At 65.0% G+C, this 225,817-nt stretch carries 210 protein-coding genes, 2 tRNA genes, 1 other RNA gene and 1 pseudogene (2 of these 214 running past the window's edge); 90 read left to right on the top strand and 124 right to left on the bottom strand.

The features are described from left to right. From I6F16_RS08215 to I6F16_RS08190, 6 genes are all read right to left on the bottom strand, one after another. Positions 1 to 248, bottom strand: partial view of a hypothetical protein gene (locus tag I6F16_RS08215; protein WP_225173558.1) — the 5' portion only. 226 nt of this gene lie to the left of the window's left edge; the window shows 248 of its 474 coding nt (coding positions 1–248); the start codon lies at positions 246 to 248; its stop codon lies off the left edge, out of view. Positions 249 to 250: 2 nt separating this feature from the next. Then, a complete protein-coding gene (locus I6F16_RS08210) occupies positions 251 to 760 on the bottom strand; it encodes a hypothetical protein (protein WP_225173557.1) in 510 nt (169 codons plus the stop codon). An 87-nt stretch (positions 761 to 847) separates the two neighbouring features. Continuing rightward, positions 848 to 4,234: an ATP-dependent helicase gene (locus I6F16_RS08205; RefSeq protein WP_225173556.1), complete on the bottom strand. Its 3,387-nt coding sequence runs from the start codon at positions 4,232 to 4,234 to the stop codon at positions 848 to 850. Between the two features lie 2 nt (positions 4,235 to 4,236). Next, on the bottom strand, positions 4,237 to 4,860 hold the full coding sequence (locus I6F16_RS08200; protein ID WP_225173555.1) for a hypothetical protein: 624 nt from the start codon (positions 4,858 to 4,860) through the stop codon (positions 4,237 to 4,239). Next, positions 4,844 to 5,656, bottom strand: coding sequence for a sigma factor-like helix-turn-helix DNA-binding protein (locus tag I6F16_RS08195; RefSeq protein WP_225173554.1), 813 nt, complete (start codon positions 5,654 to 5,656; stop codon positions 4,844 to 4,846). Before I6F16_RS08195 ends, I6F16_RS08200 begins: the two co-directional genes overlap by 17 nt. Positions 5,657 to 6,024: 368 nt before the next feature. After that, positions 6,025 to 6,101, bottom strand: a tRNA-Met gene (locus I6F16_RS08190). Between the two features lie 199 nt (positions 6,102 to 6,300). Between I6F16_RS08190 and I6F16_RS08185 the strand changes: the two genes are divergently transcribed. Continuing rightward, positions 6,301 to 7,278 carry a hypothetical protein gene (locus I6F16_RS08185; protein WP_225173553.1) on the top strand — a complete coding sequence of 326 codons (978 nt, stop codon included), beginning with the start codon at positions 6,301 to 6,303 and terminating at the stop codon, positions 7,276 to 7,278. 12 nt (positions 7,279 to 7,290) lie between these two features. Here the strand turns inward: I6F16_RS08185 and I6F16_RS08180 are convergent, their stop codons facing one another. The 8 genes from I6F16_RS08180 to I6F16_RS08145 all read right to left on the bottom strand — a co-directional run bounded on the left by I6F16_RS08180 (position 7,291) and on the right by I6F16_RS08145 (position 14,949). Continuing rightward, on the bottom strand, positions 7,291 to 8,436 hold the full coding sequence (locus I6F16_RS08180; protein ID WP_225173552.1) for a hypothetical protein: 1,146 nt from the start codon (positions 8,434 to 8,436) through the stop codon (positions 7,291 to 7,293). A gap of 168 nt (positions 8,437 to 8,604) precedes the next feature. Beyond that, positions 8,605 to 8,829: a hypothetical protein gene (locus I6F16_RS08175; protein WP_225173551.1), complete on the bottom strand. Its 225-nt coding sequence runs from the start codon at positions 8,827 to 8,829 to the stop codon at positions 8,605 to 8,607. 4 nt (positions 8,830 to 8,833) lie between these two features. Continuing rightward, on the bottom strand, positions 8,834 to 9,175 hold the full coding sequence (locus I6F16_RS08170) for a hypothetical protein (RefSeq protein WP_225173550.1): 342 nt from the start codon (positions 9,173 to 9,175) through the stop codon (positions 8,834 to 8,836). Positions 9,176 to 10,564: 1,389 nt separating this feature from the next. After that, positions 10,565 to 10,640: transfer RNA gene (locus I6F16_RS08165), tRNA-Lys, on the bottom strand. Between the two features lie 165 nt (positions 10,641 to 10,805). Next, positions 10,806 to 11,411, bottom strand: a complete 606-nt coding sequence (locus I6F16_RS08160; RefSeq protein WP_225114498.1) for a Spy/CpxP family protein refolding chaperone — start codon at positions 11,409 to 11,411, stop codon at positions 10,806 to 10,808. 198 nt (positions 11,412 to 11,609) lie between these two features. Then, positions 11,610 to 12,614, bottom strand: a complete 1,005-nt coding sequence (locus I6F16_RS08155) for a TRAP transporter substrate-binding protein (protein WP_225114499.1) — start codon at positions 12,612 to 12,614, stop codon at positions 11,610 to 11,612. A 118-nt stretch (positions 12,615 to 12,732) separates the two neighbouring features. Further along, positions 12,733 to 14,295, bottom strand: coding sequence for a 2-isopropylmalate synthase (locus tag I6F16_RS08150; RefSeq protein ID WP_036037552.1), 1,563 nt, complete (start codon positions 14,293 to 14,295; stop codon positions 12,733 to 12,735). A 390-nt stretch (positions 14,296 to 14,685) separates the two neighbouring features. Next, complete coding sequence (locus I6F16_RS08145; RefSeq protein WP_225114519.1) at positions 14,686 to 14,949, bottom strand: hypothetical protein; 264 nt, start codon at positions 14,947 to 14,949, stop codon at positions 14,686 to 14,688. 181 nt (positions 14,950 to 15,130) lie between these two features. Here I6F16_RS08145 and I6F16_RS08140 point away from each other — a divergent pair, with 181 nt between their 5' ends. From I6F16_RS08140 to I6F16_RS08125, 4 genes are all read left to right on the top strand, one after another. Further along, positions 15,131 to 16,363, top strand: a complete 1,233-nt coding sequence (locus tag I6F16_RS08140) for an SMP-30/gluconolactonase/LRE family protein (protein WP_036006753.1) — start codon at positions 15,131 to 15,133, stop codon at positions 16,361 to 16,363. Positions 16,364 to 16,499: 136 nt separating this feature from the next. Continuing rightward, a complete protein-coding gene (locus I6F16_RS08135) occupies positions 16,500 to 17,621 on the top strand; it encodes a D-alanine--D-alanine ligase family protein (protein ID WP_225114500.1) in 1,122 nt (373 codons plus the stop codon). A gap of 58 nt (positions 17,622 to 17,679) precedes the next feature. Beyond that, on the top strand, positions 17,680 to 18,777 hold the full coding sequence (locus tag I6F16_RS08130) for an FAD-dependent oxidoreductase (RefSeq protein ID WP_225114501.1): 1,098 nt from the start codon (positions 17,680 to 17,682) through the stop codon (positions 18,775 to 18,777). A 227-nt stretch (positions 18,778 to 19,004) separates the two neighbouring features. Continuing rightward, positions 19,005 to 20,315 carry an ABC transporter substrate-binding protein gene (locus I6F16_RS08125; protein WP_225114502.1) on the top strand — a complete coding sequence of 437 codons (1,311 nt, stop codon included), beginning with the start codon at positions 19,005 to 19,007 and terminating at the stop codon, positions 20,313 to 20,315. Between the two features lie 199 nt (positions 20,316 to 20,514). Here I6F16_RS08125 and I6F16_RS08120 read toward each other — a convergent pair whose 3' ends face one another. From I6F16_RS08120 to I6F16_RS08085, 8 genes are all read right to left on the bottom strand, one after another. After that, entirely contained in the window at positions 20,515 to 21,684 is a 1,170-nt protein-coding gene (locus tag I6F16_RS08120; protein ID WP_225114503.1) for a Gfo/Idh/MocA family oxidoreductase, read from the bottom strand. A 114-nt stretch (positions 21,685 to 21,798) separates the two neighbouring features. Next, the gene (locus I6F16_RS08115; protein ID WP_225114504.1) at positions 21,799 to 22,644 is read right to left on the bottom strand and encodes a CmcJ/NvfI family oxidoreductase; all 846 of its coding nucleotides are present in this window, start codon (positions 22,642 to 22,644) and stop codon (positions 21,799 to 21,801) included. Positions 22,645 to 22,976: 332 nt separating this feature from the next. Then, positions 22,977 to 23,915, bottom strand: coding sequence for an ABC transporter substrate-binding protein (locus tag I6F16_RS08110; RefSeq protein WP_225173549.1), 939 nt, complete (start codon positions 23,913 to 23,915; stop codon positions 22,977 to 22,979). Continuing rightward, positions 23,912 to 25,012: an LLM class flavin-dependent oxidoreductase gene (locus tag I6F16_RS08105; protein WP_225114506.1), complete on the bottom strand. Its 1,101-nt coding sequence runs from the start codon at positions 25,010 to 25,012 to the stop codon at positions 23,912 to 23,914. The genes I6F16_RS08110 and I6F16_RS08105 overlap by 4 nt, the downstream gene beginning before the upstream one ends. Positions 25,013 to 25,032: 20 nt before the next feature. After that, on the bottom strand, positions 25,033 to 26,205 hold the full coding sequence (locus tag I6F16_RS08100) for an acyl-CoA dehydrogenase family protein (RefSeq protein ID WP_225114507.1): 1,173 nt from the start codon (positions 26,203 to 26,205) through the stop codon (positions 25,033 to 25,035). Further along, positions 26,199 to 26,996, bottom strand: a complete 798-nt coding sequence (locus I6F16_RS08095; RefSeq protein WP_109144910.1) for an ABC transporter ATP-binding protein — start codon at positions 26,994 to 26,996, stop codon at positions 26,199 to 26,201. The genes I6F16_RS08100 and I6F16_RS08095 overlap by 7 nt, the downstream gene beginning before the upstream one ends. Further along, positions 26,990 to 28,012 carry an ABC transporter permease subunit gene (locus I6F16_RS08090; protein WP_109144911.1) on the bottom strand — a complete coding sequence of 341 codons (1,023 nt, stop codon included), beginning with the start codon at positions 28,010 to 28,012 and terminating at the stop codon, positions 26,990 to 26,992. The genes I6F16_RS08095 and I6F16_RS08090 overlap by 7 nt, the downstream gene beginning before the upstream one ends. Continuing rightward, positions 27,990 to 29,090 carry an ABC transporter substrate-binding protein gene (locus I6F16_RS08085; RefSeq protein WP_225114508.1) on the bottom strand — a complete coding sequence of 367 codons (1,101 nt, stop codon included), beginning with the start codon at positions 29,088 to 29,090 and terminating at the stop codon, positions 27,990 to 27,992. Before I6F16_RS08085 ends, I6F16_RS08090 begins: the two co-directional genes overlap by 23 nt. 476 nt (positions 29,091 to 29,566) lie before the next feature. Between I6F16_RS08085 and I6F16_RS08080 the strand changes: the two genes are divergently transcribed. Continuing rightward, on the top strand, positions 29,567 to 30,547 hold the full coding sequence (locus I6F16_RS08080) for an ABC transporter substrate-binding protein (protein ID WP_225114509.1): 981 nt from the start codon (positions 29,567 to 29,569) through the stop codon (positions 30,545 to 30,547). Positions 30,548 to 30,667: 120 nt separating this feature from the next. Here I6F16_RS08080 and I6F16_RS08075 read toward each other — a convergent pair whose 3' ends face one another. Then, entirely contained in the window at positions 30,668 to 31,126 is a 459-nt protein-coding gene (locus I6F16_RS08075) for a hypothetical protein (protein ID WP_036006709.1), read from the bottom strand. 341 nt (positions 31,127 to 31,467) lie between these two features. Between I6F16_RS08075 and glgC the strand changes: the two genes are divergently transcribed. From glgC to I6F16_RS08060, 3 genes are read left to right on the top strand one after another with little or no spacing between them, the layout of a single operon-like run. Continuing rightward, a complete protein-coding gene (gene glgC, locus I6F16_RS08070) occupies positions 31,468 to 32,730 on the top strand; it encodes a glucose-1-phosphate adenylyltransferase (RefSeq protein ID WP_036006706.1) in 1,263 nt (420 codons plus the stop codon). Continuing rightward, the gene (gene glgA / locus I6F16_RS08065) at positions 32,727 to 34,181 is read left to right on the top strand and encodes a glycogen synthase GlgA (RefSeq protein ID WP_225114510.1); all 1,455 of its coding nucleotides are present in this window, start codon (positions 32,727 to 32,729) and stop codon (positions 34,179 to 34,181) included. The genes glgC and glgA overlap by 4 nt, the downstream gene beginning before the upstream one ends. 31 nt (positions 34,182 to 34,212) lie before the next feature. Further along, on the top strand, positions 34,213 to 34,473 hold the full coding sequence (locus I6F16_RS08060) for a SemiSWEET transporter (protein ID WP_036006700.1): 261 nt from the start codon (positions 34,213 to 34,215) through the stop codon (positions 34,471 to 34,473). A gap of 47 nt (positions 34,474 to 34,520) precedes the next feature. Here I6F16_RS08060 and I6F16_RS08055 read toward each other — a convergent pair whose 3' ends face one another. After that, the gene (locus I6F16_RS08055; RefSeq protein ID WP_225114511.1) at positions 34,521 to 35,315 is read right to left on the bottom strand and encodes a class III extradiol ring-cleavage dioxygenase; all 795 of its coding nucleotides are present in this window, start codon (positions 35,313 to 35,315) and stop codon (positions 34,521 to 34,523) included. A gap of 155 nt (positions 35,316 to 35,470) precedes the next feature. Between I6F16_RS08055 and I6F16_RS08050 the strand changes: the two genes are divergently transcribed. Next, complete coding sequence (locus I6F16_RS08050) at positions 35,471 to 35,650, top strand: hypothetical protein (protein WP_036006694.1); 180 nt, start codon at positions 35,471 to 35,473, stop codon at positions 35,648 to 35,650. Between the two features lie 7 nt (positions 35,651 to 35,657). Here I6F16_RS08050 and I6F16_RS08045 read toward each other — a convergent pair whose 3' ends face one another. Further along, the gene (locus tag I6F16_RS08045) at positions 35,658 to 37,142 is read right to left on the bottom strand and encodes a carboxylesterase family protein (RefSeq protein WP_225114512.1); all 1,485 of its coding nucleotides are present in this window, start codon (positions 37,140 to 37,142) and stop codon (positions 35,658 to 35,660) included. 77 nt (positions 37,143 to 37,219) lie between these two features. Continuing rightward, entirely contained in the window at positions 37,220 to 37,468 is a 249-nt protein-coding gene (locus I6F16_RS08040) for a hypothetical protein (RefSeq protein ID WP_345960975.1), read from the bottom strand. A gap of 191 nt (positions 37,469 to 37,659) precedes the next feature. Here I6F16_RS08040 and I6F16_RS08035 point away from each other — a divergent pair, with 191 nt between their 5' ends. The 3 genes from I6F16_RS08035 (at position 37,660) to I6F16_RS08025 (ending at position 41,158) form a co-directional block, all read left to right on the top strand. After that, positions 37,660 to 40,347, top strand: a complete 2,688-nt coding sequence (locus I6F16_RS08035; protein ID WP_225114514.1) for an alpha/beta hydrolase fold domain-containing protein — start codon at positions 37,660 to 37,662, stop codon at positions 40,345 to 40,347. 134 nt (positions 40,348 to 40,481) lie between these two features. Then, positions 40,482 to 40,754: a hypothetical protein gene (locus I6F16_RS08030; RefSeq protein ID WP_225114515.1), complete on the top strand. Its 273-nt coding sequence runs from the start codon at positions 40,482 to 40,484 to the stop codon at positions 40,752 to 40,754. A gap of 83 nt (positions 40,755 to 40,837) precedes the next feature. Next, on the top strand, positions 40,838 to 41,158 hold the full coding sequence (locus tag I6F16_RS08025; RefSeq protein WP_225114516.1) for a hypothetical protein: 321 nt from the start codon (positions 40,838 to 40,840) through the stop codon (positions 41,156 to 41,158). A gap of 22 nt (positions 41,159 to 41,180) precedes the next feature. Here the strand turns inward: I6F16_RS08025 and I6F16_RS08020 are convergent, their stop codons facing one another. The 15 genes from I6F16_RS08020 to I6F16_RS07950 all read right to left on the bottom strand — a co-directional run bounded on the left by I6F16_RS08020 (position 41,181) and on the right by I6F16_RS07950 (position 57,336). Then, positions 41,181 to 41,336, bottom strand: coding sequence for a hypothetical protein (locus tag I6F16_RS08020; protein WP_192893313.1), 156 nt, complete (start codon positions 41,334 to 41,336; stop codon positions 41,181 to 41,183). 103 nt (positions 41,337 to 41,439) lie between these two features. Next, positions 41,440 to 41,958 (bottom strand): septal ring lytic transglycosylase RlpA family protein, encoded by a 519-nt coding sequence (locus I6F16_RS08015; protein WP_036025042.1) that lies wholly within the window; start codon positions 41,956 to 41,958, stop codon positions 41,440 to 41,442. Between the two features lie 199 nt (positions 41,959 to 42,157). Beyond that, complete coding sequence (locus I6F16_RS08010) at positions 42,158 to 43,810, bottom strand: NAD-dependent malic enzyme (RefSeq protein WP_074448138.1); 1,653 nt, start codon at positions 43,808 to 43,810, stop codon at positions 42,158 to 42,160. 206 nt (positions 43,811 to 44,016) lie between these two features. Then, a complete protein-coding gene (locus I6F16_RS08005; RefSeq protein ID WP_225114517.1) occupies positions 44,017 to 46,341 on the bottom strand; it encodes a mechanosensitive ion channel domain-containing protein in 2,325 nt (774 codons plus the stop codon). Positions 46,342 to 47,099: 758 nt separating this feature from the next. Continuing rightward, entirely contained in the window at positions 47,100 to 48,137 is a 1,038-nt protein-coding gene (locus tag I6F16_RS08000) for a patatin-like phospholipase family protein (RefSeq protein WP_128263142.1), read from the bottom strand. After that, a complete protein-coding gene (locus I6F16_RS07995) occupies positions 48,134 to 49,063 on the bottom strand; it encodes a polyphosphate kinase 2 family protein (RefSeq protein WP_074448137.1) in 930 nt (309 codons plus the stop codon). Before I6F16_RS07995 ends, I6F16_RS08000 begins: the two co-directional genes overlap by 4 nt. Next, complete coding sequence (locus tag I6F16_RS07990) at positions 49,023 to 50,042, bottom strand: branched-chain amino acid ABC transporter permease (protein WP_036025024.1); 1,020 nt, start codon at positions 50,040 to 50,042, stop codon at positions 49,023 to 49,025. The genes I6F16_RS07995 and I6F16_RS07990 overlap by 41 nt, the downstream gene beginning before the upstream one ends. Then, positions 50,039 to 50,920 carry a branched-chain amino acid ABC transporter permease gene (locus tag I6F16_RS07985; RefSeq protein ID WP_109145936.1) on the bottom strand — a complete coding sequence of 294 codons (882 nt, stop codon included), beginning with the start codon at positions 50,918 to 50,920 and terminating at the stop codon, positions 50,039 to 50,041. The genes I6F16_RS07990 and I6F16_RS07985 overlap by 4 nt, the downstream gene beginning before the upstream one ends. Before the next feature lie 5 nt (positions 50,921 to 50,925). Next, the gene (locus I6F16_RS07980) at positions 50,926 to 51,630 is read right to left on the bottom strand and encodes an ABC transporter ATP-binding protein (RefSeq protein ID WP_036025019.1); all 705 of its coding nucleotides are present in this window, start codon (positions 51,628 to 51,630) and stop codon (positions 50,926 to 50,928) included. Positions 51,631 to 51,633: 3 nt separating this feature from the next. Further along, positions 51,634 to 52,401: an ABC transporter ATP-binding protein gene (locus tag I6F16_RS07975; RefSeq protein ID WP_036037489.1), complete on the bottom strand. Its 768-nt coding sequence runs from the start codon at positions 52,399 to 52,401 to the stop codon at positions 51,634 to 51,636. 12 nt (positions 52,402 to 52,413) lie between these two features. Then, positions 52,414 to 53,724, bottom strand: coding sequence for an ABC transporter substrate-binding protein (locus I6F16_RS07970; RefSeq protein WP_036037487.1), 1,311 nt, complete (start codon positions 53,722 to 53,724; stop codon positions 52,414 to 52,416). A gap of 93 nt (positions 53,725 to 53,817) precedes the next feature. Continuing rightward, entirely contained in the window at positions 53,818 to 54,522 is a 705-nt protein-coding gene (locus I6F16_RS07965; RefSeq protein ID WP_036006647.1) for a hypothetical protein, read from the bottom strand. Positions 54,523 to 54,552: 30 nt separating this feature from the next. After that, entirely contained in the window at positions 54,553 to 55,578 is a 1,026-nt protein-coding gene (locus I6F16_RS07960) for an ABC transporter substrate-binding protein (protein WP_036006644.1), read from the bottom strand. 151 nt (positions 55,579 to 55,729) lie between these two features. Next, complete coding sequence (locus I6F16_RS07955) at positions 55,730 to 56,518, bottom strand: ABC transporter permease (RefSeq protein ID WP_036006641.1); 789 nt, start codon at positions 56,516 to 56,518, stop codon at positions 55,730 to 55,732. Further along, positions 56,518 to 57,336 (bottom strand): ABC transporter ATP-binding protein, encoded by an 819-nt coding sequence (locus I6F16_RS07950; RefSeq protein ID WP_225173548.1) that lies wholly within the window; start codon positions 57,334 to 57,336, stop codon positions 56,518 to 56,520. Before I6F16_RS07950 ends, I6F16_RS07955 begins: the two co-directional genes overlap by 1 nt. A gap of 278 nt (positions 57,337 to 57,614) precedes the next feature. Between I6F16_RS07950 and I6F16_RS07945 the strand changes: the two genes are divergently transcribed. Both I6F16_RS07945 and I6F16_RS07940 read left to right on the top strand, forming a co-directional pair. Continuing rightward, entirely contained in the window at positions 57,615 to 58,397 is a 783-nt protein-coding gene (locus I6F16_RS07945; protein WP_225114704.1) for an ABC transporter ATP-binding protein, read from the top strand. Further along, positions 58,394 to 59,950: an ABC transporter permease/substrate-binding protein gene (locus I6F16_RS07940; protein WP_225114703.1), complete on the top strand. Its 1,557-nt coding sequence runs from the start codon at positions 58,394 to 58,396 to the stop codon at positions 59,948 to 59,950. The genes I6F16_RS07945 and I6F16_RS07940 overlap by 4 nt, the downstream gene beginning before the upstream one ends. A gap of 70 nt (positions 59,951 to 60,020) precedes the next feature. Here the strand turns inward: I6F16_RS07940 and I6F16_RS07935 are convergent, their stop codons facing one another. Then, on the bottom strand, positions 60,021 to 61,733 hold the full coding sequence (locus I6F16_RS07935) for a sulfatase-like hydrolase/transferase (protein WP_225114702.1): 1,713 nt from the start codon (positions 61,731 to 61,733) through the stop codon (positions 60,021 to 60,023). Positions 61,734 to 61,943: 210 nt separating this feature from the next. Then, a complete protein-coding gene (locus I6F16_RS07930; RefSeq protein WP_225173547.1) occupies positions 61,944 to 62,597 on the bottom strand; it encodes a TetR/AcrR family transcriptional regulator in 654 nt (217 codons plus the stop codon). Positions 62,598 to 62,702: 105 nt separating this feature from the next. Between I6F16_RS07930 and I6F16_RS07925 the strand changes: the two genes are divergently transcribed. Next, on the top strand, positions 62,703 to 63,323 hold the full coding sequence (locus tag I6F16_RS07925; RefSeq protein ID WP_128263130.1) for a hypothetical protein: 621 nt from the start codon (positions 62,703 to 62,705) through the stop codon (positions 63,321 to 63,323). 226 nt (positions 63,324 to 63,549) lie between these two features. Here I6F16_RS07925 and ilvC read toward each other — a convergent pair whose 3' ends face one another. From ilvC to miaA, 8 genes are all read right to left on the bottom strand, one after another. Next, positions 63,550 to 64,569 carry a ketol-acid reductoisomerase gene (gene ilvC, locus I6F16_RS07920; RefSeq protein WP_036006621.1) on the bottom strand — a complete coding sequence of 340 codons (1,020 nt, stop codon included), beginning with the start codon at positions 64,567 to 64,569 and terminating at the stop codon, positions 63,550 to 63,552. A 133-nt stretch (positions 64,570 to 64,702) separates the two neighbouring features. Continuing rightward, positions 64,703 to 65,305, bottom strand: coding sequence for a LysE family translocator (locus I6F16_RS07915; RefSeq protein ID WP_225114705.1), 603 nt, complete (start codon positions 65,303 to 65,305; stop codon positions 64,703 to 64,705). A gap of 8 nt (positions 65,306 to 65,313) precedes the next feature. After that, positions 65,314 to 66,189 (bottom strand): EamA family transporter, encoded by an 876-nt coding sequence (locus tag I6F16_RS07910; protein WP_225137977.1) that lies wholly within the window; start codon positions 66,187 to 66,189, stop codon positions 65,314 to 65,316. Positions 66,190 to 66,238: 49 nt separating this feature from the next. Then, positions 66,239 to 66,934 carry a class I SAM-dependent methyltransferase gene (locus tag I6F16_RS07905; protein WP_036006616.1) on the bottom strand — a complete coding sequence of 232 codons (696 nt, stop codon included), beginning with the start codon at positions 66,932 to 66,934 and terminating at the stop codon, positions 66,239 to 66,241. A gap of 3 nt (positions 66,935 to 66,937) precedes the next feature. Further along, the gene (ilvN, locus tag I6F16_RS07900; protein ID WP_018640841.1) at positions 66,938 to 67,480 is read right to left on the bottom strand and encodes an acetolactate synthase small subunit; all 543 of its coding nucleotides are present in this window, start codon (positions 67,478 to 67,480) and stop codon (positions 66,938 to 66,940) included. A gap of 22 nt (positions 67,481 to 67,502) precedes the next feature. After that, entirely contained in the window at positions 67,503 to 68,474 is a 972-nt protein-coding gene (locus I6F16_RS07895; RefSeq protein WP_225114700.1) for a threonine dehydratase, read from the bottom strand. 4 nt (positions 68,475 to 68,478) lie between these two features. Next, a complete protein-coding gene (locus I6F16_RS07890; protein ID WP_225114699.1) occupies positions 68,479 to 70,254 on the bottom strand; it encodes an acetolactate synthase 3 large subunit in 1,776 nt (591 codons plus the stop codon). A 327-nt stretch (positions 70,255 to 70,581) separates the two neighbouring features. Further along, positions 70,582 to 71,523, bottom strand: a complete 942-nt coding sequence (gene miaA / locus I6F16_RS07885; protein WP_225114698.1) for a tRNA (adenosine(37)-N6)-dimethylallyltransferase MiaA — start codon at positions 71,521 to 71,523, stop codon at positions 70,582 to 70,584. Positions 71,524 to 71,534: 11 nt separating this feature from the next. Here miaA and serB point away from each other — a divergent pair, with 11 nt between their 5' ends. Then, positions 71,535 to 72,440 (top strand): phosphoserine phosphatase SerB, encoded by a 906-nt coding sequence (serB, locus tag I6F16_RS07880; RefSeq protein ID WP_225114697.1) that lies wholly within the window; start codon positions 71,535 to 71,537, stop codon positions 72,438 to 72,440. 144 nt (positions 72,441 to 72,584) lie between these two features. Here the strand turns inward: serB and I6F16_RS07875 are convergent, their stop codons facing one another. The 10 genes from I6F16_RS07875 to I6F16_RS07830 form a co-directional block, all read right to left on the bottom strand. Then, positions 72,585 to 74,102: a Do family serine endopeptidase gene (locus tag I6F16_RS07875; RefSeq protein ID WP_225114696.1), complete on the bottom strand. Its 1,518-nt coding sequence runs from the start codon at positions 74,100 to 74,102 to the stop codon at positions 72,585 to 72,587. Positions 74,103 to 74,246: 144 nt separating this feature from the next. Continuing rightward, positions 74,247 to 74,453, bottom strand: a complete 207-nt coding sequence (locus I6F16_RS07870) for a DUF2065 domain-containing protein (protein WP_025038031.1) — start codon at positions 74,451 to 74,453, stop codon at positions 74,247 to 74,249. Positions 74,454 to 74,525: 72 nt separating this feature from the next. Beyond that, the gene (locus I6F16_RS07865; RefSeq protein WP_109144931.1) at positions 74,526 to 75,422 is read right to left on the bottom strand and encodes a protease modulator HflC; all 897 of its coding nucleotides are present in this window, start codon (positions 75,420 to 75,422) and stop codon (positions 74,526 to 74,528) included. Continuing rightward, a complete protein-coding gene (gene hflK / locus I6F16_RS07860) occupies positions 75,419 to 76,555 on the bottom strand; it encodes an FtsH protease activity modulator HflK (protein ID WP_036006585.1) in 1,137 nt (378 codons plus the stop codon). Before hflK ends, I6F16_RS07865 begins: the two co-directional genes overlap by 4 nt. 153 nt (positions 76,556 to 76,708) lie before the next feature. After that, positions 76,709 to 77,218, bottom strand: coding sequence for a dihydrofolate reductase (locus I6F16_RS07855; protein ID WP_109144932.1), 510 nt, complete (start codon positions 77,216 to 77,218; stop codon positions 76,709 to 76,711). Then, positions 77,218 to 77,703, bottom strand: a complete 486-nt coding sequence (locus I6F16_RS07850; protein ID WP_036037448.1) for a GNAT family N-acetyltransferase — start codon at positions 77,701 to 77,703, stop codon at positions 77,218 to 77,220. Before I6F16_RS07850 ends, I6F16_RS07855 begins: the two co-directional genes overlap by 1 nt. Positions 77,704 to 77,709: 6 nt before the next feature. Further along, complete coding sequence (locus I6F16_RS07845; RefSeq protein WP_225114695.1) at positions 77,710 to 78,504, bottom strand: thymidylate synthase; 795 nt, start codon at positions 78,502 to 78,504, stop codon at positions 77,710 to 77,712. A gap of 173 nt (positions 78,505 to 78,677) precedes the next feature. After that, on the bottom strand, positions 78,678 to 79,658 hold the full coding sequence (locus I6F16_RS07840) for a tripartite tricarboxylate transporter substrate binding protein BugD (protein WP_036006574.1): 981 nt from the start codon (positions 79,656 to 79,658) through the stop codon (positions 78,678 to 78,680). A 138-nt stretch (positions 79,659 to 79,796) separates the two neighbouring features. Then, positions 79,797 to 81,311 (bottom strand): tripartite tricarboxylate transporter permease, encoded by a 1,515-nt coding sequence (locus I6F16_RS07835; protein WP_036006571.1) that lies wholly within the window; start codon positions 81,309 to 81,311, stop codon positions 79,797 to 79,799. Between the two features lie 7 nt (positions 81,312 to 81,318). Continuing rightward, the gene (locus I6F16_RS07830; protein WP_036006570.1) at positions 81,319 to 82,080 is read right to left on the bottom strand and encodes a tripartite tricarboxylate transporter TctB family protein; all 762 of its coding nucleotides are present in this window, start codon (positions 82,078 to 82,080) and stop codon (positions 81,319 to 81,321) included. A gap of 601 nt (positions 82,081 to 82,681) precedes the next feature. On the opposite strand from I6F16_RS07830, the gene ssrA reads away from it, so the two are divergent. From ssrA to I6F16_RS07795, 7 genes are all read left to right on the top strand, one after another. Beyond that, positions 82,682 to 83,048: a transfer-messenger RNA gene (gene ssrA, locus I6F16_RS07825) on the top strand. Positions 83,049 to 83,163: 115 nt separating this feature from the next. Continuing rightward, a complete protein-coding gene (locus I6F16_RS07820; protein WP_036006568.1) occupies positions 83,164 to 83,682 on the top strand; it encodes a ClpXP protease specificity-enhancing factor SspB in 519 nt (172 codons plus the stop codon). 88 nt (positions 83,683 to 83,770) lie between these two features. Next, positions 83,771 to 85,204 (top strand): class II fumarate hydratase, encoded by a 1,434-nt coding sequence (gene fumC / locus I6F16_RS07815; RefSeq protein ID WP_036006596.1) that lies wholly within the window; start codon positions 83,771 to 83,773, stop codon positions 85,202 to 85,204. Positions 85,205 to 85,479: 275 nt separating this feature from the next. Further along, positions 85,480 to 85,668, top strand: coding sequence for a DUF4169 family protein (locus I6F16_RS07810; RefSeq protein ID WP_036006566.1), 189 nt, complete (start codon positions 85,480 to 85,482; stop codon positions 85,666 to 85,668). Then, a complete protein-coding gene (locus I6F16_RS07805; protein WP_025038043.1) occupies positions 85,665 to 85,916 on the top strand; it encodes a ribbon-helix-helix domain-containing protein in 252 nt (83 codons plus the stop codon). Before I6F16_RS07810 ends, I6F16_RS07805 begins: the two co-directional genes overlap by 4 nt. A gap of 115 nt (positions 85,917 to 86,031) precedes the next feature. Continuing rightward, positions 86,032 to 86,307, top strand: coding sequence for a FeoA family protein (locus tag I6F16_RS07800; protein ID WP_036006563.1), 276 nt, complete (start codon positions 86,032 to 86,034; stop codon positions 86,305 to 86,307). A gap of 36 nt (positions 86,308 to 86,343) precedes the next feature. After that, the gene (locus I6F16_RS07795) at positions 86,344 to 88,215 is read left to right on the top strand and encodes a ferrous iron transporter B (RefSeq protein ID WP_225114694.1); all 1,872 of its coding nucleotides are present in this window, start codon (positions 86,344 to 86,346) and stop codon (positions 88,213 to 88,215) included. Positions 88,216 to 88,352: 137 nt separating this feature from the next. On the opposite strand, the gene I6F16_RS07790 is transcribed toward I6F16_RS07795, so the two are convergent. Continuing rightward, complete coding sequence (locus I6F16_RS07790) at positions 88,353 to 88,490, bottom strand: hypothetical protein (protein ID WP_225114706.1); 138 nt, start codon at positions 88,488 to 88,490, stop codon at positions 88,353 to 88,355. Between I6F16_RS07790 and I6F16_RS07785 the strand changes: the two are divergent. The 3 genes and pseudogenes from I6F16_RS07785 to I6F16_RS07775 all read left to right on the top strand — a co-directional run bounded on the left by I6F16_RS07785 (position 88,452) and on the right by I6F16_RS07775 (position 92,365). After that, a pseudogene (locus tag I6F16_RS07785) lies at positions 88,452 to 88,911 on the top strand (GNAT family N-acetyltransferase). The gene I6F16_RS07790 and the pseudogene I6F16_RS07785 sit on opposite strands and share 39 nt — an antisense overlap. Before the next feature lie 236 nt (positions 88,912 to 89,147). Beyond that, positions 89,148 to 91,022 (top strand): ATPase domain-containing protein, encoded by a 1,875-nt coding sequence (locus I6F16_RS07780; protein ID WP_225173546.1) that lies wholly within the window; start codon positions 89,148 to 89,150, stop codon positions 91,020 to 91,022. A 101-nt stretch (positions 91,023 to 91,123) separates the two neighbouring features. After that, positions 91,124 to 92,365 carry an ATP-binding protein gene (locus I6F16_RS07775; protein WP_225173721.1) on the top strand — a complete coding sequence of 414 codons (1,242 nt, stop codon included), beginning with the start codon at positions 91,124 to 91,126 and terminating at the stop codon, positions 92,363 to 92,365. Between the two features lie 51 nt (positions 92,366 to 92,416). On the opposite strand, the gene I6F16_RS07770 is transcribed toward I6F16_RS07775, so the two are convergent. From I6F16_RS07770 to I6F16_RS07755, 4 genes are all read right to left on the bottom strand, one after another. Continuing rightward, positions 92,417 to 92,659, bottom strand: coding sequence for a hypothetical protein (locus I6F16_RS07770; RefSeq protein WP_225114691.1), 243 nt, complete (start codon positions 92,657 to 92,659; stop codon positions 92,417 to 92,419). Between the two features lie 31 nt (positions 92,660 to 92,690). Beyond that, positions 92,691 to 93,809: a DUF2336 domain-containing protein gene (locus I6F16_RS07765; protein ID WP_193760332.1), complete on the bottom strand. Its 1,119-nt coding sequence runs from the start codon at positions 93,807 to 93,809 to the stop codon at positions 92,691 to 92,693. Between the two features lie 333 nt (positions 93,810 to 94,142). Continuing rightward, entirely contained in the window at positions 94,143 to 97,832 is a 3,690-nt protein-coding gene (locus I6F16_RS07760; RefSeq protein ID WP_225173545.1) for an AsmA-like C-terminal region-containing protein, read from the bottom strand. Between the two features lie 134 nt (positions 97,833 to 97,966). Next, positions 97,967 to 99,196 carry a cytochrome P450 gene (locus tag I6F16_RS07755; RefSeq protein ID WP_036037420.1) on the bottom strand — a complete coding sequence of 410 codons (1,230 nt, stop codon included), beginning with the start codon at positions 99,194 to 99,196 and terminating at the stop codon, positions 97,967 to 97,969. A gap of 129 nt (positions 99,197 to 99,325) precedes the next feature. Here I6F16_RS07755 and I6F16_RS07750 point away from each other — a divergent pair, with 129 nt between their 5' ends. Beyond that, positions 99,326 to 99,937, top strand: coding sequence for a TetR/AcrR family transcriptional regulator (locus I6F16_RS07750; RefSeq protein ID WP_036006522.1), 612 nt, complete (start codon positions 99,326 to 99,328; stop codon positions 99,935 to 99,937). Positions 99,938 to 99,946: 9 nt separating this feature from the next. On the opposite strand, the gene I6F16_RS07745 is transcribed toward I6F16_RS07750, so the two are convergent. Next, the gene (locus I6F16_RS07745; RefSeq protein ID WP_063822466.1) at positions 99,947 to 100,273 is read right to left on the bottom strand and encodes a hypothetical protein; all 327 of its coding nucleotides are present in this window, start codon (positions 100,271 to 100,273) and stop codon (positions 99,947 to 99,949) included. A 369-nt stretch (positions 100,274 to 100,642) separates the two neighbouring features. Between I6F16_RS07745 and I6F16_RS07740 the strand changes: the two genes are divergently transcribed. From I6F16_RS07740 to I6F16_RS07730, 3 genes are all read left to right on the top strand, one after another. After that, the gene (locus I6F16_RS07740) at positions 100,643 to 100,909 is read left to right on the top strand and encodes a hypothetical protein (RefSeq protein WP_225173544.1); all 267 of its coding nucleotides are present in this window, start codon (positions 100,643 to 100,645) and stop codon (positions 100,907 to 100,909) included. Next, positions 100,902 to 101,198, top strand: a complete 297-nt coding sequence (locus I6F16_RS07735; RefSeq protein ID WP_036006516.1) for a hypothetical protein — start codon at positions 100,902 to 100,904, stop codon at positions 101,196 to 101,198. Before I6F16_RS07740 ends, I6F16_RS07735 begins: the two co-directional genes overlap by 8 nt. Before the next feature lie 74 nt (positions 101,199 to 101,272). Then, complete coding sequence (locus I6F16_RS07730; RefSeq protein ID WP_036024960.1) at positions 101,273 to 101,551, top strand: DUF1488 domain-containing protein; 279 nt, start codon at positions 101,273 to 101,275, stop codon at positions 101,549 to 101,551. Positions 101,552 to 101,599: 48 nt separating this feature from the next. Here I6F16_RS07730 and rpsU read toward each other — a convergent pair whose 3' ends face one another. Further along, the gene (gene rpsU / locus I6F16_RS07725) at positions 101,600 to 101,875 is read right to left on the bottom strand and encodes a 30S ribosomal protein S21 (protein WP_025038058.1); all 276 of its coding nucleotides are present in this window, start codon (positions 101,873 to 101,875) and stop codon (positions 101,600 to 101,602) included. A gap of 85 nt (positions 101,876 to 101,960) precedes the next feature. On the opposite strand from rpsU, the gene I6F16_RS07720 reads away from it, so the two are divergent. The 4 genes from I6F16_RS07720 to I6F16_RS07705 all read left to right on the top strand — a co-directional run bounded on the left by I6F16_RS07720 (position 101,961) and on the right by I6F16_RS07705 (position 103,126). Further along, positions 101,961 to 102,191, top strand: coding sequence for a hypothetical protein (locus I6F16_RS07720; RefSeq protein ID WP_225173543.1), 231 nt, complete (start codon positions 101,961 to 101,963; stop codon positions 102,189 to 102,191). 114 nt (positions 102,192 to 102,305) lie between these two features. Further along, positions 102,306 to 102,515 (top strand): cold-shock protein, encoded by a 210-nt coding sequence (locus tag I6F16_RS07715; protein ID WP_225173542.1) that lies wholly within the window; start codon positions 102,306 to 102,308, stop codon positions 102,513 to 102,515. Between the two features lie 95 nt (positions 102,516 to 102,610). Beyond that, positions 102,611 to 102,853: a transcriptional regulator gene (locus I6F16_RS07710; protein ID WP_225173541.1), complete on the top strand. Its 243-nt coding sequence runs from the start codon at positions 102,611 to 102,613 to the stop codon at positions 102,851 to 102,853. A gap of 51 nt (positions 102,854 to 102,904) precedes the next feature. Beyond that, positions 102,905 to 103,126: a hypothetical protein gene (locus tag I6F16_RS07705; protein ID WP_036006506.1), complete on the top strand. Its 222-nt coding sequence runs from the start codon at positions 102,905 to 102,907 to the stop codon at positions 103,124 to 103,126. Between the two features lie 32 nt (positions 103,127 to 103,158). Here I6F16_RS07705 and I6F16_RS07700 read toward each other — a convergent pair whose 3' ends face one another. The 5 genes from I6F16_RS07700 to I6F16_RS07675 form a co-directional block, all read right to left on the bottom strand. Continuing rightward, positions 103,159 to 103,395 carry a hypothetical protein gene (locus tag I6F16_RS07700; protein WP_128263101.1) on the bottom strand — a complete coding sequence of 79 codons (237 nt, stop codon included), beginning with the start codon at positions 103,393 to 103,395 and terminating at the stop codon, positions 103,159 to 103,161. Between the two features lie 247 nt (positions 103,396 to 103,642). Further along, positions 103,643 to 103,987: a hypothetical protein gene (locus I6F16_RS07690; protein WP_225173540.1), complete on the bottom strand. Its 345-nt coding sequence runs from the start codon at positions 103,985 to 103,987 to the stop codon at positions 103,643 to 103,645. A gap of 107 nt (positions 103,988 to 104,094) precedes the next feature. Further along, on the bottom strand, positions 104,095 to 106,695 hold the full coding sequence (locus tag I6F16_RS07685; protein ID WP_225173539.1) for an EAL domain-containing protein: 2,601 nt from the start codon (positions 106,693 to 106,695) through the stop codon (positions 104,095 to 104,097). 138 nt (positions 106,696 to 106,833) lie between these two features. After that, on the bottom strand, positions 106,834 to 108,129 hold the full coding sequence (locus I6F16_RS07680) for an MFS transporter (protein WP_036006538.1): 1,296 nt from the start codon (positions 108,127 to 108,129) through the stop codon (positions 106,834 to 106,836). 88 nt (positions 108,130 to 108,217) lie between these two features. Continuing rightward, complete coding sequence (locus I6F16_RS07675; protein ID WP_225173538.1) at positions 108,218 to 110,647, bottom strand: EAL domain-containing protein; 2,430 nt, start codon at positions 110,645 to 110,647, stop codon at positions 108,218 to 108,220. Between the two features lie 288 nt (positions 110,648 to 110,935). Here I6F16_RS07675 and I6F16_RS07670 point away from each other — a divergent pair, with 288 nt between their 5' ends. Then, on the top strand, positions 110,936 to 112,102 hold the full coding sequence (locus I6F16_RS07670; protein ID WP_225173537.1) for an ABC transporter substrate-binding protein: 1,167 nt from the start codon (positions 110,936 to 110,938) through the stop codon (positions 112,100 to 112,102). Between the two features lie 6 nt (positions 112,103 to 112,108). Here I6F16_RS07670 and I6F16_RS07665 read toward each other — a convergent pair whose 3' ends face one another. Beyond that, positions 112,109 to 113,086 carry a hydroxyacid dehydrogenase gene (locus I6F16_RS07665; RefSeq protein WP_225173536.1) on the bottom strand — a complete coding sequence of 326 codons (978 nt, stop codon included), beginning with the start codon at positions 113,084 to 113,086 and terminating at the stop codon, positions 112,109 to 112,111. A 186-nt stretch (positions 113,087 to 113,272) separates the two neighbouring features. Here I6F16_RS07665 and I6F16_RS07660 point away from each other — a divergent pair, with 186 nt between their 5' ends. Beyond that, positions 113,273 to 114,742 carry a caspase family protein gene (locus I6F16_RS07660; RefSeq protein WP_225114920.1) on the top strand — a complete coding sequence of 490 codons (1,470 nt, stop codon included), beginning with the start codon at positions 113,273 to 113,275 and terminating at the stop codon, positions 114,740 to 114,742. A 51-nt stretch (positions 114,743 to 114,793) separates the two neighbouring features. On the opposite strand, the gene I6F16_RS07655 is transcribed toward I6F16_RS07660, so the two are convergent. The 3 genes from I6F16_RS07655 to I6F16_RS07645 all read right to left on the bottom strand — a co-directional run bounded on the left by I6F16_RS07655 (position 114,794) and on the right by I6F16_RS07645 (position 118,011). Beyond that, a complete protein-coding gene (locus I6F16_RS07655; protein WP_036006488.1) occupies positions 114,794 to 115,159 on the bottom strand; it encodes a hypothetical protein in 366 nt (121 codons plus the stop codon). A gap of 34 nt (positions 115,160 to 115,193) precedes the next feature. Next, a complete protein-coding gene (locus I6F16_RS07650; protein WP_225114919.1) occupies positions 115,194 to 116,486 on the bottom strand; it encodes a Spy/CpxP family protein refolding chaperone in 1,293 nt (430 codons plus the stop codon). A gap of 100 nt (positions 116,487 to 116,586) precedes the next feature. After that, positions 116,587 to 118,011 carry an FAD-linked oxidase C-terminal domain-containing protein gene (locus I6F16_RS07645; protein ID WP_036024936.1) on the bottom strand — a complete coding sequence of 475 codons (1,425 nt, stop codon included), beginning with the start codon at positions 118,009 to 118,011 and terminating at the stop codon, positions 116,587 to 116,589. 86 nt (positions 118,012 to 118,097) lie between these two features. Between I6F16_RS07645 and I6F16_RS07640 the strand changes: the two genes are divergently transcribed. Continuing rightward, positions 118,098 to 118,604, top strand: coding sequence for a thioesterase family protein (locus tag I6F16_RS07640; protein WP_109144952.1), 507 nt, complete (start codon positions 118,098 to 118,100; stop codon positions 118,602 to 118,604). 65 nt (positions 118,605 to 118,669) lie between these two features. On the opposite strand, the gene I6F16_RS07635 is transcribed toward I6F16_RS07640, so the two are convergent. Continuing rightward, positions 118,670 to 118,843 carry a DUF1328 domain-containing protein gene (locus I6F16_RS07635; protein WP_036006471.1) on the bottom strand — a complete coding sequence of 58 codons (174 nt, stop codon included), beginning with the start codon at positions 118,841 to 118,843 and terminating at the stop codon, positions 118,670 to 118,672. Positions 118,844 to 119,079: 236 nt separating this feature from the next. Between I6F16_RS07635 and I6F16_RS07630 the strand changes: the two genes are divergently transcribed. The 9 genes from I6F16_RS07630 to I6F16_RS07590 all read left to right on the top strand — a co-directional run bounded on the left by I6F16_RS07630 (position 119,080) and on the right by I6F16_RS07590 (position 127,300). Next, complete coding sequence (locus tag I6F16_RS07630) at positions 119,080 to 121,644, top strand: UvrD-helicase domain-containing protein (protein ID WP_225114918.1); 2,565 nt, start codon at positions 119,080 to 119,082, stop codon at positions 121,642 to 121,644. An 8-nt stretch (positions 121,645 to 121,652) separates the two neighbouring features. Continuing rightward, complete coding sequence (locus I6F16_RS07625) at positions 121,653 to 121,940, top strand: type II toxin-antitoxin system HicB family antitoxin (RefSeq protein ID WP_225114917.1); 288 nt, start codon at positions 121,653 to 121,655, stop codon at positions 121,938 to 121,940. 88 nt (positions 121,941 to 122,028) lie between these two features. Continuing rightward, positions 122,029 to 122,445: a hypothetical protein gene (locus I6F16_RS07620; RefSeq protein WP_345960985.1), complete on the top strand. Its 417-nt coding sequence runs from the start codon at positions 122,029 to 122,031 to the stop codon at positions 122,443 to 122,445. Continuing rightward, positions 122,445 to 123,110: an OmpA family protein gene (locus I6F16_RS07615; RefSeq protein WP_109144953.1), complete on the top strand. Its 666-nt coding sequence runs from the start codon at positions 122,445 to 122,447 to the stop codon at positions 123,108 to 123,110. Before I6F16_RS07620 ends, I6F16_RS07615 begins: the two co-directional genes overlap by 1 nt. A gap of 171 nt (positions 123,111 to 123,281) precedes the next feature. After that, positions 123,282 to 123,800, top strand: coding sequence for an Mpo1-like protein (locus I6F16_RS07610; protein ID WP_036006444.1), 519 nt, complete (start codon positions 123,282 to 123,284; stop codon positions 123,798 to 123,800). A 28-nt stretch (positions 123,801 to 123,828) separates the two neighbouring features. Beyond that, entirely contained in the window at positions 123,829 to 124,860 is a 1,032-nt protein-coding gene (locus I6F16_RS07605; protein ID WP_225114915.1) for an NAD-dependent epimerase/dehydratase family protein, read from the top strand. 26 nt (positions 124,861 to 124,886) lie between these two features. Continuing rightward, complete coding sequence (locus I6F16_RS07600) at positions 124,887 to 125,513, top strand: isoprenylcysteine carboxylmethyltransferase family protein (protein ID WP_036006440.1); 627 nt, start codon at positions 124,887 to 124,889, stop codon at positions 125,511 to 125,513. 133 nt (positions 125,514 to 125,646) lie between these two features. After that, positions 125,647 to 125,856 (top strand): hypothetical protein, encoded by a 210-nt coding sequence (locus I6F16_RS07595; protein WP_225114914.1) that lies wholly within the window; start codon positions 125,647 to 125,649, stop codon positions 125,854 to 125,856. A 139-nt stretch (positions 125,857 to 125,995) separates the two neighbouring features. Beyond that, positions 125,996 to 127,300, top strand: coding sequence for a sorbosone dehydrogenase family protein (locus I6F16_RS07590; protein ID WP_225114913.1), 1,305 nt, complete (start codon positions 125,996 to 125,998; stop codon positions 127,298 to 127,300). 4 nt (positions 127,301 to 127,304) lie between these two features. Here the strand turns inward: I6F16_RS07590 and I6F16_RS07585 are convergent, their stop codons facing one another. Next, positions 127,305 to 128,129, bottom strand: a complete 825-nt coding sequence (locus I6F16_RS07585) for an aspartate dehydrogenase (protein ID WP_225114912.1) — start codon at positions 128,127 to 128,129, stop codon at positions 127,305 to 127,307. Between the two features lie 47 nt (positions 128,130 to 128,176). After that, the gene (locus tag I6F16_RS07580; protein WP_225114911.1) at positions 128,177 to 129,094 is read right to left on the bottom strand and encodes a LysR family transcriptional regulator; all 918 of its coding nucleotides are present in this window, start codon (positions 129,092 to 129,094) and stop codon (positions 128,177 to 128,179) included. Between the two features lie 272 nt (positions 129,095 to 129,366). On the opposite strand from I6F16_RS07580, the gene I6F16_RS07575 reads away from it, so the two are divergent. Beyond that, positions 129,367 to 130,440 (top strand): tartrate dehydrogenase, encoded by a 1,074-nt coding sequence (locus tag I6F16_RS07575; protein ID WP_225114910.1) that lies wholly within the window; start codon positions 129,367 to 129,369, stop codon positions 130,438 to 130,440. Positions 130,441 to 130,872: 432 nt separating this feature from the next. Here I6F16_RS07575 and I6F16_RS07570 read toward each other — a convergent pair whose 3' ends face one another. Continuing rightward, on the bottom strand, positions 130,873 to 131,817 hold the full coding sequence (locus tag I6F16_RS07570; RefSeq protein WP_225114520.1) for a LysM peptidoglycan-binding domain-containing protein: 945 nt from the start codon (positions 131,815 to 131,817) through the stop codon (positions 130,873 to 130,875). Positions 131,818 to 131,967: 150 nt separating this feature from the next. Beyond that, the gene (locus I6F16_RS07565) at positions 131,968 to 132,582 is read right to left on the bottom strand and encodes an ABATE domain-containing protein (RefSeq protein WP_225114521.1); all 615 of its coding nucleotides are present in this window, start codon (positions 132,580 to 132,582) and stop codon (positions 131,968 to 131,970) included. A 122-nt stretch (positions 132,583 to 132,704) separates the two neighbouring features. Between I6F16_RS07565 and I6F16_RS07560 the strand changes: the two genes are divergently transcribed. Further along, entirely contained in the window at positions 132,705 to 133,556 is an 852-nt protein-coding gene (locus tag I6F16_RS07560) for an alpha/beta hydrolase (protein ID WP_225114522.1), read from the top strand. Positions 133,557 to 133,597: 41 nt separating this feature from the next. On the opposite strand, the gene I6F16_RS07555 is transcribed toward I6F16_RS07560, so the two are convergent. After that, the gene (locus tag I6F16_RS07555) at positions 133,598 to 134,014 is read right to left on the bottom strand and encodes a MarR family transcriptional regulator (RefSeq protein ID WP_225114523.1); all 417 of its coding nucleotides are present in this window, start codon (positions 134,012 to 134,014) and stop codon (positions 133,598 to 133,600) included. A 170-nt stretch (positions 134,015 to 134,184) separates the two neighbouring features. On the opposite strand from I6F16_RS07555, the gene I6F16_RS07550 reads away from it, so the two are divergent. Then, positions 134,185 to 135,393, top strand: coding sequence for an ABC transporter substrate-binding protein (locus I6F16_RS07550; RefSeq protein ID WP_109144960.1), 1,209 nt, complete (start codon positions 134,185 to 134,187; stop codon positions 135,391 to 135,393). Between the two features lie 16 nt (positions 135,394 to 135,409). Next, positions 135,410 to 136,588, top strand: coding sequence for a cytochrome P450 (locus tag I6F16_RS07545; RefSeq protein ID WP_225114524.1), 1,179 nt, complete (start codon positions 135,410 to 135,412; stop codon positions 136,586 to 136,588). A gap of 31 nt (positions 136,589 to 136,619) precedes the next feature. Here I6F16_RS07545 and I6F16_RS07540 read toward each other — a convergent pair whose 3' ends face one another. Continuing rightward, complete coding sequence (locus tag I6F16_RS07540) at positions 136,620 to 137,339, bottom strand: hypothetical protein (RefSeq protein WP_225114525.1); 720 nt, start codon at positions 137,337 to 137,339, stop codon at positions 136,620 to 136,622. Between the two features lie 285 nt (positions 137,340 to 137,624). Here I6F16_RS07540 and I6F16_RS07535 point away from each other — a divergent pair, with 285 nt between their 5' ends. From I6F16_RS07535 to I6F16_RS07520, 4 genes are all read left to right on the top strand, one after another. Continuing rightward, a complete protein-coding gene (locus tag I6F16_RS07535) occupies positions 137,625 to 138,548 on the top strand; it encodes an ABC transporter ATP-binding protein (protein ID WP_225114526.1) in 924 nt (307 codons plus the stop codon). Then, positions 138,545 to 139,306, top strand: a complete 762-nt coding sequence (locus I6F16_RS07530; protein ID WP_036006407.1) for an ABC transporter permease — start codon at positions 138,545 to 138,547, stop codon at positions 139,304 to 139,306. Before I6F16_RS07535 ends, I6F16_RS07530 begins: the two co-directional genes overlap by 4 nt. Before the next feature lie 163 nt (positions 139,307 to 139,469). Beyond that, on the top strand, positions 139,470 to 140,279 hold the full coding sequence (locus tag I6F16_RS07525) for a L,D-transpeptidase (RefSeq protein ID WP_081492937.1): 810 nt from the start codon (positions 139,470 to 139,472) through the stop codon (positions 140,277 to 140,279). Positions 140,280 to 140,317: 38 nt separating this feature from the next. Continuing rightward, complete coding sequence (locus I6F16_RS07520; RefSeq protein ID WP_109144962.1) at positions 140,318 to 141,313, top strand: glycerophosphodiester phosphodiesterase; 996 nt, start codon at positions 140,318 to 140,320, stop codon at positions 141,311 to 141,313. A gap of 106 nt (positions 141,314 to 141,419) precedes the next feature. Here I6F16_RS07520 and I6F16_RS07515 read toward each other — a convergent pair whose 3' ends face one another. Then, entirely contained in the window at positions 141,420 to 143,699 is a 2,280-nt protein-coding gene (locus I6F16_RS07515) for a fused MFS/spermidine synthase (RefSeq protein ID WP_225173535.1), read from the bottom strand. Between the two features lie 218 nt (positions 143,700 to 143,917). Here I6F16_RS07515 and I6F16_RS07510 point away from each other — a divergent pair, with 218 nt between their 5' ends. Continuing rightward, positions 143,918 to 145,528 carry an NAD(P)/FAD-dependent oxidoreductase gene (locus I6F16_RS07510; RefSeq protein WP_036006399.1) on the top strand — a complete coding sequence of 537 codons (1,611 nt, stop codon included), beginning with the start codon at positions 143,918 to 143,920 and terminating at the stop codon, positions 145,526 to 145,528. Between the two features lie 274 nt (positions 145,529 to 145,802). Here I6F16_RS07510 and I6F16_RS07505 read toward each other — a convergent pair whose 3' ends face one another. Next, a complete protein-coding gene (locus I6F16_RS07505) occupies positions 145,803 to 145,967 on the bottom strand; it encodes a Flp family type IVb pilin (protein ID WP_036006397.1) in 165 nt (54 codons plus the stop codon). Positions 145,968 to 146,121: 154 nt separating this feature from the next. Here I6F16_RS07505 and I6F16_RS07500 point away from each other — a divergent pair, with 154 nt between their 5' ends. Further along, on the top strand, positions 146,122 to 147,009 hold the full coding sequence (locus I6F16_RS07500) for a 50S ribosomal protein L11 methyltransferase (protein WP_225114528.1): 888 nt from the start codon (positions 146,122 to 146,124) through the stop codon (positions 147,007 to 147,009). 39 nt (positions 147,010 to 147,048) lie between these two features. Here the strand turns inward: I6F16_RS07500 and I6F16_RS07495 are convergent, their stop codons facing one another. After that, positions 147,049 to 147,228 carry a hypothetical protein gene (locus I6F16_RS07495; protein WP_036024908.1) on the bottom strand — a complete coding sequence of 60 codons (180 nt, stop codon included), beginning with the start codon at positions 147,226 to 147,228 and terminating at the stop codon, positions 147,049 to 147,051. A 187-nt stretch (positions 147,229 to 147,415) separates the two neighbouring features. Here I6F16_RS07495 and I6F16_RS07490 point away from each other — a divergent pair, with 187 nt between their 5' ends. Both I6F16_RS07490 and I6F16_RS07485 read left to right on the top strand, forming a co-directional pair. After that, entirely contained in the window at positions 147,416 to 149,245 is a 1,830-nt protein-coding gene (locus I6F16_RS07490) for an aminopeptidase P family protein (RefSeq protein ID WP_225114529.1), read from the top strand. A 232-nt stretch (positions 149,246 to 149,477) separates the two neighbouring features. Then, positions 149,478 to 150,752 (top strand): multidrug effflux MFS transporter, encoded by a 1,275-nt coding sequence (locus I6F16_RS07485; RefSeq protein WP_036006385.1) that lies wholly within the window; start codon positions 149,478 to 149,480, stop codon positions 150,750 to 150,752. Positions 150,753 to 150,927: 175 nt separating this feature from the next. Here the strand turns inward: I6F16_RS07485 and ppdK are convergent, their stop codons facing one another. Both ppdK and I6F16_RS07475 read right to left on the bottom strand, forming a co-directional pair. Further along, positions 150,928 to 153,843 carry a pyruvate, phosphate dikinase gene (gene ppdK / locus I6F16_RS07480; protein WP_036024905.1) on the bottom strand — a complete coding sequence of 972 codons (2,916 nt, stop codon included), beginning with the start codon at positions 153,841 to 153,843 and terminating at the stop codon, positions 150,928 to 150,930. A gap of 96 nt (positions 153,844 to 153,939) precedes the next feature. Continuing rightward, positions 153,940 to 154,095 (bottom strand): DUF3096 domain-containing protein, encoded by a 156-nt coding sequence (locus I6F16_RS07475; protein WP_008562090.1) that lies wholly within the window; start codon positions 154,093 to 154,095, stop codon positions 153,940 to 153,942. A 223-nt stretch (positions 154,096 to 154,318) separates the two neighbouring features. On the opposite strand from I6F16_RS07475, the gene I6F16_RS07470 reads away from it, so the two are divergent. Then, positions 154,319 to 154,672: a DUF1236 domain-containing protein gene (locus tag I6F16_RS07470; protein WP_036006381.1), complete on the top strand. Its 354-nt coding sequence runs from the start codon at positions 154,319 to 154,321 to the stop codon at positions 154,670 to 154,672. A gap of 275 nt (positions 154,673 to 154,947) precedes the next feature. Here the strand turns inward: I6F16_RS07470 and glyS are convergent, their stop codons facing one another. From glyS to I6F16_RS07440, 6 genes are all read right to left on the bottom strand, one after another. After that, positions 154,948 to 157,047, bottom strand: coding sequence for a glycine--tRNA ligase subunit beta (glyS, locus tag I6F16_RS07465; RefSeq protein ID WP_225147833.1), 2,100 nt, complete (start codon positions 157,045 to 157,047; stop codon positions 154,948 to 154,950). Continuing rightward, complete coding sequence (locus tag I6F16_RS07460) at positions 157,047 to 157,985, bottom strand: glycine--tRNA ligase subunit alpha (protein ID WP_036006377.1); 939 nt, start codon at positions 157,983 to 157,985, stop codon at positions 157,047 to 157,049. The genes glyS and I6F16_RS07460 overlap by 1 nt, the downstream gene beginning before the upstream one ends. A gap of 213 nt (positions 157,986 to 158,198) precedes the next feature. Continuing rightward, the gene (locus I6F16_RS07455; protein ID WP_057026308.1) at positions 158,199 to 158,390 is read right to left on the bottom strand and encodes a hypothetical protein; all 192 of its coding nucleotides are present in this window, start codon (positions 158,388 to 158,390) and stop codon (positions 158,199 to 158,201) included. Between the two features lie 104 nt (positions 158,391 to 158,494). Further along, positions 158,495 to 159,403, bottom strand: a complete 909-nt coding sequence (locus I6F16_RS07450; RefSeq protein ID WP_225173534.1) for a S49 family peptidase — start codon at positions 159,401 to 159,403, stop codon at positions 158,495 to 158,497. 216 nt (positions 159,404 to 159,619) lie between these two features. Next, positions 159,620 to 160,384, bottom strand: a complete 765-nt coding sequence (locus tag I6F16_RS07445) for a methyltransferase (protein ID WP_036006371.1) — start codon at positions 160,382 to 160,384, stop codon at positions 159,620 to 159,622. Beyond that, the gene (locus I6F16_RS07440) at positions 160,377 to 160,604 is read right to left on the bottom strand and encodes a DUF2007 domain-containing protein (protein ID WP_008562067.1); all 228 of its coding nucleotides are present in this window, start codon (positions 160,602 to 160,604) and stop codon (positions 160,377 to 160,379) included. Before I6F16_RS07440 ends, I6F16_RS07445 begins: the two co-directional genes overlap by 8 nt. Positions 160,605 to 160,737: 133 nt before the next feature. Between I6F16_RS07440 and I6F16_RS07435 the strand changes: the two genes are divergently transcribed. The 5 genes from I6F16_RS07435 to I6F16_RS07415 all read left to right on the top strand — a co-directional run bounded on the left by I6F16_RS07435 (position 160,738) and on the right by I6F16_RS07415 (position 165,453). Next, positions 160,738 to 161,745, top strand: a complete 1,008-nt coding sequence (locus I6F16_RS07435) for a polyprenyl synthetase family protein (protein ID WP_036006386.1) — start codon at positions 160,738 to 160,740, stop codon at positions 161,743 to 161,745. A gap of 383 nt (positions 161,746 to 162,128) precedes the next feature. Further along, a complete protein-coding gene (locus I6F16_RS07430) occupies positions 162,129 to 162,644 on the top strand; it encodes a helix-turn-helix domain-containing protein (protein WP_057026305.1) in 516 nt (171 codons plus the stop codon). A gap of 1 nt (position 162,645) precedes the next feature. Then, positions 162,646 to 163,908, top strand: a complete 1,263-nt coding sequence (fabF, locus tag I6F16_RS07425) for a beta-ketoacyl-ACP synthase II (protein WP_225114533.1) — start codon at positions 162,646 to 162,648, stop codon at positions 163,906 to 163,908. A 44-nt stretch (positions 163,909 to 163,952) separates the two neighbouring features. Further along, positions 163,953 to 164,585 carry a LysE family translocator gene (locus I6F16_RS07420; RefSeq protein ID WP_057026303.1) on the top strand — a complete coding sequence of 211 codons (633 nt, stop codon included), beginning with the start codon at positions 163,953 to 163,955 and terminating at the stop codon, positions 164,583 to 164,585. Beyond that, positions 164,578 to 165,453, top strand: coding sequence for an alpha/beta hydrolase (locus tag I6F16_RS07415; RefSeq protein WP_225114534.1), 876 nt, complete (start codon positions 164,578 to 164,580; stop codon positions 165,451 to 165,453). The genes I6F16_RS07420 and I6F16_RS07415 overlap by 8 nt, the downstream gene beginning before the upstream one ends. Here the strand turns inward: I6F16_RS07415 and I6F16_RS07410 are convergent. The 3 genes from I6F16_RS07410 to I6F16_RS07400 form a co-directional block, all read right to left on the bottom strand. After that, positions 165,450 to 166,334, bottom strand: coding sequence for a 4-(cytidine 5'-diphospho)-2-C-methyl-D-erythritol kinase (locus I6F16_RS07410; RefSeq protein ID WP_128263060.1), 885 nt, complete (start codon positions 166,332 to 166,334; stop codon positions 165,450 to 165,452). The genes I6F16_RS07415 and I6F16_RS07410 overlap by 4 nt on opposite strands. Positions 166,335 to 166,416: 82 nt before the next feature. Continuing rightward, positions 166,417 to 168,213, bottom strand: a complete 1,797-nt coding sequence (locus I6F16_RS07405) for a tetratricopeptide repeat protein (protein WP_036006357.1) — start codon at positions 168,211 to 168,213, stop codon at positions 166,417 to 166,419. 287 nt (positions 168,214 to 168,500) lie between these two features. Beyond that, complete coding sequence (locus I6F16_RS07400; RefSeq protein ID WP_225173533.1) at positions 168,501 to 170,162, bottom strand: electron transfer flavoprotein-ubiquinone oxidoreductase; 1,662 nt, start codon at positions 170,160 to 170,162, stop codon at positions 168,501 to 168,503. A gap of 238 nt (positions 170,163 to 170,400) precedes the next feature. Between I6F16_RS07400 and I6F16_RS07395 the strand changes: the two genes are divergently transcribed. Next, positions 170,401 to 171,216 carry a uracil-DNA glycosylase gene (locus I6F16_RS07395; protein ID WP_225173532.1) on the top strand — a complete coding sequence of 272 codons (816 nt, stop codon included), beginning with the start codon at positions 170,401 to 170,403 and terminating at the stop codon, positions 171,214 to 171,216. A 122-nt stretch (positions 171,217 to 171,338) separates the two neighbouring features. On the opposite strand, the gene I6F16_RS07390 is transcribed toward I6F16_RS07395, so the two are convergent. The 4 genes from I6F16_RS07390 to I6F16_RS07375 all read right to left on the bottom strand — a co-directional run bounded on the left by I6F16_RS07390 (position 171,339) and on the right by I6F16_RS07375 (position 175,671). Continuing rightward, the gene (locus I6F16_RS07390; RefSeq protein ID WP_225173531.1) at positions 171,339 to 172,847 is read right to left on the bottom strand and encodes a glycosyltransferase family 39 protein; all 1,509 of its coding nucleotides are present in this window, start codon (positions 172,845 to 172,847) and stop codon (positions 171,339 to 171,341) included. Between the two features lie 245 nt (positions 172,848 to 173,092). After that, positions 173,093 to 173,950, bottom strand: a complete 858-nt coding sequence (locus I6F16_RS07385; protein WP_225173530.1) for a ribonuclease HII — start codon at positions 173,948 to 173,950, stop codon at positions 173,093 to 173,095. A gap of 77 nt (positions 173,951 to 174,027) precedes the next feature. After that, positions 174,028 to 174,483 (bottom strand): VOC family protein, encoded by a 456-nt coding sequence (locus tag I6F16_RS07380; RefSeq protein WP_225173529.1) that lies wholly within the window; start codon positions 174,481 to 174,483, stop codon positions 174,028 to 174,030. A 24-nt stretch (positions 174,484 to 174,507) separates the two neighbouring features. Then, entirely contained in the window at positions 174,508 to 175,671 is a 1,164-nt protein-coding gene (locus I6F16_RS07375) for a PA0069 family radical SAM protein (protein WP_109144977.1), read from the bottom strand. Between the two features lie 210 nt (positions 175,672 to 175,881). Here I6F16_RS07375 and I6F16_RS07370 point away from each other — a divergent pair, with 210 nt between their 5' ends. Together I6F16_RS07370 and I6F16_RS07365 are read left to right on the top strand one after the other, a co-directional pair. Then, complete coding sequence (locus tag I6F16_RS07370) at positions 175,882 to 178,296, top strand: phosphoketolase family protein (RefSeq protein WP_225173528.1); 2,415 nt, start codon at positions 175,882 to 175,884, stop codon at positions 178,294 to 178,296. A 2-nt stretch (positions 178,297 to 178,298) separates the two neighbouring features. Further along, entirely contained in the window at positions 178,299 to 179,471 is a 1,173-nt protein-coding gene (locus I6F16_RS07365; RefSeq protein ID WP_225173527.1) for an acetate/propionate family kinase, read from the top strand. An 88-nt stretch (positions 179,472 to 179,559) separates the two neighbouring features. Here I6F16_RS07365 and I6F16_RS07360 read toward each other — a convergent pair whose 3' ends face one another. Then, positions 179,560 to 180,402, bottom strand: coding sequence for an RMD1 family protein (locus tag I6F16_RS07360; RefSeq protein ID WP_036024879.1), 843 nt, complete (start codon positions 180,400 to 180,402; stop codon positions 179,560 to 179,562). Positions 180,403 to 180,654: 252 nt separating this feature from the next. Here I6F16_RS07360 and I6F16_RS07355 point away from each other — a divergent pair, with 252 nt between their 5' ends. Together I6F16_RS07355 and I6F16_RS07350 are read left to right on the top strand one after the other, a co-directional pair. After that, a complete protein-coding gene (locus I6F16_RS07355; RefSeq protein ID WP_225173526.1) occupies positions 180,655 to 181,230 on the top strand; it encodes a glycosyl transferase in 576 nt (191 codons plus the stop codon). A 63-nt stretch (positions 181,231 to 181,293) separates the two neighbouring features. Then, positions 181,294 to 182,253 carry a helix-turn-helix domain-containing GNAT family N-acetyltransferase gene (locus tag I6F16_RS07350; RefSeq protein WP_225173525.1) on the top strand — a complete coding sequence of 320 codons (960 nt, stop codon included), beginning with the start codon at positions 181,294 to 181,296 and terminating at the stop codon, positions 182,251 to 182,253. Positions 182,254 to 182,444: 191 nt separating this feature from the next. Here I6F16_RS07350 and moaB read toward each other — a convergent pair whose 3' ends face one another. Both moaB and I6F16_RS07340 read right to left on the bottom strand, forming a co-directional pair. Beyond that, on the bottom strand, positions 182,445 to 183,008 hold the full coding sequence (gene moaB, locus I6F16_RS07345) for a molybdenum cofactor biosynthesis protein B (protein ID WP_036037229.1): 564 nt from the start codon (positions 183,006 to 183,008) through the stop codon (positions 182,445 to 182,447). Positions 183,009 to 183,043: 35 nt separating this feature from the next. Beyond that, positions 183,044 to 183,985: a neutral zinc metallopeptidase gene (locus tag I6F16_RS07340; RefSeq protein ID WP_036006315.1), complete on the bottom strand. Its 942-nt coding sequence runs from the start codon at positions 183,983 to 183,985 to the stop codon at positions 183,044 to 183,046. A 418-nt stretch (positions 183,986 to 184,403) separates the two neighbouring features. On the opposite strand from I6F16_RS07340, the gene I6F16_RS07335 reads away from it, so the two are divergent. From I6F16_RS07335 to I6F16_RS07325, 3 genes are all read left to right on the top strand, one after another. After that, positions 184,404 to 185,534 carry a site-specific DNA-methyltransferase gene (locus I6F16_RS07335; protein ID WP_036006312.1) on the top strand — a complete coding sequence of 377 codons (1,131 nt, stop codon included), beginning with the start codon at positions 184,404 to 184,406 and terminating at the stop codon, positions 185,532 to 185,534. A 190-nt stretch (positions 185,535 to 185,724) separates the two neighbouring features. Next, on the top strand, positions 185,725 to 186,051 hold the full coding sequence (locus I6F16_RS07330; protein WP_036037226.1) for a hypothetical protein: 327 nt from the start codon (positions 185,725 to 185,727) through the stop codon (positions 186,049 to 186,051). 128 nt (positions 186,052 to 186,179) lie between these two features. Beyond that, complete coding sequence (locus tag I6F16_RS07325) at positions 186,180 to 186,860, top strand: glutathione S-transferase family protein (protein WP_036006308.1); 681 nt, start codon at positions 186,180 to 186,182, stop codon at positions 186,858 to 186,860. A gap of 54 nt (positions 186,861 to 186,914) precedes the next feature. Here I6F16_RS07325 and I6F16_RS07320 read toward each other — a convergent pair whose 3' ends face one another. The 5 genes from I6F16_RS07320 to I6F16_RS07300 all read right to left on the bottom strand — a co-directional run bounded on the left by I6F16_RS07320 (position 186,915) and on the right by I6F16_RS07300 (position 193,112). After that, positions 186,915 to 188,924, bottom strand: a complete 2,010-nt coding sequence (locus tag I6F16_RS07320) for a methyl-accepting chemotaxis protein (RefSeq protein ID WP_225173524.1) — start codon at positions 188,922 to 188,924, stop codon at positions 186,915 to 186,917. Between the two features lie 268 nt (positions 188,925 to 189,192). Beyond that, the gene (locus tag I6F16_RS07315; RefSeq protein ID WP_225173523.1) at positions 189,193 to 191,739 is read right to left on the bottom strand and encodes an HWE histidine kinase domain-containing protein; all 2,547 of its coding nucleotides are present in this window, start codon (positions 191,737 to 191,739) and stop codon (positions 189,193 to 189,195) included. Further along, positions 191,736 to 192,392: a biliverdin-producing heme oxygenase gene (locus tag I6F16_RS07310; protein ID WP_346656605.1), complete on the bottom strand. Its 657-nt coding sequence runs from the start codon at positions 192,390 to 192,392 to the stop codon at positions 191,736 to 191,738. Before I6F16_RS07310 ends, I6F16_RS07315 begins: the two co-directional genes overlap by 4 nt. Before the next feature lie 55 nt (positions 192,393 to 192,447). Then, complete coding sequence (locus I6F16_RS07305; RefSeq protein WP_225173522.1) at positions 192,448 to 192,663, bottom strand: DUF1127 domain-containing protein; 216 nt, start codon at positions 192,661 to 192,663, stop codon at positions 192,448 to 192,450. Between the two features lie 5 nt (positions 192,664 to 192,668). Further along, entirely contained in the window at positions 192,669 to 193,112 is a 444-nt protein-coding gene (locus tag I6F16_RS07300; protein WP_225173521.1) for a nuclear transport factor 2 family protein, read from the bottom strand. 91 nt (positions 193,113 to 193,203) lie between these two features. On the opposite strand from I6F16_RS07300, the gene I6F16_RS07295 reads away from it, so the two are divergent. Then, positions 193,204 to 194,127: a LysR family transcriptional regulator gene (locus I6F16_RS07295; protein WP_225157813.1), complete on the top strand. Its 924-nt coding sequence runs from the start codon at positions 193,204 to 193,206 to the stop codon at positions 194,125 to 194,127. Positions 194,128 to 194,237: 110 nt separating this feature from the next. On the opposite strand, the gene I6F16_RS07290 is transcribed toward I6F16_RS07295, so the two are convergent. Continuing rightward, on the bottom strand, positions 194,238 to 194,858 hold the full coding sequence (locus I6F16_RS07290) for a glutathione S-transferase family protein (protein ID WP_036006329.1): 621 nt from the start codon (positions 194,856 to 194,858) through the stop codon (positions 194,238 to 194,240). Positions 194,859 to 194,982: 124 nt separating this feature from the next. Between I6F16_RS07290 and I6F16_RS07285 the strand changes: the two genes are divergently transcribed. Continuing rightward, complete coding sequence (locus tag I6F16_RS07285) at positions 194,983 to 196,260, top strand: flavin-dependent oxidoreductase (RefSeq protein ID WP_225173520.1); 1,278 nt, start codon at positions 194,983 to 194,985, stop codon at positions 196,258 to 196,260. Positions 196,261 to 196,470: 210 nt separating this feature from the next. Here the strand turns inward: I6F16_RS07285 and I6F16_RS07280 are convergent, their stop codons facing one another. Together I6F16_RS07280 and mutY are read right to left on the bottom strand one after the other, a co-directional pair. Beyond that, on the bottom strand, positions 196,471 to 196,893 hold the full coding sequence (locus tag I6F16_RS07280; protein ID WP_225152261.1) for a PaaI family thioesterase: 423 nt from the start codon (positions 196,891 to 196,893) through the stop codon (positions 196,471 to 196,473). A gap of 65 nt (positions 196,894 to 196,958) precedes the next feature. Further along, a complete protein-coding gene (gene mutY, locus I6F16_RS07275) occupies positions 196,959 to 198,050 on the bottom strand; it encodes an A/G-specific adenine glycosylase (protein ID WP_225136645.1) in 1,092 nt (363 codons plus the stop codon). 83 nt (positions 198,051 to 198,133) lie between these two features. Between mutY and I6F16_RS07270 the strand changes: the two genes are divergently transcribed. From I6F16_RS07270 to I6F16_RS07225, 10 genes are all read left to right on the top strand, one after another. Continuing rightward, positions 198,134 to 198,415, top strand: a complete 282-nt coding sequence (locus I6F16_RS07270; RefSeq protein WP_225114458.1) for a type II toxin-antitoxin system RelE/ParE family toxin — start codon at positions 198,134 to 198,136, stop codon at positions 198,413 to 198,415. Next, positions 198,390 to 198,710, top strand: coding sequence for a HigA family addiction module antitoxin (locus tag I6F16_RS07265; RefSeq protein ID WP_036024868.1), 321 nt, complete (start codon positions 198,390 to 198,392; stop codon positions 198,708 to 198,710). Before I6F16_RS07270 ends, I6F16_RS07265 begins: the two co-directional genes overlap by 26 nt. Before the next feature lie 10 nt (positions 198,711 to 198,720). Beyond that, positions 198,721 to 199,218, top strand: a complete 498-nt coding sequence (locus tag I6F16_RS07260) for a DciA family protein (RefSeq protein ID WP_225114459.1) — start codon at positions 198,721 to 198,723, stop codon at positions 199,216 to 199,218. Positions 199,219 to 199,358: 140 nt separating this feature from the next. After that, positions 199,359 to 200,030, top strand: coding sequence for a DsbA family protein (locus I6F16_RS07255; RefSeq protein ID WP_036006292.1), 672 nt, complete (start codon positions 199,359 to 199,361; stop codon positions 200,028 to 200,030). A gap of 217 nt (positions 200,031 to 200,247) precedes the next feature. Then, positions 200,248 to 203,712 carry a chromosome segregation protein SMC gene (smc, locus tag I6F16_RS07250; RefSeq protein WP_057026280.1) on the top strand — a complete coding sequence of 1,155 codons (3,465 nt, stop codon included), beginning with the start codon at positions 200,248 to 200,250 and terminating at the stop codon, positions 203,710 to 203,712. A gap of 124 nt (positions 203,713 to 203,836) precedes the next feature. Beyond that, positions 203,837 to 204,814, top strand: coding sequence for a small ribosomal subunit Rsm22 family protein (locus I6F16_RS07245; protein WP_225114460.1), 978 nt, complete (start codon positions 203,837 to 203,839; stop codon positions 204,812 to 204,814). A gap of 138 nt (positions 204,815 to 204,952) precedes the next feature. Next, on the top strand, positions 204,953 to 205,513 hold the full coding sequence (locus I6F16_RS07240; protein ID WP_036006288.1) for a LemA family protein: 561 nt from the start codon (positions 204,953 to 204,955) through the stop codon (positions 205,511 to 205,513). A gap of 32 nt (positions 205,514 to 205,545) precedes the next feature. Beyond that, positions 205,546 to 206,748 (top strand): M48 family metallopeptidase, encoded by a 1,203-nt coding sequence (locus tag I6F16_RS07235; RefSeq protein WP_225114461.1) that lies wholly within the window; start codon positions 205,546 to 205,548, stop codon positions 206,746 to 206,748. 196 nt (positions 206,749 to 206,944) lie between these two features. After that, entirely contained in the window at positions 206,945 to 207,697 is a 753-nt protein-coding gene (locus I6F16_RS07230; protein ID WP_225114462.1) for a hypothetical protein, read from the top strand. Positions 207,698 to 207,757: 60 nt separating this feature from the next. Continuing rightward, complete coding sequence (locus I6F16_RS07225) at positions 207,758 to 208,426, top strand: hypothetical protein (RefSeq protein WP_109144997.1); 669 nt, start codon at positions 207,758 to 207,760, stop codon at positions 208,424 to 208,426. An 18-nt stretch (positions 208,427 to 208,444) separates the two neighbouring features. On the opposite strand, the gene I6F16_RS07220 is transcribed toward I6F16_RS07225, so the two are convergent. From I6F16_RS07220 to petA, 6 genes are all read right to left on the bottom strand, one after another. Then, entirely contained in the window at positions 208,445 to 208,984 is a 540-nt protein-coding gene (locus I6F16_RS07220) for an adenine phosphoribosyltransferase (protein ID WP_036024845.1), read from the bottom strand. A gap of 9 nt (positions 208,985 to 208,993) precedes the next feature. Continuing rightward, positions 208,994 to 211,159, bottom strand: coding sequence for an anthranilate synthase component I (locus tag I6F16_RS07215; RefSeq protein ID WP_225114463.1), 2,166 nt, complete (start codon positions 211,157 to 211,159; stop codon positions 208,994 to 208,996). 301 nt (positions 211,160 to 211,460) lie between these two features. Continuing rightward, on the bottom strand, positions 211,461 to 211,622 hold the full coding sequence (locus I6F16_RS07210; protein WP_157784007.1) for a hypothetical protein: 162 nt from the start codon (positions 211,620 to 211,622) through the stop codon (positions 211,461 to 211,463). Positions 211,623 to 211,626: 4 nt separating this feature from the next. Continuing rightward, positions 211,627 to 212,301, bottom strand: coding sequence for a dienelactone hydrolase family protein (locus I6F16_RS07205; RefSeq protein WP_036006275.1), 675 nt, complete (start codon positions 212,299 to 212,301; stop codon positions 211,627 to 211,629). 276 nt (positions 212,302 to 212,577) lie between these two features. Beyond that, positions 212,578 to 214,650 carry a cytochrome b/c1 gene (gene fbcH, locus I6F16_RS07200; RefSeq protein ID WP_225114464.1) on the bottom strand — a complete coding sequence of 691 codons (2,073 nt, stop codon included), beginning with the start codon at positions 214,648 to 214,650 and terminating at the stop codon, positions 212,578 to 212,580. 62 nt (positions 214,651 to 214,712) lie between these two features. Further along, positions 214,713 to 215,243, bottom strand: a complete 531-nt coding sequence (petA, locus tag I6F16_RS07195; RefSeq protein WP_036024842.1) for a ubiquinol-cytochrome c reductase iron-sulfur subunit — start codon at positions 215,241 to 215,243, stop codon at positions 214,713 to 214,715. 279 nt (positions 215,244 to 215,522) lie between these two features. Here petA and I6F16_RS07190 point away from each other — a divergent pair, with 279 nt between their 5' ends. Genes I6F16_RS07190 through I6F16_RS07175 form a run of 4 tightly spaced genes read left to right on the top strand, consistent with a single transcriptional unit; the run spans position 215,523 to position 218,281 of the window. Then, complete coding sequence (locus tag I6F16_RS07190) at positions 215,523 to 215,990, top strand: tRNA (cytidine(34)-2'-O)-methyltransferase (protein ID WP_225114465.1); 468 nt, start codon at positions 215,523 to 215,525, stop codon at positions 215,988 to 215,990. A gap of 10 nt (positions 215,991 to 216,000) precedes the next feature. Continuing rightward, complete coding sequence (gene queE, locus I6F16_RS07185; protein ID WP_225114466.1) at positions 216,001 to 216,633, top strand: 7-carboxy-7-deazaguanine synthase; 633 nt, start codon at positions 216,001 to 216,003, stop codon at positions 216,631 to 216,633. 20 nt (positions 216,634 to 216,653) lie between these two features. Beyond that, positions 216,654 to 217,541 (top strand): oxygen-dependent coproporphyrinogen oxidase, encoded by an 888-nt coding sequence (gene hemF / locus I6F16_RS07180; protein WP_225114479.1) that lies wholly within the window; start codon positions 216,654 to 216,656, stop codon positions 217,539 to 217,541. Beyond that, positions 217,538 to 218,281 (top strand): HAD family hydrolase, encoded by a 744-nt coding sequence (locus I6F16_RS07175; RefSeq protein ID WP_036024837.1) that lies wholly within the window; start codon positions 217,538 to 217,540, stop codon positions 218,279 to 218,281. Before hemF ends, I6F16_RS07175 begins: the two co-directional genes overlap by 4 nt. 291 nt (positions 218,282 to 218,572) lie before the next feature. Here I6F16_RS07175 and I6F16_RS07170 read toward each other — a convergent pair whose 3' ends face one another. The 5 genes from I6F16_RS07170 to I6F16_RS07150 all read right to left on the bottom strand — a co-directional run bounded on the left by I6F16_RS07170 (position 218,573) and on the right by I6F16_RS07150 (position 225,526). Beyond that, positions 218,573 to 219,556 carry a tripartite tricarboxylate transporter substrate binding protein gene (locus I6F16_RS07170; RefSeq protein ID WP_050995926.1) on the bottom strand — a complete coding sequence of 328 codons (984 nt, stop codon included), beginning with the start codon at positions 219,554 to 219,556 and terminating at the stop codon, positions 218,573 to 218,575. A gap of 306 nt (positions 219,557 to 219,862) precedes the next feature. Next, positions 219,863 to 220,234, bottom strand: coding sequence for a hypothetical protein (locus tag I6F16_RS07165; protein ID WP_225141491.1), 372 nt, complete (start codon positions 220,232 to 220,234; stop codon positions 219,863 to 219,865). A 30-nt stretch (positions 220,235 to 220,264) separates the two neighbouring features. After that, on the bottom strand, positions 220,265 to 223,384 hold the full coding sequence (locus tag I6F16_RS07160) for an efflux RND transporter permease subunit (RefSeq protein WP_225173519.1): 3,120 nt from the start codon (positions 223,382 to 223,384) through the stop codon (positions 220,265 to 220,267). Between the two features lie 6 nt (positions 223,385 to 223,390). Continuing rightward, on the bottom strand, positions 223,391 to 225,091 hold the full coding sequence (locus I6F16_RS07155; RefSeq protein WP_225173518.1) for an efflux RND transporter periplasmic adaptor subunit: 1,701 nt from the start codon (positions 225,089 to 225,091) through the stop codon (positions 223,391 to 223,393). Between the two features lie 51 nt (positions 225,092 to 225,142). Further along, entirely contained in the window at positions 225,143 to 225,526 is a 384-nt protein-coding gene (locus I6F16_RS07150; protein WP_225114470.1) for a hypothetical protein, read from the bottom strand. 257 nt (positions 225,527 to 225,783) lie between these two features. On the opposite strand from I6F16_RS07150, the gene I6F16_RS07145 reads away from it, so the two are divergent. Next, a protein-coding gene (locus tag I6F16_RS07145; protein WP_128263021.1) for a hypothetical protein crosses the window boundary here: on the top strand, positions 225,784 to 225,817 show its 5' end (the start). Its footprint extends 1,016 nt past the window's final position; only the first 34 of its 1,050 coding nucleotides appear in the window; it begins with the start codon at positions 225,784 to 225,786; its stop codon lies beyond the right edge, outside the window.

Below are 225,817 nucleotides of genomic sequence, written 5' to 3'. Positions count from 1 at the left end.
TTGTTCGCCGCCAGCGGGCCATCGACGTCGATGTCCCACGGGCGCGCGGTCGGCGGCGTGCGCGGATAGTCCCGAAGTTCGAAGCGGAGGCCGTATTCTACGCCATCGCGGGCACGCACGGCGAAGACCGCGTGCGGCCACGCCATCGAGACAAGGCGCCACCGCCTCGCCGCCGCTCCGCTGCGATAGCGGCCGGCGGCGAGGTGGGCTTGGAACACCGCTTCTTCCGGTGTTTTGGGGGCGTTCACGTTTAGCCCTCCACCCGTTGGCAGGGCACGAGATCGAACGCGACCGCGCAGGTGTGGCCGTGCGTGAGCGTGCCGACATGCACGTCGCGATCGGGTCGGGTCGTCGTGCCCTGCAGCTGGAGCACATGCTCGGCCGCATCACGCGGAGACAGATGGAACGCCCTGAGCGCTGCCCAGCGCTTGATGCGCTCGACCGTGGCGCTCGGCGTGAAGCGGCGCTTCTCGGTCTCACCGTTGAAACGGACCGACACATCCACGTGGCGGCAGTGCGAGGCGTGGATGCGCAGCGGCCCCGCCGCGTCATCGTCTGGCGCGAGCGGCAACAGCTCCTCGATCACGGCGTGGCCATCGATGGCGCCGTCGATGTCTTCGAGGAACAGGAACCGGCCTTCCTTGTTACCGGGCAGGTCGATTTCGGACACGATCTTGGCGAGTGTGTCGTCGGGCTTAGCCTCCAGCACCGCAATGTCGGCGAGGCCGTGGCTCTGAAGCAGGACGTCGATGGTCTTCATTTCGTAACCCTTTCGGTAGGCGGGCTCCGTGATTGGAAACGCGCGCTCTACAGGGTTAGTCGCAGGCCGTCTGGAAAACCGGAATCGCTAGGCGCGGTTCGGCACGCTCGCACAGATGAAGTAGTGCGGGCAGCGCGGGCAATTTTCGCCCTTGTCCTTCGGCTGGGCCGGGTAGTAGCCCTTGGCGATCTGGTCGAGCGCATTCTCCACGTCTGCAAGGCGTGCCTTCATGACGCCGTCCAGCACGACCGGCACCGGCGCGTTGGTCGTGAGATACTGAACTTCGAAGGTAGCGCTGGCACCCATGGTGTCGCGGACAGCCTGGAGCATCAGCGCGTGCAGGTGGCGCTGGTCGGGCCGCGAGGGTTCGCGTCCCGTGCGAATGCGGCGTACGATGAGCTTCCCGCCACGGCGCTCGATCTCGTCGACCGGCAGATTGATCGTGCGGCCGCCGCGCGTATACGGCATGACACTCCCGAACGTGATCCCGTCGCGCTGGCGTCCCCGCGCATTATCGAGGATGCGCGTCGCCGACGCCTTGAACAGCGGCTCCAGCGGATCATCGGTCGGACCGATATCGTTCCAGGCGGCCTCCAGCTCGTCGGCAAGGGCTTGGGCTTCGACTGAGCCGACCTGCGTGCGAAGCCAGTCGAGCACACGATAGACGGCGCGATGAAACTGCACATAGGCCGTGTCGTCGCGCCCACCGGCGAGACCCAGGACGAGCTGGTAGAGATAGCGCCGGGGACAGTCGATATAAAGTTCAATGTCGCGGCCGTCGTGCTCCGGCATGTCGCGTGCGAGATCGGGACGGTGACTATCCGGCACGGCCGGTGGCAACTTCTGAACCCATGTCGGATCGGCACTCGGGGCGCGCGGCAGGAAGGACGCAACCTGTACGAACGGGGTTGCGGGATGCGACCGTTGCTTTTCGGTATAGCGCTCGGCCCGGGACAGCGACAGGTGATCGCGGGCGCGCGAGAGCGCGACATAGAACAGGCATTCCTCCTCCTCTTCGTGATCGGCGAGAGGCGAGGTAGGAAGAAGCCCTTCCGGGGCGGGGCAGCGATCCCCCTGCCGCTTCAAGGGGAACATGCCCGACCCCAGCATCGGCAGATGCACAACCTTGAACTCAAGGCCTTTGCTGGCATGAACGGTCATGAGACGGACCGCGTCGATCCCATCGATCGCAGAGGGCGGCTCGCGCAGGGCGCGCTCGTCGCCAAACACCTCGAGCCGCCTTATCCACTGCAGCATCGCGCGCTTCGGATCACCGGCGTCGCTGTTGTTCTCAATAGCGAACTGAAGGAGCTGATGGATGGCAAGGCGGCGCTGCTGATCGGCCGGCGTATTGCCGCCCAGATAGTCGCGCAGGAGCGTACCTCGACTGAAGAGCACCTGGCACAGAAAGGCGCCGGGACCCGTGCGGAAATCGATGCCGTCGAGGTCGCCGGCAAGACGGCCTAGACTCACCTTCCCCTCCGGTGACAAGCCGGAAACGCTTGCGAGATCGGCCAGCGCTTCGGCAGGCCGCTTTTTCGCCTCGCGGGCGTAACCGAGAAAGGCTTGCACGTCGGCGAGCGACGTGCGGTAGGCCGGCAGGTCCGCGACGCGCAGCAAGCCGCCGCGATGGGGTTCGGCCACAAAAGAGAGCAGCGACAACAGATCGCACACCTCAGGACGCTCAAACAAGTCGCCGAGGTACAGCACTGGCACCCCGGCCGCCTCCAGCCCAAGCGCGACACGCTCGAGGTTACTGTGAACGCGACAGAGTACCGCTTGTTCGCGGTAGGCGATGTTATTGGCACGGTGCTTTTTGATGGCGTCGGCGATACCACGGATTTCTGCATCCCGGTCCAGGGCAACATTGCAGTCGAGGGCATCGCGTCCCGGCCCGCGATGTGACGTGAGCTTGACGGCCTTCTTACCGCCAACGTGCATTTGCCCAGCGTATCCGCCGAAGGTATCGACGATCTGCTGGCGCGAGCGGTAGTTAACCTTAAGCGGCTTGCGCTGTCCCTTTGGATAGTCCTTTTCGAAGTCCAGCGCATTCTGCGGCGCAGCGCCCCGAAAGCGGTAGATAGATTGGCGTGCATCGCCCACGACCCAGAGGCGCTCGCCCTCACCTGCCAGCGCTTTGACAAGCAGGGCGCTCGCGCGGTTGACATCCTGGTATTCGTCGACAAGGAGATGCTGATACTGTCCGCGTAATTCATCGCGCACCTCGGGGTGCGCGCGCAACAGCTCAACCGGCTGATTGATCAGGTCGGCAAAGTCAACCCAACCCGCCTTCCGCATCTTCTCGTCGTAGTGCTTGAAGACGCGGGCTACCTCTCGCGCCTTTGCGACCTTGAGCTGTGCGGCTTCGTCGTCAGGCGCGGCCTTCGCTGCCATGCGCTGAACGGCTCTGGCGTAATCTTCGGGCGACTTAACCTCATCTTTCGCGCGGCTAATGGCACCGAGAACAAAGCGCAGGTCGGACAGGGGCTCATGGAGGCGCAAGTAATGGTCAAGCCCGAGCGCCAGGAGATCCTCTTCCAAGAAGGCGAGGATATCCGCTTGATCGAGGAGCCGGACCGGCTGCGCGATCCCAATTCGTTCGCCGTATTTGCGGAGTAATTCGAGACCGAACGCGTGGAACGTGCCCGCCCAGATTTCGGCGGCGGCGTCTGGCATCGTCAAAGCCACGCGCTCGCGGATTTCGTGGGCCGCCTTATTCGAAAAGGTCAGCGCAAGAATGGACGCGGGTGGATGTTTCTTCCCGATAAGAAACTCTAAGCGCGCAATCAGCGTGCGCGTTTTGCCGGTGCCGGGGCCGGCTTCCACCAAGAGCGGCGAACCCTCATGATGCGCGGCTTCGCGCTGAGAGTCATCAAGGCCTGGGTGTTCCGTTGCTAAAGTCTCCCCGACGACCGCCTTCGGCATTTGCGGAAGCAGAAGTGAAGCAGCGAGTTGCTGATGCACAAGCCCGAGAGGGAGTGTGAGATCACCTGCAATTTTCGGCGCGACATGGCCCTCTTCTATGAAGAGCCGACGGGCTTCGTGGTCCGGCAACAGGAACTCGCGTGCAAAGACATTCGCAAAGCGCTCACGCAGCTCGTCGGGACTGTAGGCCTCAACGCGCTTGAGACCCAGCGGCGTGCCCTCTTCCGGAGCCCCCGGGTCCGAGCCACGCGGCACGATAGCGGGATCGGTCGGCGTCTCGATCCAGAAATGACCAAACTCGTGCGCCTCGACATAGACCGCGGTGTCCGCCGATAGGTCGTTCGCTATGTAGATCGCTTTCGACCCACGATGCAGCGCGCCGTCGCCTCCACCGAGCAGCGGATGGTCGGATGGAAGCTTCTGCACTTTAAGACCGGTCTCCAAGCGCGCTGCCGCGAGCAGCTCCGGAGCGCTGTTGCTAGTCGCCTTAGCGCGAACCAGATCATACTTTTCGCGGGCGAGCGCCCGGACCGTGCCGAAGCTATCCATGGCTATTCCTGCAGCACGGGGTCGGGCTGTTCCGCGAGCCATTGCTTCTTGTCAGGCTCAGGCAACGTGGCATGTTCGATAAGGTACGCGAAGTCGACTTGCTTAGCTGTCGGCCGCTTTCGTGCCTTATGCGCGGTCGCGAGCAGTGGCGGCAGCCGGAAATAGTCGCGTACAGCGTCGCGCTGGCGATGCAGCGCTTCCGCGATCTCGCGCACGAGCCGCGCCGGGATTGTTGCCGGCCGCACCAGCCGCGCGGCAAGCGACGTCAAGATCGAACTGTCGATGCAAAGCAGGCGCTGGAACGACTCAAGGCTGTGGCCTGCCGTTGCGATCTCGGCCGAAAGATCGTGAATGGAGCGCTGACGATCCGCCTCATCGAGAAGCTGTTGCACCCGGCTCATAGTCCGGCTGACAACGCGGTTGATTTCTTCCGGGGCAGGTTCGGCAGTCTCCGCACGTGTTTCGACGTCAACCCATGCGGTGACATAGGCGATGATATCCCGCTTGAAGGCGGGATAAAGGTTCAGCCAGGCTCGAAGTGCGTCGCCGGACGGCGGCGTGCCAAGCGCCCTGATCTCCGTCAGTACATCGTCAAGACTGTGCTGCAATTCAGTCTTCGTGATCATCATTGCCTCCTTGGTGACCAACAAGCCGTCCGGCTCGCTTCACCCAATTGCGAATTGTGCTCTCGTCCACATCATGGTGCTCGGCTATTTCCTCGTAGGTAAGGCCGTGCACGTGATACTGAATGAAGACTTCGCGAAGGACGCCTTCGAGCTTTCCGACGGAATGCCGCAACAAAGCCCGCGCCTCCGGGCTAGGTACGCGCTCGGCGACGGTGTCGAGCGGATCGGGGCTGTCGCCGTCTTCGGAATGGACGGAAGTGTCCGGTTCAACAGCGATGAACTTGCCTTCGAAGGCCGCGTCCCTGCGCCGGCTGACATCTATTCCCTTACGCATCGCATAGTCCGCGAAGTTGGCCTCGGCATACTCCGCCTTGCCCGATTGGACATCCTTCGCCGTAAGCAGCAACACCTCTTGGGCGTGGTCTTCCTTGTCAGGCGCCTTCAGTTTGCGGGACTGCGCCCAGAGAAGAGAGGTCGCGCGCGTCGCAAAACCATTGAATGTCTGGATGTACTTGCGCTTGTCGCCCGACGCATAGGCCGCAATAACAGCGTGAACAAATGTCTCGATACTCCAGCGCTTTTCACGGGCTACGGCGCGCTTGATTTCCTCGCCTTGGGCGATGTCGCTTAGCGCGTACCAGCGCTCCAATTCTTCGGCGACTTCTGGCCGCCGCGTGTACTTAAGAAGTGGCGGAACACCGGAGACATCGGCAACCGCGCTTGTTCGGCGCGCGGGAGTGACCGTGCCCGCCGCCGCACGCTGGCTGGGGTCATCGACCTCCGCTGACTTTGCCATGCCCGATCTCCTTGGGGGTGACCACCTAATGGGTTAGTCGCGAGGAGCCTGAAAAACCGGAATCTAAAAAATACAAATTCTGCTTTTGATTCTGATCACCCTCGGCACCGCAGATCGTAGCGGCACGCGAAGCTTGAGCCAATCGCTGAATGCTAGCCTTAGCTGTAGTGCGGCGCGTGGGCATGCGCACCTCATTCATGTGCCCATTTTGTGCCTAAGAGGGATTGGGAGTGCTCGGCAACGGCGAGCAAGAAAATCTGTAAGCCTTTGGAAATACGCAGAAATGCAAGGTACTGTCGGGAACGCCCAGGAATAAATGAAAAGCCCGCCAGAGGCGGGGCTAAATCATTGCGACGGCTGACTGAATTTGGCTGCGGGAGTAGGATTTAGACCGACGACCCTAAGGTTATGAGCCTGACGAGCTACCGGGCTGCTCTATCCCGCGTCAATCGAGAAACGCTTGTATAATCCTATACTTAACCTCTAGCAAGGAATAATTCTTCCTCCAAAACGCCCGCCATAAGCCATTTATGTGCCATCCAGAATTTTAGCCACAAGCGAATATAAGTCGCGGACCGGGTATTTTTGGCGAACCTTTGAGCCCCCCGCGGCCCTCAGTTTGCGAAAATTGAAAAGAGTTCAGAATGCCGTTCAATCGCTATCGAACCAACCTGCACTCGGCGGTCCTTTCCAACAAGGGAAACAGCGAGGCCGTCATCAATGCGACGCATGCTTGGTACACCGGCGGCGGCCGAGCCGAATTTATTGCCGCGTTTCAGCATGAGACTGGCCTGACGATCGGAAGCCGCAAAGACGAAGCGCTGGTCGAACAGGGGTACCCCAAGAACATCAACGAATATCCCGGCAAGACCGCTTGGGACCAGTATTACATCGCCAATGCTATCATCGCCTTGCGGGAACTTGACCTCATCTTCAAGCCGGGCAGTCCATTCCCATCGGGGGAGCCTGAGATTTTCTACCGCAATCTGGTCGGGCTTTCGCGAAAGATGTTCCTAGACACCATCGTCCTGCTAGAGGATTGGGCGACATTCGCGCATGCCGTGCCCGGGGTTTACGGAATTGGAAAAAGCCGGCTTGAGCGCGCTCTCCCAATCTATCACTCGGCTCTGCAGGTCATCTATGGCAACTTTTCGCCGCTAGCGTTCAGCGACAACCATTCAGATACGTCAGTCAATCAACTAAGGATGGCGATCGAGCTTCGAATTCGGCGAGGCTTCGGTGTCACGGCGAAACTGAACAAGGCCGGTTCGGTCGTCCCTCTTGCCTTGTCTGACATCATTCAGGTGGTCGCTCTGCACAAGCAGAACATCACCTTTCCCATGCCATTCGAGCACATCGAGCGGCTTTACCAATGGTCTAACATCTATATGCACACCGGGCTGAAACAGTATGTCTGGTCACCAATTTTTGCCCTGCATTACCTGCGACCATTCCTTGCTGGCGGCAGCTATCAAGGCGGGACCTCAACGGATGCAGGAATAATAACCGCCTATGGCGTAGTGAAGCAGATACAAACCGGCGTAGAGAATGGTGCTGATAAGACGCAGTTCGATTTCATCTTCGAAGATCCGAATAACTGCGATTTGATCCTTACGCCATGACGGCGCCCCGTCTTATTCTTCCGGCCAAATGGCAGGAAGCCCGACCAGCTCGTGCATCGGCTGGCCCTTCTTGCGTTCGTATTCTTCATCGACAATGACCAGTTCGTCGGTGCCGAGCCCGAGTTGTGGAAGCGGCTTTTGGGTCCAGGGATTGGGAATGAGCAAGCCCGTCTTGCTCGCAAAATTCCAAGGATCGATCTTCATCAGCGCCAACACGCCGCTCAAGCGCGTGTTCTGAGGCTGACCGTCTGGCGGCCCATACCAGACCCCGTCAGGCCTACGCCGATGCTCTACGATTTCCTCGCCATTTGGCCCTTTCGACAACTGCACATATGGGGTGCCAAGTAAGGCGTCAATCACCGCTAGCTCGCTATGGTGGGTCGACAGAGCGTTGATAGCCACAAGATACGGGTGATCGAGCTTGCCGTAGCGCGACGCCTTCTTCCTAAGACCTGGGCGAATTTCCTGACTCGGGTCAATCCGCATGACTGGAGATCGCCGCACTCCAATTGCTCGCCCTTTTTTATCGGGTTTATTGCGGGTCCAAGCGTTGAGTTGAATCTTCGCGCCATGTTCCTCCCAGACAAAGGGAGAGGCCTGCCGCGCGGTCTCGTCCGCGGGCAACCCCGCTATCCAAGACTTGAGCGCCGTCTTCAGCTTCTTGGTGGACAGAGGAGCGGTCGGGCTGCCAGTGACCCTTAGATCGAGGAAGTGCAATGGCGAAGGCGTGCTATCGATCGCGGAAAGCGCCGTGTTGAGACGAGCCTGCGCAGCTACTTGTTGGGCAGATAGGCCGCTCGCCTGCACCGCCTCAACATAGAAGCGATCACCCTTGGCGTTTTCGACGAGGAAGTCGGGGGACTTATCCGTGTGTTCAAGCTTGGGCTCGATCTCCAACACTTTCAAACCCCGTGCCAACAGCATATGGTAGAGAAACAACTCGAAGAACGCGCTCCGATGCTGGTCATCGATGGCCGACCTGAATCTCGCTACGAGGGCGTCCCGATGGCTCTCCGGATAAGCCGCGAACCAAGCGTCCACCTTTTCACGGACACGCGCGGCTTCAGCTCGCCCCGATCGGTTGAGATAGGCGAACTGGGTTTCGTCCTGCAACGGTGGCCCCAAATCGTCGCGGGGAATGTCGTCGAAAATGCTCATGTGGCTGGTTGGCGAGGGGTTAGTCGCTGAAACCTAGCACATTTTTGGGGCGCCGGTTGTAGCTCCGGCCCGAAATCCGACCACGACCGGTGTGCATTCTTCGGCGCTGCCGGCTTCGTCGGGCTTTCGATGGTCGCCGCGATAGCATCCATAGCCTGCGATCGGCTGTCAGAGTGGAAGAGGTGGCCGTAGCGGTCCATCGTCACCTGCAAGCTGGAATGTCCTGCAAAAGGTCTGAACAGTCTTCGGCGGAAAGCCAGCATCGATCCAGCATGAGATCGCGAAGTGCTGGAGCGCGTGCCAGTTGAAGAATTCGGGCGTATCGTTGCGTTGCTGCTCCTGCCACAGGACGGCGAGCCGCTTGAACAGCGCACGCCACTTAGATTTGACCATGGCATCACAATTCCAGTACTCGCCCATGTAGTTCGGGAATACGAGATGGGGGCCTGCGGATAGCGGGTCTTCTGACGCCGTCCTTGCAGGGCGCGCAATACGGCGTCGCCGAGCGGAATGGTGGCGCGTGAAGCTCGCCCGCGCGCACGCCGGTCGATGCGGCAAAAAGGAGGATCACGCGGAAACGCTCGTCGGCAAGCTCAATGATCTGGCGCATCACTTCGCGGTCAGGCGGGATGATCTGCCGCACGTCATCGGCGCGGCTGGCGATCACTTCAACATCCTGGGCGGCGTTGAAGGCGAGAAGATCAATCGAGATGCCGTAGGCCAACATCACTTGCAGCATGCCGATAATCTTGCGGGTGCCGCGAAGCGGCAGCCTCTCGCGCGAGTACCTCCCGCGAGCGGCTCTCTGTTAGCGCCTTCGCGCGAGCTGATCGTACCGCTCCTTCAGTCTCGCTCGCGCTTGCTCTTCGGTCGAGCCAGGGACGCTATCAAGTCGAACGGCTCGCGCCATGATCGTGTTCGGATACAGGTCCAGCGAAACATGGTCAGCTTCTCTGAAATCTCTTCCCGACACTGCACATCATATTCCTCGCATTTTGGAAACCGAGGATCATTCGGGCAAGGTCGCTGAACTCCACCATCAAGCTCCACAAAGCAGCATTCGAAGCTTCGCAGTAAACCGTAGTGCTTTTGTTCAATATCTAGGGGCACGTCTTGCTGCTCAACGATGTCCGAGCCACAGGAAGGGCATCGGTATTCGGCCAATTCCTGTCGCGCCGCGTCTAATTCTGGTTGTAGTTCCGCTAAGTCGACCTCGTTTACTTGGCGCTTCAGCGCAGTTCGGTCGGTCTTTGCGTAGATGTCGGGGCGCCCACCCAATAGTATCTGAAGGGCAATTTTTTCGGCCGACCCCACATCACCTGTCTTGACGGCGACCTTGTCGGCAGCGGCGGGCTGAAGGCGAGCACCTCTTCGCGATCTATGCCGAGCCAGATGGGCAGAACAACGCTATGCCCGCCGATCTCACGGGCTACAAGGCCGCGCAGTTCGTACTCCGGCCGCGCCTTGCGCATGAACGCTTGGCTAGCTGGGTTCGCTGCAAGCCCGCAACCCACGTAGCACGTAGCTAGGCAATTCAAAAGATCGGGCGATACGCGAACTGATAAGCAAACTCTCAAAAGCTTATCAGTTGGCGAAGCCCGACTGGGCTCGTCTGGCGGCGGTCGCAATAGAGCCTGCTCCACCAATCGTCTCTTTGAAACGAGAATTTTTGGGAGACCGCCGGAGACTTCCCGTCATTTTAGACAGAAGCTGGAAGATGACGCGCGACGCCATCGCCCATTAAATTCGACAGCTATATCGGCGCCTCGAGGCGGGACCGGTTCTGCTCTATCACCGCATGGCGGCGTACCGGCCGAACAACATGAGGGTTCACGTCGACTTTAAGCACTATTTCGAATGGAAGCGCCGCGCAGCTGGCGCAATACGTCGCCGATGGCATTGGACAGAGGGGCAAGCATGCCGGCTTCGTCGGGCTCTGACTCAACACAACGTTGAGGAAGCGGTTCTGTGAGGCGGACTTCTAGTCGCCTTGGCTTCTGCCGCGACGAGTAGAGCAGATCACAATGCCGAGAGTGGACTCGCCAAACGGCCGTCAAAAACACCGTTTGAAAAACCGTTTTAGTTCGGCTCTCTCAAACGGTTTCTCTCGCTAAGGTCTTGATTTATATGGTGGGCGCACCAGGGCTCGAACCTGGGACCCGCTGATTAAGAGTCAGCTGCTCTACCAACTGAGCTATGCGCCCGAAAGGCGGTCAAGGCCTTGCGAGGCCGGTCGTTTAGCAAAGCGTTCCGGGTCTGGCAAGCGATCGGACGCAAGTTTTCCAAGGTCTCGTCCGCAGCCCCGAAAATGCGAAAAGCCGCTGGATTCCAGCGGCTTCGCCAGGTTTACGGCCTGAGAACCGGTCCGTTCAGAGCCGGCCCTCCCGGTCCCGGTCGGGACCGCGGTCACGGTCGAAGCGGTCGTGGTGGAAGTGGTCCATGCCCCGTTCCATCATGCGGTCCATGCGCTCCTTGAAGTGGTGGCGCGGGCCGTCCTCGCCGCCGCCGAACGGGCCGCGGTGCCGGGTCAGCACGGCGAGACGCCGTTTCTGGCCCTCATCGAGGGTCTTGTAGAGCGGATCGGCGGCATCGGCGATCTTCTTCAGGGCGGCGGAAGTCGCACCCATGTCCTCGGCGCGCTGGCGCAGGCGGGCGACCGGATCCTCCGGTCTGTCGGCATCCCTCGACATATCACCTGGACCCGCATTCATCCGCGCATTGGCGCGGTCGATGCGCAGCTTGGCGAACTCCCGCACCGCCGCCTCGACCGGCGGCCACAGCTTCTCCTGATCTGCGTTCAGCTTCAGCCCGGCATGGACGGCGGCGATCCGCGCATCGACGAAGGCGGCGCGGTCCTCGGGGCTCATGCGCATGTGGCGGACGTGCTCCATCCACGGGCGATGATATTGGGCATAGACCGCGCCCGAGCCGGCGATGCTGAGCACGGCAATGGCGGCGATGGTGAATTTCTTCATCCTGACCTCCTCTGGAAGGATACCCGCGAGGATGAGCGCGAGGGGGCTGACGCGCAACTTACAACTTGGACAGGAAGCGCGCTCTTACAGAGATGTAATCGCCGTGAATGTCCGTTCAGATGCGAACAAAAATAATTCGCAACAAAAAGGGCTTCCGTGCGCTGCGCGGAAGCCCTTCGTTGGGGTCGCCCGTCGAGGTCAGTTCGTCGGGCTCTTGGCTTCCTTCAGGAACTCGTCGATCAGCCCCTGGCCGATGCGGCCCGCGGCCTCCTTGTAGACCGGCTCCATCGCCTTGCGCATCGCCTCGTCCTGATCGGCCGTCAGCTTGATGATCTCGCTCTTGCCGCTCTTCTTGATCTCGGCCAGCGCGTCATCGTTCTCCTTCTGCGACTGCGCGTTGCTGAACTCGGTCGCCTCTTTCATCGCCTTTGACAATGGGTCACGGATGTCGGCCGGCAGATCGTCCCAGAATTTCTTGTTCACGATCACGACGTAGCCGATGTAGCCGTGATTGGTTTCGGTGATGTACTTCTGAACCTCGTGCATCTTCTGGGTGTAGATGTTCGACCAGGTGTTCTCCTGGCCGTCGACCACGCCGGTCTGGAGTGCCTGGTAGACTTCCGAGAACGCCATCACCTGCGGCAGCGAGCCGAGCGACTTGAACTGGGCCTGGATCACGCGCGAGGATTGGATGCGGAATTTCACGCCCTGATAGTCGGCCGGCGCGATCAGCTTCTTGTTCGCGCTCATCTGCTTGAAGCCGTTGTCCCAATAGGCAAGGCCGGTGATGCCCTTGGCATCCAGCAGCTTCAGCAGCTTGGTGCCGAGCGGCCCTTCCGTCACCTTCCGCAGCGTCTTGATGTCGGGCAGGATGTAAGGCAGGTCGAACACCTCGAACTCGCGGATGCCGAGCGGCCCAAATTTGGAGTTGGACGGCGCCAGCATCTGCACGCTGCCGAGCTGGAGCGCCTCGAGCTCTTCCTTGTCCTTGTAGAGCGTCGAGTTCGGATAGACTTCGACCTTGACCTTGCCGCCGGTGTACTTCTCGGCGAGCTCCTTGAACTTCTCCGCGCCCTTGCCTTTCGGCGTGTCGGTGGCGACGACGTGGCTGAATTTGATGATGATCGGTGATTGAGCCAGTGCCGGCCCGGTCAAACCAAGTGCCAGAGCCGCGATGGACGCGGCGATCGCCAAGGTGCGCATGGTCTCTCCCTATCGTTTGTTTGAGCCACCCGGCGGCGCCGGGTGGCCAATCTTATGCCGGCTGCATCAATAGCGGCTCGCTTACACAGCCGCTATTGTCCCTTAGCAGGGCAGCCATTCAGCTCGCCGCCGCCGTCGTCACATTGTCGCGCTGGCGCTTCATGACGATCTTGTTGAGCGCGCCGAGATAGGCCTTGGCCGAAGCCACCAGGGTATCCGGATCCGCCGCGCGCGCCGTCATCGAGCGGCCGTCCTGCGCCAGCCGCACCGACACTTCCGCCTGCGCGTCGGTGCCCTCGGTGACCGCGTGCACCTGGTACAGCTCGAGCTTGGCCTCGTGCGGCACCAGGCGCTTGATGCAGTTGAAGACGGCGTCGACGGGGCCGTTGCCTTCGGCTTCCTCGATCTTAATCTGGCCGTCGACGTCGAGCTTCATGGTCGCGCGCTGCGGACCGTGGGTGCCGGCGATCACCGTCAGCGAGGTCAGCTTGATGCGGTCGTGCGAGGCCGCCATCTCCTCGTCGACCAGCGCCTCGATGTCCTCGTCGTAGATGTCCTTCTTGCGGTCGGCCAGCGCCTTCATCCGCGTGAACGCATCTTCCAACTGGTTCGGACCGAGCTTGTAGCCCATCTCCTCCAGCTTGTGCACGAAGGCGTGGCGACCGGAATGCTTGCCCAGCACCAGCGACGACTGCTTCAGGCCCACCATCTCGGGGCGCATGATCTCGTAAGTCGAAGCGTCCTTCAGCACGCCGTCCTGGTGAATGCCGCTCTCATGGGCGAAGGCATTCCGGCCGACGATCGCCTTGTTGTATTGCACCGGGAACGAGGTCGCCGCCGAGACCAGCTTCGAGGCGCGGGTCAGCTGCGTCGTGTCGATCTTGTTCCAGTAGGGGAATTTGTCGTTGCGCACGTTGATCGCCATAACGATCTCTTCGAGCGCGGCATTGCCGGCGCGCTCGCCGATGCCGTTGATGGTGCACTCGACCTGGCGCGCGCCGCCGGTGATGCCGGCCAGCGAGTTGGCGACCGCCATGCCGAGATCGTTATGGCAGTGCACGGAGAACACCGCCTTGTCCGAGTTCGGCACGCGCTCGATCAGCGTCCTCATGAAGTGGGTGTATTCCTCCGGCACCGTATAACCGACGGTGTCGGGGATGTTCACCGTGGTGGCGCCGGCCTTGATCACGGCCTCGACGATGCGGCACAAAAAGTCCATCTCGCTGCGGGTGCCGTCCTCGGCCGACCATTCGACGTCGTCGATCTGGTTGCGGGCGCGCGCGACCATGGCGACCGAGGTCTCGATCACCTGCTCCGGGGTCTTGTTCAGCTTCACCCGCATATGCAGCGGCGAGGTCGCGATCACGGTATGGACGCGGCCGCGCTTAGCGAACTTCACGGCTTCGGCACAGCGGTCGATGTCGGCGGGATGGGCGCGCGACAGACCGGCGATGACCGCGTTCTTGGAGCGGCGGGCGATCTCGCTGACCGCCTGGAAGTCGCCTTCGGAGGTGATCGGAAAGCCCGCCTCGATGACGTCGACGCCCATATCATCCAGCAGTTCGGCGACCTCGAGCTTCTCCTCGAAGGTCATGGTGGCGCCGGGGCACTGCTCGCCGTCGCGCAGCGTGGTGTCGAAAATGATGACGCGGTCCTTCTCGGACTTGTTCACGGTGGCCATTCCTAGATTTCCTTTTGAGCGTTTGCGCCGTTCAGAGCCGTTTCAGTCCCTTGGCGCTTGAGGTGTCCGTTGATCTCGACGAACCCCTGAGCGCCCAGGCGCATGGCGCCCAGCCGGCCCTCAGGGGCAAGTAAGAAGAAGGCCGCCAATAAGGAGGGTGGGCAGCAGTGCAGCCGGGATCGCGGCGGCGGCCAGAGCCACCTCCCCCGAAATCCCCTCGATTTGGCCGCGAATCAGCATTGCCGGACCCTGTAGAGCCTCAAATCCTTGGTCAAAACCATTGACGGTTGGTTTCCGGGAGAGGCCCGATGTGGCCGTTTCTAGACGAGAAATGGCCGCAACTGCAACGCCAAAAAGAGGGTCAACATAGGTGACCTAAAAGGGGTAGGCCTACGCCGTGCCGGTGCGGCGAGCGCGCGCCCTGTTCTCCCAACGGTTCAGCATTTGGCCGAGCTCGCCGGTGGGCGCAGCGGTGACGCCCTTCGCGATCTCGTTGGTGTTCGCCGGCGTATTGGCCGAGAGCCAGTCCGGCTGCGTGTACTCGCGCCAGCGGCGCGCCTCCGCGCGTCTTTTTCGGGAGACGTAATCCCGCGTGAAATAGCCAGCCGCAAAGGCAAACGAGAGAAGGATGACCAGGATGACGACCTGCACAATGAGCTCCGGCTTTGTCCCCACGAGCGCCCTGCAATCCAAGCGCACCCGAAGGTGACGAAATTGCGGCCCACGATCACGCCGCGGTTTCAAGTCTGCCCCTCGCAACCGGACGCAGACCGGACTAACCTTCGCCTCGCTCGGCCGGATCAACCGGCCAGCCGAAGATGACCGGGAGGACACGATGACACGCCAGGAGGCTCCTGAGCAGGAGCAGCGTGCGCACGATGCTGCGCTTTCACGACGAACGCTGGTCGGGGGGCTGGCGCTCGGCGCCGCGGCCACGTTGGCGGGCCCCGCGCTGGCCCAGACCGGGCCTGCCGCACCGCCGACGACGATCACGACGCCGCCGCGCGATTTCGGCCCGGGCGGCGCGCCGACAACCTATTTCTGGGACCCCGACATCATCGCGGTCGATCCGTCCTTCAACGATCTCGCGCAGCCCAACACCGCGATCAAGCGTCTCTACACCGGGCTGCTCTGGGCCGAAGGCCCGGCGTGGAGCGCGCAGGGCCGCTATCTCTTGTGGAGCGACATTCCCAACAACCGGCAAATGCGCTGGACCGAGGACGACGGCCGCGTCAGCGTGTTCCGCTCGCCCTCCAACAATTCCAACGGCAACTCGTTCGACTTCCAGGGCCGCCAGCTCTCCTGCGAACACCTGACGCGGCGGGTGACGCGCTACGAGCATGACGGCACCGCCACCGTGCTCGCCGAGTCCTACCAGGGCAAGAAGCTGAACTCGCCGAACGACATCGCCGCGCATCCCGACGGCAGCTATTGGTTCACCGATCCGCCGTATGGCGGCCAGCTCTACGAAGGCGAGCCCGACGTCGCGGGCGGCCCGAGCAATGCAGGCGGCAAGCTCAATCCGCGGATCGGGCAGCCGGCCGGCTTCGTGCCGGGCAAGCGCGAGCTGCCGACCAATTGCTATCGCATCGATCCCTCCGGCCGCATCGACCTCGTCGTCACCGAAGACCAGGTGCCCGACCCGAACGGGCTCTGCTTCTCGCCCGACTACAAGAAGCTCTACATCGCCTCGACCGGCAAGGGTCCGGGCGACACCGGCCCCGGCGGCAAGGGCGAGATCTTCGTGTTCGACGTCGGCAGCGACAACAAGCTGTCGAACCTGAAGAAGTTCACCGATTGCGTGATCGACGGCGTGAAGTGCGGACCGGATGGCCTGCGTTGCGACGTCAACGGCAATCTCTGGGCCTCCAGCAATGCCGGACGCGCGGTCGGCTACAGCGGCGTCACGGTGTGGTCGCCGGAGGGCAAGCTGCTCGGCCGCATCCGTCTGCCGGAAGTGTGCGGCAACGTCTGCTTCGGCGGCCCCAAGCGCAACCGCCTGTTCATGGCCGCGAGCCAATCGCTCTACGCGGTATATACGGCGACGCAGGGCGCAGGGCCGGGCTGAAACGCAGCGAGCCTTGCTACGACATGGCGCCGGCGGCCCTCGCCGGCGCCGAACTTTTTTGATCGAAGCACCAACCTGCCAACAGAGGTGACTTTCGGACAGAGCACGTCATAAATGAGCCATGGCAAACAAAATATTGGCAGACAAAATTCGCGTCGTTGTTCTCTATGGCGGCAGGTCCGGCGAGCATGAGGTCTCGCTGAAATCGGCGGCCTCCGCATTCAGGCATCTCGACCGCACCCGCTTCGAGGTGATCCCGGTCTCCATCGACAAGGAGGGCCGCTGGCAATGGAACGATCTTGGTGCGCTCGATCTGGCGCAGACGACGTCCTTGCCGATCCTGCCCAATGCGCCCGAGATACGGCTCGCCAGAGAACCTGACGGACGGGTGGCTCTCATGCCTGTAACTGCAGGGACGATGGATCCGCTCGAGATCGACGTCGTCTTTCCGGTCATCCATGGCCCGCTTTGCGAGGACGGCACCGTGCAGGGCCTGCTTGAATTGGCCGACGTCGCCTATGTCGGATCCGGCGTTCTCGCCTCTGCCGTCAGCATGGACAAGGACGTCGCCAAGCGGCTCGCCGAATTCGCCGGCATTCCGGTCGCGCCCTATCGCGTGCTCACAAGCAAGGCCTTCGCGCAGGACCGTAGCTCGTCGCTTGCGAAGGCGGGCGGGGGCCTGAGCCTCCCGGTGTTCGTCAAGCCGTGCAATATGGGCTCCAGTGTCGGCATTCACAAGGTCAAGACCTTGGATGCGCTCGGAGCGGCGCTCGACGATGCCTTTCGTTATGACATCAAGGTGCTGGTCGAACAGGGCATCGACGCACGCGAGATCGAGGTCGCGGTGCTCGAGGGCGAGACGCTGTTCGCCAGCGTTGCCAGCGAGCTCAATCCGAACGCCCATCACGAGTTCTATTCCTACGAAGCGAAATATATCGATCCTGACGGCGCCCGGGTCGATCTTCCCGCGAGGTTGGACGCGGCGCAGATGGAGCGCGTGCGCGCGCTGGCGACGCAGGTGTTCGCGGCGCTCGAATGCAGCGGCTTCGCGCGCGTCGACTTCTTCCTCGACCGGCAAACCGGAAACTTCTATTTCAATGAGATCAACACCCTGCCCGGCTTCACCTCGATCAGCATGTATCCGAAGATGATGGAAGCCTCGGGCGTGCCTTATAGCGAGCTGCTGACGCGCCTCATCGACCTGGCGCTGGAGCGGCACCGGCAGCGGCAATCGCTGGAACGGGGTTACGCGAGCTAGGTTGTCTTCGCTCGGGAGCAAAGCGCCCCACGAATTGACGCGAACCGGGGTAGATACCATGCGCGTTGTGATCTGCGGCGGCGGCGTGATCGGGGCCTGCACCGCTTATTTCCTTCGCCGCCACGGCATCGACGCGATCGTCGTGGAGCGAACCGAGGTCGCAGCTGCTGCCTCCGGCAAGGCCGGCGGCTTCCTGGCCCAGGACTGGTGCGCCGGCACGTCGCTCGACGCGCTCGCGCGGCGTAGCTTTGCACTTCACGCGCAACTGCCGGAGGAGATCGCCGGCGATTGGGGCTACCGGCCGATGACCGCCTATAGCGGCTTCGTTGCCACCGAGGGCACTGCGCGCAAGGACGCACCATCCGCACTCGGCTGGCTCAGCAACGGCGTCGTCATCACACAACGCATCGGTACGATAGAGACAACGGCAATCGTTCATCCCCGCAAGTTCACGTCGGCTGTGATGAACGCGGCCCTTGCGCAAGGCGCGGAGCTTTACCCTGGCCGTGTCACCGGCATCGTGCGCGATGGCGACCATGCGGCCGGCGTCGAGATCGAAGGCACCCTGGTCGAGGCGAATGCCGTCGTGATCGCGATGGGACCGTGGTCGCTGCTCGCGTCGCAATGGACCAGCCTGCCGGCCGTTTACGGCCAGCGCAGCCCTAGCATCGTGTACGACACCGCCTCCGACGTGCCGGCCGATGCGTTATTCCTGGAGTATGAGGAAGCCGGCAGCGCGGTCTCGATCGAGGTCTTCCCGCGCGCCGATGGCAGCACACACATCACGGCCCTCTCCGACATCGCAGCGCTGCCGCTCGATCCTGCCGCCGTGACGCCGGACGTTGATGCGATCGCCCGGCTGCAACGCATGTCGGAGCGGCTGTCACCGCTGTTCCGTCCCGAAAGGATCATCGCACAGCAGGCCTGTTTCCGTCCGGTGACGGAGGACGGCTTGCCGCTGATCGGCAAGGTGCCGTACAGCGAGGGTCTCTATGTTGCGACCGGACACAATGTCTGGGGCATCCTCAATGCACCCGCCACCGGAGAAGCGCTGGCGCAGTTGATCGCCGAGGGCGCAACGCGCGAGATCGACCTGTCGCCATTCGATCCCGCCCGGCTGACACCGCTTGATCCATCCCTGCTGCAGGCACGCTGAACCACTTGACGGCATCGGCCGCCGCTCGCTCGCGGCCGGCCCAGGCCAACATCAGACCCCATCCGCTCCACGGGACGCGGTGGGCCTCTCTCCTTAGCCTTCGCAACTGCGTTATGCCGCCGCTGGCGCCCATCGACCTTGGGCGATGTTGACTTTCCGCCGCCCCCCCTCCACATACTTCGCAAAAAAGCAACCAATCATAAGAACGGGTTTTGAGGGAGGATAGGATGCCGACTTCACGCAGGCAGCTGCTGAAGACATCGGCGGCTGCCGCCGCCGCACTCAGCCTCGATTGGACACGCGCCCAAGCACAAGCCGAGACTATACGCATCGGCCTGATTTACGACCTCACCGGCCCCTTCGCCGCCGGCGGCTCGGTCGCATCGTCGATCGGCGCGCAGATCGCCATCGATCTCGTCAACGAGAAGGGCGGTGTCGGCGGCAAATACAAGGTTGCTCCGGTCGCCGCGGATTCGCAGAGCAAGCCCGACGTTGCGATCAACGAGGCCGAACGCCTGATCAACCAAGAGAAGATCGACATCCTCAACGGCGTCTATGCCAGCTCGCATGCGGTGCCGCTCGCGGCCAAGGTCGAGCAGCAAAAAAAGATCCTCTGGATCACGACCGCGGTCTCGACCGCCGTGTTCAAGGACAAGAACCTGCAACACGTATTTCGCGCGCAGATCCATTCGGATCAATACGGCCAGGCCTTTGCAAGCTTCCTCACCGAGCACGCCAAAGCCAAGCTCGGCATGGATCCGAAGGAGGTCAAGGTCGCGTTGATCCACGAGGACGGCCCTTATGGCGTCGGCGTTGCCTCCGCTGACGAAGCCTATGCCAAAGAGGCCGGCATTCCGGTGGTGCTGCGCGAAGGCTACTCGGCCTCGGCGCCCGATCTCTCGGTGCTGGTGACGAAGATCAAGCGGGCCAAGGCCGACGTGATCTCGCATGCGGGCTACAACCCTGACATCACCCTGTTCCTGCGCCAGGCCCGCGAGAGCGGGTTGCGCTTCAAGATGCTGTTCGGAGCCGGTGCCGGCTACAGCCAGCTCGACAAGCTGCGCGCCACGTTCGGCGCCGACATCGACCATTTCTGCAACATCGACCCGGTGCCGGCGCAGCTGCTCGATCCCGCCAAGCTCGCGCCCGGCATGGGCGATCTGATCAAGACCATGGTCAGTCGCTATCAGGCCAAGACCGGCGCCACCGACGTGCCGCCGCACTGCTCGATGGGCTTCAACCAGACCTGGGTGCTGCTCAACAACGTGCTGCCTGTCGCCAAGGAGAAGTACGGCAGCTTCGAGCCCGAGGCGATCCGGAAAGCGGCGCTCGACGTCGACATCCCCGCGGGCGGCACGATCCAGGGCTATGGCGTGAAATTCTTCCCGCCGGGCACGCCGCTCTCCGGCCAGAACGAACGTTCGACGCCGGTCGTGATGCAGAACGCCGGCGCGCACATCTCCGTGGTGTGGCCGACCAACATCCGCACGCAGGACCCGGTCTTCCCGCTGCCGAAGGGCTCGACCTACGGGGCGTGAGGGGGCGGCACGGGCAGTGTACACCCTCTCCCCTTGCGGAAGAGGGTGGCTCGCCGCGTTGCGGCGAGACGGGTGAGGGGTCCCCCTCCGCGTGTTCAACTCTCATTGGGATGCGCGGAAACAACCCCTCATCCGGCGCTTCGCGCCACCTTCTCCCGCAAGGGGAGAAGGGAAGCGTGCCTGCGGAGACACGTTGCTTTCACAACACCACCCGCCGCCCCTCCTCCGCCGCCCAATATCCTGCGTAGTTCACCTTGATCGTCTCATAGGCCAGCGCGAGGTCCGACAGCGGCTGGCGGCCCGTCGCGACGCATTCCATGAAGTCCTGGATCTCCTGCAAATAGCCGCGCGTCCATTCCTCCTCGAGGCAGACATATTGCCAGCCGGTTTTGCGGTCGACCTTCTCGGTGATGTAGACGGAAGCGAGCTTCTCCTCGCTGGTCTGATAGCTCATCAGATGATTGTTGGGCGTGATGTTGGCAAACAGCGAGCCGCCGCTCGTATAGGTCTCGATCAGATTGCGCACCCCGCCCATGATCATGTCGCCGGAGAACACCGTCGCCTTGGTGCCGTCCGAGAAAGTGGCGGTGAGCGTGCCCCAGTCCTCGACATCGACGGGATTGGCCTTGATGTAGCTGCGCTCCTCCGGCTTGAGCCCGGCGGTGACGTTGCCGACATCGCCGGTGACGCTGGCCACATGGATGCGCTCGCCGCGCGCCTTGGCTTCGACCTGCTTCAGATACAGCACGGCCGAGAGGGGATGGCAGCCCATGCGGATCAGCGAGCCGCCGCCGGTCATCGCCCATTGCGCGGCATGCGCGGCGTGCGAGCCGGAATGGCTCTCCTCGCCCTTCATGAACAGAATCTTGTCCTTGGTCGCCTTGATGATCTCGGCGGTCTTGGTTGCGGCCGGCGCGTAGATCCAGTCCTCGGCATACATGAAGAGCTTGCCCGTGCGCTCGATCGCGGCCCGCGTCCTGTCCATCTCTTCGATCACGCGTTCATACATCAGCGCCTTCGGCACGTGCTTGCCGATCGGCTGCTGATCGCCTTCGCGGCCGAAATAGCCGGCGAACGGCTTTTCGCAGATGACGTGCTTGCCGGACTGCATGGCGGCGACGATCATCTCGGCGTGAAGATTGGGCGGGGTGCAGATGTCGACGACGTCGAGATCGCGGTCGGCGATCAGCTCGGCGAAGCTGCGGTAAACACGCGGGATATTGTGATGCCCGGCAAACGCGACAACCTTGTCGCCGCGGGCAGCAACCGCCGCGACCTCGACGTCAACGCCATAGACGCGCCGGAACGCATACATGTGCAACTCCGACACGAAGCCGCAGCCGACGAGTCCTACCCTGATCCTTGTCATAGCGCCCCCTTTGCATTGGGCGGCACTATAGCGCGCTCGGACGCCTAATCCACCGAGACCTGAACGACGCCCGCGCCCATGATGCAATGGACCCGGCAGGGCCATCACACGTTGTTACTGCCGGTGGAACACCAGCGTGCGGACTTCGATGCTCTCGCGGGGCGCAGCATCGGCCGGCGTGGTCGGATCGACGAATGCGGTATGCGGCCCGAAACGGGTCCGGCCGTCGGTTGCGGAATCGTAGCACTTCAGCAGCAGCGCCTCATCCGGCGTCATCTCCGGGAAATAGAACCAGCGGTGGTTCGGATTGTATTTCACCGAATAGGTCTCGCCGCGGCGGTTGGGATAGATCAGGTCGGAAGCGACGAGGTCTTCCGGCTTGACCGTGGTGCCGTCGGCCATGGCGAGCGGTGAATCCCGCAAGGGACCGCGGATCGGCCGCCACAGATTGATCACCTGCACGCGTCCCTTCAGCAGCTCGTCGGCTTCATCAGGCAGATGCTCGCGCACGCGGTTGGCGCCGGAGATTGCCGTCTGGTCGACATGGACGCGCGTGGCCGGCTGACGCGGGCCGCCGTCGCGGATATCCGGCGCGCCTTCGACACGCTTGCGCACGGTGTGGTCGAAGATGACGACGCGGTCGGCCTTCAGCGTCGCGCGCAGGAACGCCTCGATCGCTGGATAGTAGACGCTGCGGATTTCCTCGTCGTTGTAAAAATCCTTCACCTGGGTCGGATGACGCACCAACGCAAAGCCCTCGCGATCCAGCGAGAAGTTCTGCGCGATCAGCCGCGCATCGAAGATCGGCACCTGATGCGGCTCCGGCAGCGAGGTGGTTTTCGGCTCACCCGGCGGCGGATCGAACGCGTAGGTGCGCGGCTTGCCGTCGATCGGTGCGAGATAATTGAGTTCGGCGGTGACGAAGGGAAGCGATTCGATTTTTGTTTCTTGCAGGCCCATGGCCGGTCTCCCGATGTGGTCGTCGGATTGATCTTTGCGGGAGTGCGCCGTGCCGCAAGAGCTGCGGCGCAAATAGCAATAAGGGTGTTGTCGCGAGCGCTATGGGCAGGAGGATTGTTTCGAGGAACGCGATCAAGTTGGAAGTTGTCTTCCTGCTTCACGGATGCTTGAGCGCTTGAGAGGTCTCGTGCCCCGGACGCAGCGCATCACGAAGTGGTGCGCTGCTGAGCCGGGGCCCATCTAACCAAACGCAATCGGTGCGCCATGGGGCCGGCTCAGCGCAGCAGCGTTTCACGCTGCAGCGCGTCCGGGACACGAGAGTTGCGTAAAGGCTACAACCCCACCTTCGCGATCGCGTCCGTGAACGAGCGATCGACGATCTCCGCGGCATCCAGCTTCTGCTTGATCAGGCCCCAGCGGAAATAGAGGTCGATCGTCGCCTGCTCGTCTTTGACCACGCCGTCATCGATCGGCGCGATCCTGATCTTGGCGCGTGACAGCCAGTTCTGCGGCACGGCGGTGGGGATGTTCATCAACCTGCCCCAGGTCGCGGCATAGCTGTCCATATTTTTTAGCGACCAGGCCCGCGCCGCGGTGAGGCGGCGGATGAAATCGGTCAGCTCGGCGCGCTTGTCCCTGATCGCGTCGGGCCGCGCTACCTGGAAGCTCAGCCCCGGCGTCAGCCCTTCCGAGGTGATGACGCGCCGCGACTTGAACAGCACCTCCTCCTGGCTCACATACGGCTCCCAGGTCGACCATGCATCGACCGAGCCTTGCGTGTAGGCGATCTTGGCGTCGGACGGCGCCAGGAACGCGATCTGGACGTCGTTCGCGCTCCAGCCGTTCTTCTCCAGCGCAGCAAGGATCAGCTGATGGCCGATCGAGCCGCGGCTGGTCGCGATCTTCTTACCCCGGAGATCGGCAAAGCTCTTGATCGGCGAATTCTCGGGCACGAGGATGGCGAGCCCCTCGCGCGTCTGCCGGATAGCAGCGATCGCCTTCACCGGCGCGCCCGACGCGGCGGCGAAGGTGAAGGGCGCATCGCCAACGAGGCCGGTCTCGATCGCGCCGGCGCTGAGCGCCTCCAGAAGCGGCGCGGCCGCCGGAAACTCTCTCCACTCGATCTTGTAGGGCACATCCTTGAGCACGCCGGCCGCTTCCATCACGGCCTGCGCATTGCCCTTCTGGTCCCCGACACGGAGCGTGGTTTGCGCAGCTGCGACTTCGAACGAAGCGAACAGCAGCGCGCCGGCCAACATGAGGCGGATCATTCTGCGGCCTCGCCGCGAACGGCCTGGCGCTTGGCGACCAGCTCGCGTGTCAGCGGGATCAGCTCCCGGCCGTATTCGATGCTATCGATCAGCGGATCGAAGCCGCGGATTAGGAAATGGCTGATGCCGAGATCGTAATAGTCACCGAAGACCTCCGCAACCTGCTCGGGCGTGCCGACCAGTGCCGTGGTGTTGCTGTTAGCGCCGGTCAGCTTTGCGATCTCGGTCCAGAGCCGCTTGTCGATGCGGCTGCCCTGATCGGCGAGCGCGAGCAGGCGCCGTGCGCCGGCGGTGGCATGCCCGTCAGCGGGCTTGCGATAGCCGGTCTTGTCCTGGAGCGCGGTGGCGCGCGCGAGAATTTCCTCCGCCTTCTCCCAGGCCTGCTTCTCGGTCGGTGCAATGATCGGCCGCACCGACAGGCTGAAGCGCGGCGTCGGCCGCCCCTGCCGGACCGCGGCGTTGTGCACGCGCGAGGTGATATCGCGCACCTGCGCGTAGGATTCGCCCCATAGCGCAAAGGTGTCGGCATGCTTGCCAGCGACGTCGATCGCCGCATCCGAGGCGCCGCCGAAATAGACGCGGATGCCTTCGGGGCGATACGGCTTCACCTGCGAGAAGGCGTTCTCGACCTGGTAGTACCTGCCCTTGTAGCTGAACGGCTTGTCGCTGCTCCATTGCAGCTTGAGCACGTCGAGGAATTCAGAGGTGCGGGCATAGCGCTCGTCCTTGTCGTCGAGCGTGTTGCCGTCTTGCCGCAGCTCGGTGGCGTTGCCGCCGGTGATGACATGGAGCGCGACGCGGCCGCGGGAAAACTGGTCGAGCACGGCGAACTGCCGCGCCAGCAATGTCGGGGCGGTAAAGCCGGGCCGCTGCGCGATGAGCACGTTGAGCTTCTCGGTGTGATTGAGCACGTGCTGGGCGACCTGGAGCGCATCGGGCGAGGTCGAATGAAACGCCAGCAGCGCGCGGTCGAAGCCGGCATTCTCATGCGCCTTCGCCACCGTCTCGATATGGGTCGGATTGAGCACCGGTCCTTCCCGGACGATGGTCTCGGACGAATTGTTGTTGCTGATGAAGCCGATGAACTCGATCGACATGATCGTCTCCCTGTTGATCCCTAGAGGCCGAGTGCGAGGCGGCCGAGGCCGATGCGCGTGGAATCATCCTGCGGCGTGTGCACGCGGCCGCACAGCACGTCGCGATAATGCCGCTCCAGCGGATTGGCGCGGCTGAGCCCGTGGTTACCGGTCAACGACAGCGCGTCCTCGACGACGGCAACGGCGTTGTTGGTCACGGTCAGCTTGATGACGTTGGATTCACCGGCAGAGAGATCGACGCCATCGTCGAAGTCGCGGGCAGCCGTGTCGATCAAACGTGCGTTGACCGCAAGCCGCGCCTCGATGGCCCCGACGATCTCCTGCGCGCGGGCTAAGGTCGCCAGCGGCGCGCCGAGGCTGGCAGGCACGCGCTGCTTCAGGAAATTGATCAGCCAGTCGCGCGCGGCGCGGGCAATGCCGTCGTAGATCGCGGCGATGAAGACGGTGTGCACAGTCTGCTGCGTAACGTCGAGCGTGCGCCAGTCCGCCGGCTTGCGCAAATCGACCTCGGCATCGAGCGGGACCACGACGTCGTCGAAGATGACGTCGTGGCTGCCGCTGGCGCGCAGGCCGTGATGGTCCCAGGTCTGGACGATGCGCGTGCCCGGCAGGCCCGCCGGCACCAGGAACTGGCCGACGCGCGGCTCCGCCTCGTCGGTGCGCGCCCAGACCAGGTACCATTTCAGGATCGGCGATCCCGTCGAGTAGATCTTGTGGCCGGAGAGGCGCCAGCCGGTTTCGGTGCGCCGCGCGATCGTCGCCGGCAACCCTCCGCGCGCAGGCGAGCCGAGCTCCGGCTCCACGCGCAGGGCATTGATAAGGGCGATGCCCTCAACACTTTCGCGCGCGAGCTTGCGCGACAGTCGCGCCGGCCAGTTCGGACTGCGCGCCATCACGAGATGATTGATGTAGTGCATCGACAGCACCAGCGCGGTCGACGGATCGGCCTTGCCGAGAATGCCGAGCACGCGCGCGGCATAGCGCGCGCCGGCACCGGCGCCGCCATGAACCGCCGGCACCGTCAGAGACAGCAAGCCTGCCTCCGAGAGCTCGCGAAAATTCTCGAAGGGAAAGCTGCCGAGCCGGTCGTGCTCGGCCGCGCGCGCCGCAAAGCTTGTGGCAAGCGTCGCGGCGCGGGCGATGTAGTCGGGCTCGCTGTGAGCCGTGCGGCCCTTGGCTATGGAGGTCACCATGTGGCGTCCAGCCCCAACAGGCCAAGGATCTGGCGGCGCAGCTCAGCCAGATACGGATCGCCGCGATGGCGCGGATACGGACGATCGACGCGGATGTCGGCCTTCACGCGCGCGGGACGATCGCTGAACACGATGACGCGGTTGGCGAGCACCAGCGCCTCCTCCGCATCATGCGTCACCAGCAGCGTGGTGAACCCCTTGCGCTGCCAGAGCGCGACGAGCTCGGCCTGCATGGTGATGCGGGTCAGCGAGTCCAGTTTCCCCAGGGGCTCATCCAGGATCAGGATCTTGGGATCGTTGACCAGCGCCCGCGCCAGCGCGACGCGCTGCGCCATGCCGCCGGAGAGCTGGTGCGGATAGGCGTTGCGGAACGGCGAAAGCCCGACGAGGTCAAGCGCGTCATCGACGCGCTGGCGCTGGCTCCTCAAAATGCCCTGGGCCTCAAGGCCCAGGGCGACGTTGTCCCAGACCGACCGCCAGGGAAACAGGGTCGGATCCTGGAACACGACGACGCGCGAGGGATGCGGGTTCCTGATGCGCTCCTCGTCCTCCCGCAGCCTTCCCGCCTTCGGCTTGTCGAGGCCGGCGATCAGCCGCAGCAAGGTCGACTTGCCGCAGCCGGACGGGCCGAGCAGCGCGACGAACTCGCCGGGCTCGACCGAGATGCTGACGTCGCTCAGCACCGGCAGCTCGGTCCCGTCGATGTCGAAGGCGTGGCTGACCTGCTCGATATCGAGCGCGGCGCCGGTGGCCGGATGCGTGACCGCTTCGGCGAGAGCTGTGGCTACCATTTGACGGTCCCCTTCTGCCAGACCAGGAGGCGATCGCGGATCGCAAACAGCAGCGTGATTGCGCCGGAGCAGAGCAGCGACATCACGATCAGCGCTGCATACATGTTGGCGTAGGCGGCCCAGCCCTGCGCCCATTGCAGGTACCAGCCGAGCCCGGCCTTAACGCCGATCATCTCGGCGACGACGAGCACGGCAAAGGACGAGCCGAGCCCCATGAACAGGCCGACGAACACGTGCGGCAACGCGGCCGGGATCGCGACCTTCAGCACCAGGAACGAAGGCTTTGCCCCCAGCGTGCGCGCGACGTCGTAATAGGCGTTGCTGACGCTCGCGACGCCCGACCAGGTCAGCACGGTAACCGGGAAGCCCGTTGCCAGCGCGATCAGGAAGGTCGAGGCGCTCCAGCTCGACGGAAAGGTGAAGAAGGCGATCGGCAGCCAGGCGGTCGCCGGCAGTGGGCCGATGAAGCGCAGCACCGGATGCACCCAATAACCGACCGCGCGCGACCAGCCGATCGAGACGCCGGTTAGAAAGCCAATCGTGGCGCCGATCAGATAGCCGCCGAGCTGGAGCTTGATCGAGGCAAGGACGCTGTCGAGCAGCTTCGGCAGATCGTCGGTATAGACCTCGATGATCGCCTGCGGCGGCGGGAAGAACGGCAGCGGCAGCCAGGCGAATTTTGCCGTCGCGACCTCCCACACCGTCAGGAACACCCCGAGCGCGACCAGCCATGGCGCGCGCTTGTGCAGCGCCTGTCCTGCCGATCCCAGATAGTCGGCCCCGACGGTGCCGAACAGCGCGAGCGCCGCGATGATGAAGGCGGCGATGCCGAGTGAATGCGTGCGCGACCAATCGCCGACATCCTGCCACCACAGGCAGGACAGGCCGAGGGCGATCCAGGCGACGCTGGCGAGAACGCCGGCGCCGGACTCCCGGATCCAGCTCGCCAGCAGCGGCACGCGCGAGGTGCGCGGCGCGCCCGAGGCAAGGCCGTCAGACAGCGAATACGTCGACATAGATGCGCTCCGCGAATTTGGCGGTGTCGGTGCTCTGCTTGAAGACCTGCACGCTCTTGAGGTCGTCGGCGTAGGCCTTGAGCTCGCGCTTCAAGATCTCGCCGACGGGATGATGATGGTGGGTGTGGTAGCGCACCATGCCCTCGATATCGGCGAGCGTCGCCGCCTTCGGCGCATAGGGCTGGAATGATTTCGCCGCGACCGTCGCATTCTGCGCGGTGAACATCGCGGCATCGAGCAGCGCCTGGGTGATGGCGCGCGCGACTTGAGGCTCTTCGCGCACGAGCGAGCCGCGCAGGCCGAGGATGCAGCAGCTCTTCTCGCGGTACTCCCCATCGAGATTTGAGGCGACCTCCTTGTACTGTGTGTCCTTGAGCCAGAGATAGGCGAGCGGATCGGACGACAGGAACGCCTGCACCTCGCCCTTCTCCACGGCAACGTTGAGCAGATTGCCGGGATAGGCGCGCCAGTCGACGTCCTTCACCGGATCGATGCCGAGTTTGGCCAATTGGATCGAGAAGAAGTTCTTGTCGGGACCGGCGAGATCGCCGACCGCGACGATCTTGCCCTTGAGGTCGGTCAGCTTCGAGACGCCGGAATCGGTGCGCGACAGCACCCGCATGCAGCCGCCATGGGTGCCCGCGGCGATCTTGACGTCAAAACCCTGCTCCAGCGGCTTCAGCCAGCGCAGCGCCATGCCGAGACCGGCATCGCTTTTGCCTGTCGCGATGGCCTCGAGCAGCTGGTCGGTCGAGCCGGAATAGTTGACGAGCTCGACGTCGAGATTATGCTTCTTGAAGAAGCCGTGCTCGATCGCGACCGGCACCGGCGCGAGGCAGACGGCGCCGGCATTCCACGACAGCTTCAGCTTGCGCGGCGCGCCAGTGAGCGCGGGTGCGTCAGAGGCCGTGCGGCACAGCGGAAACTCGGAGAAGTCGACACCCGGCGCGATGGCGCGCGGTGCGAAGGCCTGCGCGCCCAGCGCGCCGAGCGGCGCTGCGAAGGCCGCGGCAAGCCCTGCCTGAAGCAGGTGGCGCCGGTCGAGTTTCGACCCGCTGCGCTGGTTATCGTTGTTCATCGGCCTGGCTCCTGCGCTGGCACGGCTCCGCCGTGTACGCAACGGGTCGCGTTGCGCATGTTCCGTGCGGAGCTGCGTCTAAGAGAAAATTGTTCCGTCGGCGCTTGGCGCGCCGTGTTGATGCGATGCGCAAATCATGCGGCGCGTTCGCGGCATCGTCAATGAAATGGATTTTCGAATGTTGCGCGAAGGGAAGACATTCTCTCCATCCGCGCATGGGCAAGCGATGAAAGGATTTTCGCAGATGCATAGGCACGCAGGGTCAACCGCGACTCCATCGCCTGCTGCATCCCTGTGCAGCGTCTGCCGCGCACGCTGCGCATTCTCGAAAGCAGCGCTCCGCTGAAACGTCATTGCCTGAAGCGCGCACAATACGGTTGGCCATTTCATTGACGGCGCACCGCGCGCTCATAGACTTGATCGTCTCGCTGCACCGTTCGCTCACGCATCGTGAGCAACGCAACAAGACGGATCCAATGAGCATCAACTCTCACGACCATTCCATCACACGCCGGCTCGCCACCTCGCTGCTCGCCGCCGCCATCACGCTATCGACCGCTGCCGCATCGCTCGCCGCCGACATTGTCGTGCTGCGCGTCGGCGACCAGAAGGGCGGCAATCGCTCGCTGCTCGAAATCTCCGGCTATGCGAAGGACCTGCCTTACAGAATCGAATGGTCGGAATTCCCCGCGGCCGCGCCGATCCTCGAAGCGCTCAATGCCGGCGCGCTCGACGTCGGCTACACCGGCGATCTCTCGTTCCTCTCGGTCTATGCCGCGGGCGCGCCGATCAAGGCGATCGGCGGCACGCGCTCGGATGCGAAGACGCAGGCTATCCTGGTGCGTCAGGATTCGCCGATCAAATCGGCGGCCGACCTCAAGGGCAAGCGGCTCGCCGGCACACGCGGCGGCTGGGGCCAGTTCCTGATCGATGCGACACTGGAGAAGGCAGCGATCAAGCTGGAGGATGCGACCTTCGCGCCGCTCGGCCCGGTCGATGCCAAGATCGCGCTGCTCGCCGGCTCGATCGACGCCTGGGCGGTGTGGGAGCCCTACGTCTCGTTCGCGACGTTGAAGGACAAGGCTCGCGTCATCGCCAACGGCGAAGGGCTGACGCCGACCATCACCTTCATCGTCGCCTCCGACAACGCCATCGCCACCAAGCGCGCGGCGGTGCAGGATCTGGTGCAGCGCTTGAACAAGGCGCGACTGTGGTCGCTGGACCATGTCGCCGAATACGCCAAGAACACGGCCGAATTGACCAAGCTGCCCGAGGACGTGCTGCTGTCGGCCTACACCGCGCAGCGCACCGGCCCGATCGTGATCGACGAGAACGTGGTCAAGGAGGTGCAGGAAGCCTCCGACCGCGCGACGCGCTACGGCATCCTGCCGAAGAAGCTCGACGTCAGCAAAGCCGTCGAGCGCAGCTTCACGGCTGCGGCCGTGGGATCGAATTAGGCGACGGCGGGAGGCGCAGGCTTCGCCTCAGGCCAGGCCCATTGCATCTCGCCGCGAACCTGCTCATGCATGTTGCATGCATGAGCCTGATCGTGTGGCTGTCATTCTAGCCGCGCGGTCTCACCAGTAGCCGCGGTAGTAGGGACGGTAGACACCAAACGGGCGGTGATAAACCCGGTACGGCCGGTAATAGCCATAGCTGTAATACGGACGGTACGGCCGATAATATCGCGGATAGACCGGTGCGTAGCCGTAGCCGCCGTAATAGGCGGGGGCGTAACCATAGCCGTAGCCCGGATATCCATAGCCGTAGCCGCCATAATAGGGCCGGCCATAATAGCCGTAGCCGTAAGGAGACCCCGCGGCGATGGCGCCGCCGATGAGCGCGCCGGCTGCGAGACCGCCGAGGGCAAAGCCCCAGCCGCTGCCGCGCCAATGCACCGGTGTGACATTGTCACCGGCCGCAGCCTTCATCGTCGCAACGTTGGTCGGCATCGGGGCCGCCGTGGCCTGCCCGATCTGGGCCACCATGACCACCCCGGCCAATGAACAGGCAATCGCCGTCTTCCAGATCCTCATCGTCCTACTCCCTGTCTGACCTTTCGCTTGGAAAAAGGATCGCAGCGTCATGATCGGTCATCCTTGCGCCAAGTCAAAGCATTGAATTTCAAAGCCTGGAGTTTGCGTGCACCGCACAAGACGCTTGCCTCCGTTCTGATCAACCGGTGCCCGGCGACGTCATCGCCTGTGACAGCCGCGCGACGGTGGCTGAGGCCCGATCACCCCGGCAAGGCATTAAGCTTCCCGTGCATTCGCAACCAACAACCACCTTCACGATTTACTATTCGTGCCATTACTATCGGTTCCAATGTGCGCGGCCGGGAGGCTTCTCGCGAGCGCCAGAGTTGTGGGAGGATCACATGAGTGCCGCGAGACCCGAGCCGCTTGCCCGTCAGGCGCTGGCGTTTGTCCTGGCCGGAGGACGCGGCAGCCGCCTGCTGGAGCTGACCGACCGCCGCGCCAAGCCGGCGGTCTATTTCGGCGGAAAGTCCCGCATCATCGATTTCGCGCTGTCGAACGCGGTGAACTCCGGCATCCGCCGTATCGCGGTGGCGACCCAATACAAGGCGCACAGCCTGATCCGGCACCTTCAGATGGGCTGGAACTTCTTCCGCCCCGAACGCAACGAGAGTTTTGACATCCTGCCCGCCAGCCAGCGCGTCTCCGAGAGCATGTGGTATGTCGGCACGGCGGACGCGGTGTACCAGAACATCGACATCATCGAATCCCACGCCTGCCGCTTCATCGTCGTGCTGGCCGGAGACCACATCTACAAAATGGACTACGAGGTGATGCTGCGCCAGCACGTCGAGAGCGGCGCCGACGTCACCGTCGGCTGCCTGGAAATGCCGCGGACCGAATCTTCCGGTTTCGGCATCATGCATATCGACGAGAACGGCTGGATCCAGGAGTTCCTGGAGAAGCCGAAGGATCCGCCGCCGATGCCGGGCAAGCCGGACGTCTCGCTCGCCAGCATGGGCATCTACGTGTTCGACGCGAAATTCCTGTTCGATCAGCTCAAGCGCGATGCCGAGGACCCGAACTCGAACCACGATTTCGGCAAGGACATCATTCCCTACCTGGTCAAGAACGGCCGCGCGATGGCGCACCAATATTCGACATCCTGCGTCCGCTCCGGCAGCGACACCCGCGCCTATTGGCGCGACGTTGGCACGGTCGACGCCTATTGGGCCGCCAATATCGACCTTACCGACGTGGTGCCCGAGCTCGACCTGTTCGACCGCGCCTGGCCGATCTGGTCCTATGCCGAGATCACGCCGCCGGCGAAATTCGTCCATGACGAGGAGAGCCGGCGCGGCCAGGCGGTGAGCTCGCTGGTCTCCGGCGGCTGCATCATCTCCGGCGCCTCGCTGCGCCGCTCGCTGCTGTTCACCGGCGTGCGCATCAACTCCTACGCCAATGTCGAGAATGCCGTGATCATGCCTTACGTGAGTGTCGGCCGCGGCGCCCGCTTGAGGAACGTCGTGATCGACCGCGGCGTCGAGATCCCGGAAGGGCTCGTCGTCGGCGAGGATCCCGAGTTCGACGGAAAGCGCTTCCGCACCACCGAGCAGGGCATCTCGCTGATCACCCAGCCGATGATCGACAGGCTCAATACATGACGCCTGTTCGCGTCCTCGCGGTCGCCTCTGAAGTCTATCCCCTCGTCAAGACCGGCGGCCTCGCAGACGTCGCCGGCGCGCTCCCGGTTGCGCTGAAGGCCCATGGCGTCGAGATGCGCAGCTTGCTGCCGGGCTATCCCGACGTGATGCGCCTTTTGTCCGGCACAGAGGAACTGCGGCGCTGGCCCGATTATTTCGGCGGTCCCGGCCGGCTGCTGGCGGGTTCGCATGCCGGGCTCGATCTGTTCGTGCTGGACGTGCCGCATCTCTATGCGCGGCCAGGCAACCCCTATGTCACCACTGACGGCGTCGACTGGGCAGACAACGGCGTGCGCTTCGCCGCGCTGTCGCGCGTGGCGGCCGATATCGGCCACGGCCTCGTGCCGGCCTTCGTGCCCGATGTCGTGCACGCCCACGATTGGCAGGCGGGGCTCGCGCCGGCCTATCTGCACTACGACAATCGTCCACGGCCCGGCACCGTGATGACCATCCACAACATGGCCTACCAGGGCAAGTTCGCCCCTGAGCTGATCGGATCGATCGGCCTGCCCTGGCATGCCTTCAACGTCAACGAACTGGAATATTTCGGCGGCATCAGCTTCTTGAAGGCCGGCTTGAGCCTTGCCGATCGTATCACCACGGTATCGCCGACCTACGCGAAGGAAATCCAGAGCGACGAAGGCGGCATGGGCCTCGGCGGCCTGCTTCGTGAACGATCCAACGTGCTGAGCGGCATCCTCAACGGCATCGACACCGACGTCTGGAATCCGCAAACCGATCCCCACATCGCCTACCGCTTCGGCGCGGAAGACCTGACCTTCCGGGCCGCGAACAAGGCGGTGCTGCAGCAGCAGTTCAACCTCGATTCCTCGGACGAAGCGCCGCTGCTCGGCGTCATCAGCCGGCTGTCGTGGCAGAAGGGGCTCGATCTCCTGATGGAGGCCATCCCGACCATCCTGCGCGAAGGCATGCAGCTCGCGCTGCTCGGCAGCGGCGACCGCGATCTGCAGGATGGCTACCAGGCCGCGGCCCGCGCCAATCCGGGCCGCATCGGCGTCGTGATCGGCTATGACGAGATTCTGGCGCACCTGATCCAGGCCGGCTCGGACGCGCTGATCGTGCCGTCGCGCTTCGAGCCGTGCGGCCTGACCCAGCTCTGCGCGCTGCGCTATGGCGCGGTGCCGATCGTCTCGCGCGTCGGCGGCCTCGAAGACACCATCGTCGATATTGGCGAGGCCGACGCGTCCGGCCACGATGCCACCGGCTTCAAATTCGCCCCCGTGACGGCGGATGCCCTCGCCGGCACGCTGCGCAAGGCCAACACCGCCTTCCACGACAAGCTGACCTGGCGCCGCCTGCAACGCAGCGGCCTTGCGACCGACGTCTCCTGGCGTAATCGCGCCGGCGACTATGCCTCGCTGTACCGCGATCTCATGGCGGCGCGCGCGTGAGGCAGAGCCGAATCCATGCTATAGAGCCGACATGGACCCCTTCGCGATCAAGCTGCTCGGCTTTGCCGCCGCCACCTGCACCACCGTCGCCTACGCGCCGCAGTTCATCAAGGTCTGGAAGACCCGCTCGGCGCGCGACATTTCTCTCGGCATGTTTCTGGTCATGATGCTGGGCCTCACGCTCTGGCTCATCTACGGCCTGCTTTCAGGCGATGCCCCCCTGGTCGCGGCGAACGCCGTCACCATGGTTCTCGCCGGCGGCATTCTGGTGATGAAGCTGAGATATGGGTGAGGCTTTCTTCGCCTCTCCCCGCTTGCGGGACGACGGAGAAGAGATCATTACCCAAACACATACGAGGCCATCGCCACATGCGCGACCTCGTCGACGAAGACGCGCCGTCCGACGTCGCTTCCCGCAGCACCGGCCGCCACCATCAGCGGCAGCAGATGGTCCTCGCGCGGATGTGCAAGGCGTGCGCTCGGCGCATTCTCCCAATCGACCAGCATGGCATTGCGGCGCGCCGCATCGGGGTTGCTGATCGCCTCGTTCAGATAGGCCTCGAAATCATACGAGACGGGCTTGGACTCCGGACGGTTGAAGCCGCGCATGTTGTGATAGGTCAGGCCGCTGCCGACGATCAGGATGCCTTCGTCGCGCAAGGATGCGATCGCCTGCCCCACCTTGACGTGCTCGGCCGCGTCATAGCTGGACTTCAGCGACAGCAGCACGATCGGCATGTCGGCATTCGGATACATCAGCCCGAGCGGAACGAACGTGCCGTGATCGAAACCCTGGTCGGGATCTTCGCGGCAATCGAGGCCGGCATGCGTGAGCAGCGCCTTCACTTGCGCGGCAAGCTCGGGCTTGCCCGGCGCCGGATATTTGAGGTGGTAGGTATGCTCGGGGAAACCGTAATAATCGTAGACCATCGGTGGATGCGGCGAGGTCGACACCGTGAAGGCGTCGGCTTCCCAATGCCCGGTGATGACCAGCACCGCCTTCGGCCTCTCGGGCAGAAGCTGCGGCAAGTTCGCGAACGCCTCGGCGGTCTTGGCATATTGCACCCGCCTGTCCTCCATGAAGGGCCAGGGGCCGCCGCCATGCGACAGGAACAGGGTCGGAAGTCGCGTCATCGGCTCGTCTCGTTGACAACAGGCGCGTGCGAGCGGTCCGCACGATCGGCGGTGAGCATAGGCAAAGCGGCATGGTTAGCAAGTCGTTAACGATTTGCCGCCCAGAATCCCCGGCGGGGCCGAAGCAGTCGGCCTGAAGACAAGTGAGACGTGCGATGAGGAAGTTTGCGCTGGGGGACGTCGTCAACAGTGATAAGGGCCGCCGCGGTGTCGTCCGCGCCGCCTTCAAGTCGCGGGATGGCCAGCAGTTCTATGCCGTCGAGAAGGACGGCGCGATGGATTATCTGGAGGAAGACCGGCTCAGCCCGGCGCCGCGCGTCGAGCTCGCGGCTTAAATCCGCTTCATCTCCTGCCCTCATTTGCGAGCCGGTCGAGACGATCCGCGAACGGGTCGTCGCCGCTCGCGATGCCATCGTTCGTGATCAGCAGCAGGCGATCGCCGCTAGCTGCGTCCCAGCGTGGCAGGTCGGGACCATGTAGCTCGGGACCATTGGGATCGCCACTTCGGGCGAAGTTTATCCAATAGGCGCGCATGCGGCCTGCGACCTCGCGGTCGCGCCGCGACAGGATGCCCGCACCGGGCACGCCTTCCGTACCGAAGATGAACTGCAGCTCGCGCCCGTGGCCGACGTCCGGATTGGCGCGCCTGGCCTCCGGCACATAGGCGAAGCGGTAGCGAAAGGTCGGCGCGCCGCCTGCCGCGTGCAGACGTGCCAGCAGCCGCACCGGCTCGGAAAAGACCTTGTCGGTGTAAATTCTTGCCGCGAGATCCGAAGGTCTGGCGAGATCGGGATAGAGCTTGCGCAATTCGCCGCCGCCCGCGCCCGGCGGCGCAAGCTCCTCCTTGATCGCGGTCTCGTTCTCCAGGCCGGTCTCATCCTCGTTCGAGCCGATGATCAGGGGAATGCGGCTCTGGCGTCCGGCCGCAAAACCCGCGGCGAGGTCCTCGGTCACGAGACGTCCATCCATCATCGGTGCAAAGCTGTGCGGCGATGTCTCCAGCAATTGTTTCTCGGCGGCCAGCAGGCGCCGCGGCTCGACCGCGCGCAGATCCGTCTTCGGCGAAAGCGCGGCCACGAAGAGCCGGCCGATGGCCTCCGCCTCTTCCGCCGAACGCAGGCGCGCGCGGCCGGGCACCGATTGCAGAATGGCCTTGTGGAAGAGATTGCGCGCTTGCGCGGACAGCATCAGCAGTGCAATCGATGTCGCGCCTGCATCGCTACCGAACAGCGTGACGTTATCAGGATCGCCGCCGAAGGCCGCGATGTTGTCGTGCACCCAGTGCAGCGCGGCGATCTGGTCCATCAGGCCGAAATTGCCGGAGCCGGCGTCCGACAGCGCGGGATGCGAGAGCCAGCCGAGCACGCCGAGGCGATAATTCACGGTGACCACGATGAGGCCCGCCTGCGCCAGCTTGGCACCATCGAACAGCGGATCGTTCGCGGTGCCCGAGACGAACGCGCCGCCAGGAATGAACACCATCACCGGCAACGGACCGTCGACCCCGAAAGGACGAAACACGTTCAGCGTCAGGCAATCCTCGCTCGCCACGGGCAGCGCCGGCTGAAGGCACGGCGCGCCGTATTCGTAGGCGGTGCGCATCTCCGAGCTTTCGGTCGTCGGCTGCGGCGGTTGCCAGCGCAGCGCGCCGAGCGGCGGCGCCGCGTAAGCCAGCCCCTTGAACGAGGCCACCTCGCCTTCCACGGCGCCGAGCATCTGCCCTTCACGCGTCAGCGCGAATGGAAACTGCCCGACCGGCTGGGCGACGGCCGAGCCGGCGCCACACAAGACTGCAATAGCCGCAACGAATGCAAGCAGGGCCCGCATCTTCGCAACGATCTCGATGAAGGGTTTCGGCAGGTTATGTCCAGAGCCGTCGGCAAGGCAAGCCTCGCGCCTTGAGCCTAACCGCCTTTGCCAATCAGCTCCGCGAGCGCGTGGCGCGCGACGATGCCGAGCTCGCCGAGCGTGGAGTGTCCCGCCCGCGCCGCCTCGATCAGGCGCTCGGCGATGAACCTGCGGCTGTCGTGATCGCCGCCATGCGGCAGTTGCCGGCACGTCTGCTCGAGGACGACGTCCATGTTCGCTCTGGTTCGCTCACTCAACTCTGTCATGACGCCCGAACGATACGCGTGGCTTGTAAGCGCAAGCATACACAGAAGGACGATGGCTGATTACCCCGGGCGATCACGGCCATTGTGCATCGCGGTGCGTGTGGTGCCGCAAGATTCGCGCGGTCACGAAGCCGCCGCAAACGACCACCCTAAGATTGCACTTGCTCTAATGACAAGCTGAGCCTGCGGCGATAGCCTGCCGCCAAAACAAGACATCCGGGAGGAATACCATGCCTGACGCAATGGTTGCCACACGTGCCTCCGATGGGCGCGGAACCGCTCAGCAGGTCGATGTTGCCGTGGTCGGCGCCGGATTTGCCGGCCTCTACCTTCTCCATCGCCTGCGCAAGACGGGGTTCTCGGCAGTCGGGCTCGACGAGGCCGGCGATGTCGGCGGCACCTGGTATTGGAACCGCTATCCGGGCGCGCGCTGCGACATCCAGACCATCGATTACAGCTACACGTTCGATCCGGAGCTCGAGACCGCCTGGACCTGGTCGGAGAAATACGCGACCCAGCCCGAGATCCTGCGTTACCTCGGCTTCGTCGCCGATCGCTACGATCTGCGCCGCGATATCCGTTTCAAGACCAAGGTCACCGAAGCTAGATGGGACGAAGCGTCGGAGCGCTGGCTCATCACCACTGACAATGGGCCACCCGTGTCCTGCCGCCATTACATCATGGCGACCGGTTGCCTCTCCGCGCCAAAGCCGCCGGAGATCGACGGCGTCAAGGACTTCAAGGGCGAGGTCTATTTCACCGGGCGCTGGCCGCATGACGGCGTCGATCTCACCGGAAAGCGCGTCGCCGTGATCGGCACGGGCTCCTCGGCGATCCAGTCGATCCCTGTGATCGCCGAGCAGGCCGCGCATCTGACGGTGTTCCAGCGCACACCGAATTTCGCATTGCCGGCGCATAACGGCCCGGCGCCCGCGGACCGCATGAGCCTGCTGCAGAGCGACCGCGCGGCCTATCGCGAGCAGGCGCGGCAGTCGATGGCCGGCGTGCCCTACCCGCAGCAGACGGTCGTGAGTTGGCAATTGAGCGATGCCGAGCGTCGCGAGCGGTTCGAGCGCGCCTGGGCGGCCGGCGACCTCGTCCACATCCTGACCCAGCTCTGGGCCGACCAGGCCGTGGACGTCGACGGCAACAAGATCGTCCAGGACCTGATCCGCGAGAAGATCCGCGTCGCCGTCAAGGATCCCGAGACCGCCGCGGCGCTGATGCCGGACGACCATCCGTTCGGCGCAAAGCGCCCCTGCCTCGAGACCAATTATTACGCAACCTACAACCGGCCGAACGTCACGCTGGTTAATCTGCGCAAGGAGCCGATCAAGGCGATCACCGCGAGCGGCATTTCCACGAACGGCCGCAGCTTCGACGTCGACGTCATCGTCTTCGCAACCGGCTTCGACGCCATGACCGGCGCGATCCGTGCCGTGCATCCGATCACCGGGCGCGGTGGCAAGTCGCTGTCCGATGTCTGGGCGCAGGGGCCGCAGACCTATCTCGGCCTCACGGTCGAGGGCTTCCCGAACTTCTTCATGATCACCGGACCCGGAAGCCCGTCGGTGCTGTCGAACATGGCGGTGTCGATCGAGCAGCATGTCGACTGGGTGGTCGATCGCGTTGCATCGCTGCGCGATGCCGGCTTCACCACGATCGAGCCGACCGAGACGGCACAGGCCGGCTGGAACAGGCACATGGCCGACTGCTCGATGCTGACGCTGCACCGGCTCGCCAACACCTGGTACACCGGCGCCAACGTGCCTGGCAAGGTGCAGGGCCTGATGCCCTATACCGGCGGCGTCGGCCCTTATCGCAGCATCTGCGACGAGGTGGTCAGCCGCGGCATGCTCGGCTTCAAGCTCACCGGCCCCGATGGCGCCGTCCAATGCAATGACGGCGAGGTGGTGCGCCTGCAGCCGGACGTGCGGCTGGTGCTGAACCTGCTCGCCTCGCTCAACCTGCCGCCGATCGAGTCGATGGGCGCGCTCGGCGCCCGCGCCTTCGTCAACGAGTTCAACAAGGGCCGCCCCGCGGGTCGGCCGATCGGCGAGATCGTCGACGGCACCCTGCCCGTCGCCGACGGCGCGCTGCCCTACCGCGTCTACAAGCCGGCAACGCCGGGCCCGCATCCGGTCGTGGTCTATTTCCACGGCGGCGGCTGGGTGCTTGGCGACGAGCAATCGGACGAGCCGTTCTGCCGCGACATGGTGCGGCGGACCGGCATGATGTTCGTCAGCGTCGGCTATCGCCACGCACCGGAGCATCGCTTCCCGACCGCGGCCGAGGACGGCTATGCGGCCACGCGCTGGATCGCCGAGCACGCCGCCGAGCTCGGCGGCAGGCCGGGCCCGGTGCTGGTTGCAGGCTGGAGCGCCGGCGGCAACATCGCCGCCGTCACCTGCCAGCTCGCGCGCGACCGCGGCGGGCCAGCCATCGCCGGCCAGCTTCTGGTCTGCCCGGTCACCGACTGCAGCTTCGATCGGCCCTCCTACAACGAAAATGGGACCGCCTACTTCTTGACGCGCTCGCTGATGTACTGGTTCTGGGACCTCTATTGCTCGCCGGCGGACCGCACCGACCCGCGGGTCGCCCCGCTGCGCGGCAAGGTTGCCGGCCTGCCGCCGGCCCTCGTGGTCACCTGCGAGTTCGATCCGCTGCGCGACGAGGGCATCGCCTATGCCGAGGCAATGGCCGCAGCGGGCGTGCCGGTCGAGCAATTGAAGGCGCGCGGCCACTTCCACTCGTCCTTTGCGATGGTGGACGTGGTGATCACGGGCGTGTCGGGCCGGGTGCAGATGGCGGAGGCCTTGCGGCGCTTTGCCGGGCTGCCGCCCAAGATCAGCGGCAGTGACGGTCAGGCAGATGGTCCCGCCAGCCCGCGGCACGAGATCGCGGCGGCGGCGAGCTGAGTGGCGACAGGAGGCCGGGAACCTTTTTCCGGCGGCCGCGTTGCTTGCCTGTGGCATTGAGATGCAGCGACAGATGTATGGGCCCCGGCACGCGAGCACGTGTGCTGGGGTCCTGTTTTGCGTGAGGCAGGACGATGGGGGACGTGGTTGGGGATTCAAAGGTCGATTTCGGCGCGCTTGCGGTGCTGCATAAATGGCCATCACTTGCCAATCAGCGCCAGCCTGACCGGCAGCCCTACCGGCTCATCGAAGGCACGCTCGACGATTGCATCTCGGCTTTCATGCAGAAGCCGGCGACGACCCGGCACCTCTACGAGATCCGCACCGTGGCGCAGCCGCCGCTCGTCACCGAAATCCTCTCCCCCGAACACGTCCTCGAGCTGTCGCGCTTGAGAGAATTTCTCTGACGCCTTCACAAGCGCGCGAGTAGGAACCTTCTTCCGGTTCTTCCCGTTGTGAAGGATCGGAAGCAAGAACGTGAGCGCTCGAGATGCTTGACGCCGGCGTATCATCACCGATCGTGCCTTATGGAGCGGACCAGACCTTGTTCGTGGTGGTCGATCGCCGTGACGAGGCGACCGAAATCCGCATCGAGCGGAGCGATCTCGACGCCACGATCGGCGAGCTCGTCGCCGGCTGCTTCAACGATCCGATCAAGGTGATCTCGTTCAACACGCTCGAGCACTGGATGAAGGACATCTCGAGCGACGTCGCCGGCGAGATCCGCGCGCGCTGCGACATCTACGGAATAGAGCTTCCCGACTATCTCAGCGACTTCATCGAAAGCCATTCTCAAGGCGCGATGAAATGAAGCTCGCTTGCCGAAAGGACGGTCAGTTGCGGCGGCGTTTGCCGGCGATGACCTCGATCTCGCGGCGGCGTTCGCCCGCGAAGGTCAGCAGCTTTTCGATCGTCAGCGTATCCGTGATCCGTTTGGCGAGCCGCTCGGCGCGCGCAGCCTGATCTTCGAGATACTGGATCGTGTTCAAGCGTCGCCTCCCCCAAAGCCCCGAATTGTGCGGACAGCCATGGTGCTTGAGAAGCCGCTAACAGCCGGTTAAGCGCGCCCGCACGGTCGCGACGCGTGGCGCCCTATTGCACGACTTCGAGCCTGACATTGGTAATGCCCTTGTCGACCATGCCGAGCGCCTCGGCGGCCGACGGCGAGATGTCGACCACGCGTCCGCGCACGAAGGGCCCGCGATCGTTGACCCTGACCGTAACGAAACGGCCGGAGGAGGTCTCGGTAACGCGCAGCTTGGTGCCGAACGGCAGGGTGGGATGCGCCGCGGTCAATTCGTTCCTGTCGAACTTCTCGCCGCTCGCGGTCTGGGTATCCGAATAGAAGCTGGCGATGCCGTGCGAAGCGGTTTGCTTTGCGTCGCGGGCGGGGACGCGCGCCCGGCTGATCGGGCGTGGATGCAGCGCCGCCACCCGGTGCGGGCGCTCGACCGCGGCTTGCCGGGTCGTTCCGGCGAGATCGGCTTTCTGACGGCCGACCGGCGATTGCGAGCAGGCAGCGAGCGATGCGGCGCCCAAGACCGCGAGCAATAACCGGCTCGAGCTCGCCAGCGACATCCGGGCAGTTTCGGCACTTGCAATGCGAGACATGATGCGCCCTCCGAACAACCCCAAGTTTCGGTGGGCAATGAGGGCAGAACCTTGTCGGAACAAAAGCGGCTCTGGGGCCGCCTTCGTTTCGCGCCAGCTGTGGCGATTCCACCACAGTGACCTGTTCAGAATCGGGACAGATCAGCGAAGGATCAGCCCGATACGCCCCGCGAGCCGCGTTTTCGGCGCGGCCCGATTTCTAGTACTTCGGCTCGTACATCTGCGACTGGACCAGGGCCTTCACGTCGTTGGGCGCGGGTCCGTCGGCGAGCGCGCGTTGATAGGCCACATCCGCAACCGCCGCCGCGATGCGCACGGAGACCTCGCGGATACGCGGCAGTGCCGGATAGAGGCTGCCCTGAGCGAGGTCCTCCTTGCCGACGCAATCGGCGAGCGCGTGGGCCGCCGCCATGAACATCTCATCGGTCACGAGGCGCGAGCGGCTGGCGATGACGCCGAGGCCGACGCCCGGGAAGATGTAGGAATTGTTGCCCTGGCGCGGCACGAAGCTGCGGCCGTTGAGCTTGACCGGATCATACGGACTGCCGCAGGCGAACAGCGCGCGTCCCTCCGTGTAGCGATAGGCATCCTCCGCCGAGCACTCGGCTTTCGAGGTCGGGTTGGAGAGCGCGAACACGATCGGCTGCTCGTTGAGCTCGGCCATCGCCTTGAGCACGTCGGGCGTGAAGGCGCCGCCGACCGCGGCGACGCCGATGATCGCCGTCGGCTTCAGCGTCTTGATGGCGGTGAGGAAGTCGGCGATCGGCGCCTGACCGGCATGGGCATAGCGGAGCTTATGGCCAGAAAGGCCTTCACGGCCGCTGACGACGAGACCGCGGGAATCCACCAGCCAGTTGCGGCGAAGCGCGTCCGCCTCGGACGCGCCTTCCGCCATCATGGCGGAGACCACGAGGTCGGCGATGCCGGTCGCCGCCTCGCCCGCGCCGAGGAACAGGATCTTCTGATCCTTCAGCTTGCCGCCGGAGATGCGCAGAGCCGAGAACAGGCCGGCGAGCGCCACCGCCGCGGTGCCCTGGATGTCGTCGTTGAAGACGCAAGCCTCGTCGCGATATTTGTGCAGCAGCTTGAACGCCGAATGATTGGCGAAGTCCTCGAACTGGATCAGCACGCCCGGGAACGTCTTGCGCGCGGCTTGCATGAACTCGTCGACGAAGCTGTCATAGGCCTCGCCCGTCAACCGCCGCTCGCGCAGGCCGAGATAATAGGGATCGTTCAACAGCTCTTCGTTGTTGGTGCCGACATCGAGCACGATCGGCAGGCACGCTTCCGGATGCACGCCGGCGCAGGCCGAATAGAGCGATAGCTTGCCGACCGGGATGCCCATTCCGTTGGCACCGAGATCGCCAAGTCCCAAAATGCGCTCGCCGTCGGTGACGACGATCAGCCTGGCCTGGTACGGCCAGTTCTTCAGGATCTCCGCGATCTGGCCGCGGTCGCGCGAGGAGATGAACATGCCACGCGGCCGCTGGAAGATCAGGCCGTATTTCTGGCAGGCAAGCCCGACCGTCGGGGTGTAGATGATCGGCTGGATCTCGTCGATATTGTCGACGACGACGCGGAAGAACAGCGCCTCGTTGCGGTCATGCAGCGCGTTCAGGGCAACGTATTTTTCCAGGTCCGTCGGCAGCGTGCGCAGATTGGTGAGCACGCGCTGAGCCTGGGTCTCCATCGTCAGCACGCAGGGCGGCAACAGGCCGCGCAAGCCGAGTGCGGCGCGCTCTGCTTCCGTGAAGGCCGTGCCCTTGTTGAGCAGGGGGTCGCGCAGCAGCGTCATGCCGTGCGCGGTGTCGGATGATGTCGAATGGGCGCTGACCCGAGCAGGTCTATTCACGATTCCCCCAAGGAGTTTCTTATTGAACCACGACCATTGTCGGCCAGCGTTCAATCGAGATCAAGGAGACTCCGGCCGCGATCGTGATCTCGCACCGCAGCAGATTTTGCAAACGCCTGGCACTTGCGCGCGAAAAGGTTTAACGCGCCAACCGGGGCGCGCGTTGGCGGAGCCGCAAATAAAGGCAGGCCGGAATTTGGGACTGCTTATCCCGCCGCCCGCCGAGGCGTCAGATTGGCAGCGCTGTCCGCCGGCGGCGCGATGTGCATCAGGATGGTCTGGACGGACGATGCAACCTCGATCCCGTTCTGCTGGAAGCGCAGCTTCATGCGGCGGTTGAATTCGCGCTGGACCGGCCAGCGGCCGGCCTCGGTGCAGCGGATCTGGCCGACGATCGACACCATCGCGCCGTCGACCTTGTCGACGCCCCACAGCTCGAGGTCGCCGCGGATGAGCGCGCGGAAGTCCGCTTCACGGCGCATCTCGTCGACGATGTCCTTGAGGATCTGGCCGGCGCGGTCGGTGTCTTCCTTGTAGGCGACGTTGACGCTGACCGAGGCGTTGCCGGCGCCGCGGCTGGCGTTGGTGATGGTCGTGACCGCGCTGAACGGCACGATGTGCACGGCGCCGTCGCCTGCGCGCAGGCGGATGGTGCGGATCGAGACGTTCTCCACGACGCCCGACAGCCCCGACACGCTGACGCTGTCGCCGACCTGCACCGTATTCTCCAGCAGCAGGAACAGGCCGGTGATGAGATCCTGCACCAGCTTCTGCGAGCCGAAGCCGATCGCAATGCCGACGATGCCGGCGCCGGCCAGCAGCGGCGCGACATTGACGCCGATCTCGCTCAACGCCGTGAGGCCGACGATTGTCGCGATCAGGCAGAGCAGCGCGGTGCGCAGCATCGGCTGGAAGGTGCGCAACCGCGCGGCACGGGCATAGTGCCCGTCCCGCGACAGCGTATTGATCTGGCGGTCCAGCAGCGCATTGCTGGCTTCCCAGATCGCCGCAGCGATCAACACGGCAAGGCCGATGGTCACCACGGCCGAGATCAGCCGGCTGCCGATCTGGCCGCCATAGAACCAGACGATGGCGTCCACGCCCCAGACCTCGAGCACCGCCACGAAACCGATGAAGGCGATCACGCTGGATACGATCCTGCGGAGCAGCGGCAGATAGCGGTTGGCACGGATCTCGAGGCCAGGAAAGCGCTGGAGGATCTCCGGCCGGATGCGGAAGCCGCGGTCGATCAGGCTCAGCGTCAGCATGATGACGATACGCGTGACCAGCGCCACCGCGATGGTGCCGACGAAATATTGCAGCAGCAGCGAATAGCCGTTGCGGATGTTGAGTGCCCACACCGCCCAGAGCGCGAGGTCGAGCGCGATGGCAAGATAGTGCCAGCCGCCGGCGATGCGGTTGCGCAAACGAGCCGCAATGCCCTGCCGCTCCGCCGGGGCGCGGATGGCATCGGCGACTTGGCGGCGGCATTGCAGGATGATGACGGCGATGAAGAGGTGCACGACCAGCATCACCATGCGCAGCAGCGCGGCGTAGCCGGCGCGGTGCAGGCCGAGCAGCAGCGCCACATTGGCAAAGGCGATGCCGGAGACGCCGACGCCGACGATGCGGCGCGCCCAGATCTCGATATAGGCGGCGGTCTCCGCGCGCACCGGAAACAAGCCGAACGGCCCCGCCAGCGCCCGGACCAGGCAGATGAGCCCGCGCGAGAACGCATAGGCGTTGACGACGGCGAGGATCACGAGGCGGACGGTTGTCGGTTCTCCGATCTCCGTCCCGAGCAGCGCGGTGGCGACGCCGACGAAGACGAGCACGGGAAGCAGCTCGAGCACGAAACGCCCGAGCACGAAGGGCAGGCGCAGCATGATCTGCCAGACCCGCGCAAGGCTGTGGCGTCGCTCCTGCATTTCAGGTGCCGGCGTAACGTCGACGACTGACGGTGGCGGATCGGCAAGCGGCAGCGCGGGTGCCGGCAGGCGCGCGGTTTGCGGCATGCGTCCCTCCAGGAACGCGACCGGCCGGCGGATCAGGCGGAAGATCACCCATTCGGCCGAGAGCGCGCAGCCGAGCACCAGCGCCAGCTTCCAGGCGATCTCGATCAGAAGATTGTAAGCCGCGGGATCGTTCGCGGTGCGCACGATCCAGTAATAGAACGCCGGAAAGTGCGTGAGCGTCCGCGCCATGCCGGCGATCTCACGCGAGATCTCGCCGATCTCCTCCGAGACCGTGAGCATGAGCTGCGCACCGAGGCCGTCGGCCGAAAGCGGGATCGGCGAATTCGGCTGCGGCGCGGGCTGTTGCGGACCAGACGCGTTGGCGATCGCACGGAGCGTATCGATCATCTGCGCGCGCTTCTTGTCGTCCTGAAGGGTGTCCAACGCTCGCCTGGCTTCGTCAGGCGATAGCGCCGCGGCACCGTTCGCGGCCGGCGCATCGGCGCGGGCGCAGGAGAGAGAAGAGAACGCAAGGAAAAGAGCGGCGAGAAGCGCCGGGACAAGCTTTTGCGACACGCAGATTCCCTGGAAAAAATGAATGCGCCCGCGGTGTCGTGGCCGTCACCGCCGAAGCACATCCGTCATGTCGGATCGGCGCTATTCGCCCCCAGCCTGTGTCGGAAGTTGGCCTTCGAGACGACATTCTCTTGGCATTTGCCGCAATGCAGGATCGGGAGCTGATGTCCCGTCAGCGCGCGCAAAGACCGTTTGCGGATCAAACAGCAGGATTGGGACGAGCGGGGTGAAAAAAAAATTGGTGCGGCGGCCTTCACGGCCATCCGACACGATCAAAATACAGCGCCGGGAAGGTAGGGGCTTTGCCTCACTGATGCAGCCCGCTAAACCTTGTCCCGGCGTGCCGTTCGCGGTTTCCGCCGCTATGCGATAGTCCGAACGAGCTCCATCGCAATTAACGCGGCTGGATTTGCGGAGGTGGTGTCATAGACCTCCCCTTGCTCATGAGGTGGACGTTGCGCGTCGCTTGTTTGCGACCGCTATGATGCTCCTCCTGCCTCGCAAAACTGTCAAGCGGGATCAATGATCTGACGATCACATTTGACGATCCGAGTTCCGCTGTGCAAATCACTTAAGTGAGGGATTTCCCAAGCCAGCCGGCATGGTGACATCATGCCCCTGTTTTGCCCGACGATGCAAACGAATTTCGTGAAATCCGCATCGCGGATGATGGGAGTCGATAAGCCATTGATTCCGCTATGCCCGGCTACTGTGCATGGGGTTGTTTTCACACTTTTGCTCGATGGCCACCCGGCCAACTAGAGAAACATCTCCGCCAGGTCGACCGTCGAGGCCTTTCCGATCTGGTCGAAGTTTCGCGCCAGCCAGTTGCGCGCCGCCGCGCGGCCCTCATCGCGCAGGCGGCACAACAGGCTCCATTCGGGGTGGAACTGCGTGGCCGTGCCGAGCTGCGACATCAGCGCGTCGTTGCCGATCCAATGCATGTACATGCGGCTGTGCCTGTTGCTGTCGAGCTCGCCGTCGTCGATCAGCCGGGTGGCGAAGGCGATCGCGCGCATCTCGCGCATCAAGGACGAATTGAAGCTGATCTCGTTGATGCGGTGCAGGACATCGGCGGCACTGGCCGGCAGCTCGTCACGCCGGATCGCCGTCACCTGCACGATGACGACGTCGTGGCTGCCCTTGCGGTAGATCAACGGATAGATCGCGGGATTGCCGAGATAGCCGCCGTCCCAGTAGTGCTCGCCGTCGATCTCGACAGCCTGGAAATAGGGCGGCAGGCAGGCCGACGCGAGCACGGTGTCCGCCGTGAGCAGCGGGCTCTGAAACACCTTGATCTTGCCGGTGCGGACGTTGGTGGCGTTGAGAAACAGCTGCGGCGCCTCGGGCGAGGAATTGAGCCGGTCGAAATCGATCACGCGCTGCAGCAGCGCGCGGAGCGGATTGAAATGAAAGGGATTGAGCAGGTTCGGCGGCAGCGTGTGTGTCAGCGTATGGATGAAGGCGTGGACCGGATGATATTCCGGCGGCAGCTTCAGGGCCTGGATCCACTGGTTCAGCGGCGACATCAGATCGTACGCCATATCCATGCGCGAGACTTCGTACCAGAATGCGTGCAGGCTCTCCCGCGCGGCCTCCGCGCCTCCGTGCGCCATGCCCGAGGCCATCGCCACCGCATTCATCGCGCCGGCACTGGTCGCGCTGATCGCCTCGATCGCGAGCCTGCCGTCCTCGAGCACCTGGTCGAGCACGCCCCACACGAAGGCGCCGTGCGCACCGCCGCCCTGGAGCGCGAAGTTGACGTTCTTGCAGTTCGTGGTCCCGCCGGCTGTCACTTTGCTTGCCTCTTGCCTCCCGTGCCTTCTTTCTCCAGCGCCTTGCGCACCTGCTTGAACTCCTCCAGCGAGGCCTTGTCGGCACGGGGGAAGCGCAGGTCGAGCTTTTCCAGCTCGGCATTGATCACCGAGCCGATCACGACGCGGGCGAACCATTTGTGGTCGGCGGGCACGACATACCAGGGCGCATGGGACGTCGCCGTGTGCCGGACGATGTCCTGGTAGACCGCCTGGTAGCGCGGCCACAGCGCGCGCTCCCTGATGTCGTCCATGGAGAACTTCCACTGCTTGGCCGGATCGTCCAGCCGCGCGAGGAAACGCTCGCGCTGTTCTTCCTTGGACAGGTTGAGAAAGAACTTCAGCACCACGGTGCCGTTGCGGCAGAGATAGCGCTCGAAGGCGGAGATGTCCTCGAACCGCTCCTTCCAGATGTTCTTGGTGACGAGCCTTGGCGGCAGCTTCTGCTTGGCGAGAATCTCCGGGTGTACGCGCGTCACCAGGCATTCCTCGTAATGCGAGCGGTTGAAGATGCCGATATGGCCGCGCTCGGGCAGCGCGACTGCATGACGCCAGAGGAAGTCGTGGTCGAGCTCCTTGCTGCTCGGCGCCTTGAAGGCCGTGACCTCGCAGCCCTGCGGATTGATGCCCTCGAAGATCGCCTTGATCGCAGAATCCTTGCCGCCGGCGTCCATCGCCTGGAATACGATCAGGAGCGACCAGCGGTCCTGCGCGTAGAGCTTCTCCTGAAACGCGATCAGCCGCTTCTTGTTGGCATCGAGGATCGCGAGCGCCTTCTCCTTGTCGAGATCGCCCCTCTCGTCGGATTTGTGGTCCTTGAGGTGAAACTTGCCCGAGCCATCGTAGCGAAACGGCGTGATGTAGCGGTCAAGCTCCTGGGCGAGCGACTTGGACGGCTTTTTGCTCATGAGCGCGGGGCACCTTGCGTTGCAACTTCAATCGGTCGAGCAAGCTACCAAGGATGCCCTTGGGAAGGAATATGATGAAAAGCACGAGCAGCACGCCGTAGACGAGATTATCCCAGCCGACCGCCTTGGTGCCGAAACCGATGCGCAGCGTTTCCGCCAGCAGGATGGTGATGATGGCGCCGACGGTCGGACCTAGCGAGACGAACAGCCCGCCGACGATCGCGGCGAACACCATCTGCAGCGAGACTGCGATGCCGCTGACCGTGTCGGGCGTGATGAACATCTGGTACTGGCAGTAGATCGCACCCGCCAGAGCCGTCATCAACGCGCTGAGCAGCGTGATCTTCAGCTTCTCGGCGGTGACGTCGACACCGGCCGCGGCGGCGGCGTCCTCGTCCTCGGAGATCGCCTCCAGCGCATAACGCGCCATGCTGCGGTCGACCCAGTGCCAGACCACGATGCCGAACAGCCAGACCGCAAGCGCGATCAAGTACCAGGTGGTCTTGTCGTCGAATTGCAGCGCCAGCAGCCTGTTGCCGGACGCGCGGTTCGGGGTGTAGCCGAGCGAGCCGCCGGTATAGTCGCGCGTCGCGGTGATGACCTGGAGCACGATGCCTGACAGCGCCAGCGTCACCAGCACGAAATAATGCCCGGTGATGCGAAAGCGGAAGCAGGGGTAGCCGACGATCATCGCCAGCGCGCCGGCCGCCGCCATGCTGATGGGAATGCCGATCCAGGGCGACAATCCTGCGTGATTCCACAACAGCGCCGTAACGTAAGCGCCGATCCCCATGAAGCCGCCATGGCCGAGCGACACGAGGCCGAACCTCCCCATCATCGACCAGGACGTATAGGCGAACGACCAGATCAGGATCAGCACCAGGATGTGCAGATGATAGGGATCGCGATAGACGAAGGGCAGCGCGACCAGCGCCGCCAGCCCCACGCCCCATGCAGCAAGCCGCCCCTGCCCCATCATCGGCGCCTCGCAAGCAGGCCCGCGGGCCGGATGAACATCATGACGATGAAGAACGCGAAGGCCAGCACATAGCCCCATTCGAGGTCGGAGAACAGGCCCCCGAGCGAGATGATCTCGGCGAACACGAAGGCGGCGATGAAGCCGCCGATGAAATTGCCGAGGCCGCCGAGCACGCAGATCAGGAAGGTGATTGGCCCGAAGGACAGACCGACGAAGGGATGCACGTCGTATTGCAGCACCAGGAGGCAGGCGGCGAGGCCGGCGAGCGCGCCGCCGAGCGCCGACGTGATCAAGTAGATCCGCTTGGTGTCGACGCCCATCAGCGCCATGATCTGGCGGTCCTGTGAGATGGCGCGGATCGCAGTGCCGGTGAAGGTGCGCGTCATGAACAGATAGACCGCGACCATGCCGACCAGCGCGGCGGCGAACGAAAGCAGTCGTGCGTAGCTGAAATTCATGTCGCCGAAGGCGAGCACCGGCAGGCGGATGCCGAGATTTCGGAAGTCGATGCCGAAGGCAACGGTGGCAAAGCTCTGCAGCACGAACAGCACCCCGCCGGTCGCGAGCAGCTGGTTGATCGGTGGCGCGGTCAGCAGCGGCGCGATGACGAGGTAGTGCAGCGCCGCACCAAGCACGGCGACCAGCAGGATAGTGAGCGGGGCGGCGACGAAATAGCTGACGCCGTAATACTGCACCATGAAATACATGCCGTACATGCCGATCATGACGAGCTCGGCGTAGCAGATCCAGGTCACGTCGATGACGCCGAAGATCAGGTTGAGCCCGAGCGCGAGCAGCGCCAGCACGCCGCCGAGCAGGATGCCGTTGATGACGGCCTCCAGCAGGTAGATGTCGAATACGTCCAGGAACGCCTGCATGCCCCTCACACCCCGAGATAAGCTTCCTTGACCGTGTCGCTCGCCAGCATCTCGGCCGAGGTGCCGGACGCGCGGATCGTGCCCGCCTCGATCAGATAGGCGCGATCGACCACCTTCAGCACCTGCTGCACGTTCTGCTCGACGATCAGCACCGTCAGCCCGCTGGCGCGGATCCGCTTCACCAACTCGAACACCTGCTGCACCACCACCGGCGCGAGCCCCGCCGAGGGTTCGTCGAGCAGCAACAGTTTCGGATTGGACATCATCGCGCGGCCGATGGCGCACATCTGCTGCTCGCCGCCGGACATGGTTCCGGCCATCTGGTGACGGCGTTCCTTCAGGCGGGGGAACAGGTCGAACACCACCTCCAGCCGCTCGGCGTAGTGGTCCCGCGCCTCCTTCATGAAGGCGCCCATCTTGAGATTGTCGTCGACCGTGAGCTGCGGAAACAGCCGCCGGTTCTCCGGCACATGCGCAATGCCGAGGCTGACGATCTTGTGCGACGGTGTCGCGACGAGGTCGACGCCCTCCATCCTGATCGATCCGCGCGAGGGACGGATCAGGCCGGAGATGACGCGCATCAGGGTGGTCTTGCCGGCGCCGTTGGGGCCGATGACGCCGACGGCTTCGCCGGCCTTCACGTCGAGGTTGACGTCGAACAACGCCTGGAAGGTGCCATAGCCAGCATTGAGGCCGCGAAGCTCCAGCATCACCTAGCCCCCTGCGCGGCGGCGCGCTTCGGCGGCCGCGGCCTGCGTGGTCTCGGCGTCGGTGCCGAGATAGACCTCGATGACGCGCGGATCGCCCGCGACCGCGCTCGGCAGGCCTTCCGAGATCTTCTCGCCGTGATCGAGCACCATGACGCGGTCGACCACGCGCATCAGGACGCCCATGATGTGCTCGACCCAGATGATGGTGATGCCGAGCTCGTCGCGGATGTTGCGCAGCATGTCCGCAGCCTGGTCCATCTCGGCCTCGTCGAGACCGCCGAGGCTCTCGTCGGCGAGCAATAGCTTTGGCGCGGTGGCGAGCGCCTTCGCCAGCTCCAGCTTCTTCAGCCCCGCTGCGCCGAGCCCATCGACACTAGCATGGCGATCGGTCGGCAGGCCGACCATCGCCAGCGACCGCTCGGCCGCCTCCTCCGCCTTGGCGCGGCTGTGGCGGCCCTGGCCGTAGAAGCCGGCAAGCGCGACGTTCTCGAAAATGCTGAGGCGGCGGAACGGCCGCGGGATCTGGAAGGTCCGCCCGATGCCGCTGTTGATGATCCGGTGCGGCGCAAGACCCGCAATCTCGTGCCCGGCGAACAGGATCGATCCGGAGGTCGGCGCCAGCGTGCCGGACAGCATGTTGAAGATCGTGCTCTTGCCCGAGCCGTTGGGGCCGATCAGGCCGAGGATCTCGCCCTGATCGACCCGGAACGAGACGTTGTTCACGGCGGTGAAGCCGCCAAACCGCTTCACCAATCCGCTGACTTCCAACACCGCAGAACCCCGCTATTGGTTGCTGTAGGTGGTGCCCTTGGGCAGCGGCAGCACGGCCTCGCGCTGCGCCTGGCTCTTGGGCCACACCACATAGGACTTGTCGTCGACGTATTGGATCACGACCGGGAACGAGCGCTCGTTCTGGCCGGCCATTGGCGAGCCCTCGCCGTGGAATTTGACGCCGAAGCCGAGCATGGTGCCGCCTTCGGGTATGTCGGTGTCCAGTGCTGCCTTGCGCAGGGAATCGGGATCTACGCCGCCATATTTCTTGATCGCTCGCGGCAGCACGTCGTTCAGGAACAAATAGGTGTTGGACGCAGCCATGCCGACATGGGCCGAACGGATGGCGACACCCGGCTTGCGCTTGTCGAACTCCTCGCCGACCGCCTTGATGATCGGCGGCAGCTTCGGATCCATGCTCTTCTGGTTGGCGAGCCAGATCGAGATCGGATCGGTGTTGAAGACATAGTTTACGTCGGCGCCCAGGCCTTCCTTCAGCTTCTCATAGACCCCGTAGCCGGCGCCATGTCCTACCAATGCGCCGAACTTCAGCCCCTGTTCGCGGGCTTGCCGGAGCAACAGGGTGATGTCGGGATTATAGCCGGTATGGAATACCACATCCGGCTTGGCCCGCTTCAGCTTGGTGACCAACGCAGACAGATCCGGGGCCGTCGCCGAATAGCCCTCTCTGAGCACGATGTTGAAGCCGGCCTTCTTGGCACCGGCCTCGTTGCCTTTGGCAACGTCGACGCCGTAGGCGCCGTCCTCGTGGATGATGGCGACCCGCAGGTCCTTCGGGTCCTTGCCCAGCTTTTCCTTCGCATTCTGCGCGATGAAGTCCATCGTCATCATGCCGAACTGGTCGCCGGAGGCCTGCGGTCGAAACACGTATTTGTAGTTCTTGTTCTCCAGCACTGCCGACGAAATGCAGGTCGTGATCCACATGAACTTCTTCAGCTGCTCGACCCGCGCTGCCACCGGCACGCATTGCGCCGAGGAGAAGAAGCCGAGCAGCATGTCGACCTTTTCCTGCTCGATCAAACGGATCGCTTCATTGATGGCGATATCCGGCTTGCTCTGAGCATCGGCATAGATCGCCTCGATCTTGTAGCCTTCGACGTCTTTCGCGCTGTACTGATCCAGCATGATCCTTGCGCCGGTATATTGCAGCTCCGAACCGCCGCCGGCGAGCGGGCCGGTCAGATCGTAGATGACGCCGATCTTGAGCTTCTTCTCTTGAGCCGCGGCAGACACCGCCAAGCCCGTCGCTGATATCGCGACCAACAGCCCACGTACCAAGCGGGCAGCCATGCGCAGGCGCATCAAAACCTCCCTGGACGATTTGTGCATTGCATTCTTGGTGCAATTCTTCGGCCCATCACATGGGCTGCGCGCGGCGATGTCAAGCCTCGCGCATCAGCGCGCTGCGAACTGCTGCTCGACGAAGGCCGTGACAAATCGCGGCATGGACGGCCTGAGATCGCTGGTCCCGCGCACGAGATGAATGGCGGACAGCTCCGGCTCGATCTCGCGCGCAAGGTTGGCTTCGATCCTGGCGCGGGCCGCATCGCCCGGCATGTCCAGGTTGATGACCTGCAACATTGCGATCGTGGGGCCGGTAACCACGCAATGCCAGCCGGGCTGGATCCGATAATCGGCCGCGGTCAGGCCGGTCTCCTCGCCGAGCTCGCGGACGACGCTGCCGGGGATGTCGAGCGCGCCGTCCCTGACGTCGTCGAGATCAGGCGTTCCCGAGGGGAAATAGATGCGGCCCGCATTGGCGGTGTGGGGCGCCATCTCGCCCATGATGAAGGTGCCGTCGGAGGCGCGCAACGCGCCCATGCCAAAGCCGTTGAACACGGCCTTGTCGGGAAAGCCCCAGTCGCGCCAGGCGAGAAAGCTTGCGAAATCGGTCTCGAAATAGGTCGCCCTCAGGTAACCGTCGCTGAACACAGCGTCGCGCCCGAGCAGGATGCGGCCGTTCCAGATCTTCGGCCGCTCGCGCTGCTTCTCGGCGAAATGCGCCGCGATCTCGGCGCGGCGCTCCTCGGCGAACGGCCAGACGATCGGCCGCACGGCAAGATCGAGCGTCGCGACGCGATGAATGACCGGAGACTTCATGACGGGTCGGTTACCACGCCTTCGCGTCGGCTATTTGACGCTCCCGGTGGTCTTCTTGGCCTGCTCGACGAATTTGTTGGTGAAGGTCTTGCTGACGTCGATCTTGGCGTTCGCCACCTCGGGCGAGCCGACGCTGAACACTGCAAGCACGGCGTCGGCGCCCTTCGGGTCCATCTTGCCGGTCTCGGAATACATCGGGATCGTATTCTTCAGTGCGGCAAGATAGAGGTCCTTGTTCTTGCCGACGGTTTGCTCGGGCATCTTCGCCATGATCTCCTCCGGCGTATGCGAATGGATCCAGGCGAGCGTGGCGAGGATCGCATTGGTGAGCGCCTGCGCCTCCTTCTCATGGCCGTTGATCCAGGCCACGGTCGAATACAGCGCGCCGCCCGGATATTCGCCGCCGAACGTCTCCAGCGTGTCCTTCTGGGTACGGGTGTCCGAGAGGATACGCAGATCCTTGTGGCTGCCCTGCAGCACGGTCACGGACGGATCGAGCATCACCGCCGCGTCGATCTGGCCCTGCTCCATTGCGGCCACCGCAGTGGCGCCGAGGCCCACCCCGATCACGGCGACGCTGGTGGGATCGAGCCCGTTCTTCTTGAGCATGTATTTCAGGAAGAAGTCGGTGGAGGAGCCGGGCGCACTGACGCCGACCTTCTTGCCGGCGAGATCCTTGACCGACTTGATGTCGTTGGTGCGCGAGGGCGCGACCACCAGGACGAGGCCGGGATAGCGGTCATAGACCACGAAGGATTGCAGCTCTTGCTTCTTGGCGGCGAGGTTGACGCAATGGTCGAAATAGCCGGAGACCACGTCGGCGCTGCCGCCGAGCACGGCTTTGAGCGCATCCGAGCCGCCCTTGAGGTCGACGAGCTCGACACTGACGCCGGCCTTCTCGTATTCGCCGAGCTGCTTGGCCAATACCGTCGGCAGATAGCACAGGCAGGAGCCGCCGCCGACCGCGATGGTGACCTTGCTTTGCGCCGCGGCAAGCGAGGTGGTGAGCGTCAGCGCGAGCAGTGCGCCGGCGAGCCTGGCAATCGTGTTCTTCATTGGTTTCCTCCGTTCGGCCGCCGGCACCATAGAGCAGCGGGCCTGGCTTGAGAAGCTCCGCCTGAGCGGGCTGGCCATCAGCCCCTCGGCGCAATAGCGGTGCCCAACACACGTCCGCGATCGCAACGACGCGATCAAATAGACCTGCTTCCTACCCCCGCCCGTCCGACGCGGCCGGCCGCCACACCAGGAGGCGCCGCTCCACCAAGGTGACGCCGAAATCGATCAGGATGACGAAGGCCGACAGCACGAACATGCCGGCGAACACGCCGGCGACATCGAAGATGCCCTCGGCCTGCTGGATCAGATAGCCGAGCCCGGCCGCCGATCCCAGATATTCGCCGACCACCGCGCCGACCACGGCGAAGCCGACGGAGGTATGAAGCGACGAGAACATCCACGACAGCGCCGACGGCCAATAGACATGCTGCATCAGCTGCCGCTCGCTCATGCCGAGCATGCGGCCGTTGTCGAGCACGGTCCGGCTGACCTCCTTGACGCCCTGATAGACGTTGAAGAAGACAATGAAGAACACCAGGGTGACGCCGAGCGCGACCTTGGACCAGATGCCGAGCCCGAGCCACAGCGCGAAGATCGGCGCCAGCACGACACGCGGCAGGGCGTTGACCATCTTCACATAGGGGTCGAACACCGCGGCGACCAGCGGCTGGCGCGCGAACCAGAAGCCGACCAGGACGCCGCCAAGCGATCCGATCACGAAGGCGAGGATCGATTCCGCGAGGGTGATGCCGAGGTGCTTCCAGATCACGCCGGAGGCGAACCATTTCACGATCTGGCTGAACACGTCCAACGGGTTGGAAAAGAAGAACGGCGGCAGCAGGATCTTGCCGAACACGGGAACGGTCGACAGCACCTGCCACAGCACCAAGCCGACGACAGCGACCAGGATCTGCAGCGCAAACAGCGTCGTGCGCGACATCAGACCACCTCCGCCGCCTGCGTGGACTGTGCGTACCCCTTCATCACCTCGTCCTTCAGCACGCTCCAGATCTCGCGATGGAGAGCATGGAATTCCTTGTCGAGGCGCACCTCGAAAATGTCGCGCGGGCGGGCCAGGCCGACGCGCCAGTCGCCGATGATGCGCGAGGATGGCCCCGCCGACATGATCACGACGCGGTCGGCGAGCGCGATGGCCTCTTCGAGATCGTGGGTGACGAACAGCACGGCCTTGCGGTCGGCACTCCACAGATCGAGCAGCAGATTGCCCATGACCTGGCGCGTCTGCGCATCGAGCGGCCCGAACGGCTCATCCATCAACAGGATCTTCGGATCGCGGATCAGCACCTGCGCCAGCGCCACGCGCTTGCGCTGGCCGCCCGAAAGCATGTGCGGATAGCGGTTCGCGAAGGCGCCGAGGCCGACGGCGGTCAGCCATTTCTGCGCCTGCGACAAGGCCTCCGTGCGCGGCGTGCCCTTGACCTCGAGTCCGATCGCGACATTGTCGAGCGCAGTCTTCCAGGGGAACAGCGCATCAGCCTGGAACAAATAGCCGGCATCCCGATTCAGCCCCGCCAATGGCTGGTCGAAAATCCTGACGCTGCCCGCGGCGAGCTTGAGCAGGCCCGCCGCGACGTTGAGCAGCGTCGATTTTCCGCACCCCGTGGGCCCGACAATGGCGACAAACTCGCCCTGTGCCACCGCGAGATGGGCCTTCTCCACCGCCGTATAGACCCGGCCGTCCCCCAGCCGGAACGCAACCTTGGCATCTTCCAGCGCCACTGCCGTGGGCGTCGTCATGTGCTTCCTCCAACTCAGGCCGATGCCTTAGCCGCTCGTGCGGCCAAGTTCAATCAAGCCGCCAAGCGTGCTACGCATGGGGACTTGCCGTGCTCTCACCCTCCCCTGGAGGGGGAGGGTCGGTGCGCATGAAGCGAAGCGGAATGCGAACCGGGGTGGGGTGACGGTTTCTCCGCGTCGAATACTGCCCGCGTCGACAGATCACCTCACCCCGCTCGCGCTGCGCGCGATCGACCCTCCCCCTCGGGGAGGGTAAGAGAAAAGAGAGCTCTCCCACGATGTCTTCCAAGCTGGCGATCAGCTACCAGCACGTCACCAAGCGCTTCGGCTCCCTTGCAGCGGTCGATGACGTGTCGCTCGACATCGCCGAGGGTGAGTTTGTGGCCGTCGTCGGCGGCTCGGGCTCGGGCAAGACCACGCTGCTGCGGCTCGCCAACCGGCTGATCGAGGCCGATAGCGGCACCATCACCGTCGAAGGCGAGGACGTGCGGAATGTCGATCCGGTCGCGCTTCGGCGCCGGGTCGGCTACGTCTTCCAGAGCGGCGGGCTGTTTCCGCATCTGAGCGTCGCCGACAATATCGGCATCACGCCGAAGCTGCTCGGCGAGCCGGCTGCGGCCGTTGCAGGCCGCGTCGACGAGCTGCTGGAGCTGGTGCAGCTCGACCGCGCAACGCATCGCGACCGGCTGCCCGAGGCGCTCTCCGGCGGCGAGCGCCAGCGCGTCGGCGTGGCGCGGGCGCTCGCGGCAAGACCCCGCATCGTGCTGATGGACGAGCCGTTCGGGGCACTCGATCCCCTCACCCGCGATGCGCTCGGTGACGATTATCGCGCGCTGCACCGCAAGCTCGGCCTGACCACCGTGATGATCACCCATGACATGACCGAGGCGCTCCTGCTCGCCGACCGCATCGCGGTGATGCGCGGCGGACGATTGCTCGCACAGGGTACGGCTGCGGAGCTATCGAGCAGCAGCGACGATTACGTGCTCGAGCTGTTGCGTACCCCGCGGCGCCAGGTCGAGCGGCTGAATGCGTTGCTGCCGATGGGCGGTGCGGCATGAGCCTCTTCACCGATCCGCGCTGGGGCGAGGCGCTGTCGCATCTGCCGGACTACCTCGGCAACCATGTGCGGGTGAGCCTCGCCGCCCTCGCGCTTGGCCTCGCCGTGAGCCTGCCGCTGGCGATCCTGACGCGCAACCGTCCGGCGCCACGCGGCATCCTGCTCGCGTTGGCCAGCATCGTGCAGACCGTACCCGGGCTGGCGCTGCTCGCGCTGTTCTATCCGCTGCTGCTGCTGGCTGCTTCCGTCACGCTGGCCTGGTTCGGCGTATCTTTCTCCGCGTTCGGCTTCCTGCCGGCGATGCTGGCACTGGCGCTCTATTCGATGCTGCCGGTGCTGCGCAACGGCATCACCGGCCTCAACGGCATCGATCCCGCGCTGATCGAGGCTGCCGAGGGCGTCGGCATGACCGCGCGGCAATCGCTGCTGATCGTCGAGCTGCCGCTCGCGCTGCCGGTGATGATGGCCGGCATCCGCACCGCGGCGGTGTGGGTGATCGGCACCGCGACGCTGTCGACGCCGATCGGGCAGACCAGTCTCGGCAATTACATCTTTGCCGGCCTCCAGACCCAGAACTGGGTCTTCGTGCTGTTCGGCTGCGTGGCTTCCGCTCTCCTCGCGCTCGCAGTCGACCAGTTGCTTGGGCTGATCGAGAGCGGCCTGCGCCGCCGCAGCCGTGTGCGCAGCGGTCTCGGGGCGCTCGGAATCGCGGCCCTGGTTGCAGCAACGCTGGTGCCGACCATGGGGCGCTCGTCGTCAGGCTATATGGTTGGCGCCAAGACCTTCGCCGAGCAATATGTCCTGTCGGCATTGATGAGGGACCGCCTCGAGGCGGCGGGCCTCTCGGCGGCCGCACGCTCCGGCCTCGGCTCCAGTGTGATCTTCGGGGCGCTGAAGGCCGGCGACATCGATCTCTATGTCGACTATTCCGGCACGCTCTGGGCCAACCAGCTGCATCGCACCGACATCAAGCCGCGCGCAGAACTGGTGGCGGAATTGAAGACGGCGCTCGCCAAGGACGACATCACCCTGCTCGGCGAGCTCGGCTTCGAGAACGCCTATGCGCTGGTGATGCCAAGACGACGCGCCGATGCGCTCGGCATCCGAACCGTCGCCGATCTCGCCGCACATTCGGCCACGCTGTCGATTGCCGGCGACTACGAGTTCTTCTCGCGGCCCGAATGGGCTGCCCTGCAAAAGGCCTATGGGCTGCAGTTCCGCGCCCAGCGCCAGATGCAGCCGGACTTCATGTATGCGGCCGTTGCCAGCGGCGAGGTCGACGTCATCGCTGGCTACACCAGCGACGGCCTGATCGCCAAATACGAGCTCACAGCGCTCGACGATCCCAAACACGCGATCCCGCCCTACGACGCGATCCTGCTGCTCGCGCCGAAGCGCGCCGGAGACGAGCGACTGCAGGCGGCGCTCAAGCCATTGCTCGGCAAGATCGACATCGCCACCATGCGCGAGGCGAACCTGCGCACCAGCGGCAATGATGCGAATTCATCGCCCGATGCGGCGGCGAAGTGGTTGTGGGAGAAGATCAAACAGTAGGTCCGCCGCCGCTTGATGAGCACCTCAGGGGTGACGGTCGAAGAGTTGCGTCCGCGATCCAAGCGAGAGGCTACAGCCCCCGGATCATCCCCGCGTCGATCAGCAGCCGGTTCAGCCGCCGCGCCTCGGCGCCATCCTTGCAGCCGTAAAAGATGCCTTTGCAGCGGAGCATGATCTCCTTCTGCTCGGCAAAGGACGGGTCGAGCGGGATGCCGGCGGCTTCCTGAACCACCAGCGGCAGATAGGGACCGTCAATCGTGTCCATCACGGCCTGGCTTCCGACCGGTTCGAAATTGATGGCGTCGATGGCATAATAGGTCGCGTAGAGGCGCGGATCGTAGGCGTCGAGCTTCTTGCCGATGGCGCCCTCGTCGAGCCCGGGCTCCAGGATAGCAGCCGCAAACTCCGGCTGATGATCGCCGTAGCGAACGATCAGGAATGGCTCGCCGGGAAAGGTCCTCTTCAAACCGGCAACGAACGCCTTGTACTGCTCTGCGCTCATGGTCTGGCGGCGCAGATATTCATCGATGGACGGCACATTGCCCGGCGCGCGCCAATTCGGCAGCAGATCGGGACGGAAGCGGGTCTCCCAGGGGAAGTGGTTGGCACCGAGATAGATGAAGGCGAACAGCGGCTTGTTCGGCGGCTGCTGGCCGATCAGCTGAAGCGCCTTGTCGTAGAAGAAGCTGTCGGGCTCGACACCCTTGGCGCCCAGATCCTTGGAATCGAGGAAGCGCTCGATTCCCGTCGTCATCTGGAAGCTGCGCGCGCCCATGAAGCCGCCATGGGCGGGATAGAGCGACAGCGTGTCATAGCCGCAGCGGCGCAGCGCCAGCGGCAGGCCGCGCTCGACCCGGTTCGAGGCGATGCGCGTGACGAAATAGGCGAAGCGGCCGAATGAACGCGAGGAAAGCCCTGCGAGCACGTTATACTCGGTGAACCAGCTCGGCCCGCCATTGCTCTCGGCGAGGAACGTGCGCTGCTTGCCGTCCCACGATTTGAAATAGTCGCCATAGCGCGGCGGCACCTTGATGCCCTGGGCGGCGCGGATGTCGAAGCTCGATTCATCATGGATCATGATGATGTTGGGCCGGCGGCCAGCCGGGTGGCAGGCATCGACCAGCGGCATGTTGAGCCGCTCGCCGGTCGAAGCAGACGCCTCCATGAAGCCGTATTGCGCAAAATCGGAGACGGCCGTGACGCCCGAGCGGAAGAATTTCGAGAGATAGCCGTCGTCGTAATAGCCGCGCCAGGCCTCGTCCGGGTGATAGAGCGAATAGCAGACCAGGGCGGCAAGGCAGGCGAGCTTGCAGGCGAGCGCCGGCAGGCGGCGGATGCGGAACGGATCGAGCCACCACAGCGCATACATCAGCGGCAGCGTGACCAGACCGGCCAGGATCACCGACCAGCGTAAGTTCGGGAAGATCGTGAAAAGGAACGCGACGGAGTCGCGGTCGATCATCATCAGGTCGATGAAGTTGACCGTCATCTGCACGACGTCGTGCTTGAGCCGCGACAGCAGCACCAGCACGACCACCATGGTCAGCGACAGCGCACCCGACAGCGCGGGACGACGCAGCAGCGTGATCCAGAAGAAGTTGAGGATGCCCCAGGCCAGCGCGAAGGACAGGCGCGAGCCGAAATCGGTCTCGGTCTCGTACATCAGGGCGAGTGCCGCCAGATGCGGCGCTGCAACCGCGAGCAGCCGCCAGATGCCGAGCGCGGCGACGCTCGCCAGCACGGCCGTCGTGGCAGAAGGACCTGGATTGGGCGCGGACGCCATCGACGACACGCAACTTCTGGTCCGGCGCGGTGATGCCAAGCCTGGCTGGCCGACCCAAAAACAGCCAGGGCGTCCGGAGCAGCCGGAAGCCTGCACCGTGTCATAAAACTGTAACGGAATGGTCAAGGAGAGGCAACGCGCGGCGCGGTCCGACCTTCGCTTAATGTTAGCGGGCTGCGCCGTACGGCATCGACCAGAGCCGCTGGCCCGCTAGGGCTTTGCGATACCTGCGATGAACAGGTCGATCACCCCCTCCGCCATCCGCTGGATCTCGCCCTCCCCGACGCCCCAGCGCGGGAAATGGCCGTCGAGATTCATCCGAGCGAAACCGTAGACGAGGGCGCGCCCGGCGACCTGGATACGCTTGAGGTCGGCCGACCGCAGCAGGCCTTGCTCTGCCGCGTCGACCAGCATCTGCTCCGTTAGCGCGATCAGCTCGGCGTTGTCTCGTGTCAGGTCCGGCGAGCTGCCATGGGCAAAATAGCGCCCGGTCGAGATGATCTCGAAATGCGCGGGATTGCGCATGGCCCAACGCAAATAGGCGAGACCGAAGGCGCGGAAGCGGGCGAGCGGGTCGGCGGCCGGAGCCTCGCGCAGCGCCGCATCGATCTCGGCGCGAAAGCGCCGCTGTGCCTCCTCGGCCGCGGCTGCCATGAGCGCATCGCGGTTGGGAAAGTGTCGGAACGGCGCCCCCGGCGACACCGCGGCTCGGCGCGCAGCCTCCCGCACCGAGACTTCGGCGCCTTCCGCTGCGAGTTGCAGGGCAGCATCGATCAACACGCGGCGGAGGTCGCCGTGATGGTACGGCCGGGCTTCGGTGGCAGGGCGGCGGGCGCGCGGCTTGGACGGCTGATGGACAGGCATGGATCCTTCTAGCCTCACCCGAACGTGAATGTAAGCAATGATTACACCGTTGACGGCGCATTCACGCCGAATGTAATCGATGATTACATAGAGAGGGAGGTCGCCATGTCCGAACGTCGAAGCTGGCTCGAAGGCTGGCGGCTGCTGGCCGTTCTCTGCGTGAGCCTCGTCGCACTCAGCCTATGGATCGCCTCGATGCGGCAGTTCGAGGTCGAGGGCGTTCGCACGGTGATCCGCTTCACGGCGCGAAGCTCGCTCCTGTTGTTCTGCCTCGCCTTCAGCGCCGCGGCGCTGGCGCGGCTGTGGCCCAATGCCTGGACGCGCTGGCAGAAGCGCAACCGTCGCTATCTGGGCCTCAGCTTCGCGGCCTCCCACGCCATCCACGCGGCGGCGATCATGACGTTTGCCGGGATGGATCCGGCCGGATTTGCCGAGGCCACCTCGGCAGCCTCCTACGTCTTCGGCGGCATCGGCTACGGCTTCATCATCGCAATGGGCGCGACATCGTTCGACCGCACCGCCGCACTGATCGGCCCGCGCGCCTGGCGGGCCCTGCACCTTGTGGGCGGCTATTACCTCTGGCTCCAGTTCATGGTCTCGTTCGGCAAGCGCGTGCCGACGATGCCGCTCTATGCCGCCTTCCTGCTTCCGCTGCTCATCGTGCTGGCGCTGCGCATGATTGCGATGGCCCGCGATCCGCGTGGGCAGACCGTCCCGGCGGGCTGATGCGACGCCGTATTTGGCAGGAGCCGAGCCGCTCAACTGCGCTTCAGGCCGCGGAAAGAATGAGAGAGCGATGTCTCGCCGATACGAAAAGAGCGAGACCGCTGTTTGCGATCTCGCTCGACCATAGCCGCCAAGGTCCAAGATTTGGCTTGGCGAGCGAAGCTTGAATTTCGCTCGTCATTCCGGGGCGCGCGCTGAGCGCGAACCCGGAATGACGGCGCAGACGTCAGTTCTTGCTCTTGTCGACCAGCGCGCCCTTCTTGATCCAGGGCATCATGTCGCGCAGCTTCGCGCCGACTTCCTCGATCGGGTGCTCGGCGAGCTTGGCACGGGTCGCCTTGAACGAGGTCTGGTTGACCTTGTTCTCGAGCATCCAGTCGCGGGCGAACTTACCGCCCTGGATGTCGGCCAGAACCTTGCGCATCTCCTTCTTGGTCTCGTCGGTGATGATGCGCGGGCCGGTGACGTACTCGCCGTACTCGGCGGTGTTGGAGATCGAGTAGTTCATGTTGGCGATGCCGCCTTCATAGATCAGGTCGACGATCAGCTTCACTTCGTGCAGGCACTCGAAATAGGCCATCTCCGGCGCATAGCCGGCTTCGACCAGGGTCTCGTAGCCGCCCTTGATCAGCTCGACCAGGCCGCCGCAGAGCACCACCTGCTCGCCGAACAGGTCGGTCTCGCACTCTTCCTTGAACGTGGTCTCGATGATGCCGGCGCGGCCGCCGCCGATGGCGGAGGCGTAGGACAGGCCGAGGTCGTGGGCGTTGCCCGAGACGTCCTTCGCAATTGCGATCAGGCAGGGCACGCCGCCGCCGCGCTGATATTCCGAGCGCACGGTGTGGCCGGGGCCCTTCGGCGCGATCATCAGCACGTCAAGGTCGGCACGCGGATCGAGCAGGTTGAAGTGAACGTTGAGGCCGTGCGCGAACACCAGGGCAGCGCCCTTCTTCATGTTGTCGTGCAAGTGCTCGCGGTAGATGTCGCCCTGGAGCTCGTCCGGGGTCAACATCATGACGAGGTCGGCCCATTTGGCAGCTTCCGCAACTTCCAGCACCTTGAAGCCGGCGGCTTCCGCCTTCTTCGCCGAAGCCGAACCCTTGCGCAGCGCAATGGCGACTTCCTTTACGCCGGAATCCTTCAGGTTGAGCGCATGGGCGTGACCCTGGCTGCCGTAGCCGACGATGGCGACCTTCTTGCCCTTGATCAGGTTCAGGTCGGCGTCGCGATCGTAATAAACACGCATAGGTCGTTTCCTCGTTCAGGGCCGAAATCGGCCAATGGTCAGTGTCCGAAGGGTGAAATTTGCGGATTTCGGGGGCTGTCTAGAGCATTTTCAGCCCTGAGGGAAACCCGTTTCTGCATGGAAATCCGCGACATCATGCATCCATGAAAACGGGGTAGAGGGAGGCCAGCAGCAGGATCGCCATCAGGATGTTGAAGGCGCGGACCAGCCGCTCGGAAGTCAGAACCGGCCGCAATGCGGTACCGAATAGCGCCCAGACTACCGTCGAGACCGTGCCGACGATGAGGCTGATCACGGTCTGAATGGCGATGTTGAGCGGGAATTGGGCGATCGCCGCATAGGCAGTGATGGTGCCGATCACGATCACCCAACCCTTGGCATTGATCCACTGGAACATGGCCGCGCCCCAGAAGGTCATGGGGCCGCGGCCATTCTCCTCGCCCGGCTTGGCCGGACCGGCCATGGCGATCACAGCGGCGAGATAGATCAGATAGGCGGCACCGGCATATTTCAGGATGGTCTGGAGGATCGGATAGGCCAGGAACACGGAGCCGAGCCCGAGGCCGACCGCGGCGACCATGAAGGCGAAACCGAGCACGATGCCGACGATGTGCGGGATGGTGCGCCGGAAGCCGTAGGTCAGGCCGGAGGACAGCAGCATGATGTTGTTCGGCCCGGGCGTGAAATACATCACGACCATGAAGACGAGGAAGGCGTAGAGCAGCGAGTAGGTCATCATCACCCTCACGCAGTCTTCGGTAGAACTTGCGGGCGCTTCGCCAGCACCATCACGGCGATCCCAAAGATCACGGTCAGCATGCCGGCGAGGCGCAGCGGCCCGAACCGTTCGCCGAACACGATGCTGGAGGCCGCCGAGCCCACGAACGGCACCAGCAGTGCGAACGGCACCACTTGTGCAGCCGGATAGTCGCGCAAGAGGCGGCCCCATAGCCAATAGGCGATGCTGGTGGAAATGCCGCCGAGCATCAGCATGCAGAGCGCCGATGTGAGCGACATGTGCGTCAGCGACGTCCAGGTCGGCGCCGGACCGTTGGCGATCAGCGCCAGCACGAACAGCGGCACGGCCGAGGCGAGACAGAGCCAGGCGAAGAGATCGAACATCGGCACGCCGCGGGCGCCGCGCAGCAACAGATTGCCGATGGCGAAGCTGAGCGGCGAGACCATCAGAACCGCGAAGGCGCCGACGCTGAAATCATAGCCGACGGTGCCGCAGATCATCAAAAGGCCCGCCGCGGCAACGACGATCCCCAGAGTCTGCACCGGCGTCGGCCGCTCACCGAACGCGAGCGCGGCAAAGCCGATCGTGAACAGCGCCTGGCTCTGCACCACGACGGAGGTCAAACCCACCGGCACGCCGTGGGCGATACCATAGGCCTGAGACAGGAACTGGCCGAGGAACAGCGTGAAGCTGATCGCGATCAGCAGTGACCAGGCGACCTTCGGCTTGGAAATGAACAGGCACGGCACCGCGGCGATGGTGAAGCGCAACGCCGTCATCAGCTCCGGCGACAGCTCGTCGAGCGCGATCCGGCTCGCCACGAAGGCAAGCCCCCAGATGATCGCCACCATGACGGCGATGAGGATGTCGGCCGGCTTCATTGTTGTTTCCGGTTCTGCTTTGTCTCGCAGCCCTGTTTGTTGTTCTGGTCTAGCCTTGCTCGCCGGCTTTCGGTTTCCGCAGCAGATACGTGCCGTGCATCGGCGCGTGGTAGTCGGCCGCGACCAGGGTGAAGCCGACGTCGGTCAGCATCCGCTCCATCACCCAGCCGAAGGTGGAATATTCATCGCGCATGTGAGTCACCACGCCCTCGCGGGAGAAATCGTGGTTCTTGATCTGGAAGTCGGCCCATTGCTCGACGTCACGCTCGATCGCGTCGGGCATCGATGAGTAAACGATGTCGCGGAGATAAAATGTCGCTCCGGGCTTGAGCGCGCGAAAAATCCGCGACATCGCCACCGCCTTCCAGAAATCCGGCAGGTGGTGCAGCGTGAACTCGCTGACGATGAGATCGTAGGATTCCGGCCGGTAGGCGAAGCTCAGCAGGCCGGCGGATTGGGTGCGCACAGGCGCCTTGCGGTCGCGGGCGTAGATCTCGGCGAGCGCCAGCATGGCCGGGGAAATGTCGATGGCGTCGACGTCGGCCCCCATCAACGCCGCTTCGGTGGCGAGCACGCCGTTGCCGCAGCCGATATCGGCGATGCGCCAGCCGCGCTGGACCCCGAGCATCTTCAGCGCGGCGCGCGCGCGCAGATCGGCATCGTCATGGTTGTCGTAGATCGAGGCCACAGCGGGCTCGATCCCCATCCGGTTCCGCTCGTTGTAGTACCAGTCGCGCGCCAACATGGCTCACATCCCTTCAGGCCCGCGACCTATCGCGGCAACACCCGTGCGCGACACCTCGACGAGGCCGAGCGGGCGCATCAGATCGATATATTGATTGATCTTGTCCGTATTGCCTGTGATCTCGAACACAAAGCTCTCGGTGGTGGCGTCGATCACACGGGCGCGGAACGCATCCGCCAGCCTGAGCGCCTCGACCCGATGCTCGCCCTGCCCGCGCACCTTGACCATCGCCAACTCGCGCTCGATCGAGCGCTTGGTCTGGGTCATGTCGACGACCTGGTACACCGGGATCATGCGGTCGAGCTGGTTCTTGATCTGCGCGATCACCATCGGCGTGCCCGTGGTGACGATGGTGATCCGCGACAGATGCTTCTGGGCCTCGGTCTCCGAGACCGTGAGGCTCTCGATGTTGTAGCCGCGCCCCGAGAACAGGCCGATGACGCGCGCGAGCACGCCCGGCTCGTTCTGCACGAGCACCGCAAGCGTATGCGTCTCGTTGGGATCGTGACGGTCCTCGATGAAATAGGCGGATGCGGGCTGGTTCATTGTCGTCCCCTCTGTCTCTCCGTCACGCCGTCGCCGGCGCATCCGTCCCGACCCAACGGCGGAACAGATCGAAATCGATATTGCCGCCGGACAGCACGAGACCGACGCGCTTGCCCTTCAGCTTGCTCTTTTCCTGCAGCGCCGCCGCCAGCGCGGCAGCACCGGCGCCTTCGGCGAGATTGTGCGTGTCGGTCCAATAGGCGCGGATCGCGAGCGCGATCTCATCGTCCGTAACCTGGACGATGCGCGAGGCGCCCTTGCAAACAAGCGCAACAGCTTCCGCGTCCGGAAAGCGTGTCGCCACGCCATCGGCCAGCGTGTCACTGGTCTCGGTCGTTACGACCTTGCCGGCCGCGAACGAAAGCGCATATGACGGCGCCTCGGTCGATTGCACACCGATGATCTCCGTCTTCAGGCCCAGCAAGTCGCGCACCAGGATGCAGGCGCTGATACCGGAGCCCTGCCCGATCGGAACGTAGAGCACGTCGAGATCGGGCACCGCGCGGAACAGTTCCAGTGCGTAGGTCGCCACCCCCAGCACGAGGTCAGGGTGGAACGACGGCACCATGTGCAGGCCTTCGAACTGCGCGCGGCGCCCGGCTTCTTCGCGCGCCAGCTGGAAATCGTCGCCGTGCTCGACCAGATCGGCGCCGAACGCGCGCATGGCATGGTTCTTCTCAACCGAATTGCCTTTTGGCACGTAGATCACGGCGGGCACGCCGTGACGCCGCGCCGCGAAAGCAAGACTCTGGCCATGATTGCCGCGGGTGGCCGAGATGATGCCCGGCACGTTCGGCCGCTCTCGCTTCAGCCGATCGAGATAGACCAGGCCGCCACGCACCTTGAAGGCGCCGGTCGGCGTGTGGTTCTCGTGCTTGACCACGGCCGCGGTGCCGAGCCGGCGGCTGAGCAACGGCCAAGCATGCGCCGGCGTCGCCGGCACCGCCTGCCCCACGATCGCATGTGCGCGCTCGAGTTCGTTCAGGTCGAACATGGCGTCACACCAACGCCTTGCCGCCGGCGAATGCCTTCGCAGTCGCCTCGTCGTTGGCCTGCTCCGGCAGCAGCATCTCGTTGTGGGCCTTGCCGGAGGGGATCATCGGGAAGCAGTTTTCGAGCGCCGCGACGCGGCAGTCGAACAGCACCGGGCGCTTGACCGAGATCATCTCCTTGATGGCGCCATCGAGATCGGCCGGCATGTGCACCTGAAGCCCGACGGCGCCGTAGGCCTCCGCGAGCTTGACGAAATCCGGCAGCGCTTCGGAATAGGAATGCGACAACCGGTTGCCGTGCAACAGCTGCTGCCACTGGCGCACCATGCCCATGTACTGGTTGTTCAGGATGAAGATCTTGATCGGCAGCTCGTACTGAACCGCCGTCGACATCTCCTGCATCGTCATCTGCACCGAGGCATCGCCGGCAATGTCGATGACGAGGCTGTCGGGATGGGCCACCTGAACGCCGACCGCGGCCGGCAGGCCGTAGCCCATGGTGCCGAGACCGCCCGAGGTCATCCAGCGATGCGGCTCCTCGAAGCCGTAGAACTGCGCCGCCCACATCTGATGCTGGCCGACCTCGGTCGTGATGTAGGTATCCTTGCCGCGCGTCTGCTCGAACAAGGCCTGGATCGCGTGTTGCGGCAGGATGACGTCGCTGCTCTTCTTGTAATAGAGCGAGTTGCGGGCGCGCCATTGCGCAATCTGCTGCCACCACGACTTGATGTCGGGCTTCTTCGCCTCCGCCTTGAACACCTGGAGGATGTCGCCGAGGACGTTGCCGCAATCGCCGATGATCGGCACGTCGACGCGGATGTTCTTGTTGATCGAGGACGGATCGATGTCGATGTGGATCTTCTTCGAGCCGGGCGAAAACGCATCGACGCGGCCGGTGATGCGGTCGTCGAAGCGCGCGCCGACGCACAGCATGACGTCGCAATCATGCATGGTCATGTTGGCCTCATAGGTGCCGTGCATGCCGAGCATGCCGAGCCAGTTCTTGCCCGACGCCGGATAGGCGCCGAGGCCCATCAGCGTCGAGGTGATCGGGAAGCCGGTGACCTCAACCAGCTCGCGCAACAGCTGGGTCGCCTCGGAGCCGGAATTGATGACGCCGCCGCCGCTGTAGATCACGGGACGCTTGGCGTTCGCGAGCAGCGAGACCGCCTTGCGGATCTGCGTCGCATCGCCCTTCACGCGCGGCGCGTAAGAGCGGTGCACGTCGGACTTGCGCGGGGGATGGTAGGTGCCGGTGGCGAACTGCACGTCCTTGGGAACGTCGACCAGCACCGGGCCCGGACGGCCCGAGGTGGCGACGTAGAAGGCCTCATGCAGCACCTTGGCGAGATCGTTGACGTCGCGCACCAGCCAATTGTGCTTGGTGCAGGGACGCGTGATACCGACGGTGTCGCATTCCTGGAACGCGTCGTTGCCGATCAGATGCGTCGGCACCTGGCCGGAGATGCAGACCAGCGGGATCGAGTCCATCAGGGCATCCGTCAGCGGCGTCACCATGTTGGTGGCGCCGGGGCCGGAGGTCACCAGCGCAACGCCCGGCTTGCCGGTGGAACGCGCATAGCCCTCGGCGGCATGGCCCGCGCCCTGTTCGTGGCGGACCAGGATGTGCTGGACCTCGCTCTGCTGGAAGATCTCGTCATAGATCGGAAGCACCGCGCCGCCGGGATAGCCGAAAATGTCGGTCACGCCGTGATCGATGAGTGCGCGGACGATCATCGCGGCGCCGGTCATCTGGTTCGGATCGTGGCTCTTGTCGCTCATTGGCTTGCTCCGGATGCGCTGTTGTCAGCGGCTTCATTCGTGTCGGGTTCGGGAAATAAAAAAGGCCCCGAAGAGGGCCCATGCACACCGCCTGTCATGTGGATGGCAGCTAGCCACCCCCGGCGGTGTGCCTGGGTACGACGGCGATAAGGAGTTTGGTAATAATGTTACGCATGGCGGCGCTCGGCTTCCCAAAGGTTGCGCGAAACATAGCGGCCAAACCTTGGATGTCAAGGCAATGCGGCCGTTCCCGCGCGATTTCGGCAGTGTAGCGGTGTTCCCCGGGTTCGGCGAGAGGTAAATTCGGGAACCCGGCACAAAAGCGCGTCAGTCGGTGCGCCGTTCCGCCGGCACGGCCGCGGCGAGCCATCCGCTCGCTTGCTCCGGCCTCACCCATTCGAAGTCCGGCAGCTGGTGCCGGAACCAGGTGAATTGCCGCTTGGCGTAATGGCGGGTATCGGCGCGGCCAATGCTGGCGGCCTCCTCCAGGCTGAGCTCGCCGCGCAGGTGCCGGATCAAGGATGGCACGCCATGAGCCTTCATGGCCGGCAGCAGCGGATCGAGATGCCTGGCGGCCAGCCGCTCGACCTCCTCGAGCGCGCCGGCGCCCAGCATGGCATCGAAACGGGCATCGATGCGGGCATAGAGCTCGTCACGTTCGGGCGCGAGGAAGACCGCGCGAAATCTGTCCTTGGGCAGCAGCGGTGGCTGTCCCTCCCGCTGCCAATCGAGCAGCGAACGGCCGGTTGCCTCGATCACCTCGAGCGCGCGCGCGATGCGGGTGCGGTCGCGCAGGTTCAATCGCTCGGCCGCGCGCGGATCGCGGCCTGCGAGTTCCGCGTGCAGCGCTTCGACGCCGTTCCGTTCCAGCCGCGCGCGCACATCCTCGCGCAGCTCGGCAGGGATCGGCGGCACCACGGAGAGACCTGTGGTCAGCGCCTTGAAATAGAGCCCGGTGCCGCCGATGAAGATCGGCAGCCGTCGCTGAGCCCTCGCCTCGTCGAGCGCCTTCGCCGCATCGCTTACCCAGGCACCGGCCGAGAAATTCACGGCGGCATCGACGTGGCCATAGAGCCGATGCGGCACGAGCGCCTCGTCCGCTGCGGTCGGCCGCGCCGTGATGATGCGGAGGTCACGATAGACCTGCATGGAATCGGCATTGATGACGACGCCGCCGGCGGCGCGCGCAAGCTCGAGCGCCAGCGCCGACTTGCCGCTGGCGGTCGGGCCTGCGATAAGCACGGCCTTGCTGGAATACCCCTCGCTCACGAAAACCTCAAATGTCCCTCGTCGCCACGCTGATCTGCAACCCTGACAATCCCGCGCTCGACTCGACCATCGTCGATGGCGCCCGCGCCGTGCTGCCGCAGGCGGCGCCCGCGCACTGGCTGTTCGACGGGGTTGCGGTCGACATCCCCTTCGGCGCGGACAGTAACCTCGAAGGCGACCGCAACGCCATCGAGCAGCGGCTCCGCGAGCTCCGCGGCGATTTGCCGATCGACATCGTCGTGCAGCCTGTTGGCTTCAGGCGCAAGAAGCTTTTTCTCGCCGACATGGATTCCACCATGATCGGCCAGGAATGCATCGACGAGCTCGCCGATTTCGTCGGGGTCAAGGCGCATGTCGCAGCCATCACCGAGCGTGCGATGCGCGGCGAGATCGAGTTCGAGCCGGCGCTGCGCGAGCGCGTCGCGCTGCTCAAGGACCTGCCCGCCAGCGCGGTCGACGAGGTCCTGGCCAAGCGCATTACGCTGACGCCGGGCGGCCGCGAGCTGGTCGCCACCATGCGCGCGAACGGTGCCTATACTTGCCTCGTCTCCGGCGGCTTTACATTGTTCACGCGCGCGGTCGCCGCCAAGATCGGTTTCCAGGAGAACCGCGCCAACGAGCTCGTCGTGCGCGACGGCAAGTTCACCGGCGAAGTGAAGGAGCCGATCCTGGGCCGCGCGGCGAAGCTCGCCACCTTGGTGGACCTGATGGAATCGTTCGATCTCGACGACATCGACTCGGTCGTGGTCGGCGACGGCGCCAACGATCTCGCGATGATCCAGGCCGCGGGTCTGGGTGTCGCCTATCACGCCAAGCCGGCGGTGGCTGCCGCCGCGGCCGCGCGGATCGATCACGGCGATCTCACTGCGCTGCTGTATGCGCAGGGGTATCGGCGGGACGAGTTCGTGGAGGGGTAAAGCCTCCCCTCTCTCTGTCATCGCCCGCGAAGGCGGGCGATCCAGTATTCCAGAGGCAGCGAAGCTAGAACCGAGAAGCCGCGGCGTACTGGATGCCCCGCCTTCGCGGGGCATGACAGTTGAATGTGGCGCGAACAGCGCCCACTACTGCACGCTCAGCGCGACGAACCGCAGCTCGCCCTCGCCGTTCGAGACCAGCAGCAGCACCGATTTCTTGCCGTCCTTCTTGAGCTGATCGACCCGCTTCTGGATGTCGGCGCCGCTCGACACCGCCTCCTGCGCCACCTCGACGATGACGTCGCCGGCGGACAGACGCTTATCGGCGGCGTCCGAATTGGTGTCGACATTGGTGACGACCACGCCCTTGACGCTGTCCTTGATCTTGTAGCGCGTGCGCAGATCCTTGCTCAGCGTAGCAAGATCGAGGCCCAGCGCTTTCTGCGTCACCGGCTTCTCCGGCGCCGGCTCGTCGGTCCTCACCGCCGCCTGCACCTTGTCCGGATCCTGCAGGCGGCCGAGCGTGACCTTCTTGATCTCTTCCTTGCCCTTGCGGATGATGACGACGTCGACCTCCTTGCCGACCGCGGTGTCGGCGACGACGCGGGACAGGTCCTTCGGGTCCTTGACGTCCTTGCCGTCGAACTTGACGACGACGTCGCCGGGCTCGATGCCGGCGGGCTTGGCCGGGCCCTTGTCGTCGACACCGGCGACCAGCGCGCCCCGCGCGGGCTTGATGTTGAGGCTTTCGGCGATCTCGTCGGTGACGCTCTGGATGCGCACGCCCAGCCAGCCGCGGCGCAGCTCGCCGAACTGGCGGAGCTGGTCGACGACGCCCACCACCGTCTTCGACGGCACGGCAAAGCCGATGCCGATGGAGCCGCCGGACGGCGAGATGATCAGCGTGTTGACGCCGATGACGTCGCCGTCGAGATTGAACAGCGGGCCGCCGGAATTGCCGCGGTTGATGGATGCGTCGGTCTGGATGTAGCTGTCGTACGGCCCGGAGGAGATGTCACGGTTCTTGGCCGAGACGATGCCGGCAGTCACCGTGCCTCCCAGGCTGAAGGGATTGCCGATTGCGACCACCCAGTCGCCGAGGCGCAGCTTGTCGCTATCGCCGAACTTGACCGCGACCAACGGCTTCGTCGGCTTGATCCTGAGCACAGCGAGATCGGTCTTCTTGTCGACGCCGACCAGCTCGGCCTTGATCTTGGTGCCGTCGTTGAGGATGACGTGGATCTCGTCGGCGTCCGCAATGACGTGGTTGTTGGTGACGACGACGCCCGCGGTGTCGATGATGAAACCGCTTCCGAGCGAATTGGTCTTGCGCGGCGCGCTGTTCTCGCCGCCCTTGCTGCCGCCGCCGGGCCCTCGGCGGTTCTTGAAGAAATCGTCGAAGAACTCTTCGAAGGGTGAACCGGGCGGCAGCTGCGGCATCGAGTTGCTGCCCCCGCCCTTGGCTTCGACGTTCTGCGAGGTCGAGATGTTGACGACCGCGTCGATCACCTTCTCGGCGACGTCGGCGATGCCATCCGGTCCACGCGCATGAGCCGGCGCGCCAAACGCGCCGCAAGCACCGATGGCGAGCGCAACCAGCCCAAGTCGAACACCAAATCGCGCGCGGCGGCGCGAGCGGGACGGGGCAATGGTGGCAGCAGTCATTGTGATCTCCAGGCAAAAGGGATTCGGCGCCAGACTGCGCTCGAACGGGGGCACGGCGCAAGCGCGGAGCTTAACGGGCCTCAAGAGCCCGATAATACGGCGAAAACCAGTCTGGCGCCTTCACTTTGGCGTTGAGCCGAAGGCCTAAATCGGGCGCCGCATAACCCAGATCAGGACCAGGCCGGCCACGGCCGAGCCGATCCCGACCGCCCGCAGGATGTTGTCCGGCGTGGCGATGGCGCTTTTCATGGCTTTGCGCATCCAGTTTGGACTGGCCGCGAACATCAAGCCTTCGAGGACGAACAGGATGCCTAGGCCGATGAGGAAGTCGGCGAACGCAATGGACCTCATCGGAATGGAACCTCCCGCTATGCTGTTCTTGTCTGGACGAAGGGCGGCGAAATCCGCCGCCCTTTGTCTGGCTTACGGCTTCGCCTGCGTCTCAGTAGGCGTCCTGCCGGAGGGGCTACCGAAGTACCGGAAGAAATCCGACTCCGGCCGGAGCAGGAAGCGGGTATCGTTCGAACGCAGCCCGTTCTCATAGGCCGTCATCGACCGGTAGAACGCGAAGAAGTCGGCGTCCTTGCCGTAGGCTTCTGCAAACAGGCGGTTGCGTTCGGCATCGCCCGCACCACGGGTCTGCTCAGCCTGCGAATTGGCCTCAGCGATGATGACGGTCGCCTCGCGGTCGGCCCTGGACCTGATCTCCTGGGCCTTCTGCCCACCCTGTGCCCGGAACTCGGCGGCCTCGCGCTCACGCTCGGTCTTCATGCGCAGGTAGACCGCCTGGCTGTTCTGCTCCGGCAGGTCGGCGCGGCGGATCCGGACGTCGACGACCTGAATGCCGTAGCCATCGGCCTCGCGGTCGAGCTGGTCGCGAATGCGCAGCATCAGCTTCTCGCGGTCGTCGCGCACCACGTTGATGAAGGTGACCTCGCCGAGCACGCGGCGCAGCGCCGCGTTTAGGAGCGTGGTGAGCTGGATGTTGGCGGCCTGGATCGAGCCGACGCTCTGATAGAAGCGCAGTGCGTCCTTGATGCGGTAGCGCGCGAAGGCGTCGACCACGAGCCGCTTCTGGTCGGAGGCGATTGCCTCCTGCGACGGGTTCTCCAGATCGAGAATCCGCTTGTCGATGTTGATCACCGAGTTCCAGGGCGCCTTGAAGTGCAGGCCGGGCGCGGTGACGACGTCGACCGGCCTGCCGAACTGGAGCACGATCGTCTGCTCGGTCTGCTGCACGGTAAACAACGACATATAGCCGACGATCACGACGAACAGGAGGGAGAGCAGCGTGACAAAACCTGTGACCGGAGACTTCATCGGGTGCCTCCGCTGGACTGCGGACCGGTCGTAGGTGGCCGCTTTGGCGCCAGTTCGGGAAGCGGCAGATAGGGCACGACGCCCTGGCCCGAGGGGCCACCGTCATAGACGAGCTTGTCGGCCCCGCCGAGCACGCGCTCCATCGTCTCCAGGTAGATCCGTTCACGCGTCACGTCGGGCGCCTTCTTGTATTCCTCGTAAACTTTCAGGAAGCGTGCACTCTGGCCCTTGGCCTCGGCGACAGCCTGTTCCCTGTAACCTTCGGCATCCTGCTGGATCTTGGCCGCGCGTCCACGCGCCTGGGGGACAACCTGGTTGGCATAGGTCTGCGCTTCGTTCTGCAGCTGCTCCTGATTGGCGCGGGCCGCCTGGACGTCGCGGAAGGCGTCGATCACCTGCGCGGGCGGATCGACCTTCTGCATCTGCACCTGGGTGATCTGAATGCCGGCACCATAGCTGTCCAAAGTCCTCTGGATCAGCTCGTGCACGTTCTGCTCTGTGACGTTGCGCGCTCCGGTCAGGATCGGCTGGATCTGAGACCGGCCGATCACCTCGCGCATCGCACTCTCGGCGACCGCCTTCACGGTACCCTCGGGGTTCTGGATGTTGAAGAGGAAATCACCGACACCGTCCGGCTTGATGCGCCAGAGCACGGTGAAATCAACGTCGACGATGTTCTCGTCGCCGGTCAGCATCAGGCTCTCTTCCGGCACGTCCCGAATGGAGCGGCCGCGCCGCGCCGGATCCTCGATCACCGTCATACCGATCGAGGTGGTGTTGACGCGCAGCGCCTTCGGCAGCAGCACGGTCTCGATCGGATAAGGCAGATGATAGTTCAGACCCGGCTGCACGGTGCGGACGTGCTTGCCGAAACGCATCACCACGCCGAGCTCTTCGGACTGCACGCGGAAGAAGCCCGACAGCAGCCAGAATGCGACGATCAGCAGGATGATCAGCGTGATGCCGATGCCGGAGAAATAACCGCCCGGCATGATCTGCTGGAGGCGGTCCTGGCCGCGCCGCAGAAGGTCTTCCAGATCCGGCGGCCTCGGCCCGACCGGTTGCGGGCCTGAGCCCCACGGTCCCTTTGGACCCGAGCCCCACGGGCCACCGCCCTGATTCTTCCACGGCATTCGACGTTCTCCTCGGCAGGGTGGAATTGCCACCGCCCGCTTTGTCCGGTCCGGCTTTATAGGCGACAGGCAAGTCCCTTACAACGCAGCCCTGACCGTCTTCCGAGCTATGCTCGGGCACGAAAAAGTCAATGTAAACATTGGCAAAAGCGGTTAATGGCCGCGCCGCCGACGATATGTCACATAGGACAGGTCGGCGCTGTCGTCGGGGCCGGCCGGATGGCGGATGCGTTCGACCTCGTCCCATTCCGCCTTGTCGATTTCAAAATGCGTGTCCCCTTCTGGGCGCGCGTGCACTTCGGTGATCTCGAGACGATCGGCACGACCGAGCCATTGCCGGTAGATCTCGGCGCCGCCGATCACCGCGATCTCAGTGACCGAACGCCGCAGAGCGTCGCCGCGCGCGACTGCCTCCGCATCCGCTGGCGATGTCGTGACGATGGCCCCATTGGCGCGATAGGCCGGATCGCGCGTGACCACGATGTTGGTGCGGCCCGGCAGCGGCCGGCGCAGGGTCTCGAAGGTCTTGCGGCCCATGATCACAGGCTTGCCGATCGTCAGCGCCTTGAAGCGCGCCATATCGGACTTCAATCGCCACGGCATCGCATTGCCCGCGCCGATGACGCCATTCTCTGCGATGGCGACGACGAAGACGATCTCCATCAGGCAGAGCTCCCGGCAAGCTGGGTCAGCGCAGGCCCGGTGACCCGGCACAGCGTCCAGTCGTCCATCATGACCGCGCCGATCGATTTGTAGAACGCGATCGAGGGTGCGTTCCAGTCGAGGACCGCCCATTGCAGGCGCGACCAGCCGTTGTCGACGCATTCCCTGGCGAGATAGGCCAGCAGCGCCTTGCCGAGGCCCTTGCCCCGATGTGACGGCCGCACATAGAGATCTTCGAGATAGATGCCGTGACGGCCGCTGAAGGTGGAGAAATTGAGAAACCACACCGCGAAGCCGACCGGCTCACGGTTCCACTCCGCGATCGCGCAATAGAGCTGCGGCCTCTCGCCGAACAGCGCGTCGGCGATGTCAGCCTCGGTCGCTTCCACCTCGTGCGACAGCTTTTCGTACTCGGCGAGCTCGCGGATGAAGGAGAGAACGAGCCCGGCCTCCTCGGGCCGTGCACGGCGGATGGTGAGCGACATAGGGCGCTAGACCGCCACTTCCGCCTTGATGTGCGGATGCGGATCGTAGCCGACGAGCTCGAAGTCTTCGTAGCGGAAAGAGAAGATGTCCTTTACCTCAGGATTGATCCGCATCACCGGCAGCGCGCGCGGCGCGCGGCTGAGCTGCAGCCTCGCCTGCTCCAGATGGTTGGAATAGAGATGAGTGTCGCCGAGCGAGTGCACGAAGTCGCCGGGCTTCAGGCCTGTGACCTGCGCGACCATCATGGTGAGCAGCGCGTAAGAGGCGATGTTGAAGGGCACGCCGAGAAACACGTCGGCCGAGCGCTGATAGAGCTGGCAGGACAGCTTGCCGTTCGCGACATAGAACTGGAACAGCAGGTGGCAGGGCGGCAGCGCCATCTTCTCGACGTCGGCCGGATTCCAGGCGGTGACGATCAGGCGGCGGGAATCAGGCGTGCGCTTGATCATGTCGATGACATTGGCGATCTGGTCGATGCTGCGCCCGTCGGCCGTGGGCCAGGAGCGCCATTGATGGCCGTAGACCGGGCCGAGATCGCCATTGGCGTCCGCCCACTCGTCCCAAATGGTGACGCCGTTGTCGCGCAGATATTTGATGTTGGTGTCGCCCTTCAGGAACCAGAGCAGTTCATGCACGATCGCCTTCAGCGGCAGCCGCTTGGTCGTCAGCATCGGGAAGCCGGCCGACAAATTGAAGCGCATCTGGTGGCCGAACACCGAGAGCGTGCCGGTGCCGGTCCGGTCGGTCTTCTCGGCGCCGTCGGAAAGAATCCGCTCGAGCAGGTCCTGATACTGGTGCATGTTGCGACTGAGCCTTTGGGGAGGCGGCGAACTTAACGACACCCCCCGCGCTACGACAGCGGCGATTCGCTGTCGCCGTCGATTATACCCGGAAAAGTGAGTGTTCCCGGCACAAACAGCAAGGGGCGGAACTCAGCGTTCCGCCCCTCGCCTAGCGCCTTGATCGCCTTCGCTTAATTCGCCGGCTTGAGCACCGGGCTCCACTTCGCGATCTCGCTCTTGACGAGGGTCGCCAGCGCCTCCTGGGTTCGGTCCTTCGGCGCGGGGATGACGCTGCCGAGCTCGAGCAGGCGCTTCTTCACCGTCTCGTCGTCGAGCGCCTTGACGGCGGCGGCGTTCACGCTTGCCACGATCGCGGGCGAGGTTCCCTTGGGCGCGAACATCGCGTTCCAGGCCTGAGCCTGGAATGCCGGCAGGCCGGCTTCCGCCGTGGTCGGCACGTTCGGCAGCGACGGGTTTCGTTCGGCCGTGGCGATCGCATAGGCCTTGATGGTGCCGGCATTGATCTGCGGGACGGCGTTGACGATCTGGTCGCACATGTAGTCGACCTGACCCGCCACCAGCGCGTTCATCGCAGGTCCCGTGCCGTTGAACGGCACGCCGACGGGCTTGATGTCGAGGATGGAGTGGAGGAGTTCGCACGAGACGTGCGAAACCGAACCGACGCCTGCATGCGCGGCATTCACCTTCTCGGCATTCGCCTTCACATAGGTGACGAACTCCTTGAGATCCTTCGGCGGAAAGTCCTTGCGCGCCAGGATCAGGATCGGCGTGCCGGCCAGCAATGCGATCGGCTCGAAGTCCTTCTCGGGGTGATAGGCCAGCTTCGGATAGAGCGGCACGGAGGCGGCATGCGTGCCCATATGCCCGGTGATTAGCGTATAGCCATCGTTGGCCGCACGCGCGGCACGCGTCGTGGCGGTGGTGCCGCCGGCACCGACCACGTTCTCGATGATGATGCTCTGCCCCAGCGTTTGCGCCATGTGCCCGGTGACGATGCGTGAGATCACGTCAGTCGGCCCGCCGGCTGCGAACGGGACGATCACGGTAATGTTGCGCGTCGGATAGGTCTGCGCCTCAGCCGTTGCGATGAAGGCGCCCAGCGATGCTATCGCTGCTGCACATGCGCCTGTAAGCGCGCGAATGAACGTCATGGCGATCCTCCCTTTGGACACAATAAAATGCCGGCCCAAAGGCCGGCATTTCCATTTCACAAAGCCGTAACACAAGTCGATTCGACTTCCGAATGCGGCGCGCCGACGCAGGACCGAGCCGACTCGGCGCGCACGACCTCAGTTCTCGGACTCAGTGAACACCTCGTCGCGCTTGGCGCGCAATACAGGTAGCACCGTAAGGACGAGCAGGCTTGCCGCGACCGCAAGCAGCACCGCCGACAACGGGCGCGTCAGGAACACGCTCCAGTCGCCACGCGAGATCAGCAGCGCCCGGCGCAGGTTCTCCTCCATCAGCGGTCCTAGCACCATGCCGAGCAGCAACGGCGCCGGCTCGAAATCGTGCTTGATCAGCCAATAGCCGACGAGACCGAAGACGCCCGCGAGGATGACGTCGACCGGCGCGTTGTTCACCGAATAGATGCCGATCGCGCAGAAGATCACGATCGAGGGGAACATCAGCCGATAGGGCACGCGCAACAGCCGCACCCAGATTCCGACCAGCGGCAGGTTGATGATGATCAGCATCAGATTGCCGATCCACATCGAAGCGATCATGCCCCAGACCAGATCCGGCTGCTTCTGCATCACCTGCGGACCGGGCACGATGCCGTGGATGGTCATCGCGCCCACCATCAGCGCCATCACAGCGTTCGGCGGGATGCCGAGGGTGAGCAGCGGAATGAACGAGGTCTGTGCCGCGGCATTGTTGGCACTCTCCGGCCCCGCCACGCCCTCGATCGCGCCGCGGCCGAACCGGGACGGGGTCTTTGAGAGCTTCTTCTCGAGCGTGTAGGCCGCGAAGGACGCGATCACCGCGCCGCCGCCGGGCAGGATGCCGAGGATCGAGCCGAGCACGGTGCCGCGCAGGATCGGCGGCGTCGCATCGCCGAGGTCCTTCCTGGTGGGCATCAGTCCGGTGATCTTCTGCTGCACCAGATCGCGGTTCATCTCGGCGCCGTGGTCGAGGTTGCGGATGATCTCGGCAAAGCCGAATACGCCCATCGCCACGGTCGCAAAGCCGAGACCGTCGGCGAGCTCGGGAATGTTAAAGGCCATGCGCGAGGCGCCGGTCTCGATGTCCGAACCGACCATTGAGAGCAGCAGTCCGAACACGATCATCGCAATCGCCTTCAGCACCGAGCCCTTGGCCAGCACCACCGCGAAGATCAGGCCGAGCACCATCAGCGAGAAATATTCGGCCGGGCCGAACGCCAGCGCGAGTTTCGTCAGCGGTGCGCCGAGCAGTGCGATCAGGATGGTCGCAACGCAGCCGGCGAAGAACGAGCCGATCGCGGCGATCGCGAGCGCCGGACCGGCGCGGCCCTGCTTGGCCATCTGGTGACCGTCGATGGCGGTCACGACCGATGTCGCCTCACCGGGTATGTTGACCAGGATCGACGTGGTCGAGCCGCCATATTGCGCGCCGTAATAGATGCCGGCGAGCATGATCAGCGCGCCGACCGGCGGCAGCCCGAAAGTGATCGGCAGCAGCATCGCGACGGTGGCGATGGTGCCGATGCCAGGGAGAACGCCGACCAGCGTTCCGACCAGGGCGCCGATCAGGCACATCAACAGGTTGATCGGGGTGAACGCGACGGCGAAGCCGTGAGCAAGATTGGCAAAGATATCCATCACGCCCTCACTGGATCAGGAAACGCGGATACATCGGCATCGGCAGCCCGAGCACATAGGGAAACAGGATTGCGCAGCCGACCGTCAGGCAGGCGCCGACGATCACCGCTTCCAGCCAGCGCGTCTCGTGCGAGCCCGTCGCCGCGATCATGAAGCTCGAGAAGGCCGTGACAACGAGACCGAGGGACCGGATCGACAGGGCGAAGAACAGGATCGCCGCCACCACGAACAGCGGCCCGCGCCAGGAATAATGCGCAAGCGCCGGTCCCTCCGTGATCAGGCCGGTCAAGGCGATGCCGGCAGACAGGGCAACCAGCAGCCCGCCGAACATACGTGGCGCAGTGCCCGCACCGAAGGAGAAGCCACGCATGCCCTGCAAATCGCTCGATGCCCACAGCGCAAACAGGGCAACGGCCATCAGCACGACGCCGCCGACATAATCTTGCGCCGAGCGGATGGTCATAAACAGCGTGAGGATCGCCACCGCAAACAGCGGATAGGAATAGATCAGCGCCAGCAGCACCTCGGACGACATCTTCTTGGCGCCGCCGCCGAATGATCCGAAGAGGGCGCTCGGCGCGCCGGCCAGCAGCGCCGTCGCATGACCGGTGACGACCGCCGCCGGACCGCGGCCGGTCCCCCAGCCGAAAATCGTCCCGATCGACCAGATCAATTCGAAAATCTGCGGCGCAATCGCCAGCAGACAAAAGCCGAGCGCCACCCGGGTGTTTCGGGTGGCCGTCGCTGAGTGGCCCATCGTGTCGGCCATGCCTGTCTCCTCCGCGACCTGTAAGTCACGAGCACTGTTGTTCTAAATCGGCTGGAACTGGATACCCGCCCGGATCACTGCCTAGCGATTTTCATCAGACAATGCCAGCAAAACCCAACACGCCGCGGCAAGCAAAAGCCAGAGGGGATTGATGCGCGAGATGGACGCGACCACTGCAACCATCGCGGTCAGGCGCAGTGCAGCAATTGCTGGATCGGCCCGATTAACGTCACGATAAGCGTTCGGACCTGGCAAGTCCTGCGAGGTCGGACCGGTGTCCTGGTCGGCCTCTGGTGCTTCGCCTCAACCGCGGTGCAGTGGGTCTCGCGCACTGCCGGCGCAGCGGCGACGGCGAAGAGCGAGATCGGGCCGAAGTGGAGATCAGCGCCTAGTCGGCTTGCGGCTCGTCACGCTGCTACTTTCCGCCGCAGGAAATTGAACGTCGCTGAGACTGACATTGTCCGTTCGCTGGAGCAGCAGCGTTTCATTATGCGCAAGGATTCGGCACATCGGGCTGGCGACCTCTGGCAAAGGCCAGAGCCGCGATAGGCCCGGCACTCCGAAGCCTGTCCAAAGGGAACCGCGGGATCGCGCCTCCAACCCTCTGTTTTTCGAAAGCTTTGCCCCCTATATTGGGGGTGCCGGTTCGCCGGCTATGGAAATAAACGGTCGTCGCAATAAACCATTCGGACCCGGGGGCGGTACCCGGCGCCTCCACCAAAGCCCACCATCGGGCGTGCCCGAAGCTGGGCTTTGGCGGGGGCGAAATAGGATCGACGAGGGCGTAAAGGGCGTACTTTTTCCCGGTATTGTTCCGCCGTTATCGGGCTACTGCAATAGTTGCCAACGACAACTTTGCTCCGGTTGCTCAGGCTGCGTAACGCAGTTTGAAAGACCACTCTAAAGTCCTAGCGGGTTAAGCTCCGCTAGGCGGGGTTCGGAGGCACCTGGCAACAGAAGCCTCCACTTTACTCTTTGATTCTTCCCCGGCGGGGACTCCTGCTCGCCCGTCAGGCGCGGTACTATTGCGACTTGGCGAGTCGGATCGGCAGGGTTCGGCTGCTTGGATGCAACAGGACCACCATGGCGACCGATCATATCCGATACGATGTGCTGGCCCGCGATGCGCTGCGCGGCGTGCTGCGGAAGGTGCTGACCGATGCCGCAGCCCATGGCCTGCCGGGCGAGCATCATTTCTTCATCACCTTCGTGTCCAAGGCCGAAGGCGTGAAGCTCTCGCCGCGGCTGCTCGCACAATATCCGGAGGAGATGACGATCATCCTCCAGCACCAGTTCTGGGACCTGACCGTGCTCGAGGATCGTTTCGAGGTCGGCCTGTCCTTTGGCGGCATTCCGGAGCGGCTGGTGGTGCCATTCAGTGCCATCAAGAGCTTCCTCGATCCGTCCGTGAAGTTCGGCCTCCAGTTCGACACCTCCGACGTCGCCGAGGTCGCGCCGGACAATCTGCCGGCAGCACCCGCGCCATCGGCCGTATCGGTCCCGGCACCTGCCGCGGAGAAGCCGGAAGCTGCCGACGAGTCGCCGCCGCCGAGCCAGGGCGGCGCCGAGGTCGTGCGGCTCGATCGTTTCCGCAAGAAATGATCTAGGTTGGGCGCAGAGCCATCGCGCCCGGCCAACTGTCTATATAGAAGAGCACATGAACAGGCCGCGCGGCGTTTCGCGCGGCAGAATGGATGTGCTCATGGCCAAAGCGTCCCGCTCGAAGACTGCCCGCCCCGCAACCCGCACCGAGACCGACAGCTTCGGTCCCATCGAGGTCGCCGCCGACCGCTATTGGGGGGCGCAGACCGAGCGCTCGCGCCAGAATTTCCGCATCGGCACCGACCGCATGCCGATCTCACTCGTGCATGCACTCGGCATGGTCAAGCTCGCCGCCGCGCAGTCCAATCTCGAGCTCGGCCTGCTCGATCGGCGCCGTGCCAACGCCATCATCCGCGCTGCGCGCGAGGTGATCGAAGGCAGACTTGACGACCATTTTCCGCTTGTCGTGTGGCAGACCGGCTCGGGCACCCAGAGCAACATGAACCTCAACGAGGTGATTGCCAACCGCGCCAACGAGCTGCTCGGCGGCGAGCTCGGCGCCAAGAAGCCGGTGCATCCCAACGATCACGTCAACATGAGCCAGTCGTCGAACGACTCCTTCCCGACCGCGATGCACATCGCCGCAGCAAGCCGCATCAATGCCGATCTCATCCCTGCCCTCGGCGAGCTGCTGCGCGCTCTGCGCAAGAAGGAGAGGGAGTTTTCGAAGATCGTGAAGATCGGCCGCACCCATACCCAGGATGCGACGCCGCTGACGCTCGGTCAGGAATTCTCCGGCTATGCCGCGCAGGTCGAAAGCGGCATCGCCCGGCTCAAGATCGCGGTGAAGGACCTCTATCCACTGGCGCAGGGCGGCACAGCCGTCGGCACCGGTCTCAACTCGAAGCCGCGCTTTGCCAAGCTGTTCGCAAAGCACGTTGCCGGGATTACGAAGCTCCCCTTCACCAGCGCCGCCAACAAATTCGAGGCGCTGGCCTCGAACGATGCCTATGTGCTGGCGCACGGCGCCATCAATTCGGTCGCGACCGGCCTGTTCAAGATCGCCAATGACATCCGCCTGCTCGGCTCCGGCCCGCGCTCGGGCCTCGGCGAATTGATCCTGCCGGAGAACGAGCCCGGCTCCTCGATCATGCCGGGCAAGGTCAACCCGACCCAGTGCGAGGCGATGACCATGGTGTGCTGCCAGGTGTTCGGCAATCACACCGCGATCACGGTCGCCGGCAGCCAGGGTCATTTCGAGCTCAACGTCTACAAGCCCGTGCTGGCCTACAACATGCTGCATTCGATCCGCCTGATGGCGGATGCCGCGCGCTCCTTCACCGAGCATTGCGTCAGCGGCATCCGCGCCGACGAGAAGCGCATCAAGGAGCTGATGCAGCGCTCGCTGATGCTGGTGACGGCGCTGGCTCCGAAGATCGGCTACGACAACGCCGCCAAGGTGGCCAAGACGGCGCACGCCAACGGCACCACGCTGAAGGAGGAGGCGCTGCGGCTCGGCTTCGTCTCGGCCGACGAGTTCGACCGCCTGGTGCGCGCTGAGAAGATGATCAGCCCGGGATGATTCCGAATTCCGATAGCCATCCGTAATGATACGGACGCTCGGCGCCCAAAAATATGCGGTTTTGGGGGCGGGATTTGATTACCGTCAATGTTGCGGCGGGGCGGCGTGTTACGCAGCTCCACTGCCCTCGACGGGGCGAAATTCATCGTTTGATGGCCCAAGGGCCGATTGACGAGGACGAGCGAATGGCGATCAAGTCTTCTGCGGCGCAATGTGGCGCCCTGTTTCTGAATGTTTCATCCTGCCTGAAGAGGAGCGGATGATGGAGACGCGGCATGGGGAACGTCATCAACCTGAATCGTTTCAGGAAGCGCGTCGAGCGGGAAGCCTCGGCGAAGCAGGCGGACGCCAACCGGGCGAAGTTCGGGCGCACGAAGGCGGAACGGTCGTCCGAGGCGAAGCGGGCGGACCAGGCCAAGGAGAATCTGGACCAGCACCGGATCGATCGCGAGGAGCAGCCATGAAGTCGCCGGTCGTGAAACGATCGATCGTCGTCGCCGGCCACAAGACCAGCGTCAGCCTGGAAGAGGCGTTCTGGAACGGCATGAAAGAGATTTCCGGCCTGCGCAACATGACGTTGTCCGAGCTGGTCGGCGAGATCGACAACAACCGCCAGCAGGGCAATCTGTCGTCGGCGATCCGTCTGTTCGTCCTGGACTACTTCAAGAGCCGCGCCATGGCCGCCCAGCCGGACAAGGTCCCGGCCCAGTAGCCGTCGGGGGCGCCCGCGACGGCGCCCCGGTCTCTGCACTTTAAAATCGCTCTAAGGTGCAGCTTCGGCGCGCGGGCACGCTTGACCTCAATGCCCGGCGTTGAAAATACAGGGCATGACCGACACCACTGATACGCGTTCGCACATGCCGCTGGGTCTGGCCCAGCGCGGCTATACCGGCGTCATCCAACACCTTGCCGCCAAAGAGGCTGGCTCGGCGCTTTCGGACGTCGAGCTCGAGAGCCGCCTGATCGAACTCGGCTTCGTCGAGGGCGCCCGGGTCGAGATCCTGCATGAGGGGTTGGTCGGGCGCGATCCGATCGCGGTGCGGGTCGACAGCACCACGATCGCGGTCCGCCGTCGCGAAGCCATGGCCATCATCGTCGCCTGACGCGCGACCACAATCTGCCCCCAGGCCCTTGATCCCATGGAAGCACCGCTGCTGCATCTCGCCCTGGTCGGCACGCCCAACAGCGGCAAGACCTCGCTGTTCAACGCGCTGACCGGCAGCCGGCAGAAGGTCGCGAACTATCCCGGCGTCACGGTCGAGCGCAAGGAAGGCTTCTTCGTCACCCCGCTCGGCCGCCAGGTCTCCGTGGTCGACCTGCCCGGCACCTATTCGCTGCGCGGCCGCAGCCCGGACGAAGAGATCACCCGCGACTTCGTGCTCGGCAAGGCCTCCGGCGAGACCCTGCCCGATCTCGTGCTGTGCGTCGCCGATTCCACCAATCTGCGCCTGACCATCCGCCTGCTGCTGGAGCTGAAGCGCACCGGGCGGCCGATGATCCTCGTGCTCAACATGTTCGACATCGCAAGCCGCCGCGGCATCACGGTCGACGTCAAGCGGCTCGCCAAGGAGCTCGGAGTGCCCGTGGTCACCTCGATCGCGGTGCGCAAGGGCGGCACGGCCGACCTGCTCAAGCTGACCGACGAGATTTCCGCGGAGCTCGCCGCCGAGCCGGTGGAGAACAGCTGGCGCGCGCTCAGCGTCTCCGAGCTGCGCGCCACCCAACGCGAGGCCGATCGCATCATCGCCGACTGCGTCAGCCTGCCTGCTCGCCCCGACACCTGGACCGCACGGATCGACGCGATCGTGCTGCATCCGGTCGGCGGGCTGATCGTGCTCGCGCTGATCCTGTTCGTGATGTTCCAGGCGGTGTTCGCCTGGGCGCAGCCGGCGATGGAGCTGCTAAAGTCCGGGTTCGACTCGCTCGGCGAGCTGGTGCAGGCCACCCTGCCCGACGGCTTGCTGCAAAGCTTCCTGCAGAACGGCGTGATCTCCGGCGTCGGCAGCGTCATCGTGTTCCTGCCGCAGATCATCCTCATCTTCCTGTTCATCCTGCTCCTGGAAGATTTCGGCTACATGGCGCGCGCGGCGTTCCTGATGGACCGCATCATGGGCGGCGCCGGCCTGCACGGCCGCGCCTTCATTCCGCTGTTGTCGAGCTTTGCCTGCGCCATTCCCGGCATCATGGCGACGCGCGTCATCGACAACAAGCGCGACCGGCTGACCACGATCCTGATCGCGCCGCTGATGACCTGCTCGGCGCGCATTCCGGTCTATACGCTGATCATCTCCGCCTTCATCCCGGCCAGAGACGTCTGGGGCTTCATCAACCTGCAGGGCCTCGTGATGTTCGGCCTCTATGCCGCCGGCATCATCAGCGCGCTGTTGGTCTCGTTCGTGATCAAGTTCTTCATGCTGCGCGACTTTGTGCCGGCGCCGTTCATGTTGGAGCTGCCGGACTACAAGATGCCGCGGCTGAAATCCATCGTGATCGGCATCTACACCCGCGCCAGGATGTTCTTGCAGCGCGCCGGCACCACGATCTTCTCGATGATGGTGCTGATCTGGTTCCTGGCCTCCTTCCCGCAGCCGCCCGCGGGCGCGACCGGGCCGGCCATCGAGTTCAGCCTGGCGGCGATGATCGGCAAGGCGCTCGAGCCCCTGCTCGCCCCCGTCGGCTTCAACTGGCAGATCGCGGTGGCGTTGATCCCGGGCATGGCGGCGCGCGAGGTCGCGGTCGCGGCGCTCGGCACCGTCTATGCGATCGAGGGCGGCAACGAAGCGGTCGAGCAGATCGGCCAGGTGCTGGCGACAAAATGGTCGCTCGCCACCGCGCTGTCGATGCTGGCCTGGTACATCTTCGCCCCGCAATGCGCCTCCACGCTCGCCGTGATCCGGCGCGAGACCGGCAGCTGGGCCTGGATGGGCGCCACCTTCGCCTACATGCTGGTGCTGGCCTATGCGGCGAGCCTCGTGACGTACAACGTCGCCGTCGCGCTGGGGGCGGGGTAGCCCTTCCAAAACGAAACTGCGAAAACAACCCCATGCACAGTAGACCGGGGGTCGTGAAATCAATGAGTTACGCGCAAGGCAACGATCCGGCCGTCGCCCGTTGACCCGTCGGGCAAAACAGGGGCATGACGTCACGATCAGCCCGCAGCGATAGCAGCATGAACGACGACACGCCTCGGAAGCGGCGATCTGTCGCCGTGGACCATTTCACCACCGACCGCCTGACCGCCGAACGGTTGCGCGAGGATCACCTCGCCGACCTCGTCGCGCTGCATCGCGACGCCGAGGTCTCCCGCTATCTCGGCGGGGTGCGGACGCCCGAGGTCACGAGGGCTTATCTCGCAACCAACATGGCCCATTGGGACCAGCACGGCTTCGGACTCTGGACGCTGCGAACGAAGGACGGGGGCCTTCGCCGGACGGGCGGGCATTCGGCACATTCTCGTGGACGATGTCGACGAGGTCGAAATCGCCTACGCGTTCAAGCGCGAATTCTGGGGCCAAGGATTTGCCAGCGAGATCGCGACCGCGCTGACGGACATCGGGCTGTCACAGCTCGCACTGCCGTCTCTCATCGGCATTGTGTATGTCGGGAACGGTGCATCGCGGCGCGTGCTGGAGAAGTCGAACTACCAGCTCGAGCGAAGCACGAACCGTCACGGCGAGGACGTCGTGATCTACCGCATCCGGCAGTGAGGGCAGCAGCGGGATGGACCGCGAGCGGACCGTTTGTGTTCATTTTTGAACCGACACCATCCACGCGTCGGCACAGTCTGAGCGGCAACGAAGCGGTCGCCTGACCGCCCGAAGCGCCTCGGGACGGGAACTCAGGCCCGGCATCGGAGTTCCTTAGACGGACCTTTTCAGTCATCCGGCTCCGGCATGCGCCTGGAGCGCATGGAGCTTTGGGAAGATACGCGTAAGGGGGGTTCATGACCGGTCAATCCTCCGCTGCCCCAGGCAGCGACTTCAAGGATTTGCCGCGGGTGTCAACCGGCAGCGAAGGGCTGGACGACATCCTTGGCGGCGGCCTCGATGCCAACCGGATGTATCTCTACGAAGGCCGGCCGGGCACAGGCAAGACTACGATTGCGCTCCAATTCCTTCTTCGGGGCGTGCGCGACGGCGAACGCGTTCTCTACGTTTCGCTCTCCGAGACCAAGAGCGAGCTCACAGTGGTGGCACAGCGGCACGGCTGGTCGCTGGACGGCGTCGATATCTTCGAGCTCGTTCCACCGGAAACGACGCTTGATCCCGAGCGGGAGCTGACGGTTTTTCATCCCGCCGAGATGGAGCTGAGCGAGACCACAGGTCTGATCTTCAAGGAAGTCGAACGGATCAATCCCACCCGCGTGGTGCTCGACAGCCTGTCCGAATTGCGCCTGCTGGCGCAGAACCCGCTTCGCTACAGGCGCCAGGTTCTGGCCCTGAAGCACTTCTTCACCAATCGCAACTGCACCGTGGTTCTGCTCGACGATCTGTCATCCTCCCAGGATGATCTGCAACTGCATTCGATCGCGCACGGCGTGGTGATGCTGGAGCAACTCGCCATCGATTACGGTGCCGAGCGGCGGCGGCTTCGCGTGATCAAGATGCGCGGCATCCGTTTCCGGGGCGGCTTCCACGACTTTACCATCACGCAAGGGGGGCTGCGGATCTTTCCCCGGCTCGTCGCAGCCGAACATCACAGATTATTCGATGGTGAGATGGTGACCAGCGGCAACCCCGAGCTCGACCAGCTCCTGGGAGGGGGGCTCGAGCGCGGCACCAACGCTCTTCTCCTCGGCGCGGCCGGCGTCGGCAAGTCGTCAGTTGCGCTAACCTACGCCATCGCGGCGGCGGAACGCGGCGAGCACGCCGTATTCTTCGCCTTCGATGAAGGACGCGGAACGGTTGAGGCACGCGCCAAAGCGCTCGGGCTGCCGCTGGACAAACATCTCGCGTCCGGAAATATCCGCTTTCAGCAGATCGATCCCGCCGAATTGTCGCCGGGTGAGTTCGCGGCAACGCTCCGCCGGAGCGTCGAGGTCGACAATGCCCGCATCATCGTCATCGACAGCCTGAACGGCTATCTGAACGCGATGCCGGATGAACGCTTCCTCGTTCTGCAGATGCATGAACTGCTCAGCTATCTGGCCCAGCAGGGCGTGCTCACCATCCTCATTCTCGCCCAGCATGGGCTTGTCGGTCCCATGGATACGCCGCTCGACCTCAGCTATTTGAGCGATGCAGTGGTGATGCTGCGTTATTTCGAGTTCGCCGGAACGGTTCGGCGCGCCTTGTCGGTCGTCAAGAAGCGAAGCGGCGGCCACGAGCATGGCATCCGCGAATTCCGACTCGGTAGCAACGGAATCAAGCTCGGCCCGCCACTTCATGAGTTCAGCGGCATCTTTTCCGGCAATCCCCGCTATACCGGCACGGCCCTCCCGGAAGGGCCGCTCGAACGAGCGCGCAGCGCGATCACCGCGTTCTCGTCTTCGCCCCGGTGGGCCGCGACGGACCGGCATCGGCCGAACTTTTGCGCAACGCGAACCTCGAGGCGATCAGTTGCCGGGACTTGGCCGAACTCGTCACCGAAATGGCGGCAGGCGTTGGCACCGTATTTCTTGCCGAGGAAGGATTGTTCGGCAAGGACACCGCGGCGCTGGCACAATGGATCGCCGGTCAGCCGCCGTGGTCCGATCTGCCTTTCGTCGTTCTCACCAGCCACCGGGAGCAGCCCTCGGTCATCGCCTGGCGACGCAGTATCGTCGAGCTTCTGCGCAACGTTTCGCTGCTCGAACGGCCGGTTCAACCGATCACGCTGACCAGCACCATCCAATCCGCACTGCGGGCTCGGCGGCGTCAATACGAGATCCGGGCTCTGCTCGAGGCGCGCGAGCAGACGGCCCAGGAGCTCGAGAAGCTGGTGATCGAGCGGACGAAGGCGCTGGAGGAAGCCAACACGCAGCTTCGCCTCGAGATCGAAGAGCGAGCACGCGTGGAGGAAACGCTTCGGCAGGCTCAGAAAATCGAGGCCATCGGCCAGCTCACCGGCGGCGTCGCGCATGACTTCAACAATCTCTTGATGGTGATTTCCGGCGGCCTCGACATGCTCGAACGCCAGACCGATCCGACCCGGCGCCGCCGCCTGATGGACGGGATGATCCAGGCGGCGCAGCGCGGAGCGAGCCTGACCAAGCAGCTTCTGGCATTCTCACGGCGGCAGAAACTCCGGCCGGAGCCTGTCGACGTCGCCGCGCAGATCGGCGGCATGCGTGAACTGCTCGATCGCAGTCTCAGGGGCGACGTCCATGTCGAATTCGACTTTCCGGAGCAGCTTTGGCCGGTGGAGGTCGATCCCGGCGAGCTCGAGCTGGTCATTCTCAACCTGGCCGTCAACGCCCGCGACGCCATGCCCAATGGCGGCACGATCATCGTGCGCGGCGAAAATCTACCCGACCTGAACGATGGGGAGATCGCCGGCGACTATGTCCGCTTGTCCGTCGTCGACACCGGTGTCGGCATGCCCCCGGAGATCATGTCGCGGGTGTTCGAGCCGTTCTTCACGACCAAAGACGTCGGCAAGGGGTCTGGACTGGGGCTCGCACAGGTCCATGGATTTGCGACGCAGTCGCGGGGCACGGTGCGAATTCAATCGAAGGTCGGCCGAGGCACGAGCATCGAGCTGTACCTGCCGCGATCCTTCGAGACTCCCTCCGACGAGCGACACCTCATCGACCTCACCAGGGTGCGCCCGAAAAAGAGCAATCAGGGCCAGATCCTGCTGGTGGAGGACGATAACGAGGTTGCCGCGCTGGTCAGCGAGATGCTCGGTCAGCTCGGCTACGAGGTCACACGCGCTTCCAGTGCCGCAGCAGCGCTCGGTGCCCTGGCGGACGGCCGTCCCATCGATCTGATCTTCTCCGACATCATGATGCCGGGCGGCATGAACGGGGTCGAGCTTGCGCGCGAGGTCAGGAAGAGACGAAGCGACATACCGATATTGCTGACCAGCGGATATGCCGAAGCCTCGGTCCATGAAGCGGAGAGCGCGGGTATCGAGATCCTGCCCAAGCCCTATCACATCGACGAGCTCGCCGCAGCCCTGGCCGCGGCGAAGTCAGGTCTTCGGCGCGATGCAGGCGCCAAACGCTCCAACTCGTGCTGAGAGTCCCTCCGGACTTCGCTGCGCTCAACTCCGAGCGCGATCTCAGGAGCCTTACCGGAAATATCCCAGCACGAGATCGATATCGGCGCTGCGGGCCGCCGTGCCGTTCAGCTCGGCGTCGATGACGCGGCGGCAGGCGTCCACCGCGGCGTGATCACCGAGGTCGTTGGCGGCTTCCAGCACGAGCCAGGCGGCGTCCACCGAGGCCTTGTCCGAAGCTGCGCCGCCGAGATCGGTGGCGCCGACATTGGCGAGATTCTTCTTGCGAACGGCGGTGCCGAATTGAGGTAACATTGCAGGTACTCCCCTCTCCTCAGTGGACCTGTCAGTGGACTTGAAGTTCGGGCTGACGGCCCGCATCGGCACCCGCGCCGGTCTTGCGCGACTGGTAGAACTTCAGAATGCTGCGTGAGGTCTCGATCTTGAGCCGGCCGTACTCGCGCTCGTTGTCCTGGAGCTCGCGCGCCGTGATCAGATGATCCTTGGCGCCGAGGAACAACAGCGACATCGTGGTGTCCCAGGAGAAGTCGAGCGCCTTGCACAGCACCAGGATCATCTCGCGGTTACGGTCCATCAACGCGCGCTCGATCACGTCGACCGGCAGCGCCGACAGCAGCGACAGGCCGATCTGGACCTCGTCGAAGCGGTGCTGGCGGGCATAATTCGAGATCGAGTCCTGGTTGAGATTGCCCTGGCGATACTGCGTCGTGACCACGCGCTTGGCGACGAAATAGCTGCGCGAGGACGGGCCGAACTTGGACTGGAGATCGCCGGTGACCTCGGTGACCGAGCTCTGGATCTGCGACATCATCTCGGGCCGCTCGGTCTCGAGCCGGCGGCGGACGTCTTCGGAGGCTTTCGCGATCAGCTGCTGGAAGATGTGGCGCGGCACGTCCTTGCGCAGGCCGAGCTGCTCGGCAAGGATCGAATCGCCCTCGGCGCGGCGGACCATGTGCAAGAGGCCCGAGCCGGAGAACCGCGCGCCCTCGTTCCTGGCGACCGAGGTCACGACCTCCTGGTTGCCGCGCTTGACCAGCACGTCGGTCACGGCTTCGCCGATCGACTGGCGCTGCGAGATCGCCAGCAGATGCGCCTGGCCCTTGGTCATGGCGCTCTGGACCAGCATCTTCTCGTCGATGCGGTTGGAATCGCGCAGCACGGGACCGGCAACCGCGATCTCGTCGTCGAGGGCGAGCCTTTCGATGACGTTGAGCGGGGCGTGATCGCAGGCCGACATCACTTCGGAGAGCTGCGCGCGCGCAGCCACCTCGATCTCGTCGGCGAGCCGGCCGATCACCTCGCCGAACATGCTGATCTCGTCGTCGCTGTAGCGGCCGGTGATCAGGATGTCGGTCGCATGCCACAATGCACGCGCCCGGCTTTCGTCGGTGCCGCGCGCGATCGCGTCGTCCAGATCCTGCAGAAGCGATTTCGCCCCGTTCATCTCGATCACCCCAGTTCTTGGCAGCCCTTGGCGAGCCGTCCCGCCGCTCGCGGCGCGACGCCGAATTCCTCTGGGAACCCACGCTAGAGATGAAACGCGAGAATTCAGTAAAGTCGGCAAATCAGTTTTGCCGACGAAAATTCCGTCAAATGCGACGGAATGGATTTACTGTTGTGCAAGAGCCGAGAAGCTTTGGGCACTGAAACCTCTCCGCGTCATGGCCGGGCTTGTCCCGGCCATCCACGCCTTGCCGCATGGCACAAAGAACGTGGATGCCCGGGACAAGCCCGGGCATGACGAGCATCGGCAACGGAGCGCATTAGATAGCGCCGTCTACGGATTCTGCGGCGTCAGCACAAGCGGCGGCTTCGGCCTGGGCTTGGCGGGCGGCGGGCCCGGGGCGGGCTTCACGTCGATGGCCGGAGGGAGCGGCGCGAGCTGCTGGCTCGCGAGCGGCGGGCTCGTCAGTGAAGGGCTTGTCAGTGAGGGGCTTGGCGCGGCGGGCGCGGCCTGCGGAGCTTTCGGGGTCGGCGCCACCCTGGGCTTTGCCGGCGCGCGGCGCGGGTCCTGGCCCGGCAGCGGCACGTTGGGTGGCGCCTGCTCGGTCGCTATCTCCGGGGACACCAGCGTCGGCAGCGCAGCGGTGGCCGGCGGCGGCTCGCCGCGCTCGATGGCGTCGAGCCGCCGCGTCTCGCGATCGATCGTGCGCACCGCAAGCCATGACGACAGCGGTGCGAGGTCGATGGTACGGCTCAGCCTGTCGGGCGGGCCTGCCGCAAAGAGCTGGATCTCGGGCGGGGCGCCGGAAAGCCCGGTCATGATCGGCGTCAGGCTGGCGCGGATGTCGGCTTGGTCCGCCGGAATGTCGTAGCCGCCGGAGACGATGGCGCGGGCGTTCTTCGCTTCCAGCGGCGTTGCGCCGATGCGCAGGCGGCCGTCGCGGATCGTGAACGGAATCTGCGCCGAGGGCACCGCGATGCGCCCCGCCGACAGCGCGGGCTCGACGAGCTGCCGCAGCCGGTTGTCGTCATTGACCTGGCCGCCGTCGCTGGCGCGGATGGCGATCTCGAACGCACGCGGATTGAGGCCGGCGATCTCGGCGGATTCGAGCGTCACCGTGCCGTTGCCGGCGAGCGCACCGGTCAAGGCCGCGACGCTGCGGCCCTGGCTGGTCAGCGCCATCTGCACCGAGGCGCGCCCCTTGGGCAGGGCAAGGTCGCGATAGCGCAGCGCCGCCGCATCGACGTTGCTGAGCTCGATGCGCGCGTTCAGCGCAAGCCCACCCGCGCCATTGCGCGCGTCCAGGCTTGCGGACATGTCGCCGCCGCCGACGCCGCCCTTGAGCGCATCGAATGCGAGCGACTGGCCGTCGCTCCGGATCGTGCCGCCGAAGGGGCGCAGCTCGATGCCGCCGGGCAACGTTCCGCGTAAGGCCTGGAAGGCGATGCGGCCGCGCCAGCCGCTGACCAATCCTGCGCTGAGCGGCTCGCCGGACTCACGACCGGCTGCGCCGACGGCGATTGCGAGCGCCGGCGCCAGATCGAGCGAGTCGAGACCGACCTCGCCGTCGATGCTCTTGTCCTGATCGAGCGTCACCGAAACATGGCCGCGCAGATGCGAGCCCGCGGCATTGCCGTCGAGATCGCCGAAGGTCAGGCGATTGCCGGAGAGCGTGACGCGGGAGGACAGGCTGACGTTCTGCGCCGACTTGCCGGCCGGGCTGGTCCCGAGCAGCGGCGCCAGATTGGCGTTGCGCACGCGCAAGTTCACGCTCGCCTTCGGTTCGAACGATTTGGGCTCGAACGATTTGGGTTCGGACGGTTTGGACTCCGACCATTCGACGCTGCCTTGCGCGTCGGCATCGAGCCCGCCGCCGCTGAGCTTTGCGTTCAATTGCGAGGGACGGCGCCAGGCTCCGCTCAACCGTCCTTCGAATTGCGAGGCGCCCTCGCCCGCGGCCACGATGCGGTCGAGCCCCAGCAGTGCCAACAAGGCGCCGGCCTGCGGCGCCGCGACCTTCGCGTCCAGCGTGAAGTCGCTGTTGCGCAGGCGTTCGAGGTCGATACCGCCGATGGCGGCCGCCGGCGTCTGCGCGGCCAGGGTCGCCGTGGTCTTGAGCTGCGGTGCGTCGAGGTCGAGCACGAAGCGGGCATTGCTGCGATCGGCATGCTCGGCGTTCTTGTCGAGGCTGAGATCGAGCTTGAGACGGGTCGCGCCGGGCAAGGACGGAAGCGCATCGAGGCGCGCGCGCAGCGCGGGCGCAAACGGCTCGACCAGCGCTGTGAGCTCGCGCAGCGAATTGGCCGAGGATTTCAGCGCGAGCTTGCCGGTCGTGTTGGTGCGGTCGAAGCTGCCGCTCGCCTCCGAGGTCACGCCGCCGCCCTGGCCGAAGCGCAGCTGCTCCAGCGACAGCGACGCCGGGCTGTAGGCGAGCCTGGCTGCGAACGGCCGCAGCTCCTGGCCGGCGGAGATCGCGCGGCCAATATCGAGCGAGAGCTTTGCCTCTTCCGGCCATTCGCCTTGCGGCCCCGCCAGCGCGCGCACGAAGCTCGCGGCGGCATCGAGGTCGAGCCGGTCGGCCCTGAGGTCCGCATCGATCCGCGAGCCGTTGCTCGCGCCTGTCTGCACGAAGACGATGCGGCCTTCGATCGCGCCGCCATCGATGTCGGCCTTCAGCCTGTCGATGGCGAGATGATTGGCTGCGATGGTGACGTCGCCCGCGAGACGCAGCGGCCGCGTGCTGCGGCGGGTGATCTCGCTGCGGCCCTGCAGCCAGGCCACCAGCGTGTCGGGATCCGGGGATTCAACGCTGAGCCGGCCGCTGAAACTGTCGGCGCCGGGAGCCGCGCCATTGAGCGAGACCTGCGTCATGCCGGGCGCGCGCAGCTCCAGCCGCCGGAAGGTCCAGGACCGGCCGTCGGTCGCAAGCTCGGTCGCGATGTTCTGAAGAGGACGGCCGCCGAGCATGATCTGATCGGCATTGAACTCGATCTGGGCAGGGATCGGCACCTGCGGGATCGCCGCCAGCCCTGCGCGCAGCGCCGGCAGGACGCGCTGCGGATCGGCATCGTCCTTGGCGGTCAGCCTGTCGGCATCGACCTGCCGCGCCGACAGCACCGCGCGCAGCAAGGGCGATGCGCCAAACCTGAGATCGCCGACGCCGCCGAGCTTCAGCGCGGTGTCCTCCGGGCCGAAGCTCGCGTCGATCTGCTCGAATTTCGCACCGGCCGGATCGGCCTTGAGCCTGGTCGCCAGCTTCCAGGGCGTCGGTCCCGCCTCGCCCGCCTTCCTGGCCGCGGGCACGGCGAGGGTCAGCGCGCCCTCGAATTTCGGCTGGCGATTGTCGAAGGCGAGCACGCCCTCGAGATCGGCGAGGATGGCGCGCTCGCCGGGATCGATGTTGAGGTGGAGACGGGTGGCGCTGCCGTCGGCGCTGGGGCCGGAGGAGACGCGGAACGGGTAGCGCACGCCGCGCGCGGTGAAGCTGCCATCGCCCCGCACCGAGCCTGCGAGCGAGCGCACGTCGCCGGAGAAGGCGATGTCGTTCAATTCCAGCGTCGAGCGGCTGGCGGCATCGTGCAAGGCGATGCGGCCGGTGAGGTTCAGCCGCTCGATGGCGAGGGAGGCCAGGTTGAAGGTGCCGCTCGCGGTGGAGGGCAAATCGACCCGTCCGCGCGCGTCCAGACCAAGATCGACCGCCATGCCGCCGACCGAAAGCTCGGTGGCGCGCCATTCGCCGCGCATCAGGGAGCCGAGGCTGAACTCGACATCGAGCTTGTCGGCGCGCAGGCGGCCGAGATCGTTGTTGCCGCCGAAGGTGACGCCGCGCAGCCGCAGCGTCGGCGCCGGCAACAGCCGCGCATCGAGCTCGCCCGCCACCCGCACCGGCACGCCGATGATCTTGCCGGCCTCCGCCTCGAACTGGGGCCTGAACTGGTTCCAGTCGATGTAGTAAGGCCCGATCAGCGCGGCCAGCAGCGCAATGATGAAGGCAATCGCCAATCCGAGCAGCGTCGTCTGCACGGGTCTCCCCTCGGCCAAACCGGCCTGGGCCGAAGCTGAGAGCCTCAGGCGCGCCGGAACAGCCCCTTATATAGGGGGAAGTATGGCGAAGTCACAGCGACTGTTGCGCGCGGAGGTTAACGCTGAGCGCCCCCTCACCAGCTCGCCGGCAGCCGCCTCAGCCCGCGCAGCACGAAGGTCGGCCGCCATTCCGGGGTCTCGATGTCGTCGATGCGCAAATCCGGCAGCCGCCGCAGCAGCGTGGCGATGGCGATCTCGGCCTCGATCCGCGCCAATTGGGCCCCCAGGCAGAAATGGATGCCGCCGCCGAACGACAGCGGCTTGACGTTCGCCCGGGTGACGTCCAGCCGGTCGGGCCTGTCGGGGTAGACCGCGCCATCGCGGTTGGCCGAGCCGAGCAGGCACAGCACGGTCTCGCCCTTGGGGATCGTCACGCCGCCGAGGTCCTCGATCTCCTCCAGCGTGACGCGCCCGGTCATCTGGACCGAGGAATCATAGCGCAGGAACTCCTCGATCGCGTTCGTCATCAGCTCCGGTTTCGCTTTCAGGAGCGCAAGCTGATCCGGGTTGCGGTGGAGCGCGAGCAGGCCGTTGCCGATCAGGTTGACCGTGGTCTCGTGGCCTGCGCCGAACAGCAGGATGATGTTGGCGGTCAGCTCCTCGTTGGTGAGCTTGTTGCCGTCCTCCTCGGCCTGCACCAGCTGGGTGATGAGGTCGTCGCCGGGATTCTTGCGGCGCAGCTCGAACAGCTGCTGGAAATACATCTGCGCCATCAGGTTGGCGGCGTTGCCCTGGCGGATCTCCTCCGGCGAGAGCGGCACGGGGTCGAGCAGCCGTCCGCCGTCGCGCGAGCTCTTGTAGAACACTTCGCGATGCTCCTCGGGGATGCCGAGCATGTCGCAGATGATGGTGACGGGCAGGCGGAAGGCGAAATCCTCGATCAGGTCCATGTGGCCGCGCTCGATCACGGCATCGATCGCCTGGTCGACGATCTCCTGGATCCGCGGCCGCATGTCCTCGACGCGACGGGCGGTGAAGGCCTTCACGACGAGGCCGCGCAGGCGGGTGTGGTCCGGCGGATCGGCTTGCAGCATCCAGTAGCTCATGCTGCGAAACACCGGCTCCTTCATGATCTCCGGGCCGTAGCGGCGCGTGGTCCGTTCGACGAAATCCTTGCCGAAGCGCTTGTCACGCAGCACGAGACTGACCTCGGCGTGCCGGCTGGCGACGTACTGGCCGAACGGCGTCACGTGGATCGGATCGACCGTGCGCAGCCGTTCATAGTGCGGATAGGGATCGCGGATGAAATCCGGCGAGAGCGGGTTGAACAGCGGTCCGCCAGCGGGTTGCACTTGCTCGTTCATGGTGACCTCGGATCGATTGCCGCACGACACGCATACGCAAGGCTGCCCACCGCCCGGCGTAACCATCCCTGTAAATTATCAACTCGATACATTGTTGTATCGAGTTGCATTCTGCCCTAAGCTGCGCCGATGTCAAGGGTGAGAACCAGGCCGACCAGGGACGACACGCGCGAGGCGCTGTTCGAGGCGGCCGCGCGCGTGTTCGAGGCGGACGGCATCGGCGGCGCCAGCATCGAGGCGATCGCGGCGGCGGCGGGCTTCACCCGCGGCGCGTTCTATTCGAACTTCAAGAGCAAGGACGAATTGATCATCGCCATGCTCGAGGACCATGTCGCGCAGTCGATCCGGCGCAACATGGACATCCTGGCGCAGCACGACAATCTCGACGATTTCATCGCGGCGCTGAAGACGATGGATCGCAGCCGCCAGGATCCGCTCGGCCGCTCGCCCCTGCTGCACATGGAGATGATCCTGTTCGTGGCGCGGGCCGAAAAGCGCCGCCCGGAGCTCGCCAAACGCCTGCGCGCGCGGCGCAAGCTGGTCGCCGACATCATCGAGGCGACATCGAAGAGCAACGGGCGCAACGTCAATCTGAACCCGCCCTGGATCGCCTCCGTCGTGCTCGCGCTGGAAGACGGCTTTCGCCTGCACCGGCTGATCGACCCCGAGACGACACCCGCCGACAGCTTTCTGCGCGCGATCACGGATTTGCGGCGGAGGACGGGACTGGCATCGAACTAGCGGGCTGCACTACTTCTTCTTTGCAGGTCCGAAATCCGGTTGCCAGGCGGCTTCCTTGCGGGACGGAGCCGCGGCGATCACCTTGGCCTTTTCCTTTTTCGGCTTCTTGGCTTCGCGGTTGCCGCGTTGCTGGCCCTTGGCCATGTCGCTCTCCCTTGCTGGTTTGAGTTCGTCGAATTCATTCGGCTGCAGGACACGGCCGCGCGGGGTGCAGACCCTGACGTCCATGTAGCCCTCGCGCAGCAGCTTTTCCGCGAGACGTAGCGCGACCGTCGCAGTTCCACGGCCGAGATTGGAACTGCCGTATTCGTTGGTGCCACTGACCAGATACGGCACGCGTGTTGTCCTAGCCATTGAGCACCGCAGCGGCGCACACGAGAAGCAGAAGAAACAGCGGAACGATCACCGGCGGCACGATCCATTCCGAGATGCGGACACGCGACATCGAACGCTCCTGCGAAGCCTCGGCGGGAGCACACGTGACCCTCAGTCACCGGTCGATGCCGTTGAGAAGCGCGGTGATGACAACGAGCCTACGCTCACGCCGAACCAATAGCGAGCAGTAAATGCGTCGCCGGCTAGCCTCGCACCGTGGCAACTAGCGTTCGTTGGTGCGCAGACGATAGTGCTGGCTATTGCCGCGCCAAAGGCGCATGGTCGCAGCAGCCGGCACCGGTGGGGCTTCACTTGCGAAAGGCAGCGTGCATGACCATCCGCTCGCGGCGAGAGACCGTCATCTTCAGACATCCGTTCCAAATCCGCGGCATAGCGCGCACCTTGCCGGCGGGCGCTTACGAGGTCGTCACGGATGAGGAGACGATCGACGGCTTGTCTTTCGCCGCCTATCGCCGGATTGCCACGATGATCACCGTGCCCGCCGAAGGCGCGCGCGGTACCATGGAGGTATTGTCGATCGGCTCTGTCGATCTTGCTGACGCGCAAGCAGCGGACGCGAGCATCGCCAGTGAATGACCGGCCCGTCGATCTCGACAAGCACCGTGGCATGGCCGCGCAAAAGGCCACCGACCTGCGCCGCGCGTTGGGCGAGGTCGAGGCCCATGCCCGGGAGCTGCGCGAGCGCGAGGCCGATCTCGAGCACCGCATGATGACGGTGCCCGCGGCTTCCTGGCAGGAAGCCGCGGTGAAGGCGCGCCATCTGCTCAACCTCTATGCTGCAAGTCTTCCGGCAGAGGACACGCGCCACCGCGCGCTGGTGTCGGCGCTGTTCGATGATTTCGCACGGCTGTCCGGGGACGGCTGAGCCGAGCGACGGCCGCCTGTATTCTATGCGCATGCCGGCGCGAGCCAGGAAGCCGACGTGCAATGGAGTAGGACATGACACTGACGAGCGGCCGCTTTATCGGCCATGAATACGAGCGGATGATCGTGCGGTTCTCGATGCATGACGGCGCCCGGGAGATTCCTTGCGCGATTTCGACCTCCGCGATGGACGGTCTCGAGCAGGGCCCGCAAGTCAGGCCCGAGCAGCGGGAAGCCCAATTCGCTCGTCTACGGGATCGCATCGAAGCATGCGCTGCGAACAAGTATCGCGCCACAGAATTCGAAGGTACCCCGCCGGGCATCGTGCTGCGAGGCATCGATTTCAGGCGATAGGATCTCGGCCCCAAGCAAAATAGCCTGCGACCGGAAAGCAGATCGTTGCTACTCCGGCCTTGCCTTGATCTCCGGCAAGGGCGGCTTGCGTTCGAAAGGCTTCTTTTTCGGTGGCGCGGGCAGCAATCCCTCCCTGATCGCCTGCTTGCGCGCGAGCTTGCGGGCGCGGCGAATGGCCTCGGACTTCTCGCGGGTCTTTCTCTCCGACGGCTTTTCGTAGGACCTTCGCTGCTTCATTTCCCTGAAGACGCCCTCGCGCTGCATCTTCTTCTTGAGAACGCGCAGTGCCTGCTCAACATTGTTGTCTCTGACGAGTACGTGCAAATTGAATCCTCCTGGCTCGGGCTGCGAATGCGACACGTCCTGCAAGGCAGCCAATTGCGCAGGAGCTTCATTGCGATGTGTGAGGATGGATGGCCGCGACATTGGTCACGGCTTCGGACGAGCCGATCTGCTTGTCACAGCGAACAGCTTGGTGGCGCCACGTGACCATTGTGGTGCTGCGCTGTCAATCGATAACGCCTTTCTCGCAGATCGATGGACAAGCGCCGCGGAACAGAAGAAGCGCATCGCAGCAAACAAACTGGCTTCGCTCCTTGCAAATGCGCGAAAGTTGTATATATTGAAGTTGTTCGATTAGCCGCTGTGCCTTGTTGAATGCGCCCGCGGGCTCCTTTTCCAAAGACATCGACGAAGTTGAAGGTAACCGCGCGATTGTCGCGCGGGATGCGCTCGCGCGCTTTGGAGAAGAAAAGTGACGACAGGTACAGTCAAGTGGTTTAACGGCCAAAAAGGCTTCGGTTTCATCCAGCCAAACGACGGTGGCAACGATGTGTTCGTTCACATCAGCGCCGTTGAAAGGGCTGGGCTTGCCGGTCTTGGCGAAGGCCAAAAGGTCAATTTCGAGATCAAGACCGACAAGATGCGAGGCAAAGCCAGCGCCGAGAACCTCTCGCTGGCTTGAGATCGTTGCGCCGTTTCACGGATGTACTGAAACGGTTGCATTGCCCGCTCAATCCCAGGATTGAGCGGGTTTAGTCTTTGCGGATCGGGTGAACGATGAGCAGCAAGAGGCCGGCAGAGCCGTCACCCGAAAGCATTGCGCGTTCCGATCGCAAGCGCCTGGCCGCTGAAGAGGGCGCGCGGGCATTGGCGGACGTGGAAAGGCAAGCCATCGAGGTTCGCAAGAACATGGCGCGGCTCCGAGAGGCGCGCCAGGCGAGGGAAGCGGCCGATGAAGCTCTTCAATCGACTTTGCCGGTGCCTAAGCTCAAGAAGCGGACAAGGAAGTTGGCGCGATAGCCGTCTTCAACGCCGCCGGCGAAATCTGAAGTGCCGATCCCAGGCCGGAGAGTGCAGATCGTGCCTCGCATAAAGCCAGATCACGGAACCATCACATTCTTTCTCGCGTCCGGCGCAAATCGGCAGATGTGCCGGCTTGCAACGACATTCAACACGCAGAAGCAGGCCTTCAGCTATCTGCAGAAGCATCGCACGGAGTTCGAGCGCATGGCGCGGGCGCGCCTGGCTTCAGGAGAGCTCGAGGAAGGGATTGTCGTGCTTTCGATGCTCTAGCGATACACGTGTGCGCGAGCGCTCTTGCGAACTCAGTTGATTGATCTGACTTTTCCGTAGACGAATGTCGCTGTCAGAACAGGGCCATCCGCATCCCGAACATTGATGGCGAGGCCGTCGCTGCTGGCGAGCGGCTCGCGCTGCTTGGCAATGTCGGCAAGAGACAGCGCCGCCTCGATCTCCGCGGCCCGCCGGCTGGCCAAATCGAGACCTTCTTCGTCCACGACGAGCGCTTCACCATCCCAGATATCAAAGTAGAACTGCGACACTAACTCGTCCTCTCGGACCGGCTTCGCCGTTCAGCCTCCCTCGCCAGCCGTTCGGCCTTCAGCCGCTCCCGATTTGTGTGGAAGGCCCGTTCTGCCTTCTCATAGTCGGTCGCGGGCTTCGTCGCGGTCTGCCTGAAGAGCTTGTTCGCCTCGGTCGCTGCACGCGATTGGGAATGCCGTCGCATTGCTCGTCCTCCTATCGCTGGTGATTCGAAGTCCGCCGGTGCCGGCGGCTTTGTTGTCCGCCCTATTCCGGGATCGGCTTGCTGCGCCTGGACCGATCTATTCGTACCCGATCGAACTCCTTGGGTCCATCGAGCAGATCGCGCTTTCGAATTGCCCTATCCTCCGCCGTCGTCGTCGTGTCGCCCATCCGATCGATCGTATCGCCGGCCATCCTGCGAGCGCGCTGCTTCTGGCGATCCGGATCCGCGCTCACCGCAAGCCCCAGTTCCACCAAGCGGCCGATTGCCTCGGACAGGCTGAGCCTGTCGCTCTGACAAGCCATCCAGGCCGCGATGGCCTTGAGCTGCGGTTGCGAAGGTCGAAACCCTGCCGCTGGTGCGGTGGCGCTGCTTTCCGATCTTTTCATTGGGCCCGTGCAGTTTGCAAACAGGACACGGCGCGTGCTCCCGGCGGAGGACCAAGCCGCCGGTCGCTGATGCGTTCCTAGCGTCCCGCAATATTGCTCAACGGCGGCTAGGCCGACTGCTTCACAGCAACCTTGTCCGCCACAAGGTCCAGCCGCCCCAGCATCGCCCTCGCCTGCTCGGCGCAATGCTCGATCAGCCAGCGCTCGAAGGCGACCGGCGGCAGGGGCGGCGCGTAGAGGAAGCCCTGGACGATGTCGCAGCCGAGCTCGGCCAGCGTGTTGCGCTGCCCTTCGGTCTCAACCCCCTCGGCGACCACGCTCATGCCGAGGCCCTGGCCGACGCGGACCACGGCGGTGGCAATCGCGAGCGCCCCCGCGTTCTGCTCGATGTCGCGCATGAAACTGCGGTCGATCTTGAGCTCGCGGATCGGCAGATGCGCAAGCCGGCTGAGGCTGGAATAGCCGGTGCCGAAATCGTCCACCGAAAGGCCGACGCCGAGCTCGCGGATCGCGTTCATCGTCTCCAGCGCCGCGGCGCCGTCCTGCATGAACGCGCCTTCGGTGATCTCCAGCATCAGCGCATCCGGCGGCAGATCGTGCTCGGCCAGGATGTCCTTGAGCCGCGCGGCCAGCGTGACGTTGCGGAAATTGATCGGCGACAGATTGACCGAGACGCAGCGGATGTTGAGCCCGGCGCGGCGCCAGCTCGCCATCTGACGGCAGGCCTCGCGCACGGACCACATGCCGATCTGCTCGATCAGCCCGCATTCCTCGGCGAGCGGGATGAACTTTGCCGGCGAGACGTCGCCGAGCACGGCATCGCGCCAGCGCGCGAGCGCCTCGACGCCGTGGATCGCGCCGTCGCAGCTGCGAATCTGCGGCTGATAGCTGAGGCTCAGCACACCTTCCGCGACGGCGCGGCGCAACGCCGCGATCAGCGCCAGCCGCTGCTCCGCGAGCACGTTCATCTCGGCACTGAAGAGGCGATGCGTCGAGCGTCCGGCCTGCTTGGCCATGTACATGGCGGCGTCCGCCTGCTGCATCAATGTGTCGATGTCGGTGGCGTGATCGGGATAGAGGCTGATTCCGATGCTGGCGGACATCGGCATCAGCTTCGATCCGAGCCGCAACGGTGCGGACAGGGCCTCGGTGATCCCGGCCGCGATGCGCTCAGCGGCCTCGGCATTGCGTTGCGGCAGCAGGATGACGAACTCGTCGCCGCCGAGCCGTCCCAGCATGTCGTCGGGACCGATCTGCTCGCGCAGGCGCTGCGCGAGCAGGATCAAGAGCTCGTCGCCGGCGGCGTGGCCGAGCGTGTCGTTGACGTCCTTGAAATGATCGACGTCAAGGAAGGCGAGCGCGACATGGCCTCCGGTCGGACAGGCATTGATCGCGGTCGTGATCAGGTGGCGCAGCTGCGCGCGGTTCGGCAGGCCGGTGAGCATGTCGTGATAGGCGAGCCGCGCGATTTCGGCGCGCGCCTCCTTGCGCTCGATCGCGAACGCGCCGAGGTTGACGCAGGCATCGACGATCTGGCGGTGCCATCGGCTCGGCGCCCGCGGTTCGCGATAATAGAAACCGAAGGTGCCGATGACCCGGCCGTCCTTGGCCTTGATCGGCGTCGACCAGCAGGCGCGCAAGCCCACTTCGAGCGGCCGCGCCTTGTAGGGCTGCCAGCGCGGATCGGCATCGATGTCGGCGACCAGAACCGGAATGCCGTAGAAGGCTCCGGTTCCGCACGTGCCGACCTCGGGACCGATCGCGATGCCGTCGAGCGAACGGGAATAGTCCTCGGGCAAGCTCGGGCCGCCCAGCGGATGGAGCAAGCCGGCGGCATCGACGTGCAGCAGCGAGCAGACGACGCCGGGCGCGATCTGCTCGACGCGGCGGCACAGCCGATCGGCAATCTCGGTGATCGGCGCCTCGTCGGCGAGCGCCGCCATGATTAGTTGCTGCAGCGAGCGCAGCTGCCGGGATTCGGTGATGTCCTCGAGCAGCGCAAAGATGTGCTTGACCCGGCCTTTCTTGTCGCGGAAGGCGTCGATCCGGGCAGAGACCCAGATCTCCTCACCATCCCTGTCGTAGACGAGCACCTCGGCCTCGTCGCGCTGGCCGCCATGCATCAGCCGCTTGACGAGCTTCGCAATCGCCTTGCGATCGGTGTGGCGGCCGGCAATGAGCTCGCCCGCGCGGCGGCCTTCGGCCTCCTCGCTGGTATAGCCGAACAGCGCCGTGAACGCGGAATTGACGTAGACGATGTTCTGCTCGACGTCGGTGATGATCACCACGCGGTTGGTCTGGTCGGAGACCGCGTGGAGAAGTGCGATCCTGGCGCGGCGTTCGGCATCGAGGGTGACGTCGCGCGCGAACACGATGTGATGGGTCGCGCCGTCGACCGTCGCCGACGACATCGCGATCTGCGCCTTGATACGGCTGCCGTCGTGCCGCGCGAGGCTGATCTCGTCGCGGAAATCCGCGGTCGCACCGGCGCTTAGACATTTGAGGGTGAGGACGGCGGCATCGCGGCCGAGCACCTCGGCGGCGGCGAGCTTCCAGATCCGCTCCGCGGCGGGGTTGAAGTGGGTGATGCGATGCGCCTCATCGACGATGACGATGCCGTCGTCGGCGCGCTCGAGCGCGGCGCGCAGCACGTCAGGAGTTTCTGTCGCAAGGTGATCGGAGGCGGACATCGTCGGGACCAGCGGCATCGGGAAATGCGGCAATCGGCGAGAGGTTAATGCTCCGATGGTGTCCAAGACGTTTTTGCAGTTCCGTCGCGCCGCGCCAAGAGACGGCATGATTAACGCTTCGCGAAAACGCCGAAGGTATCTTGAAGCGCTCTGGACCTATTCGGATGCCGTTTTGAGCTTGTGCAGCCGGCCGGCCACGGCCCGCACCTTGCCCGGCGCCGCGCGCCAGATCGCGAGCGCCGACACCCCGCTCACGGCCATGGCGAGGGCGAAAGCCAGCGTGTAGTCGCCGGCGCGATCATAGAGAACGCCGGTCAGCCACGGTCCGGCCGCACCGCCCGCCAGCGCCGCGAGCATGATCGTGCCGAAGATGCTGCCCTGGTGCCTGCCTTGGAATATCTCGAACACCACCGCGCCCATGATCGAGGTGAGGCCGTAGCCGAGCGCGCCTTGCGTGAACACCATCAGATAAACCAGCCAGAGCGAAGCCTGATATTTCAGCGCGATCAGCGCGGCGAAGCAGACGACGAAACCCGCACAGCTGATCGCCCACACCCACTCCCTGCCGATGCGGTCGGAGACGTGCCCCAGCACGATCTGGCCGGGAATGCCGAGCAGGCTGACCATTCCGAGCGCCCACACCGCAACGCCGGGGCTGAAGCCGACATCGAGCAGGAATTTGGTCTGGTGCACCTGCACCGCATACCAGATGTACAGGCCGCAGAAATAGCCGAGCCCGATCCACCAGAACCGCGCGGTCGCGACGGCGCGCCGCAGCGTCCAGTCGGTGTTGACCCAGACGTGATCGACGACGTTGGAGACCGGGCTTGCCGCGCCTGCGGCGGGGGCGGCATCGCCGTCCGGCTGGAGCCCGATGTCCTCCGGGCGCTTGTGCAGCAGCAGGTTGATCGGCGCCAGCGCGATCAGGACGAGCAGGCCCATCGCGGTGCAGGCGGTGCGCCAGCCGGTCTGCTCGATCATGTGCTGCACCCATGGCAGCAGCGTCACCGAGCCGATACCGACGCCGGCGAAAGCGATGCCGATGGCGAAGCCGCGCTTGCGGATGAACCAGTTCGGCAGGAACAGCGACTGGCCGGAATAGCCGAGACAGACGCTGCCGGCACCGACCATGACGCCGATGGTGACATAGAGGTGCCACGGCGCGCTGGTCAGCGGCGCCAGCAAAAGGCCGCCGCCCATCAGCACGACCCCGAGCTCCATCACCGCGCGCGGACCCGCGCGGTCCATCAGGCGGCCGATCAGCGGGCTGACCACGCCCGACACCAAGAAGCCGAAGGAGAAGGCGCCCGCCGTGACGCCGCGCTCCCAGCCGAACTCGGAGATGATGGGTGGAAAGAACAGCGAAAAGGCGGTGCGCGCGTTGACGCCGATCGCCATGGTGACGAAGGTCACGGCGACGACGATCCAGCCGTAGAAGAACGGAAGCCGCATGTTGTATGCTTGTTTCATCCCTAGACGGTTCTTCGGACCATCCGGGGATGTCCGGGTCAAGCGCTTTTCGCGCATGCCTCGGGCGCGCTCAGGCGGCGTCGAGCCGTGAGGATTTGACCGGCGCGTCGAACAGGATCCGCTCGATCGGATGCGGCCGGCCGAACAGATAGCCTTGCGCGAAATTGACGCCGAGCGCCTTCAGCCGGTCGAACTCCTCGCGCGTCTCGACGCCTTCGGCCGTGACCGACATGTCCAGTCCGCGCGCCAGCGTCACGATCGAGGAGATGATGGCGGAAGAGCGCGGCTGCTGCGTCAGATTGCGAATGAACGACTTGTCGATCTTGATCTTGTCGAACGGGAACGCGGTCAGGTAGCTGAGCGAGGAATAGCCGGTGCCGAAATCATCGAGCGCGAGCTCGACCCCGAGCTGCTTCAGCCGCTCCATGAAGGCATGATTCTCGCTGCCGCGCTCCAGCAGCACGGATTCCGTGATCTCGATCTCGAGCCGCTGCGGCGGCAGGCCGGAATCGGCGAGCGCCGCGCAGATCATGTCGAACAGCTCGGCTTCCTTGAACTGGATCGGCGAAAGATTGACGGCGATCATGAGATCGGCAGGCCAGCCGGCTGCGTCCGCGCAGGCGCGCCGCAGCACGAATTCGCCGAGCGGCACGATCAGCCCGGTCTCCTCCGCAAGCGCAATGAACTGGTCCGGAGGGATCAGGCCGCGCGTCGGATGCCGCCAGCGCACCAGCGCCTCGAAGCCGCGTCGTTCGCCGCTGAGGGCGTCGACGAACGGCTGATAGTGCACCTCCAGCTGGCAGCGCGCGATGGCGTCGCGCAGATCTCCTTCCAGCGTATTGCGGGCCTCCAGCTCGGCCGACATCGCCTCATCATAAACGGTGAAGCAGTTGCGGCCGGCCGATTTCGAACGGTAGAGCGCGAGATCCGCTTTCTTCAGGAGCTGCTCCTGACCGCTGCCATGATCCGGCGCGATCGCGATGCCGATGCTGGTGCCGATCTCGACGCGGTGTCCGGGCAGCAGGAACGGCTCGCTTACGAGCTTGGCGATCCGCGCCGCCAGATCGGTCGAGCAGGCGCGCTGGTCCTCGCCGGCTTGCTGGATGATGGCAAATTCGTCGCCGCCGAGCCGCGCCAGCACGTCGTTGGCGCGCAGCGCGGATTTCAGCCGCTGCGCCACCTGGCGCAGCAGCGCATCGCCGGCCGCGTGGCCGAGGGAATCGTTGACGTTCTTGAAGCGATCGAGGTCGAGCATCAGGATCGCGAAGGGCTCGCCCCTCACGCTCAACTTGCCGTTCATCTCGTCGAGCCGGGTGAGGAAAAAGGCGCGGTTCGGCAATCCCGTGAGGATGTCGGTCTGGGCAAGCTCGAGCACGCGCCGGTTCGCCAGCGACAGCCGCCGCGAATTGCGGCTGGCGAGCATCAGATAGGTCGACAGCGACAGCGTCAGCAGCATGCCGACGACGAGGACCGCAACCGCGCGGTCGTAAGTCGTCGCCAGCGGACCGCCGGCGGTCGGAACCGCCCGCACCTGCCAATCGGTGTCGCCGATCTTGAGACTGCCCGACCAGTGCAGGGTCCGCGCGATGTCCCGCATCGACCGCAGCGCCGAGGCGGCCGACGCATAATCCGGCAGCATCTGCTCGAGGCTGACGATCTGCGCCGTGTACGGCTGGAAGACCGTCATGCTGACCGCGGGGCTGGCTCCGGTGGTCACGCGGATAGACTGGATCAGCAGCGGTAGGTCGAAGACGCCGACCACGACGCCGGCGATATTGCGGCGCCGGTCCGCGATCTCCTCGCGCGAGGTTCCCTTGGCGTAGACGGGAACGACGACGAGGACATAGGACGACCGGTCGCTGTCCTTCGGCCCGAACAGGCGCGTGCGCATGGCTGCGACGCGATCGTTGTCGCGCGCGCGCTCCAGCACCGCCCGTCGCTCCGGAACGGTCGTGTAGTCCATGCCGTAAACCGACGAGGTCTTCGGCTGCGTCGAGTAGAACACCGGAAAATATTCGTCACTCTGCGGCGCGATGACGAAGCTCTCGCCCTGCAGCGCCTTGATGTGATAGCTCGACACACCGTCCCGGATCGCCGCGGCCTCGTAATCCGCGCGCTCCTTGCGGTTGATCCGCGGCAACCAGGAGATGCGCAGCATGCCGGGGTGACGCTCGAACAGGCGGGCGCTGAAGGTCTCGAATTCGCTGCGGGTGACTTCTTCGTTGGTCGATTCGAACAACGTGCGCAGCGCGAGAAGTCTCGATATGTACTCGTTCATGCCGTTCTGCAGGACGATCGCCTGGGTCTCGGCTGCGTTCTCGAACTCGATCCTGTTGACGCGATCTTCCCACCGCGCGACGGCGGCAGCGCCCACGATCGAGAACAGCAGGCCGACGCCGACCGCGACGAGCGCAGGACGATAGAGCCCGAGCAGCGGCGCGGCACGCCACCATCCGCCTCTACGTCTCCGATCCTGATCGTTCTGATCGCGACCGCCCATCTTGAAGCCGCCGTCCCCTGTCCGCGACGAACCGAACCTCTGGTTGAGGTGCCAGTGCCGCTATCGGAACAAGACGGCGGTTAAGAAGTGCACAATTTCGGAAACCAGTCGTACCGCAATGCGGAAATTAGTTAACGAAGTGCACGAGCGATCCCGGCTTTCTCGACATAAGTTGCCGGTTTTCCCCGGTGTAATACGGCCTCTCTGCGCCGTGGCGCTTAGCGAGCTATTCAGCCTCGCAAGGCTATGTTGCGCAAGGTTTCTTTCAAGGATCCGGCAAGCCTCCCGATGCATCGAATTCGATCAGCGATATCCGTCGTTCTGACCATCGCGCTTCTGGCCGCGACCACGCTGGTTGCGAGGGGCAACGAGGCCGGCATCAGCGAGGATGCAATCCTGTTCGGCCAGGCCGCGGCGCTGGAAGGCCCGTCCTCCGCGCTGGGACAGCGCATGCGGCAAGGCATCGTCGCCGCATTCACCGAGGCCAATGCCAAGGGCGGCATTCATGGCCGCAAGCTCCAGCTCATCAGCCGCGACGACGGCTACGACCCCGACCGTTCGGTGGCGCAGACGCTGCATTTGATCGACGACGACAAGGTGTTCGCGCTGATCGGTGCGGTGGGCACGCCGACCGCGATGGCAACGATACCGATCACCAGCTCCAGGAACGTGCCCTTCATCGGCCCGTTCACCGGCGCCGAGTTCCTGCGCGATCTCGAGCTTCCGAACGTCGTCAACATCCGCGCCAGCTACGGCGCGGAGGCGGAGGCCTGGATCAAGCATCTCACCGAGGATCGCAAGTTCACCCGCATCGGCATCTTCTACCAGGACGATTCCTTCGGCCGCGACGGGCTTGTCGGCGTGAAGCGGGCGCTCGCCAAGCGCGGGCTCGAGCTCGCCGCCGAGGGCACTTACGAGCGCAACACCCGCGCGGTCGGCCAGGCCTGGCGCATGATCAAGCGCGCCGACCCAGAAGCCATCGTCATGGTCGGGACCTATGGTCCGTGCGCGGAGTTCATCAAGCTCGCCCGCCGCAGCGGCGCTCGTCCAACCTTCGTCAACATCTCCTTCGTCGGCGCCGTTGCGCTCGCCGCGGAACTCGGCCCTGAGGGCGACGGCGTCATCGTCTCGCAGGTGGTGCCGTTTCCCTGGGACCGCTCGCTCAAGCTCGTCGCCGACTACCAGGCGGCCCAGAAGGCGTTCGACCCGACGCTGACACCGGATTTCGTGTCGCTGGAAGGCTATCTGTCCGGCCGGCTTGCGGCCGCGGCGCTGGAAAAGGCCGGCCCTAATCCGACCCGCGCCAGCCTGCTGCGCGCCATCAACGATACCGGCCGTTTCGACATCAGCGGCAGCATCGTCACCGTCGGCACACGCATGCTCGACACGCCGCCGAAGGTGTTCCTGACCGTGATCCAGAAGGACGGGACGTTCAAGGCGGTGGACCGGCTCTAAGACCCTTCACGGCCGCCGCGTCCAGCGATCGGCGTTGACGGCGCCTTGCGGGATTTCTCCCCTCGCGATGGCCTCGACCTGTCGCACCGTCTCCAGCGACTGGTATTCGATGGCCTGCGGCGTCAGGCCGCCGACGTGGGGCGTGGCGATGACGTTCGGCAGCTTGGCAAGATCGGGCGTCGGCATCTGGTCCGGCGCGCGGCCGACATCCATGGCGGCGCCGGCGATGCGGCCCTCACGCAGCGCGCCTGCCAATGCGGCCTCGTCGACCAGATTGCCGCGCGAGAGATTGATGAAGACGGCGTGCTTCTGCATGCGCGCCAGCGCCGCCTCCCCGATCAGGTTTTCGGTCTGCTCGTTGGCGATGGCGAGGCAGACGACATAGTCCGATGCGGCGAGGAGCTCGTCGAGACCGACCTGCCGGATCGCGGCATCGCTGACGGTTACGAAGGGATCGGAGATCAATACCTCCATGCGCAGCACTTTTGCGATCTCGGCGAGGTAGCGCCCGATGCTGCCGTAGCCGATGATGCCGATCCGGCTGCCGGCGAGCTGGCGGCCCATCCGTGCTTCCGGCTTGCGGCCTGCCTGGTAATCTGCGGTGGTCCGCGACACGCCGCGGGAGAGGTCGACCATGAAGCCGAGCGCGAGCTCGGCCACGGCCTGCACGAAGCCGGGCCCGGCGCGGGTCACGAGCACGCCGGCTTGCGAGGCCGCATCCACGTCGACGTTGCGGATGTCGACGGCGCAGCGGACGAAGGCCCGCAGACGCGGCAATTGCGCAAAGATCTCGCCGCGCCCTTCAGTCATGCGGTCGGCGACGATGATGTCGGCATCCTTCGCAGCGCGCACCAAGCCGGCGGCGTCCAGCGGCTCATCCTTCTCGTGCAGAATCACCTCGGCGGCCGCCCGCAGGCCGTTCAGGCTGCGATCGCCGTAATAATTGCGCCGCATCTCTGGGGTGTGCGCGAGCAGGACCTTCACGACAAGACTCCTTCACTGGCCGAATGCCGCGGCAGCGCGGTCGAAAGGTCTAGCACAAGGACGGCTCCGGCAGATACCCTGCCCCATTTTGCCGCGGCCCCTGCGTGATCCAGCGCACAGACGCCCTCATGGCGCGGACTTAGAAAAGGTGCCATCATCGTGCGCATTGCCGTTGGAGGTGACATCATGCGCCGTCCAGTCTTTTCGAATTTGCTTCTTGCGTCCGGTCTTCTCGCACTCACCCAGTTGATGACGCCCACGGACGCGGCCGCTGAGGCGCGGCTTGCGCTGGTGATCGGCCAATCGGCCTATCGCACCGTGCCGGAGCTGCCGAACGCCGCCAACGACGCCAAGGGCATGACGGAGCTGCTCGGCAGTGCCGGCTTCACCGTCACCACGGCGGCCAATCTGGCGCAGACCGAGATGCGCGCGGCGATCTCGGACTTCGCCGGCAAGGTCAGTGCCAGCGGCCCCGACACCGTCGCGCTGGTGTTCTATGCCGGCCACGGCCTTCAGATCGACGGCGAGAACTATCTGGTGCCTGTCGATCTCGACCCCAAGCGCGAGGCCGACATCCCGCTGCAGGGCGTGCGGCTGAACGACATGCTCAACACGCTCGGCGCGCTGCCGACGCGGGCGCGCATCTTCATGCTCGATGCCTGCCGCAACAACCCGTTCCCCGCGCTCAGCGGCGCCGGCCACGGCCTTGCGATCGTCGATACCAAGGCCGGCGCGCCCGGCTCGTTCATCTCCTATTCGACCTCGCCCGGCGCCGAGGCCGAGGACGGCAACGGCCTCGACAGCCCCTATACGACAGCCGTGCTGACGGTCGCCAAGCAGCCGAACCTGCCGATCGAGGAGATGTTCAAGCGCATCCGCGTCGCGGTGGCGCAGTCGACCGACGGCCGGCAGATCCCCTGGGAAAGCTCCTCGCTGACCACCGATTTCAGGTTCTTCGGCGAGAGCGGCGGCAGCACGCCCGCTATTCCCGGCGCATCCGCCATGGCGCTCGCCGGCGGCACGCGCAGCGTCGCGGACTGGCGCAAGACATTGCAGGGCAAGCCGGCCATGGTCGCCTATGAGCTCGTGATCACCGAGGACACCGTGGAGGCGTATCAGGCCTATATCGAGCTGTATGCCCAGGACACCCGCACGCCGCGCCTTCGCACCGTGCTGGAGCGGCGTCGCCAGATGCTGGCGTGGGAGCGTGCCACCGCCATCAACACCCGCGCCTCGTTCGAGGCATACCTCGCGAACTGGGACAACAGCGATCTCGCGGCAACCGCGCGCCGGCTGCTGCTGCGCGTGCAGAACCGCAACTACACCGTGCCCGTGGCCGCCGCGGCGACGCCCGTCGCGGTCGCGATGGCGCCGACCTGCCCGTGCTCGACGCCCGCGACCCCGGCAACGCCGGTCCCGCCCGTGATCAAGAAGCGCGTCGACGAGACCCCGCCGAAGCGCAAGGTGGTCGAGACGCCGCCCAAGCGACGGCCGCCGTCCGAGCAAGTGGTCTACGAGCGCGCGCCGCCGCCGGATCGCGGCCCGCCGCCGGAGGCCGTGATGCAGGGCATCGGCATCGGCGTGGGGATCGGCCTCGGCATGGGAATGGGCGGCCGCGGCGGCGACCATAACAGCGGTGGCTACCGCAGATACTGAGCCGGTCCGTCACCAGCAACATTCGGCTCGCGCCAATCGCGCGAGCCGAACTCATTGCGACAGGGCCGGATGGTCCCGGAGCACGGCTTCTCGAATCCAGCCTGCCTGGATCGCACGCGACAAGATCTGCGCCGTCTTGATGTCCTCAGCCTTCATGCAGAGGTCCACGATGCGGCGCACGGCGTCGTCGCGCATCAGATCGTCGGAGATCTTCATCGCGATCTCCATGGCAGCGCGGGCTGCGCGCTCATAGCGCTCGCGCGTGCTGGTCGGCGCCGAAGCGCCGGCGGCTTCGGCGATCGCCCGCGCAGCCTGGCAGATGTTGCGAATCCGGTCGGCTGCGTCGATGTCGCCGAGCGGCCCCCCGATCGGCTCGTCCCAGACGTCTGCCGGCTCTCGCCTCGCGAACCACTTCATTGCCCCACCAATGGTCTTCAATTGCTCGCGGCGTTCAGGACATGCGGCGCGGGCCGATCGCCTCGAACTGGGCCTTCTGCTCGTCGTTGAGCGTGGCGTAGAAATCATCGAGCGCCGCACGGACCGACTTGATTCCGTCCAGAATGACATCGAGACGCTTGCGGATCGCGGCCATGCGGGCCGGCGGTGTCATCACCTCATTGGGCTCGCAGGACGCCTTGAGCGATGTGCTAACTTTAGCGCTGGTGTCCTGGAGCACCTGGAGTGCCGCGCGCTGAGTGTCGTTCGGACGAAGCCGTTCTTCGATCGTGGCGCCGGGCCAATCGAACGCGGCGGACGGGCTGCAAGTCTGCACCGACGATCCGCCCGCATTGTTCGATGCCGCGGCACGACGTTGATCGTCGGCAAGCGCATTGAAGCGCGCCTTCTGCTCGTCGTTGAGCGAACCATAGAACTGGTCCAGCGCAGGCTGGACCAGATCGACGGCCTTCTGCATCGCCTCGACCCGCTGCTGCATGGCGGCGAGCCGGCCGGGCGCCGTCGCTGCGGCCTGCGTCGGACAGGAGGTGCGGATCAGCGCAGCCGCGTCGATCGAGGCGTTGCCGAGCGCATCGAGAGCGGCGCCTTGCGCAGCCGTCGGCTGCACCGCGGCTGCGATCTGATCGATCGGCAGGCCGACGATGGCGCGGCGATCGCTGCCGCAGAGCTGATCGAGCGGCGCGCTGCGCGCCCGCCGCCGTCCCTGCGGCTGCTGCGGCAGATAGGCCGACAGGCGATCATAGCCATAGGGGCCGAAAATGCCGGCATAGATGTCCGGATAGCCGTAGCCCCAGAAGCCGAGCCCGTCGCCCCAGATCGTGTAATCGTAGAGATCGTTATAGGCGAACGGCCAGAACAGCGGCCCGACCCAACCGTAGCCGCCGCCGGGATGTTGCCACCATCCGCTGCTTGCACCGCTCCAGCCGGCGAGTGCCGCCGCCGCGGCAATCTGCGCGCGGGCCGCCGGATTGCTGATCAGCCGGCCGTTGCGGAAGGCGCTGGCTTTCCAGGCGTTGCGGAAGTTCGCCGGCCGTATCGCGGCATTGCGGATCTGGCCGAAGCTCGGGCCGCCACGCCGGGCGCCGGTTGTGAACCGCGTGGCGCGATGATGCCCGCCATGCGCATGCCCGCCGCCGTGGCCGCGGAAATGGCCGCCGTGGTGACCGCCGCCGCGCCCGCCGCCATGCCCACCTCCATGGCCGCCGCCGTGTCCGCCCTTCGCGAACGCGGCCCCCGCAAGCATGCAGGCAAAGGCCACCGCGGCAATTCCCATGACCGGTCGCACCATCGCACCCTCCCGCGCAAAGCCCTGCCATTGAGCATCGGAAATTGGCGGGAATTGGAACCGGCAGGATTGCCGAAAGTTCCCGGTTCCGGAGGGCGCAGCCTTATGCCTCCGGCACGATCTTGCCGGGATTGAAGATGTTGAGCGGATCGAGTGCCTGCTTCAGCGCCCGCATCGCATCGAGCGCCTCGGGGCCGAGCTCGGCCTCGAGATACTTCTGCTTGCCTTGGCCGATGCCGTGTTCGCCGGTGCAGGTGCCGTCCATGGCCTGCGCACGCTCGACCAGACGATGCATGAACTCCTCGCCGCGCGCCATCTCGTCGGCGTCGTTGGTGTCGCACACGAGCGAGCAGTGGAAATTGCCGTCACCGACATGGCCGACGATCGGCGACAGCAAATTGAGGCGCTTGAGATCCTCCTCGGTCTCGCTGACGCAGTCGGCGAGCCGCGAGATCGGCACGCAGACGTCGGTCGCGACCACGCCGATGCTGTCGCCGGGCCGCAGCGCCTTCACCGACCAATAAGCATCGTGCCGAGCCTGCCACAGCTTGGTGCGGTCCTCCGGCTTGGTGGTCCAGGAGAAATCGCCGCCGCCGCAGTCCCTCGCGATCTCGCCGAACGCCTTGGATTGCTCGGCGACCTCGATCTCGCTGCCGTGGAATTCCATCAGCAGAAGCGGCGTCTCCGGCAGCGTCAGCTTGGAATAGGCGTTGCAGGCCTTGACCTGCGCGGCATTGAGCAGCTCGATGCGCGCGACGGGAATGCCGGTCTGGATCGCCAGGATCACGGCCTGGCAGGCGCCGTGGACGGTCTCGAACGACACCGCACCGGCCGCGATCGTCTCGGGGATGCCGCGCAGGCGAATGGTCAGCTCGGAGATGATGCCGAGCGTGCCTTCGGCGCCGACGAACAGATGCGTCAGGTCGTAGCCGGCGGACGATTTCTTGGCGCGCGTGCCCGTGGTGATGATCTCGCCGTCGCCGCGCACCACTTTCAGCGCCAGCACGCTGTCGCGCATGGTGCCGTAGCGCACCGCATTGGTGCCGGAGGCGCGGGTCGAGGCCATGCCGCCGAGCGAGGCATCCGCGCCGGGATCGATCGGGAAGAACAGGCCCTGGTCGCGCAGATGCTCGTTCAGCGCCTTGCGGGTGACGCCGGGCTGGATCACGCAGTCGAGGTCTTCGGCATGCACCGCCAGCACCTTGTTCATGTCGCGCAGGTCGATCGAGATGCCCCCCGCGGGCGCGTTGACCTGCCCCTCCAACGAGGTGCCGGTGCCGAAGGGAATGACGGGCACGCGATGTCTCGCGCAGATCCGCACCACGTCCTGGATGTCGGCGGTCTCCTGCGCCATCACCACGCCATCAGGCGGCTGGTTGGGGATCCAGGTGGTGGTATGGCCGTGCTGCTCGCGCACGGCCTGCGAGGTGATGAGGCGGTTGCCGAAGCGCGCGGCAAGCTGCTCCAGCGCGCTTGCGAGGGCTTTCGGCTCCGGCCGCGGCGGATTATTGGTGATGGTCGTACCCACGGAATTCCTCCCGACGAGAAGAGACCGTGGCAAAGGACATATAACCGGTCAAGTCAAGGGACCGACGCATAGCTTGGGAAGGACACATGCCGGAGACCGCCGCCACAGCGCCGAACGCAGAGCCGTTTCGCTCCTCGATCATGCAGGTCGAGCCGCAATGGATCGACTATAACGGCCATCTCAACATGGCCTATTACAACGTGATGTTCGATCGGGCGATCGACGAGTTCTGGCTCGAGCTCGGGATTGGCCCGGTCTACAAGACAGAGCGCCACGGCTCGACCTTCACCGCCGAATGCCACGTGCGCTATTTGCGGGAGATCCATCTCGGCGATCCCGTGCAGATCTTAGTCTGGCTGCTCGACGCCGATGACAAGCGGCTGCACACATTCGAGGAGATGCGGCACGGCACCGAGGGCTGGCTGTCGGCGACGTCCGAGAACATGTCACTGCACATGGACATGAATGCGCGGCGCGTCGCGCCTTTTCCGACCGACATCCAGCAGCGCATTGCTGGAGTTGCCAAGTCCCACAGCGCCTTGACGCGACCCGAGGGCATCGGCCGGAGCGTGGCGATGCCCTCGAAGCGTTAGTGGCTCAGGCGCCGTCTGCCGCCTGTGGTTCACCTCTCCCCGTCGGAGAGAGGTGAACATCGCAGCTATATTCTGTTGCGGCCGCGGGCGAGGCCGACGACGGCCGAGACCAGGAACAGAACGACTGCGATGAAGAAGATGATCTTGGCGATCTCGATCGAAGCGCCGGCGACGCCGCCGAAGCCCAGGATGCCGGCGATCAGTGCGATAACCAGAAACGTCACAACCCAGCCTAGCATGGTCAAACCCTCGTCTTGATGTTGTCTGCGATCGACGCGGCTGGCCGCGCCACCTGTCCTGACAATCTCGACGCGAGAACGATAGTTCCGGTCCCGGCGGGAGCGAAATTCGCTGGCTCAGCTGGAACAAATCGGCCTGCCGCGCACGTGGAAAACCCGGCCCGGCGCCCCATATAGGCACCAATCCCTGTTAAGAAGGCTCCCTTCCACCACCCCGCGGTGCCATCGTGGGGCCGATGATTCGCATGACCGAGCCGAGCAAGATCACAGCCGTACCCGACCACCAGCCCGCAGCCGGCGGCATCGCCGCGCGTGCGCGCGCCTCGGTGGGCCCGAAATACCTCGCCGGGCTCAATCCGGAGCAGCGCGAGGCAGTGGAGACGCTGGACGGCCCGGTCCTGGTGCTGGCCGGCGCCGGCACCGGCAAGACCCGCGTCCTGACCACGCGCATCGCGCACATCTTGAGCCAGGGCCGCGCCCGCCCGGCCGAAATCCTGTCGGTGACCTTCACCAACAAGGCCGCGCGCGAGATGAAGCACCGGCTCGGCCAAATGCTCGGCCACGCCGTCGAAGGCATGCCATGGCTCGGCACCTTCCACTCCATCGGCGGCCGCATCCTGCGCATCCATGCCGAGCTGGCGCAGCTCAAGTCGAACTTCACCGTGCTCGACGTCGACGACCAGGTCCGGCTGCTCAAGCAGCTGCTGCAGGCCGAGAACATCGACGAGAAACGCTGGCCGGCGCGGATGCTGGCTGGCCTGATCGACGGCTGGAAGAACCGCGGCCTGAGCCCAGCGCAGGTGCCGTCGGGTGAGGCCGCGATATTCGCCAATGGTAAGGGCGGCAAACTCTATGCGAGCTACCAGGAACGGCTGAAGATCCTGAACGCGGCCGACTTCGGCGATCTCCTGCTGGAGAACATCCGCATCTTCCGCGAGCACCCGGATATCCTCAGGCAGTACCAGCAGCGCTTCAAGTTCATCCTGGTCGACGAGTACCAGGATACGAACGTCGCACAATATCTGTGGCTGCGGCTGCTGTCGCAGGCGCCTTCTGCCACCTCTCCCCGCTTGCGGGGAGAGGTGGCATCGCGAAGCGATGCGGGTGAGGGGGCCTCTCCAAACACCGAGCTCGTGGAGACTCCCCCTCATCCCGGCCTTCTCCCCGCAAGCGGGGAGAAGGAGAAGACCAAAAACATCTGCTGCGTCGGTGACGACGACCAGTCGATCTATGGCTGGCGCGGCGCCGAGGTCGACAACATCCTGCGTTTCGAGCACGATTTCCCCGGCGCCAAGGTCATTCGCCTGGAGCGCAACTATCGCTCGACGGGTCACATCCTCGCCGCCGCCTCGCACCTGATCGCGCACAATGAAGGCCGGCTCGGCAAGACGCTGCGCACCGAGGACCAGGACGGCGAGAAGGTCACCGTCACGGGCTCATGGGATTCGGAAGAGGAAGCCCGCGGCATCGGCGAGGAGATCGAGCAGCTGCAGCGCCAGGGCGAGAAGCTCAACGAGATCGCCATTCTCGTGCGCGCCTCCTACCAGATGCGCGAGTTCGAAGACCGCTTCGTCACGCTCGGCCTGCCCTACCGCGTCATCGGCGGCCCGCGCTTCTACGAGCGCGCCGAAATCCGCGACGCGCTGGCCTATTTGCGCGTCATCAATTCGCCGGCCGACGATCTCGCCTTCGAGCGTATCGTCAATACGCCGAAGCGCGGGCTTGGCGATGCCACCGTGCAGATGCTGCACGATCACGCCCGCAAGCGCCGCATTCCCCTGTTCGAGGCGGCGCGCGCCGTCGTCGAGACCGACGAGCTGAAGCCGAAGGCGCGCGGCTCGCTTCGCGATCTCATCATGCAGTTCGACCGCTGGCGTGCCCAGCGCGAGGTCACCGCGCACACCGATCTCGCCCAGATCGTGCTCGACGAGAGCGGCTATACCGAGATGTGGCAGAAGGACCGCTCGGCGGACGCCGCGGGACGGCTGGAGAACCTGAAAGAGCTGGTGCGCTCGATGGAGGAGTTCGAGAACCTGCAAGGGTTCCTGGAGCACATCTCGCTGGTGATGGACCGCGAGGGTGGCGCCGAGGACGACGCGGTGTCGCTGATGACGCTGCATTCGGCCAAGGGGCTCGAATTCGACAACGTGTTCCTGCCCGGCTGGGAGGAAGGCCTGTTCCCGAGCCAGCGCACCTTGGACGAACAGGGCCGCGCCGGCCTGGAAGAAGAGCGGCGGCTCGGCCATGTCGGTCTGACCCGCGCCCGCCGCCGCGCAAAGATCTATTTCGCGACCAATCGCCGGATCCATGGCACCTGGTCGACCACGATTCCGTCGCGCTTCCTCGACGAATTGCCGGCGGCCAATGTCGAGATCACGGAATCCAAAGGCGGCTCCGGATGGGGCGGCAGCGGCGGCTACGGCGCCTCGCGCTTCGACGACATGGAGGCGTTCGGCTCCAGCTATTCGACGCCGGGCTGGCAGCGCGCCCAGGCCAACCGGAATCGCGGCGGCGGCCGAAGCGGCGGCTTCGAGGAAGAGGCCGCGACGTTCTCGACCTCCTCGTCATCCGGCCCCGATTTCGGCAGCTTCGCCTCGCGCCGGCGCGGGCCCCTGACGATCGAAGGCGAGCTGGTCGCCAAATCGACCGGCACGACGTCCGAATTCTCGCTGGAAGACCGCGTCTTCCACCAGAAATTCGGCTATGGCCGCGTCACCAAGATCGACGGCAACAAGCTCACCATCGCCTTCGACAAGGCCGGCGAGAAGAAGGTCGTGGACAGTTTCGTGCAGCGGGCGTGAGACCCGATATGGCTCAGTACGTTGCCATCATCGAGGACGCCGAGCCGGACGAAACCGTGAGCTTGTGGTTCCCGGACCTGCCCGGTTGCATCTCTGGCGGCGACGACGTCGACGAAGCCCTGGAGAATGCGCCCGAGGCGCTCGCATTCTATGCGCAGGAGCTGATCGCGGACGGTCGCCAGCTGCCCCCGCCACGGACGCTGGACGAGCTCAAGGCCGATCCGGCGTTTGCCGAGGATGTCAGGAACCACACGGCCGTCCTGATCGAATGGCCGCCCCGCATCGACGCCGAGTGAGGATTGTTCGCCGCACTGCGCAACTCTCGACAGTTCTCGCCCGAACGCCCCTTGACCGCCGCGGACTTCCCCGTATCAGATGCAACCCATGGTCCGGGGCTCCGTCACATTGATCTTGCTTGCATTGGGGATGCCGTCGCTTGCGGCGGCGGAGACCATGAACTTTGGCGATTCGATCGGCAAGCTGGCGGCGAGCTGCGGGGCGGAAATCGTCGCCAATTGCCGCGGCGTCAACCCGGATTCGAACCGGCTGAAGGAATGCCTGTCGCGCAATCGCGACGTGCTCTCGCCGCAATGCACGAGCGACTATCTCGGCGTGTTCGACGCCATCCAGAAGCGCGTCGCCGCGCGCGTGACGGTAGCGAACGCCTGCCAGCGCGAGATCGTCAAAATCTGCGGCGGCTCGACCAAGGAGACCAGCAAGTCGATCCCGTGCCTGGTCTCGACGCCCAAGGGCATCAGCAACAACTGCCTGAAGGCCGTTGACGACGCGGGGTATCGCTGATGCGCGCGAACGGGCTCGCTACCGCAGGACTGGGCTTGGCGCTGGGGCTCGCTTTGCTCGCGGGCCCCGCCGGCGCGCAGACGGCGGCGCCGACCCGCGACGACATTGTCGCGAAGCTGAACCATTTCGAAGAGGCCGCCGAGGTTGACCTGCCCGCGCTGAAGCAGCAGGTGATGGAGCGCGCCAAGACCAGGATCAAGAACGATCCGGGGCCGGTGAACCGGCCGCTGATCGCGCCGGAGCTCGCCAAGCTGCCCGCCTTCAATGCGCAGATCCAGTTCGACGCCGACACGCCGATCATCCAGCCGGCGTCCTACCAGACCGTTGGCCGCATTGCGGACGCGCTGGTTCATTCCTCGCTGCTGCCCTACACTTTCCTGATCGTCGGCCACGTGGAATCCAATTCGAAGACGCGCGAGGCCAATGCGATCCTGAGTCAGCGCCGGGCCGATGCGATCCGTGACGTCCTGGTGAACACCTTCAAGATCTCGACCAAGCGGCTGCATCCGATCGGCCTCGGCGAGGAGCAGTTTCTCGATCGGGCCAAGCCGACCTCCGCCGTCAACGGCCAGTTGCAGATCCTGACTTATGCCAAGCTGCCGGAAGAGACGCGTCCGGCTGCGACGCCAGCGCCTGCGGCGAAAAAGCCCGCCAAGAAGCGCTGAGCGAAGGCGGCTCCGCGGCTGACGGAACCCCTTGAAGTGCGGATTATTTTGCAGCCTGTCCCGGGCGCGCGCGCACGGTTTCACGCGACAAAAGTGCCGGTTTGTGCACCGCTCGGTCCAGTGCTATAGCCTCTATTCGCCCTTCCCGACCCCGTGCTGCATGAGACCGAAATGGGTGGCTTTTTCCAGCGCCAACTTGCCGTTTATGTCGAGTACCATCGCGATCCCCGCAACACGGCGATGCATGTGGTCGGCATCCTGCTGCTGTTCACCGGCGCCGTGCTGCCGCTGACGCTGGTCAAGCTTCCGCTGTTCGGATTCAACGTCAGCCTGGCGGTGGTCCTGGCTGTTCCGGTCTTGATTTATTGGCTGCTGCTCGACGCGGCGCTCGGGCTCGGCATTCTGGCCGTCTCCGTCGTGCTGTTTTCGGTTGCGACGACCATCGCGGCGCAAGTCGGCACCGCGACGATGTGGGCGATTTTCGCCACGCTGGTGGTGCTCGGCCTCGCCGCACAGGCCATCGGCCACAAGGTTTTTGAGGGGCGCGAGGCCTCGTTGTTCACGTTCCCCTCGCATCTTTTGCTTGGACCGATGTTCGTCATGGCAAAATTATTCATTGCACTGGGTTTCCGTCGCGACCTTGCCGCGATTCTGGCGCCTCTTCCGGCCAATTCCCTTTCAACCCGATAACGCTCGAAGCGAAACAGCAACCTACTGCATGGCTCTCGTCCTGGTTACCGGTGGCAGTGGCTTCATCGGACATCACCTCGTAGAAGCGCTCCGCGCCCGTGGGCAGCGGGTCCGCGTTCTCGATGTCCGTGTGCCGAGCGCGGCGAACGCGGATGTCGAGCACGTCCACGGCTCGGTGCTGGACTGTGCCGCGGTCGATGCGGCGATCGCCGGCTGCGATCAGGTCTATCACCTCGCCGGCCTGCCCGGCATGTGGGTCGCCAACAAGCAGGACTTTCACGAGGTCAATTGCCGCGGCACCGAGATCGTGCTGGCGGCGGCGATGAAGCGCGGCGTCTCGCGCTTCCTGCATTGCTCGACCGAATCGATCCTGTTCCCCTATTCCGACCTCAAGGGCGTTCCCGCCGAAGAGGCGCTGCAGCCGGCCGAGGCAATGCCCGGCGCCTACACCCGGTCGAAATCGCTCGCCGAGCATCATGCCGCCAAAGCGGCAGAAGCGGGCTTCCCGCTGGTGATCGGCACGCCGACCATGCCGATCGGCGCCGCCGACCAACATCTCACACCGCCGACCGCGATGCTCTGGTACTTCCTGCAGAAGAAGGTGCAGCCGCACCTCAACTTCCTGGTCAATCTGGTCGACGTCCGCGACGTCGCCATGGGCCTGGTCCTGACCATGGAACGCGGCCGCCTCGGGCAGCGCTACATCCTCGGCGGCGACTGCGTCCCGCTCGGCGAGATCCTGCGCATGATGTCGACGATGAGCGGACGCCGGCAATTTCCCGTCGTCGTACCCGGCAAGATCGCCGAGCTCTCCGCGATCATGCTCGAATACATCGCCGACCACATCACGCGCCGGCCGCCCAACGGCACCGCCGAGGGCGTGCGGATCGCGCTCGCCGCGAGCGATCTTTCGATCGGCAAAGCCCGTACCGAACTCGGCTATTCGCCGCGTCCGATCGAGCCCGTCTTGCGCGAAACCATCACCCACCTGCTCGCCCGCAACGGCCAGCAGCCCTCCGGCGCCCTCAAGCATCACGCGCTGTCCTCGCGCGCGAGCTGACGCCGCTTCAAACGCAAAGAACCTTCATGTCTTTCGATTTCAGCAAGCTTCTCTCTGTCGCCTGGGGTGGCTGGACCACGACCTGGCCGACGCAACTGCTCGCCCTGATCTGGCTCGCTTTTCTGGTCAGCTGGGTCGGCGCCTCGTTCTGGCAGGGGCAGACCAAGAAGCAGGTCATGACGCTGGAGTCGCAGCGCTATCGCCTGCCGATCCTGGTTGGCGGCATCCTGTACACGCCGTTCATTGCGGAAGCCATGGGCTGGAAGCCGCTTTGGGTGCTCGGCAACACCGGCATCATCATCGCTGCGGTCCTCTCCGTCGCCGGCATCGCTTTCGCATGGTGGGGGCGGCTGCATCTCGGAAAATTCTGGTCCAACACCATCACCCAGAAGGAAGACCACCGCGTCATTGACACCGGCCCTTACGGTATCGTCCGCCACCCGATCTACACCGGCCTAATCTTCGGCATGCTGGTGACCGGCGTTGCGATCGGCTTGGTGACGACGATCCTCGGCGCGATCCTGATCTCGCTCGGTATGTGGCAGAAGGGCCGGATGGAAGAGGTGTTCCTCTCGAAGGAGCTCGGCGAGGACGCCTATGGAGCCTATTGCCGTCGCGTTCCGATGATCATTCCGTTCACGTCGCCGCGGTGAGGGCGTCACTCTCCTGTCCGGACGCGCTGCGCTGCGTCCGGGGCACGAGTGCACGATCCGACTCGCCAAGGAACCACACCTCTGCTGGTCCGTTAGCCCTCGACATCTGTCAACGGCCGCAGAGCATCGAGCCATGTCGGACGCCTACGATTATTTTCGCGCCCACGCGATCGCCGCCGTCCGCACGGCGCGGGCGCTGCCCCCCGGGCGTACGAAGCAGAAGCAGCGCACGGTGGCGCGGGTCTATCATCTGCTCTCCAGGGAAGCGGCGCTGGCGCCGAACATCCGTCACTTGGATGATTTTCGCGCGGCACGACGGCTGGAGCGGCAGATCGGCCGTTGATCTCCGGGCCGACGCCGCGACCTGTCCCATGCAAATTCGATCGGCTGCCATTCCACGGGAATAGGCCCGTGCTGAGCTCCGCACAGGTTGACGTCGGCCCCGTCAGCCAGTTGGATGCGCGCGCAACCGGGGGCTTGTCATGACGTTTTCCAGCATCTTCGCGCAGTTCGTCGCCTTCATCGGCGGCATCGCGCTGCAATGGCGCAAGATGACGGGCACCGACCCCGCGCCGGCCTGGGGCGAGAAGCCCGCCATTCCCGAAGCGAAACCGCAAGGCGCGATCCCCACCTTGAAGATGCCGACCGCACGCGGCTGGCGCGACGGACAGAAGCCGATCGCTGCACCCGGGCTCAAGGTCGATGCGTTCGCGACCGGTCTCGACCATCCGCGCTGGATCGAGGTGCTGCCCAATGGCGACGTGCTGATCGCGGAGGCAACGCAGATCGCGGGCGCCCCGCGCAGCGTGTTCCACTATGCGATGCAGGCGACGATGCGGCGCGCCGCCGCGCTCGGCGTCTCCGCCAACCGCATCACGCTGTTGCGCGACAAGGACGGCGACGGAGTCGCCGAAGTGCGCGGCACGTTCATGGAGAACCTCAGCCAGCCGTTCGGCATGGCGCTGGTCGGCGACACTTTCTGCGTCGGCAACACCGACGGCGTGATGGCTTTTCCTTACGTTGCCGATGCCGACCGCATCACAGCACCGGGCAAGCGGCTGACAACATTCAAGCCCGCCGGCCACTGGACGCGCAGTCTGCTCGCCAGTCCCGACGGCAAGAAGCTCTATGCCGGCGTCGGTTCACTCAGCAACATCGCCGAGATGGGCATGGAGGTCGAGCAAGGTCGCGCCGCGGTCTACGAGCTCGATCTCGTCGCCGGCACGCATCGCATCTTTGCGGCCGGCCTGCGCAATCCCGTGGGCCTTGCCTGGGAGCCGACGACCGGCGTGCTTTGGACTGTTGTCAACGAACGCGACGGCCTCGGCGACGAGACGCCGCCCGACTATCTCACCTCAGTGCGCGACGGCGGCTTCTACGGCTGGCCCTATTGCTACTGGGGCAAGACGGTGGACGACCGCGTGCCGCAGGATCCGGCGATGGTCGCCAAGGCAATTCAACCGGACTATGCGCTCGGTGGCCACACCGCTTCGCTCGGCCTGTGCTGGATGCCCGCAGGCACCCTGCCCGGCTTCGGCGACGGCATGGTGATCGGCCAGCACGGCTCGTGGAATCGCAGCAAGCTGTCCGGCTACAAGCTGGTGTTCATCCCGTTCGCGAACGGCAAGCCGTCCGGCCCCGGTCGCGACATCCTGTCGGGCTTCCTGTCGCCGGACGAGAAGGAATCCTACGGCCGCCCGGTCGGCGTCGCGATCGGTCCCGACAGGAAATCGCTACTGATGGCCGACGACGTCGGCAACGTGATCTGGCGCGTGACGGGGGCGTAGGAGCTCACGTCCCCACGCACAGCGTGGCGCGCTGCTTGCGGAGCAGCGCGATCACCGACAACGCGGTGATCAGGCCGGTCTTGGGATTCTCGGACGGGATGTTCTCGATGCCCATCGAGAAGCGCGCTGAGTCCGCCTCGACCTCGATGCGGTGAACGTTGCGCGTCACGGTCGGGTCGGCCCAAACCTGGATCTCGGTGCGATCGGGCCCGATGCCCGCGAGCGACAACGCAACGGCGACATTGACGTTGGCCGGAAAGCCCTTTGCCGCTTCGCGCGCGCTGCCCTCGAACAGCTTCAGCGGTTCGCGCAGATTGTCGATGTCGATGTTGTTCTGAACGATGAACGGCGCGCCCTTCAAGCCGTCGATCGGCTTGCGGGTCACCATCTTCACGGAATGGATGGTGCCGATTGCGGCGGCGTTGACGGCATCGAGGCCGATCAGCGCGCCGGTCGGCACCAGGATACGGCCGCCATTGGCGCGGGCGAGATCGACCAGATCGAAATTGTCGAGCAAGCCGCCGACGCTGACCACGACCGCGGCCTTGCCGCGCTTCACCGCAGGCTCGACGATCGCACGCAGCTGGCTGCTCGGCGCGCATTCGACGACGATGTCGGCGGCCTCGCCGAGCTGGTCGAGCGGCAGGATTGTCGGTGGGCGACGCAAGCCGTCGATGAAGGCTTGATGCTTGGCGGGATCCCGCACGGCCACGGCCGCGAGCGACAGGCCCTCGATGCCCTGATCGAGCGCGGTCGCGATCTTGGTGCCGATCGAGCCCAGCCCGGCAATGGCCACCCGCAATTCGCCTGAAGCCGTCTGATCCGTCATCACCATCCCTCTGTCCTGGCCTCTGTCTTGGCCGATGTCATAGCCGCTCACGCCTCCCGCGCATAGCTGCGCAGGCGGGCTTCCAGAACCGCCAGCATGGCATCGCGGGCCGGATCGCGCGAGCCGCGCAGCCAGGCGGCGGCAAGCGGCAACCGGCCCACCGGCCCGCTCTGCCTCAGTCGAAGCGGCACGAAGCGCACACCGGTCACCGCCATCCGTGCGGCCCAGCGCGGCACGATGGCGACCCCGAGCTTCGTTGCCACGAGGTTGATGATGGTCTGCTTCTCGTCGGCGACCTGAACGATGCGCGGCGTCAGGCCGGCCTGTTCGAACAGCTTTATGGTGAGGTCGTGGCTGTGCGGCCGCGAGCGCCGGTCCGGCACCAGCACAGACTCGTCGGCGATATCCGCCAGCGTGATCGCTTTGCGCCCGGCCAGCGCGTGCCGCCGCGGGAACGCAACGATCGCGCTCTCCTGGAGCAGGTCGCGGAATTCGAGCCGCTTGTCCGGCCGGTCAGGCGGACGGACGAAGGCGAGATCGAGCGCGCCGGTCAAAATCCTCGGCAGCAGCCGGACAGTCTTGTCTTCGAGGAGCTGCACCGCGATGTCAGGATGCCTGACGCGGAAATCGCGCAGGAGCGGCGGCAACAGTCCGGCCGCCGCGCTGTCGATAGCACCGACCCGCAGCCGCCGCGCGGTCCCCGCGCGCGAGCGATTGCGCAGGTTGCTCTCGACCGCCTCGACCTTGGCGAGGATGGTGCGGGCATCGCGCAGCAGCGTCGTGCCGTCCTCGGTGAGCGACACCGCGCGCGTGGTCCGCGCGAACAGCCGAGTGCCCAGGTCTTCCTCCAGCAGCCGGATCTGCCGGCCGAGCGCGGAGGGCAGCATCTGAAGCTGCTGCGCCGCGCGGCCGAAATGCAGCTGCTCGGCCGTCGCCACGAAGCATCGGAGCTGATGCAATTCCATTCGCCGTCCTCTCGCCTCGCCCGACCGCGCTTGAGACTTGCGCGAGGTCGTCATGCCCGGGCTTGTCCTGGGCATCCACGTTCTTGGGCCGCGGGGAAAGGCGTGGATGGCCGGGTCAAGCCCGGCCATGACGCCGTGGCGACCTCCTGATGATTATATCATTTTTTTGTATAAACCAGCGCCGATTGAGTTTGCCCGGCACTCTCGTCTAGATTCGCCAGCGACGCCGACGGCCGGATATGCCGGCGCGGTCTCTCAAACGGAGCCTTCCCATGCGCACCCATTCGATCGCAGCCATCCCCGCCGACGGCATCGGCCCCGAGGTGATCTCGGCCGGCGTCCGCGTGCTGGAGGCTCTCGCAAAACGCAGTGGCGATCTCGCCTTCAACGTCAAGACGTTCGACTGGGGCTCGGATTATTACAAGAAGCACGGCGTGATGATGCCGGCGGACGGCCTCAGCGAGCTGAAGAAGTTCGACGCGATCTATTTCGGCGCGGTCGGCGCCCCCGACGTGCCCGACCACATCACGCTGTGGGGCTTGCGCCTGCCGATCTGCCAGGGTTTTGACCAATACGCCAATGTGCGGCCGACCAAGATCCTGCCGGGCGTCGCCTCGCCGCTGCGCAATGTCGGCGTCGGCGATCTCGACTGGGTGATCGTGCGCGAGAACTCGGAAGGCGAATATGCCGGCATGGGCGGCCGCGCCCACAAGGGCCTGCCGGAAGAGGTCGGCACTGAAGTCGCCGTCTTCACCCGCGTCGGCGTCACGCGGATCATGCGCTATGCGTTCCAGCTCGCGCGGTCGCGCCCGCGCAAGCTGCTGACCGTCGTGACCAAGTCGAACGCGCAGCGCCACGGCATGGTGATGTGGGACGAGATCGCGGCCGAGGTCGCCGGCGAATTCCCTGACGTGACCTGGGACAAGATGCTGGTCGACGCCATGACGGTGCGCATGACGCTGCATCCGAAGAGCCTCGACACCATCGTCGCAACCAATCTCCACGCCGACATCCTCTCCGATCTCGCCGGCGCGCTGGCTGGAAGCCTCGGCGTCGCCCCGACCGGAAACATCGATCCGCAGCGCCGCTTCCCCTCGATGTTCGAGCCGATCCACGGCTCGGCGTTCGACATCACCGGCAAGGGCATCGCCAACCCGGTCGCGACGTTCTGGACCGGCGCGCAGATGCTCGAGCATCTCGGCGAGAAGGATGCCGCCTTACGGCTGATGGCCGCCGTCGAGCGTGTCTGCGCCGCGGGCGTGCTGACGCCGGATGTCGGAGGCAAGGCGACCACGAAGGAGGTCACGGACGCCGTGATCGATGCGATCCACGGATCGAATTTTTAGTCTTATCGGATCGAGTGTCGCCAAGGACTCGCTGCACCTCTCCCACTTGCGGGCAGGGCTATCGCATATGACTTGCGGCGGCGGCCCGCGCGCACGCCTCGTCCTTCGAGACGGCGCTGACGCGCCTCCTCAGGATGAGGCTAATCAGCATCGGTGCTCGTTGAAACTGCTGCCGCGCACTCCGCCCTCATCCTGAGGAGCCCGCCAAAGCGGGCGTCTCGAAGGATGGCCGCAGGGAAAAACTCCCAAATGCGACAGCCCTGCGCTTGCGGGGGAGGTCGACGCGCTCGGCAGCGCAATTGCGCGCCAGAGCGCGACGGGTGGGGCGCTCTCTCCTCTCGGGGGTTCTCGATCGTGGAGAGACCCCCTCCCCAACCCTCCCCCGCAAGCGGGAGAGGGAGCGCACCGCCTTCTGCGGCAAGATAACGGCCCCTACCTCCGCGCCGCCGGTGTCGCCGGCGGCGTGGCCATCGCGGCGGCCGGCTCAGGCGGTGTCAGATGGCGGGGGACGATGATGGTCTGGCCCGGCGTCAGCTGCGCGTTCTCGGGCAGCGAGTTGCTCTGCGCCAGCGTCCACAGCGGCACGCGGTTGGCTGCGGCGATGCTCTCCATGGTGTCGCCGCGGCGCACCGGCACCCGCACGCCACTGTCCCACAATTCGACAAGCGTATCCGCCGGCACGAGATAGCGCAGCGGCACGGCATCGGCCTGCGTTTGCGGCGGAATGCGCGGCAGCTGCGTCACCATCTCGACGATCTGACGATGGATATCGTCGGACTTCTCGATGTTGATGTGGGTGACGCGAGCGTTCCGCTTGAGGTCATAGCTGGCGTAATGGCCGCGAAAGCCGGGAACAGCCACGACGTCGCCGCCGCCGAGCACGCTGTCGGACAGGAAGATGTTGATGAAGCGCTCGACGTTGAGGGGGACATCGCCGGTCGCTTGCGCGGGATCGATGGCGATGACGAGGCTGATCGGGATGTTCTCCTTGGCCGCCATCTCGGAGATGACGATCGAGCACAGCCCGCCCATGGAATGGCCCATCAGCACGATCGGCGCCGGCGATTCCTTATAGCTGGAGATGGCGCGATCGCCGATCCACCGGCAGATGGTGAATTCGTAGACGTTGGCCGAGAAGCCGGCCTTCGTTAGCTTCTCTTCGAGCCGATCCATGCCGGTCGAGAAGATGGGACCCATGGCGCCGCGGAACAGGTAGATTTTTGGCGGCGGCAACGGCTCGAACGGCGGAGGCGGCGGCGGCGCGGCGGGGGCGGTCGCGTTGGTCTTGGACTTCGGCGGTGAGGCAGCGGCCATGCCACTGCTCAAGGCGAGCAGCACCACTGCTGCCAGCGCGAGGAGTCGCCTCGAATGAATCATCAGTCCAGCAGTCCCACCACGGGAGGCAGGGGCCTCCCCTGACCGGCTTAGTGACCATCGATTGGGTGGATTTTGGGGCACGGGAACCGAAGCGCGACGCACCGCCGCGCGCATCAAGGCTCCGTCACCGGGGGGACCGCTCCCGGCCCATCACTGCCTGCTCTTGAGCCGGCTGCGATGCGCGGCCTGCTTGGCGCGGTTGCCGCAGACCGCCATGGTGCACCACCGCCGTGCGCGCCTGCGGGTGTGATCGGCGAACAGCATCGTGCAATTGTGGCCCTCGCACGCCTTCACGTTCGAAAAGTCCTCCTCGCAGACGAACTTCGCCAGGGCTTCGCCGATCGGCAGCAGCAGGGCTCCGGCTGATTGCCAGCGCCGCGTCCTCTGCAGCGCAAGACCTTCCTGGCCATGGCGCGGCGCAATTTGCAAGAACGCCTCATCACGCGCCAAGATGCTGTTCAACGGGCCGAGCTCGTGCAGCGCGTTCGCAGTCAGCGGCCGGCCCGCGTGCCCCAGAACAAAGCCCCTGAACCACTCACGCAAGTCGCGGGCCTGATCGGCGACCTTGTCGAGCTCAACTGGCCTCGCGCGCGCTTTCAGCGCATCCAGCTCCTTCGTCGGCACCAGCTTCGCCTGGGAAAGCCAGTCGATCAGGCCAGCGCCATCGTCGATCCAGTCGACAGGCGTATCGACCGGTGTTGCGACCGAGTTGAGGAAGTCGAGGCCGAGCGAGTCGGCGACGAACATCGCGGGCGGTCTGTCCATGAACGTTCCTCAGCCTGGAAGTGCAATCCATAAGTAACCTGTAAAGCAGCCATTGACAAGTTACTCATCCCTTACGTAACCTCCATAATAGCATGTAAACGGTTACTTAGCTGGAGACGGTCATGACCCCGACTACCTACCGCACCGCCGATGTCGATGGCTTCAACGTGTTCTATCGCGAGGCCGGCCCTGTAGGCGCGCCGAAGCTGCTGCTGCTGCACGGCTTCCCCAGCGCCGGCCACATGTTCCGCGACCTGATTCCGCTGCTTGCCGACAAATTCCACATCGTCGCGCCCGACCTTCCAGGATTTGGCCAGTCCGACATGCCTTCGCGCGAAACCTTCCGCTACACCTTCGACAATGTCGCGCAGGTGATCGAGCGCTTCACCGAAGTGATCGGCTTCGATCGCTTCGCGATCTACGTCTTCGATTACGGCGCGCCGACCGGCTTCCGACTTGCGCTGCTTCACCCCGAACGGATCACCGCGATCATCTCGCAGAACGGCAACGCCTATGAGGACGGCCTCAGCGACGGTTGGACTCCGATCAAGGCCTATTGGCAGGATCCCTCGCCTGCCAACCGCGAGGCGCTGCGCGCCTTCCTCACGCCGGAGGCGACGCGCTGGCAGTACACCCATGGCGTCTCGGACCCAGCGACCGTGTCGCCGGACGGACAGAACCTCGACAATTTCTATCTCGCGCGTCCGGGCTCGGACGATGTGCAGCTCGACCTGTTCGGCGACTACAAGAGCAACGTCGCGCTCTATCCGTCATTCCAGGACTATTTTCGCGCGCACAAGCCGCCATTCCTCGCGGTCTGGGGTAAGAACGATCCATTCTTCATTCCGCCCGGCGCCGAAGCGTTCAAGCGCGACAATCCCAATGCGGTCGTGCAGTTCTTCGACACCGGCCATTTCGCGCTGGAGACGCATGCGAAGGAGATTGCGGAGAGCATTCGCGCGTTCTTGAAATGACGGGAGCGGCTGCGAGAGGTGCGCAACGCCGCAGCTTTGTCCTAAAGCGGTAGCATCCGGTTCAAGAGGTCGAGCAGCGTGCGCTGCTCGGCCTCGCTTAGTGGAGCCAGCATCTTCCGATTATACGGCCCCGTCAGGCTTGCCCCGTCCTGAATGAGCTTGGCGCCCTTCGGCGTAAGCATCAACTCGACCGCGCGGCGGTCGGATTTCGAGCGGTTACGCTTGATGAAGCCGGACGATTCCAGCTCGTTCAGGATCTTGATCAGGTTCGGCAGGCGCAGGCGGAGCAGGCTGGCAAGGCTGCTGGGGGGAACGCCCGGATTGTCGCGAATGACGACGAATATCGCGTAGGTCGCCGGCGTCAGGCCCAGTGCGGCGAACTCCTCGTAGAAGCCTTCGAAGAACTTCAGCTGCGCGAGCCGCAGCATGAAGCCGGGCGTGCGCTGCAGCGCGCGCAAGTCCAGTGACGTCTCCGACGGTTGAGCGGGCTTTGCTCCGGGTCTAACTGCTTTCGGGCTCATGATCCTGGATCCGGCGGCCACAAGTCGGCCGAATTGACACTCTCAAAAATAGCTATAAAATATAACTATTATAGAGCGGCACCAAGACCGCCCATGGGAGGGACACAATGAACAGCAAATTCCTGCATAAACTGTGCATGGTGGCCGCGGTGCTGACCGCCGCACCGGCCTTGGCCCAGGACGTCGTGAAGATCGGCATCCTGAACGATCAATCGGGGCCGTTCGCGAGCTATCAGGGCATCGGCTCGGTCGTCGCCGCCAAGATGGCCGTCGAGGACTATGGCGGAAAGGCCGCCGGCAAGCCGGTGGAAGTCGTTGCGGCGGACCATCAGAACAAGACGGACATCGGCATCGGTATCGCCCGGCGCTGGTACGAGAACGAGAGCGTCGATGCGATCTTCGACATTCCGAACTCGTCGATTGCGCTCGCCGTGGCCGGCATGAGCGCCGAGAAGAACAAGGTCTTCGTGGGCTCGGGCGCCGGCACGGTGCTTCTGACCGGGGAGAAGTGCACGCCAAACACCGTGCACTGGACCTACGACACCTATTCCTACGGGCGCGGCCTCGGCAAGGCCATCGTGCAGCAGGGCGGCAAGAAATGGTTCTTCATCACCGCGGATTACGCGTTCGGCCATGATCTGGAAAAGCAGGCCGCGGAAGCCGTGAAAGCGTCCGGCGGTGAGGTGCTCGGCAGCGTGCGGCATCCGTTGGGCACGGCTGATTACGCCTCATTCCTGCTCCAGGCCCAGGCGTCGGGCGCGAGCGTCATCGCATTCGCCAATGCAGGGGACGATACCATCACCTCGATGAAGCAGGCCGCCGAGTTCGGGCTGACGAAGGATCACAAGCTGGTCGGATTGATCCTCGGCATGAACGGCCTTCCCGCGCTTGGGCTCAAGTTTGCGCAGGGCGCGCAGATCATGAATCCGTTCTACTGGGATCTGACCGACGGCACGCGTGCTTTCGCGAAGCGCTTCGCCGAACGCATTCCCTCGAAGGCCTATCCGAACGACATGCAGGCCGGCGTCTATGCCTCGGTCATCCACTACCTCAAGGCGGTCGACAAGGCCCGCGGCGCCAAGGACGGCAAGGCCGTGGTCGCGACGATGAAGCAGATGCCGACCGACGATCAGTTGTTCGGCAAGGGCTACATCCGCAAGGACGGCCGCAAGATCCATCCGCTCTACCTGTTGCAGGTCAAGGCTCCCGAGGAATCGAATTCGTCCTGGGATCTGCTGAAGGTCGTTGCCACGATCAAGGGCGAGGACGCGTTCCGGTCCGAGAGTGACGGTCAGTGCCCGCTCGCAAAGCAATAGCGGTTCGGAGCTGACCATGAGCGGCATTGCATCCAGTCCGGTCGATCCGTTCGCGCCCGGCTTTCTGACGGATCCCTATCCCGCCTATGAGGCGCTGCGCGCAATCGGGCCGGTGTTCGAGGTGGAGCGCTACGACGTGTGGGCCATGGCCCGCTATGCCGAGGTCGAAGCGGCCCTGAAGGACTGGAAAATGTTCATCAGTGGCGAGGGCGTCGGGCTGAACGGGATGAACCCGGCGCTGCCAAAGCCGCTGACCCTGCAGATCGATCCGCCCGACCACGACAAGGGCCGCCGCGTGCTCGGCCGCACGCTGTCTCCGGGCGTCGCAAGGAAGCTGCGCGAGACGTTCCAGCGCGAAGCAGAGAGGAAGGTCTCGGAGCTGATCGACAAAGGCACGTTCGATGCCGTGACCGATCTTGCGGAAGCCTATCCGATGAAGGTGTTTCCGGACGCGATCGGCATCCGCCCCGATGGGCGCGAGAAGCTGCTCGCCTGGAGCACGTTCGTATTCAACAGCTTCGGCCCGGAGAACGAGATCCTCGCGGCGTCGCGGAAGGACGGCCTCGCGGCGCAGAGCTGGATCATGGAATGTTGTGCGCGCGATGCGCTACGGCCCGACAGCCTCGGCATGATGATCTACCAGGCGGCCGATGAGGGCGAGATCACCGAGCACGAGGCGACGCATCTGGTGCGGCCGTTCCTCACGGCCGGGATCGACACCACCGTCAATGGCATCGGCAATACCCTGCTCGCGCTCGCCACCCATCCGGACCAATATCGCAAGCTGCACGAGAAACCAGAGCTGGCACGCAACGCCTTCGAGGAAGGTCTGCGCTACGATTCACCGGTGCAGACGTTCTTTCGTACCACCTCGCGCGATGCCGAGATCGGCGGCGGCATGATCCCGGCGCACCGCAAGGTGCTGCTGTTCATGGCCTCCGCCAATCGCGATCCCGCGCGCTGGGACAAGCCGGCCCGTTTCGACGTGGAGCGGGTTGCGACCGGCCATGTCGGCTTCGGCGCAGGCATACACGCCTGCGTCGGCCAGATGATCGCGCGTCTGGAGGGCGAATTGATCTTCGGCGAGCTCGCAAGGCGCGTGAAGATGATCGAGCTCGCGGCGGAGCCGAAGCGCAGGCTTAACAATTCCCTGCGCGGGCTGGAGAGCATGCCGGTTCGCGTAACGCCAGCTTAGGCGGGCATCACGCGGCAGGATGCGCGACGGCTCAATTCCTCGCCGGATCCGTTGCCGCCGCCGCGCGTGCGGGCCGCGGCGCAGCGGGTTCGGCGACTCGCGCAGCCGGGGCGCGCGAGCGCATGATGGCGGCGTCGATCTCGGCGATGACGCGGCGCTGGATCGCCTCGTTCTTGTCGATCGAGATGTGGCCGACGCCACTGCCGCGGATGTCGACATTGTCGAGCTTGCCGCGGAACCCGGCCGCGGCCCGCACCGGCTCGCCGGGGCCATCGCCGATATAGATGTTGATGTAGCGTTCCGCGCCGGTCGAGAGCTTGGTCTTGAACACGGAGTCGAGGCCGATCGCGAGCTTCACGGGCACGCCGAGCTGGTTGAGCTTGGCGATCATGTCGGGCAGCGCGGTCGCACCCGAGGAATGGCCGACCAGGATGATGGTCTTGAGCCGACCGGCCTTGTAGGCAGCCGCCGCTTCATCGGCGAGCGAGGACCAGGACACGAAATTGGCGACGGTCACCGGGATGCCCTGCGCCTGGAGGCGGGCGCCGATCGTGTCGAGGCCGAGCGAGAAGATGTTGAGCACGCCGCGTAGCAGATAGACATGCGTGGTCGCCACCGCGGCCTGGCTCGGCGCGGCCTTGGCGGTGGTCGGGCTGATGGCAACAGCTGACAGCAGGAGCAGACCCATCGCCCACGCACGGAGGGTGGACAATTGGCTTGCGCCGGCGGTGTGACGGCCGTTCGGTCTCATCGATCTTTTCCCTGGAGACAATACGCTTCGCGATTGGCCAAAATCGTAGCCACGGCGCGCTCGCAGACGCAACAAAGAGGCGCGTGAGCGCCAATCTTAGCAGCAAGCCGTGACCATCGCGCAACACTTGCCCGGAACATGCCACTAAAGCGCCTGTTTTGAGACCATTTTTCTCCGGGGAATTGCGGAGGGACAATGGCGTTCCTATTTCAGGGCTCCGCCGACCTGTCCTCCTGGATGGTCCGGCCCCCTCCCCAGCCTTTGCTCCTCAGCCTCGCGGCCATCATGTCTTCCATCATCTCCGTCGCCAATCTGTCGAAGACCTATGGGTCCGGCTTCAAGGCGCTCAAGAACGTCAACCTCGACATCAAGCGCGGCGAGATTTTTGCGCTGCTCGGCCCCAACGGCGCCGGCAAGACCACGCTGATCTCGATCATTTGCGGCATCGCCAATCCGAGCGAGGGCCGCGTCCTGGTCGGCGGCGAGGACATCCAGACCTCCTACCGCAAGGCGCGCTCGCTGATCGGCCTCGTGCCGCAGGAATTGCACACCGACGCGTTCGAAAGCGTGTGGGCGACCGTGAGCTTCTCCCGCGGCCTGTTCGGCAAGCCGAAGAACCCCGATCACATCGAGAAGGTGCTGAAGGCCCTCTCGCTGTGGGACAAGAAGGACAACAAGATCATCACGCTCTCCGGCGGCATGAAGCGCCGCGTGATGATCGCCAAGGCATTGTCGCACGAGCCGCAGATCCTGTTCCTGGACGAGCCGACCGCCGGCGTCGACGTCGAGCTGCGCAAGGGCATGTGGGAGGTGGTGCGCGGGCTTCAGCAATCCGGCGTCACCATCATCCTCACCACGCATTACATCGAGGAAGCCGAGGAGATGGCCGACCGCATCGGCGTCATCAACAAGGGCGAGATCGTGCTGGTCGAGGACAAGACCACTTTGATGCAGAAGCTCGGCAAGAAGCGGCTGACGCTGCACCTGCAGAACAAGGTGACGGCGTTGCCGGAAAGCCTCAGCCATTACGAGCTCGAGCTCTGCGACGGCGGCGCGACGCTGGTGTACGATTACGACACCCAGGGCGAGCGCACCGGCATCACCAGCCTGCTCGGCGACCTCCGCACCGCCGGCATCCGCTTCAACGACCTCGACACGACGCAATCGTCGCTCGAGGACATTTTCGTCGACCTCGTGAGGACGTCATGAACCACCGCGCCATCCGCGCCATCTACCTGTTCGAAATGGCGCGTACCTGGCGGACCCTGCTGCAAAGCATCGTCTCGCCGGTGGTCTCGACCTCGCTCTATTTCGTGGTGTTCGGCGCTGCGATCGGCTCGCGCATCAGCGAGGTCGAGGGCGTCAGCTACGGCACCTTCATCGTGCCGGGCCTGATCATGCTTTCGGTGCTGACGCAGAGCATCGCCAACGCCTCGTTCGGCATCTACTTCCCGAAATTCACCGGCACGATCTACGAGATCCTGTCGGCGCCGATCTCCTATTTCGAGATCGTGCTCGGCTATGTCGGCGCCGCCGCCACCAAGTCGATCATCCTGGGCCTGATCATCCTGGCGACCGCCGGGCTCTTCGTTCCATTGCATATCCAGCATCCGGTCTGGATGCTGGCCTTTCTGGTGCTGACGGCGGTGACGTTCAGCCTGTTCGGCTTCATCATCGGCATCTGGGCCGACGGATTCGAGAAGCTGCAGATGATTCCGATGCTGGTGGTGACGCCGCTCACCTTCCTCGGCGGCAGCTTCTATTCCATCGACATGCTGCCGCCGACATGGCGCACGGTCGCGCTGCTCAACCCGGTCGTCTATCTGATCTCCGGCTTCCGCTGGAGCTTTTACGAGATCGCCGACGTCAGCGTGTCCGTCAGCATCGGCATGACGTTGGCCTTCCTGGTGATCTGCTTGGTCGTGATCTGGTGGATTTTCCGAACCGGATACCGGCTCAAGAACTGACCACGCGGCGCTCGCGAAAATGTCAGCGCCGCCGGCCGGCGCGGCACAAAGCGGCCTTGCTTACGCCTGCCATCACGTTAACGATGGACAGGCTGGCCGCTGGAACCAACGCCGGGCTGCAGGCATAATGCACGCCGGGGGACGGAGAGCCGCGGCGCTAAGCATGAACAGGCCGGAGGCCAGAAGTCAGATGCGTTCGTTTTTTATTGCTCTCACATCCCTGATGCTTTTGAGCGCGGGCACCGCGCAGGCCAAGGTCGAGATCACCGTCGACAAGGACAATCAGCAGATGACCGTCGCCGTCGACGGGGTCGCGCGCTACCGCTGGCCGGTGTCGACCGGCCTCCCCTCGCGCGAGACGCCGAACGGCGCCTTCCGGGCCTTCCGCATGGAAGAGGATCACTACTCCAAGGAATTCGACGACGCGCCGATGCCGCACGCGATCTTCTTCACCAAGGTCGGGCACGCCATCCACGGCACGGACTCGGTCGGCCGGCTCGGCTCGCCGGCATCCCATGGCTGCGTGCGCCTGTCGCGCCAGAATGCCTCGACGCTCTATGCGCTGGTGCAGCAGCAGGGCGTGCTCAACACCACGGTGACGCTGACCGGCTCGGCACAGGTGGCGCTGGCGCGCAATCCGCGCGGCCGCAACAACACTGCGGTGGCCCGCGCCCCGCAGCCGGCCGAAGACCAATACGCCACCACCGGCGCCCCCGTGGACCTGACCCCGCCGGCGCAGCCCGCGCGGCGCTACATGCCGCAGGACGACAATTACATCTACCCGGCCGACGGCAGCGACACCGGCGCGCGCTATCCGGCGCCGCGCTCGGCCACCCGCCCGCTCTACGACGCGCAGGTCTATCAGCAGCAGCCGCGGCCTTATTACGACCAGGGCTACGGCCAGCAGGGCTATTACTATCAGCCGCAGCCGCGGCAGGTTTATCAGCCGCGCGGCTACTACTATCAGAACTGACCCGGCGACCATCAACCGCCCTTGACCGTCGAGGCACCATGCCATCACGTGCCACGACAATCCCGGTGCTGCTCTCGCTGCTCACTGCCGGACAAGCCATGGGATCTGATTTGGCCTTCGACCTCGAGGCGCATCGCGGCGGGCGGGCGCTGCTGCCGGAAAACACCCTGCCCGCCTTCGCCCATTCGCTGACGATGGGCGTGGACACGCTGGAGCTCGACGTCGGCGTCACCGCCGACGGCGAAGTGATCGTCGCGCATGAGCGCGGGCTCAATCCCGATCTCGCACGGCGGCCCGATGGCGCCTACATCGCTCCGCCCGGCACGCCGTTCGTGAAATTGCGGCTCGACGAGATCAGGACCTATGACGTCGGCCAGATTCGGCCGGACAGTGCCTATGCGAAACAATTTCCGGGCCAGCGTGCCGTCCCGGGGACTCGCATTCCCACCTTGCGCGAGCTGTTCGCGCTGGTGCGCAAGTCCGGCAACAGGCAAGTGCGCTTCAACATCGAGACCAAGATCGATCCGAACCGTCCCGATGAAACGCTTGATCCGCAAGAATTCGTCGCGAAGCTGCTCGGGGTGATCGAGACCGAGGGAGTCTCCGATCGCGTCATGATCCAGTCGTTCGACTGGCGAACCTTGCGTCGCGTCCAGCAGCAGGCGCCGAACATCCCGACCGCGTACCTGACGATCCAGCGCAGCCTGGCTCCGACGGTAGCGCTCGACAAGGCGACAAACTGGACGGCGGGGTTCAACCCGGCCGATCACGCCGGCTCGCTGCCGCGCACGATCAAGGCTGCGGGCGGCGCGATCTGGTCGCCCTATTTCGGCGACGTGACCGCGCCTCTGGTCTCCGAGGCCCACGCGCTCGGACTGCGCGTCGTGGTCTGGACGGTGAACAAGCGTGAAGACATGACGCACATGATCGAGCTCGGCGTCGACGGCATCATCTCGGACAGGCCGGATCTATTACGAGAGGTGGCCGGCGCTAAGGGAATTGCGCTGCCGGTGGGGACGCCCGTGGCGCCGTAGTTGCGATGCCTCGTAGCCCGGATGGAGCGCAGCGAAATCCGGGACAGTACCACGCCGGGAGCGCCCCCGGATTGCGCTTCGCTCCATCCGGGCTACGAAGAGAGCCCTACTCGCCGTCCTTCCAACGCCGATACAGCGCGCCCAGGATGTTCGAATAGTCATCGGTCCAGACCCGCACCCTGTCGTCGGCTTCGGTCTGTTCCCATTGCTTGGAGGACGCGAGCCTGCCGATGTCGGCCTCCTCGCGCGCGGAGATGACGACGTCGGTGGAGAAGATGTAGTCACCATCGCGCCCGGAATCCTCGTTGAAGACCCAGCTCTTGAGATCATTGGCGTCCGCGATACCGACGACGACGGTTTCGAGGTCCAGATGCCGGTTGGAGACGTGCATCACCACGGCACCGTGCGGCGCGAGCTTGTCCTTGTAGATCTTCATCGCCTCTTCGGTCGCAAGATGGATCGGGATCGCGTCGGACGAATAGGCGTCGACGATGACGAGATCATAGGCGCCGTCGGGCTCCTTGGCGAAGGTGAGGCGCGCATCCCCGATGACGGGCTTCATGTCGGGCATGCAGCTCGAGATGTAGCGGAAATTCCTGGGATCACGCGCCGCATCGACCATGGACTGGTCGATCTCGAAGAAGGTCCAGTCCTCCCCCTGCTCGGCGGCGCAGGCGAGCGTGCCGGCGCCGACGCCGATCGCGGCGACCTTCAGCGGCGCGCCCTTGCGCTCGCGGATCGCGCTGACGGCCTGACCGATGCCGCCGTCCTTGTGGTAATAGGTGATCGGCTCGGGCCGGCCGGCAACAGGCGTGCCGTCATTGTTGCGGAAACGCTCGGCGCCATGAATGGTGGTGCCGTGCATCAGCACGTGGAAATAACCGCCCGGCGTCACCACGATCTTGTGCACGCCGAAGAAGCTGCGCACGGTCGTGACGCGGCCCTCGTCCGCGGGATAGACGCGGATCAACGCCAGCGCCAGCACGACGGTGGCAAAGATCTTCCAGCGCCCGGCATTAAGGATCAGCGCGAGCAGCGCGGCGAGCACGCCGACGGCGCCGGCGACCCAGACACGATGATCCTCGAACCAGGTCGAGAGGCCACCGGTCGTATATGACGGCGCGATGAGCGCCACCGCGAGCGCGGCGAGCGCCAGCCAGTACCATTTGACGATTGCGGCCAGCCGCTCATTCCCGGACGGACGGCACAGCGCGGCAAGCGCGATCAGGATCGGATATTCGGCGATCCACGAGAAGGTGAAGGGCGCAACGAGCCCCGCGAACAAGCCGCCGACCATGCCGCCGAACGACAACGCGACATAGAAGCCGGTGAGATATTTGGCGGCAGGCCGCGTCCGCGCCAGCTCGCCGTGGCAGGCCATGGCGATGACGAAGAAGCAGAGTTGATGTCCGCCGAGGGTCAGCAGCAGGTTCTGCTCGCCGCCGAAAGCCAGCAGGACGACGACGCCCGCAATCGCGACCGGCTGGAGCATCAGCATCCATTTGTGCGGCAGCAGCGGCCGCGACTGGAACACGACGACCCAGGTCAAGAGGTAAAGCGACAGCGGCAGCACCCACAAAAGCGGCGCCGCCGCGACGTCGGTCGAGATGTGCGCGGTGACGGCGATGAGCAGGCCCGATGGCACGGCGGCGAGGAAGATCCAGCGCAGCCGCGTCAAGAGGCCGGGCGCGGGTGCATTCACGTCCTCGGCCCGCGTGTCGGTTAGCGCCAACTTCGGCGAACGCAACAACAGCACGCCGCAGGCGCCGATGAGGAGGATCAGCAGGCCATAGCCACCGGTCCAGAACCGGTTCTGCATCTGCAGCGTGAACATCGGCTCCAGCAGGAACGGATAGGACAACAGCGCGAGGAAGCTGCCGACATTGGAGGAGGCGTAGAGGAAATAGGGATCGTGCCCGGCCGGATGGCCGGTGCGGACGAACCAGGCCTGCAGCAGCGGATTGTTCGCGGCGAGCGCAAAGAACGGCAGCCCGATCGAGACCGCGAACAGGGCGAGCAGCCAGACTGCGTAGCCCGAAGCCGGCGGCTCGCCATAGGCGGAGGCGATGCCGAGCGGCAGCGTGGCGAAGGCGGCGAACAGCAGCACCAGATGTACCGCGACGGGGACGATCCGGTTCCGCGCCTGCATCAGCAGATGCGCATAGGCATAGCCGGCCAGCAGCAGCGACTGGAAGAACACCATGGCCACCGACCACACCGCCGGCGAGCCGCCGAGCCGCGGCAGCACCATCTTGGTGAACAGCGGCTGAACCGAGAACAGCAGCAGCGCGCTGACGAAGATCGCAGCGGTGTAGACCGTCAGCAGCAGCCGGTTGCGCGACGACGACGGCTGCTCCGTGGCGGCGGGTTGCACGATCGAATCCATGAATGCTCCGGCTCAAACCCCGGCGGGCGCCGGATCGCGCGCAATGGAGCACAAGGCGCCTGGACGGGCAATAAAGTGTGGCGTGATGTTGCAGCAAGGAATGCTTGATATAAGAGGGTCGTTCCGGGCGATTCAAAGCATCGAACCCGGAACCTCGAGATTCCGGGTTCTCGCTTCGCGAGCCCCGGAATGACAGTAGACCGGGCCTCGCATTCTTCATGACAGATACCGACGTCATCATCATCGGCGCGGGCCATAACGGCCTCACCTGCGCGACCTATCTGGCGATGGCGGGCCTGCGCGTGCGCGTGGTCGAGCGGCGCAAGGTGGTCGGCGGTGCCGCGGTGACGGAGGAGTTTCACCCCGGCTTTCGCAATTCTGTCGCCGCCTACACCGTGAGCCTGCTCAATCCGCAGGTGATCCGTGACCTCAAGCTTGCCGAGCAGGGCCTGCGCATCGTCGAGCGGCGTGCGCAGAATTTTCTGCCCGCGCCGGACGGCAGCTATCTCCTCACCGGCGAGGGACGAACGAAAGCCTCGGTGGCGCGGCTCAGCGCGCATGATGCGGAAGCGCTCGACGGCTTCGCGCGCGAGCTGGAAGGCATTGCCGACGTGCTCAGGCGGTTCGTGCTCCGCGCGCCGCCGAACCTGCTCGACAGCTTTGGCACCAACGCGGTCCGCGAGGCCGTGAACGCTTTGCAGAGCGCCAACATTCTGCGCGGCCTGACGCTGGAACAAAGCCGCAGCCTGCTCGATCTGTTCACGCGCTCGGCCGGCGAGATGCTGGACGAACGTTTCGAGCACGATCTGGTCAAGGCGCTGTTCGGCTTCGACGCCATCGTCGGCAATTATGCCAGCCCCTACGCCGCCGGCTCGGCCTATGTGATGCTGCATCACGCGTTCGGGGAGGTGAACGGCAAGAAGGGCGTGTGGGGCCACGCCATCGGCGGCATGGGCGCGATCACGCAGGCAATGGCGCGCGCGGCACGCGACCGTGGCGTCGTGATCGACACGGATGCCGGTGTGCGCGAGGTCATCGTCGAGCGCGACCGCGCCGTCGGAATCGTGCTGGAGAACGGCTCTGCGATCCGCGCGAAATATGTCGCGGCCAATGTCAATCCAAAGCTGCTCTACACGCGGCTGATCGCGGCCGATGCTCTGCCTGCGGACTTCCTCGCCCGAATGCGGCATTGGAAGAACGGCTCCGGCACCTTCCGGATGAATGTGGCGCTGGACCGCCTGCCCTCCTTCACGGCGCTCTCAGGCGAGGGCGATCACCTCACCTCCGGCATCATCCTGGCGCCGAGCCTTGGCTATATGGACCGTGCCTGGCTCGACGCGCGCGCGCAGGGCTGGAGCCGCGAGCCCGTGGTGGAGATGCTGATCCCCTCGACGCTCGACGACACGCTGGCCCCGGCCGGCAAGCATGTCGCTAGCCTGTTCTGCCAGCATGTCGCACCAGGGCTTCCCGATGGAAAGTCGTGGGATGACCATCGCCACGAGGTCGCCGATCTCATGATCGCGACGGTGGATAAGTACGCGCCGGGATTTGCGGCAAGCGTGCTCGGCCGTCAGATCCTGTCTCCGCTCGATCTCGAGCGGCAGTTCGGGCTGCTTGGCGGCGACATCTTCCACGGCGCGCTGACATTGAACCAGCTGTTCTCGGCGCGGCCGATGCTGGGCCACGCCGATTATCGCGGGCCGCTGAGAGGCCTCTACCATTGCGGATCCGGCGCCCATCCCGGCGGCGGCGTCACCGGCGCCCCCGGCCATAACGCCGCGCAGGCCATCCTGCGGGATCACCGCGCCCTGTTCGGAAGCCGTGGATAGGGCTGTGGATTGGTTGTGGACAGGCTGTCGAAAGGCCTGTGAGCGGCCAGAGGAGGCCTGGGCGATACGGCCAGGAGCGATCCTGGGGAAAGCCGGTGGGAAATCGGCGGGGCGATCAGGGGAAAAGTGGTGGACAAAGTCCGGACAAGCAGGCGGATAAGCTGTGAAGTCGGGCGGCAAAAACGACCTCGCCCGCCAGGGGAGACCCCTAGCGGGCGGTGATCAGAAACAGCCTTTGAAGAAAATAGCCCCCGCTGGAAAATGGCGGCGGAAATTACTTCAAGGAGGTGCTAATCGAAGTGAACTTCTCGTTCATGGTGGTGCCCAGGCCGTTCACCACGGTAATGATCGCCAGGGCGATACCCGCGGCGATCAGGCCGTATTCGATCGCGGTTGCACCGGACTCATCCGACCAGAACTTCTGAATCATGCGCTTCAAGACTCGCCTCCGTTTCAATTCAAAGCTGCGTGGACTTGCTTGTACATCCGAGAATATACGGGCCACACACTGCAGGCGCGTTAATACGGGAACCTCAACTTGTCCGAAAACTGGGCAGCAAAAGTTCCAAAAATTGAACGCGACGGAACCCTGAATGCAGCCTTCCCCGACCTATCGCGCCAGCTTTTCGATTGGCAGCGAAGCCGACGCCAAGCGCGTCGTCGACGTGCTCACCGAGGTCTTTTTCGACGGCGATGCGGCGGTCGCCGCGTTCGAACGGCCTGACGGACGCTGGGACGTCACGTTGCATTTCGCCGCAGCGCCCGATCAGGCATGGCTGCGCGAACTCGTTGCAACTTCAGCAGGAAATGAGATCGCGGCGACGCTCGTCTTCGACACTGTCGAAGCCAAGGACTGGGTCAAAGCCAGCCTTGAAGATCTGGCCCCGGTGCCGGCCGGCCGCTTCGTCGTGCACGGCAGCCACGATCGCGACCGTGTGGCGCCGAACAAGCTTGCCATCGAGATCGAGGCGGCGCTCGCCTTCGGCACCGGTCACCATGGCACGACGCGCGGCTGTTTACTTCTGCTTGACCATGTCCTGAAGAGCTCCCGCCCAAGGTGCCTGCTCGATCTCGGCACCGGCACGGGCGTGCTGGCGATCGCGGCGGCGAAGGCGCTGCATCGCGCGGTGCTCGCTTCCGACATCGATCCGCCATCGGTCCGGGTGGCCGCCGAGAACGCCACGCTGAACGAAGTTGGCAACCATGTGCGGGTGATCCGCGCGACCGGCTTTGCCGCGCCAGATTTTGCGCGTGCAGGCCCGTTCGACCTGGTGCTCGCCAATATCCTTGCCAATCCGTTGCGGCAATTGGCAAGCCCGATGACGCGGCACCTTGCGCCTGGCGCCCGCGTCATCCTCTCCGGCCTCTTGACGCACCAGGCGCCCGCCGTGATCGCCGCCTACCGCGCCCGCGGCCTCGTGCCGGTGAAGCATCTGCGCATCGAGGGGTGGAGCAGTCTGCTGCTGAGGAAGGTGGGATGAACTAACCGCGTCGCGACGGCGGTGCGCTCCCTCGCCGCGCTACTCGGCCGGCTTCACGTCGCGGCGTGACGCGCGCTTGCCCCGCAAGGCGCGCTTGGCGCGGCGCTCGGCGAAACGGTCGATCATCTGGCTGATGAGGCCGCGCGGCTTCTTTGTTACTGCCGCTGTCGGAGCGCGGCGCGCCGGCGGCGAAATCTTCTCAAAGGTGAACGCTGGCATTGTGTGTCCCCTCGCCGTTGAGATGAACCACCCGCTCGAATTTCCCTGTTATCCGGACGAAGCGCAACTGCCGCATCCTTTACTCCACTCGATTCGAATGGAACTATTTCAAGCACAGTCCATGCCAGATGCGACGCAAATGCGTCTACATTGCGGACTGATCTCCATGATCCTAAAGTGATCCACCATGTTCGAAGCGCACTTCCAGACATTCGAGGAGCCGGAGGCCGGCGTCGCGTTGGCGGCACGGCTGGCCGCACTTCGCGAAGAACTTGCCCGTCGCAAGTTGACCGGCTTCGTCGTGCCACGTGCCGACCAGCAGCAGAACGAATATGTGCCGCCATCGGAAGAGCGGCTCGCCTGGCTGACCGGCTTTACCGGCTCGGCGGGACTAGCAGTGGTTCTGCCGCAGGAGGCTGCGCTGTTCGTCGACGGCCGCTACACGCTGCAGGCGGCCAAGCAGGTCGATGCCAAGGCATGGGTAGTGGAATCGCTGATCGACCCGCCGCCGGAGAGCTGGGTGGCGGTGCATCTGAAAGCCGGCGACCGCCTCGGATTTGATCCGTGGCTGCACACTTTTTCGGCAGCCGAGCGATTGTCCGCCGCCTGCGCCAAGGCCGGGGCCGAGCTGGTCGCGGTCGACAGCAATCCGATCGACGCGATCTGGCAGGACCGGCCGCAGCCGCCGCTCGCCCCCGTCGCGGTGCACAGCCTTCAGCACGCCGGTATCACTGAAGCGGAGAAGCTGACCCAGATCAGGGCCGAGATCGCCAAGCTCGGCACCGATGCCTTGGTGCTGTCGGACAGTCACGCGGTGGCCTGGACCTTCAACATCCGCGGCGCCGACGTCGCCCATACGCCGCTGCCACTGTCCTACGCGCTGGTGCCGAAGGACGGCCGTCCCACCATCTTCATCGACCACCGCAAGCTCTCCAACCTCACACGCGACCATCTCGAGCAGTCCGCTGACGTGCGCGAACCGGACGCCATGGCCCCGACGCTGATGGCGCTGGCCAAGAGCGGTGCGGCCATTGCGCTCGACAATGCCACAGCGGCCGACGCACTCAGCCGCCTGATCAGCGGGGCCGGCGGCAAGCCGGTGCGCGGCAGCGATCCGGTTGCACTGCTCAAGGCGGTCAAGAACGCGACCGAGATCAAGGGCACCAAGACGGCTCATTTGCGCGACGCCGTGGCGCTGGCGCGCTTCCTCGCATGGATCGATCGCGAGGCGCCAAGCGGCAAGCTCACCGAGATCGACGCGGTCGAGGCGCTGGAAACCTTCCGCCGCGACACCGGCGCGCTCAGGGACGTCTCGTTCCCGACCATCTCCGGCACCGGCCCGAACGGCGCCATCGTGCATTACCGCGTCACCCGCAAGAGCAACCGGCGGATCGCGCCCGGCGATCTCCTGCTGATCGATTCCGGCGCGCAATATGAAGACGGCACCACCGACGTCACGCGCACCATGGCGGTCGGCGAGCCGACGGATGAGATGCGCGACCGCTTCACCCGCGTGCTGCGCGGCCACATCGCGATCGCGCGCGCCGTCTTTCCGGACGGCACCACGGGCGCGCAACTCGACACGCTGGCGCGGCAATATCTCTGGGCCGTCGGGCTCGATTTCGAGCACGGCACCGGCCACGGCGTCGGCAGCTATCTCTCGGTGCACGAAGGACCGGCACGAATTTCGAAGCTCGGCACCACGCCGTTGAAGCGCGGCATGATCCTGTCGAACGAGCCCGGCTACTACAAGACCGATGGCTTCGGCATCCGCATCGAGAATCTCGAGCTGGTCGTCGCCGCCGACATCAAGGGTGCCGAGAAGCCGATGAACGCGTTCGAGACGCTGACCCTGGCGCCGATCGACCGCCGTCTGATCGATGTCGCGATGCTGAGCCGCGACGAGCTCGATTGGCTGAACGCGTACCATGCGCGCGTCAGGGACGACGTGCGGCCGGCGCTGGACGAGGCGACGAAGACCTGGCTCGATCAGGCCACGGCGGAGCTGAAGCTCTAACTCCGTCATAAGACTGCCTGCGTAGGGTGGGCAAAGCATCCGCTGCCGCTCGAAGAGCGGAGGCGGATGCGTGCCCACCATCCATCTCCGGGTGACGGCAGCAACGGTGGGCACGCCGCGCAAAGAGCGCGTCTTTGCCCACCCTACAGGCCCAGCGCCTTGACGCCTCGCGCATAGCCGTATGCCGAAATGAGCGTATTCGCTCGCAACGCGATGCGGCTAGTGTCCGGCGATGCACGGCATCATCAGCAAGCCGCCCGAAGCGGCCGGCAACCTCGCGACCTCGCGTCTGGTGTTGCTGCTGCTGGTGGTGATGACCGGGGTCGCACCGATCTCGCTCTACATCCTGGTTCCGGCGCTGCCGGTGCTGGCGACGGATTTCGGCAGCGACATCTCGATCGCTCAGATGACGGTGTCGCTCTACATGGTCGGCATCGCGCTGTCGCAGCTGATCATGGGCCCGCTGTCGGACCGGTTCGGGCGGCGTCCGGTGCTGCTCGGAGGACTTGCACTGATGGTGGCGGCCAGCGTCGCCTGCATTTTCGCCGAGACCCTGCCGCAATTGATCGCCGCACGCTTCTTCCAGGCGCTCGGCGGCGCATCCGGCATGGTGATCAGCCGGGCCATCATCCGCGACATCTACGAGCGCGACCGCGTCGCCTCGATGATCAGCCTCGTGGTCGCGGCGCTGATGATCGGGCAGATGGTCTCGCCGCTCACCGGCGGCCTGATCGAGACCGCGTTGGGATGGCGCGCGATCTTTTATGCCATCACCATCGCCGCCATCGTCGTTGCCGTCGGGATCGCCTTGGCGCTGCCTGAGACCCGCCGCAGCCGCGCCGCCGGCAGCGGCTTCCGCGGCGATATCGGCATGCTCATCCGCAACCGCGCCTTCGTCGGCTATGTGATGTGCCAGGTGCTGGCGTCCCAGATCATCTTCACCTTCGCCGGCGGCGGGCCCTACATCGTGGTGACGCAGATGGGCCGCAGCAGCGCCGAATACGGCGCCTGGTTCGCAACGACGGGCTTTGCGTTTCTGGTCGGCAACCTGCTCTGCGTGCGCTTTGCGCCGCGCCACTCGCTGGAGAAGCTGATCTGGTTCGGGCTCGCCCTGCAGCTCTGCGGCAGCCTTGCGAACTTGCTCTGGAGCTTCGTCGGTTGGAACGAGGCGCCCGCCTGGCTGTTCGGCACCCATATGATCGTGATGGCCGGCAATGCCTTCGTGATGGCGAATTCCGCCGCCGGCGCCATCAGCATCCGTCCCGAAGCGGCCGGCACCGCCTCGGGCGCGATGGGCTTCCTGCAGCAAGGCGTTGGCGCGCTGATGTCGCAGTTCGGCGCCTATCTCGGCGGCCACTCCGCAACGACGCTGCCGCTGACCTCAGCGGTCCTCGCGATCTCGATCCTTTGCGCCTGCGTGATGATGTTCGTCGTGCCCCGCCGCGAGGCGGTAGCGAGCGAGGCGCTGATCGGGCAGGCCGAGGAGGATGAGACGGGGATGATGTGAGGGGCGCCGAGTAGAGTCCTTCTGCGGAACGATTCTGGATTGCTTCGTGGAGCCTGTCATCGGGCCGCGCTTTGCGCGGACCCGGTGGCTCGCAATGACGACGCGGAGAGAGCAGTGCCAAAAATGAGAGGCGGGGCTGGGCCCCGCCTCTCTCAATTCAAGTCTGTGTTTCGGCTTACGCCTGGCTCGCGATCGCCTTGCCGAGCGCGGCCTGCGCCGCTGCAAGCCGCGCGATCGGCACGCGGTAGGGCGAGCAGGAGACGTAGTCGAGACCGATATGGTGGCAGAAGGCGACGGAGGCGGGATCGCCGCCGTGCTCGCCGCAGATGCCGACCTTGAGCGAAGTGCGGGTCTTGCGGCCGCGGGCGACGCCGATCTTGACCAGCTCGCCGACGCCTTCCTGATCGAGCGAGATGAAGGGATCGACCGTGAGGATGCCCTTCGCCACATAGGGACCGAGGAAGCTCGCCGCGTCGTCGCGGCTGATGCCGTAGGTCGTCTGCGTCAGGTCGTTGGTGCCGAACGAGAAGAACTCGGCCGACTGCGCGATCTCGCCCGCGAGCAGGCAGGCGCGCGGCAGCTCGATCATGGTGCCGACCTGATAGGCCAGCTTGGTGTTGGTCTCGCGCATCACGGCCTGTGCGGTGGCATCGATCCGTGCCTTGACCAGGTCGAGCTCGGCCTTGGTCGCGATCAGCGGCACCATCACCTCGAGGCCGACGGCCTTGCCGGTGCGCTTCTGCGCCTCGACCGCCGCCTCGAAGATCGCGCGGGCCTGCATCTCGGCGATCTCGGGATAGGCGATGGCGATGCGGCAGCCGCGGAAGCCGAGCATCGGGTTGAACTCCGAGAGCTCCCGGGCGCGGTCGGCGAGGCGCCGCGGGTCGGTGTTCATGGCGCGCGCCACTTCCTCGACCTCGGCATGGGTGTGCGGCAGGAATTCATGAAGGGGAGGATCCAGAAGCCGGATCGTGACGGGCAGGCCCTTCATGATCTCGAACAGCTCGACGAAGTCGGCGCGCTGCATCGGCAGCAGTTTTGCCAGCGCGGCGCGGCGCGACTGCTCGTCCTCGGAGAGGATCATCTCGCGCACCGTGCGGATGCGCGTCTCCTCGAAGAACATGTGCTCGGTGCGGCAGAGGCCGATGCCTTCCGCGCCGAACTTGATCGCGGTGCGCGCGTCGTCCGGCGTGTCGCCGTTGACCCGGACGCCGATCTTGCGGACCTGGTCGGCCCAATTCATCAGCGTGCCGAACTCGCCGGACAGCTCCGGCTCGATCATCGGCATGCGGCCGGCGAGCACCTGGCCGAGCGAGCCGTCGATGGTGATGACATCACCGGTCTTGAAGGTGCGCGAGCCGATGCTCATGGTGCCGCGGCCGTAATCGACGCGGATGGTCCCGCAGCCGGAGACGCAGGGCTTGCCCATGCCGCGCGCGACCACCGCCGCGTGCGAGGTCATGCCGCCGCGCGTGGTCAGGATGCCTTCGGCGGCGTGCATGCCGTGGATGTCTTCCGGGCTGGTCTCGATGCGGACCAAAATCACCTTGCGTCCGTCGCCCTGAAGCTTGGCCGCCTCGTCCGAGGAGAACACGATCTCGCCGGAGGCCGCACCCGGCGAAGCCGGCAGGCCGGTTGCGATCACGTCGCGCTTGGCGTTGGGATCTATGGTCGGATGCAGGAGCTGGTCGAGCGAGGCCGGATCGATCCGCGTCACCGCTTCCTTCTTCGAGATCAGGCCCTCATTGGCGAGCTCGACCGCGATGCGCAGCGCCGCCTTGGCGGTGCGCTTGCCGCCGCGGGTTTGGAGCATCCAGAGCTTACCCTGCTCGACGGTGAACTCCATGTCCTGCATGTCGCGGTAGTGCTTCTCGAGCAGCGTGTAGATCCGCGTCAGCTCCTTGAAGGCTTCCGGCATCGCCGCTTCCATCGACGCCTTGTCGGAGCCCGACTCCTTCCGCGCCTCCTCGGTGATGTCCTGCGGCGTGCGGATGCCCGCGACCACGTCCTCGCCTTGCGCGTTGATCAGGAACTCGCCGTAGAGCTTGCTCTCGCCGGTCGAGGGGTTGCGGGTGAAGGCAACGCCCGTGGCCGAGGTCTCGCCCATGTTGCCGAACACCATGGCCTGCACGTTGACCGCGGTGCCCCAGGATTCCGGAATGTCGTGCAGCTTGCGGTAGGTCACCGCGCGCGCATTCATCCAGGATGAGAAGACCGCGCCGATCGCGCCCCAGAGCTGGTCGTGCGGATCCTGCGGGAATTCCTTGCCGGTCTCGCGTGCGACCGCGTCCTTGTACTTGCCGACCAGCTCGACCCAGTCCTCGGCGGACAGATCAGTGTCGAGCGTGTAGCCCTGGCTGTCCTTGAAGGTGTCGAGGATCTCCTCGAAGTGATGATGCTCGAAGCCGAGCACCACGTCGGAATACATCGTGATGAAGCGGCGATAGCTGTCATAGGCGAAACGGCGGTCGCCCGACAGCTCGGCCAGCGCTTCCACGGTCTGGTCGTTGAGGCCGAGATTGAGCACGGTGTCCATCATGCCCGGCATCGAGGCGCGCGCGCCGGAGCGCACCGAGACGAGCAGCGGGTTCCTGGTGTCGCCGAACACCTTGCCGGTCAACTTGCCGACATAGTCGAGCGCCTTCTCAACCTGCGGCTTCAGTTCCTTCGGGTAGGTCTTGTCGTGCTCGTAGAAATAGGTGCAGACCGAGGTCGGGATGGTGAAGCCCGGAGGCACCGGCAGGCCGAGATTGGCCATCTCGGCGAGGTTGGCGCCCTTGCCGCCGAGCAGGTCGCGCATTTCCGTCCGGCCCTCGGCCTTGCCATCACCGAACGTGTAGACCCATTTGCCGGCCTTGGCCGCTGCCGGCGCCGCCTTGGCAGGCACAACCTTCTTCGGCGCAGGCTTCGCGGCAACCTTCGGCGAAGCCGCCTTGGTCATTGCCTTTGCCACCGGCTTTGCAGTGGGTTTGGCGACCGGCTTCGGCGCGCTCTTGGCCAGCGCCTTGCGGGCCGCCGGCGCGGCCTTCGCCTTGGCGGAGGGCTTTGATTTCGCTGCAGTTTTAGAAGGCTTCGAGGCGGCTTTGGCCATAGCTTGCACACAACCTGCGAGAGGAATGGGAAATCGCGGGCCTTACACCACTTTGGGCGGGCCCGCGCAAGACGGACAGTTCCGAAAAGTGAACGCCTAGAAGCGGAGCCACTTCAGGAGCCCGAGCCCGATCGCGCCGTTGACGATGAGGAAGATCGCGACGATGAGGTTGAGAAGCCGCGGCATGATCAGGATGAGCACGCCCGCAATCAACGACAGGATCGGCGAAATGTGGGCGACGGTGATGTGCATGAACTATCTTTCTGTGAGGTGAGGCGAATCGCGCGCGGATCATAACCGGATGGGTTCCGGGAGTAGAGATGCGCAAGGGCTGCTGCGAGTTCCGGCCTCACGAAAACTGCCCGAAATTGCCGCGAATGCGGCATGCCTTTTCCCGGAACATTGGCTTGAGGCACGCATTGGCAACCGGTCGCGCCGCTCGCGCGCCCGCAGAATCACGTCGAAGGAGTTGTCCATGCGGAACAGGATTTTTGCTCTCGCAGCGCTCGCGGCCGCAACCGGCGCGCCCCTTGCGGCGCAGGCGCAAAGCGATGTCACGATTGGACGCGCGCCCGCCATGGTCGACGGCGCGCCGACGATTGCCGTCGAACAACGGCCCGCCTTCCGCGAATATGTCGTTGAACAACGTGTGCCGCCCTTCCGCATTCCGGATCGCGTGGTGGTCGGCACCACCTTACCCGAGGCAGGCGTCACCTATTATGACGTGCCGCAACGTTTCGGCGCCACGACCTATCGCTACACCGTCGTGAACGGCGAAACCGTGCTGGTCGAGCCGCGCTCGCGCCGCATCGTCGAGGTGCTGGACTAAAGACGCAGCCGCTCCATTCGATGTCCGGCGCGTCACATCAGGCTGGCGCGAGCAGTGTTAAATCGGACATCAGGCCCCGCCCGGTCCTCCCCCCGCCGGGCGGGGCTTCTTTGGGCAAGCCACATCAGCAGCCGTCATTCCGGGACACGCCGGAGGCGTGGGCTATGGTGCGCAATTGCGCACCTGAGAATCCATACTCACGATCGTGGTTATGGATTCCGGGCTCGCGCTACGCGCGCCCCGGAATGACAGCGGTGTTTGCCGCAAACCGCGCCTCAATCCTGGATCTTCGAGAAGTCCGCCACCGCGCGCGTGGCGCTGCGGATCTCGTTGAGGAGCTTCAGGCGGTTCTCGCGTACCTTGGGATCGTCGTCATTGACGCGCACCTTGTCGAAGAAGGCATCGACCGGCGGACGCAGCTTTGCCATCGCACTCATCGCGGCGGCGAAGTCTTCCTTGGCCACCGCAGCGCTGGCTTCCGCCTTGACCTCACCGATCGCCTTGGCCAGCGCCTTCTCCTCAGCGAGGCTGTAGAGCGCAGCATCCGGCGCGCCGTCGAAGCTGCGCTTGTCCTTCTTCTCCTCGATGCTGAGGATGTTGCTGGCGCGCTTGGTGCCGGCGAGCAGGTTCTTGCCGTCGTCAGAGTCGAGGAATTTTCCGAGCGCCTCGACGCGGCGGACGATCATCAGGAGATCGTCCTGGCCGCCGAGCGCGAACACGGCATCGACGAGATCGTGGCGCGCGCCCTGCTCGCGGAGTTGGACCTTGAGGCGATCGGCGAAGAAGGCGAGCAGATCGCTCGGAAGCTTCGAGGCATCGGCCGGCTTCACCGACAAGCCGGCGAGCGCTGATCCCGCCACCTTTATGAGCGACAGACGCAGCGCGTTCTCGGCGATCAGCCTGATCACGCCCAGCGCCGCACGACGCAGCGCATAGGGGTCCTTGCTGCCCGTCGGCTTCTCGTCGATCGCCCAGAACCCAACCAGGGTATCGATCTTGTCCGCGAGCGCCACCACGACGCTGACCGGATCGGTCGGAACGCGATCAGCAGGCCCTTGCGGCTTGTAGTGCTCCTCGCAGGCCGCGGCGACGGAGGCGTCTTCGCCCTGAGCCAGCGCATAGTATTTGCCCATCAGGCCCTGCACTTCCGGGAATTCGCCGACGACTTCCGTCAGCAGATCTGCCTTTGCCAGATGCGCCGCGCGCGTCGCCTTGGCGACATCGGCGCCGACCAGCGGCGCGATCTCGGCGGCCAGGCGCTCGATGCGCATGATGCGTTCCGCCTGCGTCCCGAGCTTCTCGTGAAACACGATCTGATCGAACTTCGGCAGCCGGCCCTCGAGCTTCATCTTCAGGTCCGTCTCGTAGAAGAACTTCGCATCCGACAGCCGGGCGCGAATGACGCGCTCGTTGCCGGCGATGATGGTCGCACCACCATCGGTCGCCTCGATATTGGCGACCAGGATGAACTTGCTCGCGAGCTTGCCCGTCTTGGGGTCGCGCACCACGAAACACTTCTGGTTGTTGCGGATGGTGGCGCGGATGACTTCGTCGGGAGTCTTCAAGAATTCCGGCTCGAACGAGCCCATCAGCACGACCGGCCATTCGACGAGGCCGGCGACCTCGTCGAGCAGGTTCTGGTCCTCGACCAGCTCAAAACCTTGCGCGAAGGCCAGCTGCTTGGCGTCGGTGAGGATGGCGTCCTTGCGGCGCTCGGGGTCGAGCACGACTTTTGCTGCAAGAAGCTTAGCCTCGTAGTCCTCGAAGCGGCGCACGGAGATCGGCGCCGGCGCAAGGAAGCGATGACCGTAAGTGGTCTGGCCGCTCTCGATGCCGTCGACCTCGAACGTCACGACATCGGGCTCTTCGGTCTCGGGTCCGAAGGTCGCGGTGATCGCGTGCAGCGGACGCACCCAGTTCAGCGACCCCGGCTTGCCGGAACGCGCGCCCCAGCGCATCGATTTCGGCCAGGGGAAGGTGCGGATGATGACAGGCAGGATCTCGGCGAGCACGTCGATCGCGTCGCGGCCGGGCTTCTCGATCAAGCCGATGTAGAAATCACCCTTGGGGTCGCGCTGGATTTTGGCTTCGTCCAACGACTTCAAACCGGTTGCCTTGAGGAAGCCCTGCACGGCCGCATCGGGCGCGCCGACCTTCGGGCCGCGACGCTCGGTCTTCAGATCAGGCTGGCGCGCTGGGATGCCGTGCACGGTGAGCGCAAGGCGGCGCGGTGTCGCGAACGCCTTTGCGCCCTCATAGACTAGGCCTTCGGCAACCAGCTTGTCGGTGACCATGCGGCGCAGATCGTCCGCCGCCTTCGCCTGCATGCGCGCGGGAATTTCTTCGGAAAACAGTTCAAGCAAAAGATCGGGCATCAGGCCGCTCCGCCCGCTTCAGTGTGGATCCAGGCCTCGCCACAAGCTTTTGCGAGCTCGCGCACGCGCAGAATGTAGCTCTGCCGTTCGGTCACGGAGATCACGCCGCGGGCATCGAGCAGGTTGAAGACGTGGCTCGCCTTGATGCACTGGTCGTAGGCAGGCAGCGCCATCAGATGCTGTTTCCGGTTGCCGCCGTCGCGCCAGCCGGCGTCGAGATATTTTTTGCAGGCAGCTTCCGCCATCTTGAACTGCTCGAACAGCATCGCGGTGTCGGCATATTCGAAATTGTGCCGCGAATATTCCTGCTCGGCCTGCAGGAACACGTCGCCATAGGTGACCTTCTGGTCACCGTCGCGTCCATTGAAATTGAGGTCGTAGACGCGGTCGACGCCCTGCACATACATCGCGAGGCGCTCGAGCCCGTAGGTGAGCTCGCCCGCGACCGGGGCGCATTCGAAGCCGGCGACCTGCTGAAAGTAAGTGAACTGGCTGACCTCCATGCCGTCGCACCAGCACTCCCAACCGAGGCCCCAGGCGCCCAGCGTCGGACTCTCCCAATCGTCCTCGACGAAGCGGATGTCGTGCACGGCGGAATCGATGCCGATCGCGGCGAGCGACTTCAGGTACAGCTCCTGAAGGTTCGGCGGCGACGGCTTCATGATCACCTGGAACTGGTAATAGTGCTGCATCCGGTTCGGGTTCTCGCCGTAACGGCCGTCCTTGGGCCGGCGCGAGGGCTGCACATAGGCCGCGTTCCACGGCTTTGGCCCAAGCGCGCGGAGCGTGGTCGCCGGATGGAAGGTGCCCGCGCCCATTTCCATGTCGTAGGGCTGCAGGATCACGCAGCCCTGCTCGGCCCAGAACCGCTGGAGCGCGAGGATGAAGCCCTGGAACGAGCGTTCCGGGCGCATATGGGCGGGCAATGAGGCGTCCATCGTCAGATCGGGCTCTCGCGGGGGGTTTTGAATCGCGCGGGACCGTATCGACGGCGGGGATGGGAATCAAGGCGAAGGGGTTGGATTCGGGCGTCATTCCGGGGCGCCCGCAGGGCGAGCCCGGAGTCCATTGCGCCGCTCACTCCGTGGTTCGGATGGATTCCGGGCTCTCGCTTCGCGAGCCCCGGAATGACGAACGCGTGGAGGTGTGCCCTACCCCGGCCGGTAAGCTCCGGTCACGGGGTCACGCTTCAGCGTCTGGATATCCCCCATACGGGCGGCCTCGGCGACGCGCGACAGGCGCATCTCCTCAAGCTCCTGGTTGATTCGGATGGCGGTCTTGTAGGCCCAGCGGACCACGGCAAGCCCGCCCAGGACGCCCGCGAAAGCGACGAACGGCGGCATCGGTCGATCCTCGTCTCATGCTCAGCCCCCACACGCATTGTTGCGCAGATGGACCTGCGCCGCAATTGGCGCCGCCCGGGCGAAATGGCGCGGGAGCGCGAGACCTAGAACCCGAATTTCGCCCAAATCGCCCGCGTCTCGACCGCCGAGATCAGCTCGTCCGGCAGCCCGGCCATTGATTCCAGGGCCGAAAGCTGCCCCGCGCCGGGCGATTTCCGGCCCAAAAGGCCGGAGAGCAGCCCGGTCGGCTGCGCAATCACGGGGGTGAGAACCTTCTCACCATAACGGGCACGAAGAGTTGAGCGGAGATCGCCGATGCTGTCGGCGAGCCCCAGCGCGATCGCGCTGTCCCCCGCCCAGTATTCGCCCGTGAACAGCGTGTCGTCCGCTCCCTTCAGCCGGGCGCCGCGGCTTTCCTTGACCAGCGCGATGAAGATCTGGTGGATCTCGCGCTGGATCGCCTTCAGCCTCATGACGTCGTCAGGGTTTTCCGGAAGAAACGGGTCGAGCATCGCCTTGTGCTCGCCCGAGGTGTAGAGGCGCCGCTCGACGCCGAGCCGCCTGATCGCCTCCTGAAAACCGAAACTGCCGCCGACCACGCCGATCGAGCCGAGGATCGAGGAGGGATCGCAGATGATCTCGTTGCCCGCGCAGGCGATCATGTAACCACCGGAGGCCGCAACGTCCTCGACGAACACGAGCACCGGCAGCTTCTTCTCCGAGGCGAGCTGCTTGATGCGCAAGTAGATCTGGCGCGACTGCACCGGCGAACCGCCGGGCGAGTTGATCACCAGCGCCACGGCCTTGGCGTGCCGATAGGAAAACGCGCGCTCGAGCACCCGCGCGACGCTGGCAAGCGTCAGGCCCGGACGCAGCGGCGTCACCGCACCGATCACACCGGACAGCCGCACCACCGGCACGACCGCCGTGCCGGGACGAAAGCGCGCCGGCAGATATTGCATGAGCTTGTCGGCCAGGCCGGAACTCTCACGATCGTTCAATTGTTCGGCCATGGCCTTACCTCTGATTAACCATTTCTTATCACGCGAGTGTCATTGAAAGTGCCAGGAACGTGTTTTGCAGAATCCGCGTTGGGAAGCTGCAATAGGCAGCGGAAGGAAACGCCATGAAGATCTATCTGCTGTTGCTGTTGATCGGTGCGCTTTTCACGGCGCTTCACTTTACGTCGCCGCAAGAGCAACAGACGGAATCGCTTCCGCAATAAGCCGTCACGGCCTCGCCAGCGGCAACGCCGCCCTCCCCTCCAGAATATCCTTCACCTCTTTCTTCGGCACGTTTGACTCCTCGTTGAGCATGAGGCCCGGCAGCAATTGCGTCGGTGCCCGGCCGCCTTTGACTGCGCGCACCAGCACCCGGATGGCAGGCTTTCCCGCTTCGCCATGAACCGGCAGGATCGCGAGGCTGCCGAAGCCGCGTGACAGCGCTGCCACGACGTCGCCAATTCCGTCCGCGCGCCAGATCAGGGTCAGCACGCCGCTCGATCGGAGAATGCGCCGGGCTGCATGCACCCACGCATGCAGCGTCTCCTCCCTCGCCACATGCGCGGTGTGGCGCGCCTGATCCGGCGAGCCGCGATGGCGTGCGGGGTCGTTGAAGGGCGGGTTCATCAATACGGCGTCGGAACCGTCGGGCAGAAGTCCGTTCGCTGCAAACGCCTGCGCGTCGGCGGTGACGTCGAGCACGATGACCTCGGCAGGAATCGCGTTCGCGGCGGCGTTGGCCCGCGCGAGCTGCGCCAGTTCCGGATCGATCTCGACCAGGCTGAGCCTGATCCCCGCGACGCGCCGCGCCAGCGCAAGGCCCGCCGTGCCGACGCCGGCGCCAAGCTCGACCACGCGGTCACCCGCCTTAGCGTCGGTCGCTGCTGCCAGCAGGATGGCGTCGTGCCCGGCGCGGTGGCCTGACCGCTTCTGCATCAAGCGCAACTGCCCACCGAGAAACGCGTCCTCGGTAATATCCGCGGCCTCAATCATCGCCGCGCAGTTCGTGGCTGAGGCCTGCCTCGGTGAGGAGCGCCCTGGCTTCCTCGGCGTCGTCCTCATGAACCAGGATCCGCCGCGGCAGAATGCCGAGAGATCCCTCGATGATGCTCATGTTCTGGTCCAGCACCAGATGATGGATGTTGGCGCCGTCGAGCAGCGCGCCAATCGCCGACACCAGCACCATATCGTTGGTCCGAACCAGTTCACGCAAAACGGAGGTCTCCTGCCTGAAAGTGGCTAACGCGGCAAATGTCAATGGTTCCGCGGCCCTTGCCGCATCCGCCGCCAGTTTCTATTGTATTTCCATCAGAATAGCCCTTCCGGGGCAAATATTGGAGACCGGCGTGGCCGTCATCGTACCTTTCGAAACCCCCGGCGCGTCGATCGAAGAGCTGGTTGCCCTTGTCGCTCCCGACATGGAGCGCGTCAATGCCACGATCCTGTCGCGGACCGGCTCCGACGTGACCATGATCCCTGAAGTGGCCAACCACTTGATCTCCTCGGGCGGCAAGCGCCTGCGCCCGATGCTGACGCTCGCCATGGCCAACCTCGCCGGCTACACCGGTGACGGCCACATCAAGTTAGCTGCCAGCGTCGAGTTCATGCACACCGCCACCCTGCTCCACGACGACGTGGTCGACGAGAGCGAGATGCGCCGCGGCAAGCTGTCGGCGCGCATGCTCTGGGGCAACGAGGCAAGCGTGCTGGTTGGCGACTTCCTGCTCGGCCAGGCCTTCCGCATGATGGTCGAGGTCGGCTCGCTGCGCGCGCTCGACATCCTCTCCGCGGCGGCCGCCACCATCGCCGAGGGCGAGGTGATGCAGCTCGCCGCCGCCAAGAACACCGCGACCACCGAGGACGAATATCTCGCCGTGATCCGCGGCAAGACCGCCGAATTGTTCGCCGCCGCCTGCGAGGTCGGCCCCGTGATCGCGAACCGCCCGAAGGCGGAGCAGACTGCCTGCCGCTCGGTCGGCATGAATCTCGGCATCGCCTTCCAGCTCGTCGACGACGTGCTCGACTACGGCGGCAAGAGCGCCAAGCTCGGCAAGAACACCGGCGACGATTTCCGCGAAGGCAAGATCACGCTGCCCGTCGTGCTCGCCTTCCGCCGCGGCAACGACACCGAGCGCGCCTTCTGGATCCGGGCGCTCGAGCGCGGCGAGATCGGCGATTCCGATCTCGATCACGCCATCGGCCTGATGAACAAGCACCGCGCGCTCGAGGACACGCTGATCCGCGCCCAGCACTACGGCGCCATGGCCGTGGATGCGCTGGCGCTGTTCCCGCCCTCGCCGATGAAGAGCGCGCTGGAGCAGGTCGTGGCGTTCTGCTTGGCAAGATCGCATTAGGCGACTGACGCTCACGCTTTGCGCGCTCCCCGCACCCGTCATTGCGAGCGTAGCGAAGCAATCCAGAATTCCGCCGCGGAAACAGTCTGGATTGCCTCGATGCGCTCGCAATGACGGAGTACGCCGCGACGGCACCGCTCGCTCTCGTGTCCCGGACACGCTGCAGCGTGAAACGCTGCTGCGCGGAGCCGGGACCCATGCGACATCCGCAATCATGATCAATATGGGTCCCGGCTCTGCAGCGCACCGCTAGGGGGCGCTGCGCTGCGTCCGGGGCACGAGAGCGCGCTTCATCTCACCAGCAGAATCCAGCCTCACTCTCTCCACATGGCTCCCCGCGCGGTCACTTGCATTTTGCAAGTTACTGACCTACCTTGCCCGCCATGCAGCCCAAATCCCCTTCGATCCTGGAATGCCCGGTCGGCCGCGCGGTGGAGACGGTCGGCGAATGGTGGAGCATCCTGATTCTGCGCGATGCATTTCAGGGTGCGACGAAGTTCGACGAGTTCTCGCAAGGCCTCGGCATTGCGCCGAACATCCTGTCGCGGCGGCTGGCGCATCTGACCGAAAGCGGCATGTTCGTGCGTCGCCGCTATCAGGAGCGCCCGCCGCGCTACGAATATGTGCTGACGGACAAGGCGCGGGATTTCTTCCCCGTGATCGCTACGCTTTTCGCCTGGGGCAACAAGCATCTGGCGCCGAAAGGCGAATCCATCCTGCTGGCGAGCCGCGACGATGTCCGCCCGCTCGAGCCGCTCTTGGTCGATGCCGCCGATAAGCGCCCGATCACGCTCGCCAATGCGGTCGTCGTCGCAGGTCCCCGCGCCAGCCGCGGCATGCGCGCACGGCTTGCTTCGCTCAAGGCCATGAACCCGGCCGTCGCGCCGGCTGGAGACTGACATGCGTCGTATCGTCGTGACGGGAATGGGCGCGGTGTCGCCGCTTGGCTGCGGCGTCGAATTGACGTGGCGGCGGCTGCTGGCCGGGCAAAGCGGGCTGCGCCCGTTGCCGGAATGGGCAGAGGCGCTGCCCGCGCGCATTGCAGGCCTCGTGCCCGACAAGGCCGATGATGCCGAAGGCGGTTTCGATCCGGCGCAGGCTGCCGCGCCCAAGGATCAGCGCAAGATGGACCGCTTCATCCTGTTCGCGCTGCTCGCGACGGCAGAAGCCGTCGCGCAAGCCAAATGGACGCCGCAGGATGCTGGCGCGCTCGAGCGCACCGCGACGATCATCGCCTCCGGCGTCGGCGGCTTTCCCGCCATGGCGGAGGCGGTGCGCATCACCGAGCAGCGCGGCGTGCGCCGGCTGTCGCCGTTCACGATCCCCTCGTTCCTCGCCAATCTTGCCGCCGGCCACGTCTCGATCAAGTACGGCTACAAGGGCGCGCTGGGCGCGCCCGTCACGGCCTGCGCCGCCGGCGTGCAGGCGATCGGCGATGCCGCGCGCATGATCCGATCAGGCGAAGCTGACGTTGCGATCTGCGGCGGCGCGGAGGCCTGCATCGATATCGTCAGCCTCGGCGGCTTTGCGGCCGCTCGCGCGCTGTCGAGCGGCTTCAACGACGAGCCCGCGCGCGCCTCGCGTCCGTTCGATCGCAACCGCGACGGTTTCGTGATGGGCGAAGGCGCCGGCATCCTGGTGATCGAGGCGCTGGAGCATGCGCAGGCGCGCGGCGCGACGCCGATCGCCGAGATCGTCGGTTACGGCACGACCGCGGACGCCTATCACATGACCTCGGGGCCGCCGGATGGCGATGGTGCCCGCCGCGCCATGGAGATCGCGCTTCGGCAGGCCAAGCTTGCGCCCGCGGATGTGCAGCACCTGAACGCGCACGCGACCTCGACACCGGCCGGCGACGAAAGCGAGCTAGGCGCCATCGGCGCGCTGTTCGGCCGCAACCGCGGCATTGCCGTGAGCGCGACCAAATCGGCCACGGGTCACCTGCTCGGCGCCGCCGGCGGGCTGGAAGCGGTTTTCACCGTGCTCGCGTTGCGCGACCAGATCGCGCCGCCCACGCTCAATCTCGAAAACCCCGATGCGGGCGCCGAAGGCATCGATATCGTCGCAGGCAGCGCGCGGCCAATGCCGATGCAGCATGCCATCTCCAACGGGTTCGGCTTCGGCGGGGTCAATGCCAGCGTGATCTTGCGCCGGCTGGGCTAAGCAAGAGGTCTTGCAATCGCCGCCGGCTTCGCTACGAAAACGGCATGATCGAAACGAATTTCTGGCTGTTCCTGGCCGCAGCTCTCCTCATTGCCGCCGTTCCCGGCCCTGGCATTTTTTACGTCGCGGCGCGAACCTTGTCGGAGGGGCGTGGCAGCGGCTTCGCCTCGACCGCGGGCACGGCGCTGGGCGGACTGGTTCATGTGGTCGCGGGCAGCCTCGGCATCTCCGCCATCATCCTGGCCAGCGCGGAGCTGTTTGCCGCCGTGAAATTCGTCGGCGCGCTCTATCTGGTCTGGCTCGGCATCAAGACGTTTCGCAGCGCCGGCAACAACCTGTCGCTCGGGAGCGAGCCGATCGGCGACAAGCGCGCGTTTCGCGACGGCGTGCTGGTCGAAGCGCTCAATCCGAAGACCGCGGCATTCTTCCTCGCCTTCATTCCACAGTTTCTCGATCCGTCGGACTCGAACCCGACGCTGCAATTCATCCTGCTCGGTGCGATCTCCGTGGCCCTGAACACGCTCGCCGATGTCGTGGTGGTGCTGATGGCATCCGCGACGCGCGCGCAGCTGACCGGACGGCCGCTTCTGATGCGTCGCCTCACGCAGGGCTCCGGCGTCTTCATCGCGGGCCTCGGCCTCTCGCTCGCCCTGGCGCGGCGGCCGGCCAATGGCTAGCGCCCCGCAAAGCCGCTTCTATGAATCGCACGGCCTGCGGCTGCACTACGCCGACTGGGGCAACGAGGGCGCACCGGTCGCCATCCTGGTGCACGGCGGCCGCGATCATTGCCGCAGCTGGGATCACATCGCGCGCTCGCTGCAACCGCATTTTCACGTCGTCGCGCCCGACCTGCGTGGTCACGGCGATTCTGACTGGACGAGAGGCGGCAGCTACGCGCTGACAGAATACGTGTACGATCTCGCGCAGCTGGTTCGCACCTTAGCCACGTCTCAGGTCACCCTGATCGGCCATTCGATGGGGGGCATGGTGAGCCTGATCTTTTCGGGCGCATTCCCCGAACAGGTCACGAGGCTCGTCGTCCTCGACGGCGTGACCATGTTGCCGGACACACCGAAGCCGCCGGCGCATGAGCGCATCGGCAGATGGGTCGGCCAGCTCGACAAGCTCCACGACCGCACCCCGCGCCGCTATCCGAGCCTCGAGGACGCCGCCGCGCAGATGGTGCTTCACAACAAGCGCCTGTCACGGGACCTCGCGCTGCATCTCGCCAGGCATGGCACGCGGCAGAACGAGGACGGCAGCTACAGCTGGAAATTCGATCCCTATCAGCGCGCCTCCGCGCCACATCGGCTCTGGCCCGACGATCACATCGAGCTGTGGTCGCGGATCACGTGCCCGACGCTGCTGCTCAATGCCGGCGAAAGCTTTCTAGCGGGCGCTCGCTCCGCCGGCCTGGAGCGATACTTCCAGAACGCGCGCGTTAAGACTATTGCCGGGGCGGGACACTGGCTGCAGCACGACAAGCCGCAGGAGGTGTTGGGTGAGATCCGGCGGTTTCTCGAGCTCAACGAGGACGAAGGCTAGCTCAACGTGCCCGCATGCACCCACCAGCCGGGGTGATCGCGCCGGATCGTTTCGGCCGCGGCATGTGCCTCCTCAGATGCGCCGTAGATCGCAAAGCACGTCGCGCCCGAGCCGGACATGCGGGCGAGCTTGACGCCGGCGGAATCGCGCAAGGCGTCCAGCACCTCGCCGATCACAGGCTCGATCCGCAGCGCGGGTGCTTCGAGATCGTTGGCGACCGTGTCGAGAACCTCGACCCAATCGGAAATCGAGCCGCCTTCGCCGGGCCAGGCCGGTGCGCGGATGACGTCGGTGACGCCGACCAGGAGCTCGCCGTTGCGCAGGCCCAGCGCCTGGAACACGTCCTTGGTGGCGACAGGCACACGCGGATTGACCATGACGCAAGGCATGCTCGGCAGCGCGAGCGGCAGCAGCTGCTCGCCGACGCCGGTCATGTCGCAGGCGCGCGAGAGGAGGCACACCGGCACGTCGGCGCCGGTTGCCAGCGCGACCTTCTGAATGCGGGGATCATCGAGCGACAGATCGTTGAGACGCGCCAGGAGCCGCAGCGCGGCCGCGGCATCCGCCGAGCCGCCGCCGATGCCGGCTGCAACGGGGAGCACCTTGTCGAGCGCGAAGGCGCCCAGCTGCAGGCCAGGGATCGCCTCGGCAAGGAGCTTGGCGGCCTTGAGCACGAGATTGTCGGCTGTGTCGCCGCAGGCGGCAGCCAGCGGCCCAGTCGTGGTGAGCTTCAGCTCCCCGCCCGGCTCCAAGGTGAGCCGGTCGGCGCAGTCGGCAAACGCGACCACGCTTTCGAGATCATGATAACCATCGGCACGACGGCCGACGACGCGAAGGCTCAAATTGACCTTCGCCCGTCCCTCTTCAATCAACGCCGACATTGGCGATCAGCCCCCAAGACTCACTTGTTTGCGCATATCTGATCGGAAAACCGCTCCACACTTTTCCGATCATGCGCCTAGCTTAGCCGCCCCTGCCGTCGTCCTTCTTCTTTTCGGCCTGCGCCGCAGAAGAGTTCGAATTGTCGTCGGGAAGGCCGTTGGCGATCTTGGCCTCGATCTTCGGCAGCTCTTCCGGCTCGGGCTTGAGATCGCGCGCATGCGACCACTGGAATTTTGCCTCCAGCGTGCGGCCGACGCGCCAATAGGCGTCGCCGAGGTGGTCGTTGATCGTCGGATCCTCGGGCTTGAGATCGATCGCGCGTTCGAGGTTCTTCACTGCCTCCTCGAAATTGCCGATGCGGTAATAGGCCCAGCCGAGGGAATCGACGATGTAGCCGTCGTCGGGACGCTGCTCGACGGCCCGCTTGATCATCTTCATGCCTTCGTCGAGATTCACGCCCTGGTCGATCCAGGAATAGCCGAGATAGTTGAGGACGTGCGGCTGATCGGGCTGCAGCTCCAGCGCCTTCTTCATGTCGGCCTCGGCCTTGGCCCATTGCTTGGAGCGCTCCTGGCAGATGCCGCGATAATAGTACCAGACGCTGTTGGCCTTGTCGTTGCCGGGCGGCAGCACCTCGATGCCTCGTGAATAGGTCGCGCCGCAATCGCCGAACCGCTTGCGGCCGCGCTCGATGTTGCCGAGCGCCATGATGGCTTCGAGGTCCTTGGGATCCTCCGAGGTGACGCCCTTGAGGATCTTGATCGCCTCGTCGGTGCGGTCGGCGGAATCGAGATCGATGGCGAGCTGAATCTGCGCGTTGCGCTTGAGCGGCGAGTTGGCGGGCACGCGCTCGTAGACCTTGATCGCCATCTTCGGCCGCTTGACTGATTCGTAGAGATCGGCGAGCGACAGCAGTGCCAGCGGATGCGTCGGCTGCAGGTACAGCGAGAGCTGGAGATAGACCAGCGCCAGATCCTCGCCACCGCGGCGGGTCAGCGTCGCGCCGATGCCGTAGAGCGCTTCGGCGGCGCCGGCCTGCGCGGAATCGACCAGCGGCGGCATCTTCTTGCCGGCCTTGGTCTCGCGCAGGCCTTCCTGGATCAGCGGATGGCGCGCGAGCTTCTTGTCGAAGGCCTGATAGATGTTGGTAGCCGCGGCGGAATCCTTGTTGCGCGACAGCCAGCGCGCATAGGCCTCGGTCACGCGCAGCATGGAATCGTCGAGCTTGTAGGCGCGCTCGAAGCGCGTGCCGGCGTCCTTCTCCTTGCCGGAGAGCTCCAGGATCATGCCGGTGTGGAGATCCTTGAACAGCGGATACCATTCCGGACCTGTCAGCTTGTCGATGGTGGCGACACCACCCTTGGCATCGCCCGCACCATAGGCGGCCCAGCCCGACAGCAGCGTGGCGACGAGATCGGTGATCGGACCACGGATCGACTGGTTGATGTTGGTCTGCGCCGCGACGTACTTCTTCAGCTTGAGATCGTGCACGCCGACGACGAGACGGGCGACGCGGTTGGTCTTGTCGATGGTGAGGATGCGCTCGGCAAGCTTGACCGCCTCCTCGATGTCGCCGTCGGCGACCGACGAGATGAAGGCACGGTCGAGCAGCTCGTTGTTCTTGGGATCGGTGCGGAGCGCCGAACGGTAGAATGCGGCGGCCGAGGTCGCGTCGCGCTCAACGCTAGCATGGCGGGCGGCGAGATAGCTGCCGGCGCCGGTGAGCGACTTCAGATCGTTTCGCGTCGGAAATTGCGCCGCCGTGTTTTCCGGATGATCCGGCGTCTGCGCCAGGACCGCGCCGGGGACCGTCGCGATCGCGGTGCCCATGAGGGCGATGGCGGCAGCAGTCCAGCGGTTGAAACGATTTGAAAACATCAGGGCTCGCCTTGAGTTGGGTGGTGCCTGGGTTTGCAGCAGAAGACCGTATCGCAAGCGAACGCGGCCGGTGACATCCGGGCCCGGAACCGTCAGGCCGACAATGCCGCTTTTGGCGCTTCGCCGCAAGGATTCGGACCCGGGAAGATCCCCTCCGCACGCCCAAACCGGCCCATTGAAACCGCGCCAGCGCCCCAAGACGCCGCCACTATGGCCTTATCGTGGCCGCGGCGGGTCGCCGCAGCCCCGTCCTCACGGGAACGTGCGCCTGGTCACCTGCGATGTCCTCACATCGCCTCGTAGTTCGGGCCGCCGCCGCCCTCCGGGGGAACCCAGGTGATGTTGCCGTTGGGATCCTTCACGTCACAGGTCTTGCAGTGAACGCAGTTCTGGGCGTTGATCTGGAAGCGCGGGCCGGAGCCCTCCTCGATCCATTCATAGACGCCAGCCGGGCAATAGCGGTTCGAGGGGCCGGCATAGACGTCGTGCTCGGACGTCTTCTGGAGGTTCATGTCCGTGACCTTCAGATGGATCGGCTGGTCCTCCTCGTGATTGGTGTTGGACAAAAACACCGAGGACAGCTTGTCGAACGTGATCTTGCCGTCGGGCTTCGGGTAGTTCCTGGGCGCGTGGCTCTTGGCCGAATCGAGCGTGGCGCGGTCGGGCTTGACGTGCGACTGCGTGCCAAACAGTGAGGCGCCGAACAGCGTATTGCACCACATGTCGAAGCCGCCCAGCGCGACGCCGAGCACGGTGCCGAACTTCGACCACAATGGCTTGACGTTGCGGACCAGGAACAGGTCCTTGCCGACCGATGAGGAACGCCAGGCGTTCTCGTATTCGACGAGCTCGTCATTGGCGCGGTCGGCGGCGAGCGCGGCCGCAACATGTTCGGCAGCCAGCATGCCGGTGCCCATCGCATTGTGCACGCCCTTGATGCGCGGCACGTTGACGAAGCCGGCCGCGCAGCCGATCAGCGCGCCGCCGGGGAAGCTCAGCTTCGGCACCGACTGATAGCCACCCTCGGTGATCGCGCGCGCGCCGTAGGCGAGCCGCTTGGCGCCTTCGAAGGTGCCGCGGATCGAGGGATGGGTCTTGAAGCGCTGGAATTCGTCGAATGGGGACAGATAGGGATCGTCGTAGTTCAGATGCACGACGAAGCCGACGGCGACGAGATTGTCGTCGTAGTGATAAAGGAACGAGCCGCCACCGGTCTTGAGGTCAAGCGGCCAGCCGAATGAATGCTGGATCAAGCCCTTCTGGTGCTTGGCGGGATCGATCTGCCAGACCTCCTTGAGGCCGATGCCGAACTTCGGCGGCTCGCTCTTGGCGTCGAGCGCGAACTTGTTGATGAGCTGCTTGGTCAGGCTGCCGCGGGCGCCTTCGGCGAACAGCGTGTACTTGCCGAGCAATTCCATGCCGCGGGTGAAGGAATCCTTCGGCTTGCCGTCGCGGCCGATGCCCATGTCGCCGGTGGCGATGCCCTTGACCTTGCCCTCCTCGTCATAGAGCACCTCGGCCGCCGCAAAGCCCGGATAGATCTCGACGCCAAGCGCCTCGGCCGTGCGCGCCAGCCAGCGGCAGACATTGCCGAGCGAGCCGATGTAGCAGTGATGATTGTTCATCAGCGGCGGCATCATGAAATTCGGCAGCTTGATCGCGCCGCCGCCGGTCATCCAGTAGAAGCGGTCGTCCTTGACCTGCGTCTTCAGCGGGCAGTCGGCATCCTCGCGCCAGTCCGGGATCAGCTTGTCGAGGCCCGCGGGATCGATCACGGCGCCCGAGAGGATGTGCGCACCAACCTCGGAGCCCTTCTCCACCACGACGACGTTGAGCTCGGCGTTGAGCTGCTTGAGCCGGATCGCGGCCGACAGACCCGACGGGCCGGCGCCGACGATGACGACGTCGAATTCCATGGATTCGCGCGGGGGAAGTTCTTCGGTGCTCATCTGATCTCAGCCCTTGAGACGGTCCTTGGTCGTTTGCGCCCTCTTGTTTCCGATTTTTCCGGGTAGGACAACCTCGGAATCGCGTTCCGCCGGGATGCAAGGCCGCCCAAACGGGACCACCCCCGGTTCTGGTACGCCAGAACCGGGGAGGTCCCGATCATTTCTTAACGCGTTTTCTTCACGCGAACCGGTGTCCACCTCGCTTGAAAACGCTATGCTATAAAGGTCAGACTTTCCCATGATCCCCGAACCCGCACCCACCGTCCGAGAGCTGCTCGCCTTCTATCTGGAGGCCGGTGTCGACTGCGCGCTCGCGGAGGAACCGATAGACCGCCTGGCGGAAATCGATGCGCCGCCACCCAGCCCGCGCGCGGCCCCGCCAGCCGAAGCGCCGCGGCCGGTCGCCGCGCCCGCGGTCATGCGCGGCGAAGCCGCGCCTGCACCGGACGTCGCCATCGCCTCGGCACGCGAGGCTGCACGCACCGCGCCGACCCTGGAGGCGCTGCGCGAGCTGATGCAGAATTTCGAGGGCTGCGCGTTGAAGCACACCGCGACGCGGCTGGTGTTTGCCGATGGCAACCCGCAGGCGCGCATCATGTTCGTCGGCGAGGCGCCGGGCCGCGACGAGGACATCGAGGGACTGCCTTTCGTCGGGCGCAGCGGCAAGCTGCTCGATCTGATGTTAGGGGCCATCGGCCTCAACCGCACCACCGCCTACATCGCCAACGTCATTCCCTGGCGGCCGCCCGGCAACCGCACGCCGACGCCGCAGGAGACGCAAATCTGCCTGCCCTTCATCCAGCGCCAGATCGAGCTGGTGAACCCCGACGTGCTGGTGACGCTCGGCAATCCTTCGACGCAGACGCTGCTGTCGACGCGCGAAGGCATCATGCGCACGCGCGGGCGCTGGTTCGACTACGACACCGGCCAGCGCGTGATCCGCGCGCTGCCGACGTTTCACCCGGCCTATCTCTTGCGCTCGCCGGCCTACAAGCGGCTGGCCTGGCAGGATCTGCGGGCGATTGCGAAGGCGCTGGCGCAGGGCGCCGTGTAACGACGCCCACGCCGTCATTCCGGGGCTCGCGAAGCGAGAGCCCGGAATCCATCGAGCGGCAGAGTTGGTGGATGAATGGATTCCGGGCTCGCGGCTTCGCCGCGCCCCGGAATGACACCGACCTACGTCCCCTTCGGCCGCACGATGGCCCAGCCGATGCGCAACAGCTGCTGGCGGCCGGTCACCAGCCATTCGAAGGCGCGCGGGACTTCCGGCACGATGCCGGGAAAGCGCTTGAGGATCTCCGGCGGCGGCGTGCCCGCGGTATCGGAGGCGCGCCAGACCACGACGCCGCCGGTCTCGCTGAACTTGGTCTGGCTCATCCACGGCGTCCGCGCGGGGGCGGCGTCGATGAACAAATGCGGCCGGCCGGAATGCAGCGCGATCAGGCTAGCGAGCTGGGTCTCGCCGGCGACGGCGCGCAGGCGATGGTTGGTGCGGCGGGCGAAGCTCTCGTCGAAGAAGTCCGAGATCGCGCGCGCCGGCATCGAGGTCGCAATTTCGCTAGTGCCCGTCCAGGGCAGGAACAGGACGGCAAGCACCACGCCGGCGGCGGGCGCGGCAACGGCGGCGGCCCAGACCATGCGGAGCATGCGCGCGCGGCGCATCGCGATGAGATCGCCGGCCGCGACGACCACGGCAAGCCCCGACATGATCAACACGACGCCGGGGCCGCCGAGGACGGAATCGAGCCCCAGCAGGCCGGAGATCAGCACTGCGCCGAGCGGCAGAGCGAACGCGAAGAAATAGACGAAGTTGCGCGCGAGCGGCTCGACCGGCGGGCGGTAGATGATCGGTGGCTCCTCGCCCTTGCCGGCGAACATTCCGGTGTTGAGAAAGGTCAGCGCCGGGATCGCCGCCGCCCCGAGCACGAGGCCGCCGAGCAGCCAGACCGCATGCAGCGCGCGGTCGTTGAGCTCGGCGACTGGCGGCAAGGCCGGCAGCGCCAGCGTCTCGGCCCGCATCAGAAAGACCGCATAGGGCAGCGCCAGCACGGCGACGACGATTAGCGCGAACAGCGGATCGAGCCCGCGCAGCGTCCGGCGGCCGCCGGCGGTCGTAACCGCGAAGACGACGATCAGCAGCAGCAGGAAGATCGCGGCGGGCGTCGTCAGCAGCAGGAGGCCGGCTTCGATCGACCAGGCGAACCAGGCATTACCGCGGCGCTGGCCGATGATCTGCCAGGAGTGCAGCAGCAAGAGCGCCCAGAGCGGCCGTGCCAGGATCAGCGGACCGAAGTCCAGCGCGGACGAGGAGAAGGCCAGCACCGTCATGGTCAGGAGCACGGCGAGCACCGCCTGCTGCGAGCCGACCACGGCACGGGAAAGATGATAGAGCGCGACGAAGGTCGCGATCTCGCAGAGCTGGGCGAGCACATAGACGCCGAGCATGTGGCCGCCGGCGGCGCGATAGGCGATGTCGGCGAGCCAGATGGCAAGCGGCGGGCCGAGATCGGTGCCGACCTGGTATTCCCTGCCGAAGGCCAGAAGGGTCGCGAGAGTGCCGGGCGGGCTGCGGTAGAACACCAGCGCCACGAACAGCCACATCGCGGCCTGCAGCAGCACCGCAATCCAAACGATCAGCCGCGGCCGGGCGCGAATGAGCTCGATGACCAGGGAGGTAAACCGCATGCAACGTCCGAAGGTGCAGCCAACCCGTCCAGCCGGCCCTATTCGCTCACGTCTGTTTTGATAAAGGGCGTCACGGGTTGTGGCAACCGCCGCAGTTCGTCATGCCCGGGCTTGTCCCGCCTGCGCGGCCGAAGCCGCTTCGGCGCGGCGAAGGCGCGGGCATCCACGTTCTTCGTGCCGCTGGTAAGACGTGGGTGGCCGGGTCAAGCCCGGCCATAACGGATGGGAAAGCTGTAGGAGGATCGCTAGAGATTTACGGAAGCGTCGATCTCGACGCTCGCCTCCACCTGCACCTCGACCTCGGTCACCGAGAACAGGTCGTGCACCGGCTCGACGGTCCAGGGCATGTGCTTGGCGCGGGCGGCGGCGACGGGAGCGAAGAAGCTGCGGTGGTGGATGGAAGGGCCGAGGCGATCAAGCGCGTCGAGATGCTCGGGGACGGCATAGCCCTTGTGCTGCTCGAAGCCGTAGCCCGGGCAGTCCTGCGCCAGCGCGCACATCAGCCGGTCCCGGGTGACCTTGGCGACGATGGAGGCCGCGGCGATCGACAGCACGATACCGTCGCCGCCGATCACGGCCTCGCAGTCGCATGCGGTGTCGAGCCGGTCGCGGCCGTCGACGAAGACGTGCCTGGGCGCCTCAGGCAGGGCCACCACGGCGCGCTTCAGCGCCCACAGCGAGGCGCGCAGGATGTTGTCGCGGTCGATTCGCGCCGGCGAGGCGACGGCGACCGAGACCTGCGCGGTGGCGCAGATCTTGTCGAACAGCTTTTCGCGCTCCTCGGCGGTCAGGCGCTTGGAATCGTCGATGCCGCGGGGAATCCGGTCGGGATCGAGAATCACCGCGGCGGCCACCACGGGGCCTGCGAGCGGGCCGCGGCCAGCCTCGTCGCAGCCCGCGACCGGCCAGACGCCGCGCTTGATCAGCGCGCGCTCGCGGCGGAAGCTGGGGGCAGCAACGGCGATGATGCCCTTCTTGCCGGCAGGAACCTTCGCAGCATCGGCCGCAGATACCTTTGCCGCCTTGGCGGGCACAGCCTTCGGCGCGGCCTTTTTCTTCGGCGCGGCTTTGGCTGGGGTCTTGGCGGAGGGGTCCCGAATCATGGCCGGGATCGTGCGCCAGGGGGCTTCGCCAGCGCAACCGGGAACCCAGGATATTCCCGTTATTCAGGCCGCCCGCCCTACTCCGCCAGATGCACCCGCCGGTCCTCGCCCACCTCGATGCCGGGTGCGACCACGACTTCCCAGACATGTGCATCGGGATCGGCAAAATAGCCGCAATAGCCGCCGTAATCGGTCGCGTGCGCCGCCTCCAGCAAGGTGGCCCCCTTCTCCACGGCGAAGGCCAGCACCTCGTCGACCTCCTTGCGGGTCGCGCAATTCCAGGCGAGCGTCATGCCGCGAAAGGTCGTGGGCCTCGGCTGGTCCTCCAAGGACGCGTCTGCGGCGAGCCGATCCCAGTGATAAAGCGCGAGCACCGGACCGCCGGTGTCGTAGAACGCAACCGCCTCGCCGGTCTCCTTCAGCCGGCGCGAGAAACCGAGCGCGTCGTAGAAGGCGATGCTGGCGCGGATGTCGTTCACACCGAGCGTGATGACGGTCAGCCGCGGCACCGGCACGGTGAGTTCCTTGAGCATGCGACACCTCTTGCACGTGTCCGCTCAAAACAGGCTGAGCTGATCACCGTTCCGCTTCGGCCGCGCAAAGTGATCAATGGTCAGCTTGGAGCGCCGCTTGTTGAGGCCGAGCCTCTCGCAGGCGATCTCGAAGCGGCGGCCGATGGTCCAGGCCATCGGTCCGGTGCCCTTCATCCGCTCGCCCCATTTGGCGTCGTAGTCGCGCCCGCCCCGCATGTCGCGGATCAGGGTGAAGACGTGACGATAGCGGTCCGGATAGTTCGCCATCAGCCATTCGCGGAAGAGATCGCGCACCTCCAGTGGCAGCCGCAGCAGCACATAGGCAGCCTCCTTGACCCCGGCATGGGCGGCGGCGTCGAGGATGCGCTCGATCTCGGAATCGTTCAGCGCAGGGATCACGGGCGCGACCATCACCGTAGTGGGAATGCCGGCGTCCGAGAGCTGCTTCAGCGCCTCCAGCCGTTTCGGCGGCGTCGAGGCCCGCGGCTCCATCGTGCGCGCCAGCTTCGGATCGAGCGAGGTGACCGAGATCGCGACCTTGGCGAGGTTGCGCTTGGCCATCCGCTGGAGAATGTCGATGTCGCGCAGCACCAGCGCCGACTTGGTGACGATGCCGACGGGATGCCCTGCGCGCTCCAGCACTTCCAAAATGCCGCGCATGATTTTGCGCTCGCGCTCGATCGGCTGGTAGGGATCGGTGTTGGTGCCGATCGCGATCATCCGCGGCTCGTAGCCGGGAGCCGCAAGCTCCTTCTCGAGCAGCGAAGGCGCCTCGGGCTTCACGAACAGTTTTGACTCGAAGTCGAGCCCCGGCGACAGGCCGAGATAGGCGTGGGTCGGCCGCGCGAAGCAATAGACGCAGCCATGCTCGCAGCCGCGATAGGGATTGATCGAGCGGTCGAAACCGATGTCGGGGGAATCGTTGCGGGTGATCACCTTGCGTGAGGTGTCGATGGCGACACTCGTCTTGAACGGCGGCAGCTCGTCGAGGCTCTGCCAGCCGTCGTCGAAAGCGACGCGCGCCTCGGCCTCGTAACGGCCGCTGGCGTTGGACTGCGCGCCCCGCCCTCGCCGTCGCGCGCGGTCGATGGCGACGCCAAGCTCGGGGAAATCTGAAGGCGCACCCGCCGGCTCGGAGGGCGCCGTGACCGGCGGGTGCTTGAGAGCATGAGAGGATGCTGGACTCATGCAGCCAAGATAGCACGACATAGGAACAAATCAAGAACACAAACCAAAAACGTGAAAACAACCCCATGCACAGTAGAGCTGCCCAAACTTCGCGCGCCTGCCTTTGACCTCACGCAACACGGCCGTCACGACCATCCCGTTTCATGCCCGACGGATCGATCGCCCCGGAACCGGGTTGGTGACGATCGCGAAGTGAAGGTCGGCAGGAACATGACAATCCAACAAAAAACGGCCGAAGCGAGCAGCGACCTCGATCTGCTCGATCGCTATTGGCGCGCCGCCAACTACCTCTCGGTCGGGCAAATCTACCTGCTCGACAATCCGCTGCTGCGCGAGCCGCTGCGGCCCGAGCACATCAAGCCGCGTCTGCTCGGACATTGGGGCACGACGCCGGGGCTGAACTTCATCTATGCCCATCTCAACCGCGTCATCCGGGCGCTCGATGTCAGCGTGATCTATGTCTGCGGTCCCGGCCATGGCGGCCCGGGCATGGTCGCCAACACTTATCTCGAAGGCAGCTACAGCGAGATCTATCCCGATATTGCGCGCGACGCGGACGGATTGCGCAAGCTGTTTCGGCAGTTCTCCTTCCCCGGCGGCATCCCGAGCCACGCGGCGCCGGAAACACCGGGCTCGATCCACGAGGGTGGCGAGCTCGGCTATGCGCTGGTGCACGCCTATGGCGCCGCATTCGACAACCCGGATTTGATTGTCGCCTGCGTGGTCGGCGACGGCGAGGCCGAGACCGGCCCGCTCGCTGCGTCCTGGCACTCCAACAAGTTCCTGAACCCTGCCCATGACGGGGCGGTGCTGCCGATCCTGCATCTCAACGGCTACAAGATCGCGGGCCCCACCGTGCTTGGGCGGATGCAGGACGCGGAGATCCGCGACCTCTTGCGCGGGTTCGGCCACGAGCCGCTGTTCGTCACGGGCGACGATCCCAAATTGATGCACCAGGCCATGGCCGATGCGCTGGACGTCGCATTCGCCAGCATCCGCTCGATCCAGCAGCATGCCCGCGACGGCCGCACAAGCGTCGAGCGGCCGCGCTGGCCGATGATCGTGCTGCGCAGCCCGAAGGGCTGGACCGGCCCGAAGGAGGTCGACGGCAAGAAGGTGGAGGGCTTCTGGCGCGCGCATCAGGTGCCAGTCGCAGGCTGCCGCGAGAACCCGGAGCATCTCAAGGTGCTCGAAGACTGGATGCGCAGTTACGAGCCGGAAAAGCTGTTCGATGGCAACGGCGCGCTCGTTGCCGAGCTTCAGGCGCTTGCGCCCGAAGGCGTCAGGCGCATGGGCGCCAATCCGCATGCCAATGGCGGCGTGCTGAAGAAGGAGCTGAAGCTGCCCGACTTCCGCAGCTTCGCGATCGAGGTGACGCAGCCCGGCGAAGTCGTTGCGGAAGCGACGCGCGAGCTCGGCAAATTCCTGCGCGATGTCATCCGCCTCAACGCGAAGGAGCGCAACTTCCGCATCATGGGCCCGGACGAGACGGCATCGAACCGGCTCGACGCCGTGTTCGAAGCCACCGAACGCGTCTGGATGGAGCCCACCGAGCCTTACGACGTGCACCTCGCCCAGGACGGCCGCGTCATGGAGGTGCTGAGCGAGCATCTCTGCCAGGGCTGGCTGGAGGGCTATCTGCTCACCGGACGGCACGGCTTCTTCTCCTGCTACGAGGCCTTCATCCACATCGTGGATTCCATGTTCAACCAACACGCCAAATGGCTGAAGGTGACGCGGGAGCTGCCGTGGCGGCGTCCGATCGCCTCGCTCAATTATCTGCTGACCTCGCATGTCTGGCGCCAGGACCATAACGGCTTCAGCCATCAGGACCCCGGTTTCGTCGATCTCGTCGCCAACAAGAAGGCCGACATCGTCCGCATCTACTTCCCGCCGGACGCCAATACGCTGCTGTGGATCGCCGACCACTGCCTGCGCACCTATAACCGCATCAACGTAATCGTCGCCGGCAAGCAGCCGGCGCCGCAATGGCTGTCGATGCAGGACGCGGCGACGCATTGCGATGCCGGCATCGGCATCTGGACCTGGGCGGGCACGGAGGACGGAAAGGGCGAGCCCGACGTCGTCATGGCCTGCGCCGGCGACGTGCCGACGCTGGAGACGCTCGCTGCCGTCGACCTCCTACGCAAGGCGCTGCCGGACTTGAAGATCCGCGTCGTCAACGTCGTCGACCTCATGACGCTGCAGCCGAGGGAGCAGCATCCGCACGGCCTGTCCGACCGCGACTTCGACAGCCTGTTCACGCGCGACAAGCCTGTGATCTTTGCCTATCACGGCTATCCCTATCTCATTCACCGGCTGACCTATAATCGCACCAACCATGCCGGCATGCATGTGCGCGGCTTTGCCGAGGAGGGCACCACGACGACGCCCTTCGACATGGTCGTGCTCAACGAACTCGACCGCTACCACCTCGCGATCGAGGCGATCGAACGGGTGCCGGGACTGGCGACCAAGGCCGCTCAGGTGAAGCAGCAATTCCGCGACAGACTGATCGAACACTCCCGTTATGTCCGCGAGCACGGTGAAGACATGCCTGAGATTCGTGACTGGGTCTGGCAAAACAGCGCCGGCGGCAACACGCCGGCCGAGGCCGGCGATTAGCGATGTCGGACACGGTCCTCGTCCTCAACGCGGGATCGTCGACCATCAAGTTCGGCCTGTTCGATGTCGCGGCGGCCGAGCCTGCCCTGCTCTGCAAGGGCCTGCTCGACGAGCACGAGGCCAAACCCCGGCTGGTGGTGAAGGGCCCCACGGGCGAAGACCTGTTCGAGACAAGCAATCAGGCGCCTGACGGAGCCCGCGGCCATCTGTTCGCGGACGTGCTCACCTTCATCGAGGACCGGTTCGGTGGACGCAGCCTGCGGGCCATCGGCCATCGCATCGTCCACGGCGGGCCGGATTATTCAGGCCCGGAGGTCCTGACAGACGACATCATTGCGAAACTGGAGGCCTTGACGCCGCTGGCGCCGCTGCACCAGCCGCGCTGCCTCGCGCCGGTGCGCACGCTCGCGGCGATCCGGCCCGAGCTGACGCAGATCGCGTGTTTCGACACCGCCTTCCACCACGGCCTCGCGCCGCCGGCGAGCCGCTTCGCCATTCCCCGGCGATTCGAGGCGCGTGGCGTCAGGCGCTACGGCTTTCACGGCCTCTCGTTCGAATATGTCGCGGGACGCCTGGCCGAGATCGCGCCGGAGCTCGTGGCCAAGCGCACTGTCATCGCGCATCTCGGCAATGGCGCCAGCCTCTGCGCCCTGCGCGATGGCCACAGCATCGACACCACGATGGGGCTGACGCCGCTCGACGGCCTCGTGATGGGCACGCGCTGCGGTGCGATCGATCCGGGCGTGCTGCTCTATCTGCAACAGCACGAGAACATGTCGGTCGAGAATGTCCAGCACCTGCTCTATCACGAGTCAGGCCTGTTCGGCGTCTCAGGGATATCCGCCGACATGCGCACGCTGCTGGCGAGCCGCGAGGCCGCGGCGCGTGAGGCCGTCGACCTCTTCACGTTCCGTGCGGCGCAGCAGGTCGCGATGATGGCGACCACGCTCGGCGGCCTGGACTGCCTGATCTTCACCGGTGGCATCGGCGAGCACGCCAAGGAGATCCGCGGCGCGATCGGCGAGCGTCTCGCCTGGATGGGCGTGCGCATCGACGCCGCACGCAACGATGCCGCGCGCGAGCGCATCAACGGCAACGACAGCATGGTCGAGGTCTTCGTCATCCCCACCAACGAAGAGATGATGATCGCGCGCCATTGCGCGGCTCTGATCTAGGGCGTTATCCCGTTGCGAAAACACCCTCTCCGCAAGCGGGAGAGGGAGTGCACTCACGTTATAGCAATCAAACCTGATCTCATCATGCTTAGTGACCGCGGCCGGTCAGGAGCTGAAAAGTCCCCATCGCGACTTCGATCAGGATCAGCACCACGACGGCGATCTCCAGGCGGAGCGAGCGCTGGGTGTCGATGATATCGGTCAGCGCGTTGGCGGTCTCCGACACCGCGGCAAGCTTGCGCTCGAGCGTGTCGAGGCGCTCCTTCAGTTCGTATTCGTCCTCCAGGCGCGAATAGAGCCGGTCGAGCTCGGGCTTCTCCCAGAGCACGTCGGGCTTCTCGGCGACCGCGACGCGGCCGGCGACCCGCTGCTGCACCAGCAGCGCGTTGCCGATCAATTGCAGGATGCCCTTGCGCCGTTGCGGCGTGCGACCGCGCTCGGCGAGCTCCCGTGCAAACGGCTCGATCACGTCGAACACCGCGGCGACGCGGCGCTCATCGCGCGCCAGCGACGTGCTTTTGGCGAGTGCGTCCGCAACCAGCAGCAGCCGGTCGTCGGAGAACTTTGCGAGGCAGATCGGCCCGCCCGGCTGGATCGTCTCGCCGGCTTCCTCGTTACAGAGCTGCGCCTGCGCGATCTCCTCCTCGTAGGGGCTGAACTCTCCGGTCACGCGCGATCTCAGGTTGTCGACGAGGACCTTCTCCTCCGACGGCAACAGCCCGATCAGCACGACGACGCCGTAGCGAAAGATCACGGCAAGGCCGGCATGAACGCGGAAGGCGGCCGGCGTCGAGGACACCAGCGTGCCGATCTCGAGGCCAGACGCGTTGATGCGGTCGCCCAGCATCAGCGCCCGGATCCGCAAGGTCGGCGCGGCCTCCTGCTTCGGCGATGTTGGCGCGGTGCCAACGGCGAGGTGATCGGCGTTCATGCAAGGTCTCTCCCGGGCAGCGAAACGTCGCCACGAAGCATTCGGGGTTAATACCGTCAGGATCGGCTTGTGCCGAAACATTCGGCAATATTACCAGCCGCGCCTGGCACATCTGGTCGCGATGAACTCGCGGCAGTTTACCATCGCACGCCGAAGCCCCTTCCGAAAGTTGCACTCGGCAGCGCGACGGGTTTATGACAACATCATGCAACGCTACGCTTCTCCCGAAGTGCGGAAACTGAAGCCTCAATCATGCTGAGCGTCATCATTCCGACCGAAGGTATCGAGCAGACGGCGGTCGCAACCCTGGCCGCGCTGGTGCCCGGCGCCGCAGCCGGCGTGATCCGGGAAGTGCTTCTGGTCGACGGCACGCGCAACGGCGTTATCGAGCGCGTTGCCGACGTCGCGGGCTGCCGTTTCATCGGCTTCGAAGGGCATTCGCAAGGCGCTGCGCTCGCCGCCGGCGCGCTCCAGGCCCGATCGCCCTGGCTGATGTTCCTGCCTGCCGGCGCTGTGCTGGAAACCGGCTGGATCGAGGAAACCACCCAGTTCATCCAGGCCGTCGCCACCAGCGGCCGGGATCGTGCCGCGGTGTTCCGCTATGCCCGTTCGCCCTACGCAAATACCGCAGCGCGCGACGTCCTCTGGGCGGTGGCGCGCAGGCTCGTCGGTCCGCTCGGCGATCAAGGGCTGCTGATCGCGCGCGATCATTACGACCGGATCGGCGGATACCCGCCCCACGTCCGGCATTCCGAGGCGCGGCTGCTCCGGCGGCTCGGCCGGTCGTCCCGGACCATGCTGCGCAGCCGGATTGTCATGGTCGGCTGAAGCGCCGAGATACTTGCCAACGTCAATCAATTAATTGACAATGGCAAATATCGAGGTGATCCCATGCTATCGAAAGCTTTGCCGTCAAGCGCCGCGGCCGAACAGGCTGCCGGCGACCCCGTCGCGGCGGTTCGCGCCTTCAACCGCTTTTACACCCGCAAGCTCGGTGTGCTCGACCAGCACCTCGGCAAGAGTCCGTTCTCGCTCAGCGAGGCGCGGGTGCTCTACGAGCTCGCCCATCGCGACGACCTTGCCGCAAAAGAGATCGGACACGAGCTCGGTCTCGATCCCGGCTATCTCAGCCGCATCGTCCAGAGCTTCGACGAGAAGGGGCTGATCACGCGAAAGCCGCTGCCCGCGGACCGCAGGCAGTACCAGCTCAGCCTGACCGCCAAAGGCCGGCAGGCTTTCGCCAAGCTGAACCTGAACTCGCAAAACGAGGTCGCCGCGATGCTGGCTCAGCTTTCGCCTGGCGATGCGACCCGGCTCACGCAGGCGATGGCCACGATCGAGGCCGTGCTGGAGCAACGCCGAAGCCCGCCCGCCTCTTTCATGCTGCGCAGCCATCGCGTCGGCGACATGGGCTGGGTGATCTCCCGCCAGGGCGCCGCCTATGCTGCGGACTACAATTGGGACATCAGTTACGAGGCGCTGGTCGCCGAGATCTGCGCACAGTTCATCAGGAATTACGACGCCGCGCGCGAGCACTGCTGGATCGCGGAGGTCGGTGGCGAGCCGGTCGGCTCGGTGTTCCTGGTCAAGGCCACGGACGAGATCGCCAAACTCCGCCTGTTGCAGGTTGAGAAGAAAGCACGGGGCCTCGGCGTCGGCCGCGCCCTCGTCGAGCAATGCATCCAGGGCGCGCGCGAGCGCGGCTACGGCAAGATGACGCTGTGGACGCAGAGCATTTTGGTGGCTGCGCGCGGGATTTATCAAAGCGCGGGATTCAAGCTGGTCGCGACGGAGCCGCATCACAGCTTCGGTGCCGACCTGGTCGGCGAGACGTGGGAGCTGGATCTCTGATCTCGCAGCGAGCGAGATGCGCGTTGCTGCGCCCTCTCCCCTTGCGGCAGAGAGCATGTCAACTGGCAAATGCAAGCTCGCTTGGGTGAGGGGTATGTCTCCACAAGCATTGGTGCGCGCGGAGAGAACCCCTCATCCGGCGCTTCGCGCCACCTTCTCCCACAAGGGGAGAAGGGAAGAAAAGCAAGAACTCACACCGTCGCGCCTTGCGCCTTTGGCCGGCGCAGATGCTCGTCCAGCCGCGGCATGATCTCGACGAAATTGCAGGGGCGCGTGCGGTAGTCGAGCTGAGCCGCCAGGATGCCGTCCCAGCCGTCGCGGCAGGCGCCGGGCGAGCCCGGCAGGCAGAAGATGTAGGTCGCGCCCGCCACGCCGGCGGTGGCGCGACTCTGGATCGTCGACGCCCCGATCTTGGCGTGGCTCAGCATGTGGAAGGCGATCGAGAAGCCGTCCATGCGCTTCTCGAACAGCGGCTCGATCGCCTCGGGCGTGACGTCGCGCCCGGTAAAGCCGGTGCCGCCGGTGGTGATGACGACGTCGATGCCGCTATCGGCGATCCAGCGGCGGATCACGGCGCGGATCGCCTCGACATCATCGGTGACGATCTCGCGCGCGGCGAGATGATGACCCGCAGCGGTGAGACGATCGGCGAGGGTCTGACCGGACTTGTCGTCCGCAAGCGCGCGCGTGTCGGACACCGTGAGCACCGCAATGTTGAGTGGGATGAATTGTTTGGATTCGTCGATGGAGGCCATTCTTCACCCTCGCTCGTCGTTCCGGGGCTGACGCGTTACAACGCCCCCGCACCGAACGTGTTGCAGGCCTGGACCGTGCCCTGCTGGTAGCCGATCATGAACCATTGCTTGCGTTGCGCCGCCGAGCCGTGGGTGAAGGAGTCGGGTACCACGCGGCCGGTGGCCTGGCGTTGCAGCGTGTCGTCGCCGATCGCGCTCGCCGTGGTCAGCGCCGCCTCGATGTCGCCGGGCTCGAGGAAGTTCGGACGCTTCTTCGCCTCACGGTTGACCCAGACGCCGGACAGACAATCGGCCTGCAACTCCACCTTGACCTGGAGCGCATTGGCCTCGGCTTTCGAGCCGACCTGCTGCTGCAGCCGCGTCACGCGCGGAATGATGCCGAGCAGGTTCTGGATGTGATGGCCGACCTCGTGCGCGATGATGTAGGCGGTGGTGAAATTGCACGCCGACTTGCCGGAGCAGCCGCGAAAGCGGGTCTCGACCTCGCGGAAGAAGGCGGTGTCGAGGAAGATGGTCCGATCGGGCGGACAATAGAACGGCCCCATGGCCGACTGCGCCATGCCGCAGCGGCCGCCATTGGTGGCGTTGCGGAACAGCACGATCTTCGGACCGGTGTACGACTGGCCGTTGGCCTGGAAGATCTCGCTCCAGCGATCGTCGAGCTCGCCGAGGATGCCGGAGATCATGCTGCCCATCTCGTCGGTCGGCGCGCCGCGCTTGCCGGAGGAGGCCTGACGATCGGTCTGATAGGTCGGCGCATGGCCGCCGCCGGAGAGGATCTCGGCGCCGCCGATCAGGATGCGGGGATCGATGCCGAAGGCGTAGCCGACCAGGCCGAGGATGATGATGGTGCCGATGCCAAGCCCGCCACCGCCCATCGGCAGGCCGAACCCGCCGCCTCCGCCTCCGCCAAAGCCACCACCTTCGTCGCGACGATCCTCGATGTCGTCGCTGCGGCGGAAGTCATCGTAGCGCATGGCGGCCTTTCCTCTGGGGTCCCTGATTCAAGTTTCGACGGCGCACAGAAACGCGAAAGCTCAACGCGCCACATACGTAAAATTTCCGTTGCTTTTATCAATATCGTGGCCGGCAAAAATTGCCTAGTGCGACAGCCTGTCGATGCCAGCAAATTTTTCCGAGGGCCGAGCAGTTTTTTCCGAGAGAAATTTACAGCCTTTTTCCCGCCACGATCGCTCCAGCGAACCGCGCAATCGCGAAATACACTGTAAAACAAGGCGAATGCGCGCAACAATTTGTGCGCGAACGATCATGCGGGGAGTGCTCACGAAAGCGGCGGGTTAAGTCGATTTTTACTTTGCCCCTTCAATGTAACGGGCAGTCGGTTGTTTGGTCCCGCGTCGCCGACAGCGTCGCCTGAGTCAGAGTTCTTGAGTCATGGTAGAGTCGCGTCGCGGGGCGTCTGCAAGGGCGCCCCGCACAAATTTTGAGTCGCCTTCGCATCGCATCATCGTCGGCGATTGCGTCGCCGAGATGTCGAAGCTCCAGGCAGGCAGCGTCGACCTGGTTTTCGCCGACCCGCCTTACAATCTGCAGCTCAAGGGCGACCTCAAGCGCCCCGACGAATCCCATGTCGATGCCGTCAACGACGACTGGGACAAGTTCGATTCGTTTGCCGCCTACGACGATTTCACCCGCGCCTGGCTGCTCGCCGCACGCCGCGCCATGAAGCCGTCGGCGACGATCTGGGTGATCGGCTCCTATCACAACATCTTCCGCGTCGGCGCCATCATGCAGGACCTCGGCTTCTGGCTGCTGAACGACATCGTCTGGCGCAAGACCAATCCGATGCCGAATTTCCGCGGCCGCCGCTTCACCAACGCGCACGAAACCATGATCTGGGCCGCGCGTGACGAGAAGGCCAAGGGCTACACGTTCAACTACGAGGCATTGAAGGCCGCCAACGAGGATGTGCAGGCGCGGTCCGACTGGCTGATTCCGCTCTGCACCGGCGAGGAGCGCCTCAAGGGCGCCGACGGCAAGAAAGTGCATCCGACACAGAAGCCGGAAGGCCTGCTGGCGCGCGTGCTGCTGTCCTCGTCCAAGCCCGGCGATCTCGTCATCGACCCGTTCAACGGCACCGGCACCACCGGCGCGGTCGCCAAGCGCCTCGGCCGCTCCTATGTCGGCTTCGAGCGCGACAAGACCTACGCCAAGGCGGCCGAGGCGCGCATCGCCAAGGTCGAACCGTTGCCGGAAGAGAGCCTTGCCCCGTTCATGACCGCGCGCGAGGCGCCGCGCGTTGCGTTCTCCGAGCTGATCGAGCGCGGCATGATCATGCCCGGCACCAAGCTGTTCGACGCCAAGAAGAAGCTCGGCGCATTGGTGCGCGCCGACGGCGCCATCATGCTTGGCGACAAGGTCGGCTCGATCCACCGCATCGGCGCGGTGGCGCAAGGCGCGCAGGCCTGCAACGGCTGGACCTTCTGGCACGTCGAGACCAAGAAGGGCCTCAAGCTGATCGACGAGCTCCGCGCCGAGATCCGCGCGGGAATGGCGGCGGAGTAGCTTTCCCACCGTCATTCCGTGGCTCGCGAAGCGAGAACCCGGAATCCATCGAGCCACGTCCCATGCCGCCCAATGGATTCCGGGCTCGCGCCAAGAGGCGCGCCCCGGAATGACAGCGGCGTGAGTTGAAAGCCGCGCCAACCAGGACTAGATTCGCCCGACTAGCCCCCTCCTGACCGGTTGGGCTCCCATGCGACGACAGTCCGAGACATTGCTGCTGGTGCCGCTGCTGCCGATCTTCCTGATCGGCATGTTTCCGATGTTCCTGATCGCGCTGCTCGGATTCTTCGGCCTGGCGCTGTTCGGCGTGCTCGTGATCTGCGTCGGGCTCGCCAGCAGCAACGAGGCGCACGATACTTTCAACCACGACGTCATCGTTCACGGCTATGCGCGCGGGTCGGAGCGCGCGGCGCGGGCCTCGGACATGCATCTCGCCGCGCGGCTCGGCCTGCGGCTGGAAGCCGTGGGCGCGGCCATGGTCGTTGCGGCGGCAATCGGCCTCTGTTACGCCGCCTGATCTGCGTACCGCGCAGACACCGCCCGGCAAACTCGCCGGTTGCTCTCTCGGGCGAGGTTCAGGCAAGACAGGCTCGCCCAACGACGCCGCGGCCGCGCGCGGCAATATAGACACCGGGGAGATGCTTGATGCTCAAGTTCTATTTCAATGGATCACCGAACCCGACCAAGGTCGCGCTCTATCTCGAAGAATCCGGCCTGCCGTTCGAGCCGGTGAAGATCGACACCCGCAAGGGCGAGCAGTTCACGCCGGAATTCCTCAAGATCAATCCGAACGGCAAGGTGCCGGCGATCGACGATGGGGGCACCATCGTGTTCGATTCGAACGCCATCCTGCTCTATCTCGCCGAGAAGACCGGCAAATTCCTCCCCTCCAACCGCGCCGAGCTCTTGTCCTGGCTGATGTTCGTCGCGAGCGGCGTCGGGCCGTTTTCGGGTCAGGCCGTGCACTTCAAGCATTTTGCGCCGAAGGACCAGAACCACGACTACGCCAACAACCGCTATCAGTACGAGACCGACCGCCACTACAAGATCCTCGACGCTCACCTGAAGGACCGCCGCTACATGGTCGGCGACAGCTATTCGATCGTCGACATGGCGATGTGGGGCTGGGCGCGGATGGTGCCGTTCAAGCTCGGCGACGACGCCTTTGCGCGATACCCGAACGTGAAGCGGCTGGTCGACGAGATCTCGGCGCGCCCGGCGGCGGCGCGTGCCATCGCCCTGAAGGACAAGTTCACCTTCAAGGCCGAGATGGACGACGAAGCGCGAGCCAACATGTTCAAGCACATGACCACCAAGGTGGCTTGATCGCGCCGCTGTTCGAGGCCACGCGCATCCGCGTGGCCTCTTGCTTTCAAGACGTCAGGCAGCGTGGACCGAGCTCAGGAACTTGGCGACTTCCTGCTTCAACCGGTTGCTGTCGGCCGACAGCGAGCGCGCCGCCGACAAAACCTGCGAGGAGGCCGAGCCGGTCTCGGAGGCGCCGCGCTGCACGTCGCCGATGTTGGACGAGACGAGCTGCGTGCCCTGGGCCGCCTGCTGGACGTTGCGGGAGATCTCCTGCGTCGCCGCGCCCTGCTGCTCCACGGCCGCGGCGACCGTCGAGGCGATCTCCGACAGCCGCTCGATGGTGCCGCTGATCTCCCGGATCGAACCGACCGACTCCTCGGTCGCGGCCTGGATGCCGGAGACCTGCTGGGCGATCTCGCCGGTGGCCCTTGCCGTCTGCTCGGCGAGCGCCTTGACCTCGGTAGCGACCACGGCAAAGCCGCGGCCGGCTTCGCCCGCACGCGCCGCCTCGATCGTGGCGTTCAGCGCCAAGAGGTTGGTCTGGCCGGCAATGGTGCTGATCAGCTCGACCACGTCACCGATCCGCGCGGCGGCCTTGGAGAGCGCACCGACGCGCTCGTTGGTCCGGCTCGCCTGACCGACAGCCTCGGTGGCGATGCGGGCGGATTCCTGCACCTGGCGGGCGATCTCGGAGACCGAAGAGGAGAGCTCCTCGGTCGCAGAGGCGACCGCCTGCACATTGGCCGAGGCCTCCTGCGAAGCGCTGGCGACCTCCGTCGAGAGGTCCTGGGCGCGCGCGGCAGTCGTCGTCAACGTGCCGGCGGAGGCTTCGAGCTCGCCCGATGCCGACGACACCGTGTTGACGATCTCGCCGACGGCCTGCTCGAACTGATCGGCGAGCCTGGCCATGTCTTTCCTGCGGTTCTCGGCCTGCCGCGCCTCGAGTTCGGCCTGCTCGGCGCGCATGCTCTCGGTCTCGATCATGTTGTCCTTGAAGACCTGGATCGCCTTGGCCATGTCGCCGATCTCGTCGGCCCTGCCACGGCCGGGAATCTCGACCTCGAGATTGCCGCCAGCAAGCCGCCCCATCGCCTGCGTCATCGAGGTCAGCGGACCGACGATGCTGCGGGCGATCAGGAAGGCGACGATGCCTCCGAACAGGATGGCGAGGCCGCCGGCGATCTCCTGCACGGTCGTCGTTCCCGCGATCACGGCCTCGGCGGTGGTGCGCGATACCTGGTAGTCCTCCTTCAGCGTCGTTTCCGCCACCTTGAGCTTGCCGATGCTGTCGACGATGAGGGGCGCGAGGCTCTTGTGGTAGATCTCGTCCGCTTTAAGCATCGCTGCGGAGGTCGTCTCGAACGCCGTCTTGTAGGTTTCAAGCGAGGCCTTCACCGGCGCCAGCGTGGCGCGCAACGCCGCCGCCTGCGGGCTCTTTTCGAGTGCCCCGAGCCGTTGTAATGCCCTGTCGATGCTCGCCCTGAAGGTCGCAGGGCCCTGCGCATCGCGAAGGGCCAGAAAACGCCAGTTTACGATCCTCACGAGCAGGATTCGGGATTCGAGATCGGCGACGAGGGAAGCGGTATCTTCATCGACGGCGGCGCGCGCCACGTCGACGAGCTTGTTCGTCTTGGTGGCAAGGTCCTCGCCACTCGGCAGCAGCGTCGCCTTGCCCGTTCTCGTCTCGTTGACGGCGTCGCCGAGATTGTCACGCAGGCGTCGCATTTTCGCGATCTCGTCGATCAGGCCGTTGTAGAGCGCGCGCCGCTCCTCGGAGAGCGCCCCCTGAGCGCCGACCCGGAGCAGCTCGCTCGCCGCGGTCTCGCGCTCTTGCGCTTCCTTCATTGCGGACTCGTTGCCGTCGTAGACGTAGCGCAAATTGGCCCGCTGAATAGCCTGCAGATGGGCCGATATTTCCAGCACCCGCGCCGTGCTGTCCGAGAGGGCAGATTGTCTTGCGACCTGATCCTGCACGTCCCGCAAATTCCAGACGGCAACCACCGCCATCACGACACCCACCGCCACCAGGGCCATGAAGCCTGCGTACAGGCGTCCCCTGATCCGCAAACGAAATTTCGGCATTCCCACTGTCCACCCAGATGCATGTGAATTAGAGGGGCCGAACGACTCCGGCGATCGTCACGGCCACTCCGGCAGCCGCACGCCGCGCCTTGGCGGCCTACGCTGCACCGCGACACAATGGGGGACACTTCTTAATTGAACCTTCAAATTCCTCGCGCGCCCAATCTCGACCTGCACCAAATCTGCCGATTTTGGCGGCAGCTATGCAAAGCCGCATGCGAATGCGCTGTGCCATGCACGCCGATGCATGCTGTTCGTCAGGGGATGCCTATTGGGCGCCGGCCTGCTGCAATTTGCCGAGTGCATTTTCGACCACTTCCAGCGTGTAGGGCTTCTGGACCACCGGCGCGGAGGCCAATGGCTCGGGGATCGGCGCGCGCTCGCCATAGCCGGTCGCGAAGATGAAGGGCACCCCGATCTCCTTTAGCTTCTGCGCCACCTTGATGCTGCTCTCGCTGCCGAGATTGAGATCGAGCAGAGCAAAGCTCGGCCGCGAACGCTCGATCGAGCGCAGTGCCTGGTCGACGGTTGCGGCGGTGTCGACGTGGCGGGCGCCGAGGTCGAGCAGGATGACCTCCGCGGCCATCGCGATGATCAGGTTGTCCTCCACGATCAGGGCCGTGTCGGAAATCCGTGGACGGGCAGATTGCTGCTCCTCGATACGCATGGCGGCTCCCGCGATGGATGGGACGAGCTGGACGAAGTTGGGCGGAATGACGAACTTCGCCTGGACGCCCAGGAGGTCGAAACGGATCTCGGCATCGCCCTTGAGATCGAACGGCACCGACCGCTCGATGATGGTGGTGCCGAAGCCGCGCCGCGACGGCGGCTGCACGGGCGGACCGCCGCTCTCCTTCCACTCGATAACGAGGCTGGAAGACGGGTCGAGGCGCCAGACCACCTCGACACTGCCGGTGGAATCGGCAAGCGCGCCGTACTTGGCGGAATTGGTCATCATCTCATGAACGACGAGCGCCAGCGTCGCGAACGCCTTTGGATCGAGCGCGACGTCCGGACCGCCCATCTTCACCCGGTCTGCGCGCGCACCGAGATAGGCGCCGGCCTCGGACTCGACCAGGGTGCGGAGTGCGACGGGTGCCCAGTTCAGGTTCGTGATCTGGTCGTGGGCGCGCGCGAGGGCCTGGATGCGGCCGCCGAGCACGCTGGCGAACTCCTCGATGCCGGTCGCAGTCTCCTTGCTCTGCGCCACCAGGGCGCGCACGAGGCTCAGGATGTTGCGGACGCGATGATTGAGCTCGGCGATCATCAGTTCCTGCCGCTCCTGTGCCCCGCGGCGCTCGCGCGCGGCGAGGTCGGACAGTTGCAGGATCACCTCCAGCAGCGTGACGCGCAGGCTCTCGGCGATGCGGATATCGGCCGCCGACCACGGCTTGGACTGCCCCGCCACCGTTTCCTGCCATAGCTCGAAGCTCTTGCGCGGGGTGAGACGCGGCCCGTGCGGCCCTTCGTCGTAGACCTTGTTGGGATCGGCGGCCCATTTCACCGATCGCGTGACCTCACGGCGGAAGAAGATCAGGCAATCGCGCGGGGTCCGCGAGATCGGGATGGCGAGAAAGCCCGCCGCGCGGTCACGGAAGGCCTGGCCGGCGGCGTAGACCTGGGCGATCTCGGCGCTGGCGAAGATCCGGCCCGGCGAAGTCCGGTTGATGAAGGCGACGAGATCCTTCACCTCATCCTCGGTCGGGGTCTCGCCCTCGAGCGCGATGGTGTTATCGGACCATACTGCGACGCCGTCGCACTCGATCATCTTGCGGTAGTCGCCCAGGAAATCGACGATCGCCCGCCGGCTGTGGTCGTGCGAGGCCGCGATCTCGATCAATCGCTCCTGGACCTGATGCGCGCGGGCCTCATAGGCGACGTCAGCCTCGCGCTCGCGGCCTTCCACGATCCACGAGAACATCTGACCGAACAGCTCGGAGGCCGTGCGTTTGTCGAACGAAATGTAACGCGGCGAATAATGGTGACAAGCAAACAGGCCCCACAGCTTGCCGTCACGCAGGATCGACACCGACATGGAGGCGGCAACGCCCATGTTACGCAGATACTCGATGTGGATCGGCGACACCGAGCGCAGCACGCTCATCGACAGGTCGAGCAGTCCCGCATTGTGCGTGGCCGTGGACATCAGCGCGGCAGGCCGCGCGTCGACGTCGGCGATGATGCGCAGCCAGTTGCGCTGATAGAGCGCGCGCGCCTGCCTTGGGATGTCGGAGGCGGGGTAACGCAGACCGAAAAAGGATTCGAGCCCAGACTCCGCCGTCTCGGCGATCACCTCGCCAGACCCGTCCGAGTGAAACTGATAGACCATGACGCGGTCGAAGCCGGTCAGCACCTTAAGCTGACGCGCCGCCTCGCGCGCAAGATCGGCCATTCCGCGCGTCTTGCGGATCCGTTCGAGCATCAAGCGCACGAGCTCGCCGGAATTGACGCCGGGCTCGTGGACGCTCGGCTCCGCCTCGACGATCAGATAGACGCCGGAGAGATGGATCGAAAGATCAAAGGGTGGCTTGCCGGGCTGCAGCTCGACGCCGAACAGGCGCTCGGTCGCATCCGGACCGCCGAGATGATCGACCCGGCTGCGGATCGTTTCGACCGCCGCCTCGGAGATCACGCCCGACAGCGGCCGCTGCAGCAGGTCGGCAACATCCGTTCCAAGAAAGCTCCCGACGTTATCCGAGGCCATGCAGATCGTGAAATCCGAGAGCACGGCCAGCAGGAAGCCAAACGGCTGCACACTGCCGGGAATGTGGATCGGCTCGCGGTCGCAATTCGTGAGATTGACGGCCTGGTTCATGCCCGGTCCGCCGCCTGCTCGAATGCGGCGAAGGCGATGCGGGCCGCCTCGATTGCCTCGTCTTCGTCCCAGCACTCGTTGGTTGCAAGCTTCGCCAGGAAACTCTGCCAGAGCTGCCTGCCGGTGCCGTGACTGAGATAGGCGACAGCTTCGCGGAGGCGCGGATCGGCGGAATCCGCGACCATCTTCAGCAGGAATTTTGCCCCGAGACGGGAGCCTTCGAGCACATACATCGTGCCCACAACGCCGCTGCGCGTCAGTGGGGACACGGACACCAGCCGCGGCACCGCGCTGCCGAGGCGCTCGAGATCAGCCAGAATTGCCGCGCTTCGCGACCGCTCCGGCCAGTCCGGGAAAGCGCTGCTGACGCCGGCCTCGACGAGTGCCGTCTCGACCGGCAGCAGGGCGCCGGCACTGGCTTGCAGAAAGCGCCGATAGCCGGAGAGCTCGGTCAGATCGAACGCCGATAGTTGCGCGTCGAGGTCGCGGTGCGCGGCCGACGTTGCGTCTTTTAGTCGTTCGCGGAGTCCGAAGAAGCTGCGGCCTACCTGCGTTGAAACGTCCGAAGCCCCAGCCAGCATGAAATTCCCGAGAACGCAGGTTGCCGCGGGCGCGGCGCGCCCGGCAACCGAGGGAACGCCGGCGGCACGCAATAGTTCCGCCGGCCTTTAGCACCGCGAGAGGCGAGACATCGGGGGTCCACTCCGTTCATTTCCGCCGAACCGGCTTTCTGAGCTCGTGCTCGATCTCGCTCCGGGACATCCCGAAATCCTGAAGCTCGCGTTCGGTCATGGCCGCGAGCTGGCAGCGGACCCGAGACCGCTCGTGCCGGGCCTGCATGAGTTCCAGCAGCGCCCGGCAGGCCCGCACAAACATCGCGGGCCGTGGCGAACAGGAGCGGCCGGTGGACGCGACCTGGTCCAATCCGGTCAGCTCGCTGCCCTGGCGGGAGCTTGCGGAAACGGGCCGAGCGCCTTCTCGGTCAGCATGGAGTCGCAGTACTCGCGAATCTCCTTGATCTTGCCGTCCTCCAGGCGAAACACGAGGCAATAATCGTTGTCGTAACGCACGCCCTCGGGCGTGACGTTATCGCCCTTGGCTTCGACCACCACGATGTCGCCATCGGCGATGAAGCGATGGGCGACGGTCCGCGTGCGGTCGCGCAGGCGCGTGCGGACATAGCCGTGCAGATCTTTGAGGATCGCGTCCTTGCCGGCAAAGGTGCGCGACCAGGAATATTGGCCGGTGACGACCCATTTGGCGTCGTCGGCGAGACTTGCTGTAAACAGGGCGCGGTCGCGCGCGGCCGGATCGGGATTGGCGGCCGCGGCAAAGATATCCTGCAGCAGTTTCTTGTTGGCGCTCGCGTTCATGGCGGCATCTCCTCGTGGTGACAACGTGGAGATCATCGCCGGGCCAACGCCATTCTTCAAATCGATAGAGAATATGATATCTATTCACCTCATGAATTTGAAAACGCTCGACCTCAACCTATTGACCGCGCTCGACGCATTGCTGCGCGAGGCCAATGTCAGCCGCGCGGCGATGAGGATCGGCCTGTCACAGCCGGCGACGAGCCACGCCTTGCAGCGCCTGCGCGACATCTTCGGTGACCCGCTGCTGGTGCGCACGGGCGTACGGATGGAGCTGACGCCGCGGGCGCTCGCCCTGCGTGCGCCGCTGGCGCAGGCGCTCGACCAGGTCCGCGGGCTGTTCTTGCCCGATGACTTCGATGCCGCGCGCAGCGAGCGGCAGTTCCGCCTGATGATGCCGGATCTCGCAGTCGAGCTGTTGATGCCGCCCTTGATGGCGAAAGTGACGCGCCTTGCCCCCAACGTCCGCATCGACGTGGTGCCGTGGCGGGGACCTGCGATCTTCCACGCCGAGTTCGCCCGCACCATCGACCTCGTGATCTCGATCGGCAACGCCTTCAAGGGGTTTCATCGCCAGTTGCTCTACACCGACAGCGACGCGCTGGCGGTGCGGCGCGGCCATCCTGTGGGAGCGAGGCTGAAGCGACGCGAGGCGTTCCTGGCCGCCCGCCATGTCGGCGTGATCATCCGCGGCAATGCCGAGGATCTCATCGACACCTGGCTGCGCGGCAAAGGCGTCGAGCGACATATCTCGCTGGTCGTGCCGGGCTATCTCGAAGCCTTGCACGTTGCCGCGCGCACCGATCTCGTCGCCTTCGTGCCGCGCCGGCTGATCGCCGCGCTGTCGCAGCAGCTCGGCCTCGTCACGGTGACGCCGCCGCTCGATCCAGGGATCGACGAGCAGTTCATGTTCCACCCGACGCGCGCGCAGATGGACCCCGGTTCGATCTGGCTGAGAAGGCTGATGCTGGAGACGGGGCGGCAGCTGGAGCAAGCCAGGCGGAAACTCCCGTAGCAAGCTCTCGTAGGGTGGGTTAGCCGAAGGCGTAACCCACCACTTTGGTTTCCGCAGCAACAGAAGAGGTGGGTTACGCTGCGCTAACCCACCCCACAACAGCTGCGCTCCTACGCCTTCTGCGCCGCCATCACCTTGCTCACCGCGGGGCGATCGGACATGCGCTTGAAGTGATCGGCGATCTTCGGCGTCGCATTGATGTCGACGCTGTCGCCTTCGAGCCAGGTCGAGAGCGTATAGAGATAGGGATCGCAGATCGTGTACTGATCGCCCATCACCCAGGGTCCCCGAAACATCTTCTGCTCGATCAGCTTGAAGCAAGCGCCCATGGTCTTCGGCACCATCGCCTTCATGTCGGCGAACGAGCTCTCCTCCGTCGCCCAGCGCGCGCCGCGCATCTTGTGGGCGTGGTTGATGTGCACGGTCGAGCAGAGATAGGAGTTGAACGACTGCACCTGGGCGAAGTCGAAGGGATCGTCGAGCGGCGCGAGCTTCGCCTTGGGGAAGGTCTGCGCGAGATAGGCCAGCATCGCCGGCGTCTCGGTCAGGACGCCGCGGTCGGTGACCAGCGCCGGCACCCGGCCCTTTGGGTTGATGGCGAGATAGTCCGGGCTGTTCTGCTGGTTGTCCTTGAAGCTCAGCCGCTCAGCGGTGTAGTCGGCGCCGGCCTCTTCCAGGGTGATGTAGGTGGCAAGCGCGCAGGTGCCGGTGGCGTAGTAGAGCTTGAGCATGTCGGACCTCATGGGGAAAACCGGAGGTTAACGGTCCTCCGCCGCGCCGTCCATAGGCGGCCTGTTCGCAGTTGCCCACGGCCGCCCGGCTGTGCCAAGACGCCTCCATCGGAGGGGTTTTCTCATGACGGTACTCATCGCCGGTGGCGGCATCGGCGGGCTCACGCTTGCGCTCAGCCTGCATCAAATCGGCGTTCCCGTGAAAGTGTTCGAGAGTGTCGCGGAACTGAAGCCGCTCGGGGTCGGCATCAACGTGCTGCCGCATGCGGTGCGCGAGCTGATCGAGCTCGGCCTGCTGGACAAGCTGGACGCCAGCGGCGTGCGGACGCGCGAGCTCGCCTATTTCTCCAAGCACGGCAAGCCGATCTGGAGCGAGCCGCGCGGCCTGGACGCCGGCTACAAATGGCCGCAATTCTCGATCCATCGCGGCACCCTGCAGCAGATCCTGCTCGACACCGCGCTCGAGCGGCTCGGCCGCGACAACATCCTCACCAGCCATCATCTGACCGGCTGGACCGAGACGGCGGGCGGCGTGCGCGCCGACTTCGTCGACAGGGCGACCGGCAAGGCCGCCGGCACCTACGAGGGCACGATCCTGATCGCCGCCGACGGCATCCATTCCGCCGCACGTGAAAAGCTCTATCCGAACGAAGGCCCGCCGATCTGGAACGGCCGTATCCTCTGGCGCGGCGTCACGCCGGCCAAAGCCTTCCTCACCGGCCGCAGCATGATCATGGCCGGTCACGAGATCCTGAAATTCGTCTGCTATCCGATCTCGAAAGAAGCGGACGCCAACGGCAACCACCAGATCAACTGGGTCGCCGAGCGGCACATGCCTCCGACCTATCAGTGGCGGCGCGAGGACTATAACCGCACCGCGCGGCTGGAAGAATTCCTGCCCTGGTTCGAAAGCTGGCAGTTCGACTGGCTCGACGTGCCCGCCCTGATCAGGAACTGCCCGCACGCCTACGAATATCCGCTGGTCGACCGCGATCCGGTGTCGCAATGGACCTTCGGCCGCGCCACGCTGATGGGCGATGCCGCGCATCCGATGTACCCGATCGGCTCGAACGGCGCCTCGCAGGCGATCCTCGACGCGCGCGTCATCACGCGCGAAATCCTGGCGCACGGTCCGACGCAGGCGGCACTGCTCGCCTATGAAGCCGAGCGGCGGCCCGCAACCACCGACCTCGTCCTGCTCAACCGCAAGAACGGTCCCGAGCAGGTGATGCAGCTGGTCGAGGAGCGCGCGCCTGACGGGTACAAGGTCGTCACCGACGTGCTGTCGCAAAAGGAGCTGGAGGACATCGCCGCCAACTACAAGCGCGTTGCGGGATTTCAGGTCGAGGCGCTGAATGCGAAGCCGCCGATCGTAAGCAAGAACGCGCGGGCGAAGGGGTGAGTTCTTTGCTCAAGGCGAGATGTGCGCGAATACGCCCTCTCCCCTTGCGGGAGAGGGCAGCGACGCAGGTAGAAGCGGACTCACTTGGGTGAGGGGTTCTGTCCGCAGGTAAATCTTTTGCAGTAGAATTCGCTGAGGCAACCCCTCATCCGGCGCTTCGCGCCACCTTCTCCCGCAAGGGGAGAAGGAAGAGCAGTGCGCACCGCCGAACTATTTTCCCACCACCCTCGCCGCCTCCAACAATCGCTCGCTGGCGCTTGCCGTCGCCAGCACCGTGCCGTCCTCTGCCATCAGCATGGCTTCGACGAAGGCGATGGTCTTGCCGAGCTGCGTGACCTTGGCTTCGCCGGTGATCGGACCGGGCTTTGCGGGTGCCAAAAAATTCACGGTCATGCTGATCGTGGTGGTGTAGAGCCGGCCCTCGCTCATCACCAGCACCGCCGGACCCATGGTGTCGTCGAGCATCGCCGAGAGCATGCCGCCCTGGATGAAGCCCGCGGGGTTGCAGAACTCCGGCTTGCCGTCGAAGCCGAGCTTGATCCAGCCCTCCTCCGGACGGGCATCGAGCAGGCGCCAGCCGAGCAGCTCGGCGCATGGGGGCCTTGGGAAGTTATCGAGCGCGGTCTTGACCATGCGAGATCTCCTTTGCCCCCTGTTAGCGCAAGACTGCTGACAGCCTGCTGTCAGCAGGATGGATGCTAGAGATCCAATCCATGCGCGATGACCTTGCGCATGACGTTGGGCAGCGCCTCATCTGCCAGAGTCGCGATCGGCACCCAACGCATGCCCTCGGGCGCGCGGACCCGGGCCTCGGCCTTGGCCGTGTAGACCACTAGCTCGAGCGGAAAATGCGTGAAGACGTGGGTGACGGCGCCCACCTTGCGCTGCCAGCGCGACAGCCCCTTCAGCTGCGGCGCCTGCTGCTTCGCCGTTGCATCGTCCTGGCCGGCGAGCCAGTCCGAGCACGGCACCTCCGTCATGCCGCCGAGCAGCCCCTTTTCGGGCCGCGAGCGAACCAGCAATTCGGCGCCGCGCGTGACCACGAAGGCGGCACCGCGCCTGAGCATCCCGCTCTTCTTCGGTGCCTTGCGCGGGAACGTCTCCTGGGTGCCCTGCGCGCGTGCCGCGCAGTCCTCGTTCAGCGGACACAGCGAGCAGGCCGGCTTCTTCGGCGTGCAGATCGAGGCGCCGAGATCCATCAGCGCCTGCGCGCTGTCGCCGGCGCGAGACTCCGCCAGCAGCGTCGCGGCGAGTTGCTGGATGAGCGGCTTGGCTTGCGGCAGCTCCTCCTCGACCGCGAACAGCCGCGACACCACGCGCTCGATGTTGCCGTCGACCGGCATGGTGCGGCGGTCGAACGCGATCGCCGCAATCGCCGCCGCCGTGTAGGGCCCGATCCCCGGCAGCGCGCGCAGCCCCTCCTCGGTATCCGGAAACACGCCGCCATGCTCGCGCGTCACCGCCACGGCGCAGGCATGGAGGTTGCGTGCGCGCGAGTAATAGCCGAGCCCGGCCCACATCCGCAGCACGTCGTCCTGCGAGGCTCGCCCCAGCGCCGTGACATCAGGCCAGCGCGCGACGAATTTTTCGAAATAAGGGCCGACCGCCTTCACGGTGGTCTGCTGGAGCATGATCTCGGAGAGCCAGACGCGGTAAGGATCGGACGCCTCGCCCGGCGCGGCGCGCCACGGCAATCGGCGGCGGTGGCGGTCGTACCATTGCAGGAGCGCGAGCGGGCGAACCGACGACGCCGTACTCTGTTCCTTCTTGCGCGCAGTCGTGGAGAGCATGCACCTTTACTAGAGGAGGATTCCGCCTGTGGCCAGCGCGAGCGGACCGTTGCGCGCTATAACGCCTTGCGTTATACACAGACATGATCCAGAGCTTCGCCAACTCCGAGACAGAGTTGATCTGGTCCGGTCGGCGAAGTCGAAAACTGCCGTCCGACATTCAGAATGTGGCTTTGCGAAAGCTGCGCTTGCTAAACCAGGCGCGGGTATTGGCGGATCTCAAGGTTCCGCCGGGCAATCGGCTGGAAGCCCTGAAAGCCAACCGCGAAGGTCAGCACTCGATCCGGATCAACGATCAGTGGCGCATCTGTTTTGTGTGGGATGAAGGAGGACCGAGAGATGTCGAAATCGTCGACTACCACTAGGAACGGGTTCCTCCGCAATCCCCATCCCGGCGAGATCCTGCTGGAGGAGTTTTTGAAGCCGATGGAGCTGAGCCAGAACGCGCTGGCGCGGGCCGTTCACGTCCCGCCGCGGCGGATCAACGAGATCGTCCTCGGCAAGCGCGACATCACCGCCGACACTGACCTGCGGCTCGCCCGCTATTTCGGTCTGTCGGAGGGCTTTTTCCTGGGTCTGCAGATGGACTATGATCTGATGCAACGACGGCGCGAGATCGATCGCGACCTCAAGGCCATCCGGCCTCGCGCCGCGGCATAACGGACGGCTCATGTCCAAATCCGGCCCCATCTTCAAGCCCGGCCCCGTCAGCGCCAAACCGCTCGGGATCCTGCTCGACGACGTCTTTGCCGAGGCCTATGCCAAGCAGGGCTTTGCGGCGCGCGAGCTGGTGACGCGGTGGGCGCAGATCGCAGGGCCGGAGATCGCGGCCCATGCCGAGCCGCTCAAGATGCAATGGCCACGGCCGGTCGAGGGTCAGCCGCAGGAGCCGGCAACCCTGGTGCTACGGGTCGAGGGGCCGATGGCGCTGGAGATTCAGCATTTGGCCGACGTGATCCTGGAGCGGGTCAACCGCTTCTTCGGCTGGAGCGCGGTCGGCAAGCTGGCCTTCCGCCAGGCGCCCCTGTCGCGGCCGCGGGCCCGGAAGCGGCCCGGCCCACCCGACCCCAAGGCCGTCGCCAAGGTAGCGGAGAACCTGACCGAGATCGAAGATGAAGAACTGAAGACCGCGCTGGCGCGCCTCGGGGCCGCCATCAAGCGAAATTGAGCCTCATTCCGCGGCCAAACTGGACCTGTCCGTAGCGCCCGCCATTGCCTCAAACGACGTTTCAAGCTAGCGACAGGCCGTCCGAGCAGGAAACCTTGACCCGTCCTTCGGGCGAACCTTGCCAATCCCGGGAGCCGACCTTGATCATCACCCGCCGCGCCTTCACCACGATGCTGTCGCTGACCGGGCTTGCCGCGTTCGCCGGGCTCTCGCCGCTGCGGTTCATCTCGGACGCCATGATCCCTGAAGCAATGGCGCAGTCGGCCGCCGATGTCGCCAAGCCGGTGTCGCTGCCCGACATGGCGCTCGGCCCGAAGGATGCCGCCGTCACCATCACCGAATACGCCTCGATGACATGCCCGCACTGCGCCGCCTTCAACGAGCAGGTGTTCCCGAAGATCAAGACGGAATACATCGACACCGGCAAGGTGCGTTACATCTTCCGCGAGTTCCCGCTCGACATCAAAGCCGCCGCCGGCTCGATGCTGTCGCGCTGCATCGCCAAGGACGATGCGCCGAAATACTTCGCGGTCACCGACATGCTGTTCCGCCAGCAGAATGACTGGGTGATGAAGAACACCACCGAGACCCTGACGCGGATCGGCAAGCAGGCCGGCCTCACCCAGCAGCAGGTCGAGGCCTGCCTGAAGGACCAGGCGCTGCTCGACAAGATTGCCGCCGACCAGAAATATGCCAGCGACGTGCTCAAGGTGGATTCGACGCCGACCTTCTTCATCAACGGCGAGAAGATCAAGGGCGACACCTCGTTCGAGGAGTTCGCCAAGAAGATCAACCCGCTGCTGAAGAGCTGATTCGCGCGTCAAGATCCTGATTCGCATCTCGAAAGCCGTATCTTTCCCGGCATAAATCCCTTGGGAAAAGCGGCTTTCGCCGGTTGCCCTCGCGGCGCACCGCGGCCATTGTCCAGCCGCATGAGGCGCCTCGCGCGACTCACCCAGACAGCGACATTGCCTTCCATGGTATTGTCCCGGCAGGGGGATTCGCGCCTGCCAACAGAGATGCGTGCTTATGAAAATCACCCGCCTGCGCCTTCACGGTTTCAAGTCCTTCGTTGAGCCCACGGACTTCGTCATCGAGCCCGGCCTGACCGGCGTTGTCGGCCCCAACGGCTGCGGCAAGTCGAATCTCGTCGAGGCGCTGCGCTGGGCGATGGGCGAGACCTCCTACAAGTCGCTGCGCGCGGCCGACATGGATGCGGTGATCTTCGCCGGCTCCGGCAACCGTCCGGCGCGCAACCATGCCGAAGTGACGATGACGATCGACAATGCCGATCGCACCGCGCCGGCGGCGATGAACGACAGCCAGATCCTGGAAATCTCCCGCCGCATCGAGCGCGAGGCCGGCTCGGTCTACCGCATCAACGGCCGCGACGTGCGCGCCCGCGACGTGCAGATCCTGTTCGCGGACGCCGCCACCGGTGCGCGTTCGCCCGCCCTCGTCCACCAGGGCAAGATCGGCGAGATCATCCAGGCCAAGCCCGAGCAGCGCCGCCGCGTGCTGGAAGACGCCGCCGGCGTCGCCGGCCTGCACGCCCGCCGTCACGAGGCCGAGCTGCGGCTGAAGGCGGCCGAAACCAACCTCACCCGCGTCGAGGATGTGATCGGCCAGCTCTCCGGCCAGATGGAAGGCCTGAAGAAGCAGGCCCGCCAAGCCGTGCGCTATCGCGAGGTCGCCGCCAAGGTCCGCAAGGCCGAAGCCACGCTGTTCCACCTGCGCTGGGTCGGTGCCCATGCCGACGTCAACGAATCCGGCCAGACCCACGATCTCGCCGTGCGCGAGATGGCCGAGCGCACCCAGCACCAGGCCGAAGCGGCCCGCATCCAGGCGATCCGCGCCGCCGAGATGCCGGCGCTGCGTGATGCCGAAGCGCGCGCCGCCGCCGGCCTGCAGCGCCTGACCAATGCCCGCGAGCAGCTCGACCGTGAGGAAGAGCGCGCCAAGGAGCGCGTCGCCGAGCTCGAGCGCCGCCTCGCCCAGTTCGAGGGCGACATCTCCCGCGCTCAGCAACAAACCATGGACGCCGACGTCGCGCTGCAGCGGCTCGACGCCGAAGATGCCGAGCTGAAGGAAGAGATCAAGTCGCGCGTCGAGAAGCGCTCCGGCGTCGACGAGCGCGTTGCCGAGGCCGAGGCGGTGCTGACCGAAACCGAGCAGCGCTTCGCCGAGCTCACCACCGCGCTCGCCGACCTCACCGCCAAGCGCAACCAGCTCGAGGCCAACGTCCGCACCCATCGCGACAAGCTCGCCCGGCTCGATCAGGAGATCGCGAACGTCACGGCGGAAGAGCAGAAGCTCACCGAAGCAACCGGCGGCTTCGGCGATCTCGACGAGCTGACCGCGCTGGTCGAGACGGCGGAAGAGACGCTGGCGGCCTCCGAAGCTGCGGCGCAGGCCAGCGAAGCTGCGCATGTCGCGGCACGCCAGACGCTGGAATCCTCACGCTCGCCGCTGGTCGAGGCCGACAAGCGCGTGCAGCGGCTCGAGACCGAGGCGCGCACGATCTCCAAGATCGTCAACGGCGAGACCAAGAATTTGTGGCCGCCGATCATCGACGGCATCACCGTCGACAAGGGCTTTGAAAAGGCGATCGGCGCGGCACTCGGCGACGATCTCGATGCGCCGATCGATCCGTCGGCGCCGATGCGCTGGACCAATGTCGGACACACCGAGGGCGATCCGGAGCTGCCCGAAGGCGCCGTTCCGCTCTCCAACCATGTGCAGGCGCCGGCCGAGCTGGCGCGTCGCCTCGCGCAGATCGGTGTTGTCCCGCGCGAGCGCGGCGCCGAGCTGGTGTCGCAGCTCAAGACCGGCCAGCGGCTGGTCTCGCCCGAGGGCGACGTCTGGCGCTGGGACGGCTTCGTCGCCGCGGCGCACGCACCGACCGGCGCCGCGCGGCGCCTGGCCGAGCGCGCCCGCCTCGTCGACATCGAGAACGAGCTGGAGCAGGCCCGCATCGACGCGCAGATCAAGCGCCAGGCGCTGGAGAACGCCGAGTCCGAGCTGCAGATGGCGGCGAGCACCGAGGGCGCCAGCCGCGAGGCCTGGCGCGCCGCGCAGCGCGAGCTCAACGTCGCACGCGAGCGCCACGCCAATGCCGAGCGCGAGATCAGCCGCCATGCCGCGCGCAAGGCGACGCTGTCGGAAGCGCACAGCCGGCTCGCCGCCGATCGCGCCGAAGCCGAGGCCGCCTACGAATACGCCCAGGCCGGCATCGGCGAGCTGCCGTCGAGCGAAGACACCGAGACCCAGCTCGCCGCCGTCCGCAGCGACATCGAAGGCCGCCGCCGCATGGCCGCCCAGGTCCGCGCCGAGGCGCAGGCGCTGGCACGCGAAGCCGAGCTCGCCGATCGCCGCGTGCAGGCGATCCTCGCCGAACGCACCGAGTGGCAGAACCGCAAGGAGAGCGCGGCCTCCCACATCGACACCATCCAGGCCCGCATCGCCGAGCTCACCATCGAGCGCAGCGAGCTCGAAAACGCCCCGGCCGTTTTCGCCGAGAAGCGCAGCGCGCTGATTACCGAGATCGAATACGCCGAGAACGACCGCCGCATGGCCGCCGACGCGCTCGCCACCGCGGAGACCGCGATGGCCGAGACCGACCGTGTCGCCAAGCTGACGCTCGAGGCGCTCTCCAGCGCCCGCGAGGCCACCGCCCGCGCCGAGGAGCGCATGGAAGGCGCCCGCCGCCGGCTCGAGGACATCGAGCGCGAGATCCGCGACATGCTCGAGGTCGAGCCGCAGGCCGTCGCCGGCCTCGCCGAGCTCGAGCCCGGCGCCGAACTGCCGCCGCTGCACGAGATCGAGGAGGACCTCGAGAAGATGCGCCGGGACCGCGAGCGCCTCGGCGCCGTCAATCTGCGCGCCGAGGAAGAGCTGCGCGAGGTCGAGACCCAGCACACCGGCCTCGTCACCGAGCGCGACGACCTTGTGGAAGCCATCAAGCGGCTGCGCCAGGGCATCCAGAGCCTCAACAAGGAAGCCCGCGAGCGGCTCCTGACCTCGTTCGACGTCGTCAACGACCACTTCAAGCGCCTGTTCGTCGAGCTGTTCGGCGGCGGCGAGGCCGCGCTGCACCTGATCGAGAGCGACGATCCCTTGGAAGCCGGCCTCGAGATCATCGCCAAGCCGCCGGGCAAGAAGCCGCAGACGCTCTCGCTGCTCTCGGGCGGCGAGCAGGCGCTGACGGCGATGGCGCTGATCTTCGCGGTGTTCCTCACCAACCCCTCGCCGATCTGCGTGCTGGACGAAGTCGACGCGCCGCTCGACGACCACAACGTCGAACGGTACTGCAACCTCCTCCACGAAATGACCGGCTCGACCGACACGCGCTTCATCATCATCACGCACAACCCGATCACGATGGCGCGGATGAACCGGCTGTTCGGCGTCACCATGGCCGAGCGCGGCGTGTCGCAGCTGGTGTCGGTGAGCCTCGCCGAGGCAGTGGACATTCTCGACCAGAACGTGGCGTGATCTTGGACCGTCATTCCGGGGCGATGCGCAGCATCGAACCCGGAATCCATGGTACGACCGACGCTGCAGATAAATGGATTCCGGGTTCTCGCTTCGCGAGCCCCGGAATGACGTGGGGTTGCTGATGATCTCCCCCACCCTTCCCGCCGAACTGAAAGCCGCCCTCGACGGCAAGCTGCAGGGCTTCTCCCGCAGCGACGCGGCCCGGCGCTCGCAGAGGATCTCGACTACGTATCGCGCCGGCGGCACCTCCGGCACGATCAAGTCGGACGCAGATGCGCTCGCTTATGCGCTGGCGCGCATGCCCGCGACCTACGCGGCGGTGGCGGCGAGCCTCAATGCGCTCACCGAGATCGCGCCTGATCTCGCTCCCGAAACATTGCTCGACGTCGGCGCCGGTCCGGGCACCGCCAGCTGGGCCGCCGCGGAAGCCTTTCCGTCGCTACAGGATTTTACCCTGCTCGATGCCAACGCCACGCTGAGCCGGCTCGCGCTCGAACTGGCACACGGCAGCTCGCGATTGGCGGAGTGCCGTTATCTGCCCGGCGATGCCGGCGGCAACCTCGCCGAGGTCTCACAGGCCGATCTCGTCATCGCCAGCTACATCATCGGCGAGCTCAGCGAGGCCGATCAGCGCAAGCTGACCGACGCGATGTGGGCCAGGGCGCGCCACGCGCTGGTGGTGATCGAGCCCGGCACGCCCGCCGGCTATGCCCGCATCCTCGCCCTGCGCCAGCAGCTGATCGCAGCTGGCGCTTTCGTCAACGCGCCCTGCCCGCACGAAAGGCCGTGCCCGCTGATCGCGCCCGACTGGTGCCATTTCAGCCAGCGCCTGCCCCGGTCGCAGGCGCACCGGCAGATCAAGGGCGCCGAGGTCCCGTTCGAGGACGAGCGCTTCATCTACGTCGCCCTGACCCGCACCCCGCCCGCGAGCCGCGCCGCGCGCGTGCTGGCACCGCCGGACGTCGGCAAGGCCGAGATCGCGGCCAAGCTTTGCACGGAGGCTGGGGTTGCGCAGGCAAAAGTCCCGCGGCGGGACAAGGCGGCCTATGCCGAGGCCCGGCGCTGGCGCTGGGGCGATGCCGTCATGTCCGAAAGTTAATTTCGCTGGCCGTGCCTGCCTTGAACTCGGGCCGTTCCTGATCCGACCAAGTCTTACCTTCCCTCCGCGCCGGGCTCTCATCCTGCGTTAATTTCGTCTACCCTGGCGCCCGCCTTCTTCCCTCTTCAGGAGTTCTCCATGTCGACCGGCTGGATCGTTCTCGGCGTCATCGTCGTCCTCGCGCTGATCGCTTTCAGCGCCTACAACCGCCTGGTGGCGCTGAGCCAGCGTGTCGGCCAGGCCTTTGCCGACATCGACGTGCAGCTCAAGCAGCGTCACGACCTGATCCCGAACCTGGTCGAGACGGTGAAGGGCTACGCCTCGCACGAGCGCGGCACGCTCGACGACGTCATCAAGGCGCGCAATTCGGCGATGTCGGCACAGGGTCCGGCGCAGGTGTCCGCGGCCGAGAACCAGCTCTCCGGCGCGCTCGGCCGGCTGATCGCGCTGTCGGAGGCCTATCCCGACCTCAAGGCCAACGCCAATTTCCAGCAGCTCGCGTCCGAGCTCTCCGACCTCGAAAACAAGATCGCGGCGAGCCGCCGCTTCTTCAACAACGCGGTGCAGGAATACAATACCGGCATCCAGCAGCTGCCCGCCGCCTTGTTCGCCGGCATGTTCGGCTTCACCAAAAAGGACTTCTTCGATCTCGGCGCCAGCCGCACCGAGGTCGAGACCGTGCCGCAGGTGAAGTTCTGATTTGAGCCGATAGGCCGGCAGGGCATCGCGTCATGGCCGCGTATGGTCTCTACACGCACATCGCCTCGAACAAGCTTCGTTCGATGCTGCTGCTCGCCGGCCTGTTCGCGCTGGTCTATGTGCTGGTCTATGCCGGCGCGCTGGTGGCCGAGGTGTTCATCGACGACAGTGAGACCGCCGCGTACTATCTGAGACACGCCTTCTCGGACCTGCTCAAGGCCGCGCCGATTGCAACGGTCGTGGCGGCGGTCTGGATCGTGATCGCCTATTTCTTTCACCAGTCGATGATCGATGCCGTGACCGGCGGCCACAGCGTCACCCGGCAGGAACAGCCGCGGCTCTACAATCTGCTCGAGAACCTCTGCATCTCGCGCGGCCTCACCATGCCGAAGCTGAAGATCATGGAGAGCCCGGCGCTGAACGCCTTCGCGACCGGCCTCAATCCGCGGCAATATTCCATCACGGTCACCACGGGTCTCCTCGATGCGCTCAACGACAAGGAGATCGAGGCGGTGCTCGGCCACGAGCTGACCCACATCAAGAACGGCGATGTGCAACTGATGGTGGTCGCCGTCATCATCGCCGGCGTGGTCGGCTTCTTCGGCGAATTGTTCTTCCGCCTGTTCACGAATCTGAACTGGAGCTCGGGCGGCTCCTCGGGCTCGTCCTCGTCGTCGCGGTCGTCCTCGTCGTCGAGCGACAGCAAGAGCTCCGGCGGCGGCGCGATCCTCGTCATCATCATCGCCATCGTGCTGATCGTGCTGGCCTGGCTGCTGTCGCAGGTGGTGAAGCTCGCACTGTCGCGGTCGCGCGAATATCTCGCCGACGCCGGTTCGGTCGAGCTGACGAAAGACCCCGACGCGATGATCTCGGCGCTGCGCAAGATCGAGGGCCGCGGCGAGCTGCCCGGCGCGACCTCGGCCGTGATGGAGCTCTGCGTCGACAATCCGCGCGAGGGCTTTGCCGACCTGTTCGCGACCCATCCTTCCGTGCAGTCCCGGATCGACGCGCTGGTCAAGTTCGCCGGCGGGCGCGATCCGGGCCCGCTGCCGGACCCCGCCGAAGAGACGGAACAACTCGAGACCGAACATGCCGGCGCACAGGACGGGCCGCCGCCGCTCTCGCAGGGGCCGTGGAGCGATGCGGCCGGTCCCGCCAACCCGCCGCCCGTTCCCGCGCCCGGTCCCTCAGGAGCCCCGGCAGCCAATCCGATGGGACCGTGGGGCCGTCAATGACGGCGTGATTTGCCGCTTCATGTGGCGGGTTTCCCGGCAATCGGGAAAAACCTCGGGAATTGCCGTAAGTGGAGCGCGAGGAATTGAATTCTCCCTTGTTTCTGCCATGTTCGCGCCCAACAGCAGACTCGGGACATCGATTTGGGGCCCGGCCGATTGCGACCTCGCGATCGGGGGCGCGCGTTAGGGGACAGCAATGGCAAAGCCGGCAGTGGTTGTGGTGGGCGCGGACAAGGGCGGGGTCGGCAAGACCACGGTATCGCGCACCCTGCTCGATTATTTCTCGGCCAACAACGTGCCGACGCGGGCGTTCGATACGGAGTCGCCGCGCGGAACCCTGAAACGCTTCCACCCCGATATCACCGAGATCGTCGACATGACGACGACGTCCGATCAGATGAAGATCTTCGACACGCTCAACGCTGTCAGCCCTTCGGTCACCGTGATCGACGTCCGCGCCGGCCTGCTTTCGCCGGCGCTGGCCTCGCTGCGCGACATCGGCTTCCTCGACGCCGCCAAGGCCGGCCAGATCACCTTCGCCGTGTTCCACATCCTCGGACCCTCGATCGCCTCGCTGGAGGAGATCGCGGAGACCGCAGGCTTCATGGGGGGCGCGAAATATTTCCTGGTCAAGAACTTCATCAACGACACCCAGTTCTTCCAGTGGGACCAGGCGACCTACAATTCCTACTTCCACCGCATCAAGGACGCGACCGAGCTGACGATCCCCAAGCTCAACGAAATGGCCTATGAGCAGGTCGAGGTGTCCTCCGTCCCGTTCCTGAAATTCGTGGCCAACAAGGGCATCAGCGACGAGGCCGCGAACTATTCCTTCGTGCTGCGCGGTTATGTCCGGCACTGGCTGGCCAACGTCTGGAGCGAATACGACCGCATCCGCCTGACTGACATCGTCGGCTCGAAATCCGCCACCCGCAACAGCGAAAAATAGTTGCGCAAGCCGGGCTGATACGGCTGGATTGGGCGGTGAGTTGGCCTGATATAGCTGGCAATGCCCGCGACACCCGTCTACATCATCTGCTCGCCCCGCCCGCAGGTCGGCAAGACCTTGCTGGCGCGGCTTTTGAGCGAATTCCTGCTGCTCAAGAATGGCAACGTCGCGGCCTTCGACGTCAATCTGAAGGAGCCGTCGCTGCTCGATTACCTGCCGAAGGTGACCGAGACCGCCGACGTGATCGACACCTTCGGCAAGATGCAGCTGATGGACCGCGTCATCGTCGATGACGGACTTGCCAAGGTGATCGACCTCGGCTTCCACGCCTTCGACGAGTTCTTCAAGATGACCGACGAGATCGGCCTTCTGAAGGAGGCGGCGCGGCGCCACGTTGCGCCGATGATCCTGTTCGTCGCCGACACCGACCGCGTCTCGGCCCGCGCCCACGAGATGCTGCGCGGGCAGATCCCGCGGATGAACCTGGTCACGGTGGACAACGAATATGTCGTCCGCGGCGAGCTGCCCGCGGCGATGGGGGGCGGCCGGCTGTTCCGCCTGCCCGCACTGCCCGGTTTCCTGAAGACCTATATCGACCGGCTGAACTTCTCCTTCACGGGCTATCTGCGCCAGGAGAAGGACTCTTCGACCGAGCTGCACCAATGGACGCGGCGCAACTACATCGCCTTCCGGGAGCTCGAGCTCAGCCTGATATTGCAGCGGTCTTAGGCGGAAACACCAGGACGCTCAGTGCCCCTCGAACGACATCAGCGTGCGCACGGGCACGTCCATGGCGCGCAGCTTGGCGGCGCCGCCGAGCTCGGGCAGGTCGACGATGAAGCAGGCGGCAACCACGTTGGCGCCGATCTGGCGCAGCAGCTTGACCGCGCCTTCCGCGGTGCCGCCGGTGGCGATGAGATCGTCGACCAGGATCACGCGCTCGCCGGGTGCGACCGCGTCGACATGCATCTCCATCTCGTCGATGCCGTATTCGAGCGAATAGGCGATGCGCACCGTGGTATGCGGCAGCTTGCCCTTCTTGCGGATCGGCACGAAGCCCGCCGAGAGCTGATGCGCCACCGCGCCGCCGATGATGAAGCCGCGCGCCTCCATGCCGGCGACCTTGTCGATCTTGTTGCCGGCCCAGGGATTGACGAGCTCGTCCACGGCTCGGCGGAATGCGCGCGCATCCGCGAGCAGGGTGGTGATGTCGCGGAACATGATCCCGGGCTTGGGATAATCCGGGATGGTGCGGACGCTCGCCTTGATGTCGTGGTCAAAAGTCATTCGTGCCTCTCAATTGACCGGCGCATCCAGCCGGAACGCGTTTTCGACAATACGTAGCCCCACCTCGCCGCCGAGCGACATCAGCGATTCCGGGTGGAATTGCACGCCGGCAACCGGCAGGGTCTTGTGCTCCAGCGCCATGGCGACGCCGTCCTCGGTGCTGGCGGTGACGGACAACACCTCCGGCATGCTGTCGCGCTCGACATAGAGCGAGTGATAGCGTCCGATGACGATCTCGTTCGGCAGGTTGCGCATCAGGCGGCCGCCGCGCACCTGCACCCGCGAGGGCCGGCCGTGGGCGGGATGGGTGAGCTGGCCGAGCTCGCCGCCGAAATATTCGCCGATCGCCTGCACGCCGAGGCAGACGCCGAACACCGGCAGCTTCCTCTCCAGCGCCGCATCGATCGTCGCCTTGATCCCGAAATCCTCAGGGCGCCCGGGGCCGGGCGACAGCACCAGCAAGTCCCACCTCTTCTGCTTGAGCATGTCGAGCGCATGCACATAGCGGACCACGGTGACGCTGGCGCCGACCTGACGGAAATAATCGGCGAGCATGTGCACGAAGCTGTCGTCATGGTCGATCAGCAGCACCTGCTTGCCCGAGCCCGTGGCATCAGGCGCAAAGGTCGAGAGCGGCTTCGGCGGATCGCCGCGCAGCGCCTGGAACAGGGCGGCGGCCTTGACCTGGCATTCGCGGTCTTCTGCGGCGGGGTCTGAATCGAACAGGCAGGTGGCGCCGACGCGCACTTCGGCGAGGCCGTCCTTCATGCGGATGGTGCGGATGGTGAGGCCGGTGTTAATGCTGCCGTCGAAATTCACCGCGCCGATCGCGCCGGCATACCAGCGCCGCGGCGAGCGCTCGTGGTCCTCGACGAACTGCATCGCCCACAGCTTTGGCGCGCCGGTGACGGTGACAGCCCAGGCGTGGGTGAGGAAGGCATCGAGCGCATCGAAGCCGGGGCGCAACATGCCCTCGACGTGATCAACGGTGTGGAACAGCTTTGAGTAAGTCTCGATCTGGCGGCGCGCCAGGACCTTGATGGTGCCGGGTACGCAGACGCGCGCCTTGTCGTTGCGGTCGACGTCGGTGCACATGTTGAGCTCGAACTCGTCCTTCTCCGAGTTCAGCAGCTGGCGGATCTGCTCGGCATCGCCGATCGCATCAAGGCCGCGCGCGATCGTGCCCGAGATCGGGCAGGTCTCGACGCGGCGGCCGTCCGAACGCACGAACATTTCGGGCGAAGCCGAGACCAGAAACTCGCCCTCGCCGAGATTCATCAGCGCACCATAGGGCGACGGGTTGATGACGCAGAGGCGCTGGAACACTTCGGCCGGCGAGCGGTCGCAGGGCTCGGCGAACAGCTGGCCCGGCACGGCCTCGAACAGATCGCCACGGGCAAAGGCGGCGCGCGCTGTCTCGACCGTGGCCTGATATTCGCCCGGCGCGTGATCGGCAAAGCCCTGGCGCGGCGTCTTCAGATAGGGGCTGTCGGCGGTCTCGCGCGGCACGCCTTCGGTCGACTTGCCCTTCCAGGCGAAATCGTAAGAGAGCACCACGCCGCGGCCGGTGGCACGGTCGTAGGCGAGCAGGCGATCGGGAATATAGAGCACGATATCGCGCTGGTCGGCCTCGCGCGGGCGCTTCTGCACGAGGTCCTCGATCTGGAACACGAGGTCGTAGGCGAAAGCGCCGAACAGGCCGAGCAGGCCGTCGTCACTGGCGGAGAAGGCAGCGACGAGATCGCGCACCAGCGACATCACGCTGGCACGCCGCGTGCGCTGGTCCTCCTCGACCGGCGCATCACCGCGGATGATGTGGCCGGCAAGGCGGCTCGCCGTTCTCTCGGAGATGTCGACACAGGGTTCGCGCAGGACATCGCCGAGGAAGGCGATCAGCACCTCTCCGCGCGCGTTCAGCGCTTCCAGCTTGAAATTGACGCCAACTGTCTCGAGCTTGAGCGGCGGGTCGGAGAAGCCGAGATCGAAGCTCTCGTAGCGGCCGGGCACGGTCGTGCCCGAGGACAGCACCACGCCGCGGCGGCGGTCGAGCAGGTTGATCAGGTCGTCGAGCCGGTTGGCGCCGCCGGTGAACTGCTCGGCCACGCGCGTGATCGCAAGACCCGCGCGGGTCACGTAGTCGCTTCGAGCCGGGAGGGCAAAGACTGTCCTGTTCATGTCGTCCTCTTACGAAACTTGTCGAGGAAACGCCACACAGGACAAACGATCAGGCCGCCGCACTGCGTGGCGACCTCAGACGATTTTGAGAAATGAAATCGCACCGGCCACCTCTTTAGGAGGTGCGCCACCAACGACGGGCTGGGCGGACGGCGGTGCTCATGGGCGGATACTCACCATGGCGCGGGGGCGGCGTCAAGGGTGCGGCAAGGCGGTAGCCCGGATGGAGCGCAGCGCAATCCGGGGTTCGTCCACAATCGGAAAGTCCCCGGATTCCGCTTCGCTCCATCCGGGCTACGGACTAGAGGCCGCACCGCTTCCAAAGCGCGGCCATGTCTGCATCGGTCGCGTACTCGGCTCGATCGGCCTCGCGGAGCCCCTCAAGAACGGCAGCGCGATGGTCCTCCGGGACCTTGAAGGCCTCACGCTTCGACTGCGCATCGGCTTCAGATTTGTCCTTCACGCTCCTACCCCAGATGCTTCCTGAAAAACTCCGTCGCTCGGCCCCAGGCGAGCTCGGCGGCTTCGCGGTCGTGCACGGCCTGGCGCTGCTCGTTGACGAAGGCGTGCTCGGCGTCATAGCGGAACAGCTCCAGCGACTTGCCGGCGGCCTTCATGGCCTTCTCGAAGCCGCCCACCAGCTCTGGTGTGCACCAATCGTCCTTGTTGGCGAAATGGGCCTGCAGCGGGATCTTGACGTCGGCAGGCTTGGCGGCCTGCTCGGGCGGGATGCCGTAGAACACGACGCCCGCCGCGAGCTCCGGGATCTTGGTCGCGCCGATGATGGTCACGGCACCGCCGAGGCAGAAGCCGGTCAGCCCGACCTTGGCACCGTTGCGCGACAGATATTGCGTGGCGCCGCGCACGGTCTGCGTGGTGGCGTCCATGAAGTCGAGCGAGTTCATCTCCTTGTTGGCGCTGTCCGTGTCGTGATACGGCACCACCTTGCCCTTGTAGAGATCGGGCGCCAGCGCGTCGAAGCCGGCCAGCGCGAAGCGGTCGCACAGGCCCTTGATCTGATCGGACAGGCCCCACCATTCCTGGATCACGACGACGCCCGGCGCATTGCCGCGCCCGGCATTGGCGAGATAGCCCGAGGCGTCCTTACCGTCCGGGCGCTTGAAGGTGATGCTGGTTCCCATGGTGTCCTCCGGTGAGTTTCTGGGGGATCGGTTGGCGGTATTTTGGCGGGTGGGAGCGCGATAGGCAATCGTGCCGAGCAACACACTCTCGTGCCCGGATGAAATGCAGCGCGCCCCTGGCGATGCGCAGCATCGTCCAGTGCGGCGATGCATTGCTGATCCGGGGCCCAGCCCCACGCATCCAGTGTCCCGGCTCGCGCGCTTCGCGCGTCCGGGACACGGGACCAACAAAAAAGCCCCCGTACGGGGGCTTTTGCATTTCTCGTCTTTCGCCGCTCAGTGCGAGTCGGCCCAGACCTTCTTCTTGGTGAAGTACATCAGGCCCGCGAAGACGATCAGGAACACGAAGACCTGGAAGCCGAGGCGCTTGCGCGCTTCCATGTGCGGCTCGGCGGTCCACATCAGGAAGGTGGTGACGTCCTTGGAGTACTGCGCGACGGTAGTCGGCGAGCCGTCGTCATAGGTCACCTGGCCGTCGCTGATCGGCTTCGGCATCTTGATGGCGTGGCCCGGGAAGTACTTGTTGTAGTACGAGCCCTCCGGGAGGGTGACGCCCTCCGGCACCTTGTCCTCATAGCCTTGGAGCAATGCGGCGACGTAGTCAGGCCCCTGCTCCTGGTACTGGGTGAAGACGTCGAAGATGAACCAGGGGAAGCCGCGCTTGTAGGAGCGCGCCTTGGTGATCAGGGACAGGTCCGGCGGCGCCGCACCGCCGTTCGCGGCACGCGCGGCCTGCTCGTTCGCGAACGGCGACGGGAAATAGTCCGCCGGCCGGCCCGGACGCTCGAACATGTCCCCCGCATCGTTCGGGCCGTCCTTGACCTTGTACTCGGATGCAAACGCCGCGGCTTGCGCCACCGAATAGCCGGGCCCGCCGGGCTCGGCGAGGTTACGGAAGGCGACGAAGGACAGGCCGTGGCAACTGGCGCAGACCTCCTTGTAGACCTTGAGGCCGCGCTGCAGCGCGCCGCGATCGAACTTACCGAAAGGGCCCGAGAACGACCATGTGTTGCCTGGCGGCTTATCGCTGCCTTCGGCTGCTTTCGCGCTGTCGATCGAGCCCGCGAACAGCGAGCCGGCGAGCGCCAGCACGATCGCGGTCGAGACCATCGGCGTCGACCGGCTGCCGGTCTTGGCCAGCACGGCATCCGAGATCGAGTTCGGCACCGGCCGCGGCTTCTCGATGCGCGCGAGCAGCGGCAGCACGATCAGGAAGTAGGCGAAGTAGCAGAACGTCAGGATGCGGCCGGCGATGACGTAGATGCCTTCCGGCGGCTGTGCGCCGAGATAGCCGAGCAGGATGCAGACCGCGACGAAGATCCAGAAGAACTGCTTGGCGAGCGGACGGTACTTCGAGGACTTAGTCTTGGCGGTGTCGAGCCAGGGCAGGAAGCACAGGATGATGATCGCCCCGAACATCGCGATGACGCCCGCGAGCTTGTCGGGAATCGAGCGCAGGATCGCGTAGAACGGCAGGTAATACCATTCCGGCACGATGTGCGGCGGCGTCACGCCCGGGTTCGCGGGAATGTAGTTGTCGGCGTCGCCGAGATAGTTCGGCATGTAGAAGATGAACCAAGCGTACAGCAGCAGGAAGCAGGCGACGCCGAACATGTCCTTGATGGTCGCATGCGGCGTGAACGGCACCGTGTCCTTTTCCGTCTTCGGCTCGACGCCATCAGGGTTGTTCTGGCCAGCGACGTGCAGCGCCCAGACGTGGAGCACGACGACGCCTGCGATCACGAACGGCAAGAGATAGTGCAGCGAGAAGAAGCGGTTCAGCGTCGGGTTGCCGACTGCATAGCCGCCCCAGAGCAGCGTCACGATGCTCTCGCCGACATAGGGAACGGCCGAGAACAAATTGGTGATGACGGTGGCGCCCCAGAAGCTCATCTGGCCCCAGGGCAGCACGTAGCCCATGAAGCCGGTCGCCATCATCAGGAGGTAGATGATGACGCCGAGGATCCACAGCACCTCACGCGGCTCCTTGTACGACCCGTAGTACAGACCGCGGAACATGTGGACGTAGACGGCGACGAAGAACATCGAGGCGCCGACCGCGTGCATGTTGCGCAGCAGCCAGCCGTAGTTCACGTCACGGACGATCAGCTCGACCGACTTGAAGGCGAGATCGGCGTTTGGCGTGTAGTGCATCGCCAGGATCACGCCGGTCAGGATCTGCATTCCGAGCATGAAGGAAAGAATGGCGCCGAAGGTCCACCAATAGTTCAGGTTGCGCGGGGTGGGATAGGCGACGAAGGAGGAATGGATGAGACCAAAAATCGGCAGGCGCCGCTCGATCCATTGCAGGGCCGGATTGCTCGGCTGGTAGTCGGATGGTCCGCTCATGATGCGATCCTGAGGAAATAGTACGACGAGACGGCGCGAAGCTTCGGACTTGAGTCCGAAGCTCAGCCGATCTGGATTTTGGTGTCGGAAACGAACTGGTACGGCGGCACGGCCAGGTTCGTGGGCGCTGGGCCCTGGCGGATGCGGCCGGACGTATCGTAGACCGAACCATGGCAGGGGCAGAAGAACCCGTCGTAGCTGCCTTCATGAGCGATCGGGATACAGCCGAGATGGGTGCAGATGCCGATCACGACCAGCCACTGCTCGTGGCCCGACTTGACCCGGGCCTCGTCGGTCTGCGGATCCGGCAGGCTCGCCACGTTGACGGAGCGCGCCTCGTCGATCTGCTTCTTGGTGCGGTGACTGATGTAGATCGGCTTGCCGCGCCAGAACACCTTGATGTCCTGGCCTTCCGCGATCGGGCTGAGATCGACCTCGATCGGCGCACCGGCGGCGATGGTCGAGGCATCCGGATTCATTTGGGAGATGAAGGGCCAGAGCGCAGCCGCGCCCCCTACTGCTGCAAATGCCCCTGTTGCAACGAATAAGAAATCACGGCGTGTCGGATGGTCCGCCGAAGACGCTGTCGTCACGATTCCAACCCTTTCTTCTTGCGCTACCGGTGGAACCGCTCCGAGGGGCGCCCAAGAGGTCCCCGGAAAGGCTGCCGGCACCCGCGGCCCCCCGCGGCGGCAGAACTTGGCTTGTTCACCTCTAAACGGGTGAAACAGCAGTCCAGAATCGTTCTATTGGCACCCTTGCCGGGCGAGCGCAAGCCCGCTAACGGCGTGAGAGCGTGCAATGCACGAATTCCCGGGCGGGCGATGTTTTATTGAGACATTTTGCGCCCGCAAGCCAACTCGCCGCCGCCCATGCAGATCGCACTTTTCCAGCCCGACATCCCCCAGAACACCGGCACGATTCTTCGCCTCTGCGCCTGCCTGGGGCTCGATGCCCATATCATCGAACCGGCGGGCTTCCCCATCTCGGACCGCCTGTTCCGCCGGGCGGGAATGGACTACCTCGACCATGTCAGGCTGGCCCGCCACGTCTCCTGGGCGACATTCGAGGACTGGCGTGCAGGCCAGGGCCACCGGCTGCTGCTGTTCACCACCAAGGCCGCCACCGACTACCGCGATTTTCATTACCAGAGCTCGGACATCCTGCTATTCGGGCGCGAGAGCGCCGGCGTCACCGATGCGGTGGTCGAGGCGGCCGATGCGCGTCTGGTGATTCCGATCAAGGCGGGGCTGCGGTCGCTCAATGTGGCCATGAGCGTAGCCATGGCCGCCGGCGAGGCGCTGCGGCAGACCCGGAACCCGCAAGGTTTGACAGGTTGAGGAGAGAGGCTTGAGTTACGCGGTCAAGGAGATCTTCCTGACCCTGCAAGGCGAAGGCGCCCATGCCGGGCGCGCGTCGGTGTTCTGCCGCTTTGCCGGCTGCAACCTCTGGAGCGGGCGGGAGGCCGACCGCGCGGATGCGACCTGCAAGTTCTGCGACACGGATTTCGTCGGCACCGACGGCACGCTCGGCGGGCGCTATGGCTCGGCTGCGGAACTCGCCGATACCATCGCCGCGCAATGGACAGCGGCTGCCGCCAATCGCTACGTCGTGCTGACCGGCGGGGAGCCGCTGCTCCAGGTCGACGCCGCGCTGATCGAGGCGCTGCACGAAAGAGGCTTCGAGATCGGCGTCGAGACCAACGGCACGATCGCAGCTCCTGATGGGCTCGATTGGATCTGCGTTAGCCCCAAGGGCGGCAGCGAGCTGGTCCTGCGCCAGGGCCACGAGCTGAAGCTGGTCTATCCACAGGCCTTGGCGATGCCCGAGGCATTTGAGGATCTCGCCTTCGAGCGCTTCTCGCTGCAACCGATGGACGGGCCTGAGGTCATCGAGAACACCGCGCGCGCGATCGATTATTGCCTGCACCATCCGCAATGGCGGCTCAGCGTGCAAACCCACAAATCGCTCGGCATCAGATAGGACGCAACCCGCGAATGCAGATGGACCTGACGACGATCGAAGCCCGCAAGGCCCGCGCCCGCGCCTGGTTCGAGCGCTTGCGCGACGACATCTGCGCGAGCTTCGAGCGGCTGGAGGATGACGCGCCGCAAAGCCTCTATCCGGGCGAGGTCGGCCGCTTCAAGCGCACGCTTTGGCAGCGCACCGACCATTCCGGCGCGGCTGGCGGCGGCGGCGTGATGTCGATGATGCATGGCCGGCTGTTCGAGAAGGTCGGCGTGCACTGCTCGACCGTGCACGGCGAGTTCGCACCCGAGTTTCGGGCCCAGATCCCCGGCGCGGCGGAGGATCCAAAATTCTGGGCCTCCGGCATCTCGCTGATCGCGCACATGCGCAATCCGAATGTCCCTGCCGTGCACATGAACACGCGCTTCGTCGTCACCACGAAAGCCTGGTTCGGCGGCGGCGCCGACCTGACGCCGGTGCTGGAGCGAAGGCGGACGCAGGACGATCCCGACAGCATTGCCTTCCATGCCGCGATGAAGCAGGCCTGCGCGCAGCCGAGCGGCGTTGCCGACTACGACAAGTACAAGAAATGGTGCGACGAGTATTTCTACCTGCCGCACCGGAAAGAGGCGCGCGGCATTGGCGGCATCTTCTACGACTGGCACGACAGCGGCGACTGGGACGCCGACCTCGCCTTCACCCAGGACGTCGGCCGCGCCTTCCTGAAGATCTATCCCGAGATCGTACGGCGCAACTTCGCGAGCACCTGGACGCCTGCGGACCGCGAGGAGCAATTGATCCGCCGCGGCCGCTACGTCGAGTTCAACCTGCTCTACGACCGCGGCACCATCTTCGGACTGAAGACCGGCGGCAACGTGGACTCCATCCTGTCGTCGCTGCCGCCCGAGGTGAAGTGGCCATGAACGCCGTGCTGCCGCCGCTGCCCCGCGCCATGCTGATCGACATGGACGACACCATCCTGTCGGCCTATGGCCGGCCCGAGATCGCCTGGAACACGATCACGGCCGAATTCGCCGAGGAGCTCGCCCCGCTGCCACCGCCGATGGTCGCGACCGCAGTGCTGGCCTTCGCGCGAAACTTCTGGGCCAATGCCGAACCGGCGTGGCGGATGAAGCTCGCCGAGGCGCGGCACCTGACCGTGAAGGGCGGCTTCGCCGCGCTCGCGGCCGCAGGCCACCGCGCCCTGCCCGATGACCTCGCCATTCGCCTCGCCGACCGCTTCACCGCCTATCGCGAGGAGGAGATGTTCGTCTTTCCCGGCGCGCACGAGGCGATCGACCAGTTCAAGGCGCTTGGCATCAAGCTCGCGCTGGTCACCAACGGCGCCGCCGACATGCAGCGCGCCAAGGTCGAACGCTTCGAGCTGGCGCACCGCTTCGACCACATCCAGATCGAGGGCGAGCACGGCTTCGGCAAGCCCGAGGAGCGCGCCTATCTGCACGCGATGCAGGCGCTCGGCGTCACCGCTGAGGACACCTGGATGATCGGCGACAATCTGGAATGGGAAGTGGTGACGCCGCAGCGCCTCGGCATCTATGCGATCTGGATGGACGTGCATGGCGAGGGCCTGCCCGAGGGCTCGACGGTCAGGCCCGACCGCATCATCCGCTCGCTCGGCGAACTGCTGCCGGACCGGCCGTAATCAGCCGGTCAAAACAAGACTCGAAAAACAACCCCATGCACAGTAGCGCGCTGCTGTAAAATCAAGGACTTGCGGATTTTACGAAAAATTTCTGACCCGTCGGGCAAAACAGGGGTATTGTGGCATCGTCGCGAGGGTTGCCATCGACCCTAGAGCGCGATGCGATGAGGATGAATCGTCATCGCGCTCTAGCTTATTGTTTGAGCATGATCTTTTCGGAAAACCGCTACGCACTTTTCCGGATCATGCTCTTGTCCCTCCCGCGAGAGGCTCGAGCACGCCCAAGGCAACCTATTCCACGGTGATATTGCCGGTCTCAATGACCCGCTTCCAGCGGGCCAACTCAGAGACCAGAAACTCCTGGAATTGCTCCGGGGTGTTAGCCACGATTTCGAGGCCGATATCCTCCATTCGTTTGCGTACGTCCGGTGCCTTCAGCGCCGCGACGATCTCGCCATGCAATTTTGCTTTCACATCGGCAGGAAGCCCCTTCGGAGCAGCCACCGCCTGCCACGAAAAGACGTCGACACCATCGATCCCAAGTTCCTTCAAGGTGGGCACTTCGGGCAAAAGACGGGATCTGGCATCACCGGTGATGGCGAGAACCTTGAGCTGCTTGGATTGAATTTGCCCGATGACGGCGTTGATGTTTTGAAACGATACGTTGACATGCCCCGCGAGGAGATCACTCACAGCGGGCGCCCCGCCGCGATACGGCACATGGAGACCGGTCGTCCCAGTGCGCTGCCAGAACAGCGCCGCCGTGAGATGATCGGACGAACCCGCACCCGAGCTTGCAAAAGTGATCTTGCCGGGGGCCTTCTTCAGTTGCTCCACCAATTCGGCGACGGTGTTTGCCGGAAAGTTCAAGTTGGCGACCAGGACGTTCGGTGCGCGCACGGCGACCGTCAAAAGGTCGAAGTCCTTCAGAGGATCATACTTCAGATTAGGCTGAAGAAATGGATTCGTCGCATAGACACCGATCGAGCCGACGAGAATGGTGTATCCGTCCGCTGGCGCCCGGGCCACCGCCGTTGCTCCAAGAGCGCCCGTTGCGCCGGAGCGGTTTTCGACGACCACCGGCTGCCCCAGCGTATCGGAGACCTTCTGTCCGATTGCGCGCGCGACCATGTCGGACGAGCCTCCCGCCGGGAATGGAACGATAAAGGTGATATTCCTTTCCGGCCAGGCCGCGTATGCCATCGAGGTTGCGGCAAGAAGCAGGATGCCAGCTGCACCAAATCGAATCTTCGATAAAAAAGTAGCATTGCCCATTGTCGATCCTCCGTTGCGACATTTTTCTGAGGGCCTATTTTACGTGCACATGCCATCCCGATTGATGCTCAGATTGTATTGATTGATCCACTATTTATCACAGGCGCTTTGTCGCGGTGAAATCGCCGGCGTGCAAACCTGCCGAGGGGTGGCGCTTCGCTCTTCCAAGCGTTGTCGAGTTTTGCCTACGCGTTGTCTCAACTCCCACGCTTCACCTTGAGCGTCAGCAGCGGCTTGCCTTTCTCGGCGATGTAGGTCGCGAGCTCCGCCGCGTTGCGGGCGCAAACGCGGTCTTTCACGCCCCAATCATTGCGCAGCGTATCTCGCGGTCAACGAATGACCGTGCAAGCTGCCGGAGAACACCACGATCGCCTTTGGCGACAGCTCGGCTTGCAGCTTTCCCGTCATCATGTTGGGATTGGCCGGCGCAAGCGGAACGGTGACCGTCTTGCCGCCATCCTGAATCGTTGCGCGTCCCCGCATATCCTTCGTCGACAGCGGCGATCCATCGTCATCCCCAACGTAAAAGACGATGTCCGTCCCCTTACTGACGAATTCGATCGGATGCCCTTGCGACTTGACGATAGGGCCGCCGTTGCTGCCCTTCGTCTGCGCCGCGGCAACATCCAGCGTCACGATCATCACAGCCGTCATGGCGAGGCCGATATAAGTTCTCATTGCAGGCTCCTCGGTGGTTGTCCGCGCGCATCAATAGGCTTCCGCGGGGGTGAACGTTGCGGCGTGCCCGGCCACCAGCCGCTGCAGCGGCTGTTTGCCGAACATCAGAAACAGAATCGGGGTCACGATTGTGTCGAGGACCGTGGCGCTGAGCAGGCCGCCGAAGATCGTCACGGCCACCGGGTGCAGGATTTCCCGACCCGGCTCGTCCGCGCCGATCAAGAGCGGCGTGAGGGCTAGTCCTGCGCAAAGCGCCGTCATCAGCACCGGACTGAGGCGCTCCATGCTGCCGCGAATGACCAGCCCGGCCCCGAAACGCTCGCCTTCGTGGATGGCGAGATTGATGTAGTGCGAGATCTTCAAGATCCCGTTGCGCGCCGAGATGCCGGCCAGCGTGATGAAACCGATCATCGATGCCACCGACAAGGGCTGCCCGGAGATCTTCAGCGCGGCGACGCTGCCGATCAGGGCGAGCGGAATACCTCCCATGATGATCAGCGCCAGTGCGATCGACCGGTAGCGGCTGTAGAGGACGACGAAGATCATCGCCATGGAGGCCAGCGACAGAATGCCGATGCGCCAGGTCGCCTCCTGCTGGGCCTGGAACGCGCCTTCGAGGCTGGTCGTGTAACCTTGCGGGAAGTCGAGCTCGCGAACCGACCTCTGAATGTCGGCAGCGATATCGGCGATGTCGCGGCGTCCGTCCCCGTTGCCGTACACGACGATCCTGCGCTGGGTCCCCTCCCGCTGAATCTGGTTCGGCCCGTCTGTCTCGACGATATCGGCCAAAGCGCTCAGCGGGACGAACTCCGAGCCGGTCGGGATGAGCAAATTGTGCAGTCCCGTGGTCGAACGGTCTTGCTCCGACAGGCGCATCACGACGTCGAAACGGCGATTGCCGTCGACGATCTGGGAGACCTTCCGGCCATTGGACAGCGCGTCGAGTGCCTGGGTGACCGCAGCCGGCGTCAGGCCGTGAAGCGCGGCGCGAGCATGGTCGATTTGAACCCGCACTTGCGGAATCAGCACCTGCTTCTCGACCTGGAGATCGACCAGACCCGGGATCGTCGACAGACGCTGGCGCACCGTTTCGGACAGCCGCCGCAACATCTCGATGTCCTGGCCGAAGATCTTGAGCACGATCTGGGCACGAATACCGGACTGGAGATGATCGAGGCGGTGGCTGATCGGCTGTCCGATGGCCACCGACGCCGGCAGCGCGGACAGGGCTTCCCGGATGCTGGCATAGATGTCCGCCTTCTGGCGCTTGGACGGTGTGAGATCGACATCGACCTCGCTGTAGTGCACGCCTTCGGCGTGTTCATCCAGTTCGGCGCGGCCGGTGCGCCGTCCGACCGATTTCACCTCGGGCACCTTTGCGAGCAACTGCTCCGCCAATAGGCCAAGACGGTTGGATTCCGCGAGCGAAATGCCTGGATTGTACTGCAGCGACAGGACCAGCGTCCCCTCGTTGAAAGGAGGAAGAAAGCTGCGGGGCATCTGGCTCGCGGCATAGCCTGCCACCGCGACCGCAGCGGCGACGAAGACCAGCACCAAACCCTGCCGCTGGAAGGCCCAGCCGAGCACCCGCCGATTGGCCTGCTTCAGCTTCGTGACGACAAAGCTCTCGCGGTCACCTGAATGAGCTCGTCCCGAAAGCAGATAGTAGGACAGCACCGGCGTCACCGTGATCGAGGTCAGCAGCGAAGCCAGAATCGAGACCACATAGGCGACGCCAAGCGGCGTGAACAGCCGCCCTTCGATTCCCGGAAGGGCGAACAGCGGCACAAAGACGAGAACGATGATCATCGTTGCATAGACGATGCTGGAACGAACCTCCTGGCTCGCGCCGGAGATCACGTCGAGAACAGGGCGCGGGGTGCTCGACGCAGCGTTCTCCCGCAGGCGCCGCAGGATGTTTTCGACGTCCACGACGGCATCGTCGACCAGCTCACCGATCGCGATGGCGAGGCCGCCCAGCGTCATGGTGTTGATCGTGAGGCCGAAGGCGCGAAACACCAGGACCGTCACCAGGATCGATATTGGAATGGCCGTCAGCGACACGAACGCGGCGCGACCGTTCATCAGGAAGACGAACAGGACTATTGCGACGACGATCGCGGCCTCGATCAGGACGCGCTCGACATTGCCGATCGAGGTCTCGATGAAGGTGGCCTGCCGGAACTGCACGTTGGTGACGCTGATGCCCCCGCGCATAGTGCGTTGCAGCTCCCGCAGCGTTGATTCAACATTGCGCGTCAGTGCTACGGTATCCGCAGCCGGTTGCTTCATGACGCTGACGATGACGGCGGGCTTGCCGTTATATCCTGCGTCACCGCGCTTGGTCCGCGCGGCAAAATCCACAGAGGCAATCTGCTTCAGCAGGATCGGCTGCTCTCCGCGGTTGACGACGACGGTGTTGCGGAGGTCCTCGATACGCCTGGTGAGACCGACATTGCGGATCAGATATTCGCGGCCATGCTGGTCGACGAAGCCGCCGCCGCTGTTGGTGCCGAACCTTGCGACCGCCTGCTCGATCTGATCATGGGTGACGCCGAGTGCCTGCATGGTGGCGACGTTCGGCGTCACGCGATATTGGCGGACCTCGCCGCCGATGGGTATCACCTGGGCGACGCCGGGAATGGCGAGGAGTTGCGGTCGGACGACGAAGTCGGCGATCTCGCGCACGTCCATGGGTGAAGCCGTGCCATCGCTCGTCAGCGCGATCAGCATGATCTCGCCCATGATCGAGGTCACCGGGCCCATCTGGGGATTGACCGCGGACGGCAATTGCTCGCGGATCAGCGCCAGCCGCTCGGAGACGAATTGCCGGGCGCGGTAGATTTCGACGCCCCAGTCGAACTCGACATAGACGACCGACAGACCAACGCCCGAGACCGAGCGCACGCGAATGACGCCGGGCATGCCGTTCATCGACGTCTCGATCGGGAACGTCACCAGCTGTTCGACCTCCTGGGGCGCCAGTCCCTCTGCCTCGGTCAGGATGTTGACGGTCGGGCGGTTGATGTCAGGCAGGACGTCGACCGAAACGCTCGGCAGGATGAACAGGCCGTAGCCGACCAGGACGGCGGCGACCACCAGCACGAACAGGCGATTGCGCAAGCTTGTCTGGACGATGAGCTTGAACATGGTCGGCTACCGGATCTGGTTGATGAGGTCGGTGCCGCGAACGACGACATGTTCGCCTTCGTTGATACCGGCGGCCACGATCACGCGGGCTGCGTCTACCTGCACCACGCGAACCGGCCTCGGCTCGAAGCGCTCGGGCTCCGTGTGTAGCCAAACGATATTCTCACCGTTGCCGCTTCGAACGACGGCATTGCGCGGCACGACCAGGCCAGACACGGGCGCTCCGGCCTGGACCATCACATTCAACGGCTGACCGATGTTGAGACCTGCTGGTGGCTCCGGAATGGCGAACTGAACCACGGACGCATGCTGGCGCAGCGCCCGGCTCGTCCCGACGAAGCTCAGCGCAATCTGCTGCCCGTTCGGAGCCATTGCCGTTGCGGCTTCAGGCTGCTTCAAGCCGATTTCGTCATAGGCGAGCGCCTCGACCCAAAGACTGCTTGGGTCCGCGATCTGAAACAGGACGTCTTGGAGCTGTATGACCTGGCCCGGCGCGACCTTGGCTGCGGTGATGATGCCATCGGTCGATGCCCGCAGTTCCTCGAAGCCGGTGCGGGAATTGCGAACGGTCTCGCGGCGCGCCCGCAGACCCTCCAATTCGCTTTCGAGGTCGTTGACCTGCCCTTGCGGCACCGCGCCGCGTTCGGCCAGCGGCCGGAGACGCCGCAGCTTGTTGTCCGTGATCGCCATCAGCTGTTCGATCTCGCCGACCTTCTCGAGGATCGTCGTGCGGTCGGCGATTGGCAGATGCGGCTCGATCCGGATGAGCAGATCGCCCTTGCGGACGGTTTGCCCGATGCGGGGGATGCCGTCATCGCCGGGAACCACGCGGCCGCCGTAGATGCTCTGCACGATGCTGCTGCGGTTGGGGTCGGCCATGACACGGCCGATCAGGGTGACGGCGGGATGAATCGTCTGCGGCTCGGCTGCAGCGGTTCGTACCTCGAGCAGACGCTGCGTCGGCTTGGCCGCGAAGACGGTGCCGTCTTGCAGACGGCGCGGGGCATCGCTCAGCGCGGGAACATCCGGCGGGCTTGGTTGCGTTGCATTAGTCCGGCCCTCGCCGAACATGATGGCGGCGAGAATGACCAAAGCCCCCGCCATCACGGCGGACGTCGAGGCCGCCATGAAGCGGCCACGACGCCTCCAATAGGCGAAGAGACCGCCGAAGCCCAAGGCGGCGAGCGCGGACGCGGCGATGGCGGCTCGGTTCGATAGAAGCCAGCCGGGCTCGTGCTTGTGCTCCGCGGGCCGGGCCTCTGCACGCGGTACGAACGAGTCGACCAGCAGATCATTTCCCCTGCTAGCGCTGATCGAGAAGATCACCTCGACCGATCCAGACGGCGTGCCGTTCGGAATCGCGGCGGTGTAGACGCCGTCCTCCTGGCTCGATGCCTCGATCGGGGCGGAATCGCCGATCGTGACCTGCAAGGCGGCGTCCGAGACCGGCTCGTTCGTCGCGGCATCATCGATGAAGACGGACAGCCTGCCGTCCTTCAGGATGCCGACGACTTCGTAGAGCTCGGAGCGCGCGGCAATCCTCGGATAGGCTGAGGACACGACCGCCGTCTTTTCGGCGTCGCCGTGATCGTGCCCCTCATGGCCAAAGGCGCCCGACAAGCCAAAGACCAGGCTCGCCAACCAAAAAGCGCCAGCCAGCCCAAGAGCTGCGAGCCGCCCTTTCGGGCAGCGCTGATTCATCAACATCGAAAGATCCTTCAGACATGCGAAAAGGCGGCGACCGAAGCGCCGCCGGGACTACGCGATGCTGAAGGTACTTGGTGGCCGGACGAGTCCGTCGGGGCGCACCCCGACAATGGCCCGCGCGAGCGGCAGGTCCATGGCGCCGAGCACGTCGAAGACGCTGAGCAGGTGAACGACCTGCGCTGAGGCGATCGAGGTGCCAAACATGTCCCAGGCCACGCCGGGAGTGCCGTCCTCATCGTGATCCGGCCCGTCATGGACGTGGCCTTCCGCGTCGTCGCCGGCGTGGGAATGCACGTGGCCGGCCAATTGATCGTGGAAATGCAGGGAACCGCTGAGCGTGACGGACGGCATCGGAATGGCGCCAACAGCCGCCTGCGCCTGCGAGACCGAGATCAGGGCCGCCTGAAGCACAAACGCGGATATCGCCACGAACATGGCCGTTCTGGCGAGTTGACGAAGATGGTGGCGGATACCGTGCGGCACGCCGAAAAACTAGGCGATGCCGACCGCGAATTCAAGGCGACGTTCGCATCGCGGGAGGTGGTCCAGACACCCTCCCCGTTCGATCGAGGAGCTACCGCCGCCCGACATCCGGCAGCCCGCCTGCCTTACTTGAAGTGAAATGCTTCACAAGCCGCAATCCGGGATTGCGGTAGCCTCGTGCCATGGGGCGTGGCGAGTTGGAGGCGACAATGGAGCAGGACCTTCCGAAGCAGGCAGCGCGCA

The sequence above is a fragment of the Bradyrhizobium sp. IC4060 genome (assembly GCF_020193715.1).
GTDB classification, from domain to species: domain Bacteria; phylum Pseudomonadota; class Alphaproteobacteria; order Rhizobiales; family Xanthobacteraceae; genus Bradyrhizobium; species Bradyrhizobium yuanmingense.
This window is presented reverse-complemented; position numbering and strand designations above follow the sequence as displayed.

Excerpts from the sequence above, each read along its gene's own strand:
- I6F16_RS08210 (WP_225173557.1), bottom strand. The coding sequence starts at position 760 with ATGAAGACCATCGACGTCCTGCTTCAGAGCCACGGCCTCGCCGACATT.
- I6F16_RS08205 (WP_225173556.1), bottom strand. The coding sequence starts at position 4,234 with ATGGATAGCTTCGGCACGGTCCGGGCGCTCGCCCGCGAAAAGTATGAT.
- I6F16_RS08200 (WP_225173555.1), bottom strand. The coding sequence starts at position 4,860 with ATGATCACGAAGACTGAATTGCAGCACAGTCTTGACGATGTACTGACG.
- I6F16_RS08195 (WP_225173554.1), bottom strand. The coding sequence starts at position 5,656 with ATGGCAAAGTCAGCGGAGGTCGATGACCCCAGCCAGCGTGCGGCGGCG.
- I6F16_RS08185 (WP_225173553.1), top strand. The coding sequence starts at position 6,301 with ATGCCGTTCAATCGCTATCGAACCAACCTGCACTCGGCGGTCCTTTCC.
- I6F16_RS08180 (WP_225173552.1), bottom strand. The coding sequence starts at position 8,436 with ATGAGCATTTTCGACGACATTCCCCGCGACGATTTGGGGCCACCGTTG.
- I6F16_RS08175 (WP_225173551.1), bottom strand. The coding sequence starts at position 8,829 with ATGGTCAAATCTAAGTGGCGTGCGCTGTTCAAGCGGCTCGCCGTCCTG.
- I6F16_RS08170 (WP_225173550.1), bottom strand. The coding sequence starts at position 9,175 with ATGCTGCAAGTGATGTTGGCCTACGGCATCTCGATTGATCTTCTCGCC.
- I6F16_RS08160 (WP_225114498.1), bottom strand. The coding sequence starts at position 11,411 with ATGAAGAAATTCACCATCGCCGCCATTGCCGTGCTCAGCATCGCCGGC.
- I6F16_RS08155 (WP_225114499.1), bottom strand. The coding sequence starts at position 12,614 with ATGCGCACCTTGGCGATCGCCGCGTCCATCGCGGCTCTGGCACTTGGT.
- I6F16_RS08150 (WP_036037552.1), bottom strand. The coding sequence starts at position 14,295 with ATGGCCACCGTGAACAAGTCCGAGAAGGACCGCGTCATCATTTTCGAC.
- I6F16_RS08140 (WP_036006753.1), top strand. The coding sequence starts at position 15,131 with ATGACACGCCAGGAGGCTCCTGAGCAGGAGCAGCGTGCGCACGATGCT.
- I6F16_RS08130 (WP_225114501.1), top strand. The coding sequence starts at position 17,680 with ATGCGCGTTGTGATCTGCGGCGGCGGCGTGATCGGGGCCTGCACCGCT.
- I6F16_RS08125 (WP_225114502.1), top strand. The coding sequence starts at position 19,005 with ATGCCGACTTCACGCAGGCAGCTGCTGAAGACATCGGCGGCTGCCGCC.
- I6F16_RS08120 (WP_225114503.1), bottom strand. The coding sequence starts at position 21,684 with ATGACAAGGATCAGGGTAGGACTCGTCGGCTGCGGCTTCGTGTCGGAG.
- I6F16_RS08115 (WP_225114504.1), bottom strand. The coding sequence starts at position 22,644 with ATGGGCCTGCAAGAAACAAAAATCGAATCGCTTCCCTTCGTCACCGCC.
- I6F16_RS08110 (WP_225173549.1), bottom strand. The coding sequence starts at position 23,915 with ATGATCCGCCTCATGTTGGCCGGCGCGCTGCTGTTCGCTTCGTTCGAA.
- I6F16_RS08105 (WP_225114506.1), bottom strand. The coding sequence starts at position 25,012 with ATGTCGATCGAGTTCATCGGCTTCATCAGCAACAACAATTCGTCCGAG.
- I6F16_RS08100 (WP_225114507.1), bottom strand. The coding sequence starts at position 26,205 with ATGGTGACCTCCATAGCCAAGGGCCGCACGGCTCACAGCGAGCCCGAC.
- I6F16_RS08095 (WP_109144910.1), bottom strand. The coding sequence starts at position 26,996 with ATGGTAGCCACAGCTCTCGCCGAAGCGGTCACGCATCCGGCCACCGGC.
- I6F16_RS08090 (WP_109144911.1), bottom strand. The coding sequence starts at position 28,012 with ATGTCGACGTATTCGCTGTCTGACGGCCTTGCCTCGGGCGCGCCGCGC.
- I6F16_RS08085 (WP_225114508.1), bottom strand. The coding sequence starts at position 29,090 with ATGAACAACGATAACCAGCGCAGCGGGTCGAAACTCGACCGGCGCCAC.
- I6F16_RS08080 (WP_225114509.1), top strand. The coding sequence starts at position 29,567 with ATGAGCATCAACTCTCACGACCATTCCATCACACGCCGGCTCGCCACC.
- I6F16_RS08075 (WP_036006709.1), bottom strand. The coding sequence starts at position 31,126 with ATGAGGATCTGGAAGACGGCGATTGCCTGTTCATTGGCCGGGGTGGTC.
- glgC (WP_036006706.1), top strand. The coding sequence starts at position 31,468 with ATGAGTGCCGCGAGACCCGAGCCGCTTGCCCGTCAGGCGCTGGCGTTT.
- glgA (WP_225114510.1), top strand. The coding sequence starts at position 32,727 with ATGACGCCTGTTCGCGTCCTCGCGGTCGCCTCTGAAGTCTATCCCCTC.
- I6F16_RS08060 (WP_036006700.1), top strand. The coding sequence starts at position 34,213 with ATGGACCCCTTCGCGATCAAGCTGCTCGGCTTTGCCGCCGCCACCTGC.
- I6F16_RS08055 (WP_225114511.1), bottom strand. The coding sequence starts at position 35,315 with ATGACGCGACTTCCGACCCTGTTCCTGTCGCATGGCGGCGGCCCCTGG.
- I6F16_RS08050 (WP_036006694.1), top strand. The coding sequence starts at position 35,471 with ATGAGGAAGTTTGCGCTGGGGGACGTCGTCAACAGTGATAAGGGCCGC.
- I6F16_RS08045 (WP_225114512.1), bottom strand. The coding sequence starts at position 37,142 with ATGCGGGCCCTGCTTGCATTCGTTGCGGCTATTGCAGTCTTGTGTGGC.
- I6F16_RS08040 (WP_345960975.1), bottom strand. The coding sequence starts at position 37,468 with ATGCTTGCGCTTACAAGCCACGCGTATCGTTCGGGCGTCATGACAGAG.
- I6F16_RS08035 (WP_225114514.1), top strand. The coding sequence starts at position 37,660 with ATGCCTGACGCAATGGTTGCCACACGTGCCTCCGATGGGCGCGGAACC.
- I6F16_RS08030 (WP_225114515.1), top strand. The coding sequence starts at position 40,482 with ATGGGGGACGTGGTTGGGGATTCAAAGGTCGATTTCGGCGCGCTTGCG.
- I6F16_RS08025 (WP_225114516.1), top strand. The coding sequence starts at position 40,838 with ATGCTTGACGCCGGCGTATCATCACCGATCGTGCCTTATGGAGCGGAC.
- I6F16_RS08015 (WP_036025042.1), bottom strand. The coding sequence starts at position 41,958 with ATGTCTCGCATTGCAAGTGCCGAAACTGCCCGGATGTCGCTGGCGAGC.
- I6F16_RS07995 (WP_074448137.1), bottom strand. The coding sequence starts at position 49,063 with ATGAGCAAAAAGCCGTCCAAGTCGCTCGCCCAGGAGCTTGACCGCTAC.
- I6F16_RS07990 (WP_036025024.1), bottom strand. The coding sequence starts at position 50,042 with ATGATGGGGCAGGGGCGGCTTGCTGCATGGGGCGTGGGGCTGGCGGCG.
- I6F16_RS07985 (WP_109145936.1), bottom strand. The coding sequence starts at position 50,920 with ATGCAGGCGTTCCTGGACGTATTCGACATCTACCTGCTGGAGGCCGTC.
- I6F16_RS07980 (WP_036025019.1), bottom strand. The coding sequence starts at position 51,630 with ATGCTGGAGCTTCGCGGCCTCAATGCTGGCTATGGCACCTTCCAGGCG.
- I6F16_RS07970 (WP_036037487.1), bottom strand. The coding sequence starts at position 53,724 with ATGCGCCTGCGCATGGCTGCCCGCTTGGTACGTGGGCTGTTGGTCGCG.
- I6F16_RS07965 (WP_036006647.1), bottom strand. The coding sequence starts at position 54,522 with ATGAAGTCTCCGGTCATTCATCGCGTCGCGACGCTCGATCTTGCCGTG.
- I6F16_RS07960 (WP_036006644.1), bottom strand. The coding sequence starts at position 55,578 with ATGAAGAACACGATTGCCAGGCTCGCCGGCGCACTGCTCGCGCTGACG.
- I6F16_RS07955 (WP_036006641.1), bottom strand. The coding sequence starts at position 56,518 with ATGTCGCGCACGACGCTGTTTGCGCTGCAGATCCTGGTCGCTGTCGTC.
- I6F16_RS07950 (WP_225173548.1), bottom strand. The coding sequence starts at position 57,336 with ATGACGACGCCCACGGCAGTGGCGCTGGAAGATGCCAAGGTTGCGTTC.
- I6F16_RS07945 (WP_225114704.1), top strand. The coding sequence starts at position 57,615 with ATGTCTTCCAAGCTGGCGATCAGCTACCAGCACGTCACCAAGCGCTTC.
- I6F16_RS07940 (WP_225114703.1), top strand. The coding sequence starts at position 58,394 with ATGAGCCTCTTCACCGATCCGCGCTGGGGCGAGGCGCTGTCGCATCTG.
- I6F16_RS07935 (WP_225114702.1), bottom strand. The coding sequence starts at position 61,733 with ATGGCGTCCGCGCCCAATCCAGGTCCTTCTGCCACGACGGCCGTGCTG.
- I6F16_RS07930 (WP_225173547.1), bottom strand. The coding sequence starts at position 62,597 with ATGCCTGTCCATCAGCCGTCCAAGCCGCGCGCCCGCCGCCCTGCCACC.
- I6F16_RS07925 (WP_128263130.1), top strand. The coding sequence starts at position 62,703 with ATGTCCGAACGTCGAAGCTGGCTCGAAGGCTGGCGGCTGCTGGCCGTT.
- ilvC (WP_036006621.1), bottom strand. The coding sequence starts at position 64,569 with ATGCGTGTTTATTACGATCGCGACGCCGACCTGAACCTGATCAAGGGC.
- I6F16_RS07915 (WP_225114705.1), bottom strand. The coding sequence starts at position 65,305 with ATGACCTACTCGCTGCTCTACGCCTTCCTCGTCTTCATGGTCGTGATG.
- I6F16_RS07910 (WP_225137977.1), bottom strand. The coding sequence starts at position 66,189 with ATGAAGCCGGCCGACATCCTCATCGCCGTCATGGTGGCGATCATCTGG.
- I6F16_RS07905 (WP_036006616.1), bottom strand. The coding sequence starts at position 66,934 with ATGTTGGCGCGCGACTGGTACTACAACGAGCGGAACCGGATGGGGATC.
- ilvN (WP_018640841.1), bottom strand. The coding sequence starts at position 67,480 with ATGAACCAGCCCGCATCCGCCTATTTCATCGAGGACCGTCACGATCCC.
- I6F16_RS07895 (WP_225114700.1), bottom strand. The coding sequence starts at position 68,474 with ATGTTCGACCTGAACGAACTCGAGCGCGCACATGCGATCGTGGGGCAG.
- I6F16_RS07890 (WP_225114699.1), bottom strand. The coding sequence starts at position 70,254 with ATGAGCGACAAGAGCCACGATCCGAACCAGATGACCGGCGCCGCGATG.
- serB (WP_225114697.1), top strand. The coding sequence starts at position 71,535 with ATGTCCCTCGTCGCCACGCTGATCTGCAACCCTGACAATCCCGCGCTC.
- I6F16_RS07875 (WP_225114696.1), bottom strand. The coding sequence starts at position 74,102 with ATGACTGCTGCCACCATTGCCCCGTCCCGCTCGCGCCGCCGCGCGCGA.
- I6F16_RS07870 (WP_025038031.1), bottom strand. The coding sequence starts at position 74,453 with ATGAGGTCCATTGCGTTCGCCGACTTCCTCATCGGCCTAGGCATCCTG.
- I6F16_RS07865 (WP_109144931.1), bottom strand. The coding sequence starts at position 75,422 with ATGAAGTCTCCGGTCACAGGTTTTGTCACGCTGCTCTCCCTCCTGTTC.
- hflK (WP_036006585.1), bottom strand. The coding sequence starts at position 76,555 with ATGCCGTGGAAGAATCAGGGCGGTGGCCCGTGGGGCTCGGGTCCAAAG.
- I6F16_RS07855 (WP_109144932.1), bottom strand. The coding sequence starts at position 77,218 with ATGGAGATCGTCTTCGTCGTCGCCATCGCAGAGAATGGCGTCATCGGC.
- I6F16_RS07850 (WP_036037448.1), bottom strand. The coding sequence starts at position 77,703 with ATGTCGCTCACCATCCGCCGTGCACGGCCCGAGGAGGCCGGGCTCGTT.
- I6F16_RS07845 (WP_225114695.1), bottom strand. The coding sequence starts at position 78,504 with ATGCACCAGTATCAGGACCTGCTCGAGCGGATTCTTTCCGACGGCGCC.
- I6F16_RS07840 (WP_036006574.1), bottom strand. The coding sequence starts at position 79,658 with ATGACGTTCATTCGCGCGCTTACAGGCGCATGTGCAGCAGCGATAGCA.
- I6F16_RS07835 (WP_036006571.1), bottom strand. The coding sequence starts at position 81,311 with ATGGATATCTTTGCCAATCTTGCTCACGGCTTCGCCGTCGCGTTCACC.
- I6F16_RS07830 (WP_036006570.1), bottom strand. The coding sequence starts at position 82,080 with ATGGCCGACACGATGGGCCACTCAGCGACGGCCACCCGAAACACCCGG.
- I6F16_RS07820 (WP_036006568.1), top strand. The coding sequence starts at position 83,164 with ATGGCGACCGATCATATCCGATACGATGTGCTGGCCCGCGATGCGCTG.
- fumC (WP_036006596.1), top strand. The coding sequence starts at position 83,771 with ATGGATGTGCTCATGGCCAAAGCGTCCCGCTCGAAGACTGCCCGCCCC.
- I6F16_RS07810 (WP_036006566.1), top strand. The coding sequence starts at position 85,480 with ATGGGGAACGTCATCAACCTGAATCGTTTCAGGAAGCGCGTCGAGCGG.
- I6F16_RS07805 (WP_025038043.1), top strand. The coding sequence starts at position 85,665 with ATGAAGTCGCCGGTCGTGAAACGATCGATCGTCGTCGCCGGCCACAAG.
- I6F16_RS07800 (WP_036006563.1), top strand. The coding sequence starts at position 86,032 with ATGACCGACACCACTGATACGCGTTCGCACATGCCGCTGGGTCTGGCC.
- I6F16_RS07795 (WP_225114694.1), top strand. The coding sequence starts at position 86,344 with ATGGAAGCACCGCTGCTGCATCTCGCCCTGGTCGGCACGCCCAACAGC.
- I6F16_RS07790 (WP_225114706.1), bottom strand. The coding sequence starts at position 88,490 with ATGCAGCGCGACGAGGTCGGCGAGGTGATCCTCGCGCAACCGTTCGGC.
- I6F16_RS07780 (WP_225173546.1), top strand. The coding sequence starts at position 89,148 with ATGACCGGTCAATCCTCCGCTGCCCCAGGCAGCGACTTCAAGGATTTG.
- I6F16_RS07770 (WP_225114691.1), bottom strand. The coding sequence starts at position 92,659 with ATGTTACCTCAATTCGGCACCGCCGTTCGCAAGAAGAATCTCGCCAAT.
- I6F16_RS07765 (WP_193760332.1), bottom strand. The coding sequence starts at position 93,809 with ATGAACGGGGCGAAATCGCTTCTGCAGGATCTGGACGACGCGATCGCG.
- I6F16_RS07755 (WP_036037420.1), bottom strand. The coding sequence starts at position 99,196 with ATGAACGAGCAAGTGCAACCCGCTGGCGGACCGCTGTTCAACCCGCTC.
- I6F16_RS07750 (WP_036006522.1), top strand. The coding sequence starts at position 99,326 with ATGTCAAGGGTGAGAACCAGGCCGACCAGGGACGACACGCGCGAGGCG.
- I6F16_RS07740 (WP_225173544.1), top strand. The coding sequence starts at position 100,643 with ATGACCATCCGCTCGCGGCGAGAGACCGTCATCTTCAGACATCCGTTC.
- I6F16_RS07730 (WP_036024960.1), top strand. The coding sequence starts at position 101,273 with ATGACACTGACGAGCGGCCGCTTTATCGGCCATGAATACGAGCGGATG.
- I6F16_RS07720 (WP_225173543.1), top strand. The coding sequence starts at position 101,961 with ATGGATGGCCGCGACATTGGTCACGGCTTCGGACGAGCCGATCTGCTT.
- I6F16_RS07710 (WP_225173541.1), top strand. The coding sequence starts at position 102,611 with ATGAGCAGCAAGAGGCCGGCAGAGCCGTCACCCGAAAGCATTGCGCGT.
- I6F16_RS07690 (WP_225173540.1), bottom strand. The coding sequence starts at position 103,987 with ATGAAAAGATCGGAAAGCAGCGCCACCGCACCAGCGGCAGGGTTTCGA.
- I6F16_RS07685 (WP_225173539.1), bottom strand. The coding sequence starts at position 106,695 with ATGCCGCTGGTCCCGACGATGTCCGCCTCCGATCACCTTGCGACAGAA.
- I6F16_RS07680 (WP_036006538.1), bottom strand. The coding sequence starts at position 108,129 with ATGCGGCTTCCGTTCTTCTACGGCTGGATCGTCGTCGCCGTGACCTTC.
- I6F16_RS07675 (WP_225173538.1), bottom strand. The coding sequence starts at position 110,647 with ATGGGCGGTCGCGATCAGAACGATCAGGATCGGAGACGTAGAGGCGGA.
- I6F16_RS07670 (WP_225173537.1), top strand. The coding sequence starts at position 110,936 with ATGCATCGAATTCGATCAGCGATATCCGTCGTTCTGACCATCGCGCTT.
- I6F16_RS07660 (WP_225114920.1), top strand. The coding sequence starts at position 113,273 with ATGCGCCGTCCAGTCTTTTCGAATTTGCTTCTTGCGTCCGGTCTTCTC.
- I6F16_RS07655 (WP_036006488.1), bottom strand. The coding sequence starts at position 115,159 with ATGAAGTGGTTCGCGAGGCGAGAGCCGGCAGACGTCTGGGACGAGCCG.
- I6F16_RS07650 (WP_225114919.1), bottom strand. The coding sequence starts at position 116,486 with ATGGTGCGACCGGTCATGGGAATTGCCGCGGTGGCCTTTGCCTGCATG.
- I6F16_RS07640 (WP_109144952.1), top strand. The coding sequence starts at position 118,098 with ATGCCGGAGACCGCCGCCACAGCGCCGAACGCAGAGCCGTTTCGCTCC.
- I6F16_RS07635 (WP_036006471.1), bottom strand. The coding sequence starts at position 118,843 with ATGCTAGGCTGGGTTGTGACGTTTCTGGTTATCGCACTGATCGCCGGC.
- I6F16_RS07630 (WP_225114918.1), top strand. The coding sequence starts at position 119,080 with ATGATTCGCATGACCGAGCCGAGCAAGATCACAGCCGTACCCGACCAC.
- I6F16_RS07625 (WP_225114917.1), top strand. The coding sequence starts at position 121,653 with ATGGCTCAGTACGTTGCCATCATCGAGGACGCCGAGCCGGACGAAACC.
- I6F16_RS07620 (WP_345960985.1), top strand. The coding sequence starts at position 122,029 with ATGGTCCGGGGCTCCGTCACATTGATCTTGCTTGCATTGGGGATGCCG.
- I6F16_RS07615 (WP_109144953.1), top strand. The coding sequence starts at position 122,445 with ATGCGCGCGAACGGGCTCGCTACCGCAGGACTGGGCTTGGCGCTGGGG.
- I6F16_RS07610 (WP_036006444.1), top strand. The coding sequence starts at position 123,282 with ATGGGTGGCTTTTTCCAGCGCCAACTTGCCGTTTATGTCGAGTACCAT.
- I6F16_RS07605 (WP_225114915.1), top strand. The coding sequence starts at position 123,829 with ATGGCTCTCGTCCTGGTTACCGGTGGCAGTGGCTTCATCGGACATCAC.
- I6F16_RS07600 (WP_036006440.1), top strand. The coding sequence starts at position 124,887 with ATGTCTTTCGATTTCAGCAAGCTTCTCTCTGTCGCCTGGGGTGGCTGG.
- I6F16_RS07595 (WP_225114914.1), top strand. The coding sequence starts at position 125,647 with ATGTCGGACGCCTACGATTATTTTCGCGCCCACGCGATCGCCGCCGTC.
- I6F16_RS07590 (WP_225114913.1), top strand. The coding sequence starts at position 125,996 with ATGACGTTTTCCAGCATCTTCGCGCAGTTCGTCGCCTTCATCGGCGGC.
- I6F16_RS07585 (WP_225114912.1), bottom strand. The coding sequence starts at position 128,129 with ATGACGGATCAGACGGCTTCAGGCGAATTGCGGGTGGCCATTGCCGGG.
- I6F16_RS07580 (WP_225114911.1), bottom strand. The coding sequence starts at position 129,094 with ATGGAATTGCATCAGCTCCGATGCTTCGTGGCGACGGCCGAGCAGCTG.
- I6F16_RS07575 (WP_225114910.1), top strand. The coding sequence starts at position 129,367 with ATGCGCACCCATTCGATCGCAGCCATCCCCGCCGACGGCATCGGCCCC.
- I6F16_RS07570 (WP_225114520.1), bottom strand. The coding sequence starts at position 131,817 with ATGATTCATTCGAGGCGACTCCTCGCGCTGGCAGCAGTGGTGCTGCTC.
- I6F16_RS07565 (WP_225114521.1), bottom strand. The coding sequence starts at position 132,582 with ATGGACAGACCGCCCGCGATGTTCGTCGCCGACTCGCTCGGCCTCGAC.
- I6F16_RS07560 (WP_225114522.1), top strand. The coding sequence starts at position 132,705 with ATGACCCCGACTACCTACCGCACCGCCGATGTCGATGGCTTCAACGTG.
- I6F16_RS07550 (WP_109144960.1), top strand. The coding sequence starts at position 134,185 with ATGAACAGCAAATTCCTGCATAAACTGTGCATGGTGGCCGCGGTGCTG.
- I6F16_RS07545 (WP_225114524.1), top strand. The coding sequence starts at position 135,410 with ATGAGCGGCATTGCATCCAGTCCGGTCGATCCGTTCGCGCCCGGCTTT.
- I6F16_RS07540 (WP_225114525.1), bottom strand. The coding sequence starts at position 137,339 with ATGAGACCGAACGGCCGTCACACCGCCGGCGCAAGCCAATTGTCCACC.
- I6F16_RS07535 (WP_225114526.1), top strand. The coding sequence starts at position 137,625 with ATGTCTTCCATCATCTCCGTCGCCAATCTGTCGAAGACCTATGGGTCC.
- I6F16_RS07530 (WP_036006407.1), top strand. The coding sequence starts at position 138,545 with ATGAACCACCGCGCCATCCGCGCCATCTACCTGTTCGAAATGGCGCGT.
- I6F16_RS07525 (WP_081492937.1), top strand. The coding sequence starts at position 139,470 with ATGAACAGGCCGGAGGCCAGAAGTCAGATGCGTTCGTTTTTTATTGCT.
- I6F16_RS07520 (WP_109144962.1), top strand. The coding sequence starts at position 140,318 with ATGCCATCACGTGCCACGACAATCCCGGTGCTGCTCTCGCTGCTCACT.
- I6F16_RS07515 (WP_225173535.1), bottom strand. The coding sequence starts at position 143,699 with ATGGATTCGATCGTGCAACCCGCCGCCACGGAGCAGCCGTCGTCGTCG.
- I6F16_RS07510 (WP_036006399.1), top strand. The coding sequence starts at position 143,918 with ATGACAGATACCGACGTCATCATCATCGGCGCGGGCCATAACGGCCTC.
- I6F16_RS07500 (WP_225114528.1), top strand. The coding sequence starts at position 146,122 with ATGCAGCCTTCCCCGACCTATCGCGCCAGCTTTTCGATTGGCAGCGAA.
- I6F16_RS07495 (WP_036024908.1), bottom strand. The coding sequence starts at position 147,228 with ATGCCAGCGTTCACCTTTGAGAAGATTTCGCCGCCGGCGCGCCGCGCT.
- I6F16_RS07490 (WP_225114529.1), top strand. The coding sequence starts at position 147,416 with ATGTTCGAAGCGCACTTCCAGACATTCGAGGAGCCGGAGGCCGGCGTC.
- I6F16_RS07485 (WP_036006385.1), top strand. The coding sequence starts at position 149,478 with ATGCACGGCATCATCAGCAAGCCGCCCGAAGCGGCCGGCAACCTCGCG.
- ppdK (WP_036024905.1), bottom strand. The coding sequence starts at position 153,843 with ATGGCCAAAGCCGCCTCGAAGCCTTCTAAAACTGCAGCGAAATCAAAG.
- I6F16_RS07475 (WP_008562090.1), bottom strand. The coding sequence starts at position 154,095 with ATGCACATCACCGTCGCCCACATTTCGCCGATCCTGTCGTTGATTGCG.
- I6F16_RS07470 (WP_036006381.1), top strand. The coding sequence starts at position 154,319 with ATGCGGAACAGGATTTTTGCTCTCGCAGCGCTCGCGGCCGCAACCGGC.
- glyS (WP_225147833.1), bottom strand. The coding sequence starts at position 157,047 with ATGCCCGATCTTTTGCTTGAACTGTTTTCCGAAGAAATTCCCGCGCGC.
- I6F16_RS07460 (WP_036006377.1), bottom strand. The coding sequence starts at position 157,985 with ATGGACGCCTCATTGCCCGCCCATATGCGCCCGGAACGCTCGTTCCAG.
- I6F16_RS07455 (WP_057026308.1), bottom strand. The coding sequence starts at position 158,390 with ATGCCGCCGTTCGTCGCTTTCGCGGGCGTCCTGGGCGGGCTTGCCGTG.
- I6F16_RS07450 (WP_225173534.1), bottom strand. The coding sequence starts at position 159,403 with ATGGCCGAACAATTGAACGATCGTGAGAGTTCCGGCCTGGCCGACAAG.
- I6F16_RS07445 (WP_036006371.1), bottom strand. The coding sequence starts at position 160,384 with ATGATTGAGGCCGCGGATATTACCGAGGACGCGTTTCTCGGTGGGCAG.
- I6F16_RS07430 (WP_057026305.1), top strand. The coding sequence starts at position 162,129 with ATGCAGCCCAAATCCCCTTCGATCCTGGAATGCCCGGTCGGCCGCGCG.
- fabF (WP_225114533.1), top strand. The coding sequence starts at position 162,646 with ATGCGTCGTATCGTCGTGACGGGAATGGGCGCGGTGTCGCCGCTTGGC.
- I6F16_RS07420 (WP_057026303.1), top strand. The coding sequence starts at position 163,953 with ATGATCGAAACGAATTTCTGGCTGTTCCTGGCCGCAGCTCTCCTCATT.
- I6F16_RS07415 (WP_225114534.1), top strand. The coding sequence starts at position 164,578 with ATGGCTAGCGCCCCGCAAAGCCGCTTCTATGAATCGCACGGCCTGCGG.
- I6F16_RS07410 (WP_128263060.1), bottom strand. The coding sequence starts at position 166,334 with ATGTCGGCGTTGATTGAAGAGGGACGGGCGAAGGTCAATTTGAGCCTT.
- I6F16_RS07405 (WP_036006357.1), bottom strand. The coding sequence starts at position 168,213 with ATGTTTTCAAATCGTTTCAACCGCTGGACTGCTGCCGCCATCGCCCTC.
- I6F16_RS07400 (WP_225173533.1), bottom strand. The coding sequence starts at position 170,162 with ATGAGCACCGAAGAACTTCCCCCGCGCGAATCCATGGAATTCGACGTC.
- I6F16_RS07395 (WP_225173532.1), top strand. The coding sequence starts at position 170,401 with ATGATCCCCGAACCCGCACCCACCGTCCGAGAGCTGCTCGCCTTCTAT.
- I6F16_RS07390 (WP_225173531.1), bottom strand. The coding sequence starts at position 172,847 with ATGCGGTTTACCTCCCTGGTCATCGAGCTCATTCGCGCCCGGCCGCGG.
- I6F16_RS07385 (WP_225173530.1), bottom strand. The coding sequence starts at position 173,950 with ATGATTCGGGACCCCTCCGCCAAGACCCCAGCCAAAGCCGCGCCGAAG.
- I6F16_RS07380 (WP_225173529.1), bottom strand. The coding sequence starts at position 174,483 with ATGCTCAAGGAACTCACCGTGCCGGTGCCGCGGCTGACCGTCATCACG.
- I6F16_RS07375 (WP_109144977.1), bottom strand. The coding sequence starts at position 175,671 with ATGAGTCCAGCATCCTCTCATGCTCTCAAGCACCCGCCGGTCACGGCG.
- I6F16_RS07370 (WP_225173528.1), top strand. The coding sequence starts at position 175,882 with ATGACAATCCAACAAAAAACGGCCGAAGCGAGCAGCGACCTCGATCTG.
- I6F16_RS07365 (WP_225173527.1), top strand. The coding sequence starts at position 178,299 with ATGTCGGACACGGTCCTCGTCCTCAACGCGGGATCGTCGACCATCAAG.
- I6F16_RS07360 (WP_036024879.1), bottom strand. The coding sequence starts at position 180,402 with ATGAACGCCGATCACCTCGCCGTTGGCACCGCGCCAACATCGCCGAAG.
- I6F16_RS07355 (WP_225173526.1), top strand. The coding sequence starts at position 180,655 with ATGCTGAGCGTCATCATTCCGACCGAAGGTATCGAGCAGACGGCGGTC.
- I6F16_RS07350 (WP_225173525.1), top strand. The coding sequence starts at position 181,294 with ATGCTATCGAAAGCTTTGCCGTCAAGCGCCGCGGCCGAACAGGCTGCC.
- moaB (WP_036037229.1), bottom strand. The coding sequence starts at position 183,008 with ATGGCCTCCATCGACGAATCCAAACAATTCATCCCACTCAACATTGCG.
- I6F16_RS07340 (WP_036006315.1), bottom strand. The coding sequence starts at position 183,985 with ATGCGCTACGATGACTTCCGCCGCAGCGACGACATCGAGGATCGTCGC.
- I6F16_RS07335 (WP_036006312.1), top strand. The coding sequence starts at position 184,404 with ATGGTAGAGTCGCGTCGCGGGGCGTCTGCAAGGGCGCCCCGCACAAAT.
- I6F16_RS07330 (WP_036037226.1), top strand. The coding sequence starts at position 185,725 with ATGCGACGACAGTCCGAGACATTGCTGCTGGTGCCGCTGCTGCCGATC.
- I6F16_RS07325 (WP_036006308.1), top strand. The coding sequence starts at position 186,180 with ATGCTCAAGTTCTATTTCAATGGATCACCGAACCCGACCAAGGTCGCG.
- I6F16_RS07320 (WP_225173524.1), bottom strand. The coding sequence starts at position 188,924 with ATGCCGAAATTTCGTTTGCGGATCAGGGGACGCCTGTACGCAGGCTTC.
- I6F16_RS07315 (WP_225173523.1), bottom strand. The coding sequence starts at position 191,739 with ATGAACCAGGCCGTCAATCTCACGAATTGCGACCGCGAGCCGATCCAC.
- I6F16_RS07300 (WP_225173521.1), bottom strand. The coding sequence starts at position 193,112 with ATGAACGCGAGCGCCAACAAGAAACTGCTGCAGGATATCTTTGCCGCG.
- I6F16_RS07295 (WP_225157813.1), top strand. The coding sequence starts at position 193,204 with ATGAATTTGAAAACGCTCGACCTCAACCTATTGACCGCGCTCGACGCA.
- I6F16_RS07290 (WP_036006329.1), bottom strand. The coding sequence starts at position 194,858 with ATGCTCAAGCTCTACTACGCCACCGGCACCTGCGCGCTTGCCACCTAC.
- I6F16_RS07285 (WP_225173520.1), top strand. The coding sequence starts at position 194,983 with ATGACGGTACTCATCGCCGGTGGCGGCATCGGCGGGCTCACGCTTGCG.
- I6F16_RS07280 (WP_225152261.1), bottom strand. The coding sequence starts at position 196,893 with ATGGTCAAGACCGCGCTCGATAACTTCCCAAGGCCCCCATGCGCCGAG.
- mutY (WP_225136645.1), bottom strand. The coding sequence starts at position 198,050 with ATGCTCTCCACGACTGCGCGCAAGAAGGAACAGAGTACGGCGTCGTCG.
- I6F16_RS07270 (WP_225114458.1), top strand. The coding sequence starts at position 198,134 with ATGATCCAGAGCTTCGCCAACTCCGAGACAGAGTTGATCTGGTCCGGT.
- I6F16_RS07265 (WP_036024868.1), top strand. The coding sequence starts at position 198,390 with ATGTCGAAATCGTCGACTACCACTAGGAACGGGTTCCTCCGCAATCCC.
- I6F16_RS07260 (WP_225114459.1), top strand. The coding sequence starts at position 198,721 with ATGTCCAAATCCGGCCCCATCTTCAAGCCCGGCCCCGTCAGCGCCAAA.
- smc (WP_057026280.1), top strand. The coding sequence starts at position 200,248 with ATGAAAATCACCCGCCTGCGCCTTCACGGTTTCAAGTCCTTCGTTGAG.
- I6F16_RS07245 (WP_225114460.1), top strand. The coding sequence starts at position 203,837 with ATGATCTCCCCCACCCTTCCCGCCGAACTGAAAGCCGCCCTCGACGGC.
- I6F16_RS07240 (WP_036006288.1), top strand. The coding sequence starts at position 204,953 with ATGTCGACCGGCTGGATCGTTCTCGGCGTCATCGTCGTCCTCGCGCTG.
- I6F16_RS07235 (WP_225114461.1), top strand. The coding sequence starts at position 205,546 with ATGGCCGCGTATGGTCTCTACACGCACATCGCCTCGAACAAGCTTCGT.
- I6F16_RS07230 (WP_225114462.1), top strand. The coding sequence starts at position 206,945 with ATGGCAAAGCCGGCAGTGGTTGTGGTGGGCGCGGACAAGGGCGGGGTC.
- I6F16_RS07225 (WP_109144997.1), top strand. The coding sequence starts at position 207,758 with ATGCCCGCGACACCCGTCTACATCATCTGCTCGCCCCGCCCGCAGGTC.
- I6F16_RS07220 (WP_036024845.1), bottom strand. The coding sequence starts at position 208,984 with ATGACTTTTGACCACGACATCAAGGCGAGCGTCCGCACCATCCCGGAT.
- I6F16_RS07215 (WP_225114463.1), bottom strand. The coding sequence starts at position 211,159 with ATGAACAGGACAGTCTTTGCCCTCCCGGCTCGAAGCGACTACGTGACC.
- I6F16_RS07205 (WP_036006275.1), bottom strand. The coding sequence starts at position 212,301 with ATGGGAACCAGCATCACCTTCAAGCGCCCGGACGGTAAGGACGCCTCG.
- fbcH (WP_225114464.1), bottom strand. The coding sequence starts at position 214,650 with ATGAGCGGACCATCCGACTACCAGCCGAGCAATCCGGCCCTGCAATGG.
- I6F16_RS07190 (WP_225114465.1), top strand. The coding sequence starts at position 215,523 with ATGCAGATCGCACTTTTCCAGCCCGACATCCCCCAGAACACCGGCACG.
- hemF (WP_225114479.1), top strand. The coding sequence starts at position 216,654 with ATGGACCTGACGACGATCGAAGCCCGCAAGGCCCGCGCCCGCGCCTGG.
- I6F16_RS07175 (WP_036024837.1), top strand. The coding sequence starts at position 217,538 with ATGAACGCCGTGCTGCCGCCGCTGCCCCGCGCCATGCTGATCGACATG.
- I6F16_RS07170 (WP_050995926.1), bottom strand. The coding sequence starts at position 219,556 with ATGGGCAATGCTACTTTTTTATCGAAGATTCGATTTGGTGCAGCTGGC.
- I6F16_RS07165 (WP_225141491.1), bottom strand. The coding sequence starts at position 220,234 with ATGAGAACTTATATCGGCCTCGCCATGACGGCTGTGATGATCGTGACG.
- I6F16_RS07160 (WP_225173519.1), bottom strand. The coding sequence starts at position 223,384 with ATGTTCAAGCTCATCGTCCAGACAAGCTTGCGCAATCGCCTGTTCGTG.
- I6F16_RS07155 (WP_225173518.1), bottom strand. The coding sequence starts at position 225,091 with ATGTTGATGAATCAGCGCTGCCCGAAAGGGCGGCTCGCAGCTCTTGGG.
- I6F16_RS07150 (WP_225114470.1), bottom strand. The coding sequence starts at position 225,526 with ATGTTCGTGGCGATATCCGCGTTTGTGCTTCAGGCGGCCCTGATCTCG.